The organism is Flavobacterium sp. 90, from assembly GCF_004339525.1.
GTDB lineage: Bacteria > Bacteroidota > Bacteroidia > Flavobacteriales > Flavobacteriaceae > Flavobacterium.
The window spans coordinates 6,228,129-6,458,814 of record NZ_SMGE01000001.1; the positions used below are offsets into that span (position 1 = coordinate 6,228,129).

A 230,686-nucleotide genomic window follows, 5' to 3' on the forward strand; every position below is an offset into this window, starting at 1 on the left:
ATAATCTGAACATCTTCTCCTAAAGGAATAACCAGTCTCCCTCCTATTTTTAACTGCGCCATTAATGGCTGCGGAATAAAAGGAGCGCCTGCCGTAACTATAATACTATCAAACGGTGCATAAGTTGGTAAACCTTTATAACCATCTCCAAATGATAAATGTTTAGGACGAATATTTAATTTTGGAAATAAATTTGAAGTAGTTCTAAACAACTCATTTTGTCTTTCTACACTATACACCTTAGCTCCCAACATACATAAAACTGCAGTTTGGTAACCGGAGCCGGTTCCAATTTCAAGAATCTTGTGTTCTTTTTTAACTTCTAATAACTGAGATTGAAAAGCAACAGTATAAGGTTGCGAAATAGTTTGCCCCGCTCCTATAGGAAAAGCCTTATCCTGATAAGCGTAATCTTCAAAACTAGAATTTAGAAAAAGGTGTCTTGGGATTTTTTTTATCGCATCCAAAACCGCTTTATCAGTAATTCCTTTTTGTTCTAAAGTGCTTACTAATTGATTACGAAGTCCTTGATGTTTGGCAGTGTCTTTCAAAATAGGTAGGTTTTATTTTTGCAAAAATAGGAAACAAAACAGTAAATCAAATATTGATTTTTAAATATTAAATTCCTAAATCTTTATTGCATTAACTTTCACTTTCGACAAATAAATTATATTTTTGTTTAAAATACATTCTCATGTTAAAAGTAGGAGTTTTAGGTGCAGGTCATCTTGGTAAAATACATTTACGCTTATTACAACAATCTGACAAGTACGAATTAGTTGGATTTTACGACGAAAATCAAGAAAATGCCGAAAGAATTTCAAAAGAATTCGGTTATAAAAACTTCAGTACTATTGCAAAATTAATCCACGCTGTGGATGTAATTGATATTGTGACACCAACACTTTCTCATTACAAATGTGCAAAAGTCGCTATCAAATCCGGTAAACATATCTTTATCGAAAAACCAATTGCCAACACTGTAGAAGAAGCTGAAGAAATTATTGCTTTAGCAAAAGAATACAATGTAAAAGGTCAGGTTGGTCATGTTGAACGCTTTAATCCAGCGTTTATTGCTACAAAAAACATGATCGAAAATCCCATGTTTATAGAAACGCATCGTTTGGCCGAGTTTAATCCACGTGGTACAGATGTTCCTGTAGTTCTCGATTTAATGATTCACGATATTGATGCTATTTTGAGCGTTGTACATTCAAAAGTAAAAGATATTCACGCAAGTGGAGTTTCGGTAATTAGTGATACTCCGGATATTGCCAATGCAAGAATTGAATTCGAAAATGGATGCGTTGCCAATTTAACAGCAAGCAGAATTTCGATGAAAAACATGCGTAAAACACGTTTCTTTCAAAGAGATGCCTACATTTCAGTTGATTTTCTGGAAAAAAGATGCGAAGTTGTTCGTATGAAAGATGCTCCTGAAGTTCCAGGAGATTTTGACATGATTTTGCAAAATGCCGAAGGTGTAAAAAAACAAATCTATTTTACTAATCCTGATGTTGAACAAAACAATGCAATTCTGGACGAATTAGAGTCTTTTGCAAACGCAATAAAAACTGATACTACGCCAGTTGTAACGCTTGAACAAGCTACAGATGCTTTAAGAGTAGCGTATCAGATTATTGATTGTTTCGAAAAATAATACAAAAATATAACCCATTATTTTTAAGGTTTAAAGCGTATTTCTAAGTAGCTTTAAACCTTAACTTTTAAAATTAAAATATCAAATTCAATGAAAACTATAGCTGTAATTGGTGCAGGAACAATGGGTAACGGAATTGCTCACACATTTGCACAAAGTGGTTTTACGGTAAAACTTATCGATCTATCCGAAAAATCATTAGACAAAGGAATGGCAACTATCGCTGCCAATTTAGATCGAATGCTTTCTAAAGGAACAATTACTCAGGAAGATGTTGCAAAAACGATCACCAATATTATTACCTATACAGATATTAAAGATGGCGTTGTTGGAGTGGATTTAGTTGTTGAAGCTGCTACAGAAAACGTAGAGTTAAAACTGAATATTTTCAAACAATTAAACGAAGCTTGTTCTCACAATACAATTCTGGCAACTAATACTTCTTCGATTTCAATTACACAAATCGGGTCTGTTGTCGCACATCCTGAACGTGTTATTGGTATGCACTTTATGAATCCGGTGCCAATTATGAAATTAGTCGAAATCATTCGCGGATACAATACAAGCGATGAAGTGACTAAAATTATCATGGATTTATCTGAGAGATTAGGAAAAGTTCCTGTTGAAGTAAACGATTATCCTGGTTTTGTGGCAAACAGAATTTTGATGCCAATGCTAAACGAAGCAATCGAAACGTTATATAATAAAGTTGCTGGTGTTTACGAAATTGACACTGTAATGAAATTAGGAATGGGACATCCAATGGGACCGCTTCAATTGGCTGATTTTATTGGTCTTGATGTTTGTCTTGCTATTTTGAATGTAATGTACGAAGGTTTCAAAAATCCTAAATATGCTCCTTGTCCATTATTAGTAAATATGGTAAGAGCCGGAAAACTTGGTGTAAAATCCGGTGAAGGCTTTTACGATTATAGAGAAAGTAAAAAAGCAGAGAAAATCTCTAAGCAGTTTGTTTAAGATTTTTAAAATATGATAACATTTGAAAGTGAATATAAAAATTTCAATCAGCGATTTTTTCGTATAAATAATTTGTTTTTTTTTATTGAATTTATTCTTTTTTCGCCGATAATTATAATTTTTAACCTTTCAATCTTTTTTACAATTATAATTGAAATCTTTTTGGTAGCAATTTGCATATATACAATTGTTAATCAAAACAAAAGTAATATTCATATAATAGCATTAGAAGGAAATAATATTGTTTTACACGGTGAAACATTTAATACAAGTTGGGTAAAAGCACTAAATCTAAAAGAAACTAATATCCAGATAAATTGTATCGGCTCTCGACAAGGATTAAGAGGTGCTACTTTTTATTTAAAATTGAAAAGTACAAAAGATAATTACCTCATAAATTCATTCGATACATATTCTGATGAAGGCATTATACAGATCTTTAATGAGTTTAAGAAGTTAAAGGAAGAAAAAATAATCGTAGACGAAAGAATAATATTATTGCAAATTCAAGAGAAAATAGAAAAATATCAATAACATCGAATTTAAACATGAGAAATTTTATTTTGGCATTTATATTGTTTTCAACAGCTAATTGTATTTCTCAAAATGATGCAGTAAATTTAAAAAATCGAGAATTTACAATTCATGAAATTGATAGTATTTGCGAAAAAAATGGGCATGGCTTCATTTCAGATGGTGTCATAAGAATTGAAACTGAGACTGAAGTAGACAAAATTAAAACAAAGTTTCTTAGTGCAAGAGGTGGATATTCATATAGTTTTTATCTACACCATTTTAATGAAGATAATTATAATTTACTTTCGAATATCGAAAAAAGAAAATATAATTTTGACAAGTACAGCAATTTAATAAAAGGTCAATATCATGAAAGTATTCATTATTTAAATTCTTATTCAGACAATATTACGGGAGAATTTTACTATTTTGACACAAAACTTTTCTACGTAAAAATTAAAATCATACGAACTGAAGATAATAAAAAAGATATTTCAGAAACCTATAATTATAGTATTACCGAATTAAACAATTTAAAAGAAACACAAACTCTTTCTTCATTTGAACTTAAAAGTTGGGTAGCTAAAAAAAATGATCAAATAATTAAGTATTACAATCAATAATGAGTGCAATAAAGCAAAATTTGCTTCAAATAAAAGGCAATTTACCTGAAAACGTAACTTTGGTTGCGGTTTCTAAAACTAAACCTGTTTCGGATTTGATGCAAGCATACGAAGCTGGTCAGCGTATTTTTGGAGAAAATAAAATCCAGGAAATGACTGATAAGCACGAACAAATGCCAAAAGATATTCAGTGGCACATGATAGGTCATGTACAATCGAATAAAGTCAAATTTATGGCACCGTTTGTGAGTTTGATTCATGGAGTTGACAGTTTAAAATTATTGCAGGAAATCAATAAACAAGCTTTAAAAAACAATAGAATTATCGATTGTTTGCTTCAAATATATATTGCCGAAGAAGAATCTAAATTTGGTTTAGACCAAAACGAATTAAATGAATTATTATCTTCGTCAGAGTTCAAAGAAATGAAAAACATTCGTATCTTAGGATTAATGGGAATGGCAACCTTTACAGAAAACCAAAACCAAATTAAAAAAGAATTTATACATTTAAAATCGATTTTTGATTCTTTAAAACATATTAACGAATATGGTAAAGACGCACTGCAGTGCGTCTCTACAATTTCCATGGGAATGTCCGGAGATTATCAACTTGCCATAGAATGCGGAAGCACAATGGTTAGAATTGGAAGCAGCATTTTTGGAGGAAGGTAATTTTTCAAAAATCGCTTATCAAAAGACACACTGCAGTGCGCCTTTACAGAAAACTGAATACTAAAAACTGAGACTGAATACTGAATTTGTACGCAATACTAGACATAGAAACCACTGGAGGCCAGTTTAACGAAGAAGGAATTACTGAAATCGCCATTTATAAATTTGATGGTCATGAAGTAGTTGACCAATTCATTAGCCTTGTTAATCCCGAAATTCCGATTCAGCCTTTTGTGGTGAAATTAACCGGAATCAATAATGCTATGTTGCAGTCAGCTCCAAAGTTTTTTGAAGTCGCCAAAAGAATCATCGAAATCACTTCAGATTGTATTATCGTAGCACATAATGCCTCATTTGATTATAGAATTTTACGTACCGAATTCAGACGTTTAGGTTATGATTTCGAAGCCAGAACACTTTGCACTGTTGAACTTGCCAAAAAACTAATTCCGGATCAGCCTTCTTATAGTTTAGGCAAGCTTGTTCGTGCACTTGGAATTCCAATGGCAGACAGACATCGTGCCAGCGGAGACGCAATGGCAACCACCAAGTTGTTCAAAATGCTTCTCGAAAAAGACTTGGAAAAAACAATCGTCAAAGATTTTATAAAACTTGAAGTCGAAAAAGGAATTGCTCCAAAACTACTGGATCTTTTAGCGCAAATGCCTGCAAAAACTGGCGTTTACTACATTTATAATGAAGGTGGAAGCCTTATATATATTGGCAAAAGCCAAAATATCAAAAAGAGAATCAATCAGCATTTTACCGGAATTACAACTAAAAGTAAAAAAATTCAAGCCGAAGTTTTCACCATAACTTATGACGAAACCGGAAGCGAATTAATTGCACTTTTAAAAGAAAGTGAAGAAATAAAAATAAACCGTCCCAGACATAATCGTTCTCAAAGAAAAACCATTTTTTTATATGCATTATATGCCGAAAAAGATGCAAATGGCTATATGAATCTTAGGCTTGAAAAAGCAGATGGACGAAAAAAAGAAATCACCTCGTTTGCTACTTTACAAGAAGGTAAAAATGCGCTTTTCAGATATACATCAAAATATCATTTGTGTCAAAAGCTTACCGGATTATACAAAACCCAAAAAGAGTGTTTTCAATATAAAATAAAAGAATGTGACGGTGCTTGTATTGGCGAAGTTAGTCCTGAAGAATACAACATTCGCGTTCAGCAATTTATATCCGAAAATAGCTTTGAAAACAAAAGTATGATTCTACTTGACAGAGGTAGAAACGTGAATGAAAGAAGCGCTGTATTAATCGAAAACGGAATTTATAAAGGTTACGCTTATTACGACCTGAATTATCAAATTACCAATATTGAGATTCTAAAAAACATTCTGATCCCGATGCAGCACAATCGAGATGTAAAAAATATTATTCAAAATTACATCCGAAAAAGTAAATCGCTTAAAATCCTTCATTTTTAACACAACAAAACTTTCATTATCTTTGTAGATATGAAAAAAATTAAATCAAAATACGATCTTTTCAGGCAAAAAACCCAAATTATTATTTACGGTAGTAATACATTTTTTGGGCGTTTATTTGATTTGATACTTTTGGGACTTATTTTACTAAGTGTCCTTTTAGTAATGTTGGACACAGTTGAAGGTATCAATCAAAAATACCACTCACAACTTCTTGTTTGCGAATGGATTATTACTATTTTCTTTACCATAGAATTTATTTTACGTATTATTTCGATACAAAAACCCCTAAAATATGTTTTCAGCTTTTACGGAATCATCGATTTAATGGCAATACTCCCCATGTATTTATCTATATTTTTTCCTGCGACAAATGTTTTAACCATTGTAAGAATCCTGCGTTTCTTTCGATTGTTTAAAATCTTGCACATACCGCAAATTTCACAGCAATCCAAACAACTTCGGGAAGCTATGGAAGCCAGCAAAGAAAAAATTTTGGTATTTATCTACTTTGTAATTATTAGCGCAGTAATTATTGGTTCACTAATGTACGTTGTCGAAGGCAAAGAAAGTGGTTTTACCAGCATTCCTGTCGGGATTTATTGGGCAATTGTAACCCTAACTACCGTTGGTTACGGCGACATTTCGCCGGCGTCTCCATTAGGTCAGTTTTTAGCCTCGCTAGTTATGATTATGGGTTACGGAATAATTGCCGTGCCAACAGGAATCGTAACGGCAGAATTTGCAAAAAGCAGCTTACGAAATAATGCAGTTAGCACAAAAAAAACATGTCAAAAGTGCAATTCACAATTGCATTTTGATAGCGCAAAATATTGTCATGAATGCGGAACCGAGTTATCAAATAATTAATTTAATGAGCTATTTCCAGCTGTACATTCCAACTCCTCCTTATATTTGTTGTTTTTTTAAGGCATAAAAAGAGCTTCTAAAGTCGCTTTTTTATCCCAAAAAAAACTAACAAATATAAGTCCGGGGTTTCCATTGCCATCTGGGCTAAAAAATATGAAATACTTAATAACCATCGTCGGACCAACAGCCATAGGAAAAACAGCCTTAAGCATTGCTTTGGCACAACATTTCAAATGCGAAATAATCTCTTGTGATAGTCGTCAATTCTTCAAAGAAATGACAATTGGCACAGCCGTTCCTAATCAGGAAGAATTACAAGCTGCAAAACATCATTTTATCCAAAACAAATCAATTTTCGAAAATTATACCGTTGGTGATTACGAAAAAGAAGCACTTCTTAAATTAGAAGAATTATTTCAAAATAATGATTTCGCCATTCTTATTGGCGGTTCAGGATTATATGTTGATGCAATTTTAAAAGGTTTCGATGAATTCCCCGAAATTGATCCAGCGGTACGTTCTCAGGTAAATTCTAATTACGGCAACCTCGGAATTGAATATTTGCAAGAACAATTACAACTTTTAGATCCTGATTATTATCAAAAAATAACCGTAGAAAATCCACAAACGCTTCAAAATCCGCAGCGAATGATGCGTTTTGTAGAAGTTTGTATCGGAACTCAAAAGCCATATTCCTCATTTCTAAATCAGAAGAAAAATAACAGAAACTTCACTCCTATTTTAATTGGTTTAGAAGCAGAAAGATCCACAATTTACGACAGAATCAACCAACGAGTTGACATCATGATAAACGAAGGTTTATTGCAGGAAGCAGAAACTTTATATCCTAATAAAGCGTTAAATGCGCTGCAAACCGTCGGTTATCGAGAATTATTTAGTTATTTTGACGGAGATTTCTCGTTGCCATTTGCTATCGAAGAAATCAAAAAAAACACCAGACGTTTCTCAAAAAGACAACTTACCTGGTTTAAAAGAAATGAAAACACAAAATGGTTTGATTATGCCACAAATAGAAAAAAAATTAAAGATTACATAGAAAATCTTCTAAAGTAAAATCTATTTCTTTTCTCTTTCTTCTATTATCTGATAGAAAAATCTAAAATCAACAATCTAAAATCAACAATCTAAATTCTAAAATTAAAAATGCCTATATCACCAAATTTCACATCAGTTTTAAGTAAAGACTGGGAAATCAATTTTACACAATGTACTCCAAATGGTTTTTTAAAATACACCGATTTATGCAATATTCTACAACTAACAGCTGCAGCACATTCAGAAGTTGGAGGCATTAGTTTTTTTGATATGCAGGAATTTCACCAAGCTTGGGTTTTAAGCAGAATGCGCGTTGAAATTTCGGCGCTACCAAAATGGCAAGATATTGTAACCGTAAAAACATGGATCAATAGTTTAGAAAATTCCCGTTCTGTTCGTGCCCTTGAAATGTACGTAAACGGTAAAAAAATAGTAGGCTGTGAAACTTATTGGGCCGTATTTAATACGCAAGCGCGCCGTCCTGAACCATTGGCTTTACCTTACGAACATTTTGAATTATTCCCAGACAATAGAGCAACAACCGAAGGTTTTTCTAAAATAAACATCAACCACGAAAAAGGAGCTATTTTTGAAAAAACCGTTTATTTATCAGATTTAGATATTGTAAATCATGTCAATAATGTCAAATACTTAGAATGGTGTTTAGATCATGTAGATGAAAAGCGAATTTTAAAACAAGAAGTAAAAAGTTTCGAAATGAATTTCATGAAAGAACTTTCACTAAAAGATAATGTAGTAATTCACGAAAGTGAAGACGACGATCATACTACGGCAACATTCAGTATTACTAAAAATGAGAAAACGTGTTTTGCATTAGAATTACATTGGAAGTAAACATTTTGCCCACGGATTTTACTGATTGAACTGGTTTACACAGGTTATTTTAATTTAGATTCGTGCAATTTGTGTAGTCCCTAAGGGACAAATATTCGTTTTCTCAATACTATTTCCTACCGACATATAATCTCTACGAGATATTTCTCTTTGAATAAACATGCAAAAGTTAAAAAAAGCTTTGAAATACTCCGTTACGAGTTAAATCTCGGTAAAACACAAAAACAACCTTCCTGAAAATTGTCCCGTAGGGACGACATAAAAAAACAATATAATTTGCCCTCAGATATATTACACTATTACATTTTTAATTTGCGGAAATTTGCGGCAAAAAGAAAATAAAAAAAAACGATGCAACTCAAATAGAATTGCATCGTTTTTGTCTTTAAATCAAAATTTATTTAGATTTCTTTTTTGAATCTTTTTTTGATTTCTTTGACTTCTTTTTATTTTCAACTAAATCAATTTTTCCTTTAATTCTCTTCTCTACATCAGTAATATCAGAATCAAAAGCAAATTGCAAAAAGTGAAGTTTAGCATTTTTTATTTCCTTCAATGCATTTTTAAACTCATGCTGCGCTTCATAAAGTATTGCTTTCTTGACATAAATTTCAGATTTATTAATTCCTTTTACAGTCAAAGCAAAATCAATTAGTTTTTGAGCTTCTTCATAATCTTCGTTCAAAATCAAAGTTTGCAAATAATGAGGATAAACTTCAAGAGCATGAATATTAATTGCCAAAGCTTCCTGAAAATACTGCTTCGCCTCTTCATAATTCCATAATTGCTCTGCCTGAATTCTTCCGTACAAACACAAAACCATTGTGTTTTTGGCATCATATGAAAAAGCATAATCTAAAGATTCAATAGTTTCTTCAAGCGAATACGGATAATTATCCAGAGCTTGAAAAAGGTATTTATCAATTGTTTTCATTTCGTAAATCGGTTTTTAATTTCTGACGAGTTCCTTTGTAACTTTTCTCTACTTTATTCTTTTTGAAATCAGTTCCAGTAAAAACTCTAACAGGATTTCCACGCTGAATATTCAGTTGATTTTCCCATTGTTTTCCAACATGATTTTTAAGTTGTTGCAAAGTTTCGTCTTCTAGTTTTTTTAATAATCTTTCTGTTGCCAATTTTTTGTTTTGATGTTGTGATCGACTGTCCATCGACACAACGGCAATTCCTGTTGGAATATGAGTCGCTCGAATAGCCGAACTCACTTTATTAACGTGTTGTCCACCAGCACCGGAACTTCGCATCGCTTGGTATTGAATATCATTTTCTGAAATCGACGCATTCTTTTGCGATTCAATCTCAAAAATGCCAATAAACCAATTTTTACGTTTGTGCATTTTCCTAAACTGACTCTGACCAATCCATTGAATCGTTCCTATCCATGAATTTGCAAATGTTTCAGCATTTTTTCCTTTTATAGATATTGTTGCCGTTTCAATAGTTCCGTTTTCTTCACCAACTTCTCTTTGAAGCAAAATAGTTTCTAACTGTTGTTCTTGTGCTTCGTCCAAAACTTTTTTAAGCACTTGGGCAACAACCCAAGTGCATTCTGCAGGTCCACGACCCGCTGTTATCTGAATTATTTTTTCCATTTTTTATTTTCTTATCGGTCCATTCTAACGATTTTCGGAGTAAAAGTTCCCAGAACTTCCACCAAATCAGTTTGATTTCCCATTACTTTTGTAATGTCTTTGTACGCCATTGGTGCTTCATCAATGTTTCCACCAATCAAGGTTACATCATTCGCTTTCAGCACTTTTTTAATTTCACTTTGAGTAAAATTAGCTTTGCATTTAGCTCTCGAAAATAAACGTCCCGCACCGTGAGAAGCTGAATTTAAACTCTCAACATTTCCCTTACCTTTTACAATATAACCTGGCGCTGTCATCGATCCGGGAATAATCCCCAATTGGCCTTCTGCAGCTGGAGTTGCACCTTTTCTATGCACAATACATTCTTGTCCGTTTACCATTTCTTTCCAGGCAAAATTGTGATGATTTTCAATCGTAACCACTACTCTTTTTCCTACAGCTTTAGCAATTCTTCTATGAATATCGTCGTGACAGGCCTTTGCATATTCTCCAGCTAAATTCATAGCGAGCCAATATTCCTGACCATCATGTGTGTTCAAATCCAACCAAGCCAAATGCTGAACATTTTTTGGTAGCGGACATTGCTTAGTTGCCAAATACGTATAATGTTTCGCAATGTTTGCACCTAAACCGCGAGAACCGCTATGTGATAAAATGGCAAAATATTCTCCAACTCCAAGTTTCCATTCATTCTCTGGATTGTCAATTTTTGCAATTCCAAATTCCACAAAATGATTTCCTCCGCCAGAACTCCCTAATTGCTTATAAGCTTTTGGTAAAAGATTCTTTAGTAAAGGAATATCCTGAAATTCGCTTTTGTAAAAAACTTCATGATCTGCTTTTGTAGCGTGTGTTTCATTCATTCCAAATTTGGTATTATCTTTCAAAATTGCCTCTAATTGATGTTCTTTTCCTTTGAAATAGGAAGCTGGTAAATCAAAAATTGACAAACTCATTCGGCAACCAATATCAACACCAACTCCATACGGAATAACTGCATTATCAGTTGCTAAAACTCCGCCAATTGGCAATCCATAACCTGAATGCGCGTCTGGCATTAATGCTCCCGCAACTGAAATTGGTAATTTTAAAGAATCATATAACTGAAACTTAGCTTGCTGATCAATTTCATTTTCACCAAAAATGGTAAAAGGAGCTCTGGTTGTCTTCAATTGATGCATTCTTACATGAACAGGATTTATCAAACCTTCGGCTACTTTTCCCCATGTTCCATGTCCATCAAATTTTTCGGGATGAAGTAATACTTCTTTTGCTTCTGTTAGAATGGATTCTTTTTTCTCTCTTTTTCTATATCTGTTTATTTGCCCTAAGGCTATGTTTATTGAATTATTTTTTGGAAAGCCTAACTTAATCAAGTCTTTTCCGGATAATTTATTTCCCATGATTTATATCGTTTCGTCTACATATAGTTGATACAACACGTGCAGACTTTTATTTTTAATTGGGTTAATCTCTCGTGGATTTTCATTTTGATAATAGCGCCAACGATAAGAAAACCCATCTACTAATTTGTTTATTTTGTATCGTAAATTAAGATTCGTAACATAATTATCAAGAAGCTGAATTTCACTTTCTAAATCTGCATCAACCATTTTAGTATGCGTTATCATGTACGGTTTAACGCGAAATACATAACGCCAAGGTTCATTAAATACATAATGAATTTTGTAGCGTTTACAATTAGAACACCATCGTTCCCTTTTGTAAAAATGCATTTTCTCTTTATCAGTTAATGTTAGTTTTGGACTTCTCCATTCTGATTCAGAAAATTCCTTTACTGTTTGAAGCTTCTCGACATACACATGCTTTCTTTTCCTCTTTTTCTTTTTCTTAAAAGATTTTTCAGAAGAATGTTCCCATGTATTTATCTTCTCAAGCAATGTTTTATAAAACAATGCTTCATTTGATCTTACTATATCTTCCCTGAGTACAAAACTGCGTTCCCAACCTTTTTGATAAGGCGTTGCTAAAGGAACCAATGGCAAATTTTGTCGTTTTTTCCAGAGTTCAACTTCAAGTTTTCTTGACTGAATTAATTGTTTTTCAAAATCTTCTTTTACTAATCTTTTCTTTGTTCTTTTATTTTTAAAGCGAGAGCACAAAGCATACTCTTCTGCTGTATAATTTTCCATAAAAAAATTATAGTGCATTAAATTAATAGCCAAAACAGGCCATAACATTTTATCCGTTAGGATAAATTATAAAATCGATTATTCGGGAAAATTTGAAGTGTCTAGAATAAAAAAAGCCCGAAACTAAATGTCTTCGGGCTTTTTTATATATCTAAAAATGAATTTCTAAGATTGAAATAAGCCACGAAGAAGCGCTGCACCAAATTCGTTTGGCGTGAAGCTTTGAGATGTCAATGTAAGTACAAACATTTTTCTTCGTTTTTAAAGGGTTATTAATTTTTTCGTCTGCAAATATTCAGAATACTTTTTTGATTTTCCAAATTTATTTTAAAGAAAATTCATCTAAAAAATAATTACTATATCTTTTAACTCTCGAAAAAACATATTATCTATTTGAAAACTAAAGCCCTAGCCCTGATAGAAGCGGTATCCTTTTTAGGGCTTTTTTTGCCCGAAAAAGATATAGCGGATAGCAGGAAATAGCTCCAAGTTATATGAAAAGCTAATATTTTCAAATTAAAAGTTTAATTTTTTAAATTCTAAAATCCAATTTTTTCGAGGCGTTTGTCATTTCGACAGAGGAGAAATCACACGAGCAACTCCGTTCCTAAAAGTTACCAATATTTGAGATATTACTAGTGTGATTTCTCCTCTGTCGAAATGACAAGATTTCGTATAAATGCAATTAAAAAATATAAGCACAAAAAAAGCTCTGATTTCTCAGAGCTTTAATATTTTTTGTTTGGTCTTTTTCTTGTTATTCTGTTACTTTGCTTTTAACAACTAATCTGAATCCTTCTCCGTGAATGTTAAGAATTTCAACATCTTCGTCAGCTTTTAGGTACTTTCTAAGTTTAGCAATGTAAACGTCCATACTTCTTGAAGTAAAGTAGTTGTCATCTCTCCAGATTTTTGTTAATGCTAATTCTCTTGGCATTAAATCATTTTCGTGAAGAATCAACATTTTAAGTAATTCATTCTCTTTTGGAGATAATTTTATTGGTTCTTCGTTTTCGAATGTTAAGAATCTAAGTTTAGAATTTAGGTGAAATTTACCAATATTAAACTCAAATTGAACTTGTTCTGCTTTCGTATCAGCAGATTTTCTTTGAATGATTGCTTTGATTTTCATCAATAAAACTTCTGAATCAAAAGGTTTATTCAAGTAATCATCAGCTCCTGCTTTATATCCTTTTAAGACATCTTCTTTCATAGATTTTGCCGTTAAAAAGATAATTGGCACTTCGCTATTTTTCTCTCTAATTTCTTTGGCTAAAGTATAACCATCTTTATAAGGCATCATTACGTCAAGAATACATAAATCATATACATCTTTCTTGAATTTCTCGAAACCTTCCATACCGTTTTTAGCTAAAGTAACTTCAAAGTCATTTAACATTAGATAATCTTTAAGAACTGCCCCAAAATTAAGGTCATCTTCTACTAAAAGTATTCTTTTGTTATTATTTTCCATATTTTAATTTATTAATGGTATTTTTATTATAAAGGTGCTACCTTTTCCTTTTTCGCTTTCAACATACACTTGTCCATTATGATCTTCTACTATTCTTTTTACATAAGCAAGTCCTAAACCGTGTCCTTTTACATTATGTAAATCTCCTGTATGTTCTCTATAAAACTTTTCAAAAACTCGTTTTTGAGCTATCTTACTCATACCAAGACCATTATCTTTTACTTTTATCAGAATCATGTCTTTAACATTTTCTGTAAAAATTTCAATTTCAGGAGCATCCGGTGAATATTTTATCGCGTTTTCTAAAATATTTACCAATACGTTTGTAAAATGCACTTCATTAATCAAACACGTTGTTCTTGCCGCATTAAAGTGTTTTACAACTGTACCTTGTCTGTCTTCCAAAATTAAGTTTACGTGCTCAATTGCATCATCAATAATATCATGAATTACAGTTGGTTCTTTTGTTATATCAAGTTCTCTTTTTTCTAATTTAGAGATACGAAGAACGTTTTCAACCTGAGCATGCATTCTTTTATTTTCGTCCCGAATCATTTGAAGATAGCGATAAACTTTCTCTTTATCTTCAATAATCTTAGGGTTTCTGATTGCGTCCAGTGCTAAATTTATTGTTGCAATTGGAGTTTTAAACTCGTGCGTCATATTATTAATAAAATCAGTTTTGATTTCAGAAATATGTTTTTGACGCAACAATTGATTCAATGCACTTGTATAAGCAACTATTATAATCAATGTAAATATTATCGATAATATAGTGATACTCAACAATTCAGAAAGTAAAAATTTCTTTTTATGAGGAAACGTTATATACAATTCATATCTACTGCTTCCTTCATTGTCCGTGAATATCGGTACATGATAACTTGCATCTTTATCATAATGAAATCCATCTGACTTTATTTTTGTCGACAAACCACTATTAAGAACTCCGAATTCAAATTTGGTTTTTACACCATATTCTTCTAATTCTTTCTTTAGAAGGTTCTGCAATTTAATCTTAGAAATTCTTTCGTCAATTGGTAATGCATCTGCAAAATCCTTTATCGAAATTTCCATTTGAACTTTATTCAAAAGATCTAAACTACCTGATTTTTCTACTCTTAAATCAGGAATTAAACTTTGTCCTAAAGTACTATTGTCAATATTGTTGTTATTATTATAAACTTCAGTTACTCTTTTTGAACTAAAATTTTTAAATCTTTCGCTGCTAAACTTTTTATTGAAAAGTGAACCACTTATATCATAATCTTCGGATGTAAGTGTGTTAGAATAAACGATCGTTTTATTTGTCTTGGTATTTCTTTGTACATATAATACTTCAAGTAAATCCTCTTTCTTTGGAATTTTACCAGTACTATCTTTTAAACGATTCCATTTATCATAAAAACTATACTCTTCTTGCTGCTCAAGTTTATCAGCAACATTACCTATTACTTGGGTAACGTGGTATTTAAATTGTTCGTCATTATTTTTGAACGAAGAATTGAACCAATATACTTGAACCAGAATAATCCCTATTAAGGACAAACTCATCAGTAAAACAAGTATTCTAAAAAATAATTTATTCATCGAAACAAAATTAATATTTTAACAATATACTAAATAATACATTAACCAAATATTAACATTTAAGACTGATTTTGTTTTATATTTAAAATTTTAAGAATTTTAACAACTTCTTCTCTAGCAATTTTAAGATTACTGTTATTAATTACAAAATTGCTTAAGGAAATTCGTTTTTCATCATTCCACTGCATTTTTATCCTGCTTAAAACTTGTTCACGTGTGGTATTATCTCGCTTTAGAACTCTTTCAATTCTAATTTCTTCCGGGGCAGTAACTGTTACAATAACATCGCAATCTTTATAACGACCACTTTCAAACAAAATTGCGGCTTCATACACCACATATTGATATTTTTTATGTTCTGATAACCAAATTTCAAAATCCCTCTTTACAGCCGGATGCACAATTGCATTTAATTTTGCTAACTGATCGGCATTATTAAAAACAATTTCAGCCAGTTTTGCTCTGTTTAAAACGTCATTTTCAAAAAGTGCTCCTCCAAATGTTGCCTTTATTTCGTTGACAATACTTTGAGATTGCATTACTTTTTTAGCTTCATCATCAGCAATGTAAACCGGAACTCCCATTGTTGCAAAATAGTTTGCAATAGTTGTTTTACCACTTCCTATTCCGCCTGTTAAGCCAATAACTTTTGTCATACTATATCTTAAAAAACATACGAGGAAAGGCCTCTTGCGGTTTTTTCTTTAGAAGGATAATTTTTATGAATGATTCTAAAAATCCCGTTCCATAACCATAAAATTGTTTCCAAACTGCAATTACAGAAAGATATCCAATTTTAATGCTTTTATTTTGAATACTTGCTATAAGAAAAACCATACCGAAATATACAAAATATAATTGTAATAATATATCAAAATTGAAAATTAATAGTAAAAAAGCTAATAATAATCCGAGGATAAAAAACGTCGGAAAAAAGAACGTTAATTTATTATGTTCCGGATACCAACTATTAAGAATCGGTCTTGCAATTCCGAATTTATGCACTTGTATTGAGAATTTTTCCCAGTCAATTCTTCGTTTATGATAAACGTAAGCTTCTGAAAACAATCTGGTTTCAAATCCTAAATTCCATAATCGAATTGATAAATCCGGATCTTCTCCCGGATGAATATTTCCAAACCCCTTTGAAGCCTCAAAAGCCTTTTTTGAAATTCCCATATTGAAACTTCTTGGCTGAAACTTATTAATTTTTTCAGAACCACCACGAATTCCTCCAGTTGTCAAGAAAGATGTCATTGCAAAATTAATTGCTTTCTGAATACTCGAAAAGCTATCTAACGCTCTGTCCGGGCCTCCAAAACAATCAACATATTCCTGATCCAGGGCTTTTCTAACTTCTGTTAAATAGTTAGGCGGAATAATACAATCTGAGTCAAAAATAATAAAGTAATCTCCTCTTGCCTTTTGCATCCCGAAGTTTCTGGAATCTCCAGGTCCTGAATTTTCCTTAAAGTAATATGAAATATTCAATTTTCCCTGATATGTCATCACGACGTCTTTACATGGAATTGACGATCCATCTTCGACTAGAACAATTTCAAAAGCTTCATTATAATCAGATTTTGAGAGACTTTCTAAAAGTTCATCTACTTCATCTGGACGATTATACACGGGTATAATTAAAGAAAAAATCATAATGGGATGTGCGTATTAAAGTGGGAATATTTTAAAATTAAAAATTTTAACAAAGATATGTTATATTCATAAAAAAACCATTCGCTGTGACGAATGGTTTTCATTTATAAGAGTTTTTTTTTCTATTTATTTGATACTTTCAATATTTACAACTTCATTTGCTTCTGCTGCATAATCAACTCCTGCAAATTCAAATCCAAAAAGATTCAGGAAATCGTTTCTATATCCTGCTAAATCACCAATAGCCGGTAATGTTTCAGTTGTAGCTTCTAACCAAAGTTTAGCCACTTTTTCCTGAACATCATCACGCATTTCCCAGTCGTCAATTCTGATTCTGCCTTTTTCATCAACAGGAACTTCTGATCCATTGTACAATCTATCTTGGAACAAACGCTGAATCTGCTCAATACAACCTTCGTGAATTCCTTCTTCTTTCATGATTTTATATAAAAGAGAAATATACAAAGGAATAACAGGAATCGCAGAACTTGCTTGTGTAACCAATGCTTTGTTTACAGAAACATAAGCTTTTCCTCCTATTGATTCTAAACTATCTGTGATAGAAAATGCTGTAGCTTCTAAATGATCTTTTGCCTGACCAATTGTACCTTTACGGTAAACCGCTTCTGTCAATGATGGCCCGATATAAGAATAAGCAACTGTTGTAGCTCCGTCTGCCAATAAATTTTCAGCTTTTAAAGCATCAATCCACATTGCCCAGTCTTCACCTCCCATTACAGCAACTGTATTTTCAATATCTTCTTCGTTTGCCGGAGCAATTGAAACTTCAGAAACTTTTCCGGTATGAAAATCTACTGTTTTATTTGTAAAAGTTTGTCCGATTGGTTTTAAAACTGAACGGTGCAAAACTCCTGTTACAGGATGTTGACGCACTGGAGAAGCTAAACTGTAAATTACAAGATCAACTTGTCCTAAATCTGCTTTAATTAAATCTAAAGTTTCTCTTTTTATTTCGTTTGAAAAAGCATCTCCATTAATACTTTTTGCATATAGACCTGCTTTGTGAGCTTCTGTTTCAAAAGCTGCAGAATTATACCATCCTGGTGAAGCTGTTTTTCCTTCAACTGGTGGTTTTTCAAAGAAAACTCCAATTGTTGCAGCATCAGATCCAAAAGCACTTGTGATTCTTGAAGCTAAACCAAATCCAGTAGAAGCTCCGATAACTAACACTTTCTTTGCTCCAGCAATTGGACCTTTTGATTTTATATATTCTATTTGATTTTTAACATTTTGCTCGGCTCCTTTTGGGTGAGATGTCAAGCAAATAAATCCTCTCATTCTAGGTTCTATAATCATTTTTTTCCTTTTTATTCGTAATTAAGTCATTCTCTCTTTATCAAAGAAGAACTAACCTATTAACGTTTGTTTAATTAGCTTTAAGATGACAAATATAAATTATTTCTTTAGTTCAACAAGGCTTTAGCATGATTTAAAGCCGAATCCGAAACAACTGCTCCTGATAACATTTGAGCAATTTCTACAACTCTTTCGTCCTGAGACAAAAGTCTCAACTCTGATTGTGTATCGTCGTCAACTGTAGATTTCGAAACTTTAAAATGTGAATCTCCTTTTGCTGCTATTTGAGGTAAATGCGTAATGGCGAAGATTTGCATTTTTGCGCTCATTTCCTTCATTATCTCTCCCATTCGAATAGCAATTTCTCCGGAAACTCCTGTATCAATTTCGTCAAAGATTAAGGTTGGTAACTTTGAATATTGTGCCAAAATCGCTTTGACAGCCAACATTATACGAGACATTTCTCCTCCTGAAGCTACTTTTTTCAATAAACCAAAATCAGTTCCTTTATTTGCAGAAAACAAAAATTGCAACTCTTCTTTTCCATTATTGAAATAGGTTTCAGATGGCAATAATTCCATATTAAAACGGACATTTGGCATTCCTAAAGTTTCTAATATCGAAACTAATTGATTCGATAAAACCGGAATTGCTTTTATTCTTTCCTCATGAATTGTCGCAGAAAAAGCATCTAATTCTGAAGTTTTTTGTTCTATTGATTTTGATAAAATTGCTATTTCGTCTTCAATATTATCCAATTCCAGTACTTTATTTTCCAAGCCTGCCTGAATTTGTAATAATTCTTCTACAGTTTTAACCTGATGTTTTTTCTGTAAATTATAAATCAACTGCAATTTTTGACCTACTAATTCTAATTGCGCCGGATCATTTAACAATTTTTCTGATGCATTTTGCAATTCTTTCGAAACATCGTCAACCTCAATTGCTACACTTGTAATTCTTTCGAATAAACTTTGATATTCCGGCGAAAATGTCGTGATTTTTTGCAAGGAAGCTTTAATTTCATTTAGATTATGAAAAACGCCAAATTGCTCTTCATTGGCAATTACCAATGATTTATCAATTGATTCTTTAATAATTTCAACATTATTCAGTTTCTCATAATCAGCTTCTAATTCTTCTTGCTCGCCTGATTTTAATTTTGCAACAACCAATTCATTCAATAAAAAAGTATTGTATTCCAATTCTTTTCCTGAATCGCTTTGTTTTTTTAATAAAGCATTCAGTTTAGTTTTATCTGATTTATACTCTTTCAGTAATTTTTGATACGATAATATTGTTTCTCCATTATTTGCAATTGCATCAATAATTTTAAACTGAACACTTTCGTCTGATAATTCCTGTGTTTGCTGTTGCGAATGTATATCAATCAAAAACAAACTTAAATCTTGCAATTCCTGAAGATTTACCGGACTATCATTTATAAATGCACGAGATTTTCCCGAAGGCAAAATTTCGCGTCTAATTATAGTTTCGTCTTCGTAATCAAGATCGTTGCTTTCGAAAAATTCTTTTAGATTGTATTTAGAAATTTCAAAATGTGCTTCAATTACACATTTTTCTTCTTTGTTTTTTAATGACGTAAGATCAGCTCTTTTTCCTAAAACAAGTCCAATTGCACCTAATATAATTGATTTCCCCGCACCTGTTTCACCTGTAATTATAGAAAAACCTTTTGAAAAATCAATAGCTAGTTTTTCAATTAGAGCATAATTTTTAATTGACAGCGAAGTAATCATAGAGAAAATTTGTAAAAATAAAAGTTAATGATGGGTGTGAAATTAAATAATTAAAATTTAATTTGCGACCATTTTGTAGAATTCAATGGTGAGACTTTATTCAAAACGTCTGTTAAATCTGTAACAGGAATACTTGGGCCTCCTGAAAATATGGAAACGATTTCATCTGATTTTGCATCAAAAAATACTCTCGTCAAAAAAGCATTGGGTTTTACAGTGCTAAATCGACCAATAATAAGAAGCGCATCTTTTATTTTTTCTTTTGATGCTTTCAAATCCTGACTCATCAAATCTAAACCTGTATGATAAGCATACATCACCTGACGCAAATCACTATACATTGGCGAAATCATATCGTTTATTAAATAGTAACGATTTTGAATTCCATCAGATTGACTCCATCCTTTAGATCCTCCTTGTTGGGCAACATTTGCAATATTTTGAGCAGTTTCCAGATATTGATTTCCGGCTCCCATTTGAAAAGTATCCGCATCCATTCCAAGAATCAAATAACTATAAAAAGAAACAACAGAAACTAAATTCGAATCAAATGTTGTTGGATTAAACAACAATGGCTCATACTCTGTATATCTGAAATTAAAATCTTTATCGTTATAATTTAAAACAGGAGAAGAATAGGTAGAATTGAAAATCAACCGAGATGATTGTACCTGGATAGTTCCTGAAAACTGATCTGAACTATTAGAAGACAATGTAATATACATTGAACAATTGATACGTTCGTTTTGTTTCAGAACTGATCCTGTCCAATCTGTTTTATTCACAAATTCAGCCAAAGAAGTCTGAAGTGTTTTAAAAACCTGCTGATTGGGATTTGGTAATCTTTCTGTGTTAATAGTAACAGTACAATTTAGCTGTTGTGCCTGCGTAAAGCCAAAAATAAAGAAAACTAAAAATGTAACTATTTTATTCATACGAAAGTTAATTTGGGTTCTACTACAAAAGTAATACTATTCTTGCTTTTAATTCGTATTTTAACTCTTTATGATTTCACAAAATGCGAAACAACTTTGTTTAAAATATCAACAGCTACAAATTCTTTTGATTTCAATTCCATTGGTTCAATTTTAAAATCTTTATCAATAAAGGTAACTTTATTGGTTTCTTTTTTAAAACCGGCTCCTTCATCTTGTAAGGAATTTAAAACAATCAAATCTAAGTTTTTTTTCTGAATTTTCAACTTAGCATTCTCAATTTCATTTTCGGTCTCTAAAGCAAAACCTATTAAGAATTGATTCTTTTTGATTGCACCCAATGATGCCAAGATATCTTTTGTCTTTTCTAATTCGATTGTAAAATCATCAGCTGCTTTTTTAATCTTTTGCAAAGCCACAACTTTAGGTTTGTAATCTGCAACGGCTGCTGCCGCAATTGCCACATCAACATCATTAAAATGTAAATGGCAAGCATCATACATATCTTGCGCCGAAACTACATTGATAACTTCAACCAGCTTATTTTTTGCCTTAAAATGCGTTGGTCCTGCTACTAAAATTACCTGCGCTCCTAAATTAGCTGCTTCATTTGCAATATCAAACCCCATTTTTCCCGAAGAATGATTTCCTATAAAACGTACAGGATCTATCGCTTCGTATGTTGGTCCGGCAGTAATTAGTATTTTTTTTCCTTTAAGAGGTAATTTACTTTCTAAATCGGCTTCAAGAAAAGCAACGATATTCTCTGGTTCTGCCATTCGGCCTTCTCCTGATAAACCACTTGCTAATTCTCCGTTTTCAGCAGGAATCATTACATTCCCGAATTGCTTTAAAGCAGCAAAACTGGATAAAGTAGACGGGTGTTTATACATATCCAAATCCATTGCCGGAGCAAAGTAAACGGGGCATTTTGCCGATAAATAAGTTGCTATTAAAAGATTATCACAGTTTCCGGTCGTCATTTTCGACAATGTGTTAGCTGTTGCCGGAGCAATTAACATTAAATCAGCCCAAAGTGCCAAATCAACATGATTATTCCAGACAACATCTTCATCGTCCTGATTAAAGAAACTTGAATGTACAGGATTTTTTGATAACGTAGATAACGTAAGTGGGGTTACAAAATCCTTAGAAGCAGGTGTCATTATCACTTGGACATGTGCACCTGCTTTTATAAAAAGTCGTACTAATGAAGCTGTTTTATAGGCTGCGATTCCACCGGAAACTCCTAGTAAAATCTTTTTCCCGTTTAAAACTGACATTTATACTATATTATTTTATTATTTGTTTGAACCTCTGTGGTAAGTTTTACCATCTAACCATTCTTGTACTGCTAAAGCGTGTGGTTTAGGTAATTTTTCGTAAAATTTAGAAACTTCAATTTGCTCTTTATTTTCAAAAACTTCTTCAAGACTGTCATTGTAAGTAGCAAACTCTTCTAATTTTTCAGTTAATTCTTTTTTAATTTCAGAATTAATTTGATTTGCTCTTTTAGCCATAATGGTAATTGCTTCATACACATTTCCTGTTGGCTCTTCAATAACTGTTTTATTGTAAGTTATTGTATTTACAGGAGCATTCGTCTTTTTTAAATCCATGACTTTATTTTATTTTAGTAAATTTTTGTAAATCAGTATCAACTCTAGCATTCATTTCGTCTGCTTTCACTTTGTATTTTGTAGCGCTGTTGAACTTTATTAAGTTATTGTAAGCTGCTTTTGCAACATTTAAACGTTCTTCCATTTTTGAAGGAACACTATTTATTGCCAATTTGTATGCTGAATCATATTTATAGAACAACGCATCTTCTTTGAATGGTGTTCCCGGAAAATCAGCGATAAAATTATCAAATGCAATCAATGCTGATTTATAATCAGAAATCGTATTGTATCCTTTAGCATTTTCGTATGCTTTTTTCTCTAGTTTACCGCTCAAAATTTTAACAGCTTCATTTGCCTGAGCAATATATTCAGAGTTTGGATAGTTATCAATAAACGCTTGTAATTTCTCCAGAGCTTTTACTGTATCTGTTTGATCCAAACTATAAACAGGAGCTAATTTTGAATAGCTAAAAGCACCAAGAAAAGCTGCTTCCTGAACTTTCTCACTACGCGGATATCCTGAAACAAAGCTTTCGAACTGGTAACCAGCCAAATAATATTGCTTTGACTTATAATAAGACTGAGAAAACATATAAAATAATTTCTCTGCCTGAGGTTTACCTCTATATGTAGGCGCTAATTGCTCAAAAAGACGGATCGCTTTTGAATATTTTCCTGCATCATACATCTTTGTTGCTACATCAAACTTCGCCGCAACATCTTCATTTTTCAATGCTTTTTGGTAATCACTACAAGAACAAAAAAGGACAACAACAATTAATAGAGATACTATTTTTTTCATTTTCTTACTTTTATTATGATTTCTTAGACAATTATGCCAAAGCAAAATCACACCGAAGTTCCGGTGGCAAATTTAGTTATTAATTTAGCTACTACAAAATATTTTTTTGGTATAATAAAATACCGGTAATCTTACTGTTATTTAATGCTATTTTTAACAAATTCATTCAATCTGTTTGCCAGAGATTCGTCTACAGTTACTAATGGTAAACGCACAACATTCTCAGCAATATCAAGGGCTTGAAAGATTTGTTTGATTCCGGCAGGATTTCCCTGTTCAAAAATCATATCAATACAATCTGATAAAAAGTATTGTGTTTTAAATGCTTCATTTACTTTTCTGTTCAGTCCTAAACGGATCATTTCTGAAAATTCTTTCGGAAAACCTTGTCCAATTACAGAAATTACTCCTGCTCCACCAGCCAAAACAATTGGCAATGCAATCATATCATCTCCTGAAATTACAAGAAAATCTTTTGGTGCATTTTTTATCAATTGCATAGCCTGAGCCAAATCTCCTGCAGCTTCTTTTATTGCCACAATATTAGTAAATTCTTTTGCCAAACGCACTACTGTTGCCGGTAACATATTACTTGATGTTCTTCCAGGAACATTATATAAAATCACCGGAATTGGTGATGCTTCTGCAATTGCTTTAAAATGCTGATAAATTCCTTCTTGCGTTGGCTTATTATAATAAGGAGAAACAGAAAGAATGGCATCAAAAGCTGAAAAATCTCCAGTTTTTAATTCTTCTACAATTTGCATTGTATTATTTCCTCCAACTCCAAGAACTAAAGGCAATCTTCCTTTATTGACATCGATTACTGTTTTTATAACCAATTCTTTTTCGGATTGTGTTAAGGTAGCATTTTCTGCTGTTGTCCCCATAACTACAAGATATTCAACTCCTCCATCGATCGAAAAATTAACGATACGTTGTAAAGCTTCGATATCTACTGAAAAGTCTTTTTTAAATGGGGTCACAAGCGCAACACCAGTTCCTATTAATGATTGCATATTCTACTTTATGTTTTATTTTATACTCTTTAAATACTTAAACAATTCTGTTACGAAAAGTTTATAATCCTCTATAGCAGTATTCATCATCCAGCGGTTTAAACTTTTATCAACTGATGAAAATCCTACTTTAAATTTAGCTTTTGATTTACTGGTTATCATCATCAAAATCACTTTTTCGATATTATAATAACTAATCAAAAGATCAAATTCTGTATCTGTAAACTCATTCAGAAAATCTTCTGTAATCTCTGCGTTCCATTTGATATGTTTTTTACCAAAAGTAGGCTTCGAATACGTTTCTTTCTGCTTAAATTTATCTCTGTACGCAACAACTTTTATACTCTCAGGCGATATTCCTTGTTGTATTAATTCGTTTATTAACTCTTGCGAATGACTAAAATCACTCTCATCAATCAATAAACCAATTGTTTGTATATTGCTTGTAAAGACTTCGTTTTTGACATTATTCAGGTTATTTTTTAATGATTTTTTTACAAAAAATTCCTTTATATAATTTAAAAACATAGTACTTTTACCAGATTACAAAATTAATTATTTAAGTCGCATTTAAGATGGTAAAACTAAAAAAGTATAACGGAGTTTTAAAACTTTTTGTTATATTCTTAACACTTTTTTTTATATTTTCCTGTAGTCAGAAAAATTATAATTTAACGAAGATAGAAGGAAAACAGCTTCCAATTACAGAAAAGGGTGCAGAAACTCCTGAAATTGAAAAATTTATAAAGCCATATCGCGATCATATCAACAAAGACCTGGACAGCGTACTTGCTTATTGTCCTGAAACTCTCGATAAAAGTACGGGAAAATGGCAAACAAGTATCGGAAGTTTATTAGCTGATGTTTGTGTAGAACGTGGAAATCTTGTTTTTAAAGCCCGCGAGAAAAAGACCATTGATCTATGTTTATTAAATCATGGTGGAATTCGTGCTATTTTACCTAAAGGTAATGTTACGACAAGAACTGCTTTTGAAATTATGCCTTTTGAAAACAATCTGGTTGTTGTAGCTTTAAAAGGACAACAAATTCTGGATATAGCTGCTTACATTATTAAGGAGAAAAAACCTCAACCATTATCAGGAATGACTTTTACGATTGCAAAAGATAATACTGCAAAAAACATTTTGATTCAGGGAAAACCTCTTGATCTTAATACTGTTTATTATGTTGCAACAAATGATTATCTGGCAAATGGTGGTGACAGCATGACTTTCTTTGCTAAAGGTGTTCAGAAATTTGATTTGAATTATAAATTGAGAGACGTATTGATTGATTATTTTAAAGAAGTTGATACAATTCCGATATCAAAAAATATCAGAATTACAGAAGAATAAAAAGAGTTAGCCACGAATTTCACGAATTTACACGAATTCCAATTGTAAAAATTCATTATGAATTTGAGCGAATTCAAAAAAATCTAATTCGTGTAAATTCGTGAAATTCGTGGCAAAGAAAAAGCATTAGCAAATTACAGTTTTCGTAAAAAAATATAAAATGAAAAGAAGAGAATTTATCGAAAAAACAGCCGCAAGTACAGCCTTATTAAGTTTAGGTTTGTCATTAAGCAGTTTTGAAACTAACGATATAAAACACTTAACGATTCTTCATACTAATGATGTTCACAGCCATATTGATCCTTTTCCAGCTGATGATCCTCGTAATCCTAATAAAGGTGGCGTTTCAAGAAGAGCCGCTCTTATTGAAACAATTCGTAAAGAAAATCCAAATGTGCTGTTATTAGATGCAGGAGATATTTTTCAGGGAACTCCATATTTCAATTATTACGGTGGTGAACTTGAATTTAAGTTGATGAGTATGATGAAATATGACGCATCAACTATTGGAAATCACGATTTTGACAATGGTCTTGATGGTTTGTATGCGCAAATGCCTCATGCTACTTTTGAATTTATCAATTCTAATTATGATTTTAAAAATACGGTCATGAACGGACTTGTAAAACCTTATAAAATTTTCAACAAAAACGGAATTAAGGTTGGTGTTTTTGGTGTAGGAATTGAACTAGCAGGATTGGTTGATAAACAAATGTATAAGGAAACCGTTTATAATGATCCTGTTGAAATTGCTCAGGATATGACGCAATTACTAAAAAAACAGGAAAAATGTGATTTGGTTATTTGTCTTTCGCATTTAGGTTATAAATATAAAGATGACGAATCTAAAATTTCTGATTTAAAATTTGCGGCACAAACTCAGGATATTGACTTGATTATTGGCGGACATACACACACTTTCTTAGACAAACCAACAGTTGTAAAAAATAAAGCGCAACAAGATGTTTTGGTGAATCAAGTAGGTTGTTATGGAATTAATTTAGGAAGAATAGATTTTTACTTTGACAAAGACAAAGCGCATACTAATCAGGGGAAATCAATTGTTGTATAATACTTTCTTCTGAATTCTGGCTTTTTCAAGAAAGTATTCGACCATAAAAAAGTATCCTAAAATTTGTGTTACATCACGAATTAAAACTAAAACTACGGAATAAGAAAAGTATTCATTGAAGATGTAAAAAATATCTGAGAAGATATAACTAATCGCCATTAGCGACATTAACAATGCAAGATGAGTTCCTTTTGTGATGTAACTTATAAAGGAGAAACAGCTTAAAATACTGAGAACGATTCCGTAGAAAGTATAGATTATATTGAATTTTTTCATGCTGTCGAGTTGTAAACTCAGCACTGAAACAAGCAAATAAACAATAAAAATAACGACGATAGAAATTGGCAAAATATCTTTTTTTGCCAATTTTATCCGTTCGTGTTCCCGCATAAAAAGTTTCACTATCAGAAGATAAACTACTAAGAAACTTAATACTCCACCAATTTCCGAAACTTCGATAGCCATTAAATCGAATACCTGACCTACAAAACAAAACAGAAATATTAATCCTTCTGTTTTTCCTATTTTAAATTCGCTGCTAATTAAGTAATAAATAAAAATAGACGGTAGTACAATCGCTTTTGCATAAACACCCAAAAAATCTTGTCCCGTCCAATCAAAGATGATTGTAAACAGTAATGCTAAAAAGAATAAAATCAACGATGGTTTATTCGCTTTCATTTAGTTTGTTTATAAAATCTTGCTCTGACAATATCGGAATATTTAATTTATTCGCTTTTTCTAATTTTGCCGGTCCCATATTATCTCCTGCAACTACAAAATCAGTTTTAGCAGAAATCGAACTTCCTACTTTCCCGCCATTATCTTCAATGGTTTTCTTTAAATCATCTCTTGAGAATTGGGCAAAAACTCCAGAAACTACAAATGTTTTTCCGATAAATTTCTCGGTAGCATTTGGATTTATTTTTTCTACAATTTCAAATTGAACGCCGTGATTTTTCAAACGTTCAATTATTGTTTTATTTTCTTCGTTTTCAAAAAATTCAATTACACTTTTAGCAATTCGTTCTCCAATTTCATCAACCAAAATTAAATCCATTAAAGAAGCTTTGCTTAGAGCATCAATATTTTTGTAATGTTTCGCTAATTTTTTAGCTACGGTTTCTCCAACAAAACGAATTCCAAGCGCAAATAAGACACTTTCGAAAGGAATTTCTTTTGATTTTTCAACTCCTTTTACCAAGTTTTCAGCCGATTTTTGCGCCATTCTTTCCAGATGCAAAATATCTTCGACTTTTAATTCGTATAAATCAGCATAATTGTGAACTAAATCATTTTTGAAAAGTAAAGCTACCGTTTCTCCTCCAAGTCCTTCAATATCCATTGCTTTTCTTGAAATATAATGCTGAATTCGTCCAATAATTTGCGGAGGACATCCGTAAAAATTAGGACAATAATGGTTTGCTTCGCCTTCGTTTCTAACCAATTCGGTTTGACATTCCGGACAATGTGTAATATATTGTGTTGCTTCTGAGTTTTCTGGTCTTTGTGATAAATCTACTGCAATAATCTTAGGAATAATTTCACCTCCTTTTTCAACAAAAACGGTGTCATTTATTCTTATATCCAATTTTTCAATTTGGTCTGCGTTGTGCAAAGAAGCTCTTTTTACAATAGTACCTGCCAATTGTACCGGCTCTAAATTTGCGACCGGAGTAATTGCTCCTGTACGACCAACTTGGTACGAAATTGATTTTAATTTGGTCGAAACTTGTTCTGATTTAAATTTATAAGCAATTGCCCAACGAGGAGATTTTGCTGTATATCCTAATTCTTCCTGATGTTGAATGCTGTTTACTTTTATAACAACTCCATCTGTTTCATAAGGCAAATTATGACGGTGTACATCCCAATAATCAATGAAGTCAAAAACTTCTTGCATATTGTTAACCAATTTTGCTTCGTTTGGCACTTTGAATCCCCAATTTCTGGCTGATTCTAATCCTTCATATTGTGTAGAAAATGGCAAATTATTTCCAGTTACAAAATACAACAAACATTCTAATGGACGTTTTGCAACCTCAGCGCTGTCTTGTAATTTTAAACTTCCTGAAGCTGTATTTCTTGGATTTGAATAAGGTGTTTCTCCTATTTCAATTAGTTCCTGATTCATTTTTTCGAATCCAGCAAATGGCAGAATAATTTCGCCACGAATATCAAATCTCTCCGGATAATTTCCTTTTAACTGTAAAGGAACTGATTTTATGGTTTTGATATTATTGGTTACTTCATCTCCCTGAAAACCGTCTCCGCGTGTTAAAGCCTGAACTAATTTTCCGTTTTCATAGGTTATACTTATTGATGCTCCATCATATTTCAACTCGCAAGTATATTGCAAAGTGACGTTTCCTAATACTTTCTGGATTCGGGTTTCCCAATCCAATAAATCCTCTTTAGAATAAGAATTGTCCAGCGAATACATTCGAGATTGATGCGCGATCGTCTTAAAATTCTTTGTAACGGTTCCTCCTACTCGCTGTGTTGGCGAGTTCTCGTCGAAAAATTCCGGATGTTTGTTTTCTAAATCTTGTAATTCTTTTAGTTTAATATCAAAGTCATAATCAGAAATTGTGGCGTTATCCAACACATAATAGTTGTAATTGTGCTGATTAAGTTCGTTTCGTAATGCCTGGATTGTTTCTTGAATATTCATAAGATAATAAAATGATACTGGTTGTAATTTAGAATAATTGAATATCAAAATTAGGATTTTTTTTTGTTCAAAAACACTAAAAACCTAAAGTTTTATAAAATCAAAAATCAAGCTGCAAAACGATGCAGCCTGATTTTCTTCTTGTCCATTATTCTTAAAAAAGAATTAATAAAAACCAACTTCCAAATGGTTTCTGAGTTCTATACTTTGTTACTGATAATCAGATTATTAGATTGCAAATATAAAACTATTTCTGGATAATAATAAAGTCTGAGCGTCTGTTTACTAAATGTTCGGCTTCGGTACATTTTACACCGTTTTTACATTTATTAATTATTCGGCTTTCACCATAACCTATCGCGCTTTCTATTCTTGAAGGATCTATATCCTGCGAAACGATATAATCACGAGTCGATTTGGCTCTGTTATCAGATAATTTTAAATTATAAGAATCTTTCCCACGAGAATCTGTGTGTGATTCTATCTTGATTCTGATATTTGGAAATTTTTTCATGATAAAAACTACCTTAGTCAATTCTTCAATTGCCAATGGTGTAATATCAAACTTATCGTAATCAAAATAAATTGGGTTAACATCTACTTTTTCAACTCCTTTTTTCTTAACTACCAAATCATCGTAATTGCTAAGTTCGAAGTTTACATCTTTAATTTCGCCTTCGTTTTCCATCGTAGTTTCAACGGTTTTTTCGTCACTGCTATAATTTGGCTTAGCCGCAATCATTTTAACTACTTTCCCGCAAGGCACTACGATTGCATATTTACCATCGTAATTTGTTTTTGTTTCACCAAGAATCTCACTATAAGAGTTGTACGCCATAACGGAAACATCTGTAAGTGGCAATTTTGTTTTTCTGTCAAATGCCGTACCTGAAATGTTTTGATTACAAACCGGTTTTCCTTTTGTGAAAGAATAGATGTCATCATCTCCTTTGCCTTCGGCTCTGTTTGATGAAACATAACCATAACTGTCTGTTTTATCAATTACAAAAGCAAAATCGTCTTTGTTACTATTTATAGGACCTCCTAAATTTTTTGGAGTTGTAAAAGTTCCATCGGCTAAAAAATTGCTTTCATAGACATCTAAATCTCCCCATCCGTAATGCCCGTCTGAAGAAAAATAAAGTACTCCGTTTCGGTAAAAAGGAAAAACTTCGTTACCTATTGTATTAATTTTTGGTCCCAAATTCACCGGAGAACTCATTGTTCCGTCATTGGCAATTTTTACATAATACAAATCGGTTTCACCATAACCTCCGGGCATATCTGATGCAAAGAAAAGATATTGTCCGTCGTCGCTCAAAGAAGGATGACCAACTGAATAATCATCACTATCAAAGAAAACTTTCTGCGGATTATCTAACTTATTATCTGCTATGGTGCCTTTTATGATCTGAAAATTATTGACTTTGTCCTGATCAATAACCAATTTATTTTTCTTTACAATATTGGTAGAATAATAAATTGTTTTTCCGCTGGCATCAAAACTCGCTGTTGCTTCGTGATACTTGGTCATAATATTTGGAAGAAATACTGTTTCGTTAAACAAACTTCCATCTGCAGGATTCCTCTCGGCAACATACAAACTTAGAAACGGCTGATTGTTCCAACTGTATAGTTTTTCACCGAATTTTGTTGTGTCTCTTGCAGATGTAAATACTACTTTGTCTCCAAAAAAAGAAGCTCCAAAATCAGATTTACTGGTATTAATATCTAAATTTTTTATGTTATAAAGAGATTTTGTTTTTGCCAGACTATCCATTTGTGCCTTTTGAGCAACATAACGATTGATCTCATTTTTATCTCCTTTTTTATTCAGATATTCTTTTGTGATTTTATCTGCTTCATCATAATCCATAACGGCTTTCATAGTTTGGATGTAACGCAAATAGTAAATATCAGTTAAGTTGTTGCCTTGTACTTCGTATAATTTTCTATACCATTTTAATGCATTTCTGGCATCTGAAATAAAATAATACGAGTCGGCAGCATTCTTTAACGTTTGAGCGGATGGATTTTTTATGTTTTGTAGAATTTCCTCATATGCTTTTGAAGCATCCAGATAGGAATAATCTCTAAACAAGGCATCCGCTTTCTTTAAATTCGTCTGAGCAAAACCAAATGTAAAACTCAATACGAAACTTAGGATATATATTTTTTTCATAGGTTGTACTTTTAGAAGAATCGAGGAGATTTAATTTTGCTTTCACCCTTATTGAACTGATACTTTAAGATGAATTCATGTGTTCCATCATTGTATTTATTCAATTGACTTACTGTATAATCAAAAGCATATCCAAGATAGAAGCTTTTTGATATTTGAAAACCTGCCAGGATACTTACAGAATCGTCTGTTCTGTAAGAAGCTCCTATTACAAATTTTTCTACAATCATAAAATTCGCCGAAATATCAGCAGAAAGTGGTGCTCCACTAACTGCCTTTACTAAAAATGCCGGTTTAAATTTTAAATTTGGATTCAAATCAAAAACATAACCTCCCATTAAATAATAATGTAACCTGTCGTAATTAATAGATTCCTGAACGTCACTATAATAATCACTTTGAATAAAGCTTGGAATTGAAAATCCTAAATACCATTTATTAGTATAATAGTAAACTCCTGCTCCAACGGCTATTTTTGCTTGGTTATCAATATTTTGATTTAGCAAAACATCATTATTATCATAATATCTCCCTTTTGACCAATCTATGTTCAACATTCTCATACCAGCTTTTAACCCGAAGGCTAATCTTTTTTCGTAACCAAGTGGTATCGAATAAGAGAAGTTTCCGTCAAGATATAATTCGTTTGATGGACCAATTTTGTCATTAACGACGCTTAATCCTAAACCAATTTTCTCATTTCGAAGCGGTGATTGAATGGAGAATGATTGTGTTTCCGGTGCTCCGGAAATACCAACCCATTGTGAACGGTGCAAAAGTGTAGCTTCTAATGCGCCAGTAGACCCAGCATAAGCTGGATTTACGGCCATTGTGTTATACATATACTGTGTGTATTCAGGATCCTGTTGCGCACTGGCGCAAACCGTGATAAAAGAACATATTAAAATAAAATATGTTTCTAATGATTTTATATATAGTTTCATAACGATACTTATTTAGTTTAATTAATTAGATGATTAATAGCACAGTTATCTCATTATAGATAACCATCCTTTTTTAACCGTTCCATCTCCAATGGTTATCACATAAAAATAAGTACCTGTTGGCAACATATCTCCTCTATTAACAACTCCTGATACATTGGCAGTTCCGTCCCAATCATTTTCATAATGTTGTTTACTATATACTAATGAACCGTATCTGTTAAATACTTTCAACTCGTTATTTGGATATGTGTCAATACAATCAATTCTAAAGAGGTCATTTGATCCATCATTATTTGGAGTGAACTCATTATAAACTGTCAAACAAATTGGTTCTACCGTAGCAGACGCCGAGTTATTTGATGTATCAACATCTAATGGAGTTGAAATTTCGACAGTGGCAACATTTGTATAAGTACCGCTTGGTAAAACTTCTGCAGTAATTGTAAGTACAACACTTTGTCCTGAATTCAAATTTGGAATTGTCCATAATCCTGTTTTTGGATCATATGTTCCTAATGTTGTATTAGAACTTACTAAATTGTATCCGCTAGGTAATAAATCACTAACTAGAGTATTGATAAAACTACCTTCTCCAACATTGTTTACTGTAACGGTAAAGGTTACTACATCACCAAAATTTGGTGTTGGGTTGCTAACTGTGTTGGTTATAGTTATATCTGAACATGTGGCAACTGTAACATTCAGTGATTTAGTTGTTGTATCACCGCAGTTATTTATATAAGTTACCTCAACTTTACCCGGTCCAATATCTGACCATGAAACTGTTACAGATCCATCTGTTGTTCCTCCGCCTGAAACTATTGTTCCGTTAGTAATTGACCATACATAATTTGATTTTCCGTTTGCTATAGAATAAGTAACTCCTTTGAAAACACATGGTGTATCGTCTGTAGTTGCTATTTGTACTAAAGCATCGTTCTCAAAATTAATAGTAACTCCCAATCTAGTAGCGCTCGCACAACCATTTGTTGTGTTGCTTAAAGCACTTGCATAATAAGTAGCTGCTATCAATGGTGTATTTGCTGCTAATGGTGTTCCGCCTGTTGCAGTTGCATACCAAACAACGTTAGGTTCGTTTACCAGAATGTTTGCTATAGTTGGCAATGCTGATAAACAGAATGTTTGTGTTGTATTTGGTGTTGTAATAATACCTGGTGTATTTACTTTTACTACAACTGCTAATCTTACAGGATTTTCACAACCTGTAGCGCTTGAAACCACTCCGTAGTATGTTCCGGAAGCTAAAGCTGTCGTTGCAGGAATTGCTGTTCCGCCAGTTGCTGTACTGTACCAAATTACATTTGCTTCGTTTACCTGAATATCAGAAACTTTTGGTGCATTTGTTGAACAAAAGTCTTGAGAAGCATCTGTCGTTGTTGGCGTAGGACTTGGTCCTGAAACTGTAACAGTAACTTTCAAACGAGTTGTGCTTTCACATCCTGATACCGGATCTTTTATGTTTCCGTAATAAACACCAGTTGTTAAAGCAGTTGTCGGTGCAATTGCTGTTCCGCCTGTTAAAGCTGTATACCAAATTACATTAGGTTCGTTTACCTGAATGCTTGCAAATGTTGGTGCACTTACTGTACAGAAGCTTTGAGCTGCATTAGTTGTTGTTGGATTAACTGTGTTTCCAATAGTAATTGTAACTTTTAATCTTGTGTTACTTTCACAACCCGTTACCGGATCTTTTATGGCTCCAAAATAATCTCCATTTGCTAATGCTGTTGTTGGTGCAATCGCTGTTCCGCCTTTTAATGTGGCATACCAAACTACGTTACTTTCATTTACCTTAATATTAGAAACTTTAGGAGAATCACCTGAACAGAAAACCTGAGTTGTTGCTGTTGTTGTAGGTGTTCCAGGATCTTTTATACTAATAGTTACCAGTAAACGAACTGAGCTTTCACAACCTGTAGTTGCATCTTTTAGTGTTGCATAATAATTACCATTTGCCAATGCTGTTGTTGGAGCAATTGCTGTTCCGCCAGTTGCTGCATTGTACCAAACGACATTACTTTGGTTCACCTGAATATTAGCTACTGTTGGCGCATTTACTAAACAGAAATCTTGTGTTGTATCTGTTGTAGTTGGTGTAGCAGGATTTGTTACACTTACTGCGACTCTTAATCTTAATGCACTTTGACAAGTAGTTGCAGGATCTGAAATCGATGCGAAATAATTTCCTGTTGCTAAAGCTGTTGTTGGTGCAATTGCTGTTCCGCCTGTTGCTGTGGCATACCAAACTATACTTCCTGTTGTTGGTGTATCAACTTGAATATTAGCTACAGTTGGAGCATTTACTAAACAGAAATCTTGTGTTGTATCTGTTGTAGTTGGTGTTCCCGGATCAGTTACTTTAATCGTAATCGCTAATCTAACTTTACTTTCACAAGTAGTTGTTGGATTTTTGATTGATGCGTAATAAGTTCCTGTTGTCAATGCTGTTGTTGATGGAATTGCTGTTCCGCCTGTCGCTGCATTGTACCAAACTATATTTGCTGCAACTGCTGGACTTACGTCGATTGTTGCAAAAGTCGGAGCATTTACTAAACAGAAATTCTGAGCTGTTTTTGTAATTACTGGCGTTCCAGGATCTGTTACGTTAATTGTAATCGCTAATCTAACTTTACTTTCACAAGTTGTTGTTGGATTTTTAATTGCTGCATAATAAGTTCCTGAAGTCAATGCTGTGGTTGGAGCAATTGCTGTTCCGCCTGTTGCTGCACTGTACCAAACAATATTTGTCGCTGGACTTACGTCGATTGTTGCAAATGTTGGATTGTTGATCAAACAGAAATCCTGTGTTGTTTTAGTAATTACTGGTGTTCCAGGATCGGTTACGCTAATATTAATCGCTAATCTTACTTTACTTTCACAAGTAGTTGTCGGATTTTTGATCGATGCATAATAAGTTCCTGTTGTCAATGCTGTAGTTGGAGCAATTGCTGTTCCGCCTGTTGCTGCACTGTACCAAACAATATTTGTCGCCGGACTTACGTCGATTGTGGCAAATGTTGGATTGTTGATCAAACAGAAATCCTGTGTAGTTTTTGTAATTACTGGCGTTCCAGGGTCAGTTACGTTAATTATGATCGCTAATCTAACTTTACTTTCACAAGTAGTTGTTGGATTTTTAATCGATGCATAATAGGTTCCTGAAGTCAATGCTGTGGTAGATGGAATTGCTGTTCCGCCTGTTGCTGCATTGAACCAAATAATATTTGTCGCTGGACTTACGTCGATTGTGGCAAATGTTGGATTATTTATCAAACAGAAATCCTGAGTTGTTTTTGTAATTACCGGTGTTCCAGGATCGGTTACGCTAATTGTAATCGCTAATCTAACTTTACTCTCACAAGTTGTTGTTGAATTTTTGATCGCTGCGTAATAAGTTCCTGAAGTCAATGCTGTAGTTGGAGCAATTGCTGTTCCGCCTGTTGCTGCATTGTACCAAACTATACTTCCTGTTGCTGGTGTATTAACTTGAATACTAGCTACAGTTGGAGCATTTACTAAACAGAAATCTTGTGTAGTATCTATTGTGGTTGGTGTTCCAGGATCAGTTACGCTAATTGTAATCGCTAATCTAACTTTACTTTCGCAAGTTGTTGTTGGATTTTTAATTGATGCGTAATAAGTTCCTGATGTCAATGCTGTGGTTGGAGCAATTGCTGTTCCACCAGTTGCCGCACTGTACCAAACTATACTTCCTGTTGCTGGTGTATTTACCTGAATACTAGCTACAGTTGGAGCATTTACTAAACAGAAATCTTGTGTAGTATCTGTTGTAGTTGGTGTTCCAGGATCTGTTACGCTAATTGTAATCGCCAATCTAACTTTACTCTCACAAGTTGTTGTTGGATTTTTAATCGATGCATAATAGGTTCCTGAAGTCAATGCTGTCGTTGGAGCAATTGCTGTTCCGCCTGTCGCTGCACTGTACCAAACAATATTTGCTGCAACTGCTGGACTTGCATCAATCGTTGCAATTGTTGGATTGTTTATCAAACAGAAATCCTGAGTTGTTTTTGTAATTACTGGTGTTCCAGGATCTGTTACGCTAATTGTAATCGCCAATCTAACTTTACTTTCACAAGTTGTCGTTGGATTTTTGATCGACGCATAATAAGTTCCTGTTGTCAATGCTGTTGTAGATGGAATCGCTGTTCCGCCTGTTGCTGCACTGTACCAAACTATATTTGCTGCAACTGCTAGACTTACATCAATCGTTGCAAATGTTGGATTGTTTATCAAACAGAAATCCTGTGTTGTTTTGGTAATTACTGGTGTTCCAGGATCAGTTACGTTAATAGTAATCGCCAATCTAACTTTACTCTCACAAGTTGTTGTTGGATTTTTAATTGATGCGTAATAAGTTCCTGATGTTAATGCTGTAGTTGGAGCAATTGCTGTTCCTCCTGTTGCTGCACTGTACCAAACAATATTTGTCGCTGGACTTACGTCGATTGTGGCAAATGTTGGATTGTTTATCAAACAGAAATCCTGTGTTGTTTTTGTAATTACTGGCGTTCCAGGGTCAGTTACATTAATCGTGATTGCCAATCTAACTTTACTTTCACAAGTTGTTGTTGGATTTTTAATTGATGCGTAATAAGTTCCTGATGTCAATGCTGTCGTTGGAGCAATTGCTGTTCCGCCTGTCGCTGCACTGTACCAAACAATATTTGCTGCAACTGCTGGACTTACATCAATCGTTGCAATTGTTGGATTGTTTATCAAACAGAAATCCTGTGTTGTTTTGGTAATTACTGGTGTTCCAGGATCAGTCACATTAATAGTGATCGCTAATCTAACTTTACTTTCACAAGTTGTTGTTGGATTTTTGATCGATGCGTAATAAGTTCCTGATGTCAATGCTGTTGTTGGTGCAATTGCTGTTCCACCTGTTGCTGCATTGAACCAAATAATATTTGTCGCCGGACTTACGTCGATTGTGGCAAATGTTGGATTATTTATCAAACAGAAATCCTGAGTTGTTTTTGTAATTACTGGTGTTCCAGGGTCAGTTACACTAATTGTGATTGCCAATCTAACTTTACTCTCACAAGTAGTTGTTGGATTTTTGATCGATGCATAATAGGTTCCTGAAGTCAATGCTGTAGTTGGAGCAATTGCTGTTCCACCTGTTGCTGCATTGAACCAAATAATATTTGTCGCTGGACTTACGTCGATTGTGGCAAATGTTGGATTATTTATCAAACAGAAATCCTGTGTTGTTTTTGTAATTACTGGTGTTCCAGGATCAGTTACATTAATCGTGATTGCCAATCTAACTTTACTTTCACAAGTTGTTGTTGGATTTTTGATCGATGCATAATAAGTTCCTGAAGTCAAAGCTGTAGTTGGAGCAATTGCTGTTCCGCCTGTTGCCGCATTGAACCAAATAATATTTGTCGCCGGACTTACGTCGATTGTGGCAAATGTTGGATTGTTTATCAAACAGAAATCCTGTGTTGTTTTTGTAATTACTGGCGTTCCAGGATCAGTCACATTAATTGTGATTGCTAATCTAACTTTACTCTCACAAGTAGTTGTTGGATTTTTGATCGATGCATAATAAGTTCCTGAAGTCAAAGCTGTAGTTGGAGCAATTGCTGTTCCGCCTGTTGCTGCACTGTACCAAACAATATTTGTCGCTGGACTTACGTCGATTGTCGCAAATGTCGGTGCATTTACTAAACAGAAATCCTGTGTTGTTTTTGTAATTATTGGTGTTCCAGGATCAGTTACATTAATTGTAATCGCTAATCTAACTTTACTCTCACAAGTTGTTGTTGGATTTTTGATCGATGCATAATAAGTTCCTGAAGTCAATGCTGTAGTTGGAGCAATTGCTGTTCCGCCTGTTGCTGCATTGAACCAAATAATATTTGTCGCTGGACTTACGTCGATAGTCGCAAATGTTGGATTATTTATCAAACAGAAATCCTGTGTTGTTTTTGTAATTACTGGTGTTCCAGGATCAGTCACATTAATAGTGATCGCTAATCTAACTTTACTCTCACAAGTAGTTGTTGGATTTTTGATTGACGCGTAATAGGTTCCTGATGTCAATGCTGTAGTTGGAGCAATTGCTGTTCCGCCTGTTGCTGCATTGAACCAAATAATATTTGTAGCCGGACTTACGTCGATTGTGGCAAATGTTGGTGCATTTACTAAACAGAAATCCTGTGTTGTTTTTGTAATTACCGGTGTTCCAGGATCAGTCACATTAATTGTAATCGCTAATCTCACTTTACTTTCACAAGTTGTTGTTGGATTTTTGATCGAAGCATAATAAGTTCCTGATGTCAATGCTGTAGTTGGAGCAATTGCTGTTCCGCCTGTTGCCGCATTGAACCAAATAATATTTGTCGCCGGACTTACGTCGATTGTCGCAAATGTCGGTGCATTTACTAAACAGAAATCCTGTGTTGTTTTGGTAATTATTGGCGTTCCAGGATCTGTTACAGTTACAGTTACTAATAATCGAACTGAACTTTCGCAACCAGTAGCTGGATTTTTGATCGCTCCATAATAAGGACCAGTCACTAAGGCAGTTGTTGTTGCTAATGCTGTTCCTCCTGATGATGCTGTGTACCAAACTACATCTGCTTCATTTACCTGAAGACTTGCAACCGTTGGATTATTGATCAAACAAAAATCCTGAGTTGTATCATCAGTTGTTGGTGTAGCAGGATCGTTAACAATTATAGTTGCTGTTTTAAGTTCTCCATTTTTATTAGGACAAGTAGTACTGCTTGAAACAGCTACATAATAAGTAATAGGACTCATCGCAGTTGTTAAACCTGAAGCTGTCAAAACTCCTGTACCACTTATTGTATAAGTTACTCCGCCAATTACTCCATTTGTGATAGGCTGTGTTTTATTGGCATCTAAATACCATAAGAATACAGGACTTGTCAAAGTAGTTGTTGGTGTTAATACAGCATCTGTATCGTGACAAATTGTAGCATTGTCTACTACAATATCAGTTACAAGAGAAGTTGGAAGAATTGTAAATGTTACTAATTTTCTATCTGCAACTGCAGTTTCACAAAATTCATCTGAACTAAGTCCTACATAATAAGTATAGGTTCCGGGAACTAATCCTGTCAATACTAATTTAGAAGTTGTTTCGCCTGCAACCGCAACGCTTGTTGTTCCATTAAATTTATACCAGTGATATACCGGATTAGTAACTGTTGGTGTGGCAGCTAAAACCGCATCTAATGTTACTTTTCCGTCTTCGGCACAAATTATAGTACCATTTCCTCCGTTTATTGTCACATTTGCTATTTTAGCCGCAGGAGTTGTTGCTCTCACTATTACAGTAACTTCACCTCTTTCTAAAGCTGGGCAACCGTAACGAATTGGCTGAACATAATATTTATACGTACCGGCAGCCAATGTTGCAGGAAGTGTAAAAGTTTGACCACTGGCTACTACATTTCCTCCTGTTGGAGAATCATACCATGCATAATTCGCACACGCTTTTGGTGGAACCGTGAGCGTTATATCCGCTCCGGGACAGACTGTGATTTTATTATCAGGATCACCTCCTATGACTTCGGTATTCGTTACACGATCGATCGTATGAACTCTAAGTTGATCTAAAACACTTGCAACTCCTCCAAATGTAATAACAACTTTATCATATGGCTGAGTTTGAGGCGCAACAATTGTCATCGCCATTGTATCTCCTGAAAGTAATTTTAAAGTCAATAAACTGCTTGTGTTTTGTATTGGTGCACCAACCGCAATATTCCCTGAATAAAGCTGAATTGTGAATCCTGTAAGCAAATTAAGATTTAAAATTGTTCCCGGTTTTGAGATTGTAATTCTTAAACTATCACCAACCATAGATGGTGTTCTGAATTTAGTAGTAAGCTCAGCAGCAGCAAGTACTCCAACTCCGCTAAACATTGTAGCATAAGTAGCAACATCGCCATCAGCAACGTTCCAGGCATTAGAAACACCAACAGTAGATGTTAATGCTCCAACTCCCAAATCTCTTACGCCAAAGAAAATATCTTCGATATCACCTTTTCCACAAGCAATTTGAGTTACTTGTTTACTATAATGTGCATCATAAACATTGATATTTTGTGCAAGACTAAGCACAGATCCTAATTGCACTCTAATACCATCATAAGCCTGAGGTCCTGAAGTATTAGAAGGAACAAATGTATATTCAAATGAATTTTGACCTGGCAATAAGTTCAATAATGAACCTGATGCTGATTGTAAAGTTCCAATATCAATTGGATTATTAGAACCATCACGTTTCGTACCTACTACAGATATGCTTTGTCCAACTGCAACTGCACTATTGGCTAAGCCTAATTTTACTGTTACAGGAGTACCTTTTGGAATTGTTGTTGGCCATTGCAAGTTTTGCCATGTAGTTCCAATTCCTAAAAGTCCTAAACCAGTAGTTATAGTAGAGAATGTGCTTGGATCACCATCAACCGCCAAAGGTCCGTTTGTTACACCGCCAGTAAGAACAGATCCTGATAATTCTGTAGTAGCATAAACTCTTTCAAATAAAGGATCACAATCTACCGGATCAATAACACTAACAGTTACTGTCTGACTAGTGGTACAAAGTGCAGCACTAGTAGCAATTACTGTATAAGTATAAACGCCTACAGTATTAAGAATCCCTGTATTATTTGAAGGTAAAGCATTCCCTTGAGGATCATACCAGGTAATAGTTCCGTTTGATGTTGCAGCCAATGCCAGCGAAGATCCTTTTGTAATTACAATAGAACTTGTTACTCCAGTTAATGTTGGCAATGGATTTACTGTCACTACGACCGGTAACTTAACAGATGGACAAGCTGACCCGACTGTTTGAGCCTGAATTGAATACGTTCCGCTAAGTGTGATATTCGCCGCAGCCTGATCTGTTATCGGATTATTTGACGGATCAAAGAAAGTATAAGTTGTATTTCCTGTTGTATCAAAATTTGTAATCGCATCTTTTAGATTTACTTTTGCACAACCACTAAATGGAGTTTGAACTGTTAAAGCTGAACCTGTTGGATAATTTACAACAACTTGTTTTAAAGTTCCGTTTACATTCTCACAAGTTCCTCCGTTAAGAACAGAAACATAATAAGTATAAGGAGCATTAGCAGCAATAAGTCCGCTGATAGTTAATGCATCAGTTGTACCGTCTTTTACATAAGTTACTCCCGCTACAGTTCCTGAAGTAATCTCAGTTGTTTTATTTTGATCAGTATAATATTTAAATCTAGCCCCTGCTAATGCAGATGTTGGAGCCAATACAATACCTCCAGCACAAGAAGCAGTCAAAGGACTAGTAATTGTAATATCCGTATCTGTTGGAATAGGTAAAACATTAACCGTAACAGGTTGACGAACACTATTAATACAAGTTCCGCCACGAGTAGCTTCTAAATAATAAGTTGTAGTCGCACTTAATGGAAGAGTTGGATTAACAGCCACAATATTTCCTCCTGTTGGAGCATCATACCATGTAAAAGTTTCAGTTCCTGTAGACGAAGCCGTTAATGTTGCTGTTTGTCCTGCACAAATTGGAGCCGCTGCTCCAGTTATAATTGCATTTGGAAATCTATAAGAAGCTCCATAAACGTTTAAAGTAGTTAATAAGCCAACTAATGCTCCTAATCTAATGTCAACTCGATCAAATGCAGCATTTGTTGGAAAACTAACTTTAAATCTGTTTCCTGACAATACTTGCAAATTCAATAGACTATTGTTTACTGCAAGTCTCAGAAGATTTTCAGTACCTCCATTAGAAGTTCCTATACTTACAGATCCTAACAATGACAAATCAGCAAGACCTCCAGGTAATTCTAATTCGACATCAATAATATCTCCCGCCTGACCAGGTGTTAGAAAATTTAGTTCTTGTTGTATGTATGAATTAAGTACTCCCGCAGTTATAGTCAAAGAAGCAAAATTATTTGGATTTGCATCAACAGCGTTAGGTCCGTTACTACCATTACATAAAACACATAACAATCCAGGATCAACACTTATTGCTTGTGAACTTGGTTGTAAACAAGTACTAACCCCATTTGTCACCATTACATTAATCGCAGCTCTCGTAGTACTTTTACAATCCGATAATGTATTTACCGCTTCAACATAAAATGTTGTATTAGCAGTCAAAACCGGAGTAGTATAGGTATTACTTCCTGTGCCTTGTAAAAGAGTTCCTGCTGTTGGAGCATCATACCACATATATGTAACTCCCGCACTAGGTGCAACAGACAATATCGTACTCTGACCTGACTGAATAATAACACTTGAATTCGCTGGAACAGGTACCGAAGGTCTTGCATTTACATTTACAGTAACCGGTGTACGCGTTGGACTCAAACAACTTCCAATTACAGCTTCAACATGATAAGTTGTTGTAGCTGTTAAAGCTGGTGTTGCAAAAGCAGTTCCCGTAAACACCAGATTTCCTCCCGAAGCCGCATCATACCAATTATAAGTAGTACCCACAACCGGAGATTGAATCGTTATTGTAGTAGCATCACCAGTACATATATTCAAAGGAGAAGCGACAACTGTTGCCGGAGCTACAGGATTATTTACTGTAACCAGAACAGGATTTCTTTCACTATTCACACAACCATTACGAGTAAGTTCTACATAATAAGTTGTATTTGCAGTTAAAGCCGGAGTTGTATAAGCAGCAGTACTTACCAAAAGATTTCCTCCAGTTAAAGCATCATACCATTTTATAGTTTCTCCTAAAGCTGTTGCAGCCGTTAATGTTGCAGTCTGTGTGCCGCAAATTGGTGTAGCGTTACCAGTTATAGCTGGCGCTTTATATCTGTAAGTTGCCTGATAAATATCTAAATTTGTTATGGCACTTACCAAACCGCCCAATCTTATCTCGACACGATCAAAATTGGCACCCGCAACAATACTGGCTCTAAAACGATTTCCAGATAATAATTGCAAAGTCACCAAAGCATTATTATTAGTAGACACTCTATCATTATTATAAGTTGCCCCATTATAAGTTGCTAAACTAACAGCTCCTAATAACGAAAGATCAGCAATACCACCCGGCAATGCCAATTCTACATCTACGATATCTCCTGTTTTTCCAGGATTATTAAATTGTAATGTTTGTTGAATATAACCATTTAGCAAACCTACCGGAAGTGTAAGTCTTGCCGCAGTAGCACTATTTCCATCTACAGAATTGTTTGGAGTCGTAGAAGCACAAAGCAAACAAAGTCCGTTTTGAGTTGTTTGCTGACTATTTGCTTCCAGACAACCTCCTAATGCAGCAGGTATAACCGTCACTGTCACAGGTACTCTCGTAGCGCTAACACAAGCACCAACAGTACTACGTGATTCAACATAATATATTTTAGTAGCAGTTAAAATTGGAGTTGTAAAAGTGTTTGAATCTCCTAATAGTTTTATTCCTCCAGTAGGTACATCGTACCAATCCAAAGCAACATTCGCCTCAGTTGTTGAAGCGTTAAGAGTTGCATTTTGTCCGGATAATATCGTTACACTTTGCGTTAATATCGTAGCCAATGCAGGAACAGGAGTTGAAGTAACTGTCACCGCAGTTCTCGTTGCCGTTTTACAAGTACCAATCGATGCTTCTACATAAAAATTAGTAGCCCCTGTTGGTACAGTTGGTGTATAAGTAGTTCCCGTTGCAAGTGCTACACCTCCAGTTGGTACACTAAACCAGGAATATACTGTTCCGGGCACCGGACTTATAACTGATAATGTAGTTGCCTGAGTTGCTCCCGAAGAACAAATCGTTGTCCCTGTACTACTTATTGTAGGCAATAGGGGATTGATAACATTTATAGTAACAGGTAATCGTTCACTGCTTTCGCAACCACCCACTCTCGAAGTACTTACATAATAAGTAGTTGTCGCTGTTAAGTTTGGTGTAGTAAATGTACTAAGAGTCGAAAGTGCCGTGGTTGATGTTGGAGAATCATACCACGCAACACTTGTTCCTGCAGCAGGAGTTGCTGTAAGTAATACAGATTGACCATAACATACAGATTGTGTTTCACCTCCCGTAATAGTTGGTTTTGCAAATTGCAGTCGCACATCATAAACTCTCAAATTTACCAATGCAGATAAAAGTCCACCAGACTGAATTTGAATTCGGTCTGCATCTCCCGGCAATGTATATTTTATTACTGCAGAATTAGTAGCAGATAATAATTGGAGATTTAAAAGCGGATTGTTCATAGTAACCTGACCGCCCACAAGCGCCGCACCGTTTTTTGCCTGAATAGTGGCATTTGCCAATACATCAACATCCAACAATCCGTTGCCTTCACCAAAATATATTACTATTTGGTCTCCTGCTTTTGCAGTCTGACTAAAATGTAATGTTTCCTGGGCAAAACAAGCCAATCCAAGCACGTTTGAGATCGTTGCATAAGTTGTCATGCTCGAATCCCATGCATTATCTGGATTCGTTACACTCATTCCTACACATAAAAGACCTCCAGTACTATTCGTCTGAGAGTCCGGTCTACAAAAAGTTTGTGCGAAGTTTTTATTGCAAAAAAGCAATAAAAACAACAAAGCAAATAATCTCTTCTTTACGATGAGATCATAGAAAGTAAATTTTTTTTTCATAATTTGGAAGATTAGAAAATGGACAATAAAATACCTCTTGCGATAAGCACGTATGCTTAGGCAATTCAAAAAAACGTTAAAACTCAAATTAGTTAAACCACAATTTAAACCCCTGACAAGTAGGGTAATAAATTAAAATCTGTAATAAAAAATCATGTTGTATTGAGTATACCGAAGTATACTAAGGAGCTATTTCTATTTATGATAAACAGATAATAACTCGTAACTTTTGAGGAATACTGACCTGAATCAGACTTCCAAGAGGAGTGATTTGTTGCAGGTTTAATTTTCATAAAAGAAAATTTACGTTGAGATAGAACTGAGGGATATTCTATTAAAATATATAGTATGATTCAATATTTATAGATGGGTGATTATTCCGGCCATAAATTTTGTCTATTTAGAATAAATTCTAAAAATTGAATACATTATTTTTCACATCAAGTATTTTGTGAGTTTAAAAATATAAACACAAGAATACTATTCATTAACTCGAACACCGACTGGGTTTTGGAAATGAAAAAATGTTATAATGAAAAAACTTTTGAAAATAACTTACTATAGAAGTAAAATCAAGTTTGGGAATAAACTCAATCTTATTCCAAAGAATAAAAAATAAAGCTAAAATAATATGGATACCTAATGCAAACTCGATGAAGAAAGTAATTGTCAATTCCATAAGCAGACTAATTAAAATATTAGTAAAATTTTCACCTTTAAATTTCCTGACAAAAACACTAAAACTGCAATTTGTATTAATTTCTAAAAAGTAATCAAATAACTTCGTTTCTAGTTGTTTTCAAAAAGTACACAAAAAAATTTTGTTTAACTTTCTTATACTAAAATTAGAAAAAACAAACTTACAAAACAAGCGTAAAATTCTTATATTTTTAATTTTAACAAAATCGGTATTACCATAAAAACTCAAAAATATCAGAAAAACCAATAGTTTTAAGGCAATAAGTGCTGTTAGGATAATCACAAAAAAAATCAAAATATTTCATAATATTTCAATTAAGTAAATAAAAACTTACTTTTTTGAATTCATAATCAATTGAAATTGAGGTAAAAAAGCCGAAATTAAAAGTAAAACCTACAATTATGTATAAGAATATGGATTTCTTAAACAATTCAAAAAAAACGCGTATAAATACGGGGTAAAAAAAATCAAAAAGTTTAAACAAAAGTTAAAAACATAAAAAAAGGTAAATAATTTAACATCAATTACTTACCTTTTAAAAATTCTTTAAATCACAATTAAGACTCAATAATCGTATTGATTTGAGTAAATAATTGTCCATCACTTAAAAATGCTCCTTGCTGAATCAATTCAAATATAGATGCATTTCTATCTTCCGTAAATACTTTTTTCCCAACCTTCATTTCTATGTTCTCCGTAAACATATTGTCACTTAGCCATTGCAAACCATCTTTCGTCAGGAAATCTGTTTCAGTAACTAATGATTTCAATACTATTGACTGAACATGCTCCTCAAAACATTGAAACAAAAAGATATGATTTTTAGAAAAATGCTCTAAAAATTCAGCTCTTGATAAAACACCTTCCCAAATTAAATCTGAAAAAACATCCAACTCCTGTTCTGCAACTTCTGGTTTATTTATTTTAAGAGAATCCCATTCTGCTTTATCAATTGCCTGAGTAGCTAAAAAGCTAGCAAATTCTGCGTGCAATTCATCAAATTGTTCTTTTGTTAATCTTGCGTATTTCATTGTTTATTTTTGTGTTTAAACACTCTTAAAAGAGCCTGGATAAAATTTCATTACCAAAAAAAAGCCCTCGCAAATGCGAGGGCAAATTTATAACTTTTTTTGCTTTATTAAAAAATGTATCTGATACCAAATTGAGCCTGCCATCTTGAAGTTAAACTCGCATCATAACTAAAGGTTTTGGTCTGTGTATTATTAAATGTATAAGTCGGCGTATTCCCAACAACTGTCACACCAATTGGCTGAACACTCGTTGGCACCTGAACAACTCCCCAATCTGAATTCAGTAAATTTCCAAAATTCAAAACATCGATACTAAACTGAATCGTATTCTTTTTTTCAGATGCCGATGAAACCTTGAAATTATAATCCTGCATAAGCTTAAGATCACATCTTCCTCTCCAAGGCGATATAGCACCATAACGGTCCGCATATTGCCCTCTTCTGTTTTTCATATAACTATCCTGAGAAATAAATTTATCAAATGCTTCGCCTTGTCCTGGTGCACTAAAATTCATCTGACCAATTTCAGCAGTTGTTGGAATATAAATCAAATCATTTACAGCAGAACCATCACCATTAATATCACCACCATAAGTATAATTAAAACGTCCGCCCTGAGCATATTCAAAGAAAGCAGAAACAGTTGTCGCCCATTTATCTCTTCCGTATTTCCATTTTTTAGAACCTACACCAATAAAACGATGATTATCCCCATATTTAGAATTCGAAAGAACTGCATTATTTACATTTCCTAAAGCCGGATTAAATGCAAAAGCATCACCTGTAATTTCAGCTTCAATTGAGTTTACGTCTTTTGACTTTAAATAATTATAAGCAATACTTGCATACAAACCATTTTCAAAATTCTTCTGCACTTTTATTGTTGCATTAAAAGCACTTCCTTTATTCGAATTAGTCATTACATAAGCATTATTTGCTCCATGATCTGCCGCAACATAAATCGCTCTGTTATCTACACCAGCCAATGTTCCTGTTGGAGGTTTTAATCCCCAGTTTTGAACTTGTACCGCATTAATATCTTTATTATAAGACAAATCAAGCGTCACAATATAATTGCTTTTAAATCTGTGATCATAACCTAAGCTCGTTCTCCAAACCTGTGGCCATTTATAATCCGGATCCATAATTTGCAAAAAGCTGTCATCAGCACCACTTACCTGATTTCCTAACCAAACAAAAGGAATTCTTCCCGTAAAAATCCCCGATCCTCCACGAAGCTGAGAAGTTGCATCACCTTTCACATCCCAGTTGAAACCAATTCTAGGCGACCATAAAATCCTGTCACTTGGCAAATCTGTAGAAATCAATTTAACCGCCTTACCCGTTTGCGGATCATAATAATCAACATCATTATTTCTGCCAGCACCTCCATTATCAGTATCAATATACTTTTGAATCAAATCAGCTGTATTAAAATACAAAGGTTTGTCAATTCTTAAACCAACAGATAATTTAAAATTATCATTTACACTAAAATCATCCTGCGCGTAGAATGCCAATTGTCCCACATTTAATTCTGCTAATTTCCATCCGCCATCAGTTCCAACTTCAAACTGACTTTTAGTATTAAAAACATTTTGAGCATATTGAAGATTTTGCGCAATGATACTTGTAGCAAATGGTTTTGCCGCATCATCTAAAAAGTCCTGTGTTGTAAAATACGGAGTAAAAAACGTTCCTGCATAACCATTTGGATTTCCAAAATTATCATAACCAGCTAAGTTAAATGAGTTTTTAAATCCGAATTTCTCGAAGGAAGTTCCAAAAGTAAAAGCATGTTTTCCAACTGTATAAGTAAGATTATCTGTAATTTGAATTACTTTTTGATCTAATGTATTATTAATCGAAAATGGTTCGTGACCAGCAATAATATAATTAGAACCCGCGCCATCCTGAATATTAATTACAGGCGCAGGAACCGAAAACGGAACTCTATAATCATTAAAATGAGAATATCCTGCCTGTAACTTATTCGAAACGCTTTCGCTGAATTTTGAATTTAGCTCGACTAAAAATGAACTTAAATTATTATTGATTTGATATCCCGAATTTTGAAATTGCAAAATCGAAGCATTCGGACCTCTAAAACCAAGCGCTGTTGGATGCGCAGTTTTATCTTTTGAAGCATCAAGAAAATTATAAATAACCGCCAATTTATGATTATCATTAATATTCCAATCAACTTTAATAATCCCTTTATTTGAATTAGATTCATGTATAAATCCCTGATAAGCTCCTGTATTATAACCTAATTTTGCCAAAGCATTTGAAACCGCAATCAAATCAGATTCCATAACTCTGGATTCATTAATTCCGGTAACACCATCATTATTATTCGCCACAAAATTAGATCCTAAATCACTTCTTCTGTCGATTTCAAAGTTTCCGAAAATAAATAATTTATCTTTTATGATTGGTGCACCCAAACTAAAACCTGCCTGAGTTTGCTCTAATGTTGGAACAAATATTTTTTCACCTTTAATTTTATTCCCTGTCAAATCCTGATCTCTGTAAAATACATAAGCCGTACCGTGAAACTCATTTGTTCCTGATTTTGTAACCGCATTGACAGAAGCTCCTGTAAATCCAGACAAAGTAACATCATAAGGCGCAGTTGCAACCTGAATTTGTTCAATCGCATCCAATGATATTGGCTGAGCGCCAGTTTGTCCACCCGGAGTTGCAGCGTCTAATCCAAAAGGGTTATTAAAAACCGCTCCATTCAAAGAATAATTATTGTACTGATCATTTCTACCTCCAAAAGAACCTCCACTCGCAGTTGGCTCTAAACGGGTAAAATCTTCAGCCGATCTCGAAATAGTTGGCAGCGCCGTTAATTCTCTTCTTCCAATGGTGGTTTCAGCTCCGGTTTTTCCGCTTTTAAAGATTTTGTCTTTGGCTACAATTTTAACCTCTTCCAAAGCCTGACTCTGATCTTGTAATTGAACAATAAGATTAAAAGGTTTCCCTAAATCAAGATTAATATCAGTATATTCCTGATCTTGAAAGCCTACAAAAGTTACCGTAATTTTATACGGACCTCCAATTCTCATATTCAAAATACTGAATCTTCCATCTTCATTGGAAACAGCTGAATATTTAGTTCCGGTTGGGGTATGCACAGCCAGGATAGAAGCTCCCGGCAAAAGCTCATTTGATGAACTTTTTACAATACCCTTAATACTCGAAGTCGTTGTTTGCCCAGTAACGACCGTTAATGCAAACAAACACAATAATAATGCAAGGTTTTTTCTCATTTTGTTGATTTTGAATTAGTTGGTTAATTCAAAATTAGACAAAAAAAAACCACTCCTAAGAGTGGTTTTTATATTTTATTAACAAGAAGTTAACAAAATGTTATTTTTCAGCGATAATCTCGTATGGTAAGTCAACGATAACATCTCTGTGTAAACGGATGCTAGCAGAATATTTTCCTGTACGTTTTACGATACCACTAGTGATGAATTTTCTATCAATAGCGTTACCTGATTTCTCTAAAGCTTCAGCAATATCGATGTTTGTGATAGAACCAAAAAGTTTCTCTCCACCAGCTTTTGCAGTAAGTTTAATTTCAAGAGCTTTAAGTGTTTCAGCTAATGCTTTTGCATCAGCAACAACTTTAGCTTCTTTATGTGCTCTTTGTTTTAGATTTTCAGCTAAAACTTTTTTAGCAGAAGGAGTTGCTAAAGCAGCAAAACCTTGAGGAATTAAAAAGTTACGACCGTAACCAGGTTTTACAGATACTACATCATCTTTAAATCCTAGGTTTTGTACGTCTTGTTTTAAAATAATTTCCATGTTGTTGTCCTTATATTTTAGAAGTTAGGTTCTGATTTAACAGAAACCAGCGACTAGATTTTTTTTTACTATTTTAATAAATCGGCCACGTATGGCATTAAAGCTAAGTGACGAGCTCTTTTTACAGCTACAGAAACTTTTCTTTGGTATTTTAATGAAGTTCCAGTTAAACGACGAGGAAGAATTTTTCCTTGCTCATTAACGAATTTCAATAAGAAATCAGCATCTTTATAATCGATATATTTGATTCCTGATTTTTTGAAACGACAGTACTTTTTAGTTTTGTTAGTTTCAATGTTTAAAGGCGTTAAATATCTGATATCTCCGTCTTTTTTTCCTTTTGCAGATTGCTCAATTGTAGACATAATAATTACGCTTTAGTAGATTTTAATTTAGCTCTTCTTCTTTCCGCCCATGAAATAGCATGTTTATCTAAACTTACAGTTAAGAAACGCATAACTCTTTCGTCACGTCTAAATTCAGTTTCAAAAGCAATAAGAACTTCTCCTGCTACTTTGAATTCGAATAAATGGTAAAAACCACTTTTTTTGTTTTGGATTTCGTAAGCCATTTTTTTCAGACCCCAATCCTCTTTCGATACCATTTCAGCTCCTCTACTAGTAAGAAATTCTTCAAATTTCATTACTGTTTCCTTCACCTGAACCTCAGATAAAACGGGATTTAAAATGAAAACAGTTTCATAATGATTCATAAATACAATATTTATTTGTTAAAATTGGGTGCAAAAGTAACCATTAAATTTAAATATACAACACTTTTTTACTTTTATTCGTCGTATAACAAAAAATACACGCTGATTTTAGTTTTTTTTACAAAAAAATAATACATTTACTACTGCTATCCTGAATTTATTCTAAATTTAAATGTTATGAAACTAAACTGTGTTGTTGTAGATGATAGTTCTATACAGAGGACAATTATTGCAAAATTAGTTAATAATCACCCAGGTTTGCACTTAATCGGGGACTTTTCTAATGCAATAGAAGCAAAAAGTTGTATCTCTCTAAATAATATCGACTTAATATTCCTTGATATTGAAATGCCTGTTATTAACGGTTTTGATTTCCTTGACGGACTAAAATCAAAACCTCAAATTATATTTATCACTTCTAAAGCTGAATATGCTTTAAAAGCTTTTGACTATGATGCGACCGATTATCTGCAAAAACCTATTGCTGTAGATCGATTTAATGCTTCTGTAAAAAGAGCAATAGACATGCATTTGCTTAAAAAAGAAGTAAAAGAAGAAGAAGGCGAGCATATATTTATCAAAAGTAACCTTAAAAAACTTAAAATTTTCACTGCAAAAATCAAATGGATTGAAGCTTTTGGGGATTATGTAAGAGTAGTTACAGAAGACGACAGCAATCTGGTACTTTCAACAATGAAATCTTTTGAAAACGATCTTTCAAAAGACAAATTTATTCGCGTACACAAGTCTTATATTATTAATATAGATAAGGTAGAGCGCTTTAACAGTAAATTTGCCGAAATTGGTATTACCAAAATTCCGCTTAGCCGAAACAAAAAAGAAGATTTAGTAAAAGCATTGTCAACGTCGTCATAATTTAATAAAAATCGACATTGGTAATCACCTTTATAGCTCTGTATTGCGCAACAGCCTCAAAACTATTCAACATTTTCTGAATAGTTTTTTTTGTACCTCCCAAATTCACATTTTGCGGAATCTTAATTAATATAGTTCTTATATATTCATTTCTTATTCTATTTATCGCTGGTTCTTCTGGTCCCAAAACTGGCATATTCAAGTTTTGACTCAAAACCTGATACAGCCACATTGAACCTTCTTTTAGTTTTTCAAACTCTCTGTGTTTCAAAGTCAGTTTTATAATTCTGAAATAAGGCGGATATCTATAGATTTGGCGGTCATACAATTGCTCCTTATACATACCTATATAATTATGCATTGTAACCTGCTGAATTGTATTGTGATTTGGATTATAAGTCTGAATTACAACTTTCCCTTGTTTTTCAGCTCTTCCGGCTCTTCCTGCGACCTGTGTCATCATCTGAAAACTACGTTCAAAAGCTCTAAAATCAGGATGATGCAACATATTATCCGCATTCATAATTCCAACTAAACTTACATTGTCAAAATCCAAACCTTTGGCAAGCATTTGTGTTCCGACCAAAATATCAATTTCACGGTTTTTAAAAGAATCAATAATCTTTTCAAAACCATATTTTCCACGAGTTGTATCCTGATCCATTCTTCCCGTTTTTGCTTTCGGAAAAAGAGACATTAATTCCTGCTCAATTTGTTCCGTTCCAAAACCTTTTGTGGTCAAATCAATACTCGAGCAACTATGGCAATGCGTAGGTTTTGCAATCGAATAACCACAATAATGGCAACGCAATTGATTTTTATGTTTATGAAAAGTCAAACTCACATCGCATTGTTGACAATGCGGTACGTGACCACAAGTCATACATTCGATTATTGGCGAATATCCACGTCTGTTTTGAAATAAAATCACTTGCTCGCCCAAAGACAAAGCTTCTGTAACTTCTTCAATTAAAACATCACTAAAATGCCCTGTCATTCGTTTTCTGAATTGCTTATCTTTCAAATCAACCAAAACAATATCCGGCATTCGAACATTATTATAACGTTCTGTTAGCGTCACCAAACCGTATTTATCAGCTTGTGTATTAAAATAGGTCTCGATACTTGGCGTTGCCGATCCTAAAAGGACTTTCGCATTATGAAAATTAGCCAAAACAATAGCAGCATCACGCGCATGATAACGCGGCGCAGGATCACTTTGCTTAAAAGTCTGTTCGTGCTCTTCGTCAACAATCAATAAACCTAAATCATTGAATGGCAAAAACAAAGCCGACCTCGCTCCTATTACAATCTGCGCTTTTTCTGAATTTTCAAGCGTTTGTTTCCAAACCTCAACTCTTTCGTTATTACTGTATTTAGAATGAAAAACCGCAACTTTATCTCCAAAATGAAGTCGCAAACGCGAAACCAATTGTGTCGTCAAAGCAATTTCAGGCAACAAATACAAAACCTGTTTTCCTGTTGCTAAATATTCCTCAATTAGCTTGATATAAATTTCTGTTTTTCCGCTTGACGTGACACCATGAAGCAAACAAACTTCTTTTTCTAAAAGATTATTCTTAATCGCTGTAAAAGCATTTTCCTGAGCTTCACTTAGAAGTAATTGTTTCCCTGAAGCTTCACCACTAAAAGAAACCCGATCTTGCTGCAAAAGATATTCTTCAAAAATCTCCTTATCAATCAAAGCTTTTACTGTTGTCGATGTTGAATTTGAAACCTCAACAAGTTTTTTTACGGTAATAGGTTTCTTTTCAGAAGCCATGATTTGAAAGTAAGCCAAAACAATTTCTTTTTGTTTATTAGCACTTTTCAATACCTCAAGTAATTCTCCAAGACCATTATCTGATTCGTATTTTGCATGCAATTTCACATACCGAACCAACTTTGGCTTATAACTTTCTTTTATTTCTTCTTCTAAAACAATAATGTCTTTTGCTATTAATTTTTGAAGAATCGGAAAAATATTCTTTTTATTTAAAATAGAAACAATTTCACCAACCTTAAGAGAACTTTGATGTTGCAACGCTTCATAAACCAAAAACTCTTCATCAGAAAGCTCATTTTCATCCACAACAACATCTACTTTATGCGAAATAACTGTTTCACTTTCTAACAATAATCCGCTAGGAAAAGCGCCTCGATATACATCGCCAATTCCGCACATATAATAAGTTGCAATCCAAAGCCAGTGTTTAATCTGAGTTTCGGTTGCAATAGGTTTTTCGTCAAGTATTTCATGAATTTCTTTAGCATCATACAAGCTTGGCTGATTTTGATGAATATCAATCACCAATGCCGTATATATTTTGCTTTTTCCAAAAGGCACCGCAACGCGCATTCCTTTTTTAATGAAATGAAATTCGGCCTCAGAAATACGATAAGTAAAGGTTTTCGCTAAGGAAAGTGGTAAAACGACTTCGACAAAAAACATGGAAATGTATAGTATAAGATTTAGAAAACTATTTTGACAGAATTATTTTTATAAAGAAGAAATTTAATTCCTTTCAAACCAATTTTCCATTTCAATTCCATTTAAAAGCATAAAATCCTTTGTATTATCTGTAACAAGAATTAACCGATTCTCAACTGCTGTCACACCAATTAAAAGATCAAATTCATCATTTATTGGCTTCCCGATTTTTCTAAGTCTTACTTTTTCTATCGCGTATCTTTTAATTGAACCAAAGATTGGGATTATAGTTAATCCTTTTAAAAAAATATCTACGGCTTTGTTGGATTTTACAGGATCATTGCTATTTTCAGCACCAAAACGTAGTTCAGCAACAGTTATTTCAGAAATATAACAATTCTCCAAACCAACTTTTTTTACCATTTTATCAAGATCTAGTTTTCCTCTTAAAAAGAAAACAGAAATACTTGTATCAAGTAAATATCCCATTAAAATTTAATTTCAGTATTTTTAAATTGCCTACTGGATTTAATTTCAGAAATAATTTCTTCCGCAGATTTTTCAGAAGAAAATGCTCCAAAAGATTTATAAAAATTATTCTCTTTGGGCTTTGCAGTCTTTAAAGATTTTGTAAGCCTCTCGATAAGTTCTAATTTATTAGAAAAACTTAGTCCTTCAAATAAATCCGAGTAGCTTTCAAGTATATTTTTATCAGTGACAGTCATTTTAATCCAATTAAATTAATTTCAAATATAAACAAAATTAAGTTATTTTTCGATAACAAAGACAAGAACCGAAACTATAAAAAGACAAACAAGTTGTGTTTTAATTTTAAAACAAAATTACTTTTTACCAGATGACTTACCTGAAACTGCACTATATTCCTTAACCAGTTTCAGTGTGTGTTTTAAAGAATTTAGATCTTTATAACCGTCGTGACCTGTAATAATATATTTAGGATTTTTAAATTTTGACTGTACTTTTCCTATTGATTTCTCCCATTCCTTCACATCGGAATCACCCAGATATCCTAAATCTGTTGCTTCGGTACTTTTGATAAAACAACCTCCATAAAGCACTTTTTCTTTATTAAACCAAACCACAATATTATCCGACGCATGACCTTTTCCGGGATAATAAACCTCAAAAGTATGTTGTCCAACCGTAAATGTTGTGTCTTTTGGAATCACGAATTTTGCTCTTGGTTCTTTATTTTTTTCAAGAATTTCATCTGTTAATTTTATAGTATAAGTTTTGATTCCTTTTTTACCATAAAATCCCAAACCTCCAGCTCTGTCTTCGTGAGAATGCGTCGCAAAACACATCACAACTTCTTTATGATGTTTTGCTTTAATACTATCTAATAAAGGCTGAAATTGTGTTTTATCCCAAGGCGCATCAAACAAAACAACTCCCTTATTTGTAACCAGATACAAGGCATTTGCAGAAATCAATGTTCCTTTATAATCATGAAACGTCTTATAAACATAAAAGTCACCTGTAAGATGACTTATTTGTAATGGCGAATTCTTAGACTGAGCAAAACTATTGGTTAGTATTGCCAGAAATAAAATTATCGATGCTAATTTTCGCATTTTTTATTTTCAAAAAAAATTAATTTTTCACTCTTGTCCAGTATTGCGTTCTTCCCATAATAGAAATCCCAACATAACCGCGAAGTTTAAGTTTATCTGCAGATTCTAACGCGATATAACATTTGTATTTTTTACCGTTTGTAGGATCTAAAATCGTTCCTCCGCTATATTCATCACCGTCTTTTTTAAGTCCGTTAATAATTACTAAACCTAAAATTGGCTTGTTTTTATCGGCACCATCACATTTTACGCAAGCATCTTTTTTATGATCAGCACGAAGTATTTCTACGATTTTACCATAAAGCTTTCCAGATTTCTCATAAATCTCTACAACTGATTTTGCTTCACCTGTTTCATCATCAATTGTTTTCCATTTCCCAAGAACGCCTTGGGCCTGAATTGTACCTAAGGTTAAAAAGAAAACACCAATTGTTAACATCCAATTTTTCATATTATTTATTTTTTTTTTGTTTTAATTTTCTGATAGAGGCATTCAATTCAAATCCCAAAAGCAGAATCATACAGTTTATCCAAATATAAAACATTAGAATCAATAATGTACCAATTGAACCATAAAGTTCGTTGTATTTTGAGAATTTTATAACCCAAATCCCAAAAAAGAACGAAGATATAACAATTAAGATGGTCGTAAAAACAGATCCAATGCTTATAAAAGGCACTTTATTATACTGTTTTGTACCATAACGCAATAATATTGAAGATGTTATCAAAATCATTAAAACAACAAACAAATATCTTCCTAAAATAATCAGCGGAATACGATCACTCAACACATCCTGAATGATTGTTTTTTGAATAAATACCTCAAAAACGACAATTGTTGCCACCGTTATAAACAAAATAATTGTCATAACAAGCGATATTGCAAGCGCCACTAAATATTGGCTAAACCAACCTCGTTTGTCAAAAACGTGTTTCGAAGATTCAAAACCACTTAGAATTCCGTTAATACCATTTGCCATCAAAAAAATAGAAAGCAAAAATCCAGATGAAAGCAATCCTGAATGACTATTATTTAAAATATCGCTAATAATTTTACTAATTGCATCATATGTATTTGGTGGAACTCCCTGTTGCACAAACTGCAAAAAATCCTGCTGAAAACCTTCTATTGGAATAAACGGAATTAAGTTCAAAATAAACAGCGCAAAAGGAAATAAAGCCATAAAAAAGCTGAAAGAAACCGCACTCGCATGATACGAAAATGCACCGTCAATGATACCAATAGTATACATTTCGAGTAAATCGTACAACGAAAAACCTTCCAGCCAAGGCAGTTTTATTCTTTTCAAAAACCGGGCTAAATGACGTATTACAGGAATTCTTTCAATCCGGTCTTCTATCTCTTGAGACATATTTATAATTTTAGATTTTTGAGTTAAGATTTTAGATTATTTCAAACTCATAATTTATAACTCACAACTCATAACTTTTTAAAACGCTTTCAGACTCAGATCCATGTTGTAAACTGAATGCGTCAATGCTCCAGACGAAATATAATTTACACCACATAAAGCATATTCACGAATCGTTTTTTCGTTGATATTTCCAGAAGATTCAGTTTGGCATTTTTTACCAATTAACGCAACGGCAGTTTTAGTATCTTCGTAATTAAAGTTGTCGATCAAAATTCTGTGAACACCGTCGCTTAAAAGAATCTCGCGAATTTCATCCAGATTTCTAGCCTCAACAATAATTTTCAAATCCAGATTATTTGCTGTTAAATATTCTTTAGTTTTCTTAATTGCAAGCGTAATTCCGCCCGCAAAATCAATATGATTATCCTTAAGCATTACCATATCATAAAGTGCAAAACGGTGATTTTCTCCACCTCCTATTTTAACAGCCCATTTTTCAGCAGCTCTGAAATTTGGCGTCGTTTTGCGAGTATCTAAAATTTTTGCTCCGGTTCCATCAAGAAGCTGCACATATTGTGCTGTTTTTGTTGCAATTGCAGACATACGTTGCATCGTGTTCAAAACCACTCTTTCAGACTTTAAAATAGACTGAGAACTTCCCGAAACTTCAAAAACCACATCACCATATTCTACATGCGTTCCATCTTCAATAAAAGTCTTGATTTTTAATTTTGGATCTACAAATTCAAAAATCTTTTTTGCTAGTGCAACACCAGCAATAACTCCCTGATCTTTCACCAATAATTTAGCTTGTCCGTGCGCCGTTTCCGGAATACACGCCAATGAACTATAATCTCCCGTGCCTACATCTTCGCGAATTGCATTACTAATCAATAGTTCTAATTCTGTCTGAAATTGTACTTCGCTAATCATTTTTCTTAAATTTTATAAGATGCTAAAGTAGGACATATTTTGGGCATTTGAAAGTTAAACGACTGCCAAAAATTTATAAACCTCAAAAAATATTAAAATATTAGGCAGAAAAATATTAAAATTATCTAATACACAGAAACATAGTTTTGATTGTACATATAAGGTGCTAATCTCACCATTTTATTCAGAAACATTAAATATCTTTGAAGTTCATTCAGACAAAATCATGGGATTAATTAAAGATATTTACTCGGTTACATTTTACGAAAATTTTGGTCAGGCTGTCGCCGAAGTGCATCCAACATTCAACAAACAAAAATTTATTGAAAGCATTTACGAAGGCGATTTTGCTCAAAAAGAATGGAAAGACCGCATGAAACATACCACTGTGGTTTTGAATCAGTTTATGCCTCAAAATTTTCCCGAAGCAGTTGCTTTAATTGATAAAATCATTGAAAATCTCAAGAAAAACAATTTCACAGACGGAAATCTGGCTTTCATATTTTTTGCCGATTATATCGAAATGTATGGTTTAGACGATTTTAAAACTTCGGCGAAAGCCTTTGTTTCCATCACTCAATTTATAAGCTGCGAATTTGCCGTTCGTCCTTTTGTTTTAAAATACAAACAAGAAATGATTGACGAAATGATCAAATGGTCGTTGCATGAAAACCATCACGTCCGCCGATTGTCAAGTGAAGGAAGCCGCCCAAGATTACCGTGGGCAATGGCAATTCCGTTTTTAAAAAAAGATCCATCTTCTATACTTCCCATTTTAGAAAACCTGAAAAATGATCCTTCAGAATATGTTCGCCGAAGCGTTGCCAATAATCTAAATGATATTGCAAAAGATAATCCACAAATTGTGCTAGAAATCGCCAGCAAATGGAAAGGTTTCAGCAAAGAAACCGACGGAATTATAAAACACGGTTGCCGAACTTTATTAAAACAAGGACATCCGGAAGTTCTAAGTCATTATGGTTTGGAAAGCACTAATATCGAACTTTCTTCTTTCGAAATTAAAACACCAATCGTGAAAATTGGAGATTATTTGCAGTTTCAATTTCACTTAAATAATAAAAATGAAGAAGCAAAAACAATTCGCTTAGAATATGCCGTTCATTACAAAAAATCAAAAGGCCATTTGGCTAAAAAAGTCTTCAAAATCAGCGAGAAAATTTATCAGCCAGATCAATTAACTAAAGTCGATCGAAATCAATCTTTCAAACTCATTACAACGCGAGTTTTCCATACTGGAATTCACCAATTGTCGATTATCATTAACGGAACTGAAAGTGAAGTTTTGGAATTTGAACTTGTTGACTGATTTTATAACATAAAAACTTAACACAAAAACATACTATGCTATTCCCTGACTATTTAAAAGAATTTGAAAATGATTTATTAAAATATAAATTAGACTTTATTAAAATTGATGCAAAACCATTGCAAAACGAAACAACTTTAAGTTTCACCCAAAGCAAATTTTTAGGAAAACCATATTTACCAATTGAATTCGAATATCCGAAAGACAAGACAGGAAAACCAATGATTTTGTTGGCGCAATTAAACTTTTCCGAAATTCCCTCATTAGAAAACTACCCTGATAAGGGAATATTGCAATTTTATATTCCAAGTGAAGATTGGTATGACATGGAGGATTATAAAATAATATACCACGAAGAAATAAAAGATAATCAAACAAATTTTGAGTTTCTAAAAGAAGAATTATATGAAGATTTTCCTGTTTACTGCGAACATAGTTTGAATTTTTCTAAGCACGAAGAATATGGCGGAAGTGAAGATTTTAGATTTGATTATACTTTTAATGACTTAGATTATTCAGATTTTCAAGAAAAATTGAGTGAGTCTCAAAAAGAAGAATTAGAAAAATTCTTTTATAACATTGGTCATAAAATTGGAGGATATGCCTTTTTCACTCAATCAGATCCAAGAGATTATAAAAATGCAACAAATGATATCTTGTTACTTCAAATTGATACTGATGAAGAAATCATGTTTGGAGATAGTGGAGTTGCAAACTTTTTTATAGACAAAGAAGATTTAATTAATAAAAGATTTGATAAGGCTTATTTCAATTGGGATTGTTGTTAATCAAACAAATAGACCAATAATTCCAAAATAAACTCAGCAATTTTCTTTATTTTTATAATTCAAAACAAGTTTTCTTAATCTAAATTAAGTTACAGATTTCTATCACAACTGTAATTTTGTTTTCAAATCAAATCAAAATAACCATGTCAAATATTAGTTTAATTATCGAAGAACGTGCCGCCAATATTGGCAATTTTATGGTAGGTCGTTTATTGCCTTTCCGTGAAAAAAGAGCTGTTGGACCTTTTGTTTTCATCGATCATATGGGACCTGCACATTTAAGTGATCACGAGAATATGGATGTTCCGCCACATCCACATATTGGACTTTCGACGCTGACTTTTTTGTTTGAAGGAAGCATTATGCACCGCGATAGTTTAGGTACAGAATTAGAGATAAAACCTGGCGCCGTAAACTGGATGACTGCCGGAAAAGGAATCGTACATTCTGAAAGAACTCCGGAATATTTAAGACATTCGGATAAAATGCTTCACGGATTGCAAATTTGGGTTGCGTTACCGAAAGAACTGGAACAAATGGAGCCAAATTTTACTCATGTCGAAGCAGATGATATTCCCGCTTGGGAAGAAGATGGAGTTTCCTATAAATTAATTGCCGGAGAAGCATTCGGAAAAAAATCACCGGTTCCTGTTTATAGTCCGTTATATTTTATAGAAATAAAAAGTATCGAAGCTAAAAAAATCAATATTGGTAAAGATTTATTCGGCGAAAGTGGATTATATATTTTAGAAGGGAGTATTAAAAGTGGCGAACACGTTTATGATCCAAAACAGATTTTGATTACAAACGACAGTACTTTGTGTGAGTTTGAAATTTCTGAAAATTCTACGGTTTATATCTTTGGAGGAACTCCGTTTCCGGAAGAACATTTTATCTTTTGGAATTTCGTTTCCTCAGATAAAGAACTAATCGAAAAAGCAAAAAAAGACTGGACCGAACAAACTTTTCCAAAAGTTCCGGGCGAAACTGAATTTGTGCCTTTACCTCAACCTAGAATTAAATAAATATGGACACGATATCAGCAAAAATAGATACACGTTTGTATCGAACGGAAATAAAATCAGCCAGCGACAATGTTTTAATTTCTGATGAACCACAAGAATTAGGCGGAAAAAATTTAGGTTTAAATCCAACCGAACTTTTAGCAGCATCATTGGCTTCGTGCACGGTAATTACTTTGCGAATGTACATCAATCGCAAACAATGGGATGTTTCAGAAATAAATGTCAAAATTGATTTCGAAAGAGATCCTGAAAGAAGTGTATCAGTATTCACTCGTAAAATTGAAGTAATTGGTGAAGTCGACGAAACTCAAAGACAACGATTAGAAACGATTGCTAACAGTTGCCCAATTCATAAACTATTAACACATTCAATCGAAATCAAAACTACATTAATATAATTATTCATGGAAATTCAACAAACAAACGATACAAGAAGAGGCTATTTTGAAGCCATTGAAAATGGAAAAGAAGCAGGAAAAATGACCTACACTTGGGCTGGAGATTCAAAATTTATCATCGATCACACCGAAGTAAGTCCTGATTTTAACGGAAAAGGTGTTGGTAAAAAACTGGTTATGGCAGCCGTAGAATATGCCAGAGCAAACGATGTAAAAATTATTCCGCTTTGTCCTTTTGCAAAAAGTGTTTTTGATAAGGTAGAAGAAATTCGAGATGTGCTTTTTTCTTAAAGGTTCTTTAAAGGTTCAAAGTTACAGAGCAACAAAGGTTCAGAGGTCTTAACCTATATTAACGTAGAGACGCACAGCAGTGCGTCTTTTTTTTGCGCCTAATTTGTCATTTCGATCCCGAAGCTTCGGGATCGAAATTGTAGATGTTAGATATTTCGGTAACAAAATTTAACTTTAATAAATTTTGTTACAATGAGAAATAATAGTCAGGATTCCACTTTAGAGCGGAACTATTTAGAGAAGTATCGTTTTTTAATAAAAGAATATGAACAAGTAAAAAATAAAACTCATCCTTTGTATAAAAAAGCACTGGATTTTTATGCAGCAAATAATACGTGCCGAAAGAGTTTTTTAAAGTATTATAATCGCTTTAAACAAAGTGGGAAATCCATTGATTTATTACCCCAAAAAAGAGGGCCTAAATATAAAACCAGACGTCCTTTGCCTTTTATAGAGCAAAAAGTAATTGAATTACGAGAAAAAGGAAACAACAAATATGAAATTGTTAGTATCTTAAGACCCAAATTAGGAAAGCATACACCATCATATTCTGGAGTTTATAATATTTTAAAACGCAATAAAATAAATAGATTAACTCCGAAGATTAAAAAGAATCATCAAAAAATAATCAAGGAAAGAATGGGACAACTTGGTCATATTGATTGTCATTATTTGAGCAAAAGTATAATTAAAGGGGAAAATAAAAATCGCTATTTAGTTTGTGTAATAGATGATTACAGTCGAATTGCCTGGGCTGAATTAGTTTCTGATATCACCAGTTTAACAGTTATGTTTGCGGCATTGAAATGTTTAAACATCCTAAGTGATCATTATGAAATAAAATTTGAAGAGATATTATCTGATAATGGAGCTGAATTTGGACCTAAAACAAGCAAAGTAAAAAACAATCATCCTTTTGAGAGAATGCTAATGGAACTAGGAATTGTGCACAGGTATACAAAACCATACAGACCACAAACCAATGGTAAAGTTGAACGCTTTTGGAGAACTCTGGAAGATGATTTATTGAGAGATACAGATTTTGATTCTCATGAAGAATTAAAAGAAGAATTATTGCAATATCTATATTATTATAATCATGAAAGACCACATCAAGGTATTGATGGAAAGAAACCAATCGAAATGATAAATCCGTTACCGAAATAATTAACCTTTACAGAAATGACAAAATTGTGGATCTTGATTGCGTATGATGGATTAAAATCCATCTCTACAATATAGTTTGTTCCTTCGGAACGTTTATCCAAATGCACTAACCTTTGCGAACTTCACCGCGACTTTATTCTCAGCGAAAAGACTTTCCTCTCTTTGCGAAAAATCTTAGCGAACTTTGCGGTAAAATTCGTCTTCTACAAAAAAAACTTTGCGGTAAAAATTCACCACACTGAAAATCAATTTTAAAATCTCCGCAGAAACTTGTATATTTGCATGTAATTTAAACTTAGAGTATGACGAGGATAATTACACTTTTCTGTATTTTCATAGCACAAATCGGCTTTTCTCAAACGGCTGAAAATTATTTACAAAAGAACAGAAATAACGAAGCTCTCTTAACAGCTTTCTTTCAACAAATGCCAAAAGGCGGCGATTTACACCATCATTTTTCAGGATCAGTTTATGCAGAACCTCTTCTAGAAAGAGCAATTGCAGAAGATTTTTATCTGAATCCGGAAACTATGGCGGTTTCTAAAACAAAACCGGCAAAAGGCAACTGGGAAACTTTTTCATCACTTAAAGAAAAAGGAAAACTGGACTATTACCAACAGCAAGTTATGCAAACCTGGTCAGCTAAAGATTATAATGGTTCTGTACCTTCTGATGATTTGTTTTTTGATTCTTTTATGAAATTCGAAACTACCATTCAAGGTCATTTTGCCGAAGGAATGTTAGAATTAAAAAAACGTGCCCTTGCCGAAAATGTAAGTTACATCGAAACACAATTATCAACGATTCCGTGTGACATGAATGTTTCTGATTTAACAGATTTCAATACAAAATTACGTCAGGCAGCAACTCAAAAAGATGAAAAAGCGGTTCTAAAACTTTTAGACGAATTGTATAAATCACTTCAGCAAAAAGATGCTAAAAAATATGCTGCAGATTTCAATACTAATTTTATTGCAAAATTGCACAAAGACTTAAAAATCGACGACGACCGTTTTACAATGCGTTATCAAAATTTTGTCCTTCGTTTTATGGATCCTGTTGATTTATTCAAAAATCTGACCATTGCTTTTATTTCGGCAAACGACAGCAAATTGGTTGCTGGTGTAAACATTGTTTCTCCGGAACATGGCGAAAACTCTATGAAAGATTATTGGTTACACATGGTGATGTTCAAATATTGTCACTCAAAATATCCAGACGTAAAATATACGCTTCATGCGGGAGAATTGACTTTAGGTTTGGTTCAACCCGAAGATTTAACCTGGCATATAAACGATGCTATTCATGTTGCAGGAGCAAACAGAATTGGTCATGGAGTTGATATTGCTTACGAAGCAAATTCATACGATCTATTGCGCTATATGGCAAAAAACAACATTCCGATTGAGATCAACTTGACAAGTAATGAATTCATTTTGAAAGTAAAAGAAAACAGACATCCGTTTACACTTTACAAAGAATTTAATGTGCCAATTGTAATCAGTACAGACGACGCCGGAATCTTAAGAACGAATATGACGGAGCAATATGTTTTATTGGCCAAAAGATATCCTGACGTTTCATACGCAACTATAAAACAATATGTTTACAACAGCATAAATTATAGTTTCATTCAGGATGCATCAGTTAAAAAACAATTATTAAAGGATTTAGATGCAAGATTTAAAACTTTTGAAGATAAATTTTCTACGAACTAACAAAACCTAACAGGTTTTAAAAACCTGTTAGGTTTGACAATTTTACACTATGATTCTAGAAGCCGCTTTTCTTTATGTAAAACCAAATTTGGCAACTCAATTTGAGGTTGATTTTGCAAAAGCAAGTCAATACATTTCGTCGATTGATGGTTATTTAGGTCATCGCTTAGAGAAATGTCTGGAAGTCGAAAACAAGTATCTTTTATTGGTAGATTGGAATACGCTTGAAGATCATACAATAGGTTTTAGAAATTCTGAAGCTTATCTGGAATGGAAAAAGATTTTACATCTTTATTACGAACCGTTTCCTGTTGTTGAGCATTTCGAAACTGTTTTTATAAATAGAAAATAGCCTACAGATTTTTACGGATTGAACGAGTGAACACAGATTCTTTTATTTAAATAAAATATAATAATGCTAGATTGGTATAGAAGAAAAACTTGGACAAAAACTGACGAAGAAGAGTTCTTTGCAAAACTTTCACGTGCGAGAAAGGATGGTCGAGCACAATACCTAAAAATCCAAGCTATTGAGTTAGTAGCTACTAAAGATAAAAAACTTTTAAAAATTGCTGAAACATTGCTTAACAAAATGTTGACAGAATATCCAGATGACAACTTTAATAAAGGTTCTGCACTTCATACACTTGGAAATATTTACAGAGAACTTGAAGAAGAAAAAACAGCTATTTACTACTATAAAAAAACGCTCGACTTTGAAATTGTTTATCCAAATGTACAAACTCACGCCTATCTAGATTATTCTGAATTAATCATTAAAACCAATGAGACCTCAAGTTTTAGAAAAGTTGAAAAGATTTTATTGGAGAGACAACCTAAACTATTATTTCCAATTGAAAAGTATAAAGTAAATTCTATTTTATCAATCATAAACAAATTCAACGGAAATAAGGAGCTCGCAAATTTGTATGCTGAATTAGCAGAACAAAATGCTACTGCTGAAACTTCAGGTTTAAGGTATCATAAAAATCTTGGAGTAGTGAAAGAAAGAGAAACTTGGCTTGACCAACTCTTGTAAAAACAAAAAATTATTCACAATAATTTGTATTTATTTTATATTTTAAAATTCGTGCAAATTCGTGTAATTCGCGGCAAAAAAACAAACATAATGAATATCAAACTTATCGCCATTGGCAAAACAGATAATAAATCGCTTCAAACTTTGATTGACGATTATACAAAGCGTTTATCGTTTTACATCAAATTTGATTTGGAGATTATTCCGGATATCAAAAACGTAAAGAACTTATCTGAAAGCCAGCAAAAAGAAAAAGAAGGCGAATTGATTTTATCCAAATTAACGCCAACAGATCAATTGATTTTATTGGATGAAAACGGAAAAAATTTCTCCAGCGTTGGTTTTTCTGAAGAATTACAAAAGAAAATGAATTCCGGAATCAAAACTCTTGTTTTTGTAATTGGAGGTCCTTACGGATTCTCTGATACCGTTTATAGCAAAGCGCAAGGCAAAATTTCGCTTTCGCTAATGACGTTTTCACACCAAATGGTTCGCCTTTTTTTTATCGAACAATTGTACCGCGGTTTTACGATTTTAAGGAATGAACCTTATCATCATCAATAGTATTTAATCGTTCATTTGTTGAATCGGTTAATCGTAAAATTGTTTAGAAAATGAATTCTACTGGAAGTTTATCGAGATTGTGAGATACATATTTTTGCAGTAAAATTTTATTCTGGATATATTCTTCGTAACTCATGTCCTCGTCAAATAAAAATACAACATTTGGTACTTTTTCAAATTTTAGACTATAAAAATGCTGTAATATTTCTGATTTTTTTATTTCCATATTTCCCATCAAAACTTGCTCTTTTCCTTTTCTAAAATAAAAGACAAAATTTTCTCTATTCGGTTTTTCCATTTTATAATACACTTTCGTGAAAGGTAAAAAGGCCATATTTTTTCCGATAGAATCTGCGTAAGCATAATAATTTTCAGCTTTTTCGTTTTTATGTGCTTTTTCAGCTCGCTTTTTTTCCTGAAGTTTTATTACTTCCGGAATTACTAATCTTAAAGGCAAACGTTTGTCTATATTAAAAATCCAATTGGTCGAAATAATGCTGTTTTTTCTATTTACATCGGCAATTGTATCTTTTCCTTCTGTTTTAAAAAAGATATAGATTGGCGAATGATCTTGTACGTCTTTTACAATTGTAACGTTAGATTTTGGAAGTAAAACGTCTTTTTTTTCTTCGCAGGAAAACAAAAAAAGAATAATTATTAAGCTAAAGTATTTCATATTTATATTTTATTAGATCCTACATAAAGCGTTTCGTAGAAACAAATCATATTGTAGGGATGGATTTCAATCCGTCCTTCGCAATAAAAATCGACAAAGATTTTCTTTTGTTTGCAGAGTTTCTTGCGGGGACTCCTCGTTCCTCGGAATGACAAATCTGTCGTTAAATATTTAATTTCTCAAACAAAGTAACACATTCCACTGCTTCTTTTACATCATGAACACGGAGGATTTTTGCACCTTTTATCAAAGCAATTGTATTTAGAAATGTTGTTCCGTTTAAAGCTTCTTGTGGCGTAATATCAAGCGTTTTATAAATCATTGATTTTCGAGAAATTCCAGCTAAAACTGGTAATTCCAGCAAATTAAAAAGTTCCATTTTTTGTAAAACTTCATAATTCTGATCGGTCGTTTTGGCAAATCCAAAACCTGGATCTAAAATCAAATCATTGATTCCGAGACTTCTCGCCTTTTTAACTTTCTCTGAAAAATAGAACAGCATTTCTTTCACAATATCATCATATTCGGTTAGACTTTGCATCGTTTGCGGGTTTCCACGCATGTGCATCATGATATATGGAACATTATATTTTGCAATTACCTCAAACATTTTATCATCTAATTCTCCCGCTGCAATATCGTTTATAATCGCTGCACCACTTTCTACACTTGCTTTTGCAACTTCGGCTCTAAAAGTATCGATTGACAATAATGTTTCCGGAAAATGCTTTAAAATCAATTCAATTGCAGGAACAATTCGTTCGATTTCTTCTTGTTCCGTAACAAACTCGGCGCTTGGTTTGCTTGAATAAGCTCCAATATCTATAAATGTAGCGCCTTCAGAAAGCATTTTTTCTACTTGTGAGATAATTTCTTCTTCGTTTTTATATTTTCCGCCATCAAAGAAAGAATTTGGTGTAACGTTTAAGATTCCCATTACTTTAGGAATCGATAAATCTATCAGTTGGCCTTTGCAGTTGATTAACATATGTTTTGTTATTTTTTGTTTAAAGTTTCAGGTTGACGTAAATTGCGTAAGTTTCAGAACTTGAAACCTGAAACTTGAAACTTTTTAAAGTTCCAAGTTGTTCCATTAACAATTCGTTTAGAAAAAACTTGAAACAAAGAAATCCTTAAACTTGAAACTCTTTAATATTATCCCTATTTTTGAAGAAATTTAAGCAAATATACAGCAATAAATGAAGAATACTTCCCTTGAATTTGATAATGTAATTACGGTTTGCCGAACTTTATTTATCAATAAAATGAAAGATTACGGTAGTGCATGGAGAATTTTAAGACTTCCATCGCTGACTGATCAGATATTCATAAAAGCACAAAGAATCAGAAGTTTACAAGAAAACGAAATTCGTAAAATTGACGAAGATGAAAAAGGAGAATTCATCGGAATCATCAATTATTCGATTATGGCTTTGATTCAGTTAGAATTAGGAGTTGTAGATCAGCCTGATTTAAGCGTAGAACAAGCAACTGAATTGTACGATGCTAAAGTTAAATTAACCAAAGAGTTAATGGAAGCCAAAAATCACGATTATGGCGAAGCATGGCGTGATATGCGTGTAAGTTCCTTAACTGATTTGATTCTGCAAAAATTACTTCGCGTAAAGCAAATTGAAGATAATAAAGGTAAAACTTTAGTTTCTGAAGGTATTGATGCCAATTATCAGGATATGATTAATTATTCTGTTTTTGCACTAATCCTTGAACCAATCAAATAAAAAATAAGCCGCGAATTTCACAAATTACCATAAATTAATTCGTGAAATTCCTGGCAAAAAATAAATCCCAAATAGATTTCTCATGAAAAACATCATTACTCAATTCTCAAGATTATTTGTCGGAGTATTATTTATAATTTCAGGATTAATTAAACTGAATGATCCGGTTGGTTTCTCTTATAAATTAGCCGAATATTTCAGCGAACCGGTTTTTAATATGCCTTTTCTAGAGCCATTGGCTTTAGGTTTAGCGATCTTTTTAGTAATTCTGGAAGTAGTTTTGGGTGTAATGCTTTTAGTTGGTTATAAATCAAAACTTACGATTTGGGCTTTATTATTATTGATTGTTTTCTTTACATTTCTTACCTTTTACTCTGCTTATTTTGACGTAGTTAAAGATTGTGGATGTTTTGGAGATGCTTTACATTTAACACCTTGGCAATCGTTTACAAAAGATATTGTTTTACTATTCTTTATTGTGATTTTATTCATCAATAAAAAATTAGTAAAACCTTTATTTTCGAAAATGGTAACTAATCTGCTTACGCTTCTTGCTATCATTTTATGTGTTTTCATGGCAGTTTGGGTATTAAATCATAATCCTATAAAAGATTTCCGTCCTTATAAAGTTGGAACAAACATCGAAAAAGGAATGGAAATTCCGGAAGGCGCTCCAAAATCTGTAGTTGAAATGATTTTCATCTACAAAGTAAATGGTGTTGATAAAGAATTTACCGAAAAAGATCTTGGAAATATCCCTGAAGGCGCTACATTTGTTGATCGTAAAGACAAAGTAATTACAGAAGGTTATATTCCGCCAATTCATGACTTTACGATGGTAAAAGAAGATTCTGACTATAAAGCAGAATTATTAAAAGAACCTAAATTACTAGTTTATATCACCTATGATTTGGCTTTGTCTAATCCTGACGGAATGAAAAAACTAGAAGGTTTAACAAAAGAAGCTAAAGCAAAAGGATACAAAGTAATTGCAATGACAGCTTCCGGAGCTGATGAAATTGCAAAAGCTAAAAAACAATACAACTTAGATATTGATTTCTATTTCTGTGATGCAACGGCTTTAAAAACAGTTGAGAGAGCTAATCCAAGTATTGTTGTGATTCACAAAGGAACTATTGTTCAAAAAGTACATTATAATGATATTGACGATTTGAAATTATCTGATGTTTCATATGATCTTTAAATAACAATAAAACATATTAAAAACACCAATATCTATATCTAAAATTTATTGGCGTTTTTTTATGCAAGCGTCAAATTTAAATCGAGTAAAAATGTTTAAAAACCACCTTGATATAAAAATACATCACGAAAAATTCATAAAAAAAGTTTGTGAAACAAATATCGTTTACAGCTTAAAAAATGAAATTGGATTTGCTACTTCAAATTCTAATCAAGTCGTAGAAGAAGATGGAGAACCGGTTGAGATAATATGCTTTTGGTCAGAAGAAATTAGAGCGAGAGTTTGTGCAAAAAATGGCTGGAAAAATTACGAGACGGTTGAAATAGAACTAAATGACTTTATCGAAAACTGGTGTATTGGTATGGATAATGACGGATTACTTGCAGGAATAAATTTTGACCATAATATGTTTGGTTATGAAATCGAAGGTTACCATCTGATTTTAGAATTAATAAAAGAGCTAAAAAAGATACAAAAAGAGCTAGATTTTTTAAAGTTTGAAAATTTAGACGATTTAGAAAATCAAATTAAAGATGCTTTAGAATAAACATCTTTTTTTTCGTAAGAAAAATATTAAATCAACTCGTTTTCTTTTTTATATTTGTTAAAACCATTTAAAGAAAACAAACTAATCTTATGAATCAATTATCAAAACTATTCTTTACATTCTTATTCACTTTACTTAGCACTTTTACAGGATTTAGCCAGGAAAAAACACCCAACAAAGACCAACGTTATATCTATTTTTTTCACAATAAATTTGTTGAAGAAAATGCTTTAGATGTTGCACATCCGGAATATGGAAAAGCAGAATACAACGAAATCTTAGCGTCATTTAGAAAAGATAATTTTATTGTTTTTAGCGAAATCAGAAAGAAAAACACAAACGCATACGACTACGCTGAAAAAATAACAAAGCAAATTAAAAAACAGCTTAAAAATGGAGTTCCACCAAATAAAATTACGGTAATTGGAACTTCAAAAGGTGGTTATATAGCACAATTTGTTTCAACATTTTTAGCAAATCCCGATGTGAATTTTGTTTTTATCGGATGTTTTATGGATAGCGATATCGAGCAAATTCCAGACATTAATTTCTGCGGAAACATCTTGACCATTTATGAGAAATCAGATATTTATGGTGTTGATGCTACAAAACGAAAAGAAACTTCGAAACTTAAAATAAATCATTTTAAACAAATTGAATTAAACACCAATTTAAAGCATGGTTTTTTATACAAAGCTGCAGATAATTGGATTGTTCCAAGTAAAAAATGGGCAAATGGAAATTATGATTTAAATTAGATTTTCTAAAATAAACTCAAAAAAAAGCCTTCAATATATTCTAAATTCAGAATAATTATTGAAGGCTTTTTTGATGCAAATCAGACGTTTTTTTTCCTTCAAAATATTTTTTTTCTTTAAAAAAGTGTTCCTTTTTTAAGCTTTTGAAAAGTTGCTTTTGAAAAATCATTAAAAAATGAAGTTTTCTAAACGAACTATTACGTTTTCAGAACTGTTTTTTTAACCGAATTTTCTCGTTTTGTGATAAATTAAACGAGTCATCAAATTTTGTTAATCTCCATTTGGCTTTCGATTTGTTTGTTTAACTTTGTTCGGAACCTTAATATATGAAATCGCTCTGATTTGAATTTGCAGATTCAGTTTAGAAAAGACGATTCATAACATTTAAAAACTATTATTATAATATGAAACAAATAGCTCTTATTGCAATTGCATTTATTACATTTTCATGTACTCAGGCTCAGAAAACAGAATTTTCTAAAGAGGCATTGTCTGAAAAATTATTAACCGTTGACGGAGGTCAGACTTCTTTCAAAAACATTTTAAAAAAATACAAAGGAAAAACTTTGGTAATCGAAGTTTGGGCTTCATGGTGTGGTGATTGTGTAAAAGCAATGCCAAAAGTAAAAGAATTACAAGCCAATAATCCTGATGCTTCTTACTTATTCCTTTCTGCTGATAAAACGGCTGATAAATGGAAAGCAGGAATCGAAAAACACGAATTAAAAGGCGATCATTTTATGATGAATGACGGTATGAAAGGTGTTTTTGGAAAAGCAATTGATTTAGATTGGATTCCGAGATATATTATCGTGGACAAAAAAGGAAAAATTGTATTGTACCGCGCGATTGAAACTGATTTTGATAAAATCAACGAAACTTTAAAAGGTTTAAAATAATTTTCAATAAAAATATCAGTGTCAAAAATCAATTTCATTTTTTGACATTAATTCAATAAACAAAAAAATAAAAACTACCAAAATGAGAAAAAAGATTGTTGCAGGAAACTGGAAAATGCATAAAAACGCAGCGCAAACTGAAGAATTATTAAGCGAATTAATTACTAAAATACCAGCTCAAACTACTGCTCAGGTAATTGTTGCTCCAACATTTGTAAACTTACAAGCAGCTGTTGCTAAAGTAAAAAACACAACTATTGGTGTTGCTGCTCAAAACGTTCACCAAGCTGAAGGTGGAGCTTTTACAGGAGAGATTTCTGCTGATATGTTAACTAGCATTGGTGTAAATACCGTAATTCTTGGTCACTCTGAGCGTCGTGCTATTTTTCACGAAACTGACGCTTTAATCGCAAGTAAAGTAGATACAGCTTTAAAACATGATTTAACTGTAATTTTCTGTTTTGGAGAGGAATTAAAAGATCGTCAATCAGGAAATCACTTTAATATTGTTGAAAATCAATTACGTGACGGATTATTTCAAATCGCAAAAGAATCCTGGTCTAAAATTGTTTTAGCTTACGAACCAGTTTGGGCTATTGGAACTGGAGAAACTGCTTCACCGGAACAAGCACAAGAAATGCACGAATTTATTAGAGAAGTTGTTCGTAAAGCTTACGGAGCTGAAATCGCTGACGAAGTTTCTATCTTATACGGTGGTTCTGTAAAACCAGACAACGCTAAAGAAATCTTTGGTAAACCAGACGTAGACGGTGGTTTAATTGGTGGTGCTGCTTTAAAAGCTGATGACTTTTTAGCAATTGTTACTGCAATCTAATTTTAGATTTTAGATTTACTATAAAAAAAACGTTCGCTATCGCGAACGTTTTTTTATTTACGTATTTCAACCTCTTCCATTTTACAATTTACTTTTCACAAATATTTAGTTTATAAATTCCCTCAATAATGGGCAATTGTACTTTCTGAAATTTGGTGTATTTTTATAAATCGAATAGAAATTCACCAACTCCTTCCCTGCTTTAAACGGATTTTTTGCTTCTTCTTCGGCAGAAACTATGTTTGCGTAATGATTGTAATAATTACATTCAAAAATCATTAAACTTGCTAATGCTTTTTCGTTGTTATTTTTAGACATTTTTAAGGCTTTTTCGTAATACATTTTAGCCATCGTTAAACTATAATAATTGCCTTTTTGGTATGTTTTTTCAATTTCAGAATTATCTCCATAAACATAATCAACATACGATTCTCCGGATGTCCAGTCGTAGGCAACCATCATCCAGGAATTTCCCAAATATGAAACATTAAAATAAGCGTGCGCCAATTGCAAATTACTTGTTGCTGTATTTTGTTTCTTTAACTGAATTAGTTTAGCTATAAATTCAGCTTTATTAAAATGATAATCGAATTTTCTTTCTTTATCATTTTGCAAAATTTTAGGCGTAAACGGGTTTTCATTCAAATAATTTTTATACTCATAATTCTTATCCCAAAAATCTTTTGGCATCAATGAAAAGGTTTCATAAGCCAATTCCAAATTATTATTTCTAAAAGCAATTGTTCCTTTCAGGTCTTTATAATAATTTATATTTGGCGAAATCGTTCCGGAACAAATATATTTTTCAAAAGGCGTTTTGTTCTCTTTTTGCTGTAAAGCAATCAAACAATCAACATCTTCTGTAGTTGCGATTCGGTCAAAATAACCAATATAACTGTAAAGATAAGGACTGCTTCCATAATATGAATATGCTCCTTCGTTTTTAAGATCTGATTTCATCATTAATAATCCTGCCGTAACGCGATCCTCTTTTTTAGCAAAATCTGCGCTTGCAATTCTATACAAACTATAAAGATTTTTAAATAATCCATTATCCGTTTCAACCAGATTTTCGATAGAATCAAAATATTTAAAAAGTTGATTTTGAACTTTCTCACTTTTTAAATCATCTTGCTTTAATGAAACCAAAGCTAATTGAATATTCTTTTGCATTTGTATAGATGCATTCGCCTTATCAGAAATCATATTAGTATATTTTTTCCCCAATTCAATATCATCATCCATAAAACAAAGCTGCGCAATTGCTGCAGTTATATACTCTTTTTGCTCGCCTGAAGTTTGTTCTCTTATCGAAATTAAAAAATACTCTAATGCTCTTAAATGCAAAATGTCTTTATTGAGATTTTCCTCTTTCGCTTTAGCGTAATCTCCGTACCAATCTGTACCTTCAAATGTTATGGACGGACTTCCGTTATTGGTATATTGTGGCGTAAAAATCCAATCTTCGAGTTTGTTGATTTCTCTTCCTATCAAAAAACTCAAATTAATACTATTCGGACTTAGTTTATAAACTTCTTCGATTGTTTTTAAATCCGGCGCAGGATTGCGGAAACTTTCAATTGAAAGAATCACGCTTCGTTCTTCGTCTTTTTGGGCCAAAGCCAAAGTTTGTTCGGTTAATTTCCAATTATAATGTTGCAAAACAGCAAACGATTTTTCTTCGCATGAAGCGAAAACTTTACTCAGCAAATAATTCTGCAAAGGAAAATCTTCAATACACAACGCTTTATAATACAAAGCCCAAGGTTGCAAAATGGTATTTTTATTGTCTGTAAAATAAGTGTCATACAAACGAATAACTTCTGCTTTATCCTGAGCATAAAAACTATATCTAAGAATTAAAAAAGCATAACGTTCTTTCAAAAAAGCATCTTTAGCCGAATTAATTTTCTTTTCGAAATCATCTAAATTCGCCAATTTATGATCTTTACTTCCGTAACCTAATTGTTCCCAAGATTCCCATTTGACATCCTGATTACTATTATATTCAAGCTTTTTAGCAAATAAAATATAATTTAGAAAGGCTTTGTTTTTCGTTAATAATAAAGCTTCAATAAAGGTGTTTTTTTCGAATACTTTTTTTAATGATTTAGATTCAAAAGCATTTTCAAATTGTTCAGAATCTGTTTCGTACAAAATAGTATGAACATCTTTTGGATCGACTTTATTTCCTAATTTTTTCTTCCATTCTAAACAATTCAATTCCTGATCGACACCAGAAACGGTATTTGTCGAATAGTAATAATCTGCCGAATAATAAAACGGTGTAAGTTTAAAAAAGCCTTCTCTTTGTGCTTTAAATAATGCCAATCGACTTATTTCAGGCGAAACACTCCAACCGCAGGCAAAAGAAACCTGGAAGCTGAAAACTAAAAGTAAACTACTAAAAACTCTCATAATAGTTGGATATATTTTGGGTTCCATAATCGTTAATATATTTTTTATCGAAAGAGAAAAACGTCACTTTAGTCTGATTATCAATCTTAATTTTACTTTTTATTATCGAAATCATTTTCTCAAGTTCTTCTTCAGAAATTTTCTCAATTCTAATTTCGTCTCCGTTTCTCAAATAGGTTTGTCCCACCAAAATATCATCTTGTAAAACATATTTAGTGTTTGAAACTTTCTTCAATTTTATAGAATCATTTCGCAATTGATCATAATCTGATAAAATCCCTTTAAACTGATTCCCTCTAAAAACAACCGCCCAACTATAAAGTGGTAAGGCAATATCCAATTTTAACTTATATTGATCGTGCGTAATATATTGTACTAATTCTGCGCTTGTTCCAATGGAGTTTTTAGTACTAAAATCGTCCGGTTTTGTCAAATTATAACACATTAATAAACCTTTATCTACGGGAGGAATTCCGGCTTTTGAAGCATATTTATATTGCCAAAGTCGGATTGTAGACGAAATCTGAGCATTTGGGAATCCTTTTTTGATTTGTTTCAGTAAATAAAAGTAATTGTCTTTTGATTTTTCGGACCAATCACAATCGATCAGAATTTCTTTAAAATCAACTTTTAGCTTTGCTAGTTCAATCGATTTTACGGAATCGTAATTGATGCGTTTGTAGTTTTCCTGCTTATAATAATCTTTTGGATACACAATTCCATTGGCAATTTTATCCGCTTTAGCTTCGTTTATATTTACACCAATCTGTTCAACACGTTTTGCAATTCTAGTCGCCAAACTATCCAATTGTTTTTTATTGGCTTGCAAAACAACTTCATTCGTAATAAAAATACTTGGCGTAATTTCAGGATTACTTTCATTTAGACTTGTATTTCTGATTGTTGCAACCGGCAAAGGCTCTTTGGCATACGGATTCCAATCAACATCAAAAAAGCGTACATAGAGATGTTGTACTTTCAAATCTTTAAATAGAGAATCATCTTGATTTTCAAAATTCAAATCGGTTTTCCAATAACAAAACGATCTGACTATTTCGTGTTCTTTCTCACAAGTTGCTCCATTAAGTATCACAAAGAGCAAAATAAAAATGATATTCTTCATATTTTAAAAATCCTTACAAATTCTAATCAAAATTAACACTAATATATGTAAGGATATGGATTATTTATGAACAACTTCTACTTTCTATTCTTACCTTTGCAAAAATTTTTTTTATGTCAAATATATATTTAGGATACCATTTTACGATTGAACCAAAAGAACCGGGTTCAGAAATTTTAATTGCTGAATTAGGCGAAAAAGCGTTTGAAACTTTTACAGAAACAGAAACTGGGATTTCGGCTTTTGTGAAGAAAGATTTATGGGACGAAAATATTCTTGATGACATCTATATCTTAGAATCTGAGGAGTTTAAAATTGAATATACAATTGAAGAAATCGATCAGGTAAACTGGAACGAAGAATGGGAAAAGAATTTTGAAGCTATTGACGTTGACGGAAAATGTCATGTTCGTGCTCCTTTTCATCCAAAAACAGATGCCGAATTTGATATCTTAATCGAGCCAAAAATGAGTTTTGGAACGGGTCACCACGAAACAACTCACATGATGATTCAGCATTTATTAGAAATTGATGTTAAAGGTTTAAAAACTTTAGACATGGGTTGCGGAACTGCTATTTTGGCTATTCTTGCCGAAATGAAAGGTGCTCAGCCTATCGATGCTATTGATATTGACAACTGGTGTTACTTGAATTCTATCGAAAATGCTGAACGCAATAATTGCAAACATATCACCGTTTATGAAGGCGATGCAGCGTTATTAGCTGGTAAAAAATATGATTTAATCATTGCTAACATCAACAGAAATATCTTGTTGAATGATATGCAAAGTTATGTTGATTGCTTAAATAAAGGCGGCATTATATTATTCAGTGGTTTTTATGTAGAAGACATTCCTTTTATTGATGCGTCATGCACAGAAAAAGGATTAACATATGTTAAAAAATTTGAAAGAAACAACTGGGTTTCATTAAAATACGTAAATTAGATAGTTGATTATCTGTTTATTAAATAGCTCACAGATTAAAAGACTAGAGCGTTTAGGATTGATTTTGTTATTTTTAAATCCACTAAATCTATGTAATCTGTGGCAAAAAAATTAGTAATTACATCAGTACAAAAACCTTAAAAAAATGAGTACTAAAGAAAAAGTAAGAGAGAGAGTCCGCGAAAAGGAAGCTACAGCTTTCAATAACGAAATCATTGTTTATAACGACGATGTAAACACTTTTGATCACGTAATTGACACATTAATGCGTGTTTGCAGCCATACGGCAGAACAAGCAGAACAATGTTCCTTGATTGTACATTACAACGGAAAATGCACCGTAAAGACTGGACCAATGGACAAATTAAAACCGCAATGTACACAACTTTTGGAAGCCGGATTAAGCGCTGAAATTGTTTAATTGCAAATAATTTAAAAAACATTCTATTTTATTCTATATTTGGATAAAATAGAATGTTTTTTTTATGGAAGAATACGGAAAGATATTGATTATCGCCATGCCGATTTTTTTAGTACTAATTGTAATTGAAAAGGCATACGGCATTTATAAAAAAGACGACACTGCGCCTTTAATAGACAGCGTGTCGAGCATTAGCTCTGGAATTACCAATTCTGTAAAAGATGTTTTGGGATTAAGTCTGACTTTTATCTCTTATGAATGGCTGGTTTCTAAATTAGCAATTTACCATCTCGAAGCTAATGTTCTATCCTACTGCATCGCTTTTTTCGTCATTGATTTTTATGGATATTGGAGTCACAGACTGGCACATCAAATCAATTTTCTCTGGAATAAACACGCCATTCATCATAGCAGCGAAGAGTTTAATCTTGCCTGTGCTTTGCGACAACCTATTGCAAGTTTAGTTAATCTATTTACTTTTTTACTGATTCCTGCAGCTATAATTGGTGTTCCGGCATCGGTAATTGCGATTACTTTACCATTGCATTTATTTCTTCAGTTTTGGTATCATACCAAGCATATTAAAAAAATGGGATTTGTTGAAAACATTCTCGTTACGCCATCGCATCACCGTGTTCATCATGCGATAAATCCTGAATATTTAGACAAAAATCATTCACAGATATTTATTTTCTGGGACAAACTTTTCGGTACTTTTCAAGCTGAATTAGAAGATGTTCCGCCTGTTTTTGGAATCACAAGACCGGCACAAACCTGGAACCCAATCCGTATTAATTTTCAGCATTTAAGTTTGTTAATCAAAGATGCCTGGAGAGCAGAAAAATGGAAAGACAAACTCACTATTTGGTTTAAACCAACTGGATGGCGTCCTGAAAATTTTGAAGAAAAATATCCAGTAAATAAAATTGAGAATGTTTTTAATTTTGATAAATACGGCACTCAAAACTCTCAAAAACTGATTTATTGGTCGGTTACACAAGTTTTAATCACGCTTTTATTTGTGAGCTTTTTATTTGATAATATTGCAAAAATTGGTTTACCGAATATCTTTCTCTACGGCTTTTTTATTCTATTGACAATTTATAGTTATACAGAGTTAATGGATAAAAGTAAATATGCTCCCTTTTGGGAAGCTTTGCGTTTGGCTGTGGCAATTGGAATTATATCTTATTATGGCGATTGGTTTGGCTTAAATAAAACCTTGGCAATTGGCAATTATATCATTTTAACCTATTTAAGTTTATCGTTACTAACTACGATTTACTTTGTAAAAGTCGATTTTAAAACTAACCAACTTCAACCAATAAATTCATAAACCGCTTATGAGAAACTCGACATTTTTTAAAATCTATATTGCATTTAGCGCCTTCTATTTGCTTGTTTTATTTTTAGGATATGAAAGTTTAAATCTGTTTTTAAAACCACTTTTGATTCCGTTATTAGGTTTTGGCGTTTATTTTTATCGAAAGTTCCCTTCGAAAAACACATTGCTAACAGCTTTGCTATTTTCATGGATTGGCGATGTAATTTTGCTTTTTACTGATATTGCCGAAATCTATTTCATTCTGGGATTAGTTGCTTTTCTAATTTCTCATATCACCTATTGTGTACTTTTCAACAAACAAATTAAAGGTACAATCAAAAAAAATATTGCTGTTTTTGGGATCGGAAGTATTTTAATTGCTTGTTATCTCATTGGAATGCTTTCTTTTTTATTGCCAACTTTAGGCGATTTAAAAATTCCGGTAACAGTATATGCTTCTGTAATTTCGATTATGCTTTTGTTTGCATTTAATGGCTTTTTAGTCTGGAAAAAACCTGGAAACTCTTATGTTTTTCTGGGCGCAATTGTATTTGTTCTTTCTGATAGTATTTTGGCCGTCAATAAATTTTATACTCCAATCGAGAAAAGTTCTTTTTTTATTATGCTAACATATCTTGTGGCACAGTATCTGATTGTGGTTGGTATATTAAAACTGAATCCTAAAAAAGTAGAATAAGAATAGCCCACGGATTTAACTGATAAAACGGATTTGTGCTGATTGTCTAAATCAATAATCTTTTTAATCTTTTAATCTGTGGCAAAAAGCATTTTACTTTTATATTTGTACGACCAAAACCATAAACCATGAAAAAAATAGCCCTTTTTGTCATTTTACTCGTTACTACTGTTTCTTGTGTGAGTACAAGATCTACTTTGAAAAATGTAGACGATAATGCACCGGATTTAGTTTTGAAAAAAGACAATACTTTTATCATTACTCTTTTTAGTAAAGACAAAAAATATGGTTATGATCCAGATTATCCTATCAATATTTTCTACAGAAATACTTCTGACGAAGCTTTGAACGAAACTCGTTTTTTGAATGCACTTTGTGGTCCAAATGGTGAGAAAATAACCTATAAAAGATTAGAAACCTGTTGCCCTTTTCCAACTAAAAGAAGTAATATGGGAGCTGGTTTTTTAAATGTTTATGAATTAAGATGGGAAGGTCAAAAGAAACCTGTTACGCTTTATTTGAATATTTATGAGAAAGGAATTGTAATGGTTCCGATGGGATTAGGTTTGAAAAAGGATTAGTTTTTTTATTACAATATAAAAATATTTTTAATGTTATATAGCTTGCAATCTAGTGCTAGCGCGAGCGTCCCGCTCGTGCCCGCAAGCTAAATAAAACTGATGAGTAATAAATACAAATTTAAAGAAACTAATGGTGCTTATTTTATAAGTTTTGCTACGATAAATTGGATAGATGTATTTACTAGAGATGAATATTTTTGGATTGTAATTGAATCCTTAGATTTTTGTAGAAAAAACAAATCAATGGAAATTTATGGATATTGTATTATGTCTAATCATATTCATTTAATTTTTCGTTTCGGAAATGGAGACCCATCTGGTTTAATGAGAGATTTCAAAGGGTTTACTTCAAAAAAACTTCTCAAGGCAATTATAGAAAATCCTCAAGAAAGCAGAAAAGAATGGATGCTTTGGATGATGCAGCGTGCAGGAAAAAAGAATAGCAATGTAAAAAATCTACAATTTTGGCAACAAGATAACCATCCAATTGAAATCTGGTCATTAACAGTTTTTGAGCAAAAACTTAAATATATTCATCAAAACCCGGTAAAATCCGGATTTGTAATTGATGCTGTAGATTGGAAATATAGTTCCGCTAGAAATTACTCCAATAATGATCATACTATTTTAGAAATACATCTTAATTGATTTTGATTGTAGGCACGAGCGGGACGCTCGCGCTAGCGACGGAAACGACAATAATATATCAAAAAGAAAACGTTTAAAAAAACATAAACAATAGGCAAAACCTGATAAATATCATGTATTGCTTTTTTGTAATATCTTAACATTGTTCTTTCTTAACACCTATATATGGATATAAATAAATTGCTCAATAAATCCCATAATTTCACTACGTTTTTAGCCCTGATAGTCCCGACGCTTCGGGAGGAAAGCCTTTTTTGAGAAAGCCTATTTTTTCTGGCTTTTGCAGAGCGACCGGAGGAAGCTCCTGCAAGTGTCAAGAAAAAAAGGGTTTAGAGAAAAAGATTGCAACGGGCGGTCCCGATAGCTATCGGGATTCTTAAAAAAAACTTAAATCTTAATCTGCTATTCATAAATCATAACTACCTTTGCACTGTCAAAAAATCATATTATGAACATACAACATATTCCTCAAATTAAGCATACTGATAGTGGAAACTTCTTTTTATTGGCGGGACCTTGCGCTATTGAAGGAGAAGAAATGGCTCTCAGAATTGCTGAAAAATTAGTTGGTATTACCGACAAACTTCAGATTCCTTATGTATTTAAAGGATCGTTTAAAAAAGCCAACCGTTCTAGAATTGATAGTTTTTCTGGAATTGGTGACGAAAAAGCATTAAAAATTTTAAGAAAAGTTTCGGAAACTTTTCACGTTCCAACTGTAACAGATATTCATACTAATGAAGATGCTGAAATGGCTGCACAATACGTTGATGTATTGCAAATTCCAGCATTCTTAGTTCGCCAAACTGACCTTGTTGTAGCGGCTGCAAATACTGGAAAAGTGGTAAACTTGAAAAAAGGACAATTTATGAGTCCGGAAAGCATGAAACACGCGGTTCAAAAAGTACTAGATTGCCATAACGAAAATGTAATGGTTACGGATCGTGGTACTATGTTTGGTTATCAGGACATGATTGTTGATTTTAGAGGAATTCCTACCATGCAACAATATGCTTCTACGGTTCTTGATGTAACGCACTCGTTACAACAACCTAACCAAACTGCAGGTGTTACGGGTGGAAGACCTGATATGATAGAAACTGTTGCCAAAGCGGGAATCGCTGTTGGTGTTGACGGTATTTTTATCGAAACTCATTTTGATCCTGCTAATGCAAAAAGTGATGGCGCTAACATGCTTCATTTAGACTATTTTGAAGGCCTAATGACTAAGTTAGTTGCTATTAGAAAAACAGTTAACTCATTTTAAATTTAATACATTACGTTCATTGAAAACAAAAATTTTATTCTTCCTTCTGATGTGTGTTTCTTTAAACACTTTTGCTCAGGAAGAAATCGCAGTACAAAGATATACAGCTCATAATAAAGGTAAATTCTTCATTTCATGGGGTGGTAATAGAGACAGTTATACTAAATCTGATGTAAATTTCAGAGGTAAGGATTACAACTTTACAGTTGCGGATATGAAAGCTCATGATAAACCAAAAGGATATCATATTGATTATGTAAATCCGGCAAACATGACGATTCCGCAAACTAACTTTAGAATGGGGTATTTCTTTAACGACCATTATAGTGTTTCTATTGGTTGGGATCACATGAAATATGTAATGACTCAAAATCAGACAGCAAACGTTACAGGTTATATTAACTTACCTGCTGATCAGGCTGGATCTATTTACAACGGAGTTTACAATAATACACCTGTAGATATGTCTCAGGGTGGTGCTATTGAAGGTGGTTATGATAAAGGTGTTACTAATCCAAATGGTACTGCTTTTTTAATGTACGAACATACAGATGGTTTGAACTATATTAATACTGAGGTTTCCAGACATGACGATATTTCGAAATGGTTTGGTTTGCCAAATACAGATAAAGTTCAGATTAACTTAACTGAAGGTGTAGGAGTTGGAGTTTTATACCCAAAAACAAATACAACTTTATTAGGAATGGAACGTCATGATGATTTTCATATTTCTGGTTACGGTTTATCTGCAAAAGCGGGAATTAACTTTACTTTCTTCAAATATTTTTATTTGCAAGGTGAGCTAAAAGGTGGTTATATCAACATGCAGGATATTAGAACTACAACAAGTAATGATGATAAAGCTTCACAGAATTTCTTCTTTTTACAAAGAATTATTGCTGTTGGGGGAATTTTCAGAATCTAATATTTCGTAAAAAATAGTTTAAAAAATAGCTATCATTTATTTGGTAGCTATTTTTTTTATGTTTTACTTTGTAACTCAAAGTTCTTTTGATTTGCGTTAAATTATTTAAAAAAGATAGTTGACATAAAGCGTAATAAAGTACTTTTAGAGTTCAAAAATAAAAAGATGAAAAAACAAAAATATCTGTTTCTGGGAATTACATTTCTACTAAGTTTTGGTCTTGCATTATTTATTGCAATGTCTGTTTTTCCGAATAATCCATTTTCGAAAACGAAAAAAGAAAAAACAGAAAGTAGCGTACAAACTAAACTTAAAGATGGTGATATTATTTTTCAAACCTCACAATCTCCTCAATGTGAAGCGGTAAGAATTGCGACTAATTCAAAATTTTCTCATTGTGGAATTATCTACAATATAGACGGAAAATGGTTTGTCTTTGAGGCTGTTCAGCCTGTAAAACTGACTCCGTTTGACGAATGGATTCAACACGGAAAAGACAATAAATATGTTGTAAAGCGATTAAAAAATGCAGATCAGCTTTTGACTCCAATTGTTGTGCAAAAGATGCAAAATTACAGTCAACAGTTTGATGGAAAACAATATGACTCTTATTTTGAATGGACTGATACAAGAATATATTGCTCTGAATTGGTTTGGAAAATATATAAGAATGCAACTGGTATTGAACTTTCAAAACTAAGAGAATTAAAAGACTTTAATTTAACTGACGCCCGGGTTCAAAAAATATTAAAGGAAAGATATGGCAATAATATTCCGCTAGGAGAAAAAGTGGTCGCTCCTGTTGACCTTGCCGATTCGGATTTATTAAAAACTATTACAGACAACTATTAAGTTACTAAGAATTATCAAAAAAGCTAATTCAGAACAATTGGCTTTTTTTATTTAGTATTTAACTTTGAATTTCAAAGAACTTTTAATTAAAAAACATGAAAGATATTCTTGTAGAAAAAATGTATGAATGGACTAGAAAACCGTATCAAAAATATTTCAAGAAAAATACCCCCTGGGAAATTGATCAATCAGAATTGCGTCAATATCCTAAAGAAAGTTTAGGATTTGGTTTAGGTGCTTTTCTGAATAAAAATCATTTTGATATTCAGCCAAAACTCGAAGACCATGATATTATTCATGTTCTGACCAATACGGGAGTATCTGTTGTGGAAGAAATTGGAATGCAATATTATCTTTTAGGAAACGGAAAAAAAAGTCTCTATCTATTTGTCGTTATACTTTCCGGTACTCCGTTTTATCCGAATCAATTCTCTTACTTTTTACAACAATACAAAAGAGGAAAACAAGCGCTTCCGTTTTATTATCTGGATTTTTCAAAAATGCTATTTACTTCAATTCACTCTATTCAGGAAACCTTTAAAATTTAAACTTATGAAAACTATTATCGAAGAACCTTTTGAAGAAAAAAACGCCACCACATTAGCAGTTGGAACTCTTGTTATCGGTACAATTCTATTTATACTTTATATCGCTTCGAACGAAAGTCCAAACATTTTGATTATTGCATGGCCTTTTGCATTTTCGGCAATAATGGTGAATCTAATTATGCTTATTCATTTGGCTGACAATTTTATAAAACGACCGAATGAAAGAAAATATATCCTCAACAAAATATTAATGCTATTGGTTAATATTCCTATTGTGTATTTATACTATAATATTGTAACGAAAATGTAGCATAAAAAAAGCCTTCCGAGAAATCGAAAGGCTTTAATTTTTTATAAACTAATTTGATTAATTCGCTGATGGAAGAACAATTCCGTTTTGATCCATTAAATAAATTAATGAAGTCATTGTTGCTGCTCCAAGTTCTAATTCTCTTTTGTTTATAGCATCAAACTTGTCATTTGCTGCATGGTGATAATCAAAGTAACGTTGTGAATCCGGCATTAAACCAGCTTTTACAATTGCTTTAGAAGTTAAATGTTCAATATCTGAACCACTGTGTCCTTTTATAAAAGTATTAACCAAATATGGTTCGAAAAAGTCTTTGTATCCTTGAATTTTCTTTAGGTTAGCATCGTCTGCTTCGATTGTAAATCCTCTTGGTGTAAATCCACCTGAATCACTTTCTAAAGCAAAAATATGGTTCTCCTTTTTCTCTTTAGAAACTTCTTCATATTTCGCTCCGCCTTTTCCGCCATTTTCTTCATTCATAAATAATACAACACGAATTGTATTTTTAGGTTTGTAGTTTAGGTTTTTAAGAATGCGAACTACTTCCATACTTTGCACTACTCCTGCTCCATCATCATGAGAACCATCGGCTAAATCCCAAGAATCTAAATGTCCTCCAACAACCATAATGTTCTCCGGAGTTACAGTTCCTGTTAATTCTCCAATTACGTTGTGTGATAATACATCCGGTAATGTCTCGCAAGATTGTTTGAAATAAAATTTCAGACTTGGATTATTTTTTAAAAGCTTACTCAATAATTCAGCTCCATTTGTACTTATTGCTGCTGCCGGAATATATTGCTCTTTTGGCAAATCTCCGTAGCTTTGATTTCCTGTATGCGGAAAATCATCTAATCGTAGATTTAAAGAACGAACAATTGCTCCAACTGCGCCAAGTTTTGCAGCTTCCTCAGCTCCGCTTCTTCTTTGATCTCCTGCTTCTGAATAAGATATAAAAGTTGGTATATTTTCAGGATCCATTGGTCTGTTATAAAACACAATTTTACCTTTTACTTTATCTCCAAGCTCTTTTAATTCTTTGATGCTTTTTACTTCGATTATCTCCGCTGTAATTCCAGTTTTTGGTGTTGCAACTGATGCTCCTAAAGCACAAATTGGCACAACTGTTTTTACTTTTCCGTCTAAAATATAAGCCGTTTCTTTTTCGCCACGAACCCAATGAGGTACCATAACTTCCTGCAAATATACTTTGTCAAGTCCTAGTGTTTCTAATTGTCTTTTTGTGTACTGAACTGCTTCTTCGGCACTTGCAGAACCTGACAAACGGCTACCAATATCGTTAGACAAATATTCTAACCAACTGTAGCATTTTGCTTCGGTTAAGGCTTTTTTATAAAATAATTTAATGTTCTTTTCATCATTTGATTGTGCAAATGATGTCAATCCGTTTAAGACTAAAACAGTCAAAAGAATCGTTTTTTTCATGGTTTTTATAGCATTTTGGGTTGTAAGACAAAGGAACAAAATTCTTTAGAACTGCGACAGATTTTTCCGCACCTTTTTCTTAAAATAAAAACATAATTATTTGACTTCTTTTAGTTTGTTTTTTTCTCCAATTCCATTTTCATTAAAAGCTTCTATTGTAAAATAATATTTAGTGCCTTTGTCTAAACCTCTAAAATCATAAGAGCTTTCATCATACACCATAATACTGTTGTACAATTTGTCAGGGCTTATTCCGTAATAAATATTATAACCAATTGCATCAGCTTGTCTTTTCCATGTAATCATTGCATTTCGGGAGTCTTTTGCATTTCGATCTACTTTAAAATTCGAAACTGGTTTTGGTTTTTCTGATAAACCATTTCCAAAAACTCTAAAATCTGAAATCGCAAATAATCCCGAAGCATTATGAATATTCACCATCTTGATATAACGCGCTTTTATTGCTTTGGTTAATTCAACATAATCATGAGGAACATCTTTTGCATTTTGAGATTTGTCGACAACCAATGTCCAATTTTCAGCATCATCAGACATGAATATTTTATATTGATAATAAATATCCATTGCTTTATTGTATTGCGTTGCTTTATGATCTGCATAATTAATCTGCAGGGCATTTATTTGCATTTGTCGGCCTAAATCAAGTTGAAGCCATTCACCCGGTTTATCTGTTTTTGCAGACCAATAAGTCTGAATATTTTCATCGGTTAGATTATTAGCTCCGTAACAAAATTTCTCATAGACTTTTTTACCGCCATTATCCATTCTGTGGGTTTCTACTTCCATGCATTCTTCTGATGAAGAAACGATTACTGGCTTTTTGTACGAAAGCAACATCCATCCTGAAGCAGCTCCTTTTTCCTGATTACGTCCAGAAGTTGGAAGCACAATCGGAAAATCTCCATAAGAAGTTATAGAATACATCACATCGTCTTTATCAAATCCCGCAGGAAACATATCGATACGACGTTCAAAACGGTCTTTTATAGAAATTTTACAGGTTCCAGTATTCCAGTAATTTCCGTAATTATCTGCAAAGGTGTTTCCGTGTCCGGCACCAATTACAAATCCTCCGGGTTTATAAGACATTGGATTATGTTTTTGATATGTAAATGGCCCAAGAGGATTATCTCCCACATGAACACCATTTGCATAACCTTTAAATTCAGTTGCCGGAGCTCCGTATTGCATATAATATTTTCCGTTGTGTTTGGTCATCCACGCTCCTTCAATAAAATTTCCCCAAGGCGCTGGTTCCATATCATTATTTGGTCCAAAACGCTCCCAACCGTGATTTGCAGGATCTAAAATAGCCACTTCTTTTACCTGACCGTAAACTTTTTGAATATCTTCAACTTCAGTTGCTTTATATAATTCTGCATAATCTGCTTGATTTCCTTTTGGTAACCATGTATTATAATCAACTTCTACACCAACAAGCGGCAATTTCCCACTTGATCCGTAGTACATATATACTTTTTTATCATCATCCTGAAAAATCGCAGGATCCCAAGTTGGCAACATTGCTTTGTCTACGTGGCGTGTCCATCTTCCAGATTTTGGGTCAGCAGTTTTCCAGATTGGATGATCTCTTTTCCACGTTGAACCAACATAAAATAAAGTATCATTTACAACCCACGCAGCCGGAGCACATTGATCATCGTCACCCGGTTGTCTTTGAAAACTTCCGTAAACGAAATTCCAGTCTGACATATCTTTACTCCAGAAAAAACCTGCCTGATTGGTCGCAAATAAATAATATTCGCCTTTATAAGTAATAATTACTGGATCTGCGCTCGAACGGCGCGATTCAGGAATTCCATTATGATTATGGGTTGTATAATTGTATCCAATATTAATTGGATTACAATATGTTGTTGCGGGTTTGTTTGGGTCAAACCATTCTGTTTTACCGGGAATGGTATTCTGTGCCAAAATATTAGTATTAAAACCAATAATTATCAGCAAAATGGGCACTAAATATAGTTTTTTCATGATCTTGTTTTTTTGTAAAAAGAGGTTAATTCTTTTTATTTAATCTTTCATTGAGTAATTCCGGTTCATTGGTTGTGATGAAATCAAAATTATTTCCGATAATCCAATCCATAACCTCAGCATCATTTACCGTCCAGACATTTAGCGTAATCTTATTATCTTTTGCTTCTTTTATCCATTCCGGATGCTTTTGAAAAACAGAATAATGGTAATCAATTCCAGAAATATTATCTTTTTTGACTTCGGCAGGGGATTTATTTCCTTCGAGATATTGCAATCCGGCTTTTGGATCTAATTGCTGAATTTGCTTCAGAATTTCGTAGTCAAAACTTATATAACACGTTATTTTATCTGCTTTCAGTTTTTTGATTGTTTCAACTGTTTTTATGGCAGTTACTTTTCCTCTTTCTTTGCTTATTTCCGAAGGTTTTACTTCACAGACTAAAAGCGTTTTTTTATTGTTTCTTTTACCTTCTTTTATGTACTCGTATAAAGTTGGCAACTTCTCTCCGTTTGAAAGTTTAGACTTTATTAGATCTGCATAATTTGTTTCCTCAATCAGCAATTTATTATAATGTGCATCGTGATTGATTACAAGGGAATCATCGGCTGTTCTCCAAACGTCAAATTCTGAACCTGCAAGTTTTAAATCAATAGCATGTCTGAGAGAAGCAATCGAGTTTTCCGGAGAATTGTCCTTTTTCCATGCTCCTCTATGTGCTACAACAGCATTTTTACTGACATTACAAGACGAAAAAACAACCATCATCGACATTAAAAAAAGTCTTACAGAAATTTTACTTTTATTCATTAGATCGAAATTTAATTTATACTTTTTATAAAACTAAAGACTAAAAAAAAGCCCTTCGTCAACCAATTACGAAGGGCTAATTACAATAAATAAACCAACTATTTAGCTAATTCAAAACTAACTTTCTTGTCGGCATTTGAATTTCCACCAACGAAAATATCAAACTGTCCAGGCTCTGCTACGAATTGTAAATCAGAGTTATAAAATTTTAAATCTTCAACTGTGATATCAAAAGTCACGGTTTGCTTCTCCCCTTTTTTAAGTGTAATTTTTTGGAAATTTTTCAATTCTCTAACTGGTCTTGTTACTGAACCTACTAAATCTCTAATGTATAATTGAACGGTTTCTTTTCCGTCATAATTTCCTGTGTTTGCAACATCAACAGTCACTTTCAATTTTCCGTTGAAATTCATTTTATCAGATGAAATTTTTAAGTTTGAATATTCAAAAGAAGTATAACTTAATCCGAAACCAAATGGGAATAATGGCTCGTTTCTTTCGTCAATATAATTAGATCTGAATTTTTCGAATTTACCTTCTGTATTAGAAAGTGGTCTTCCTGTATTTTTGTGTGCGTAATAAATTGGCAATTGTCCAACGCTTCTTGGGAAAGTTGATGTCAATTTTCCAGAAGGATTTACATCTCCAAATAAAACATCAGCAATAGAATATCCTGCTTCTGATCCTGCGAACCAAACATTTAAAATAGCCGGAACAGTTTCGTTTTCTTCTTTAATAACTAACGGACGACCATCAAATAATACTAAAACAACTGGTTTTCCTGTTTTTAATAATGCATTTAATAAATCTTTTTGCGCTTGTGGAATTTCTAAATTCGTACGGCTGCTTGATTCTCCACTCATTTCTGCAGATTCTCCAAGTGCAGCAACAATTACATCTGATTGATTAGCAACTTTTAAAGCTTCTGCCAATAATTCTTCTTTTGAACGTCCATCACGGTGTAAAGTTTTACCAAACATAGTTGCGTTTGTTTCAAAAGTTTCATCGTAATCTAAATTGCTCCCTTTTGCATATAATACTTTTGTAGAAGGTCCTGCTACTTCTTTGATTCCTGCTAATAATGAGATAGCATTTTCCATTTTTGTAGCAACGCTCCAAGTTCCCGGCATATTTTCTTTGGCATCAGCCAATGGTCCGATTAAAGCAATTGTTCCAGATTTTTTAAGTGGCAATACCTGACCTTGATTTTTTAATAAAACCAATGATTGTGCAGAGATTGATCTTGCTTCTTTTCTGCTGCTTGCTGTAAAAATCTCCGTTTTTGCTCTGTTAGCATCACAATATTTATATGGATCACTGAACAATCCTAAATCATATTTTGCTTCAAGGATAAGTTTTACTGCATTATCGATTGTTTCGATTGTTACTTTTTTCTCGTCTAAAGATTTTTTCAATGTTCCTAAGAAACCTTCTCCAACCATATCCATTTCTACACCTGCGTTAAGAGATAAAGCCGAAACAGCTTGTAAATCTCCCATTCCATGTTCGATCATTTCAGGAATTCCGGTAAAATCTGTTACAACAAAACCTTTAAAACCCCATTGTTTTCTTAAAACATCTGTCATTAACCATTTGTTTCCTGTTGCTGGAATTCCGTCAATTTCATTGAAAGAAGCCATTACAGAACCTACACCAGCATCAACTGCTGCTTTGTAAGGAGGGAAATAATCGTTGAACATTCTAATATGACTCATATCAACTGTGTTGTAATCACGTCCTGCTTCTGGCGCACCATAAAGAGCAAAGTGTTTTACACATGCCATGATTGAGTTATTTTTAGAAAGATCGTGTTGTTGGTAACCGTTTACCATTGCTTTTGCAATTTGGCTTCCCAAATATGGATCTTCTCCTGAACCTTCAGAAACTCTTCCCCAACGAGGATCACGAGAAACGTCAACCATTGGAGAGAATGTCCAGTTAATACCGTCAGCACTAGCTTCTTGTGCAGCGATTTGAGCACTTCTTTCGATTAAGCCCATATCCCAAGTACATGATAATCCTAACGGAATTGGGAATGTTGTTTCGTAACCGTGAATTACGTCCATACCAAAAATCAATGGAATTTTTAAACGGCTTTTTTCAACTGCAATTTTTTGTACTTCTCTAATTTTTTGAACAGATTTAATATTGAATAAACCTCCTACCTTACCTTCAGCAATTTTTTTTGCCACATCAGAACTGTTTGCTTGTCCTGTCGTAATATCTCCAGAAGTTGGTAAATTAAGCTGCCCTAATTTTTCGTCTAATGTCATTTTTGACAATAGTTCTGCTACAAACTCTGATCTTGGTTTAATTTTTACTGTAGTTTTAGTGGTCTTTTTTTGAGCATAACCCAAAACAGCACATCCTAAAAAAAGTAAGACTAATTTGTTTTTCATGTGTATTTAATATTTGCATTTATAATGGAGGATGGAATCACTTTTCTTCGTTTTATTTCTAAATTGAAATCATAGCAACTTCATTCTATATTCTATTTTCTTTTTTCTATTTTCTATTTTCTATATTCTATATTCTTTATTTCTTCGAGTTCGTTTTTATCTGTTTAAACATCCAGTCATAAATTTCGGGATTGTCATAAACTCGTGTCCAACTATCGTGACCTGCATCATCAAAAATGGTCAATTGAACATCTTTGGCATTGCACTTTTTTAATTCCTTGTAAATTGTTATGGCGTAATCTACTTTTACTACATCGTCTAATAATCCATGAAAAATCCTCGTTGGAATATTAGCAATCTTACAAGCACTTTCTAATTCAATCAAATCAACAAAGCCCGAAATTGGGACAATTGCTGCAAACTTATCCGGATATGATAATGCCAGATTCCATGCCGCCCAACCTCCGGAACTTAATCCGGTGACATATATTCTGTTAGAATCGATTTTATTCTCTTTTTGAATTTTTAAAATCAATTCATTGATAGATTCTATATCCCAATTTTCATCTGATTTACATTGCGGAGCCAAAACATAAGCATCTAATGAGTGTGTTTTTAAATACTTTAAAGGGCCGTTGATTTTTACTTTTTCAATGTCTGTCCCTTTTTCACCATCTCCCGAAATAAAAACTATTAATGGCTTATTCTCTTTTGTATTGGCAGGTTTATGTAACGCATAACCTAATTCATGCTTTACAATTACCTCAGTTTTTATTGTTCCCGTTGATTCACTTTGCGCAAATGCCAACGCAGAAAATAATACTGCAATTAATGCAAATTTATATCTCATCTTAAATTCCATATTTTCCTGAATGGAAACCTAATTTTGTTAATCCTTGTTTTACTTCTGGTGCATTCATGAATAATTTCCATAACAAACCAGTTCTGTAATTTTCGATCATAACCACTTCCGGTCCTTGGTCAATTGCCAGATAACGTTTTGCTACCCAATTATTCTGTAAGCTCAAAGCATCGTAAAATCCTGCTTCTCCCCAAGTTTCTTTTTTATGATTTTCGTATAAATTTCTAATCACTGCCATTGATTCTTTTGGCGTGTAAGCAATAGAACTTATCGCAGCTGTTGGAGACATAACTCCCTGATCGTTGCTTGGCATGTGTGCATTATATCCAATCGATCCATCAGGATTTCTGGAATACGATGCTGTTAATCCCCAATAATCAGCGCTGTAGCCATTTTTAGGATTTTGAATGCAATACTCGTAATTGATTTTTGTTTGGTTAACATTCAAATCCCAATAGTTTGCATATTTATCGCTTAACTGATTTGGATCAAGTCCAACATAAGAATAATGTGCCCAGAATAAAGGTCCGCCAAATTCTTCTGCTCCATTATGTTTTAAAATCAACGGAATATCATATTTCTTTTTGTCCGAAACGATTCCGCCGCTTCTCGCCCAACCTTCATGATATGCTTTTGAATCAATTGAATGCGTTGGCGATGATGCTGCCATTACATAAGTAATCAAACATTCGTTGTATCCTTCAAGCGGGAAATTCATTTGCCAATCGTATGTTGGTGACCAGTGCCAGTACAGTACATTTTTCTTATTTGTGTACCAATTCCATTCAACCCCTTTCCAAAGTGCGTCATATTTTTGAGCGACTGCTTTTTCATTTTCTGAGCCTTCTTTTAGATATTCGCGAACAGTAATCATTCCTGCAACCAAAAATGAAGTTTCGACTAAGTCTCCACCATTATCCTTGGTTCCAAAAGGCTTTACTTTTCCGGTATTTCCGTCTATCCAATGTGACCATGCTCCATGAAAACGATCTGCTTTGCGTAAAAAATCTGCAATTTTGCTTAGTCTTTCAACTCCTTGTGCTTTTGTAATATATCCTTGAGACATTCCGGAAACGATTGCCATTAAGCCAAAACCAGAACCTCCGGTTGTAACAATATTAGCATCATTGTCAGGATAATTCCCATCAGGATGAAAACGTTCTCTGGCCAATCCTGAATTTGGTTCAGTATAATCCCAGAAATATTTAAAAGTCTGTTTTTGAACAGTAGCTAAAAGTTGTTCATCTGTTAATTTTACAGCAACTACATTTTCTCCTTCTTTTTCTTTTGATTTATCAGAATTAGATCCGCAACCAAAAAATGTAAAAACTAATAATAAAACTGAAATTCTAACCATTATAAAAAATTTAAAAACCATTAATAAAAATCACTCCTTTCCTGAGAAAGGAGTGATTTAAAAAATTTAATTAATAACCACCCGGGTTTTGTTGAGAAAGTCCACCAGCTTCTCTTAAGAATGAAGTTGGTATAGGCCATAATTCATGTTTTCCAACAACAAAAGTTTTTCCATCTGCTGCCATAGCCGCTTCTGCTTGTCCTGTTCTAACAAGATCAAACCATCTGTCGTGCTCAAAAGCAAATTCTAATCTTCTTTCTTTCCAGATTGCTTTTCTAATATCTGATTGAGAAGTAAAAAGAGTATCTCCTAAACCTGCTCTTTTACGAATTTGATTTACTAAAGGAATAGCTCCCGCAGTATCTCCTAATTCATTCAAAGCTTCTGCTTTCATTAATATAACTTCAGCATATCTTAAATATCTAAGATTTGTGTCTGTAAATTCCTGATTGTAAAAAGCTGATGAATATGCTTTATAATTATATCTTGGATTTGCTACAGTTGATGGTACTACTTTACCATCATATAAAACTGAACCTCTGAAAATAATTGTAGCTTCTCTTCTAACATCTCCTGTCTCGTAAGCATTAGCTAAACCTTCAGTTGGTGTGTTGAATCCCCAACCCCATCCTCCAGCTCCACGAGGCGCTTGAGAAACAGTGTAATTTCCAATTCCAAATCCAGGGGTAGAAGTAGAACCTACTCCATTAATTTCGAAAATAGATTCCGGACCAAATTCTCCTTCTTTTTTGAATTGTAGAGAATAATCAGAAACTAAAGAATAACCTGTTACTTTATCACAGTTGTCAATTACTTTTTGCCAGTTTTTTTGGTAAAGATTTACTTTTGCTAATAAAGCATATGCAGATCCTTTAGAAACTCTCACAACATCTGCTCCAGTATAAGCTGATTTTAAAGGCAAAGCTTCGATAGCATCATTTAAGTCTTTTTCGATAAAAGCATAAACTTCTGCTACTGATTTACGTGTCAATTGCATTTTTCTGTCTGCATCAGAGATTGGAACAAGAGCCAAGTGATCTACAATTGGAACTCCACCATATCCCTTTACCAAAGTAAAATACATAAAAGCTCTCAAGAATTTTGTTTCTCCAACTAATCTCGCTTTTAAACTTGGGTTTGCCTTATCTAATTTTGGAAACATTTCCAATGCTTGATTACATCTGTTTATCCCAGCATAATTAGCTTCCCAAGTAGATTGAAAAGAAGGAGTTGAAGCATTATAAGTCAAAGCATCAACAATATCTTTATCTCCACCTGCATCTCCGGGATCAGAACCTTTATCAGCATCATCAGTGATAATACTTGAAACTGCATTCCATCCAAAAGATGACATTTCCCATCCTAAAAATTGATTGTAAATAGCAGTTACAAAACCTGTAGCTCCAGCATCGCTATTTACTAAAGCTGGATCAGCCGGAATAGCTTCTGATGGCTCTACATCTAAAAAGTCATTTGAACATCCGGAAAAAAGTATTCCAGATAGTACAAACATTGATATATATAATCTTTTCATAATATTAAAATTTTAAATTAGCACCAATAACAAATGATCTCAATGATGGGTAAGCATCTAACTCAACCCCTTGAGTGCCTTCAACAAGTTTACCATCACTTGTAACATCTGGTGAAAATCCAGAGAATTTTTGTGAGATAAATGGATTAATTGCATTTACATATATTCGGCAAAAGCTAATAAACTGATCGTCTCTAAGTGGTAGTTTATACCCCAAAGTAATGTTATTGATTCTGAAAAAATCTGCAGATTCTAAATAATAAGTTGAAGCAACCGGTGTAGCGTTTGAAGGTGCAGGATTAGAAGACGTTGCATTCGTAGGTGTCCAGAAATCACGAGCTACAGAAGCTTCAATGTTTTCTCCTCCAAATCTTTGTGCTTTTTTACCGTTATATACCTTTGCTCCACCTGTTCCGTAACCGTCAACAGAAAAATCAATGCTTTTGTAGTTTAATCCTAAACTAACTCCATAATTCGAAGTTGGTAAAAGAGAACCTACATATTTTTTGTCTTTAAGTTCATCCAAGCCTGTTTGAGCAACTTTAGAACCGTCTGCTTTGTAGTACAACATTTGACCATTTGTTGGGTCAACTCCTGCGTACTCATACATAAAGAAACTTCCTAAAGGTTGTCCTACTGAAGTATTATCAAGAATTTTGGTGTTTTGACCATTTCCTAAACTTCCTCCAATAATTGGATTTAGCTGTACATTTTTAAGACTTGTAAGTTCATTTTTATTATGAGAAAAATTTCCTCCTACCCAATAGCTTAATTTGTCGTTTATTTTGTCATCCCAACGCAAAGAAATTTCATAACCTTTGTTAGATACTTCTCCAATATGTGAAGGTGTAGCAACGGTAATTCCAGAAGTAGAATATGGTTTTACATTCAAAATTGTATTGGTTGTGTTTTTATCATACACATCAAAAGATCCTTTTAATCTGCTGTTCAACACTTCAAAATCAAAACCTCCTGAAAGTTCTTCAACAATCTCCCAAGATAAATTAGGATCTACCTGAGAATTTATTGTAGTCCCCGAACCTAAATTAGAATAATCTAATCCAGAAGTTAATAATTGGGTATTAAGAGGTACATTTTGATTTCCTAATCTACCCCAAGATCCTCTAATTTTTAATAAATTAATTGGTTCAACATTGCTTAAAAAGCTTTCTTTTGATACAATCCAACCTAAACCAACAGATGGAAATGTTCCCCAACGTTTGTCGTCAGCAAATTGTGATGATCCGTCACGTCTAACAGTACCTGTAAGTAAATATCTGTCCATCAATTTATATTGAAAACGTGCAAAATATGATGCTAATCTTCTTTGGTTTAAAGCCTCATCTTTTAAACCTGTAACGTTACTTGCAACATTAACATCTTTTAAAGACCAGTAATTTGAGTTTGCATTTACATTCTTTCTGTCAATCGTAAGCTTTTCTCTTGTTCCTTGTACATTTGCCTCAATACCCGCTGTAACTTCAATGTCATGAATATCTGCAAAAACTTTATTGAAAGTCAAGTAATTAGATAAATTCCAGTTAAAATACTGATCTCTGGATCTTGTCAAAGTGTTTATATTCAAATCTTTTGGGTAGTCTGCTACTATACGAGTTGGATCTGCAGCTGACCAAAGAGCTATATTATCTACATAATTATACTGTTTGTAAGTATAAAATTCTCCATTGAATTGAGATGTGAATTTTAAAGATTTGATAATATCATAATCTAATTTCAAACCTCCCTGTAAAGTAACCGTTTGTTGTTGCTCATTTGTATAATCTAGTTGAGCTACAGGATTTCCAACATTATTAAAAGAATCACCAGTTTCACCTACAATTCCATCTTTTACAAATGGCACACCATATTTACCGTCAGCATAACGCACAGGAACTAATGGAGATTGTCTGTAAGCATTTGTGAAAGCACTCAAAGGCATTGGTGTATTTTTTATACTACTTACACTAAAGTTTTGAGTTAATTTAACTTTATCAGAAAGTTTAAACTCGTTATTGTTTCTGAAAGTTGTACGTCCGTAATCAGATCCGTTTAAAATTCCTTTTTCTTCATAATTTCCAACACTAAAAAAGTATTTTACATTTTCTGAAGATCCTGAGATTGAAATATTGTTTTGAGTATAAGATCCCGTTCTTGTGATCTCATCAAACCAATTAGTGTTATAAGGCTGATTTGCAGAGAATCTTCCACTTGGATAATCTTTGCTAAAAGCTGCATTACTGTAACGAACATACTCGTCAGCATTTGCCATTTTTACACTTTTTAGAGGAGTTCTAAATCCTGCAAAACTTTCAACATCAACAGTAAGTTTTCCTTTTCCTGCTTTGGTTGTAATCATAATTACACCATTTGCACCTCTAGTTCCATAAATAGCTAATGAAGAAGCATCTTTCAAAACTTCATAAGATGTAATATCATTAGTATTAATGTTGTTGATATTATCAGTTGGCATACCATCTACAACATACAAAGGATTTCTTCCTCCTAATGCAGTACCGGCTCCTCTGATTACAACAGAAGGTGTACTTCCTGGAGCATCTGAAGTAGATACCTGAACCCCAGCCGCCTTACCTTGTATGGCTTGAGAAGCATTAATTACCTTCATTTTTGTAATTTCTTCAGACTTGATTGAGCTTACAGCTGAAGTATTATCAATTTTCTTTCTGGTACCATATCCAATAACTACTACTTCTTTTAAAGCAGTATCACCCGCTTCCTTTAGTGTAATGGTCATCGCACCAGATGTCGCTATTATAGTAACAGCATCAAAACCTAGCATAGAGACTTTAAGAGTCTCACCTTCTTTGGCGTTTATTGTAAAATTACCGTCGAAATCAGCATCAGCAGATGTTCGGGATTGCGGTGCACTAATAACTGCTCCGGGAACTCCCATTCCGCTACTGTCTACTACTTTTCCTTTAATTGCTTGTCCTGACATATAAGCAGGAAGCAGCAAGAGCGCTAAAAAGCTAAAAATAAAATTTTTCATACAGTTCGTAATCGTTTAAGTTAGTTCGACCAAATTAAACAATTACAACGTTGTAGTACATCAAAACCACTACAACACAGATACATCATTATGTTAAATTAATAATCTAATTAATTATAAATCAACATTATAAATGTTAATTTCCAGCTTTTAACATTTCGTTATGATGTAGTAATGATGTATTAGAATTATATAAAAAAAGAGATGCAAAAATATAATATCTTTAAAAATAAAATACAAATCTTACAGACTTAATAAAAATTTTGAGAGGTTTTCATCTTGTGTCAGGTTTAATTTCTTTCTTAAGCGATATCTGTGCAATTCTACACCTCGAAAAGAGATGTTCATCATAGGTGCAATTTCCTTTGATGAAAGGTTCATTTTAAGATAAACACACAGCTTTATATCTTTTGGAGTAAGATTTGGAAATTTCTTAGAAAGGTTAATGATAAACTCATTGTGAATCTGATTTAGATTTGTTTCAAAAGTTTCCCATTCGTGTTTATTGACTTCATTTATCTTAATCGCCTTTTTGATTTCGCTTTTAAGTTTATTAAAATCTTTCTCTGAATCAAGAATACTTTGAATGTTTTCGATCATTTCGCTTTGCTTTGCAATAGACAGCGATTTACCGGCAACTTCAGAAGATTTTGTCTGCAATTCAAGTTCCAGAATATGTTTTTCATATTCCTGAACATTCAGCTCATTTTCTGCTTTCAACTCCATTTCCAGAATTTCTCTTTGATGCTTTAATTCCTCTGCTTGCAATTTTAATTTTTGCATATATCGAAATTTATTCCATCTGTAGTAGAAAAATAAAACCAATCCTATTACCAACAAATACAAGAAAATCATCCAAATTGAAAAATACCAAGGTTCCGAAACTTTAAAATCAAAATTTGCTACTTTTTCGTAATTGGCTCCATTATGATTAAATATAGTTATCGAATGATATCCACTGCTTAAATTGTTCAATACAATTAACCCGTCTAAAACCGGTTGATAATCTTTACTATTAGTAAGCTTGTAAAACAAATTAGGTTTACTCGCTCCGTAAATCCCTGAAATTACATTAACTTTTAATTCCGTATTGAATTTAATGTTAGAATCTTCCTCAACTAAATTTTCTTCATTAAATGCTTCTACTTTAACATCTGAATTTTGATGATTTTCATATTTTAATGGAAGTGAAATAAAACCATCATCAAGATTCAATAAATAATGATTCTGAGTTTTAAAAATTCTAAGATTATCATTGATCAATTTTCCTTTATAATATTTCTGTTGAATAATATTCCATAGAAATTTATTTCCATCAGCATAAATATGATACAAAATACCATTTTGCAATACCATAAAATGATCTTCATCGATCGAAACTACATCACTAATATTTTTGAAATTAGAATTAAACAATTTGTTTTCTTCTAATTTATTACTAAGCGAATTATAAGTATACCATACATTATTTATAAGAAAAAGAATCTCATTTCTGAATTCAAAAATTTTGACTCCAAAATCATTTTTTATTTTACTTTGCTGTGTAACGTTCTCTACTTTTTTAGTTTTATAATTATCATCATATAAAACACGATACAAACCGCGATAATTATCTGCCGCCCAAATTTCATTTTTTCTATTCTGAGCAACATATTTTATAGGTTTCGAAAGGTCTTTAATAGCTTTACTCTGCGTAAAATCTGAAGGATTATCATACAATAAAACTCCGTCATAAGTAGACTGAAAATAAGTATTATTAATACTGCTTTTTGATAAATTCCAACCACCGCTTTTATTATTTATTTTTTCTAAAGAACCATTGTCATAAGAAAATGTTCCATCGTTATGACCAATAATATATTTATTATCAATTTTTGTAATATTCCACGCTTGTCCCTGAGTATTTGGAAGCATATTAAATTTACCGGCATAAAACTCATAAATACCATGATTAGAAGCAATCAAATATCCTTTATTTGTTGTTGCGACGGAATATACAGAACCTAAAATCCCTGAATTATCATAAAAAAATGATATTGGCGAATTCACTTCTACATGGGCAATTCCGTTGTCTAATCCCAACCATAAATCATTCTCTTTATCAAAACCAATACTTAAAACAGAATTGTTCATCAATACATTGTTTCGATCGATATTCTTAGACGTATTTGTATTAAAATCGTAAATAAAAACACCTCTGTTTCCTGTTCCTACAACCAGTTTATTGTTTTTAATAAATTTTGCAACATTTATAGTAGCAGCTTTAAAAGTTTCATTTAAAGGATTATTCCAAGGCTGTAAGATTCCGTTTTCCAGAATAAAAATCCCTTTTTTCTGAGTAAAAACATATGTTTTACCTTGATATTTTTCAATGGCGTGAACTACAGTCTTTTTTAAAACATCCCAACCTTTTGGATTTGAAATTCGGGAACCGTTCATTTTAAAAATCCCTTTTGCAACAGAAGCAACATAAAGATTGTTGTCTACTACAAAACAATAGGAAATTAAAAACGGAAATCTGATTTTTTTGATTTGTTTTCCATCATAGATAAAAACATCATTGAAAGATTGAAAATACAATGCACCATTAAATCTGAAAATTTTCCAGATTTCCTCATTATCTTTTTCATCAAACAAACGCAGATTTTTGGTAATAGAGACATAATGCATCTTACCATCTTTTCTATACCAGTATCCAAATTCTTTATATGAACCCGAATAAATTTTATCACCTTCAATCAAAATAGATCGGATAATGGTTTTATTAGGTAAAGAATATTTTTCCCAAAGAACACCATCATATCGTAATAAATAATGATTATTGGCAAAATACATGGCATTATCTTTTCCCTGAACGACATTCCAAATTTGGTTATCACCCTGGTAATCTGATTTATTATAATTTTCTACAAAAGGGAGTAATTCTTGTGCTTGTATTTGAAAAGCAATAAAAAAGAAGAATATTGTTTTTATAAGTATCGATTTCAAAATATGATATTTTATATTCAAAGATACTCACAAATATTCAATTTTTAGATCAAAAAAAGCTCCACGATTGTGGAGCTTTTTTTATAATTTAAATATCAAATTTTAGTTTTGAAGTAAATGATAAACCTGATTTGCAATTTCGTATTCCTCATCTGTTGGAATTACCAAAACTTTTGTTTTTGAACTCGGTACATTAATTTCTCTAACTTCTTTTGAACGAATCTGATTTTTATCCTGATCTAATTCTATTCCGAAATAATCCATATCTGTACAAATTAATTTACGCATATGCGAAGAATTTTCTCCAATTCCGGCAGTAAAAACAATCGCATCCAAACCATTTAAAGCTGCAGCATAAGAACCAATAAATTTCTTAATACGATAGGCATTCATAAATAAAGCCAATTGGCAATCTTTATTCCCTTTTTCAGCTTCTGATTCAATATCTCTTAAATCGCTATAACCTGTAAGACCAAGCATACCGCTTTGTTTCAACAAAATTGAATTTACTTCGTCTGGTGTATATCCTAAATTTTTAATCATATAAAATACCACAGATTGATCGATATCGCCGCAACGAGTTCCCATAATCAAACCATTAGAAGGCGAAAATCCCATTGTGGTATCAATGCATTTTCCGTCTTTAATCGCCGCCATACTGCAGCCATTACCTAAGTGAATGGTTATTATTTTTGATTTTTTTTCTAAAAAGTCAATTGCTTTTTCAGAAACATATTTGTGACTTGTTCCATGAAAACCATAAACACGCACTTTATTCTCTGTTAAAAGATAATTTGGAATTGCATATTTATAAGCTACTTCGGGCATTGTTTGATGAAAAGCAGTATCAAAAACAGCAATTTGTTCTGCTGAACTAAAGATTTCTTCAGCAACATTAATTCCTTCTAAATTTGCAGGATTATGCAATGGTGCCAATTCAAAAAGCTGCTTGATTTTTGCTTTTACTTTTTCATCGATTTTTACCGTATCACTAAAATCACTTCCTCCATGTACAACTCGATGACCAACTGCACCAATTTCTGATGTTGATTTTATAACACCTTTTTCAGCATCCAAAAGCATACTGGCTACTTTTTGTAAACCTACTTTATGGTTTGGGATTGGCAACGTTTCTTCTATTGTATTTAAAGCACTTTTGAATGTTACATTTGAAGTTTCCAATCCAATTCTATCAATCATACCAGTACAAATTACTTCGTTTGTTGGCATAACCATTAATTGATATTTTATTGATGAACTTCCTGAGTTGATAATTAATATTTTCATTCCTTTTTCTTGTTGTTGACATTAGCACGCGGATGACGCTGATTTACTTCGTAAAGACACGGATTAAAACGGATTTTTATTCTGTAAAAAATAAAATCAGTGTAAATCTGCGTTTTCGCGCTAGCGAATCTGTGTCATCCGCGTTCTATTTTTTTAATTTTTAATTCCTAATTTTTAATTGACTAAAGTCCTTGCGCCTGAATCGCTGTTATGACAACCGTATTTATAATATCGTCTACAGTACAACCACGGCTCAAATCGTTTACAGGCTTGTTTAAACCTTGCAACATTGGACCAATAGCTAATGCTCCGGTTTCCCTCTGAACGGCTTTATACGTATTGTTTCCTGTATTTAAGTCAGGAAAAATAAGTACACTCGCTTGTCCCGCTACTTCAGAATCCGGCATTTTGCTTTTTCCTACGGCACGATCGACTGCGGCATCATACTGAATCGGTCCTTCGATTTTTAAGTCGGGACGCTTTTGTTTTACAATTTCTGTTGCAGTTCTTACTTTATCAACCTCATCTCCTTTTCCTGATGATCCTGACGAATAAGAAAGCATCGCAATTTTAGGTTCAATTCCGAAAGCTGAACTTGATTCTGCCGATGAAATTGCAATTTCTGCTAATTGTTCTGCTGTTGGATTTGGATTAATCGCACAATCACCAAAAACCGAAACTCTGTCTTCTAAACACATAAAAAATACAGAAGAAACTACAGAAGAATTAGGTTTGGTTTTAATAAACTGCAAAGCGGGTAAAATCGTGTGTTGTGTCGTATGTGCAGCACCGGAAACCATTCCGTCTGCGTGACCTTTGTAAACCATCATAGTTCCAAAATACGAAACGTCTTCCATTAAATCTCTTGCCATTGTAATACTCACATTTTTGGCTTTTCTAAGCTCGTAGTATGTATTTGCATAATCTTCGTAAAGTGGAGATTCTATAGGATTGATAATATTTACTTTCGAAAAATCAAATGTAATTCCTAATTCTGCAACTTTACTTTCGATTTGTTTTTTATCTCCAATAATCGAAATATCAACTACATCCATATCTAATAATCTTGAAGCAGCGATGATAATTCTCTCGTCATTTCCTTCAGGTAAAACAATATGTTTGCGATGCTGTTTCGCTCTTTTTACCATATTGTACTGGAACATTTTTGGCGTCATTCCTTCCGGCACAAAAGTGATTAATCTTTCAGATAAAGCTTCAACCTCTACATACTTTTCGAAAGTAGTTATCGAAGTTTCAATTTTATGTGTGTTGTTTGCGTAGATTTCTGATCGTATAGAACCTATTTTATTGGTAATATGATAAGTTCCGCCATCAACAGCAATAATTGGCACAATCGCCGAAAGTCCTTCAATAAGCTTTAGAATACTTTCTTCCGGAACAATATTTCCTGTTAGAATAATTCCTGAAATAGTTGGATAATTTGCAGATTCATTGGCTTGCAAAGCACCTAAAATAATATCTGAACGATCTCCCGGAGTAATCACCAAAGCATTGTCATGCAAATGAACTAAATAATTGTGCAATTGCATCGCTCCAACGCTAAAATGTCCAATTTCATTATTCAAATAATTACCTCCAAATAATACTTTTGCATCAAGTGCATTAACAATTTCCTGCATTGTCGGATTATTCAAACTTGATATAAGCGGAATCGTATTTACTAATACACTTGCAGGTAAACTTTTTTGCAGACTTTTAGTTACTAATTCAATATTCTCTGGCTGTACTTTATTAGCAAAAACAGATAAAACCTCAACATCTTTCACTTTGAAAGAGTCATAAACTAAATACAAATTATCTACTAATTCTTCTAAAGTTTTTCCAACTCCAGATGCCATTATTATAGTTGGAATTCCGAGGTTTTTAGCAATTAAAACATTCAAATCTAATTCTATAGAAGTTCCTTCTCCTGTAAAACTTGTTCCTTCAACCAAAACAAAATCAAAACGTTCTTCGAGCTTTTTATATTTTTCAATAATTAAGTCCAGAACCTCACCTATCTTACCTTTATTTTTCTTTTTAATCAGTTTGCTTTTGGTAATCGCATAAGCATCTTCAAACTTAATATCAAGATTAAAATGCGATAAAACAGTTTCGATATGATTGTCTAATTCTCCATCAACAAAATCTTCTACAATGGGTCTAAAATAACCTACTTTGGCCGTTTTACCAATCAAAATACTCATCAAACCAAGTGTGATAATTGATTTTCCACTATTCTGATCGCTTGTAGCTATATATATTGCTTTACTCATAATTTATATTTTAAAACTTTTCAAGTTTTTTAATTGTATGATAAACGCTAAAACCAGCGTCGTTTTTTGAAATAAATAATCAAGGCTATAACCAATAAAAACATGGCTCCCATGACAATAAAATAGCCGTTTTTTGCCCGTAGTTCCGGCATGTATTCAAAATTCATTCCATATACTCCAACAATAAAAGTAAGCGGAATAAATATGGCCGAAATAATAGTCAGGGTTTTCATAATCTCATTCATTTTTCGGCTTTGTTCCGAGAAATAAAAGTTTGAAGCACTTTCTAACGAACTCATATCCGATTCGATTTGCTCTAGTAATTCAAGGCTTTTTTGATGCAATCTAATAAAGAAACTAAAAGTCTCTTTCTGGATTCCATTGTAAGTATCGTCGTCTTTAATCGTTTTTAAATAATACAAAGAATCTCTTAACGGAATAATAGAACGTTTTAAGAAATTAAAATTATCGCGATGATTTTCAATCTTTTCCAAGATAACCGGATCAGCACCTTTTTTCGTTAAATTGATTAATTCTTCAATTTTATCTTCTTCGTCTTCAATCGTAATATAAAAATTCTCCATTACAGCATCCAGCAATAAATAGAGTAAATAATCAACCTTTTTTGTTCTAACAATTCCTGCATGAGTACGAAGACGTTCGCGAATATGAGTAAAGAAATCACTTCGTTTTTCCTGAAAAGAAATTAGAATTCCATCTTTCAGAATAAAACTTATTTGCTCAACGCTAATATTATCTGAATACTCCGAAGGTAAAAGTGATTTTATATTAAAGAATAGGATATTTTTTTGTTCTTCAAGCTTCGTTCTTTTCGCAGTATTTAAAATATCTGCCAATAAAAAATCATCCAGTTTAAAATGTGTTCCTATTGTTTTGAGTAAATCGATATTATTTAATCCGTGAACATTGAGCCAATTATTTTTATTATAATCAATACAGGTATTTAATGCCAGAACCGTAAACTTATCATATTCAACAACATCGTTATCATCGTATACAAAAAGCTGCATCTCTGTCTGATGCTCTTTATGCGTCCCGGTATACTCTAAAGTGATGTGCTGAAGCTTGCGTCCCTTCTTGTATTTTATCTTTCTCATTCAATAATATTTTCAATAGTAATATTACGAAAAAGAATCTGAATGAGAAATGACATTTATCATTTTGGCAGGAATCTATTGTCGCGTAATTTAAAATAATCATTACTTTTATAAACAGTAATTTGTTTTAGAATACATTTATACAGCATAAAATAAAATGACGAACAAAATAAAAATCTCAATTCCAGAACCTTGCCACGAAAACTGGTATGAAATGTCTCCAACAGAAAAAGGGAAATTTTGCAGTAGCTGTCAAAAAAATGTAATTGATTTTACAAAATCTTCGGATAGGCAAATTATTGTGGCTTATAAAAAAGAGGAAAACCTCTGTGGTAGATTTAGAATATCGCAATTAGATCGTGAAATGATTATTCCTAAAGAAAAAAAATCAATTTGGATACTTGCAGCGGCTTCACTCATTGCATTTCTTGGTTTAGGAAATCAAACCGCAAAAGCCCAAGGTAAAATAAAAATAGAGCAAACAGATCAAAAGCAACTTAGCGATTCGGTAAACGTTAAATCTAACGGTAAAATCAAATATTCAGGGGTTGTATATGATGAAAAGAACAATCCTTTACCTGGTGCATTTGTCTCAATTAAAAACACAAAAAACGGAGTTTCAACCGACATAGATGGAAAATTTTCAATAGAAGCTAATAAACAAGATGTATTAAGAGTTTTATTTGTAGGTTATAAAGAGGTCGACATTACTTTGAAAAAAAATCCAAATATAACCATCAAAATGAAAATTGACGAAGTAGAATTACAAGGTTTCTCAATTATAAAAAGACCAGAAGACGAATAGATTGAATTCTAGTAATTATAAAACATAAAAAAAACCGGACTATTGCTAATCCGGCTTGTCTTTATTACGTTTTTTGTAATTATTATGGAGTTTTAATTACTGTATAAGATAAATTGGTAAATACTCCATTTGTAACTTCAACTACTGTTGGAGTTGGATTTGTTGTAACTTTTATTTTAGCTCCTTCATCCTGACTTTTTTCATTTCTAAAACTAAACGTTCCCGATACTGTTTTTTTCGAAGCATCCATAGAAGTAATTGTAATTTTTCCTGATACAGGAAAATGCTCTGTCAAAGAATTTCCATTTGCATATAAATAAGTATTTAGAAACAAAGCATTACTAACTTGATTATCTGTTGGATCTTCAAAAAAGTTATATTGTTTCAATGGCATTGCGTCATTGTTTGTTAATTCGCTTTCACAAGCCAATGCCAGCAAAATTGAATCATCCTGAACATTAATATCAAAACGCTGACCAGAACCTGGAACTTTTATCAAAGTAACCATATTAATTTTTGTTGGCTTCCATTCTTTACCGTTAATGGTAGCCGAAAACGAACTTTCCGGATCTTTGTTATCATTGTTATCATCACTGCTGCAAGCGGTGAAAACTACAGACAATACAAGTAATGCAATAGGCAGAATTTTTTTCATAAATTGGTTTTAGGTATTAATTGTTTTAGGTTAGTTTTTAACAAATTAAACAATAAAAAACCTAGTATATTTGAGGAAAACCACATTTACGCAAAATAAATTTTTAAATATTTTCTTAAATAAATTCATAAAAACCATTTAATAAAATACTGTATTTCTATAACTTCTTTTTTTCAACAACTTAGCTATAGTCCATAAAAAAACCGAGTCATTTCTGACTCGGTTTTTTTTTATTCAATTGTAGAGACGCAACGCAGTGCGTCTTTACAGAGTAAATTATTTTACTTCTTCAAAAATAACAAACTATATAAATCAATACCGTACAAGTCAATGGTACAAATAGGGTACAAAATAAATCTCATCTATTATTAAATAAAAATTTAAACGTATACCAATAAAGTGAAGAAGATGACGTCTAATACATAGATGCAAATCGGCAAGTCTTTAAGATATAACGGCTACCTCTAAACAATAAAATGCCTAAATTTACATTACGTCCATTAATAATGCGCTAAAGAAAATAGAAATTAATAAAAAGTACCTGTCATGATTACGAGCAGATACTGATCTGGAGTTACCTCCAAAATTGCCACAAAAATTAAGTCGTTTTTAAGATCTTAGCCGTTCTAAGTTTTGTGGGAGAATCGAGGCATATCGGTATTTGGACTTGATACCACTTCTACCACAAATAATTAAGGCGAATTTTAAAGATTTTTCACAGAGATAAGTTTTGTGGTAACATCGTGGCACAATGAATTCTAAAACAAGAAAAATTCAGTAAAATCAGTTACTAGGATGCTTAGCTTCGAGTATATTAAACATCCAAATGTCTTAAATATTACTCGTTGTTCAACCGATGCCAAAAGTTGGTTTATTTCAATTGTTGTTAAATCGATACCAGAAATTGCATTATTTCTGTATACGATTAATTTTTGTTTATTTCTTTAATAATCCTGTCACAAGTGTCAATTATCTTTCTCAAATCACACTTAAAAAATTCTCTTCTATCGCTTAATCTATAAAACTTAAGTTCCTCATGAATTTTCTTTTCCGCCTCTACACAATCTTTTGTATAATAACTATTTACGACAAAAAATTTATCAACAGAGCTGGTATTGGAAAGTTCCCTGCTTCTAGTTTCAATGTTTCGTTTAGTTAATCCAATTTTAAAAATATTCTGTTCATGAGTTGGTTGTCTCATAACGTATACATATCCTGCATTTTCATTTTCATATATTTCCACCTCTTCAATTTTTGTAATTCCTTTGGGTGCAGTGTAATATACATCATTTCTTTCTACCCAAGTTTTTCCAATAATTTTGCGTCCATTTTTATCAAATCCTTCCTCATTGATTCCAATTCTTTTCCAGAAACCAGATTTTTCGATATTGAAACTGTCATCATCTAATTCAGTTTTTTTAAGAACTAATTGATTATCGGACTCTAAATAATAAAATGGTTTTGCATAAATTTTAAAATTGCCAGGAACAGTATTATACTTTCTTTTTGAAAGGACACCACCAAGTATTGACTTTAATCCAGTTTCGTATGTAGTATCAATAATTCTTTCTTCATTCTCGAAAACATAATACGGTAAAGCCATACAATATTTGGCAAAGTCAAAAACAGCATTGTAATTGCTTAATTTTTTTTCATTATTTTCGATAAATTCTTTCTTTTCCTGTTCAGAAGTTTCGGCTCTTAAGAATATAGCATTGTAATCATCGGTATACACCACAAAACTTAAATTTTCATCTCTTGCGACGTGTCTTATGTCGATCGATTTTTTCTCTATGTCAAATAATAGTGACACTGAGTGCGCCCATAAATCTTCATTATCATCAAAAAAAACAACTTTTGGAATTTCGTCGTTTTCTTCTATAGTAAGTCCAAGTGATTTCTTATAAGGGCTTATGGAATCTTCAACAGTCTTTCTTGTTATCTCATTAAAATACTCAGACGCTTTTTCTTTGTCATAAGATTCTCCAGCTTGTAATAATATTGACACTTCATTTCCTTGTCTCACTAATGACAATCCCCCAACGTGAAATTTTGTACTTTGATTATTAGAAAAATTAATTTCATCAAAACCTGTTGCAAAGGTAAAATGAAAGATGACTTTTTCTGGTATGTTTTCATAAAAATCAATTTCTTCCAAATTGAAGTGTGCCCCAGTTACAAAGTTGAGAAAGTCGATTAAAGACACACCATAAGATTCTTCTTGATCAACTAATTGTATAATAGAATTATGATGATTGTAGATAAAAAATGGTTCAAGCGCATTAAAAGATGTTGGAAAAGAATTTGGCCCGATTTTAAGATATCTGTGAGCATATTCCATAAGATAATATCTTAATGTTTTCTCGTTTAATCTATCTAGTCCATTATGAAGTTGAACTGCCACAATTTGTCTACCAGTATCAAACTGTTGCTTTAATTTTTTCCAATATTGTGGGTTTTCCTTTTCTAATCTTTCTGCATCAAAAGATGATTCTTCGCTGATTTTGGAAAATATCTTTTTAACTCTCATTGTTATCGTTAAATATTTAATATGATTGTTTTAGTTTTTATTGCACTCAACGATTACCGGCGTCATGAAGTTCCAAAAAACATTACATTAGGACTTAAGCCAATTATACAAAAAGACCTTTTCATAATTCGACCATTACCCCAAATTCTTAAACCTGCTGTTACCTTTCGTTTTATACCAAAATTAAAATTTCGCTACGATCTTTTATCTTTCTTTTCTTTTTCAACGCTTCCACTATATAATCAGATAATAGAGTTCGTTCAATTTTGTCATTTTCCGATAAATAATCAACAAATGAGCTCTCAAAAAATTCATTATCCTCACCATAATCCAAATCATCATATTCATTTTCGAATATTACTGCTTCCCATGGTGTTTCTAAAATGATATCACGGAAATTATCGGGAACTCCCCAAATTAGGGATTCGTCTTCTAAATCTATCTCAAACTTTCGATTGTTTTTTGAGTCATATCGAACCGCAATTGCACTATTTTTTCTTAAAATCTTCTTCCACAAATTATAAGATCCCGGTAAAGTGTTGATGCAATCAGAAACTAAATTTCCTTTATGGAGATTAAAACACAAGTTATAAAGTGTTTCTCCATAGCCTTTTTGCGCAATTACTGAAAATGATTTAGAAATTTGATAATATTTAATACCATGTAATGCGATCTCTACTAATCGCATGATTGCCAGATCTGTTTCATTTGCATCAGTTAGCAAATAAAGATGCACTCCATTACCTTCAAAATGAAATAACTTAAAATCATTTTCTCCTAAAGCAATTTCCTCGAAATCATAATATAGCCTAATGTCTGGGTGATAGTATTCGGAAGCATCTATGTATGAAACTAAATTTGGCATTGATGAAAATTAAAATAACAACTAATTTGATTTTTTTTACCGATTAAATTCGACACATCATACCTGAATTGGGTAGTCATGTATTGAAAAGGAAAGCCTTACTTTATCTTCAAATATATAATATTAAGCTAATAAAGTATTCGATTTGAATTATGGTCGTAGTCTATTAAAGTTAAAACCAGAATATTTTGTTGAAAAGCGATGACTACAGCTTTTTTGTCATTCTCAACACGGCATGCAGCGTGGCCAAATAATGGTAAAACATATAGCTGTACCATATTGCCTTATCGTAATCGGTCTGCTGTTTTTCATTATGGTGCCGGATACCAAAGTTGTTCGCGATATTAAAAAGATCATTTTCGTCTTTCCTATTCAGACATTTTTTAATCTCAGGCCTTAAAAATTCTAATACGTCGGCAAGTTCCCTTACTGCTTCTTTTCTGTCATCCAAAGTTGCCTTGTGACGTCTAAATTTTAGAATTGCTGAATCAATCCTATCAGAGACATTTTCCTTATCAAGTGTCGGAATATTAGCATCAAATAGATTTGAAAGGCCGCTATCCGATAAAATCAATATCTCGCCCTGCTCAGAAATCTCGAATCCATTTTGATAGTCCTGCAAAATAGGATTCATTGACTCTCTAAATTTTTTTTGTCCCTCCAGATCATTAAATTCATTATAGTGGGTACCGCAATTGCCATAACTATGGTAATGCCCGTCTATCCCTTTTGAGCAATGGTCGTGCAAAAACTCAATCATATCAAAGAGATCATCCTCCGTATAATCCACAAGATTGGCATAAACAGGATAAAGTCCCCTCCTCCTTAGATTCATAAAGATGTATTCAGCAATATAATTACCCAATTCTCCTTCGCGATAGCCGTCTATACAGTCGATGCCAAAATACTTTTGAAAGTAGCCTCCTTCATCAAGCATCTTATAAGAAATCAGAAACAATTCCTTTAGCTCCTCGAAATTAATTTTCGAATCCTTTCCCAAAGTTCCTTTGCGGGAAGAATAGTATCTCCTTTTAATCATTGTTTTCAAATTTTGTATAAGCCAAAGATAATCATATAACTACGCATTGATTTTGCGCAGATTTTTTTTCTTATTATTTTATCATTTTTTCCTTTACGGAAAACCGTAATTGGAATTTATTTATATTATCTAAATTGCCCTCCATCTTTTAGCAATAAATCTTATTTTCTGTAAATGATATTTATCTTGAAGCTTCATTGCTTATAAATATATATAACATCGATCCACTAAAATGCCAGTATAAATACCTGTTTTTTAAAATATCTTTTGTAAGTATTTTTATTTAGTTAGTTTTATGATCAACTTCAATTTAATATCTAGTTTTTAGATAATCCATCAAATTTTAATTAATCGATATGCAGCCTCAAAACAAAAAAATAAAAACATTAGATATCATAGAGGATTTAAATACTCTCTTAAAAAAAAGAAGTGGTGGAGCGGTTAACTTTAGGGGAATTCATTACCAGGTCCTGTATTCCTGCCATTTAATTCTTGAAAAACTAAATAAACCGGCAGGTAGTGAAAATATAAGACTTGAAGGAATTGAAGATATAGACTCAATACAAACTTCCTTGACTACCAGCTCAAGTGAGTTTATACAATTAAAATCATCTGATAATAAATTAAACGCAGGTGATTTTTGGAACTGGAATATTCTTCAGAACTTCCTGCACGTTTATTTAGCAGATAATTCAAGTACTTTCAGACTAGTGTATAATTTCCAAGTATCGGACGGCGCTTTGAAGCATCTCTTTGAAAAAAAGCTGGCATCGAATTCACTGGAACATTGGAAAACAAAAATAACTAGTTACTACAAACCTACTTTTGATACTGAAGATTTTTTAAGCAGGATATCATATGAAAGAATATCATTTGATGATATTACAAACAGCATTGCACAGCTATTAATTAAATATTGGGACGTCAACATCGGTACAGAAAGACAATTTATAAATGCATTGGTCAATAATGTTTTACAATGGTCTAAGGAACGTGCAACAATAAACTATCAAAGTGTTCGTGGTGTATTTGAAGAAGTCAGAGACTCCTATTCCAAGGCTGTCAAAAATGAAGCTGTCAAAAACAACTGGATAGAGCAGGTAAATTATTCAAATGAATCTCCTTCGGGCCTTTTAAATTATTATGATGGTAAAGCTGCCAAGCCTTATCATATTTCAAACGGGCTCCCAGCGAGAAGAAAATTATGGGAAAAAGAAATAATTAATGCCGTCAAAACTAATGATGTGGTACTTATCAGGTCTTCAAGCGGGCAGGGAAAATCTACCCTTGCATGGCAGACGGGATATACGTTAAGAGAAAAACGAAATATTTACCAACTTCATCTGGCAAATAGTTGGGAACAGGCTAATTCAATAATGGAATTCCTTCATTCCCGTGTTCTTATAGGTGAATTCCCAGTTGTGATTATCGATGGCCTAGATGCATCGGTAGACCACTGGCAGAAACTAGTACAACGTACATCAATACTTCCTATTCAATATATTATCACTACTAGACACGAAGACTGGATAAGATATGGAGGTGATATATCCACTATCAGCCTCCAACCAATAGACATCAGCATTGGAAAAGAAGAAGCACAGGAAATCTTTATTCAATTTAAACAAAAAGGAAAGCTGCATAAGGAAATTAAAGAATGGCAGCCTGTCTGGGAACAAGTTTTAGAAAAAGGCCTGCTGATTGAATACACTTACCTGCTGACGCGCGGTGAGATGATAAGAGAACGACTTTCCACACAAATTAAAAAATTAAAAGATGACCGAAGTCCTGCCGCTAAAGCTGAAATTCTTAGAATCGTATCCGCAGCAGATTGTCTCCAACTAAAAATAGAAACTAAAAATCTTGTCAGCTACATTGAAAAATCTGTAACATTTGCTAATCAGGATCGCGGAGAAGTTCTGCAAGAACTTCAAAACGAGTATTTTCTTAATTTCGACAGTAAAAATATTGAAGGACTGCATCCCATTCGTTCTTCTCATATTCTAGAACTGCTGCATAATACACTGGCTCTTTCGGATACGTTAATTAATCTATATCAATTATTACAGGATTCTGATAAGCAGAATTTCTTTCAGAATGCAGCGCTGTTACTCAAAAAGGAAGAATCTTTTGAATTCTACAATAGTATTTCAGAAATCCTCAGTCAAGGTACATATATGGATATGGTATATGCTCTTAATGGTGTTTCTCATACTGAACCCCAAAAATACTGGCTCGAGAATCAGCTCCAGTTTGATAAAGCATTCAAAATTGGAGCATTGGATCTATTTGTAATGCATACTATTCCAGGCAAGCAAATCAATACTTATGATGAACTCATAAAAGTCATGCCTAGCCAGTTTACTCAAAACATGACCCGACAACGAGATCTTCTAAAAAATCTATCAAAATATGATTTTAAGGAAGGTGATATAGATTTTTTGGCAACAGCATTACTGAAGAAAATCAATAGCTCTAATTGCTTCAAACCTTCGTATCTCGGGCTGGGTCATTTAGCAAAATGGTTTTTAAAGCTTGATCTCAAACTAACCATTCCCTTTGATTCAACTTTCTTATCCGAAAACTTAAAAAATCTTTCAATCGAAGAAGCGGTAGGACTTTTTCAATATGCCTTCATATCAGATCCCCGAATATATGAAAATTATGTATTAGAGAACAAACAAGACATTGTAAACTTTCTTAGAAAAAACACAGAGTCGTTATTAATCGAAGAAAATGGCCATCATATTGATATACATTATATTTGGGATGGTGAATCTTCAAAAACAACGGTTAATCAAAGTATGAATAGGATTGAATACGTTTATAATTTTCTTCCTTATTATCTAAAATATAATACTCATCCCATAATACTCCCTTTTCCTACAGAGGAAATAATTAGTGTAACCAGAAGTGATGCCACAAAAAGCATCAGTCCAGAGTATATTCCCGATTCCTCCGAAGCTTCATATACTAACATCTGGATTGAAACTATCAGCAGAAATTATTATGAGAAATCAGCTTTTGAATGGCAGAAAAAAATTCTGCAGATACGAACTGCAGCTATGGAATGGTGCAAAAGTGTACTGCGCATTATAGATTCTTCTTTTGAAGGAAATGTGTCAAAAAGAAACAAGGAAACGCAAATCTATGTGGTAGCCAGCGAGAAACTAAGTGCGTCAATGACGCCCATCAGGCCCTATCCGAAATATGCCAATACAATGCCTGATAAAGAAGAATTAAAAAAAGCAGAAAAATCCGTTAATTCTTGGTTTGGTGCAATTAGGAGTTCAAATTCGCAATTTGTTAACTTATTTAATCCCAAAGGAGAAAATGACCAATACGTTGCTTCAAACAATTTCAAGTCTATTTTTCTGAAGCTTAAAGAAATGCAGACTGCTTTTCATGATATTGAAAACATTACTGCCGTTCACTTTGATTCTTTATCAGTAGATAAAGACGAAAACATTGTATATGAGCGAATTTACAAAAGTATAAACTACTTAATGAACCATTTTCCATTCAGTAGTCAGATTCCTGTCAAAGTAGGACGTCTGGCAATTGAAAACTGGTATACTGAATTCATTGCTAGTGAAATGTCAGAGCTTAAAATAATTTTGGAGGATGCTGCACTAGAATTAGGATATGATTTCATAGTACCGAAGAGAATTAACAGAATGGAAGGTGCCTCCACAGTTGTAATTGGAATTAAGGATTTTGATTTGGCAAAAGAAAATAACATCCTTCTACTCGCTTATTCACTTCGCGCTTTAGCCAATTATCCAGCTTATTTTTTCACAATATTATCAATCCAGAACAACATAGCAGTAAGCGGATTTAGATTCAAAAAAGAACTTTTTGATATTTTAAATAATTTTGATGATACGAAATTTGATGAGTTAAATTTAAATCTCCCTTTACCTATAATGCCGGATCATGAGCATGCTGATTTGTTAAATGTCGAAATAAGGCAACAACATACTGAGTCTACGGCAGATCTCAAATACAGAATTTTACTAGATCTATGGAAGTTATCACAGACAAGATCAAAATTAAGCAGTAATGAAATGTTTGAGAATGAATGGCTTAAAGAACTGGAATACAAATATAATCAAGCAATCGAAAAAAATATTAAATTAATTCCTGAAAGCTCGATTAACCAAATATTCATTGAGTGGTACTATAAAAACTGTGAATCAAAAAAGCAGTGGTCTGATCAGGATATCATTTCTAAAATCATTGAAACTGCACAGGAAGAAATAAAACAATCCGCAAATTAAAGCACACAAAAACGCAGAAAAACATTCTGGATATTATTAGTATAAAGTACGGCTTAATTACCTGATTTTTTAAATTCAATCTTCAAAATCATTAAAATATATTTTGCTTGCTTGAGTTTTTTTAAATGATCGGACATAAATGATGTATCCGTAGTCATTAAGATCCTGAACACATTTAATATAGGTATATGTAGAAGAAATTTTAGCAATCGATATTATATCGCGGCTAAATACATCTACTGGATTTATAAAGCCCTTTTCTATTCTAAGCTGTAACAATGCCGCATAAATGGCGATATGCGTCGTACTGATTCTAAAATCTTTTTCGATTGCAGCAAAAAAATCAGATAAGGGCTTTAAATTCTCCATTTGTATTAGATTGAATGAGATTTGCTTTTCCTGTTATTATTTTTTTTTTCAGTTCCGGAAGAATCGGCATCAAGATCAGTACTTTTTCTCTGCTCTTTCGAAGCAGACTGGTTTTCTAATATCGATTTTTTTTCCTCTTTACTTTCCCTATGATTAATTCTCTCCATGTTTTCATCATAGACTTTTACCGTTTTAAACTGCGGATTTGCCTCAATATACATCTTACTCTCGACACCTCCTACCACAAATGTGACTGACTGAAGATTTCCTTTTTTAAGGGAATTCAATAAATCATCCTTAAATTTGGGATTTTCAAGCTCCTTAATGGAGTGTTTTGCCAGGCTGGCTTCCAGGTCATAACCATAATTTTGATGATAATGATTAAGTTTGAAATTGCCCGCCTCATCTGTTTGTTTAAAGTCAATTTTTATCCACGAATTATACAGCTCACCGTCTTTGTTCTTCAGGTCTTTATTGACAGAACGTCCTTCCATTAAATTGTAGGCTTCTTTTAGTGTAATATTACCGCCCGTGCTGTTAATGTAAAAAGTCTGATCTAATGATTCTTTTGAATTTTCTTTTTGAAGACTTACATGGTAGGAATTAAAAAAATACATATCGGTCTGATCTGATTTTTTAAAATTCAATACAGCATTCATAGAATCTGCGCCGTATACACCTTCTCTACTAATCTTAAATTCTTTCTCGCCCTGCATCATCTTTTCTTTCAGGTCTATATCGAATGTCTCTCCAAAACCAGTATATTTTAACTGGTCTTTCAGGTATTCTAAATTTTTCTGATTCATAATGTTTGAATTTAAATTATTATCTAACAGTTCATTTTTTTCCCTTCTATTTGCAAATCCTGTAATTTCAATTGCCTCCTTAAATGAAGTATCAATACCACTACTTAATAGCGCCTCAAGGTCCTTTATTAGAGAATTTGTAGGCAAGTTTTCAAAATATCCAGCATCATTGGTCATAACACAACAATACTCTTGAGCGTCCAATATATTTCTAAAAAACTCAATTGTGTTGCTGTTATTTACAACTTCTATATCAAAAGCTACATAATGATATCCGAGAGAAGCCATCTCCTGAGTAAAACTCAGCATCATCTCACTGTCACTTAAATCGATTGTCATAACATTTATCTTTAAGATTCATTGCTTTATTCCTATAATGAAGATATTTTCTTTGTCAGGTTATTGTTAATATCCACCTCAAGCTGTCTGCCCCCATTCTTTTCAATTAGCTGGATTGTCAGATATTTTTTTTCGGGTATTGTAAATTTTGGAAGTGCATACACAAAAGTCACTTCAGATCTGTCGGCGATAACTTTCCCGCCATTGGTTGTGTAAAGGGGCACAAGTTCAATTTCCTGTGACGCTGTTCGTTTTGACTTTTTCTGATCGCGGATAAAAAAACGCAGCTGATCAATCTCGTAATTGATTTTTGAAGTATTCTCCACTGCAATCCTGAAATACAGAACATCCTGATTAACAAAAATGCCGTCCACTGCAACCTTCATTTCAGATTTGGCTTGCTGCAGTCCCTTTGTCTTTTTCTTTTTAGACAACACTAGAGACGCTAACTGCTCTATCTTCTTCTGATTTTCATTTTCCAGTGAAAATACTATATCCTCATTTACCACAGACAGATTATCAGCGTTTACATTTAAATCAGGACAATCTTCGTTGTAATTTAAGACAAATACAAAAAGCCTGCTGTCTGCCGTGACTATAGTGACATTCGTCTGAATGAAATCAACTTTGCCGGCTTTAAGAAGAAGTATATTTTCAACGCCTTTTGCTTTCTGAATTATAATATCTGAACTTCCTTTATCCATACTTTTAATTGCGTAGGGAAAAACAAGACTTGTTGTTTTTGAATAGCCAATATTCAGATTTACAAGATTATCGGCATTATAATTCGTCTTTCTATTATTCAGCTGCGCAAAGCAAGTTATGGAAACAAGGACCAAGCAGATCAAATAAATCAAGTTATATTTTTTCATCTTTAAATTCTTTTAGTTACTTCAAATTCTTTTGTTTCTCATCATAAAGCAGTACCTGATAACCCGACTTTAGCACAACTTTAATGAGCTTGACCTTTTTGCTCAGCAGACTTTTTGCTGCCTCAACTCCCATACCGGCAGCCTGTGCGCCCCACGAATCTGAAACGCCCGTAAGGCCCAGAGTCTGTATCGACCGATCGGCAGAGGCTTTTGCGACATCCCTGTTTATAGCGCCCGGAATATAAATCCCACTAATCCCGTCCAGATCATATACTGTCAGTTCAACTGGAAAAATTGAGTTTCTAAACTGGATATTATCCACCTTAACCTCGAGCCGCTCCCCTTTCAGCGATGCCATTCCATACAGGAATGTATTCTTAGGGATTACAGTCCCCTGCAGGTTAATATCACTGCTTAGTCTCAGTTTTACAATTGATCCGTTCACAATGATCTGCATCTCATGTATTACAGCCTGAACAGCATTCGGCGGGCTGTCAAATTCTGCGCTCTCATCTGCGGAATAGAATGAATTACTTTTTGAATTATCTAACAAGCTTGTGGTATTCTGTAATGATGTGGAAATATCAATTTCTTTTTTAGGATCAACAGTAAATACTTTCCCTTTTTTACTTTCAGCGGACTGTTTTAATTTTTCCTGTACACGCTGCGGATGCTGGATATCCAGTATATTCTCAAGCATTCCGCCAAGCTGCTGCAGTTCGGGATCAGGTTCCTCTGCAGCTCCCATGGATGCCATCATCCGCTCGAGATTTTTTATCTCCTGTGAACTTTCTTTTGATCTGCCATAGGATTCAAATTCGCTCATGTCCTGTCCATAACTATCGGCAGTAACAGGCTGGCTGATTATCTTTTGAAGTGCTTTTATCTTTTCGTATATTTTCTTTTCATTTCCCTGCTCTAGTGGAGTTGAATTGAATCCTTTAATGCCTTTTGAAAACAGGTGCTTCTCAAAATCTTCTGCCGTAAATTCATCATCGAGTCCCTTTGAAATTGTACTCGTTGAATAATTAGGATCCTTTTTAATCTGTTCCAAAAGCTTTAATGAGTCGGTGGCAGCCTGATCATAATAACTCAATTTATCAAGGGCAGAATCTTCTTTAAATTTTGGCATGGGCAGCTTAAAATTAAACCCTTTTTTATGCTCGCTGGAAGATATCGCCGCTTCCATTCTGCCGCCTCCCAAAACGTAAAATAATAATGTTATAAATGGAAGTGTTATTAAAGGCAGAACCAAAAGCATTTTTCTTTTTTTTACTTCTTTTATCGATAGTGTTTTTGTTTCCATAATTCATTTCTTTTTTTGATTAATTGGCAAAACTGTAGAGACTTCAATTCTATTTTTAGCAGAAAAACTCTCTGCAAAAACAATCCTACAGATATTATAAATGAGATAACCGGCACTTAAAACCACAAATGCAAAAAGAAGCGCAATCTGCTTTTTCTTTGATAAACCAGCGGTCAGACTACTCATTTTAATGGACCACAATTTTTGCAGTTTCAGGTAGTAAGCCGAATAGATATAATCCTCATCCCGTTTTTTAAATAATTGCTTCATGATTACCTATTTCCTGTTCTCTACTCCAATATCACTATTCTCTATGGTTTCCCAGCGTTCAATAAGAAAACCATGCGGATTGTTGTCGCTTCTTGAGACGTTGCGAAGGCATCCTCTGGTAATGAGGTTTCTTTTCGAAATACTCGTAGTCCTGATTATATTCTGTTTGGCATAACAGCTGAACGTGTATGGATATTCTTTGATATCGATGGCTACGCTGTCAATCTGAATGGTCTGGCTGATGTTGCCCGAAATTATTCCTGAGTAAAAGCCATTTTCTTTCAGGTCATCATAGATCCGCTTTGCACTGTCATCGGCCAGATAAAGTGCCTTTGTAATATTTGTTTTAATCACTTTATCATCCGGATCAAGGGTAAAGAAAAGCTTGTGAAATGTTCGTACGTGGTCTCTTGCTTCTACCGGGACATTATCCCTGCGGTCAGAAGCATACGCTTCAAGCGCCTTACCGTTCGCCAGTATGTATACCTTATCGCGTGTCAGGGACACAGATTCAAAACTTTTATAAACAGTATAGCAGCAAATCATTACACATCCGACAATAACAAGCATTGTAAAGCCTCTTACATATCTGAATGCCGAATCAATATTTTTCATTTTAGTAAACATAGTAAGGATTTTTTTAGGTATGCTTTGAGTTCCCGCTGAGTTTGTCGCCCATATAATTTCCCTTTTCCGCAAAGTATGGACCGCTGCCTGCTGAAGAAGCCATGCTTCTAGTCATTCTTGTATCTGCGTCGCCCATTGCATCGAGAACCATTCCGGCACCCTGAGTCGTTCTGGAAACTATCGAATTTGCAGAGCTGCCAAATAAACTGGTAACTTTCTGTCCCAAAGCACCACCTCCCGCGGCATGTACAATATAGTTTGCTACCGAGGGAACGGTGAAGTAGCCAATAATACCGATAATCATAAATATTAAATAAGCAATGTCTGTCCTGCTGAAAAATGTATCTCCGGTTGACTGCACCTGCGAGAGATCAAGCTTCAGCATTAATTCCTGAATTTTCCCGATAATACTTCCAAAAATATTGGCTACAGGGAGCCAGAGATAAATATTGATATACCTGGCCAGCCATACAGTCAGAGTGTGCTGAAAACCATCAAAAACGGCTATTCCAAATACAAGAGGGCCGAGAATTGACAATACAACCAATTGAAATGTTCTTAACGTATCAATACATAGCGCAGCCGACTCAAAGAGCACTATGAGCACTTCGCTCATCCATTCCTTTACCGAATTCCTAAAGTTATAGGAGGCCTTTTCCATCGCAAATTTGACATCGTTGCCAATTCCAGCCAGCATGCTTTCATCCGACGGATCTTCATCATGCGTATATTTATACCATCTGTCCCTGTCACCCGATCCTGTTACGCCAACATACATTTTCCAGGGATCGGTTTCTTTAATCGCTTTTTCCTTCTCCTTTAAAAGCACAGCAACCGCGTTATTAGATCCTGATACCATTGCTGCCGTCGCAGTTACAGTGGGTTTCATAACCCCATTGATAAGGGACAGGACAGACGGGAAAATCATAATGCAGAATCCTATTACAAAAGGCCTGAAAAGAGGATAAAAGTCAATTGGTTCGGCATTTGCAATATGGCGCCACACACGCGAGGCGATAAACCAGATCGCTGCAAAGCCTGCTATCCCCTGCCCTACAGCTATTAAGTTACTGCATAAAGGCATCATCTCGTCGTAAAGCTGTTCTAATACCGAATGAAGACTCTGTATGTCGTCTCCTAGTCCCTGAGCCTGTATAGTAGATTGAAAAAGCAGCGACCCAATTATCAAAAACAATTTTTCAAATTTTTTCAATAAAATCATACCCTTAGTTTTTTAATTCGTGAAATTGCTTGGAAGCGGAAATATCATTTGATTCTTTTGCTCTCTGCAGAAGCAGCACGTTTGATGATGCATTAAAATCTCTAAGAAAGGAGATCTTATCCTGCATCTCCAGATAGACAGCATCTATTGCCTCGAGCCTTTCGTCGTCTGACATCCTGAGTTTATCAGCCGTTACAACCATTATAAGCTGGTCAAGATTTCTTAGGCTCTGATCCAGAAGATTGCCGTACACTTTTTCAAAATAACTGAGTTCCTGCTGGCTGAAACTGCCGCTTTTTGCAAAGCTGCTGAACCCTTTTTTACTTTCCCTGACCAGAAGGATCTGCAGATTTACAATTTCACCTACTCTTTTGTAATTTTTTACCGTCGATGATACCTGCATCAGGGCATCCAAAAAAGTTTTATGGAGGCTGAAATTCCCTTCAGTCATATCTTTTACAGTCTTGTACCCTCCCGAAAGAAGTTCATAGCCTTTTTTCATATCACTTAAAATCTTCTTGAACTGGGATAACTTTTCAATATTTAAGATCAGCTGCTGGATTTCAGCAGACTGGGCTTCTGCTTTTAACGGAACTAAGAATAACAAGATCATGACTACTGTAAACACTGTTTTTTTCATCGTGCATAAATTATTGATACATAACACTTAATTGCTCCGCTTCTTTTAAATGCTTTGCTTTAGACAAAGACAAAAGTCCAGCTTCACGGCTGAAAGAAATACACAAATTATAATCCTCAAGCATACTTTTATGAAGCCCGTCAATGCGCTCAATTCGCTGGTCATCGTTTAATTCCATTTTTGAATCTGCAATAACCAATAAAAGGTGATCCAAAGTATCGTTGCAATTCTCAAGTAACCGCTTCAAAGAACGCTCTACATAATCCAGTTCAGTACCATGAAACAAATCGGCCGCATTTAGAGTCTTGATCGTCTTGCTACTTACTTTGATTATCTTCACCTGCATGGAAATTATTTCTGCTATCTTGTAGTAATTCCTGACTTTGGGATTAACTTTCAAAAGCGAAGAAAAATAATCTCCGTGCAGGCTCACTTCTCCTTTCTTCACATCACCGATAAAATTCAGTCCCTTGGAAACCGCAGAGTATCCCTTTTTTGCATAATCAATGTATACCTTAAGCGCAGCTATCTGAAGAAGAAGTTCTTTCCTCTGCTTGGCCTGCCCAGTCATTTGATGGGAAAAAACCAGTACAGCAGTTAGAATTAAAATTATTTTTTTCATGATTTTTAGCTTATTTACGGAATTCCGTAAAATTGTTTTGTTTGATTTACTTCCGACTCTGTTTTGGCTCTCTGAAGACTAAGCAAAATATTCTGCTGATTAAACAGTTTAAGGTCATCGTAGTTCGAGTCGATTTCATCAGAGGCCTTATTAATGATTTCAAGTCTTTTTAAATCACTCATCTCAGTGGTGAAAGATTCCAGTATTAAAAATATCTGATCCATATTCTTTACACTTTCTTCCAAAATACCGTTGTACACATGCTCCATGTAGCGAATTTCATCTTCCTTAAAATGAAAATCCTGGCGAAACAGGTTCCATGCTTTTTCATACTCCTGAACCAGTTTGGTCTGCTTCTTGGTAATTTCCTTTATTCTTTGATAATAGGTAATTACAGATTTGACTTTACTCAGCTCCTGGTAATAACCTTTATAAAGTTCTTTTTGTTTCTGTGTCCAATCCGAGATTTCATCCAGTTTTAATTTAGACAGCACATTTTCAAGCTGTTTCTGTGCATTTTGAAGCCAGATTGTTTTGTTCTGCAGTCTCTGGATTCGCAGATCTATCGCTTTGATTACTTTTTTAGTGACTGCTTTTACAATTTCAAGTATCGGCAGTACAGCGCTTTTTTCTGCCGGTCTTGCAGGAGTGCTAACTAGCAGCAGACAGATCAGACAGGTAATTATTCTTGTTTTCATTTTCAATTTTTATTTTCCGATTCTTATTTCATTTGCCATTGCAGCAATTCCTTTTTTAATATCTCCGCCAAACTTTGCCGCATATTGGTTCATTTTCATCTTCTCGCTCTCTTCGGTTGTATAGGCAAGATATTCCTCCAGCGAGACCTCTGTCCGGTATACTTTGGAAGACATGCCCCCCAAGGATATAAATACTTCTTTGTATTTTTTTGAGGGATCATTGGCTTTGTTGACTGACAGTACGAGCGCTTTTTCTTTTTCCGTCAGACCCAGAAGTTCCTGAATCTGGTCAAATTTGTTCTGGTATTTGCTCTGATCCAAAAGTATTTTACAGTCGCTGTTATTGATGATTGCCTGTTTGACAACCGGCGAAGAAATGATATCTTCCACTTCCTGCGTTACTACTATAGCTTCTCCAAAGAACTTACGCACAGTTTTGAATAAATACTTGATATATTCTGCCATTCCTTCTTTTGCGATTGCCTTCCAAGCCTCTTCGATCAAAATCATTTTCCGGATTCCTTTGAGTTTTCTCATCTTGCTGATAAAAACCTCCATAATGATGATTGTGACCACTGGAAAAAGTATGGGATGATCTTTGATATTATCGAGTTCAAATACAATGAAACGTTCTTTCAAAAGTTCCAGATTCTCTGTTGCATTCAGTAGATAGTCAAACTCACCGCCTTTATAATAGGGCCTGAGAACGTACAGAAAATTAGTAATGTCAAAATCTTTCTCCTTTACTTTATCATTCTCCAGAATTCTGACAAACTCATCTCTTAAAAATTCATAGAAGCTGTTAAAACACGGGAAAATCTCCTTTTTACTATCGAGTTTTTCATAGTATAACTGCAGCGCATTGGAAAGCGCCACATACTCGCTTCTGTTAAATGTTTCATCACCTTTCTTCCAAAGTGCCAAAAGGAGTGTTTTGATGCTTTCTTTTTTCTCAGTATCCAGACTGTGCCCTTCTGAAATGTAAAAAGGATTGAAGCGTATGGGATTCTTCTCATCATAAGTAAAGTAATATCCGCCAACCATATCACATAGCCCTTTATAGCTGTGACCAACATCCACAAGCACTACATGTGTTCCCTGCTCATAATAGCTTCGAACCATATGATTGGTAAAAAAGGACTTGCCGCTTCCCGATGGCCCAAGTATAAACTTATTGCGGTTGGTGCATATTCCTTTTTTGACGGGCTCATCACTTATGTCTACATGTACTGGTTTTCCAGTCAGCCGGTCTCCCAATCGGATTCCCATAGGACTTAATGAAGAACGGTAACCCGTTTCCATATTCAGAAAGCAGACTGCCTGCTCGGTGAAAGTATCAAAAGTGTCATTCATTGGAAAATCAGCAGCATTACCGGGAAGTCCCGCCCAGTATATCTGCGGAGCTCCAACGGTTTCCTGTTTGGCGGCAGCATCCATCTGAGCCAGAGCAGATGAAACCTGGTTTTTTATTTCCTTTAGGTTTTCCTCACTATGGGTCCACGCCAATACATTGAAATGTGCTTTGACAGGCAGTCTCTGCTGCGAGATCGATTCATTGAGAAAATCGTTTGTCGCATCACGGGCTATCATATTCTCACGGCTGTAGGCTGATAACGATTGAAGCCTTAGTCTTTTGCTCTCCAGTTTCTGGATAGTTTTCTGTGCATCTTCAATAAAAATATACTGGTTATAGATGTGATTACAGGATAAAAGCTGTCCCAGAGTTGAAGCAAAACCGATGCTGAACTTAGTTTTGTCCGTAGAGTAACGGTCAAAATTTATACGTGATCCACACAGTCCCGGAAGATCAGCCGCATCCCCGAGAGTAAAGAGCTGACTATACTTATCCCCTATTCTCAGACCGTCTTTAAATGAGATATCATTAAATACAAATTCACTTTCCCGCTCTGATAAGAAACAGTATCGTTCAATTAGTCCAATCTTTCTGCTCTGGCTCTTCAGATCTTCATTTTTAAGCCTGTTGAGCTTTACAAACCCACTGTCTTCCAGTACTCTTTTGAACTGTCCTGCCGAATCCAAAAAATCCTGCAGCAGCTGGGGCTTCAAAGTTTCCTCCGGCACAGGAGTATTTTTGATCAGAGTTGAAAATAATGAGGTGGAACTTTTTCTTCCCGCCGGCTTTTTAGTCAGCATAATGTAACAGCTGTGATCCAGAAACGGTCTTTCATTGAAAAAACTTTCACTGCTCCTGCTCAGGAAACTGTTATCATCATTTGAAAAATCAGCTTTGTATCCTTTTTCCAAAAACCAGTCCTGCTTGTGAAATACGCAGAATTTCGGCAATAACTTAACTGCCTTAATCCAGGACTGATGAAATGCCTCATATTCCTGATCAGACAATGTGAATATTTCAGGCAGTTCTACTTTAAATACGATGGTAACGTCTCCCTGTTTCGAAAGGATGCAGTCATGTTCGACATCCAGTATCGGTAAAATTTCTTCTATCTTCTTCTCCATTTCTCATTCTATTACCTTTATTACGTCATACGGCTATCATATTATAAAAATACCTCTGCTGTTGACTCTTATATTTTTGGGAAGCTGCTTCCGGGCGAGCGCTTTCATCATGCCGTGTTCGCCATAAGTATTACTCATCTTATAGATTTTTACTACCAGAACAGTTCCAGAGCCCGCAATAATTCCAATACACATAATTGATGGAATACCCATAATGTAAAGGATTGCAAAAACAATCATGAGCGATACGCCCCCCCCGCCCAAATACCAGATGTACTGCGCCTTTAGTCCCTTGAATTCAATACTTTTATTGATTCCTTTGTTGATTTGGTATACGCTTACTGCCATTATACTCCAAAGAATGATTTGATAACAGTTGCCACTACAACAAGAAAAACACAGCTGCCGAACCATGCTGCCGCCACTTTACCAGTATCAGGATCACCGGCATTCCATTTCTGGTATACCTTCACTGCTCCAATAAGGCCCAGTATAGCTCCAACAGCATACATAAGTTCTGTACCTGCATCAAAATAACTCCTCACTTTCTGATTCGCTTCATTTATTCCGGCTACTCCGTCCTGGGCAAATCCATTTCCGTTGATGAGTACCCCTAAAAGAAAAGAAGTAATTAGTACCTTTCTTTTCTGTAAAAAACTCCTTAATTTCCATCTCCACTTTTTCATCATTCATCAATTAAAGGTTAATATATTTGCAATAAAAAACAGAGGAATATCGCCGTCTCATCAGCTATTTCCTTGTCACATTATACCATACCGCACTAGAGCGGACGGGGAATATTCCTCTGTAAGTTTTTTATGAAATGGTCTCATCCCACAAGCCATCCATTTCCGGGTAAGTTAAAATCAGCTGTGGGTGCTTTTCGCATTCTGAGACCATAAGGGCATTGATTTTTTCCCGAAGGGTAGATTTCCTTACATACGGGTATTCTTCAAGAATAAATTTCACATAGTTTTTGAATTCAATTCCAGAGAAATTATTTTGAACTGCTTCTGAAATTGCCTTTTCCAATTTAGAAAAGAGTTCCCTTGCATCTTGCAGAGTGTCAAATGGCTCTTTAAATTCAGCGAATAAATCCTTTAATTGATCAACTGCCGGAGCCTTTGGAGTTTTAAAGAATTTTAATTTTGTATTGCCCTTTAGCAGCTCTTTAAGAGGATCCAAATAAAATTTAAGAATTACAACAATGTACCAAAACAGTACCACTACTAAAACTGTAACTGCATAGTCACCCCATGAAATATTAGAAAGCATAATCATCTTCATTTATCGTTACACACTAACTCTTGCTTTAAATCGTCAACACGTTACGATTTATTTACAGGTCAAAGGAACGATAAGAACAAAATCTCTACAAGGACAACTTTTAGCTGCTCCCCAAGTTGCTCCCCAAATTATCTGAAATAACAAAATAAAAAAACCTCCTTACGGAGGTTTAATAAGCGGATGAACCCGTTAATATTGCTGTATATGTTTAATTATTCGCTCCAGGGTCTTTATAGCAATTTCCTTGTCTCTTTCCTCTGCAGTATAGGATTTGCTTCTCATGGATTTGTAGGAGAGATCCCTTTTCTGTGAGGTAGATAGATAAGGAACAATTGATTTGAAAACCTGGTTCATTGATTTTGCCTTTAATATTCTCGATTCATCCCCTGCCCGGAGAATTAATCCGATCTGGTCTGTTGACAATATGCATTCTACTTTTTCCTTTAGCAGATCGTGCTGCAGTTCCTCTTTCGATACGGTCATCTCTTTTTGGCCAATATTCAGCTCTATACTTTTTTCAATATATTCAGTTTCATATTTTATCCAATTGGTTACTGAAACTTTTATATTGCTTTGACATGGATCGAAACAAATCTTTTCACTAGTTTCCATCTGATTTAATTCTTTGAAAACAATCAGTAAAAAACCTAATTTTCCAGATTTTTGATTTTTAGCTGTCAAATGGGTTGCAATTCTTGTGATTATATAACTGTAATAATCAGCTGAATTGAAATTTAAATTTATCAGCCTTTCATCCAGAAGCGAAAAAAAATTCCCATCCTTTTGTTCAAAATTGAATTTCTCAATGAGGTGCAGCAGGTTCTTTTGGTATCTTAACTGCCTGTATGTAGTTTTAGGAGCGTTACGGGATTGAAACTGCTGATTAAAGCTATCTATTATAATCTTCAGGGTCTTACAATCGTCACTGATATTAGATTTTAGATCTTTTATGTTTCGAAGCCTGAGCATAAGTTCACGTCTAGAAACCTGCAGGTATGTTACAGGCACTCTTTGATCCACGTTTAAGAATTCTTCAAATCGCGTTTCTATAAAAGAAAGTAAATCAGATAAGGTATCTACTATAGTTTGTGAGATCTGCAAAATGCTTTTTGTCTTATACCGGTCATTTTTTCTGTTCTCCGCAATCTTGTCTATCAGGAATATAAAATAGGAATGGTATTTCCGGATCAAAAGCCTGACCTCGCTTTTCTTTCTGGTTGAAAATACCTCGTCTTTGATTTGAATTTCAATATTGAGAGCTTCTTTCTGTATAGCAATGCAAATAGTGGTTAACTCCTGCTCCGTAATATTAATCACATTACGATTTTGAACAAGGTTGCGCAATATCAAAGCATCTAGCCACTGTAACGGATATTTTCTAATCATCATACTATTGTTTTGATTGACAATTATGCAACAAAAACTAGCGAGTCTTAATTTTTTCCATTGCACTTAAACGATACTGAGATGGGGACAAATTGGTGTGTCTTTTAAAAAAAATGGTAAAACTGTTTGAACTTGAGAATTCCAAATCTTCAGCAATTTGCGATACTGTATTTTGAGGGTCTTCTAGCAGTTTTTCCGCTTCAGAGATAATAGTCTCTACAATTAGTTTCTTAACGGTTTTACCTGTTATTTCCTTTACCATTTGATTTAAATAGCCGGCTGTAACAAAAAGGGAGCCGGCATAAAACTGGGCGTTGTGCTGTTTTCTGTAATGAATGGACAAAATAGTGAGAAATCGAATTATTAAACTTTCTTTTCTCGTAAACTGCAGAGCAAAATCATTTGAATGTTTTGCGTAGAGTAATCTCAGTTCATACATAAAGAGGTTAAAACTTATGCGATGCAGTTCATTATCATTGCTGCTAACTGCTGGATCTCTGGTGACAAAATACAGCACTTTATATATCAAGGAAAGAATTAACATCTCCTTTTCATCCAATTTTATCTTAATTGATGCTCTTGTAATTATAAATTGTAAGGCCTCAATTAGTTCCTGTCGCAAACTATTTTTTATTGCGTATTCGAAGCTGAAAGTGATCAGGTAAAACTGAAGCTTTCCTTCAAACTGCACGATGCTGCAATATGAATCGCTTGGTATCACCAGCAAATCCATATCTGACAGAACCTGATCAGCCTGCTGAAAGTGGACAGTTAGTTTTCCGGATTTAATTAATAAAATTGAATAGTTTGATACCCGAAATGATTCACCCACAGGGGACTTTAATACATAATTTTTGATAATATGAATTGCTAATCCCCTAATGGGCAGATCATCCAAGTTGGTATTGATCAAATCTCTGATCATAATTTCTACATTTAAACTGAAAATTAAAATTGAGTTAATTTGGTTAATCCTTTTCGCCGAAAGCTCTTTCCATAATTGTAAAGGCCATAAAATATAGATTTGATAAGATCGTTATATAAAGGAGATAGGTCAGCTTTCGCGGATGGGTTATTCTTTTCTCACCGTTTAAAAGGTATTCCACTATTTCATCATAACTAAATAGATCGATTATAAAATAAAGACATACAATATTCAGTATGATAAGTAAAGTGTAGAATATAGTTCGACGTTTCATTTTCAGTTATATTTTTTAATTTCTAATGAGTGCAGGCAGTAAAGCGATTACGGTAACTAGTGACGCCTGGTTATTTTTAAAGAAAGGTCTGGCCGGTTTTGTACCAACTGATTTTTCCCAGTCGCGATCCTTGCGTTCGGCCTCCGCAAATAGTGCGTAACTTGAAATAGTGGACACCGTAAGTATGGTTTCTTTTTCATCCTCATTCAAATCCACACTTGCTACAATATCTGCATCAAAATCAATTATGTAATCTCTGACTACAGCGTATTCCGCGTCTTGCTGAACTATTAGATTTTGAACAAATGTGGTCAGCATAATTTTGCTTGAGGAACTTATAAAACTATTTTGAATAATTTCAATTAGTTTGGTATCGGGATCATTTAAGATGTCTAGAATTTCCTGATCAGAATAGCCCAGATTGGACTTTTTAGCAGAACGATTTACATTTAGAGACGTTAGTATAAATGAAATTTGGTTATTAATTTCTCCTACAGAATTAGGAGCGTTATTATTCCTTAAATATTCCTGAATAATGTTATAATATTCTTTGCCCTTATTATCAAAAGGATTTTTGGAACTCAAAGGAGAAGTTTCATTGCGTTCAATATTTTCAGGGTTAGAAATTTGATTTTTGTCCATTCCCTCTTCCGAATCAGTTGAGCAGGCAGTAATTAATAGAAATACGAAACTGGTTAATAAAAAATTTTTCATGATTTGTTTGTTTGATGTGAATAAGAATTTCTTCTTAGTTCATTTCATCCGGATTAGCAGAACCTCTATCTGGCACGATGCCCGATATTTTGCTGTTGAATTCGAAGCAAATCTACTCCCACCGAAAATCCCAGACAAGCATAGTAGTGTGGGTTTTCGGTAAATCACGTATGGATTTTCGGTAAATCCATACCCTATTTTCAAAATTAATCCACTACTATTCAGTGTTTTATGTAAGTTTTATGTTACTTTTATGTTATGGAGACGTTAATGAGACTAGAATAGCGTTTGATTCTCCTTTTACGATAGATTCGCCTCAAAAACATCAAATATGACTCAGCATCGTTATCTCTTTCTCCTTATTGCTACTCAGATAATGCTATCGCAAAGAAATAATTTCCATGTACCTGATTCTTTAAGGAACAAAAACTTTGAATATCTGGATGATAAAATATACAGTTACAAAGGAGATAGCAGCAAAGCTGCAGTTTATATGTATACTTTTCTATATAAGGCAAAAAAAGAACAGAATTACAAAGAAATTGTCAATGGCTATCAAAATATCCTCCATGAGTCTCCGGAAAAACAAAGACTAGTTTATGCTGACAGTATGATATTAGCCGCTGAAAAATCCGGTATGAATTCTTTACTGGGTTCAGCCTATCTGTCTAAAGGGATTGTATATTATAGTAGAAAAGAGCTTCATGAGGCCTTAGATAATTACATAGAAGCAAACAAATACATTTCCAAAACTTCGGACCAATATTTAAAGTTTAAGGTTAAGTATAATATTGCCATCATTAAATCCTATTTAGGCTATTATGATGAAGCTATTGCGTTATTGACTGAGTGTGTGGATCATTTTAAGAATGAGGGATCAAGACCCTATTTAAATTCTCTTCATGCCCTGGGACTTTCCTACAATAAAATTGGAAATTATGGCAAATGTACTCAGACCAATCTTTTAGGAATATCCGAAAGCGAACGACTGGAAAATAACGACATGGTCCCCTACTTCATTCATTCAGAAGCAGTCAATCAATTTTTTAAGGAAGATTACAATGACGTTATAAAAAATCTTAAATCAGTTGCAGACCAGATCAAAAAAAATGAAGATTTTGCCAGTGAATCTATAAGCTGTTTTTACATCGGTAAAAGTTACTGGAAATTAAAAAAGTATGAAGATGCCGTTTCTTATTTTTTAAAAGTAGATCAAATTTATAAAAGTCATGGCTATATTAGACCTGATCTGCGAGAGGCTTATGAATTATTAATCAAATATTATAAAACACAAAATAACTTAGATTCACAACTATATTGTATTGAACAATTGCTGCTGGCAGATAACTACCTTAATGAAACCTATAAATATTTGGTAAGCAAACTGCACAAGGAATACGATACAAATGAGCTTATCTTTGAAAAAGAACAAATCCAGCAGCAGTTCATAAAAGAAAAAAAACAAGGGTATGTATTTACTGGTTTGGCAATTGCACTTCTCCTGTTGTCATCATTTTTGACCTTTAATCACTTTAGAAATAGAAGACTTTACAAAAAAAACTTTGATCAGTTAATGCTGCAATTGAATACTGGTAAGGCTCCTAAAGATAAATTCAGATCATCTGGTGATAATCTGACAGATATAAATCCTGAAACGGTTTCCTATATAATTAAACAGCTGGAAAAATTTGAAAACGAAAAAAAATTCCTGCAAAAGGATTTAACTATCTCTAAATTGGCCGTAATGTTTAATTCAAATCAAACCTATGTATCAAGAATCATCCGTCATTACAGCGGAAAAGCATTCAAAGATTATATAAATGATCTGAAAATTGAGCACATTATCGCCTTGCTTCACAATAACAAAAAAATAAGAAAATATAATAATTTAGCGTTGGCAGAAGAAGCTGGTTTCAGCAGCAAACAACTCTTTGCACAATTATTTAAAGCCAAAACAGGTATGCCGACAGCTTACTTTATCGAACAGCTTAAAACGGAAAGTCTGTGATGAATAAACTATAACGAATTTTAAAATTATATATTTGCCCGCGTAATTAAAAAAACAATTTATCATGAACGATCTTATTGCAAAAATTAACGCAGAAATCGAAACATTTAAAAATGAATCTGAATCATTATCAGAAAAAGGAGTAAAAGCCGCTGGAGCTAGAGCTCGTAAATCTTCTTTAGAAATTGAGAAACTTTTAAAGGAGTTTAGAAAAGTATCTATTGAGGAATCAAAAAAGTAATTAAAATTTAATTATAAAGCCCTTCAAATAAATTTGAAGGGCTTTTTTCATTGTTTATCTATAAAAATACTTTCTAAATATTAAATAGTTAAAGAAAATCATCTTTACATACCTTTATCGGGCCAAAAATCTTTCGGGGAACAATTTAAAACTTTTGCAATGTCATTTAAATGTTGAACATTATACTTTGCTTTTTTTGAAGATTCAATATCTCCTATAAACCCCACACCCTTATCCAATCTAAGAGATAATTGTTCTTGAGTAAAGCCCTTTTCCTTGCGGATAGTTCTAACCCTATCAATTATATAATTTTCTATTTCGGATAATTTCTCATTCATATTATACAAATAGCCAACATTATTTGTTAAATTTCAATGGACTATAGTCCATATTTGTTGTTTTTTATTATATTTGCATTCTATTACATATATTTGCGATTCTTCAGAAAAATATTTGAAGCACTCGCTTTGAATCTCGCGTTAGGAAACTGGTAATTTTTGCAACGAGATGATAAGTAAGATGCTCACGTCTTTTGGCGTGGGCTCACTTATTGTTGCAACGGTATACCAGTACCTCTAACGCAGTAAGATGAGTTCCACGCCTTTTTTGTTAAAACTCCCTTTCTATTCATAGCGGCATTACTCTTATTTCAAGTTTCGCAACTTCTGACAAGTTGAACTTTTTAATTTTTCATTGCCTGTGTCTTAAACAAAAAATTACTTTATGATCGTTAAGCCGTTTACTTAATGCATAAAAAATGGCCCTCAGCTGCAGCGACCAAACTAGAGCAGAGGACCTTAGCTAATCAAAATCTCTTTAACTAACCAATTCCAATATTATGAATTATTTTTCATTCTACAAGGGTGGAAAAACGCTTTATTGCCTAACTTTAACGGCAATTCTGTTTTCTTTTTCCTCGTCGTTTGCCGGAAATACTTACCGGAAATTTTCTTCTATTTTTCAACAGCATCAGGTACATGGTACCATAACCGATGGCACCGCTCCACTGCCCGGAGTCACTATCGTCGTAAAAGGTCGTGCATCCGTTACAGCTATAACAGATTACACGGGGCAGTACTCAATAAATGTTACGGCTTCAGATACTCTTATTGTATCATTTATTGGATTCAAAACCTTAAAAGTTCCGGTTTCCGGCCGTTCGAAAATCGACATTACACTGCAATACGATACTACAACCCTTCGAGAAGTTAAAATAAATGCTGGTTATTACTCTGTTAAAGAAAGTGAACGAACGGGAAGCATTGCCCGTATAACTTCCAAAGATATTGAGACCCAGCCCGTCACTAATGTGCTCGCCACAATGCAGGGAAGAATGGCGGGAGTTGAAATAACTCAAAATACCGGTCTTCCCGGAAGCGGATTCGAAATTCAGATCCGCGGGCAGAACAGTTTACGTTTCAATGGAAACAGCCCGCTGTATATTATTGACGGTGTCCCCTATTCTTCCCAGAGCATAGGAAGCAATATGACATCCGGCAATATGCCAGCCGAAAACAGCCCACTGAACAGCATTAATCCAGGCGACATAACAGCCATTGAAGTACTTAAAGATGCCGATGCAACAGCAATATACGGGTCTCGGGGCGCCAACGGAGTGGTCCTGATTTCAACAAAAAAAGGCAAACAGGGCAAGACGGCTTTCTCCACAACATATTCGTATGGCTTCGGCCAGGTGGCCCATTTCATGGATGTTCTCAGGACGCCCGATTATTTGGCCATGAGAAGGGAAGCATTCGGCAACGACGGCTATAACGAATATCCAGATTATGCCTATGATGTTAACGGCACATGGGATCAGAACCGAAATACAGACTGGCAGAAAGAGCTCATTGGAGGGGTTGCGACATACAGCAATCTACAATCCTCACTTACAGGCGGCACCGAGCGCACCAGTTTTCTTCTGAGCGGAAACTATAGCAGGGAAACTACCGTATTTCAGGGAAGCTTTGATTATGTGAAAGCGGGAGGGCATTTGAGTCTGAACCATGAATCTCAGGACAGCAGATTCAAAATCAGCTTTTCGTCAATTTATACCTCACAGTCAAACAGCCTGCCGGCCATAGATATCACCTCCACAGCGCTTCTGCTTGCTCCCAATGCTCCCGCACTGTATGACGGATCGGGCAACCTAAATTGGGAGAACAACACCTTTGACAATCCTGTGGCTGCGCTTGAGGGAAAAATTAAAGGCCAGACTAACGATTTGGTGGCTAATGCGCTTTTGACCTACGATCTTGGAGCGGGATTTACCGCAAAGGGAAATTTCGGATATACATTCCTTACCCAGAAGCAATTGAACTTGCGCCCATCCACCGCCTTAAATCCCGCATACGGAGCAGGCAGCGAAAGCTCCATCGTATTTACAAACAGCTTGGGAAGGAATTCATGGATTATCGAGCCTCAGCTAAACTGGAACCATAAATTCGGCAAGCTGTCTCTTGACGCATTGGCGGGAACCACTTTCCAGCAGCAGAAAGGTACCAGACAGGTAAATTATGCAATTGGATTTGCCAATAACAGCCTTATGGAAAATCCCGCATCGGCATCCCGAAATCTGGTTTTAAGCAGTGATGAAAATCTGTATAAGTATGAGGCTTTTTATGCAAGGCTGAATTTTAATTGGGAAAGCAGGTATCTTCTTAACGTGACTGGCCGCCGTGATGGCTCGAGCCGTTTTGGCCCCGGCAATCAATTTGCAAACTTCGGTGCCGTCGGTGCCGCATGGGTATTCAGCCAAGAAAATATGATAAAAGACGATATGCCTGTTCTAAGTTTCGGCAAACTTCGCGCCAGTTATGGAACTACGGGAAACGATCAGATTGGAGATTATCAGTACTTGGACACCTACAGCGTGGCCGCTGCAAAATATCAGGGCATTTCAGGGCTTCAGCCAAGTAGGCTGTTTAATCCTGATTTTGGATGGGAAACAAACAAAAAATTGGAAGTTGCGCTCGAAACAGGCTTTTTTAATGATAGGATATTTTCAACCGTTGCCTGGTTCCAGAACCGTTCCTCCAACCAGCTTGTCGGAATTCCGTTGGCGGGAACAACTGGATTCTCCACCATGCAGGCTAATCTTGATGCAGTAGTGCAGAATAGAGGTCTGGAGCTTACATTAAGAACCATAAACATTAAAAACGGCGAATTTAGCTGGATCACCAGCTTTAATATAACAAGCAACAAAAATAGACTTATTTCTTTTCCAGGACTTGATGCATCAACGTTTAAAAACCAGTATGTGATTGGTCATTCTTTAAATATCACCAAAGTATTCCACTACACAGGACTTGATTCTTCTTCTGGGACTTACCAATTTTTGGACGTGGATGGAGACGGATCTGTAAATTTTGGAGATGACCAAAAAACCATTAAGGACCTTAGCCCTAAATATTATGGAGGCCTGCAGAATCAGCTTAGATATAAAAATATAGAGCTCGATTTTCTGTTTCAGTTTGCCAAACAGGAAAATTACAACCCAAATTCGTACTCCCCTATGCCCGGCACAATGGCAAATCAGCCATCGGCCGTCCTGTCTCGCTGGCAAAATCCAGGCGATACTGGCCCTTATCAGGCATTTAGCGATAGTGATGCAAGCCGTACGATTGCCTATTACCAGTTTTCTTCAAGTGACGCTGCCATAAGCGATGCCTCATACATCCGCTTAAAGAATATTTCGCTTACCTACCAGCTGCCGCAAAGCCTCACTAAAAAATTCAATTGTAAAATCGGGCTTCAGGGACAGAATGTCTTCACCATAACTAAATACAAAGGAATTGATCCTGAATTTAAATATACGGGATATCTGCCTCCTTTAAGAGTATTCACAACCACAATACAGTTAACTTTTTAATTCCTCTTTTATCATGAGAAGCGATAATATTAAAATATACATTTATCCTATGCAGTTTGTTCTGCTATGGCTCTTTTACGGATGTTCAAATTTTACAGACGTAGATCTTCCTTCATCTCAGCTGACCTCCGGAACCGTATTTGAAGAAAAGTCAACCGCTAATGCCGCCATGCTCGACGTCTACTCTAAAATAAGGGAAAGCGGCATATTGACTGGCTATACATCAGGCATATGCAGCCAGCTTGGCCTTTATGCGGACGAGCTCCAATTCTACGGAGCGTCAGGAACAGGGCTTGCAAATTATTACAACAACAGCCTTTTGGCCACAGACCCTCAGATTGCAGCAACATGGAACAGCAGCTTTACTCAAATCTACTCGGCCAATGCAGTAATTGAAGGACTTGATAGGTCTAAAGCTTTGCCCGCCGATTTTAAACAGCAGCTAAAAGGGGAAGCGCTGTTTGTGCGGGCATTGCTTCACTTTTATCTCCTGAATCTATATGGCCCTGTTCCCTATATCACATCAACTGACTATAAAATTAACAGCAATGCGGCTAGAATGCCCGAAAAGATAGTATATGATTTAATTGAGAAGGATTTAGAGGAGTCAATTAACCTATTGCAGAAAGTATATAATGGAAGCTATAGGGTTCGTCCCAATAAAGCGACAGCCCAGACGCTGCTGGCAAGGGTTTATCTGTATTCAGAAAAATGGGAGGAAGCCTCAAATATGGCCTCCGCAGTGCTCAATCAGTCGGATTTGTATGTGTGGCCAACGTCTTTGGATTTGGAGTTTAAGAAAGAAAGCAAAGCTACAATATGGCAGCTGATGTCCAATATTGAAGGCGCTAACACATATCAGGGCAATGTTTTTATTTTTATTCAGGGCCCTCCTCCATCAATGGCTCTTACAGAGAATCTAGTTAATGCCTTCAGCAACGGTGATCTGCGAAAAACCAAATGGCTGAAAGCCGTAAGCAACGGAACAGTAACTTGGTACCATCCATACAAATACCAGGAAAAATCAAATACAGCCACTTCATTGGAGTATCCTGTAGTTTTTAGAATGGCGGAACTGTATCTAATCAGGGCTGAGGCACGCGCCCGCGCTGGTGATCTGATAGGCGCAAAGCAGGATCTAAATAAAACCAGAAATCTTGCAGGTTTGGGCGATACTGCTGCAGTCGAGCCTGCTGAAATTATTGATGATGTGCTAACAGAACGCCGTCTGGAATTTTTTACTGAATTCGGACACCGTTTTTTTGACCTTAAAAGGCTAGGAAGACTAGATAAGGAACTTTCGCCTTTGAAGCCGCAATGGAAGACTACCAATAGATTATTGCCTTTACCGCAAAGCGAATTAACGTTGAACCCAAATCTATCTCCTCAAAATGCAGGCTATTAACGTACCTACTGGCCGTTTTTTTAGAGCTGTCATTTTTGTTTTTGTTTTAGTTACCTGTCCCCTTTTATGGGGACAGGCTAAACAGAAAAAAATCATGACCGTAAAGGATTATGATTTGTGGAGCACCCTAAGTCCCGGGCAGTTATCCAGTAATGGTAACTGGTCCAGCTACGCTTTAAATTACTATAATAGGAATTCAAATGCCGATACACTTTTTGTCCAGCACAACAGTTCGCGTAAAAAATATATTTTCCCTGGTGCCACAGATGGAAAATTCAACGGGGAATCGGATTTTGCCTGCATTTTAAGAGATTCCCTTATCGTGCAGAATCTTAAATCTGGGAAGACCTATTCTGCACCATGCAATACCGATTTTAATTTTTCAGCAGATCATAAGTTTCTGGCAGTTTTTACCGTGCAGAGCGGGAAAAAGTTCAAATTGGAAATTAGAAATGGGCAAGGAATGATCGTCCGTGAAATTCCAGATATAAACAATTATATTTTCGATCCGGAAAAAAACGGCATTGCATATTGTTTTGAAAAAGATAATGCATATGGAGTAGAAATAATGCTGTTTAAAAATATAATTGCAGTCACAAAAGTTATAGAAGATCATGAAGTGCCGCTTCTTGGTCTGGTATGGAAAAACAATACGATTGCTTTTAATGAAGATAAAATTTCAGATTCAAGACTATATAGTTTCAATATATCCAAAAACAGGCTCAGTACTATGGATCCAAAGACCACAGCTGGATATCCAAATGACATGACGGTCTCCAATCCGAAATATCAAAAAATCATCCTCTCCACTGACGGCAAAAGCGTATTTTTTTGGCTAAAGGAAAAATCAGACGCCTCTAATGCTATTGATCCATCTGCTGTACAGATCTGGAATTCAAAAGACAAGCTCTTGTTTGATTTCAGAAAATACAAAGGTGACTACAGGTTAAACAGCAAAATGGCAATCTGGTCAGTAGAAGAAAATAAAGTGCAGCAGATAACTGACAGGGAATATCCGCTTGGATTTTTAAGCGCTGACTATAAGCACGCATTCATATATGACCCCGCTGCCTATGAACCTAATACCAATCAATCACAGCCATTTGATTTATACATACAGGATTTAGAAACTGGTAAAAGAAAACTTGTGATAGCTCATCGAACGGGTGATTTCCTCCCTTTGGGATCACCTGATGGGAACTTCCTATTTTATACAAAATCCAAGCAATGCTGGGTCTATAACATCTCAAAAGATTCGCACACCAATATAACGCATGGCCTATCTGAGTCGTTTTTCTTCGAGGACTATAATATGCCTATTGAAGCTCCCTCCTATGGAATTGGAGGATGGACAAAAAATAATGAAATTATACTTTACGACAAGTATGATTTGTGGCTGATCTCACTTGACGGAACCGTAAAAGAAAGGCTGACGAAAGGACGGGAAATGCAAAAATCATATCGTATTAAAGTCTTTAATTCTGACCCCTATTTTAGCTTGACAGAATCCAAGAAACATTTTCTAGATCTCAACAAAGGCTTTCTTCTCCAGACTTCAAACCGTGAAACAGGCCAGAGTGGACTTAGCTACTGGAACCAAAAAAATGGAGTGAAGGATATGGTCTGGGAAAATAAGAAAGTTGATGAGATCAGAAAAGCCTCCAATAAGGATGTTTACCTCTACACGGATCAAAGCTTTGAATTATCTCCAAGACTTATGTTTTTTAACCATAAACCAACTGAGATCATAAAGAGCAATCCTCAGCAGAAAAATTTTTATTGGGGCAGAAACGAGCCTATTGAATATCAGGTAAACGGCGTAAAAGCAAAAGGATTTTTATGCTATCCTCCAGATTTTAAAGCCGGATTAAAATATCCAATGGTGGTTCATATCTATGAGCGCCAATTTTCCTATATGAATGAGTATGTAAATCCTTCCCTGCTGACTGAAGACGGATTTAACGTCACAAATGCGATTAATAACGACTATTTTGTACTGTATCCTGACATGGTTTATGATTACGGCAACTTGGCGGAATCAGTTACCAAAAGCGTGCTTAGTGCAGTTGATGAAGTCATTAAAAAAGGTGATGTGGATTCCAACCGTGTCGGATTGATTGGACATTCCTTCGGAGGCTACGAGGCGGACCTGATTATAACGCAGACCAACCGCTTTGCGACCGCAGTAGCCGGGTCTGCTTGGACGGATCTTGTGAGCAGCTATCTGTATGTAAGCGGATCCAGACGACAGCCAGATTTTTATCGTGCTGAAGAGAATCAGATACGCATTGGAAAATCGCTATTTGAAGATATGCAGAGCTATCTAAAAAATTCTCCTGTGCTTTTGGCTTCAAAAGTAGAAACTCCTCTATTGGGATGGGTAGGCGAAAATGACAGGCATATCCATTCCCTGCAGAGCATGGAATTTTATCTGGCGATGCGCCGTCTAAACAAGGATCACACTCTTCTAGTATATCCGAATGAAGGGCATGAAATGGGCACAAAAGAAAACGCAGAAGATCTCAATGTTCGAATCCTGCAATGGTTTGACCGTTACTTGAAAAATGGCAAGCATCAAGACTGGATGAACGCTGATTTCAAAAGATAAAATCAATGTATAGAAATGCCGGCACCCAAAAGATACAGGCCGGCATTCTTTTAAAATTTAATTATTAGTGCTTCTTTTCAGAGGGGTTACACAATTTGAATCATAAAGCTGGGCGCCAGAACCGCTGGATGCTCCAATTTTACAATTAAAATTTCCTCCTTCATCACACTGCTGAACAGCGTTACAGCTGTCTGGATTTGCAATGTGCTGGTAGCCCTGTTGGGCCACGGATTTTGAGCTTAGAGACGAAGTGCTTGCCGCACTAGTCAAACCAACCGCAACAACTGCTAGCGGCAAAATGGTTTTTAAAACATTAGATTTCATAATAATATAATTTATATGGTTAATGACCTACTCTTTTTTACAGGTTTTCGATCAGTCCCCTGCTATTTGGCCAATAGATTTTTTTGCATTTTGATCAGCGTAATATGATGTGATTTTTGGCTGCAGTTTATAAAGGATAATATGCGAACCTATCAGCACATACATTTTATCATTTATGACCTTCATATAACGCATTTTTTTCCCTCTAAGATTGCTGATAGTGAAACTCAATGCATAACTTTTTTTGTTGAGATCATAGACATCAATGATGCTTGAATTTTTCCACATTCTATCGTCTTCAAATCGGCCAGGTATTGCCGAATGAACAAATAGTAAATTGTTATATGAAGCGCAATTATTATTGACAAATAATGGCGGTTTGGAAAACTGCCTCTGATGATGACTTTTGTCATTTTCAATATGCAGTTTTGCTTTTGTAATAGTATCAATCGTATTTCCTTTCCAGACTATATTCAGATGGTTGTCGGCTAGCGCAAATTGATTGCGATAGGCATACAGGTAAATGATTCTCTCCATCTCCTTGTTATAAAGTAATATGCCGTCGGTATCAAAAACTCCGTCTGCCTGTTTTTGCAATATTGCAGGGTTTAGAATTGTATTTCCATTCTTGTGGAGCTGGATAACACCAAGTACATTATCGCCGTTAATCCTGTTTGCGGCCACCACTGCAATTGCATTGGAATCTATGGCCCTAGCCGTTGTGAAATATTCTCCTTTCAGATGGATCAATTTGGCATTCCAATTATCAATCTTACCCCTAAAGACACACGGTACTGTTCCGTCAGCCACAAAAAAATAAGGTGGCTCAACCATAATTGAAACTCCTCTGAAAGGAAGTTCTTTATGATCCAGATCAATCATCGTTTTCTTATTTTGCAACAGTTCTGAATTCAAAATTGTCAGAACTAATGGAGATGTTGTATTGCCAAGGTAGACATTTTTGTTATCAACACCTGCAAAATAAAACGAGTTCAGCTTTAAATCTTTAGATATAACCTGAAGGATTGGTGTCTGCGGAAAACGTCTGGTCAATTTATTATGATAATGGATGATATTTTCAGAAAGTAAAAATAATATTACCACTATACTAATACTGCTGATGGTTATAACAGAAAACAGCGTTACTAAACCCCTACTGTTCACTGAATGAATATTTACTAATTTTTTGTCTTTATGAAGAAATATTGCCAGTATTCCAAGGCATACAAAGACAAGATTAAAAATCATGTGTGATTGCCAGTCCAGCTTCTCCAGCACTCCTCCGCAGGAACACGGCACAAATGAAGTATAATGAAGAATAATAAAAATGTAGACCGTAAACATTACCATTAACCCGTAAGCGAAGAATAGTCCCGTCAGCATAAATCTTGGAATAATGATTAGCAGGCATGTAATATATTCAGTAGCAGGCACCAGTACTGCTACCCATTCTGCAAACGCACTCAGTAGAGGGGATTGCCCAAGCTCAATTTTAAAATGCTGAAAATCCAATAATTTGCTCGTTGCAGCATAGATAAAAAGCAGTATATATAACATACAGATAATTTCAATAACTACACTCCTAAAATTAAACTGGACTTTCATATTCTCGTATCTAAATTAATATTCCGTTACACAGGACTGAAACAATGTGAAATCTTTTACAAATCTATATCCAATAACTTGAAAAGCAGGTTTCAAAAACGTGCGAAAATATGTCTAAAACGAGGCAGTTTAGTTTGCTGAAAAACTAAAAAAAGATGCGTACCGAATATTTTTTTCAGCATGCACCTTTTTATTTCTTAGGAACCTTTCCTAATCTTTTACAGCTTCGGAAAGTGACATAAGCTTTAAATTCAATTCCACAAGATTGGCTTTCACCAGACACTCCTGGGCAATGTTTTTCAGTTCGTTTAAATCTTCCGCAGAAATACTCTCTGCAAGAATCGAATTGTCTTTTTCTGTCGATAATCCGTGGTGGATCAAATGGCTTAAAAGCAGTACGTTTTTTCTTGAAATCTTCAAATCCATTCTCACTGGTTCATTCATGGAAGGGATACTTAAAACAGTATCATAAACCTTTGCCGCATCATTTTTTGTCATCATAATTTCAATGTTTTTAATTAATAATTTAAAACTGTAAAGTTAGTTTTTGACTCCTTAAACACCCTACTCAAAATTTGATAGGGATAGGATCAATCCAAACGCCCGCCGTATCTTCGCCAGGACTTTAAAAATGAGCTTTTATCATAAAAGCGCTGTAAGATTGCCCCGCTTGCTGCAATCTGCCAGATGTCCGGTTGTATCACAACCGAAATCCGGCTGCCTTTTCGCTCGGAACTCGCTGGCAGTGATTTTTAAAGGATTCAAAATGGGATAGAAATGAAAATGATGCAAAATGAAAGAGAAAAACACCACCCGTACCAAATGGATCCACCTGCGTCTGACAACAGATGAAATGAAGTTTTTACAAAGAGGATTTGAAAAATCGCTGTGCCCAAAACTGAGTGATTATGCCCGTAAGAACATGCTTGGAAAACCCGTCGTTTTAAAATACAGAAATACATCCGTTGATGAACTGGTCCTGGAGATAAGCAGACTTAGAACTGAGCTCAATGCCATTGGAAACAATTACAATCAGGCAGTAAAAAAACTGCATTCTCTTGGGCAGATTTCTGAATTTAAAAACTGGATTTTATCTTCTCAGCAGGACAGAGACAAACTGTTTGAAGCCATTGAAAACATAAAAAACTGTATGCTGAAACTCGTTGACAATGGTCGCTGTAATTAAAACAGGAACATCGATCCGTCGCATTTTTCATTACAATGAAAACAAAGTTTCACACGATGGTGCCCTGTGTATCGGAGCTGAAAACTACCCTGCCGATCATGATAAAATGACTTCTTCATTTAAAATAAACCATCTGCTTTCACAGCTTGAATTAAACGAAAACGTTAAGAGGGGAAGCGTGCACATTTCACTTAATTTTCATCCGTCTGAAACAGACCTGGATGCTGAAAAACTAATTGATATTGCCCGAAGTTATATGTCTGGAATCGGCTTTGGCCATCAGCCCTATTTAGTCTACCAGCACTTTGATGCGGCGCATCCCCACATTCATATCATTTCGGTAAAGGTGAGACCGGATGGAAAAAGGATTGACATGCAGAATATCGGACGCAACCAGTCTGAGGCAGCGCGTATCAAAATAGAAAATGATTTTAACCTGGTAAAAGCACAGGGAAGGTTTAAAGAAATCGGTTATGGAATTAAACCAATTGAAACAACTGCTGTACACTATGGAAAAATACAGTCCAAAAAGGCGGTCTCGAAGGTGCTTGATTTTGTACTAAGCAATTATCAGTATAGAAGTCTTCCCCAGCTCAACGCGGTTCTGAATCTTTATAATGTCTGTGCCGACAGGGGCTCTGAAAATTCAAGAACGTTCAAAGCTGGAGGGCTGGTCTACCGCATACTGGACAAGGAAGGAAATCATACTGGAGTTCCCATTAAGGCAAGTGATTTCTACAGCAGCCCTACACTTAAATTTCTGGAGATAAAATTTGAGCAGAACAGACTTAAAAATCAGCGTCCGGGGCTCCGGATAAAAAATGCAATAAGGAATATATTTGAGCATGATCGCCCTTCCCTGCCGCAGCTTTCAGAAGAGCTTGACAAGATTGGGATTTCCATGATAAAAAGGATCTCTTCAGACGGCAGATTGTTTGGGCTGACCTATATTGATCATGTTACAAAACAGATCTGTAACGGAAGCGAACTCGGAAAGGAATTTTCTGCCGCTGCCATCTCAATAAAATGCAGCGATTCCGATAGTGAAATAAAAAATAGGGCTTCCTCTCCACAGCTTAAGGCACTTTTTGAAATAAAGGAAATTCTGGAGATGAAAAAAATTCCGACAGCCGGCCTGAATGAGTTTATACAGTCCCTGTTCGAAAAGGAATTTTACTCCGGACATATTCCAAAAGAATTCAAAAGAAAAAGGAAAAACAGAAAAAGAAAAGGACTCTCCAATAATTAATCATTTAAATTTTACAGTTATGAACACAGGGGAAAATGAACAGGCACTGAGAAAAATTTTAGATATGACCCGCCTGATAAGCCTCGTGCTTCTGGCAGTCCATTTTTATTACTACGGCTACTTTGTTTTCAAACAGCTTGGTCTGGTCTCGCAATTCAGCGACAGGATTCTTGAGAATATCTCCAAGGCAGGATTATTCAGTTTTTTCCACAAATCAAAACTGCTGGCGCTGCTCTTTGTTTTTATTTCGCTTCTCGGTGCAAAAGGAAGGAAAAATGAAAAATTAAAATTGAAAAACGCTGTGCTTTTTCTTCTCTTTGGACTGTTTTTTTATTTTGCCAGCTGGTTTATTCTGCAGATTGGCTACAATATAGAAATCGTTTTTCTGATTTATGTTTTAACCACCACCTCTGGTCTGCTTTTAATAATTACAGCTGGTACCTTACTGACAAGGATCATCAGCAGAAGGCTGAACAACCGTGATATATTTAATAAAGAAAATGAAACCTTTCCACAGGAAGAAAGACTCCTTGAAAATGAATATTCTATTAATCTTCCGGCGCAGTATTACCTTCGTGACAAGATTCGAAAAAGCTGGATCAACATCATAAACCCTTTCAGGGGCGTTCTGGTCTGCGGTTCGCCGGGATCCGGAAAATCATACTTTGTGATCCGTCATATTATTACCCAGCATATAGCAAAAGGATTCAGCATGTTTGTCTATGATTTTAAGTTTAATGACCTGACCAGAATTGTATATAATGCTTTTCTAAAGCACAGACATTTATACAAGGTTTTACCAGAGTTCTATGTCATTAATTTTGATGACCTCTCCCGCACTCACAGATGCAATCCCCTAGACCCTTCTTCCATGACAGACATCACCGATGCTGCAGAATCAGCCCGTACCATTCTTCTTGGATTAAACCGCGAATGGATCAGAAAACAGGGAGATTTCTTTGTCGAGTCACCAATAAATTTCCTGACGGCGGTGATCTGGTATCTCAGAAAATTCAACGATGGAGAATTCTGCACCCTGCCGCATGTCATCGAACTTATGCAGCTCGATTACAAGATTCTCTTCACACTGCTGCGCTCGGAGAAAGAGATTGAGGTGCTGATCAATCCATTTGTAAGCGCATTTTTAAATAATGCCTCCGAGCAGCTGGAGGGCCAGATTGCATCAGCAAAAATTTCAATGGCAAGACTTTCTTCGCCCCAGCTCTATTATGTGCTTTCCGGAAATGATTTTACCTTGGACATCAATAATCCCGACGCTCCGAAAATTGTGTGCATGGGAAATAATCCCCAGAAAATACAGACCTACGGAGCGGTACTTTCACTCTATATCAGCAGGCTTGTAAAACTCGCCAATAGAAAAGACAAACTCAAAAGCAGTCTTATTTTTGATGAGTTCCCTACTGTCTATCTAAACAATATCGACAGCCTTATTGCCACTGCGCGAAGCAACAAAGTAAGCACGACTCTGGGCATTCAGGACCTGAGCCAGCTTAAAAAAGATTACGGCCGTGAACAGGCAGATGTGATCATGAATATCACCGGAAATATTATTTCAGGACAAGTGACCGGCGATACCGCAAAACAGCTCTCCGAGCGTTTTGGAAAAATAATGCAGGAACGTGAAAGTCTTTCCATCAATAGCTCCGATACCTCGATAAGCCGTTCCAGACAATTGGAATACGCAGTCCCGGCCTCAAAAATAGCGTCATTAAGTTCAGGTGAATTTGTGGGTATGACTGCCGATAATCCGGACTGTAAAATTGACCTTAAGACATTCCACTGCGAGGTTTTAAATGATCATAATGCACTGCAGCAGGAAACAAACAACTACAGGGAAATCGAGCCGATTCGTATCCTGGACAATGCGCAGGTAAACAGGAATTATAACCTGATCAGAGAGGATATCCATGAACTTTCTGAATCTGAAATGGACCGTATTTCCGAAAGCCGTGATCTGAGACACCTCATCATTAAAAAGAAAAATTAAACAGCTTTTACCCTTAGAATATTGGTTTCCTTTTTCAAATATTTAGGACTATCCGCTGTAGTTTTTTATAAAATTCCAAGTATTTCTAAGGTTTTCCCATCCCTTTCTCCCTTATAGTATTTATGAAGAACGCGTGAAAAACAATCAGATGAATTGGGCAGCAGGCTGAACAGGGTCATGCAGGATTTGAGTTTTCTCTCATCCGGCCTGCCGAGGACTTCCAGTGCCGTTTTGTTTTCGATTTTAAGCATTGCGCTGGTAATTTCCACCAGACGTTTTCCCAGTACCGGATGGTTAAGATACAGTGAGGCTTCCTCTAGGCTTTCTATGCCGTAAAAGATGTTATAATCCGTGAATCCCAGTCCTCTCAGCTGGGGGAAAATAAACCACATCCAGTGGGTCTGTTTGCTGCCCTGCCTGATCTCGCGCAGTGCGTTGTTATACGTTTCCCTTTGTGCCTCTAAAAAACGGTCCAGATCATATTGCTTTTCCATTGCATTGCTTTTTTGTCACCTGAAATTACAAAATTTTTCAATGCCGATCCCAAAACAAGCATCTGAAATAGGGGTTCAGCCTGCTGTAAAACTAATAGGAAATTTTCAATAAAAACGGATTAAAAGAGCCGCGAAAATAGCACCCACAGGCTCCTGCATGCGCATAACGGCCTTGCCGCCCTTCGGGACTTATAGCACTCCGGAGCCTTTATCGGGCGCTTGATTTTGTGCTTTCTTTTTTCCCGTTTTTCTTTTGAAAAATTTTATGCGGGGCTTGAGAAAAGACAGAAAAAATACTCACTTAAAATTTTGCATCATGGAAATCTCAGGACGAATTACAAAAGATGCCGTAACGGCAAAAGTTTCAAATTACAGGGAGGTGGTAAATTTCTCCATTGCCATAAACGACAGCTACAGACCAAAAGGCTCCGGCGAGCTTAAAAAGATTGTAACCTACATCGACTGCTCCTATTGGATGGGTTCCAAAATGGCGCAGTGGCTAAAAAAAGGCACTGTGGTCGAACTCTTCGGGCGCATAGGTCTGAATGTCTACAATAATGCCGAGGGCAAAGCGCTCGGTTCGCTGACCTTTCACACCAGTAACATAAAAATACTGGTTTTCCCAAAAACAGAAAACGCTTCAGCTGTTCCTGCAGTCCAAAAGAAAAATGCGCCAAAAGATGAACCCGACGACCTGCCTTTCTAATTGGAATATATACCGTTTCACATCAAAATTTATACGCCATGAAAGCCTTTGAAAAATCAGTTTACATAGAATATCCCGTATCTGCTCAGTTTAAAAAAATAGTCCTTTCCAATATGGAATCTTATGACGGGACAAAAAAAGAGCAATTGAAATCTTTCCTCGAAGACCTGCAGAAAAGCGGATGCATCTGCGGTATGATTTCAGAGTTTGTCTACAGCTCGGACTGCAAGAAATTCTATATACAGCATTTGGATGATTTGGAAAATATCCGATACGAAATTGAAGATTCCCTTGAGGAATCTGTCAAAAACCGCCACCGAATGCCCCATTACACTTTTGTATGCTGGCTCTGCTTTGAAGAATACTGTTTTGACATCTACAGAAACAGTTTTGAATAACGCTTTTTCAATCTTAAATCTTCCTTTATGAAAGCATCAGAGAAATTTAGAACCGCCATAGAAAGCTACCTGAGCGAAAAAGCGCAGAACGATGCCCTGTTTTCAGCGGACTATAAAAAAGAGAGCAAAAACCTTGAAAGCTGTTTTAACTACATTTTCGGCGAGGTCAAAAAAACAGGGGAATCCGCCTTTGACAATCAGGAAATCTTTGACATGGCTGTGAAGTACTACACAGACGACACGATTGGAACGCCTGCCCCTGTTCAATGCAGAGTAGCAGTAAGCCCCACTGCTAAACCTGATTTATTCTCGACTGCCCCCGCAGTATCTCAAAACACAGTTCAAAAAACAGTGGCAGTACAATCCGTGAAGCCTGTACAGAAAACCCTAACACTCTTTGACTTATGATACCCAAAACAGTTACAGAAAAAGAAATCAGCGCCTTAAGTACCACCCTAGCCCCAATCACAGCGCAGATGCATCATTGGGCGGAAAAAAACATTTTCCTGAAATGGGCGGTGCTCTCAAGGGGAAAATTCCATTGTCTGGAATGCACCCATTCGTGGAAGCCCGACAGCCAAAGCCAGTCTTGCCTGAATTATATCAACTGCACCGCCTGTCAAGGGAAACTCAAAATGCATCAGTACAATCAGGTGCATTTCAGGGAAATCGAATACTGCGCCCTCACCGAAACCTGCTCTGGGTATCAGGTGGTGCGTATCATCTGCTCGCACAAGAACATGAAAAAGAATGTTCTTCCCGCCTATTCCCACACGGAAGTCATGCAGCATTGGATAAATCCAAAAGGGGAAGTGCGCACCATCTCAAGAAGCACCAATGTTTTTTCCAATGCCTATGATGCATGGCAGTACTATTCCCCTTTGGAAATCCGTCCAAAGGATTTTCAGAACTCGCCAAAATACCGCATCAATCCCTATAAGGTTTATCCGCACATGAAAGTGATTCCGCTTTTGAAAAGAAACGGTTTTAAGACTTCCACATATAGCATTGCACCGCAGATACTCTTTACTGCCCTGTTAAAGGACTGTATTGCAGAAACCCTTTTAAAAAGTTCGCAGACCACTCTGCTCAAGCATTACCTGACTTCGCATGAACAGCATCTGCGTGAAAACTGGCAGGCAGTAAAAACCTGCCTTAAACAGCGTTATCAGATTCAGGACATAAAAATTTGGGAGGATTATATTGCCCTGCTCCGATGGTTCAAAAAAGACCTCAGCTCCTCTGAGCTTGTCTGCCCTGAAAATTTAGACCAGGCACATGACAGGCTTGTTGCCAAAAAAAGGGACATACAGCGCAGAAAGCATCTTGCGCAGTTGCGTGCTGAAATACAGAAAGCAGAGCCGATTTATGAAAATGATAAAAAACAGTTCTTCGGACTTTCTTTTACCGATAATGACCTTACCGTAAAAGTCCTTGACTGTGTGCAGGATTTTCTTCAGGAGGGCGACACGCTCCACCACTGCGTATTTACCAACGAGTATTATAAAAAGAAAGATTCGCTGATACTCTCGGCGCAGATTGAAAACAGACCCGTGGAAACCATTGAAATCTCCCTTTCAAAAATGGAAATCATCCAGTGCAGGGGGCTTCGCAATAGAGCCACTAAATATCACAACAGGATTCTTAGGATTATAAATAAAAATCTGCCTGAGATTGCCGGGCGGTTGAAAAAACGAAAAAAGCAGACTGCTCCCGCTTAACCCATTTAACTATTGATACCGCAGATTTTACACTGCGGTATTTTTTTGCGCGCGCAGACACTTTAAGGTTCACTGGCTGATCTTGATTTAGGGGCTATTGTGGAATGTTAAGTCAATTTCATCACAAAGTTCGGGCACGGCCTTCGGTTCTCCGCAAAAAATTCCCCCATAAATGCAGGGCTGCGCTCCTGCTTTATTGCGTTGCTTTCTGCGTTCGCTTGTCCCTGCCCGCACGGCGGTGCTGTAATTAATCTTAAAACTGCAGCAATTATGAAAAATCAACATCAAAACACAGACTGGCAGAAAGTATCAGAAATCGAACTGATCTATAAAACCAAAGTAAAAAGCACTGAAAGACCGTGTATCACTTCTTCCAGAGATGCTTACCGACTGCTGCTCGACAGCTGGGATCCCGGCAAGATAGAATTCTTTGAGCAGTTCAAAGTGCTGCTGCTCAGCCAGTCCAACAGGGTTCTTGGAATCTACGAGGTTTCCTCAGGAGGCATTGCAGGAACTGTGGTTGATATGCGCCTGCTTTTCGCGGCAGCCCTGAAAGCTGCCGCCGTCGGGATCATTATCACCCACAACCATCCCTCCGGAAAAACATCACCTTCCGAAGCCGACAGGAATATGACCCGTAAAATCCGCGAAGCAGGAAAACTGCTGGATATTCCGCTGCTCGACCACCTGATCGTGACACCCGATACCTATTACTCTTTTGCAGATGAAGGCGCCCTTTAAGGGCGTTTTAATCTTTCATACCCTTGCGCTTTTCTGGTTTTTTAAGTAATTTTGCCCTATGAATCATGAAGAAATAAAACGCCATTTTGAGAGCAATCCGCCGCCAAAGGAAGTAGTATGGACCGAATGGGCGAAGATCACCGACACTCAGGTTTTCCTCAACAGCTGTTATACCACCATCAGAAATTTTAACGGCCCGATAGACCGCTGTCCGGCATGGTGGCATTTAAGAGATTTTTACCTGCTTATGAAAAAAACAGCAGGCCAGCCGATCAGCGAAGAACCTGCTTCAGAATAATTCTGATCCTTCCGTAAATTCTTAATAAAGGAAAAAAGCACCGATTTGGGTGCTTTTTTTATGCCCCTAAAAATAAGGCTTTTTAAACTTTGTTATTATTTGGAACATTTTATTTTTAAAATTTGTTACCAACTGTACTAATTTTGGTCTGTATAAAATGATTAAGATTATGAGCCGGGCTATTGTACATATCGACATGAACACGTTTTTCGTATCCTGCGAAAGACTGACAAATTCTGAACTTAACGGCATACCGCTTATCATTGGAGGCGGTGAGAGAGGCGTTGTGGCTTCGTGCTCCTATGAAGCCAGAAAATTCGGCGTGCGCTCGGCCATGCCGATCCATATGGCCATGAAGCTCTGCCCTCAGGCAAAAATTATGAAAGGAGATATGGAACTCTATTCGAGACTTTCACACGACATTACAGAAATCATTCAAGAAAAAGCGCCCGTGGTGGAAAAAGCCAGCATTGACGAATTTTATCTGGACATCACCGGCATGGATAAATTCTACGGCAGCTATAAATGGACCGATGAACTCGCACAGCGCATCACAAAAGAAACTGGTCTTCCCCTCACCTTTGCGCTTTCTGTGAACAAAACCGTTTCGAAAATCGGAACCGGTGAGGGCAAGCAGAAACAGAACCTTGAAATTCCCGAGCATCTGGTGCAGTCCTTTTTGAATCCGCTCTCCATTAGAAAAATCCCGATGGTCGGACAGAAAACCTTCGAGCTTCTTTCCCGCATCGGCATCCGCACCATCCGCACACTCTCTGAAATGCCTGCCGAATCCCTGCAGCAGATGATCGGCAAAAACGGAACCGAACTCTGGAAAAAAGCCAATGGAATTGATAACGCCCCTGTAGAGCCTTATACGGAGAGAAAATCAATTTCAACTGAACATACCTTTTCACAGGACACTATTGATGTTCTGAAACTAAACAGGATTCTTCAGGGCATGGTGGAGAAACTGGCTTATCAGCTGCGCGCCGAGCAGTGGCTCACCTCAACGGTGACTGTCAAAATAAGGTACGCCAATTTTGATACCGAAACCAAACAGTCCAGAGTCCAGTACACCTCAGCAGATCACCTTCTGACCCAGACAGTGACAGATCTCTTTACCAAGCTCTACCAGCGCCGCATGAGGCTGCGCCTTATCGGAGTCCGTTTCAGCGGCCTTGTCAGGGGAACCTACCAGATTGACCTTTTCAATGATACCGAAGAAATGCTTTCACTCTATCAGGCAATGGACAGGATGAAGACCCGTTACGGCTTTGATGCCGTTATGAGATGCGCCGGCGCATCTTTCAAACCCAACAATAAAGACGAAATTTTAAAACGCAAAAAATAAATCATGTTTCTCAACTGCCACTCCTATCATTCCCTGCGCTACGGCACTATTCCATTGGATGATCTGATCTGGCAGGCAGCCCATTGCAGTGTCACGGCAGCAGCCTTGACCGACATCAATACCGTAACAGGGATTTATGATTTTATAAAAGGCTGCCAGGCTCAAGGCATAAAACCGCTTGTCGGGATAGAATTCCGCTGCAGGCACCACCTGCGCTATATCGGTCTTGCAAAAAATGCAGCAGGGCTTGCCCAAATGAACCGCTTTCTGACCGATCATAATTTCAGCGGTGCTCCGCTTCCTGAAAAGGCCCCGGCTTTGGAATCGGTATATTTTATTTATGGTCTGGAAAATGCGCCTGACCAGCTCGGCGAAAATGAATTTATAGGCATTGAGCCTGACCAGCTCGGCAGGCTTTTTATGCCTGAGCTTAAAAAGAAGATTTCCAAAATGGTTATCCTGCGGCCAGTGGTATTCCGTACCAAAAGGGAATACAACCTGCACCGAATCCTGCGTGCAGTCGACCTCAATGAGCTTCTCTCCAAACTCGGCCCTGATGACTGTTGCCGAAAATCGGATATCATGATTCCCGAAGCGGAACTTATCGCCCTGTATAAAGATTATCCCGAGATCATCGAGAATACCCAGTACATCATCGAGCACTGTAATTTTAAATATGATTTCGAAAGCCCGAAAAACAAAAAACACTACACCAAAAATAAAGCTGGGGACATTGCCCTTTTAACCACACTGGCCGAGGAAGGTCTGGTGTGGCGCTACGGACGCCATAATATCGAAGCGAAAGCGCGTGTGGAAAAAGAGCTAAAAGTCATCAATGACCTTGAATTCAGCGGCTATTTTCTCATTACCTGGGATATCATACGCTACAGCAACAGCCGCGGTTTCCTTCATATCGGAAGGGGATCTGGCGCCAACAGCATTATTGCCTACTGTTTGGGAATAACGGATATCTGCCCCCTGGAACTTGATCTGTATTTCGAGCGCTTCCTGAATGAAAACCGTAAAAGCCCTCCCGATTTCGATATTGACTGGTCTTGGAAAGAAAGGGATGTGATCCTGAAATACATCTTTGACCGCTACGGTTATGAGAATGTAGCTTTCTGCGGTACCAATGTGGAATTCAAATACCGCTCGATTTTCCGGGAGGTCGGCAAGGTATTCGGCCTTCCCAAAGATGAGCTGGATATGCTGGCAAAAAATCCCATGAAGCTCCACCAGACCAATTCTATTGTCAAGCTGGTGCAGGAATACGGCATGATGCTCGAGAAATACCCCAACATGCGAAGCATGCATTCCTGCGGGATTTTGATCTCGGAAGAACCGCTGACCAATTACACGCCGCTGGAAATGCCTCCGAAAGGATTTCCCATAGTGCTCTTTGATATGCATACAGCTGAAGATATCGGCTTTGATAAATTTGACATCCTCAGCCAGAGAGGCATCGGACATATTGATGATACCGTGAAGATAATTGAGCAGAACAGAGGCATTCGCATCAATATCCGCGACACGAGACTGTCAAAAAACGAACAGTCCGCAAACGTGTATCTTGCCGAGGGCCGGACAATCGGATGCTTTTACATTGAAAGTCCTGCCATGCGCGGCCTATTGCGCCGCCTGAAATGTGATAATTATAAAACACTTGTGGCCGCCTCTTCGATTATCCGTCCCGGAGTGGCGCAGTCGGGAATGATGAAGGAGTACATCTTCCGACATAACAACCCGTCAAAATTTGAATATTTTCATCCTGTTTTCGAAAAGGAGCTTGGAGAAACCTACGGGATTATGGTCTATCAGGAAGACGTGATCAAAATTGCCCTGCATTACGGCGGGCTTTCAGCCGCCGACGGAGATATCTTAAGACGTGCCATGTCAGGCAAGGGACGCTCAAAAGCGGCACTTCAGAAAGTAAAGGATGATTTCTTTATTTCAGCCGCCGCAAAAGGGCATCCCGAAGCGCTGAGCCATGAAATCTACCGCCAGATCGAGTCCTTTGCAGGTTATTCCTTCTGCAAGGCGCACTCGGCATCCTATGCCGTTGAAAGCTACCAGAGCCTTTACCTCAAGGTACACTACCCTGTTGAATTTATGGTTGCTGTGATCAATAATCAGGGAGGTTTTTACCGCACTGAAATCTATGTGCACGAAGCCAGAATGGCCGGCGCTGTTATCCATACTCCCTGCGTGAATAAAAGCGGATATGAGACTGCTCTTTACGGCAAAGATATTTATCTGGGTTTTATGCACCTGCAGGGCCTTGATTCCAAACTCTCGCACTTCATCGCTTATGAGCGCGAGAGAAACGGAGTTTATAAATCGCTCGAAGATTTTATAAACAGGGTTCCTATGGGCATCGAGAATATAAAGGTGCTTATTTTCATCGGCGCTTTCCGCTTTACGGGAAAAACCAAAAATCAGCTGCTGGTGCAGGTAAGCCTTCTGATGAATAATTTTAAGCCCGAGAACCGCGGGCTCATGCTCATTGAACAGCCCGCCAAAGAATTTAAGCTGCCTGTTCTGGAGCGTTCGGTATTCGAAGATGCCTTTGATGAAATCGAGCTTTTGAATTTCCCTGTATCCTGCACCGTTTTTGATCTGCTGCAGACCAGACACCGCGGGGATGTGATGGTGCGCGACCTTTTGAAATACCATAAAAAGCAGGTCCGCATGCTGGCTTACCTCATCTCGACCAAGCAGGTGCCGACCAAAAGGGGCAATATGTATTTCGGGACATGGATCGACCATGAAGGAGCCTATTTTGATACGGCGCATTTCCCTGACAGTCTGGCAAATAATCCTTTTCAGGGAGGCGGCTGCTACCTGCTTTTGGGAACCGTGGAAATTGACTATCATTTTCCGACCATCACCATTTCAAGGATGGCGAAAATGCCTTTCATTCCTGATCCAAGATATTCGGACTCGGAAAAAAGATATACCACGCAGCACAATATAAAACAGGATATCAGCAGCACCCACCGCCAGCCTTATCCACAGGAACATGAAATCAATCTGCCGCGCCACAGAATGAAATTCTAATTTTTTTTATGTAAAGTCCTAAGAATGAATTAAATTTGATAGAGAAGCAAGAAAAGGAAAAGAAAAATAAGCATAAGGCACATCAGTTTTCTGCTGTTTCTTTTCCAAAGCTTTTGTTTTCGCTTTTCATTTTCTTTTATAAGCCTTTCAATGCGTCTGATGTCTATTGGGTAAGATTCCATAAGATCGTTTTGCCAAACTTAAGCGCAATGAAAAAAATAAAAGCCCCCTTAATGATATATTAGTATCAGAATAAGACATTTTTAAAACAGCCTTATAACGGAAAATTATGTGTTATTATACCCAGCAGAATGCCTCGATAGAAGATCTAAAAAGACGCTTTAATGCAGAACTCGACAATGAGGAGACTTATCTGCAGTCGGATTTTATAAATGGGTTTTCACACCCCAACATCCCTGTGATACTCAATTCCTCTCCGCACCTTATCACAACGGATTACACTTGGGGGCTTCTGCCGTCCTGGGCAAAAGACATTGAGTTCAGAAAAAACACGCTCAATGCCCGCATAGAAACCATTGACGAGAAAGCGTCATTCAATAATATAACCCATAACCGCTGCCTGATAATCGCTTCGGCCTATTACGAATGGCACTGGAATGACGAAAAGGGAAAAAGCAAGGACAAGTACCAGATCAACTCGCAGGATGATGAAATCTTCACTTTTGCAGGCTTGTATTCCACGTGGACGGATCCGGTAACCGATGAGATTAAAAACACCTACACCATGGTGACCACTAAAGCAAATAAGTTAATGGACTTCGTGCACAACCACAAGCACAGGATGCCTATAATGCTTAAAAAACAGGATGAAACGGCTTGGCTGGACCAGTCGGTTAAAATAGAAGACTTTGCCTTCCCCTATGAAGGGAACCTTATCGCATTTCAAACTAAATAAAATATCGTATTATGGGCAATAAAGTATTTTCTGCAGATCATTTTGTTAAATTCTTTCTGGATGAACTCTATTCCAAAACACATTTCAAATATGAACACAACCCGGAAGTTATGGGGTTCTTTGAAGAAGATGATCCATATACAGACCATATCATGTCTGCTCAGGAACATCTCAAAGAATTTATTTTATCCTCTGTCAAGGATAACTCAGAGAATTTAACACCGGAAGATATTCAAAAACTATATGAGAAAAAAATGGAACAAGTTTTTGATATTGTGCTGCCTGAAATCGAAAAATACATAAAAGACAAAGTTACTGTTGATGTAATTTGGCCAGATTCCATCAGATTAATTGACGATGGCAATGGCGGATTTAGATATTTTCAGCCGGGAATTGATGACCCCGCTCTTCTGGGCAGTTCAGATAATAGTACTGATATTGAGCATGGCCAGGAATAGTCACAGATAAATCAAAATGTCTTTCCCATCGGATTGAAGTTTAATTCCATCGGATTTTTCTATTGCTTCGAACAAAATATGATCAACCTGTTTTTCAGAAAGCATGTCATAATCTATTGGAAATTCCGTATCAAAATAAAACTCAAAATAACAGTTCTGCTCATTGACTTGCGCCATATCTTCCTCCAAATAATCTTCACAGTGGTCTATCTCAAATCCAAAATATTCTACCATTGCAGCACCTGTGTTGATCAGGGATGTAACAAAATCTATACAAACCTCATTTGGAATGGGTGCTCTGGCAGTAGATAATGTAAGTGTGTGGCTGTACATACTGCATTTTTTTACTAAATTTACAATCATATCACAAATCGCAGTAATTCAATTAATTATCAAACTAAAGCAAAGTATTTGCAATTTAAAAGAAGTTCACATTTGACTAAACCTTAATTGTCAATGGAAAGTATTTGATAAATTTTTGTGCCGATACTTGTTCTGTAAATTAAAGTTTCTCCTCCCTTGACAACATATTTCTCGCTGGATTTCCAATCATCCTGATCTTCAACACTAACAGAGTTTGATTCTGCTGAACATAATCCGGCATTTATAAGAAAATTATCTAGTTCCTCTAGACCAATTCCATTAGTTCCGTTTTGACCATACGCATTATCAGGCAGTTTCAAAAACTCTTCAAGGTCATAGAAATCAATCCTATTGATTATCATTGATGCTTTACAAAATTCCTGATAAGAAAGTTTCTCCTCAATAAAAGCAACAAAAAGTTTTGCTATTAAGGCAGAGGAAACATGATCGTGAGCATTGTTAATTATATGCAGCAATTTACTGCCAACCGATTGTCCATATTTTTTGCTTGAATTAATTCTCAAAACAGCATCTTTCCTTACTTCCATATCAACCTCTGATAATCCCTTAAGAAACGATAGCAGTTTTTTGGTAAACAAATAATTTTGAACCGAAAGTATCGTTTTTCCGGCTCCAATTATAGCTCCAATAACTGGTAGATCTTTTAAGATTCCTTCAACTCCTGAATGCTGATCCAATACCGCTTCTAAAACCTCCGTTGACACCTTACTTAAGTCAGATTCCAACAAAGTCTTTCCTAATGAATTTTCAAACTCATTCTCCTTATCCATATTTTTACAATTGGTAAATTAATGTACTTAACAGATCCTCCTTTAAATACATAAAATATTAAACGTCAGTCTAATTGAGCTTCTGAACTTTTTCGAATAATTCTCTAAGTTCTTCTTCCGACTCACCCAATCCTCCATTACCCAAAATAATTGTAGGATTGGTAGGCATTATTTTTTGAATTTCCGACTCTATATAATCTAGTATAGGCTTAACGATTTTCATGTCTTCTTTAAAACGGGTATCCATCTCATCCACAGAATTAAAATCGCAATATAGAAATTTAGCTAAATTTATTTTCATTTCCAACAGTTCCTCCTTCTCCATAAAAGGAAGAATAATCACCATTTAAAACCATTTGACCAATTTTCAAAGCATCGTTTTTGTGGTCTTCAATTGATTCTTTTAAATCTGCTACTGCACCTTCGGTAAGCAGGTCTTTTAAAAAACCTAATTCACTTCTGCTGTAAATTGCTGCAAACTTATTGAACAGATATGGATTTAGTATGGATTTAGTAAATGGGGAAACATCAGTCTTTCCTGAAATAAAGAGTAAAATGTATTTATTTATTTCTTCACCTAAATATTCTACAAAATGTTTAGAAAATTCTGACCTGATTACGGTTAACTTATTAATTAGCTCTGCATCTCTCGTAATCCTTTTATAAAAACCTAAATCATATCCGTAGACATCAAACAAACCAAAATACATTCTTTTTTCTTTTGGGATATGCTGAAGCTTAACACGTAACTTTTCTAAATCTTGATCATTTTTAAAACCAGTAAATTCAGCAAGTACCGTTCTAAGCATATCTTCACTCGCAACTTTTTCAACTTCGAAAAACATAGCTAAGATATCTTTGCTATTTTTTAGTTTCTGATCCAGATCATGCCCGGTAATTGGCTCTATTTTTATTTTACTGAGAATTGAAATAAGATCATCAAAAATATTCTCATATTTTAGATGTTTTAATGATTCATTGTCAGCTAATACTTCTTCCGTCCAAGGCTTTAACAATACCTCATCTATTGCATCTTTATTATAATCAGTTAAAAACTTGGTCGCCGGTTCATTAAATCCTTTTAGTGCGACAAAATAATATGTGAAGTCTTCTAAGTCAGTAATTAAACTTTTATCCTTTATAGCATGAATTGCAAACTTTATAATTTCTCTACCAAGTCCCGGCTTGGTTATTAATCCTTCATATCTTTTACATTGTAATATCCCAACATTCTTTGATTTGAATTGAAGCAATAAATCCCTTCCACGATCACTGCCTCCCTTCATAAGTAAGACCGAATCAATTTTATTCTTGTAGATCCCATTTTCGATATCTTTTTTAAAAATAAAATATGATAGCAGTTCAAATTCTCTGGCTCCTAAATATTCTAGTGGGTAATTTTTACCGCTAAATGCAGGAAATTTTCCAGCAATATTATCTAATTCAACCTTTACTTCGACGTCACTTATAATATCCATTTACAGAGAAAATTTGATTTCAATCAAAAATATGAATTTACATTCAAAGATAGATCTGTTATAATGAAATAATAAAAAAACATTATTAATTCGAAAAAATATAGCCAAGATAGTGCATACAGTAAACAGTAGACATATTGTAGATTGTTCCCCTACCACAATCTGAGCAAACAATTGGCTATTACTTCTACTTTTCCTTTTTTTTCTATAGCGGAACATCTGATTTCTTATGACGAATTAAGATAAATAGTCTTGTTTGTCTGTTCTTTTAGAAACAATGTCGGGAATAGAACCAAACTCACAAGTCTTTTATCATTGACAAATGAGAATATAATTCAGAAGAAAAATGACTTCGCAAGTAAATTCCGTCTTCTATTTCAGCAAAAATCAAATAAAAATTACAGTTTGTGCAACTAATTCGTCATCAATATCTAAATAAATAATTAACTTTCTCGCAGTAAATTTCATACACTATGCCATACAACTATTCAAGAACTAACCATAATCCATTATTATACGAGATTGAGCTTACGGTAAATGATCGTAAACTACTTGCATCGCATGTTGGATTATTATTATTAGGAAAACATAGCCATGTCGCAACTATCCTTGCAGCTAAACATCGAAATGTATCCGCTTCTACCGATCAAATGATAAATCGCGCACAAAGACAACTGGTTGTTAAAACAGATGTTGAAAGATGGAAACGTGACGGATGGCTTTTCCAAATGATGACTTGGATATCATTACGTGTGGAACAACACGGTCAAAAACTGATGTTACAGGCCCCTCATACTAACCCCGCACAGCACGGAATAGATGGATTGGGCTTAATATTAACTACGGCTAATACAGTTCAAAATTTAATAATTTCAGAAGATAAATATACTGAAAACCCACGCACCACATTGAAAAATGATGTTTGGCCGGAGTTTAATTTATTTGAAACAGGTGAATTCGATAGCCATTTAGTCACCCAGATAACGGTACTTCTTAGCAATTTGAGTGAAGCCGAAATTGACAGGATTATTGAAAACGATATCTATAATATTTCGAATCGAATCTATAGAGCTGGTATAACTCCTAAATCGTCCCATTCAAATGCGAAGAAAAGAAAAAGACTTTTCAAAGGTTACGACAAATGTGTATCTGGAACAAATCACAATAGAAGACAAGCATTAACATTCAGTCAACCTGATATAAGGACATGGATGGATGATTTTTCCGCCGAGATTTATGCATATTTAGAAACACAAAGACCATAAGATGTACAATACTACAACGGAAGAAGTCATTAAAAAAGCTCCTCACATTGAGGGATTAAATACTGAAAATCTACCTCAGTATCTAACGAAAATTTACGCCCGAATTGTTTCAGTTAGAATGTCTTTGGATGGTTCTAAAAAACTTTCGCCAAAGCTAAAAAAAGATATTCACGAGTTAAGAAAACTTGCAAACAATTTAGAGTCATTTACTGTTCTTAGTAAGAAAGACAGCAATCAGGTATCAGCAGCTTTTGTAGCTGGAACTGCGCACAACTTACTTCAACTCATTAGGGATCAAAAATATTCTTTTTCCCCACAAACATTAGAATCTCACAGTGTCCCAAATTGGATTTCCTCAATTTTATTATTTCTAATTGGTGACAGTCCTGCTGATGCCGCAGAAATCGCTGTAAGAATTGCAATTGGGACTGACGATTCCATTAAATTTCAATTATCAAATGCTATTCGTCTTTTAGCTATGGGAAATCTTGGAAGCTTACGAGCACTTGAGCCCGCCACCAGAGATTACAATGATAATGAAATTGACATAGAAGCCGAAGATTATTTGTGGCTTCAGCTATTGTTAGGCCTTCAGCAAATGGCATCAGTACTATTGGGTATTACATCGACCAGGGAAAGCTACTTTAAAAATGTAGTCGACTTGGCATCAATTGATATGACTTTCACGGATATAATAATTAAAAGGTGCTATTCTGCTCCATTTCACTTAGCCACACTACTTGATATTTTAGAGGATCGGCTTTTAAGCAGAGGGGTGATAAATGTAAAAGCACCAGCAGAAACAGTTCCAAAAGAATGGCATATGTTTTTACAAAAGCTTGCTGAATCTAGACCATATCTATGGGAAAATCATTTTGAAGCAGTGCACTCTGGATTCTTGGATTCTGGATGCTCTGCTGTGTTAACTTTTCCCACTGGTGCAGGTAAAACTACAGTAGCTGAGCTAAAAATCGCTTCTACAATTATGGCAGGCAAATCAGTATTGTATTTGGTACCCACACATGCCCTAGAGGATCAAATAAATCGTGATTTAAATACCCTTTTTGATTACATAGATTCAGACAAATTAGAAATTGGTGGTGAATTTACTGATTTTGAAAATGGAGTTCTTGAAACAATTAATGTCATGACACCTGAAAGGTGTCTAACACTTCTAGCAATTAATCCTGAAAGTTTTGAAGATATCGGACTAATTGTTTTTGACGAGTTTCATTTAGTACATGGCCGTGCTGAAAAACTTGATAAAAGAAGTCTCGACGCAATGTATTGCTTACTAAAACTTTTTACTGAAGTTCCCGCAGCAGATTATTTACTAATATCTGCGATGGTTGAAAATGGAGAAGAAATTTCGTCATGGGTGGAACATGTGATTGGAAGGGAGTGTAAAACTTTTAATTCTGATTGGAAGCCAACCCGACAACTCCAAAGTTGTATAATTTATCCCAAAAATGAAATTAAAGAACTAGAAAAAATTATCTCAGATTTTCGAAAGAATTATAATGGAAAGACTGTGCCAACTAGGCTTAAAACGCAGATTAATTCAACAGCGCATCAGATTTACAGCCTTCGAAATAAATGGGAAGCAGACAAGCCAGATGATTTTTTTGTTAGAAAACTCTTTAACAAAAAATTTAACCTTGAAGTCAGTCCATATTGGAAAATTACCAGTAATAGAAATGCAGTAGCTAGCGAACTTGCAGCATTTTTTGTAAATGCTGGTATGAAAACTCTTTTATTCGTCAATAATCCTGTCGCTGCAAAAAGCACAGCCCGCAGACTTAATTCAAAACTTGATAAAAAAGATTTAGAATTAGAAACCTTTAACCAGCTAAATCAAGCTAGAATAACGAGTATTGAAATGGAGCTTGGAGATCTGCAATATTCATTCTATAATCCTCTTTTTCAAGTTGCAGTACATCATGGTCTACTTCTACCGATTGAAAGACAATTAAACGAATCACTATTTAAATCTAAGGAAGGAATACACGCAATTGTCGCGACTGCGACTTTGGCGCAAGGTATAAATCTACCAGCCGAAGTAGTTATAATTGCTGGTGACGATCGATTTGATGAAGATACAGATGGATCCGAAAAATTACTAGCTCATGAAATTTTAAATGCAGCTGGAAGAGCCGGAAGAGCTGGCACCGCAGCACAGGGAGTAGCAATATTGGTGCCAGGTCAAATCATAACTTTTGAAAACAAATTAACTGCTCCTACAGACTGGATTGAACTACAAAAAAGAGTTTTTGCTAAAAGTGACCAATGCCTTGTAATCAACGATCCCATGACACAGTTTTTAGATGAAGTAACTGCATTTGATGATAATGAGCTGCTATCACAAAATGTTAACAGCCTCTTATTACGCCTTCATAGTGACGAAACAGAAGAAGCCTCAATAAAAGCAATTTTCAGTAATTCTTTTGCATTTTTTAAAGCAAATTTGGAAGGTGATGATAAAATTTCAGCGAAAATAAATGAACTAATTATAAAGCGGGAAAATCTTTCGCATGATCTTCTATATGACAAGTCAGTTGAAGCAATTAGTCTTAAGACTGGTATCAATCCTAATATTATTGAAAAATTAAGTAAGAGCATATCAGAATTAGACTTGGAACAGATTATCGCTTATTCAGTTTCAGATTGGATTAGTTGGTTCGTTAACTGGCTACAAAGTGATGAAATTTACATTTATGAGATGTTTTCCAGCCCATCAAGTCGCGCACAGTTAGCAAGAGCACTGGGCTTAAAAGTCACAAACTATGACGTCAGCGCAATCAGTAAAAACCTTCATAAAATAGTGCCAATATTTGAGGCATATATTAGCGGCCAAAATTACGAAACTATAAACGAAATGATTCCAGGAAAATCTGACGAGTATTTAAGCAAGTCTAGACATTTCATCTTGAGATTAGTACCGCATAAGAGCTTCGCTCTCGGTATAGTATCATTAACAATCAAGGAAATATTGTTCTCATACGGCTACGAACCAGATGAAATACCCTATGTCATTAAAAACCTAGCTACAATGGTAAAAGAAGGTTTAGATACTGAAGAAAAATTACAATACAAAATTAAACGAAGAACATTAATGCGTGTACAAATACACCGTATGTTTGAAATTTAACAGCTATTTATCAGATAATAAAATACAATTTATAAATAATTAAAGATCTAATAATACTTTGGCATGAAATAGCATTAATGTGCTTTGCTAATCATTTCATTTTTAAAAGTATATTATGATTCTGATTAAGAAAACTAGAAATTATTTAAAAAAATTACAAATATGAAAAAATACTTTAAAGAAAACATTTTGTTTATAATTTCATTAATATCATTGTTACTTCTGTTATTGCCAATAATGGTCTTTTTATATCATTTTGGCGGAAAACGATTTTCTGATGACCTTGCTCTTTGGGGAACTTTTGGCGATTTTATCGGCGGAACACTCAATACGGTTATTTCTCTCAGCAGTTTAATTATACTTGGTCTTCTTACGCATATTGTTAGTAAACAATCAAATGAAGAAAGCAAAAAAATAAATTTATTAATACGTAAGCTTGATTGTTATGACAAACTAACTTCCTTTCTGCCAGAAATAACTGCTATAGGTAATGACTTAATTACGTCAACAGATGTTATTATGAATAAAGATCTAAAAGATGATGTAAGATTAGAACATTTAAAATCATTTCGAAAGTTAACTTTAGTCTTTAGGGAATTTTATCACTTTATACTTACATTCGACAGTAGATTTGGACATTTATTTGAATATAACATGACTTCCGCTGATTTTCAGAATTTATTATACAATACAAATAAATTAAATAACTTTTGCGACGCGGTTGTGGCTAGAAAACTGGATACTCACATTATTATTGAAAGTGGGGACGAATTAGCCGTCATGATTCATTATTATAATATTTTAATAGATAATTTAAAGAAAGAATTAAACTAAAAAACATCCCTTAATTAAGATAATTACAAATTTACATCTAAAACAATACGAATCCCGTTCAACTTTTTGTAGCAAAATTTGTTTGCCAAAAATGGAGTTACACTGCTTTTAGAAAAATGTATAATCTCTTCATACCAAAGCCAAATGTTTATCGATTCGCATCGATACAAGTTATTTTTCCAATTTTGACAGATAATTTTAAACCTTGTCTCTAGTATTTCGACAAAGTTACAGAAGTCAAGGGTCTATTAAATAAATTTATTTATTTGGTATTCATTCAGATTCTAGGACTTCAGCGGGGAAAATTACACTCTGCAGGTTCATGCACTTTATAAAACTCACTTCAAAACAATTACAAGAATATACTTTATTACAATACTATACTTATACTTTAATTAGCTGGCCATTTTCTTGCAAGCACGGTATTCTTTACTTTCCATTCCAATTAGAAGGTTTGCATAATGTGGGGCAAAACTGCTTAGACATATACTTGAAATTTTGCTGTAATTCACATCCCAAAATCTCAATAGATAAAGAAAAAGAGCATTAGCTTTAAACCCGACTAAATAGTACCAGTTTTTTTGCGTACAGTATCATTTGCTTTGATGCGGCCATCTGTGACGTTTTGCCACTTTTATTTTTATTAAAATAATACGAAGATCAGTCTACCAATATTCCACATACTTTACTGCTTCATTTTTCATTTCTTTATTGAAACGCAATGTATTTGCTTCTAGTTTTTTCATTCGAAACGGGTGAAAAGGGCAGCCAAGATAGTGTCGCCCGGACGCTGCATGCGCATAACGGCTTCGTGCCCCTCCCCCGCCCTCCGGGACTTATAGCCCGTTTAATATAAAAAGAGATTCCGCCGTTCGCACCGCGGCGGATCGTCTTTTTTTTTTTTCGTAACCATGAAAATGTCCGCACTACTAATATGACAAAGCGTCTGCAACGCCCGGATCTGCGGCGCAGTCCTGCCGTTTAAACAGACCTACGCCGATTTAGGCGCGAAAAAATAATTTGGAACAAAAATTGTTGTATATTTGACATGTTTAAAACTTTTAAAATGAGCAAAATAGAACCTGCTAGAGAAAAAGCCGTAATCAAAGCGCACCGCACCCCGGAAATCGGAAGCGGTCTGGTTAGGATTGCGCACAAAATCAGTTCGGTAAGCTCTGAACCTCAGGTTATCAAAATTGGCGAAAAATATTTTAGAGTTCGCGAACTGGGCTAAAATATGAATATCGCATTTACGACAATCCTGCTGTTTGTTATACTTGCCCCCGGCTTTATTGCCCGAAATGCCTATAATTCTTCAAAATTAAGCGTTAAGGATTACAACAGGAATCTGGTCAATGACCTGACGTGGTCGATCATTCCCTCACTGGCCTTCCATACCATTTTTATTGCAGTACTGCACAATGCCACAAGCTACTACGTCGACTTTGAACAGTTGGGCAATCTTATTCTGGCAGTGCCGGCTAAATCGGAGGACAGCTTCAGACAGCTCGGAAGCTTCAAGTATGCCATCTTTTGCTATAATTTTATCTTATTTGTACTGTCTTTTTTTGCGGGTCTTGGACTTAGGGAACTTGTAAGGAAGCGCCACATCGATAGAAAAGTCCGATACTTCAGATTCTCCAATAAATGGCATTACATCTTTACCGGAGAATGTCTTGATTTTCCCGACGTTCCCGACCAGTACGAAGAAATAACCGATAAGATTATAAATGTCTTATGTAAAGTGAACGGCAGAAGCGTCCTGTATACAGGAGAATATTTTAATTATTACATAGACAGCAAGGGAGACCTCGAAGCGGTCCATCTGCGCAATCCGATACGCCGATATCTCGAAAACGATAACGATCCGGAGCAGCAGTATTATGTAATCTCAAGCAGATATCTGGTAATTCCAAACTCCGATATCATCAATATCAATTTCCGCTATCTTTCCATGCAGGAAATCGACGAAACCGAAATCACCGCCTCGGAAAGACAAAACCTGATTGAACTGCCTGAAGGGGAAAACCTATAAAAGCGCAGAGCTTTATTAAACCAAAGCAGTATCAGATCTAACTTCTTTTTCCATTAATAAATATCTTTTCACAAGGCCGCATTGCAAAAATTGCACTAAAATAAATCGGCTTCATATGCAAAGACATAAAATTTAAAAGACTTCAAGAATGTTCAATAGACCAATAGACAATAGTATCAGATCCGAGGTGGTCGGCAGTCTGAAAGCCGCCACAAAAAAAGCTGAAAAGTATTATAATGAAAATATAACATCAAAAATAGAGGGACTTGATATTTTTGAAAGTTTAAAAATTATCGATCAGGAATTTAAGCTGGTCAAACGAAAGATTAAAAAATCAAAATATCCCTTCTATACTGAAAACTGTACTTCTGCCGATTGGCTGGTTTCGCAATTCGCAAGCCGTGCATACCTTTTGAATATTGATGAAACCAAGGATTTAAAAAAAGCGGTCTTCTTGGGTATATACAGAAATAAACTGCGCGCCCAAAGAAATGAACTCCTGGCAGAAAGTCCGGCCTACACGTACGAAAAATTCGTTAATGGGGAAATTAACAGCTTCTTCCATCACTACCCGCAATACCGTAATTTAAGCGAGGAAGACTTTTACAAAATTATCAAATGGCAGTCAGAAAAAGTAATTGCCATCATAAGCTATGAGAGCTCTATGCTGATAGAAAAAATCCAGCAGCACTGTCTTGAGATTGACGACCCATTTTTTTTTATAATGATGCAAAAAACCATTATAAAAAATCTTATGGATTATACAGGAAATGATCCTAATGATCTCAAAATTTTACTTTCTCAATTGTATATTTTTGAAGACTTTAACCTCGAAGAATTTGAAAATGATGCCTTATTGGAAAACTACAGGTCTTTTGCAAATAATGAGTTCCACTGGAATAAAGCCGACTACAATTCCATTAAAAATCTATCGGATGTTATGCAGGGCGGGCCGAAAAAAGTTTTCACCAATGAATTTTTAGTTTTCCATACTATAGAAAAAATTGGTTTTTGGCTGGGCACACTCGTAAATGAATCACGGATACAGCAACCCTATATTCTTCCTGATTATGAAAAAGAACTAGAAAAGGTCCAGCGCGAAGCAGCTCAAGAAATAGAGAACTTAGCCGACGCAATGTATAATTATATCAACGATGAAGAGAATAGCGAAAAAGAAGTTAAAAATTATCTCTTAAAATTATATGATGCCAATCGAATCAGGTATAATAAAATAAAAGAAAAAGATATTCTTCACATGCTTGCTGATGACAGACAGCATGTGCTGATAAACTATTTTACAACCAATGCGTTCTTCAGAAACAATATAGGAGAAACTGCTGAAAATCTTAAGGAATTGATTATTGTACGCGAACTTGCTTGGGAAATACTGGTCGCACATAATAACTTTTTTGACAACAAAAATATTTTCATCACATTGGACAATGACTTCAGTGACATTAACATGCTGATAAATAAAATGGTCCTAAATAAAAAACTTTATAAGGCCGGAAAAAAAGCACAAATGGACTTTTTTTCAAATTACGACAAATACAGCGTGCCGATCGATTATCACTTTCAAAATGTACACGAAGAACTAAAAAAAGTATTTACCATTGCATTGAATAAACTTCAAAAAATATTAGATAATGCCGAGCCTAGTAAAAAAGTATTGTATCTCCAAAGCAGGATTAAAGAAATTAAACAGAGGGAACTTTTATTCAAGCAGTACCAGGATGAAAGCGATTTTAAATATGCAGTGGATAAATATTCAGTTTTATTCAAAGAATTTTTAACAATCGAAGCTGATTTTCTGAGAGAGACCTTTAACGCCCCGCCGGAAGTACTGGAGGTGAAACAGAAACACTTGCTAGAAATCAAACCGGAATTCGGGACCATCACGAATAAAAGAAATCAAAAATTCATCATGCAGCTTCTGGAAGATTTAGGCCTGACCATAGATGGTAAAGCAAATATAAGTGAAAGGAAAAAAGGTGCAGTCAGAGGAATTGTGGAGGCACTAAAACAAAACAAAATTTTACCTGATAAAAGCCTTGAAATATTATGCAAAATTATCGGCGATAAAATTGGTCTGCCAATAAACTCGAAACTAGACGTTTCAAACATATCCGAACAATACAAAAAAGAGGCGGAAAAATACATTTCCGAAAATTATAACAGCTGATTTTTGCTTCGAAAAATTAAATATAAGGTTTTATAAGGTCAGCCTGATAACGTTTTGTCATGTTCTAAATATTTGCAGCATCTAACAAAGTAAATATTACAGATCATGAAAATTAAAAAGTTAAAAAACAAAAAAAGCAATCGTAAAAAAAATTACATAGCAGTCAAAAAGTCCAACATTTTTATAGTCGGGAAGGTTATCATTATTTTAAAAAAAATATTTCAAAAATTTAATATCGAACATTCAATATCTCTTCAACAGATAAAATTTATACTTCTTGTGCTTAAAATAATTTTGGAGTTATCTAACTGACGGCTTTTTACACAAAAAAGCTGAGGAAAAAATCTTTAGTTACGAATATGAGTAAAAAATGAATGTAGATTTCATTTTTTATTTTTGTACATTTCATTTTTCTCTCATACTTTTATGTGTGAAATCTGCAAACTCCACCACTGCCTGTTCACAAACGGGTTCTATAAGAAAAAAAACTAGCTGATGGATACCGGTCTTTTTTTGCAGTCGCAGACACTGATAATTCCAGCAGATCCTCTGAAAATAGACTCTTGCTAGACGTAAGGGCAGTATCTGGCTATTTTATAGATAGCTGAAGGAGCTTGTAAAAATCATTTAATACCGTAAGCATTCGTTATCTTTAATAATTGTCAGGGCTTAAACCCTATGGCATACTTGTCTGTCAAAATATTGCTTAAAACATTTGTTGTTTTAAGCAATTATTCATTTAACGCCCAGTGTATCTCTGAAATCTGCCTTTAACTTAGATTTCAATTCAACTACCTTTTTGTTTAAAATATCATAATATGCATTCATTGACTTGTGCATTCTTAGAATTTCATTCTGCGCATTAGGCTGGCCAGGAGAGATTGCTGTGAATTCATTAAATGCCTTTTCAAAATTTTCATTAATTGAATTAATAATACTGCACGTATTTTCGTTAAAAAAGATTTCATTGGAATCAAAATAGTCTGAAAAATCATTTCCGTCATTAGCCGCTATCCTTCTTTTTTCCTCTAGAGGGATATCTCCGGCAGCCTGAAAAGGCGCCATAAACGAGTTCATCGACTTTTCCATCGTTACTAATTTGGAGTATAAGTTCTTAACTATCTCGGCCCTGTCGGAGTGCAGTTTTGAAAAACGGATCTGGTTTTCCTGAGAAGCCTGAGACAGAAGGCTTTTGTGGCTTTCCAGGTTTTTATCAAGTTCAAGCTTATGGTTCTGTGCCTCAGAAGACAGGTTTTGCTTGAAGTTTTCCAGCTCTGTGTTTAACTCGGCTTTTTTTATCTCAATGGAGGCATTGAAAAAAAACTCAAAGAGCTTCTTTCCAAAAAATCCTATGGCAATAAAAACTAAAATCTGTCCTGCTGTGGTCACTCCCAGCTCTGTGAAAAATTCAATCCACTTAACATCCATACCCTTGTTTGCTTAAAATTTGAAATTTATCGTCAAAAAAATTCCACACCCATTCTATTTTGAAAGGTAATTAATCTTTCATTTTCTAATCCATTTCAAATATATTCTATTTTATGTTCGATAGCATTTCTTTGCTTCCTTTACCAATAAAAATGCCGCAAATTTTTAAGCTTAAAAGTTCTTCTACATCTCTTTTCTAATTATGGGGAGAAAAATCAAATTATGCACAGTTATTTTTTTAGAAGTGAAAAATATTTTAGGTCTAATCGATAAAGAGGATTTCTACCATTGATTTTTTCTTCTAGCATTTCAATAAGCTCCAAATCATTGAACGTTATAATCAGCTTTCCTTCTCCTAACAGCTCTTTTTGCTGGTCTTGAATAGACTGTTTACCCCCTAATCTTGAAAATATAAGAATGAAATTCCCTGTCTTTCCACTTAGATATTTTGTTGTTGAATGCATCGTATCGTAGTCAAATTCATCCTTATAGTTCTTAAATTCAACTATCAAAAGTTTAGCTTTGAAATCCACATTAATGCGACTCCAAAATGTTGAGGTTGATTGAAAACTGTTATGAACTATCAAATCTCTTCTTAAAGTGTCAGCTGAATTAGAAGCTTGCGTTTCTGCAATATAGGGAGCAAAGGAATCTGCAAAAAGAAATTTGAAAACTTCTGCACCAATTTTTTCATAGTTTGGCCATCCCGCCTTTCCTCTAGGACAGTTACGTAGTTCTTTAATAAGTAATTTTCCTTCATTTATTTCATTTGGTTCGCCAAATGAAATAAGATTAAGTCTTGATTTAATAAAAAGATGTATTAATTCGCTATGGTCGTTTTGAAAATATAAATCTGTTAAATCTTTTATATACTTGACTTTCACATGATTTTTTTCGAAATAATCAATAACAAGATTATCAGGTTTAGAGGTAAACATCACCTGCTTATTATACTTAGGCGAATAATTGTTTAATTTTTCCAAAGTTGATTCAAGATCTTTCTCATTAATTTCTTTCTTGTTGAAAATCTTTAAACAGTCGTAAGTGGAATCTCCGTCAATGGTCAAAAATGTATAGTCCTCAACATTGAACTTTACTTGTAAATTTCCATTTTTGATGAAAAATTTAACGAACTCAAACAATTCGTTTTCTCCAGCATGAGCCAAATAAATTGACAGTAATTCTCTATGTATGGTTTCCTTTGAGAAATTTTCATCAGAAATTTTCCAGTCGCTTTTCTTGATCCCAAACCAGGTCCATGAGCTAATTTGTTTATCAATTTTTTCGCAATTGTGTGGAGGTCTTGGAATAAAGTCTAAAATTTGTTCAGATAAATGAACTGAAGTATCGGTTGGATCTTCATACGACTGAATGCGGCAAACTACCAGATCTTTTCTCTCATCGCAAAGATAGGCTTTGATACATTTTGCACTAAAGTTAAAATAGTTCGCTGCCAAGGGATAATGTTCACTTATATAACTGCGGTAGAATGAAACTTTTTTATCTAATTGCTCTTTCAAATCTAAATAGACTGCGTGTTCTATTTTTTTGCACTTACCTTCGGTGGAATTAATGTGTATTTTATTTTTTTCAATCAATTGTTTTATCGCCTCAGAAGGATCTTCAATATTTCGCAATCTAATTCGAAGTTGCAAACCATCATCTTTTTCACCGTCCAATCGATTTATCTCTTCTTGTATTTGTTTGGGCAGATGACACGAGGAAATAGTAAGTCTATTCAAGTGATAAAGTAGTTCGCCACCATACCAAATTTTACCAGTTAAAAGAGAACAAAGCTGGTCAGCAAGGTTTAAAACAAGTGTGCTTTGCTCTTCAACTAAGTCTTTACAATCTTCACTCTGTGCAATGTCTAGACATAATTTCGGCATTTCGATCTCCAATAGCTTATAATTACTAATTTCACTTAAAAGAGCAAATAGTTGATTCTTTAACAGAACGAATCTAATAATTTCATCATTTTGAATCTTGCAAAGTGCATCAAAGTTTGAAACTAATTCTTCAAAATATTTTCGTGTTTCGGTCATATTATTATAGAGCCTTTTCCTCTGGTAGGTAATAGATTGGCTATGTAACGAAATTAAGTCGTATTTTCGGAATTGACAAGTCATTTAAGATACTAAATCAAAATACTCGGTATGCTTAAAAAAAAACTATCTAAAAATATGGCAGGCTCTTTAAAATTACAAGTAGCTTTTGAAATAAAATTTACTTATTTTCATTTTTAATGTAGCATGGCATTTCACGTTCTGAGCTTTTGCTTTGAAATCAACATTCTGGCGGATATCGTCTGCCGAAGCGGCGAAACGTGCTATATAGACTCTCGCATCAGTCACAAAAGCCTACTGGCTCTTATCATAAGAAGCAAGATCGTAATTGGCAAAAGTAAGTATCAATCACTGGCTTTCACCTTTACAAATTCGCAAGTTTTTTGTAAGAGCAAAGTAAAGTCTTCAGCCATTGCTTTTATTTTGTTAAGAGCCAATCCTCCTTTCCAATAAATAAAGAATGCGCAATAAAAAAAGTATTAACCGATAAACAGGTATATGTACTTAAGACATTATAGCAGCAATTTTATACTTTTGAAAGTCAGAGTAAAATTTTAAAAAGTACGGATTTACGTAAAATACATTCTAAATAAGAGATTTACTTTGTAAAAAGTATATTTCATTATTTACTGTTTTAAGGTAACAATACAAGATAAATTAAAAAACATGAAAGGAATAAAACTAATAGAGAATAAAAAGTTAGCTACTAAAAGCACTTTCATAGTAGAAATTAATGGCAATAAAACAAAATTTCTTGCAAAAGAAATTTTGTCAAACGGAACTATCAAATATTATCCCTTTTACGAAAAAGATGGGAAAATAGAACATAAATATAAATCAATAGTTTGCATAAGTACTGAATCAAAAACTATAATTAAATCCGGGATTTCAGTTAACGAAGCAAAAGGTTTTGGTTTCACAAGTCCTAAGGGCGTTTCTAATTTTTTCTACTTTTTTCAAGAAAAATTTCCGGCTATCAATGAAATATTAATTACTTCAAATCAGGAGACCAAAATTGAGAAAACTAAATTGATTCTTAATGTAAAAGATTTCAATGCAATAGAAAAAAGGACAGGAGGATTCGTGGAAAACAAAAAAAATGAAAGCCAGAATCTTTATCAATCTATTTTACATAAGCTACTTCCTTCAGAAATTGATTCGCCAACTAAGTCAAATTATGTAAGCGGTACGCTTCAATCATTTATTGATCGATATACTAATATAAAGTTTTCAAAAGAAGAGACTGAAGAATTAACAGATATGTTAATTAATTCAGGTTTACCGCATGAAACTTTAATTGCTGCAAAAACAGAATTTGATATTGTTTATATTGAGGACATAGTTAATGAATACAAAGAAAATTTGAAGCAGACAACAGATACACCTACACTTGAAGAAAAATGGCATCAGTTTTTTAAAAAACATACATGGATTTTTAGTCAGATTTTTTCATTTCCTGCCGTATTTCTAGGTGAAAAAGTAAATGTCGGAGGGCATAACATTACTGGAAGCAAAGATAAAATCGTAGATTTTCTGTACAGAAACAAAATAAATAATAACATCGCCTTTATCGAAATTAAAACACATTTAACCACATTAGTTGCTGCAACTGAATACCGCAATGACTTGTATCCCGTTAGCAATCAATTAACAGGTGCAATAATCCAAGTTCTAGACCAAAAAAACACGTTGCTTAAAAATTATCACACAATAGTAGGTAACGAAGCTGAATCTCTTAACTCAATTTGCGTCGTTATTGCTGGCGATACCTCAAAATATAAAAAGAAAGGACAAGGTTCTTCATTTGAATTGTTTAGATGGAGCAATAAAGATGTTCTAATTATTCCTTTTAATGAACTACTTGAAAAAATTGAAAATTTATTAGATTTATTTAAGAAGAAAAAAATTGATTAAACTTTGATTCCGCTGCAGAGAAAAAGATTCTGCATTGAATACGCTAAAAAATCATAAAAAAAATTATTCAGGATTTATAATCACGATGCGTTGCTCTAGTCCTGATTCCTTTTCTTCTTGCCGGCTATCGTCCATTTATTTATTATGGATATATTTCATTGCATCCGATTCTATTTCCTCTATTGTTTTCTTTTTCCCTCTAGAGATCCATTCCAAAAGTTCTTCTTCAAAAAAATAGAGCTTTTTACCATATTTATAGCAAGGAATTTTTCTCTGCCTCACTAGAGCATAAATTGTAGACTTTGCTTTTCCAATTAACCGGCTTGCTTCTTTAATATCAATAGGAATACTTTTTTCTTTAGATTCATATATCTGCACATTTTGAATCAAAGACTTAATTTCTGCAATTTCTTTCGCTACGAATGATACTGCTTTAGGCAGGTCTTCAAAGGTGATATTATTTATGTCCATACCTATCGTTTTTAATTGTTATGGCACAAATGAAAAAAGTGTTTTTGCTGTGTCCCATTTCACAACAAAAACACTTGAAAAACACAGTGCTTTTACAACTTTTACACTTTAAGGACTAGTAAAATTTTCAATAATCTTTATAAGTCCTTTCTGTTCATCATCTTTGAGATGCGTTTTAATGCTTTGCTCTTCAACATCTTTTAGAGCCTCAGCAAAGGTTAGTTTTAAAAATTTCGCGGCTCTGTCCTGTCTGCTTACTTTAAAATAATTCCATATATTCCAGCCAAAATGATACAAATCAAGATTGGACAGATCTACTACTTTTACTGGCTTAATATTTTCGAAATTTATGCCTTCAGCATATATGATTATATTCTTAACCAACTGCTTCAAATCATTATCCGCCGCATACAGCGCGAACTCCAGCTGCGTATAACGAATGGCAATATCAATTCTGGTCTGTTTCTGATTTTTGACTGCATTCTGCCTCTCTTCCCTTATCTGTTCAATATCCCTGGCTAAATCTTTATTTTCAGACAATTCGGTTTTAATTAAAACATCCTTCTGCTCCTCTGGGTCTTCATTTGGAGTGAGCCTTTCAGGTGATTCATTTTTTTCTCTCTGCAAGAAACGATTCAGTAATCTCTCAGCCAATTCGTTTAGAAATAAACTTAGAATTGCAAACATTAAAACTCCAAATCCAGTGCTGATCCAAAAGAAAACGCCGGCTGTATATTCATCCGCCCCTTTTTCCAGCAGCACCAGTCTTCCGATTGCGCCGATAAAGACACAGACTAAAAAAACAGACAGGTAAACTGCAATATATTCGAAATACTTTATTTTCATTGCGCTTTTTTCTTTAAAGATTCCAATTGTATTGCTTCTGATGCTATGTTTTTCTTCTCATCTATTACTTTTGCATAGATTTGGGTAGTTTTTACGTTGGTATGCCCCAGCATTTTGCTGACTGTGTAAATGTCTGTGCCGCTCGATAGCTGAAGTGTTGCAAATGTATGGCGGAAGCAGTGGAAGGTAATATTTTTTTTAATGCCTGCTGATTCAACCCACTTTTTAAGAGGGCGTGAAATCCACGACGGGTCCGGCAAATCCTCAAAAACAAGCTGCGCGGGAAGCCGTGGTTCACCGCATAGCTGAAAGGCCTGCTGGGAAATAGGCATATATTCGACACCTTTTGTCTTTTTCTGCGTAAAATGCAGCTTAGCCATACCATCTTCCAGACTTATCTCTTTCCAGCGGAGTTTCTGAATGTCGGAGTGCCTCAGACCTGTAAGGGCTGAGAAAAGTGCGGCTCTTTTAAGGACGTCTTTTTCGCAAGTCGTTGATGCCAGTACATTCAATTCTTTAATGGTCAGATATTCACGTCTTGACTCCTGATCCGGAATGCCCTTTATTTTTGAAGATAAATCAACTGTTAGATATCCGTCGATAAAGGCCTGTTTTAAAGCCGCTTTAAAAATAGAGAAATACCTTGCCGCAGTGTTGCGGGACAAGGTTCCTTTTTTGCCTCCTCCGAGCGGAGCGCCCAGCAGAAACAATTTAAAATCTTCCGCCATTCTGCTGTCAACCGCGGAAAACATCAGGGTACCTTTGGAATAGCTTTTTAAAAATTCTTTGGTCCGCTTCCAATTGATCTGAATGGATTTTGAACCTTGGGCGTGTCTCTTAGCCGCCACAGCAGCTAGATATTTAATAAAATCCTCTTTTCCTTTCTCTTTCTGTTCAGCCAATAAGTTATCAGCATCACTGTACAGATCTATATTATCGTATTCCTTCTGCCGGATTTTACGCACTCCGTCAGCATATAGCATTATTTCACGGTCGTTTTCGCTTCTGCACATTATTATCCCGTTATCGCTGCGTCTGGGTTTGTAGGATTTAGTTCCGTCTGCATCTGTCCGGGCAGCTCTTTTCTTGTCCCACTCCACAGTTGTTACGGCTCTATTTAAATATTCACGGATTCTCTGAGGAGTTTTCTTTCCGGAAACCTCAACAGGATAGCTTTCTATGTAAACATACCATTCATTTCGTTCTTCTGCCTTTCGAAGACGAACAGTCACTTTGGTTTTTGCTAATTGTTTCATATAAATTCATTTCCGTTATACAAATTATCAATTTCCATTTTGGGGGCATACACATACTTTCCGATCTGTCTGGTAGGGATTGAATATTTTCTGATATGGCTGTAGACAGAACCTTCAGATATTTGAAATCTCCGAGCTATTTCGCCGATTGAATAGCAGTCCTCTTTTTCAAGGCTGTATAATTTTTTCTTCGGTCCGCTTTTTACCTGAGGCAACCTTCGTGCAGGGCCGAACATCTCTTCCATAACTGTCCGGTCTATTCTTATAAGGCGGGCTCCAAGATTAACTGAAGGAATTTTTCCCTCACTGACAAGCCGGTAAAGAGATTTATTGTGAATGCCAAAAAGCATGCCAGCTTCAGGAACAGAAAGAAATACCCTGTTCTCGGGTATTTTATCCGTAAGCGCTTTGAGTTCCTCTTCAATTTTAAGCCGTTTCATCTTCAGCTTGTATGCTTTTTTACTGCATAGATGGGAGCAGTAAACAGAAGTGACGGTTTTAGGAAGAAATTCCTCCCCGCAGTTAAGACATTGTTTATTCGTTCTTTTCATCGTCTTTGTCTCCTCATTAAGGTATCATAAGGGTACTTAAGCCCCACTTTGTCTCCTTTTAAGAGACAGATACAAATATGGTACAAATATATGATAAAAAACGATTATAAAACAACAGAATCAAAAAAGGACCAAAAACAAAAAGCGCTGTAAACATAATATTTACAGCGCTTTAGCACTTATTGTTAACTGATGTTAATCAGTACTTATTTGACTTCTTCGAATTCAACGTCTTCAACATTGTCACCTTGCGATTGCTCTTGTTGAGGAGCTGCTTGTTGACCTTCACCACCTTGAGCGTACATTGCTTCTGTAGCTACTTTCCAAGCTGCATTTACATTGTCTAATCCTTTTTGGATTGCTTCAAGATCTTGAGATTGGTGAGCAAATCTTAATTCAGTTAAAGCAAATTCGATAGCTGTTTTTTGATCGTCTGTTAATTTACTTCCCAATTCTTTCAATTGACTTTCAGTTTGGAAAATAGTACTATCAGCTTCGTTCAATTTCTCAGCTCTTTCTTTAGCTATTTTGTCAGCGTCAGCATTAGCTTCAGCATCTTGTTTCATTTTTTCGATTTCTTCAGCTGTTAATCCAGAAGAAGCTTCGATACGGATATCGTGAGATTTTCCTGTTCCTTTATCAGTAGCAGTTACTTTGATGATACCATTAGCATCAATATCAAAAGTAACCTCGATTTGAGGAACTCCTCTTGGTGCTGGTGGAATACCATCTAAGTGGAAACGACCAATAGTTTTGTTATCAGCAGCCATTGCTCTAGCTCCTTGCAATACGTGAAGCTCAACAGATGGTTGAGAATCAGAAGCAGTAGAGAATACTTGAGATTTTTTAGTTGGAATAGTTGTGTTAGACTCAATTAATGTAGTCATTACACCACCCATAGTTTCGATACCTAAAGAAAGAGGAGTTACATCAAGTAACAATACATCTTTTACATCTCCAGATAAAACTCCACCTTGAATAGCTGCTCCAATAGCAACAACCTCATCAGGGTTAACACCTTTAGAAGCTTTTTTACCAAAGAATTTTTCAACTTCGTCAGCGATTCTTGGCATACGAGTAGAACCTCCAACAAGGATTACTTCGTCAATATCAGATGTAGATAAACCTGCATCTTTCAATGCTTTAGCAACTGGTTCCATAGAACGTTTTACCAAAGTATCAGATAATTGCTCAAATTTAGCTCTAGATAATTTTTTCACTAAGTGTTTTGGTCCAGAAGCAGTAGCAGTTACGTAAGGTAAGTTGATTTCTGTTTCAGCAGAAGATGACAATTCAATCTTAGCTTTCTCAGCAGCTTCTTTCAAACGTTGTAATGACATTGGATCTAAACGTAAATCAATACCTTCTTCAGTTTTGAATTCGTCAGCTAACCAGTCAATAATAACTTGGTCAAAATCATCTCCACCTAAGTGAGTATCACCATTTGTAGATAATACTTCAAATACACCGTCTCCTAATTCAAGAACAGAGATATCAAAAGTACCTCCTCCTAAATCGTAAACAGCAATTTTTTGATCAGTTCCTTTTTTATCTAATCCGTAAGCAAGTGCAGCAGCAGTTGGCTCGTTGATGATACGCATAACTTTAAGACCTGCAATTTCTCCAGCTTCTTTAGTAGCTTGACGTTGTGCATCGTTAAAGTAAGCAGGAACAGTAATAACCGCTTCAGTTACAGTTTGACCTAAATAGTCTTCAGCAGTTTTTTTCATTTTTTGAAGAGTCATTGCTGACAATTCTTGAGCAGTGTATAAACGACCGTCAATATCCACACGTGGAGTATTGTTGTCACCTTTTACAACACTGTAAGGAACTCTTTTTGCCTCTTCTTGAGTTTCAGCAAAAGTGTGTCCCATAAAACGTTTAATAGAAGCAATCGTTTTTGTAGGATTCGTTACCGCTTGTCTTTTTGCAGGATCTCCCACTTTAATTTCTCCACCTTCAACAAAAGCGATGATAGATGGCGTTGTTCTTTTTCCTTCTGCGTTAGGAATAACAACTGCTTCGTTACCTTCCATTACGGAAACACAAGAGTTCGTCGTACCTAAGTCAATTCCGATTATTTTACCCATTTTTTATATATTTAATTTTTGATATACATTTTATAACTCAGGTGGCATAAGTCAATCTTTGTGCCAATATAAAAAACCAAAGTAAATTGTCAGTTTTAATATTGGCACGACAATAATCATCTGACAACATGACATTTTTTAAGCCTGACAATCATGGCATATCAGGACTTTACGTGTCATTATCAGGAGCTATTTCCTGCTATTCACTCTATCTTTTATGTCGAACCCCGCCATAAAAGGATGCCGTTTCTATCAGGGCTAGGGCAATTATTTCCATAAAAAAATCATCTTAATCTAGTGTTTTAATGACTTTCAATGTTTTCAATTAAAACCCGAAATACTTATATTAGCTTCTTCAAAATTTATTTTAATGGAAAACTACAGCATCATTATTTTTATTCTATTCATTGTAATTGGTCTCTCTGCCTTTGCTGATAAAGCAAAATTGCCCTATCCGATTCTCCTTGTAATTGTTGGAATCGCAATTGGCTTTATTCCAACTATGACCGAAATAGAAATTAATCCTGAAATCATTTTCCTAATCTTTCTGCCTCCATTATTATATGATGCTTCATTTAATATTTCACCCAAACACTTTAGAAACAATCTTGGTACAATAAGCACATTAGCAATACCACTTGTATTTCTCACCACATTTTGGATAGCCGTTGTTTCACATTATATGATTCCCGGCATGACCTGGTCATTATCATTTACACTCGGAGCTATATTGTCAGCTACAGATGCCGTTGCTGCAGTAAGCGTAACAAAAGGCCTTGGAATACCCGAAAAAACCATTACCATACTCGAAGGCGAAAGCCTAATTAATGATGCTTCTGCATTGGTTGCTTATCGTTTTGCAGTTGCAACTGTAACAGGTTCAGCCTTTATAATATGGAAAGCAACATTACAATTTGTACTCTTATTAGGAGGCGGATTTTTAGTAGGTTTTATCATGGCTAAAATCCTAGCTTTCATTCTTACAAAAGTCCGTAAAAATATAAATGTAACTGTTAGCTTTATGTTATTAATGCCATTTGTAACCTATTTAATTGCAGAACATTTACATGTTTCCGGAGTGATTGCAGTCGTATTTTTAGGATTGTCAATTTCACGTTTCAGCAAAAAAATCTTTCCGGAAAGCTTAAAAAACAATTCAAAAAACCTTTGGGACGTTATTATTTTTATTCTCAACGGATTAATCTTTATCCTTATTGGTCTTAATTTTAGATATATCCTAAAAGACATTGACAATGATATGATTTTCCCTTATATAGGTTATGCTGTAATTATAACGATTGTTGCATTGTTAACCCGAATGGTTAGAATATTTTTTCAAAAAACAAACTTGCAGAAAGCATTTCAAAACAATGACAAAAAAAGACGAAAAGTTAGCGAACATTCTTTACTCGATTCTAAAAACAGTCTTATCATTAGTTGGTCTGGAATGCGCGGAATCGTTTCTCTTGCGATCGCTTTAGGTTTACCCAAATTACTTCCGGACGGAACACCTTTTCCCGAACGAAATTCTATAATATTCATTTCGGTAATGGTTGTATTATTGACAATCGTCGGACAAGGATTAACGCTTCCCTGGATCGTTAAAAAAACAGGCATAAACGAGCCAAAACCCGAATAGCATCATTCTATTCCATTCTTTTTGATTTTATTTCTAAAAAAACATCTTCAAAGAACTCAATATTTACAAGGCTTCACAAGCTTTTCAAATAAAAAATAAAAATATTTTCAAAAAAAGATAAAAATTTTGTCCAATTCTGAAACTTCGATTGTTATTCCATTATAACAACATTTATAAACATTAAATTTAAACAAAATGGAAAATCGAATTAACATTCACGTAAAAGGACAAGAAGCAATCAAAACACTTTATCCAGTTGGCGGATATCTAAAAAAATCACCTCTTGAACAATCTCTTATCGAATTAGTTCTTTTTAGAGTTTCACAAATCAACAAATGTGCTTATTGTCTGGATATGCATTATAAAGATGCGCGTCACAAAGGCGAAACTGAACAACGTTTATACGGATTAAGCGCCTGGAGAGAAACTTCATATTACACAAACCGCGAAAGAGCAGCATTTGCATGGGCAGAAGCTTTAACAGCATGTGATGTTACAGATTCTGTTTACAATGAAACCGCAAAAGAATTTTCGGAACAAGAATTAATTGATTTAACTTTAGCAATCACAAACATCAATACCTGGAACCGTATTAACCTTGCTTTTCCTAATGAACCCGGAACTTACAAAGTAGGTTTATTTGGTTAATTAAAACTTTATCGATCGCTTTTTCAGATTGATTTTAGATAAAAGATCAATCTGAAAAAGCGATTTAAAAACATCAAAAGAAAATTTTATAACATTCAAAAAATAATATCATGAACGAATTTTTATTAATATTTCGTAGAGATTATATCACAAAAGAAACACAGCCTTCGCCACAAGAATTACAAGATTCTCTTAAGTTATGGCAAGATTGGCTGGGCGGAATTGCAGCGCAAGACAAACTAGCGAGACCTTTACAGCGCTGGGATGGTGAAGGAAAAATAGTAACAACAAACAAAAGCGTAATCAACGGACCTTATGCCGAAATCAAAGAAGCAATTGGCGGATTAATTATCATCAAAGCCACAGATTATGACGAAGCCGTGACAATTGCAAACGGATGTCCGATCTTAGATCAGGGCGGAAATGTAGAAATACGCATGGCAGTTACAGTATAAAATATAGATTATTTTTTTGCCACGAATTTCACTAATTTACACTAATTAGCTTTGGCAATAAAAAACTATTAAAATTTAATTAATTCTATTTTAGGTCAGTAATAATCAAAAAAAAATCCTTTTAATCTGTGGCAAAACAACAGCAACAGAATTCGTGAAAATTCGTGAAATTCGTGGCAAAAAATAAAACAAGTCCTCATGGAAGAAAGCCAACTTTTACCCAATTTATTTAGAACAGAGTACCGAAAAATAGTTTCGGTGCTCTGTTACTTATTTGGAATCGATAATATCGAAATTGCCGAAGACATTACAAGCGATACATTCCTCGCCGCAACCGAATTATGGAGTCTAAAAGGAATTCCTGAAAATCCAACAGCCTGGCTTTATACTGTAGCCAAAAACAAAACCAAAAATTACCTCAAACGGAATACTGTTTTCGAACAAAAGCTTTCCGTAGAAATAAAACATACCGCAAATAAATCTGAAGAAATTGAAATCGACTTGTCAAACAAAAACATAAATGACAGTCAGTTAGCCATGATATTCACGGTTTGCAATCCTGAAAATTCCGGTGAAGCACAAATCGCCTTGGCATTAAATTTATTATGCGGATTTGGGATTCAGGAAATTGCCGACGCTTTTTTGACCAATAAAGAAGTCATTTATAAAAGAATCAATCGCGCCAAAGAAAAACTCAAAGAAGCCAATATTAAAATTGAACAGCCAACCGTTTCTGAAATCAATAATAGATTAGAAAATGTTCTGACAACGTTGTATTTATTGTTTTCTGAAGGTTATTATTCGACCTCACAAAATACTATTCTACGAAAAGATCTTTGTGCAGAAGCCATGCGATTGACTTTTTTATTGATCGAAAATCCAACAACCAACTTACCTTCCGTAAATGCTCTGCTTTCTCTAATGTGTTTTCATAGTTCGAGATTTGACGCCAGAACTAACGAAGATGGAGAAACAATTTTGTATCAGGATCAGGATGAAACACTTTGGAATCAGGAATTAATCGAAAAAGGACAACATTATTTAGTTAAAGCATCTACAGGAAACCATCTTTCAAAATACCATCTTGAAGCTGGAATTGCTTATCGGCACACCCAAAAAGAAGACACGCCCGAAAAATGGCAAAACATATTACAACTTTACAATCGCCTTCTTATTTTAGAATATTCGCCTATTGCAGCTTTAAACAGAACCTTTGCTCTTGCCAAAACCAATGGCAAACAAGAAGCTATTATCGAAGCCGAAAAACTAAATCTGACCAACAATCCTTTTTACTTTTCTTTATTAGGCAATCTTTACACTGATATTGACAATAAAAAAGCCATACAAAACTTTGAAAAAGCACTTCAAATCACCAATTCTCCTGCAGATAAAGCAACAATAATCAAAAACATAAATTCAATTAAATAATATTGATTTTAATCCATGATGATACCATCTTTGTCAAAGTTTGAAACTTTGACAAAGATTACCAATATAATCCGTATTCATAAGCAATTACGTGTAGTCTCTATGAGACATTTTTGTGCGTCATCTTTATTTTTTCTACCAACATCTAACCTCTATGAGGTATATTAAGCTTTCAAAAAAAATACTATGCGCGAATAATACTTTATGCATTTCTGTCCTCGATTTGCTTTTTTATTTGTAATTTCGGTTTTCTGAAAATGATTGTTTTCTGAAGAAATAATCAATACAAAACATTCAGAATAAAATTAAAATACAAGTATAAAATGGCTTCATTTATTAAAGAAATCTCATTTCGTTGGTCAGATCTTGACCCAAATTTTCACGTTCGTCACAGTGCATATTATGATTTTGGTGCGCAACATCGTATCGAAATCCTCGAAGAACTTGGCCTGACTTTAAGAGTGATGCAAACGCAAGGTTTTGGTCCTGTTTTGTTTAGAGAAGAATGTGTTTTTAGAAAAGAATTAAAACTTTCAGATAAAATATTCCTTCATACCAAAACTTCAAAAATGAAACCTGATGCTTCGCGTTGGTCAATCATTCACGAATTTAGAAGAGAAGATGATACACTTTGTGCAGTAATTACAGTTGATGGCGCGTGGATGGATACCAAATTACGCAAATTAGCTTCTCCAACACCAGAAATTGCTGTTGAAGCTTTGAGTATATTTCCAAAAAGCGATGATTTTGTTGGATTATAAAAACAAACTTCATTTTTCTTAACTTTATAAAATCCAAAAAACTATAATTCAAAATATATGTTTTTTGGATTTTTTAAATTCAAAACTCATGATCGATTACCTAAAAGACTTTAGAATAGTTATCATTATCGCTATAATTGGGCTTGTAACAATTATTTTGGGCGCTGTTACAGACAAATTACTTCGCTATTTTTTGTATCGAAAACTAACCGATAAAGAATATGATGTAACAGGATTTAGATTTCTAAAGCATTTAATTATAACCATAATTTACATTTTAGGTATTGCATTTGCATTAATCCAAATTCCCGAATTCAAAGTTATCGGTCATTCCTTTTTAGCAGGTGCGGGCGTTATTTCGTTAGTAGCAGGTTTAGCTTCTCAACAAGCTTTGAGTAATATTGTAAGCGGAATTTTTCTGGTTATTTTTAAACCATTCCGAATCAACGATAAAATTACAATCAATAATTTTGTAGGTACAGTCGAAGATATTAATTTGAGACAAGTCGTTTTGAAAGATGCCGAAAACAACCGAATCATAATTCCTAATTCTGTAATAAGCAATCAGATTATTGTAAACACCAATATGCACGATACCAAATGCTGCAAAATCATTGAAATTGGAATTGGTTATGAATCTAATGTTGAAAAAGCATTAGAAATCATGCAGGAAGAAATTGCCAAACATCCGCTTTTTATTGATACCAGAACCGCCGAAAGTAAAAAAGAAAAAACACCTTTGGTTGTAGCAAGAGTTGTCGCACTCGCAGATTCTAGCGTAAACTTAAAAGCATGGGCTTGGGCCAAAAACTCAACAGATGGTTTTGTGATGTATTGCGATTTATTACAAAGTATTAAAAAACGTTTTGACGAAGCTAAAATCGATATACCGTATCCGCAAAGGGTCGTAACGATTAAGAACACTGAAAACTAAATCTACAAATTAAACACAATAGACAATAATTTATAATCCGCCAAAATCAGCTTAATCAGTAAAATCCGTGGGCAATTACTACTGAAATTTCAAACCAAAATTCACTTTATCAAAAGTAGTGCTGCAAGAAACCGCAAATCTGCCAATATTTAGTGTTCCAAAAATACCACCAACTCCTTGTCCGGAATAAAATCCGCCAGCCGAAAATCTATCGACCTGATATTTTAGTGCAATATCATTGACTCTGCTGCTCAATTGCCCAAAAGCAATTATATGAGGGATAATTTCGTAACTCGCAAAAACTTTTGGAACCAGTTTTTTATAGTAATCAAAACTCTCATCAGTTTCATAATCAACACTTGTAGAATGCAAGTTCTCTAAGCTTGCGCCTACATAAGTATTTTCACCAAAGTGATATGAAACACTAAATCCAGTAAAAGTTCCCTGATAATCGCTCCGTGAATCAACATAACCAATACCAATTGTCGCTCTGAACTTATCACAGATTTTTCCAATATAACCTATATAAGTCCGATCGATTGCAGATTTATCAATTCCCGCTCCTAGAATAATATCTTCGTCGCACATATCAAATGCGTACTGAAAATAAGAGGAATATTCATCTTTATTGGCAGCAACAACGCTCCTGCCTTTATCAAGATCAATATTGGGAGATATTAAAGTAGAATTTATAACAGCAAAATCAAATGTATTCACTTCCTGAGCAAACATGGGCGCTGTTAGTAAGAGTAAAAGTATAGTTTTTTTCATAATACCAGTTTTAGCATACAACATTCTTACTCTAATTTACAGACTAATTTCCTGTTAATAAAAGAAGTTCTTTGAAGTACAGCATTACTCGTTAAAAAGCAACATTTTCACAATCAGTGTCTTACGGGGTATTAAATTTACAAAATATTATGCTCCATTTCGTTAAAAATCAATAATAATTAATTGTAAACAGCTCTAAAACCCCTTCTTTTCAGATTTTCTGATAACTTTAAGACCCTATTTTTTGCATTTATAGATGCTTAACGGTAATTTTATAATCCTGTAAATCCAAAATCTGCCCGAAAATGAAAATTATAAAGTTAATACTCCTATTATTTCCCGTTTTCTGTTTTTCTCAAGAAGTAAAAATCAAATCATTAGATATTAATCTTAGTAATTATGAATATCCATTTCCTGTAAAGTTTTTAGAATTGAACAATCAACGCCAATATCTAAAAATGGCTTATATGGATATTATTCCGCAGAATTACAACAATAAAAACATCGTTTTACTTCATGGCAAAAATTTCAACGGAGCTTATTGGGAAACTACTATAAAAGCTTTGAGCGCTGAAGGATTTCGTGTTATTGTTCCGGATCAGATAGGATTTGGAAAATCGTCAAAACCAGATAACTTTCAATACACATTTCAGCAGCTTGCAGAAAACACTAAGAAATTATTAGATCATTTAGGAATTGAAAAAACAACTATTCTCGGTCATTCTATGGGCGGAATGTTAGCCACCAGATTTGTATTAATGTATCCTGAAACTACCGAAAAATTAGTACTCGAAAACCCAATTGGACTTGAAGACTGGAAACTAGTTGTTCCCTACAAATCCGTTGATTGGTGGTATGAATCTGAATTAAAACAAAACTATCAGAACATAAAAACCTATCAGATGAACAATTATTATGATGGTAAATGGAATGCTGATTTCCAAAAATGGGCTGAACTTGGCGCAGGTTGGACAACTGCTCCTGATTATGATCGCGTTGCCTGGAACTCGGCGCTTTTGTATGATATGATTTTTACACAGCCGGTTTTATATGAATTTAAAAACATAAAAAGTCCAACGCTTTTAATCATCGGAACAAGAGATAAAACGGCTTTAGGAAAACCATTAGTTTCTGAAGAAGTTCGAAAAACAATGGGAAATTATTTAGAACTTGGTAAAAAGACACAAAAAGCGATTCCGAATTCAAAATTAGTAGAAGTTCCAAATACCGGACATTTGCCACATATTGAATCTTTCGATCAATTTATAAAACCATTAATTGTATTTTTGAAACAGTAATAACATGATCTTTTGCCACGAAAATAATTTATTTTTTTTCGCCACGAATTTCACGAATCAACACGAATTTTTTATTCGTATTCATTTAAAATATCAATTCGTGCTAATTCGTGAAATTCGTGGCAACATTTTTTAATTCAATAATCTTAATCTAAAACTAAAATATATGTTTACACTAGAACAAATCAAAGAAGCGCATTCGAAAGTACAAAGCGGTGCAGATTTCCCAAATTATATACAAGACCTAATCATTTTGGGCGTTAAAGGTTACGACACATTTGTAAATAATGGTAATGTCGAATATTATGGCGTAAATAATTACACCGTTTCTGCAGAGGAAAGATATCCCGAAATTGAAGTTGCTCCTCTTGCCAATAAAGAACGTTTTATCGAATTTTTAGTAATGCACCAAAGCGGACAAACGGATTATCTGACCTTTTGCAATCATGCAGCGCAATGTGGTATTGCAAAATGGAGAGTTGATATTATCGAAATGACTTGTACATATTATGACAAATCCGGAAATGAAATTTTGATCGAGAAAATTCCTGATTAATCATAAAAAAAATAACTAGCCAACCAAACCACATTCAATGTCAATTTTTAGTCAAAAAACTTATTTTATTACTATAAAAAGCATCTTGATAGTACTTTTTTTAAGTTGTTTTTTGGGATATTCTCAGCAGAAAAAAAGTAAATCTAAGTTTAAAGTAATTGCTTTTTATACCGCAAAAAATGACCAGGCACATATAAGCTTTGTTCACGAAGCGAATAAATGGTTTCCTAAAATTGCCGAAGAAAATCATTTTGAATATGATTCTACCAACAATTGGGATAATCTAAACGCTAAATTCCTGGCAAAATACCAAGTTGTTTTATTTTTGGATACAAGACCCGAAACACCTAGTCAGCAAGAAGCTTTTCAGAAATATATGGAAAATGGCGGAGGTTTTATAGGATTTCATTTTTCGGCTTTTGCCTTAAACGATTCTGATTATCCACAAAACTGGAATTGGTACCACAATACTTTTTTAGGTTCCGGTGAATACGGAAGCAATACCTGGCGACCAACATCGGCCGTTTTGCGAGTAGAAAATCAACATCCAGTTACGAAAAATATTCCTAAAACATTTTCATCAGCACCAAACGAATGGTATAGATGGACGAACGATCTTACTAAAAATCCGGACATTAAAATTCTTTTGGCAATCGACGAAAGCAGTTTTCCACTAGGAACCGGACCAAAAGAGCATGAAATCTGGCGTAGTGGCTATTATCCTGTCGTTTGGACCAATAAAAACTATAAAATGCTCTACGTAAATATGGGACATAACGATATTGATTACGAACATGGAACCAACAAAACACTTTCGTATACATTTGAAAACAAAGTACAAAGCCAATTAATTTTGAATGCGTTGCTTTGGTTAGGAAATTCTAAAAAATAAAATTAATAAAGATGTCAAAACTTTCTCCACTTATAAATCCTGAAGAATTATTAAAACTAAAAAATACTTCTGAATTTATTTTAATTGACGCCAGAGCCGGAATCAATGCCGAAGAAAATTACAAAAACGAACATTTAAAAGGTGCCCGATATATAGATTTGAATCGGGATTTGGCAACAGTAGAAAATGATCCAGCAAACGGAGGAAGGCATCCTTTGCCTTCTTTCGAAAAATTTTCCGCAGTGCTTTCAAAACTCGGAATCTCCCCTTCTAGTCATGTTATTATTTATGACGATAAAAACGGGTCGAATTCCGCAGCCAGATTTTGGTGGATGTTACGCGCGATTGGTCATGAAAAAGTTCAGGTTTTGAATGGAGGTTTGCAAGCGGCAATAAAAGCAGACTATCCAATAAGTTCAGAAAGTGAGATTTTTGATGCAAGTGAAAATTATCCAATATCAGAATGGAAATTACTTCTAGCTGATATCGATGAAGTCGAAAAAGCACGAAATAACGATCAAAATATTGTAATTGATGTCAGAGATAAAAATCGTTTTGATGGCTTAACAGAACCGCTTGATTTAATTGCCGGACATATTCCGGGTGCAATAAATGTTCCGTTTAGCGAAAATTTAAATGAAGATGGATTTTATAAATCAGCTGAAGTTTTAGCAGAAAAATATTCTGAGATTATAAACGACAAAAATCCTGAAAATGTAATTGTTCATTGCGGTTCTGGCGTTACAGCTTGTCACACATTATTAGCGATGGATTATGCAGGGATTTCGATTCCAAAACTTTATGTAGGTTCCTGGAGCGAATGGTCACGAAACGATCGCGAATTGGCAACAAAAGAAAACAAATAAACTTGGCAAAACATTACTAAAAGCAATGTTTGCCTAAAGCATTTTTTGCCACAGATTAAAAGATTTAAAAAAGATTAATCACTATAATCTGTGAAATCAGTGGCAGAAAAAAAACAACTAAATACATTTAAAATGCAGCATTGGGACATACTTTTATCGAATCAGGTAAATAAAAAAGCTTTTATTGATACTTTACTTTCAGGTCAAGCCAAAGGAGAATTGGCCGTTTTTAATAACCAGAAAGGAATTCTGTTTTCAGATATTGCCATTGAAAAATTCATCGAAAAAGAATATCAATATGACATTGTAGAAGCTTCTCCGGAATCACACAGACAATTAAGAACTTTCTCATCTGGAGAACGCAAAAAAGAATTTCTGAAATACTGCATCAATCAAAACCCTGATTTCATAATTTTTGATAATCCGTTTGATCATTTAGATCAGGCTTCACGAGTAGTTTTAGCACAATCACTAGAGAAACTTACCGACAATATTGCGATTATTCAATTGCTTAATCGTACTGTTGATGTTTTAGAATTTGTTCCGAATAAAGCCCAAATCAAAGATAATTCCTTTGAATTACATCCGCTTTTAAAAACCGAAAACCATTTTAAAACCTTAAATACTTCAGCAATTCCAAAAGCGATTGAACCGCATTCCTTTCACGAAAGTGTATTAATCAAAATGGACAATGTTTCTGTAAGTTATGACGATCGAAAAATTATAGATCAAATTTCGTGGACGATAAAACAAGGCGAATTCTGGCAATTAATCGGTCCGAATGGTTCGGGAAAAAGCACCATTCTATCTTTAATTACTGGCGATAATCCAAAAGGATTTGGTCAGGATTTATTTTTATTCGGAAGAAAAAAAGGAACCGGAGAAAGCGTTTGGGATATCAAAAAACAAATCGGAATCTTCGCCACTTCTATGACAGATTTATTCCAAAAAGGACATACTTTAGAACAAATGATTCTATCCGGATTTTTTGATTCTATTGGATTGTATAACGAACCAACTACTTTACAAAAGCAAAATGTAGCGCAATGGCTTGAAGTTGTTGAAATGACAAGTTTAAGAAAAAAACGTTTTATTGATCTTTCAATTGGTCAGCAAAGAGTTGCGTTGATTGTTCGTGCCGTCTTAAAACATCCGCCATTATTAATTCTCGACGAACCCGTAGAAGGTTTGGACGACGAAAATGTAGATTTGGTAATTCAGCTTATCAATACCATTAAACAGGAAACTAATGTGAGTATTTTGTACGTTTCACATCGTATAGAATCCGGGCTTGCTCCTACTTCGGTTTTTGAACTTTTACCAAATCCAACAGGATCTATCGGTAAAATTAAATACCATTCTGAGTTAAATTAAAACACAAAAATGAAAATTAAATATATCGCATTATTAGCATTATCGCTAATAATCACTTCGTGTTCCAGCACAATTTCTACAACGAAAAAAGAATATAAAATAAGCGAAACAAATCCATTAAAAAAAGATTGGAATTTCGAATCAAAAGAATGGTTTCTTAAAAAAGATACCTTACAAGGAAATGGAGGTCCAATGCATTGGGGAGTCATAGAATCTAAAAAACAGCTTCCTAAAAACTATGAAATCGACTTTAAAGTAAACATGACCAAAGAATCTTTGTTTGAGGTTATGCTGAATATTAGTAAAAATAAATACATCAGAACTTATCTATATCAAATAGACCAAAATATTGTAATTGGCGACGGAACTTACAATAAAAATAGCGATGAATACGGAAAACGAGGCGGACCAACTGTGTCTAAAAAGACAATGAAACTAGAAAACAACAAATGGTATTCAGTCAAAATCAGAGTTTCAAACAATCAATTATACTTTTCAGTTGATAACGAAACTTTTCTGGAATGTTCTCTTGAAAAAACCAATCTAAGCCAACAAGGTAAACTAGGTTTCTTAACCAACGGAGAAGCAAAAATTATTGATTTAACGATTAAAACTCTTCAATAAAAAAAGAAAATCTTGACAGTTTAATCAAAACAGTAATTAGAAAAATCCGTTTTTCTCAGTGTTTTCGCTTTAGCGAATCAGTAAAATCAGTGTCCAATTTTGACGCGGATAAAACAGATTTACTTCGTAAAAACGCAGATAAAAACGGATTTTGTTTTCTAAAAGCTTAACTTAATGACATTCGCTACGTTTCCCAAGGTTGAAACCTCGGGCTATGTTGAAATATGATAAAACAAAAAAGCTCCTAAAAGGAGCTTTTTTGTTTATACGAGAAAATCTTTTTTCTATTTTCTTTATTCTATAATCTAAAATCTAATCTCTAAAATCTAAAATTAATTCTCGTCATCTTCCATATTATGCGATTTTCCGTAATTGCGCCATTTCTCGATGCAATCCTGAAAATCCTGAGGTAATTCTGTATCAAAACGCATCATTTCACCCGTATTAGGATGTACAAAACCAAGCGTTTTAGCATGCAAAGCCTGACGCGGTAAAGCTTTAAAGCAATTCTCAATAAATTGTTTGTATTTTGTAAACGTCGTTCCCTTCAAAATCAAATGTCCTCCGTAACGTTCGTCATTAAACAACGGATGACCAATATGTTTCATGTGAGCACGAATTTGATGTGTTCTTCCGGTTTCTAATTTACAAGAAATCAAAGTTACATAACCAAAGCGTTCTAAAACTTTATAATGCGTAATCGCAGGTTTCCCAATTTCAGGATCCGCAAAAACCGCCATTTGCATACGATCTTTTAAGTGTCTTGCTAGATTTCCTTCGATTGTTCCTTCTTCTTCGGCAACATTTCCCCAAACAAGAGCAATATACTCACGTTCAGAAGTTTTAGCTTCAAATTGTTTTGCCAAATGTGTCATTGCAGCTTCCGTTTTGGCAACCACCAAAAGTCCGGATGTATCCTTGTCAATTCGGTGAACTAAACCTGGGCGTTCACTACTATTCATTGGCAAATTATCAAAATGATGCGCCAATGCATTTACCAAAGTCCCCGTATAATTTCCGTGTCCGGGATGTACAACCATTCCCGGCTCTTTGTTAATCAACAACAAAGCATCATCTTCATAGACAATATTCAACGGAAGATCTTCCGGAAGAATATGATTTTCAAACGGAGGATGTGACAACATAACTGTCACTACATCAAATGGTTTAACCTTATAATTTGACTTTACCGGAATATCATTTACGAAGATATTCCCTTCAGTTGCAGCGTTCTGAATTTTGTTACGCGTAGCATTCTGAATCAAATTCATTAAATATTTATCAATACGTAAAAGCGCTTGACCTTTAGGGACTTCAAATCTAAAATGTTCGAATAATTCGTCTTCCAGATCTAAATTTTCAATATTATTGTTCATCTTTTGGGGTTTCCGTAGTTGGCGCAGCTAAACTATCTGTGGCCTGACTTTCATCTACATAAGTTGCTTTTCCGTCACCTAAAACCAAGTCGATTTTAGAAGCCTTCAGCACGCGATCTCCTACTTTTAAGTTTCTACCTTTATAACGCATTTCTAAAACCATATCTTTTCCAAGATTCGGAATATAAGTAATCGTTCCCGCTTCAAGCCCTAAAGCTTTCAAAGTTGGAACTGCTTCGCGATATGTTTTTTCGATTAAATCAGGAATTTTAACAGATGAAAATCCTGATGCATTAATTTTAATATATATTTTTCTTCCTACTTTTACCATCGTTCCTGGCAACGGATCTTGCTCAACAACACTGTATTTAGGAAATTCACTTCGGTAATCAACACTATCCAAAAGCACATAATCAAGGTCCAAATCGTCCAATTTTGCCTCAACTTGTTCCTCAGTCAATTTAGACAAATTCGGAACGGCAATTTCATGACCATGATCAGTTGTAAAAGTCAACCAATGCATAAACAAATAACCTAAAACGGCAATTATAGCAGCCGCACTTAATACTTGCACAAAAAATACTCGGCTAGTTAAATACTTACGTAAACTCATAAATTTATTTTTATTAGAGGCAAAGATAAAGCTATTTCGTTTCAAAAAAAATGATAATTTTGTTTTAAACAAGAAACTGTTCCGATTGTCATCCTGAGCGAAGTCGAAGGATAATTTTCAGGAGCTATTTCCCGCTGTCCACTGTATCTTTTTATTTTTAAAGAAAAAATAAAAAGGATGCCGCTCCCATCAGGGCTAGGGCTTTAGGTTTCATAAGAAGGTTTTTCTTTTTATAAGACCTCGTTTTGTCAGACTGAGCGGAGTCGAAGTCCCGCAAAGTGATTCAGCAAACGTGACTTCGACTCCACTCAGTCTGACAAAAAAGAGAACAAGATTACAAAGAAGACCTGAAACCTGACTCGAGACTGAAAGTCAAACAGGCGAAGCAAACAAATAAACGATTAAACAAATACACAAAATAAACGATTAAACATCAAATCAATGAAAAACATAGCCATCATCATGGGCGGATATTCAAGTGAATATAAAATTTCTCTTATCAGCGGAAACGTTGTTTACCAATATCTGGACAAAACAAAATACAACGGATTCCGTATTCATATCTTTAAAGAAAAATGGGTTTATGTAGATGCAAATGATGCGGAATTTCCAATTGACAAAAATGATTTTTCCGTTACAGTAAATGGAGAAAGAATCACTTTCGATTGTGTTTTCAATGCCATACACGGAACTCCGGGAGAAGATGGTTTAATGCAGGCTTATTTTGAATTATTAGGTATTCCGCAATCATCTTGCGATTATTACCAAGCAGCATTGACATTCAATAAACGTGATTTATTATCGGTTTTAAAACCATACGGAATCAAAACGGCAATTTCTTATTACCTAAATAAAGGAGATGTAATCAATACTGAAGAAATCGTTAAAAAAGTAGGTTTGCCATGTTTCGTAAAACCAAACAAAGCCGGATCAAGTTTCGGAATCTCAAAAGTAAAAACTGAGGCTGAATTGCCTATCGCAATTGAAGTTGCCTACAAAGAAGACAATGAAATTATCATTGAAAGTTTCCTTGACGGAACAGAAGTTTCAGTTGGAGTAATCAATTACAAAGGCGAAATTAAAGTTTTACCAATTACAGAAATCGTTTCAGACAATGATTTCTTTGATTATGAAGCCAAATACGAAGGAAAGTCACAAGAAATTACACCAGCAAGAATTTCAGATGAACTGACACAAAAAGTTAGCGAAACTGCAAAAAGAGCTTACGAAGTTTTAAAAATGAAAGGTTTCTCAAGAAGCGAATTCATCATCGTAAACAACGAACCGCACATGTTGGAAATGAATACAATTCCGGGATTAACAACCGAAAGTTTGATTCCGCAACAAGCCAAAGCAGCCGGAATATCGCTGGAAGATTTATTCACCAATGCGATTGAGTTGGCTTTAGTTTAAAGCTACTAAGGTTCTGAGATTCTAAGTTACTAAGATCTCAGAACCTTTTTTTGAACCCAATATTGTCAGACTGAGCGAAGTCGGAGTCCCGCAACAAGATAATAGACTTAACTGACACTAAAAACGTTATTTCTCGTGTGATTTCTCCTCCGTCGAAATGACAAAAAAACTAAAAACTAAACTTTTTTAAGACGCAAAGAAACCTCAGAAACTTAGTGCCTTAGAACCTTAGAACCTCAAAAAAAGATGCGAAAAGCCATATTTCCGGGATCATTTGACCCAATTACTTTAGGACACGAAGACATTATCAAAAGAGGAATTCCTTTATTTGATGAAATTGTAATTGCTATTGGTGTCAATGCCGAAAAAAAATATATGTTTTCACTCGAAGAAAGAAAACGCTTCATTGAAGAAACTTTCAAAGACGAGCCAAAAATTTCGGTTATCACTTATGAAGGTCTAACAATTGATCTAGCCAAAAAACTAAAAGCAAACTTCATTTTAAGAGGTTTACGCAATCCCGCCGATTTCGAATTCGAAAAAGCCATTGCTCACACCAACAGAAAACTATCTAAAATAGAAACCGTATTTTTATTAACAGCCGCAAGCACATCATTTATTAGTTCAAGCATTGTTCGTGATGTATTACGTCATGGAGGCGAATATGAAATGTTGGTTCCTGATGCGGTTAGGGTGAAGAAGTAAACAAATTCATTTTACAATATCAATTAACTACCTTTGTCTTAAATGAATAAAAATCTTTATATAATCGCAGGTTGTAACGGAGCTGGAAAAACTACTGCTTCTTTTACAATTTTACCAGAAATTCTAAATTGTAAAGAATTTGTAAATGCTGATGAAATAGCAAAAGGTTTGTCTCCATTTCAACCCGAAAGAGTTTCATTTGAAGCAGGAAGAATAATGCTCAATAGAATAAATGAACTTTTTATTTTGAACGAAGATTTTGCTTTTGAAACTACTTTAGCAACTAAAAGTTACAAATCAAAAGTAATTACAGCACAAAAAAAAGATTACACAGTTACTCTTCTTTTCTTTTGGTTACAAAACGTTGATTTAGCAATTGAAAGAGTCAAAACAAGAGTTTCTGAAGGTGGTCATAATATCGAAAAAGATGTTATTCGAAGAAGATACAGAAATGGAATAAAAAACTTATTTGAAATTTATCTTTCAATAGTGGATGAAGCAATGATTTTTGATAATTCGGCTGGAAAACCCGAATTGATTGCCGAAAAAACTTTGGACACTGACCTGAATATTTTAAATGATATAAAATTCAATCTACTAAAAAAATATTATCATGAAAACTCATAAAAGAACAGAAAACCAAACAAAAATTCTGGAAGGAATGGACAAAGTTTATGATAAATTAATCGAATTCAAAAAGAAAATGAATAGCGAATTAGTTGTTCTTAAAGATGGTAAAATAGTCCGAATCAAGCCTTAATAAACATTACTTTTTTCTATTATCACCCAAAACATAAACTTGCAAGCGAAGCAAATTATAAGTAAATTCGCATTTTTAAAATAAAAATCAAATAATGAGCATCGAAAGAGAATTAAACAAACGTAGCGGATCTAAATGCGAACTTTGTGGAGCTGAGGAAAATCTAAAAGTACACCAAGTATTACCAACTCAAAAAGGCGGACTTGACGAAAGTATAATGGCGTGCAGTACATGCGTTGATCAAATTGAAAACCCGGACAATGTCGATTTAAATCACTGGAGATGTCTTAACGACAGCATGTGGAATGAAAACGTTGCCGTACAAGTTGTAGCCTGGAGAATGTTAAGCCGTTTGCGTGCCGCAGGATGGCCGCAGGAATTACTTGACATGATGTATTTAGACGAAGATACTCTAGCATGGGCACAAGCAACTGGCGAAGGCGAAGATGACGAAAACAAAATTATTCACCGTGACAGTAACGGAGTAATTTTAGAACACGGAGATTCTGTTGTTTTAATTAAAGATTTAAAAGTAAAAGGTTCCAGCATGGTTGCCAAACAAGGAACTGCTGTTCGTAACATCCGTTTAGACCACGAAAACGCCGAATATATTGAAGGAAAAGTAGATGGTCAGCAAATTGTGATTATCACGCAATATGTAAAGAAAATATAGTTTTCTTTAAGGTGCTAAGGTTCTGAGATACTAAGATTCTAAGTTTTTTCTAACCTTTGTCAAAGGTCAAAAACTTGAAACAAAATTCTTCAAACCTAAAACAAAACAAAAAAGGCTATTCAAATCTGAATAGCCTTTTTTAGTTTTATATTTAAAGTAAATTATTTTTGGAATAATTTATTAATCTGATCTTTTACAAATGGCTCAGAAACACTGCTTGTTGCAGAAGAAGCATCTTTAGATCCAACCATAAACTGAACTGTAGCTTTCTCAGGAATAACACTTCCTGTGTAGTGCAACCAAATATAATTATTAGGTAATTCTAATTTGATATCGTATAATGGATTTGCAGTAAAACCATTTACAATAATGCTATAAAGATTAGAATAATCATTATTAACATTTTTAAATGTAAACTTTCTCAAAGAAGAAGATTCATCATCATTTTGAATACTTGTGTAGTATACAGTATACTCATCTCCAATTTTCTGAATATAGTTGTTATTTACTTTTCCTAATTTTTCAACTGGTACAGTTTCAATAACTTTAATTTGTGCAAAAGACACAACACTAAACAACAAAATAGCAATCGTAATAATTCTTTTCATAATTAATTTGGGGTTTATTATTTACCACCACAAGAAACGTAGAATTTATGATAAATTAAAACCTTAATCATTAATTTATCAACATTCAATTAAGATTGTTGTTCAAAATTAGCCTAAGCACAACAAAACAAGCAATCAAAATATTGAAATTCAATAAATTAAATAGAATTTAACACATCAAATTGAATACGAGAAAGACTTAAATTTACCATTGAAAAAGTGCAAAAACGTATCGAAATTAACGAAATTTTACTACAAATCTTCCTTCTAAATACTATCTAAGTTTACAATTTTAACCAAAATTCACGACAAAAACGATAAGTCAAAGAAAAACGGGAACAAAAAACTATTTTTCCTCCTCTTTCTTTACCACTTTTCTGGCAACTTCAATTTTGAATTTCTTGCCTTTCATTTTTTCGTCTTTGACGTTTTTAAGCAAGTCTTTTACTTTATTGAATTTTACCGCTGCAAATGAAATAAAATCCTTTACTTCGATTAAACCTAAATCCCCTTTTTCTAATTTTCCTTTTTGAGAAAAGAAACCAACGATATCAATTTTATTCAATTTTGTTTTCTTTCCACCACTTATATATATAGTTTGATATTCTGGTGGTTTTGGTAAAGTTGTAGCATTATCAACTTTCAGAACTTCCATTCCGTAGTCAATATAATCCAGTTGTTTTTCACTTTCGTGAATGATAATATAAGCGGTTCCAGAAGCTTGCATACGCGCTGTACGACCGTTACGATGCGTAAATTCGTCTTCTTTTAAAGGTAAATGATAATGAATAACGTGTTTCATTTCCGGAATATCCAAACCACGAGCCGCCAAATCAGTTGTGATTAAGTAACTCATACTTCCGTTTCTAAACTGAATCAAAGCACGCTCACGTTCGTCCTGATCCATTCCGCCATGATAATAAGTTGCGTAAATACCTTTTTCGTTTAAGGTATCACTAATTCTTTCTGCAGCATCACGATGATTACAAAAAATAATAGCCGATTGTGATTTCAACGAACAAATCAAATTGAATAAACTTTCTAATTTATCCTTGCTCGGCGAAACAACCATTTTCATCGAAAGATTTGCTTTTTCTTCTTCTTCAGGAATAAAATCCAAAACCGTAGGATTAACAACTCTTGTATATCTTGGAATCTCGATATCTGAAGTTGCCGAAACCAAAACACGTTTGTTCAGCTTCGTTAATTTGCCAATGATATAAGACATTTGCTCATGAAAGCCCAATTGCAATGACTTATCAAATTCATCCAAAATCAAAGTCTGGATTTTGTCTGTGCGAAAAGTATCTCTGTCAATATGATCTGCAATTCTTCCCGGAGTTCCAATTAAAACAGCAGGCGGATTACTCAGATTCTTGATTTCAGTATCAATAGAGTGACCTCCGTAGCAAATATTTACTTTGTATTGCGTTCCCATTTTTTTCCAAACCTGCTCAATTTGCAAACCTAATTCGCGTGAAGGCACTAAAATTAAACATTGAACCGAAAGAATCTCAGGTTGTAATAATTCTAAAACAGGCAGTAAAAAAGCCAATGTTTTTCCAGATCCTGTCGGAGAAAGTAATAAAACATTGTTATCGTTTAAAATAGCATCCTGCGCTACTTCTTGCATTTCGTTTAGGCTCTCAATTCCTAAATTCGAAAGTATATTGTTGGAATGGTGTTTTTTATTCATTTTGCAAAAGTAGTCAAAAAAAATGTTTCACGTTTCAGGTTTCAAGTTGAAATGAGAATAGAGCAACTTTGACATTTAACCGCAAAGTTGCAAAGTTTTTTTATTTTTGATTCTGTTGAAAAACGCAAAGGACACAAAGCTATGTTTTATATACTTTGCGAACTTTGCGTAAATCTTTGCCCCTTTGCGGTAAAAATCTCAATACATTATTATCCTATCTCCTTTAAAATCAATTTAAATTCAGCTATTTCAACTTCTGTCAGCGGTTTTAACGGACTTCTTAAAAAACCTCCTTCAATTCCCTGAATTTCCAGACCGGCTTTAATTGCTCTTGGCAAACCTTTAGTTACAATAAACTTTAAAAGATTCAATTGTTTATAAAACACCTTTTGAGCTTCATCCAAATCATTATTTTGAATTGCATTATACAAATCCAGATTCAGCTTGGGAATTAAATTTGGCGCTGCCGTACACCAACCTGAAGCTCCCGCAGAAAATGCTGCCAATGCCAGCGGATTTGAACCATTATAAAATGCAACATCATCGCCTAATTCTCTTCTTAAATAATGCATTCTTTGTACATCTCCCGTACTTTCTTTGATCATCGTGACATTCGGGATTTCCAGAAGTCGTTTCAACAAAGCCGGAGACATATCTACTCCGCCGGTTGCAGGATTATTATACGCCATTATAGGAATCGAAATTTCTTTGGCAACAGCATTATAATGTGCTACAATTTCATCATCTGTGAGTTTCCAATAGCTCATCGGAATAATCATTACAGCGTTTGCGCCCGCTTTCTCTGCAAATTTTGCGTGATAAATTGTTTTCTCTGTTGTTAAATTTGACACACCAACCAAAACCGGAACTCTACCGTTAACTTGTTCGATTGTTGCTTTTACAATTGCCTCTTTTTCTTCGTCTGTCAAATATGGCATTACGCCCGTACTTCCTAACGGCGCTACGGCATGAGAACCGGAAACAATCAATCTTTCTAATAATGTTTTGTACAATTTAATATCAACTTTTTCTTCTTTATCAAATGGAGTAATTGGATAAGCAATAATGCCTTTAAATAGGTTATTTTTCATTTTGTTTTCAGTTTAAATTAAAGATCTCTCCCCTCTTCTTCTCTCAATGCAACGCCTAAATTTTGAAGTTGAGGCGCATTTTCACAAGCAATATATTTAGCCGATTCTGAACTGCTTAAATTCTGATGTCTGTGCCAAGCCCAACTCGGGATATAAACAGCGTCTCCTGCCTTCCACTCTACTTTTACATCTTCAACTTCCGTATATCCATGTCCTTCGATTACATAAATAACGGTTTCATAAGTATGGCGATGTCTATTCGTCAGTTGATCCGGAAGCAAACCACCAATAGTCATACTCACATTTTTACTTGGAAGATCGACGAAGAAAACGGGATGTTTTCGCTCTGTCGAAAATTGATTGTGTACTCCGGCTTGCTCTACATTTTTGTGAATTAATTTTTCCGGCATTACAAAAGTTGGTCTGGCAAAAGTTTCATGAAAGTCTTTTGATGAAAATTGTTTTTTAGTTTCCATAAGTTTTAAAAATTTTAATTTTTCGCAGTATTGCTCTCCAAAATTATTTTAACTTTGGACTACTCAGCTAACACAGTTTTCACATAAATAAATAGTCCAGATGTTAAGACCTTGGAAATTAGAGATTCAATTAAATACCAGTTCTGATAAAGCAATTTACCTACAAATTGCCGATGCCATTATTGACGCCATAAAAACCGGAATACTCAACAGCGGAAATGCTTTACCCGGAAGCCGTCAACTTGCCGAATTACTAAAAGTGAACCGAAATACAGTTATCGAAGCGCTCGATGTTCTAATCGCCGAAGGTTGGCTAATCACAATGGAAAGAAAAGGAACTTTCGTTGCCGACATTTTACCAATTGCTTCCAAAAGCGCAAAGCAACAACAAAAAACAAATCATGCTAAAGAAGAACCAAAACCTTTAATTGTTTTTGATGATGGAATTCCCGACAGCCGAATTGCTCCAATGAACGAGTTAGCCAGAGCTTACAGACAGATTTTTAATCGGAAATCACGCTGGCAAATTATGGGTTATAGTACTGAATTTGGAAATCTGGAATTCAGAAAAGCTATTGTTCAGATGCTAAATTTTAAAAGAGGAATGAATATTACTCCAGACGAAATTTGCATTACACGCGGAAGCCAAATGGCGATGTATTTGACCGCGAGTTGTTTATTATCGAAAGGAGATTATGTAATAGTTGAAAATCCCGGATATAAACCTGCTTGGGAAACTTTTGAAAATGCAGGTGCAAAATTACTTCCGATAAATGTCGATAAAGACGGTTTACAAATAGATGAAGTTGAGGAATATTTGAAGAAATTCAACAATATAAAAGCAATTTATGTAACGCCTCATCATCAATTTCCAACAACTGTCACGCTGAGTTTAAAAAGAAGATTGAAACTTATAGAATTGTCCAATCAATATGGTTTTAAAATTATTGAAGATGATTATGATAATGAATTTCATTTTGGACAAAGACCAATTTTACCTATTTCGAGTTACAGCAACGCCAAAAACACGGTTTATATCGGAACTTTAAGCAAAATCGTTGCACCCGCATTGCGAATTGGATATTTGGTCAGTAATCCCGAAACTATTTTAAAAGTGGGCAAACACAGGAAAATGATCGATGTACAAGGCGATAATATTATGGAAGAAGCCGTTTTGCAACTCATAAACGAAGGCGAAATAAAAAGACATCTTAAAAGAACGACGCTTATTTATAAAACCAAACGAGATTATTTTGAAACCATTTGTACTAAATATCTAAAAGACAAAACCACTTTTATAAAACCCGAAGGAGGTTTGGCTTTTTGGATTGTTCCAAATTCAGATGTCGATATTTTTGAAATTGCTGATAAACTTATCCTAAAAGGAATCAAGATAATGACTCCTGAAAAATTCAGTTTTAATGAACCAATATCGGGATTCAGACTTGGTTATGCTTCTCTAACCGAAAAACAAATAGAAGAAGGTATTATTGAGATTTCTAAATATTTATAATTTGTTTCAGGTTTCAGGTTTCAGGTTTAAATACTGGATGATTTTACCGCAAAGTCGCAAAGATTTACGCAAAGTTCGCAAAGCTATATTTATAAAGCTTTGCGAACTTTGCGTTTGTAAACACAATCAACTACAAAAAAACTTTGCGCCTTTGCGGTAAAAATCTGCACAAAGTATAATCGCATTTCAACTTGAAACTTGAAACCTGAAACAAATAAAACTTTATATTTGATTTTTCTATTAAAAACCCAAACCATGAGACTTTTCACAATTGTCATTTCACTTTTCACAATCACGCTTTTCGCTCAAAACAATAAAAAATACGATACTTTTTTTGAAAAAGGAAACGGAAACCAATCCGCTTCGTATGAAGAAACAATCAAGTATTACAAGCTTTTAGCCAATGATTTTCCGACGATTCAAATCAAAGAAATGGGTTTAACAGATTCTGGTGAACCTCTGCATATGGTGGTTTATAATCCGGAAAAGGAATTTGATTTCGATAAAATTCAGAAAAATAAAGCGGTACTTTTTATTAATAACGGAATCCATGCCGGAGAACCTGACGGAATCGACGCTACAATGCAATTCTACAGAGATCTGGCAATTGGAAAGCTAAAAGCGCCAAAAAATACGGTTTTAGTAACTATTCCGGTTTACAATATTGGAGGCGCTTTAAACCGAAATTCGACTACGAGAGCGAATCAGGATGGTCCGGAAATTTACGGTTTTAGAGGAAACGCGAGAAACTACGATTTGAATCGCGATTTGATGAAATCAGATACTCGAAATACAAAAAGTTTTGTTGAAATTTTTCAGAAAATAAATCCTGATGTTTTTATTGATAATCACGTAAGTAACGGATCTGATTATCAATACAAACTTACCTATATTATGACACAACACAATAAATTAGGAACTGTTTTGGGCGATTTTATGAATACCGAAATGATGCCAGCTTTGGTCAAAGATTTACAACAAAAGAAAATCGAAACTACGCCTTATGTCGATTCTTTTAAAGATACTCCTGACAAAGGTTTTGGGCAGTTTGTAGACAGTCCGAGATATACAACAGGTTATACTTCGTTGTTTAATACCATTGGTTTTGTGGTTGAAACACATATGCTGAAAAAATATGCCGAACGCGTAAAAATGACGTATGAATACACCAAATCGACTTTGGATTTTACAGACGCTAATTACCAGAAAATCAAAGAATTTCGAGTTAAAAATCTGGAACAATATCAGCCTAAAAAGCCTTACACTTTAAAATGGGAATTAGATAGCACAAAAGCAACTAAATTTACATTTTTGGGATATGAAGCCGGATACAAAAAAAGTGAAGCCACAACAGGAAATCGTTTGTATTATGACCGAAGCAAACCGTATAAAAAAGACGTTCCTTATATTAAAGAATTCAAATCGCAAAAAGATGTTGTTATTCCGTCTGCTTATATCATTCCGCGTGGTTATTGGAATATTATTGACCTTTTAAAGAATAATAACATTGCTTATTCTCAGCTTAAAAATGATACTATTATTGAAGTTGAAAGCTATAAAATTGCCGATTATAAAACAGTTCCAAATGCTTACGAAGGACATTATTTGCATTACAACACAAGCATAAATTCTAAAATTGTAAAAATAGCTTTCGCCAAAGGTGATTATCTGGTTTCAACAAATCAAAAAGGAGTCAAATATTTAGTTGAAGCTTTTGAACCTGAAGGTGTTGATTCTTTCTTTAACTGGAATTTCTTCGATCCAATTTTACAGCAAAAAGAACATTATTCTGAATATATTTTTGAAGATACAGCCGCAAAACTTCTAAAGGATAATCCAGCTTTAAAAGCCGAATTAGAAGCTAAAAAACAATCTGATGCTGAATTTGCTAAAAATGCTGCAGCACAATTAGATTGGATTTACAAACATTCGGTTTATTATGAAAAGGCGCATTTACAATATCCTGTTTATCGTGTTTTGTAAATAGGACAGATTTAACCGCAAAGTTCACAAGTTTTTTTGATTTTTGATTGTGTTGAAAAACGCTAAGATCGCAAAGCTGATCGTAGAAAATCTTTTGTCAAAGTTTTTCACAGTTTGTCATTTCGACGAAAGAGAAATCACACTAGAAACTCCGCAATCAAAATCGCCAATCTTTGTCGAATTACGCGTGTGATTTCTCCTTCGTCGAAATGACAATCATTGTGTTATTTTGGGTAAAACTAAAGTTCTTTACAGCCTTGGTTTTAAACTTTGACAAAGATTAAGTTTACTATTCCTTTACGTCTTCACGTAATATTGTGTTAGTTAAATCATTTACATTTGAAAAAGTAATTAATCACAAAGCTGTTTGCTAAAATCTTTGTCAAAGTTTTGAACTTTGACAAAGATCGATAACGCAACGAAATAGTTAATTACATTCAGAAAAACTATCACTAATTAAAACATACTAAAATGGGGATTTTTGACTTCTTAAAGAAAAATAAAAAAACTGAAATACCAGAAATTGAAGAAAATCCAGTTTCTACAATTAAACACAGCGGAAAATCCCTGAATGAAATATATGCTGAGAAACTAAATAATGTAAGTCCTAATAATCAAGACAACGTATTTGATTTTATCAAAATTTACAGTGAATATATCGTTCGGTTTATGGGCATGCAAATGCAGGATAATTATGCTCCAATTGCAGCTTATGAAAAAGCAAATGGCGAAATAATAGGTTATCTATATATCGCAAAAGACATGAGCTATAATCGTTCAAGTGAAGAAGTGATTTCGGATATGGAAATTGAATTTGAAAAAAGACTCAGCGAAAAAACAATAAAATCTTATACCATCTTTTACCATTCCAGGTTTAAAGATGATAATGACCACGGAATTGCTAAGAAAAATGGCGACTTTAATGCCATATCTATAAAATATAAAACATCAGATTTAAGTGGATTTGCAGGTTTGAGATATTCATTTGAAGATGATTATATTGGTTTTCAAGGTATTTCCGGTTTTTCGCCAGAACAAAATAATTTCATATTAAATACGCAATTAAAAGAAGATAAAGATTATTTTCAGGAGAGAGTAATCATCGAATCACCAATTATTGAAAATGAAATTGGATTAAAAATCAAAAAAGTCAATAATGGAAGCGTTGGCGATATGTGGGCAGGAATTTTTGGCTTTGACCGATTAAGTGGTGAAGACGGCAAAAAATTCCTCATTCATAATGCTGCCTTGGTTTTTATTCAGGAAACAGTAAAATCAAACGATGCCGTTTTAATTACTGAGATGAACTTCGATAATATTATTTTTAGAGGTGTCAAAACAACTAATGACGAAACCCGTACAACTTACCCTTTACTTAAAACTGACATTTTTATTGATGTCGAAAATAAGCAAATAAACGAATGGGAAAATATAAATAATCTTGAAGCGGTTATTACAGGAAATGGAAGAGATACTTTTGGACTGACTTATTTTGCAACAGATTATGCTATAAATAGAGAAAAATATAAGACCAATAAAAAACTAGACATTGAGTTAAGCGGGTTAATTTATCATTTAGAGATTTCTGATATTTCAGAATCAAATACTCCGGATGGTCCAAATTTTAGCGAAAATTTTACGATGTACATGCCTAGTAAGGAAATGTCTGAATTTGGCTGTTTTGATTTTATAGGTTTACTCGAAGACTTTAGAGAAATTGAGGTAATGGACAATAAAAAATCAGAAGGTTATATTTTGAAAGTAAAACTGATAACAAACGAAGATTATCCTGATTTCTTTACAATTGAAATGTTTGTAAATAAAGAAAATATGAATTTTGAAAATCTTACAATCGGAATGCAATTAACGGGATTATTTCAATTGCAAGGACAAATTAAGGAATAAAAATCAAGCTTTAATTTCTAGTTAATTATGGATACTTCTTTTTATCTTGAAAATTTTCAAAAATCAGCAGATCAACTTGATCAAAAGCTTCTGCACAAAAAATCAATTGACGTTTCAGTTGGGGTTTATTTGGATTCTGTTTTTATAAAACTGTATAAAAATTCCTGGACAAGTAATTCTCAGGAACCATTAACCGCCGAATCTAGAATTTTCTTTTCGGTTTGGGTTAACGATTCGACTTTGGAAAAGCAAAAAATCATGTACAACATTCACGCTTTGAAATTGAGAAAGTTAAAAGGTTATACAATTCAAAGCCGAAAATTTGCTGAGGTATTTAGAGCAAGTTTTAAAAATCATGAAAACAACTGGCAGAATGTTAGCGTAAATCATGGTCCTTTGACTTTGATGGAAGGCTGGATAAAATTTGATTTAAAAAATTTGCAGGAAGAGATTTTAAAACTTGCTAATAACTTTTTAGAAATAGAACATTTAATTGATGATACTCTTAATCAGTTTAAACCATTAAAGTAAAAAATGGTTTATAAATACTTATTTAACCGCAAAGTTCGCAAAGTTTTATTGCTTTTGATTGAGTTGAAAAACGCAGAGATCGCAAAGCTTTACGTAGAGAACTTTGTCAAAGTTTAAAACTTTGACAAAGTTGAAATATTAACAATTACCGTAATTACCGTCTAACGAAACATAAATAATGAAATACAAGCTTTTTCTTGATGATATTCGAGATGTACAAATGGTTTACAAAAACCTAACTGACGATGATTTTGTTATTGTTCGGAATTTTGATGATTTTAAAAAGGTTATAATCGAAAACGGACTTCCTGAATTGATTAGTTTTGACAATGATTTAGGATTAGATGAAAATGACAATATTGCCGAAGATGGTTACGCCGCTGCAAAATGGCTGGTTTATGAATCTGGACTTGATTTAGAAAATCTGAAATTCAATGTTCATTCCGCAAATCCAGTTGCAGCCCGACAAATTCAAAGTTTATTAGACAATTATATTAAGCATTTGAAAAATTTAAATGATTAAATAAATTAAAAAACTAAAAATCAACTCGAAACCTAAATCTGTCTCACAAATAATATTAAAAACTTTAAACCGAACTTAATGAAACAACTTCTAGCCATTGTAATTGCAGTGCTTTTTATTGCATGTAACTCAAAAAACAACAAAGAACCTGAAAAACTTCAGTTTCAGAAATTACCTCCAAAAGTTGCACAAACTGATACTGTGAAAATTTATCCGATGGAAAAAGCAACGGAAAAATTTGACACATTAATTACCAACAAAAACATTAAAATTTCTATTGTTCGCAGAGATTTAGACAGTTATGTTTTGCATGATTCCTGGGCTAATGACAAAAAATATACTGACAAATATAGAAATGCAGAAATTGCCTTGACGATAACGCAAAATGAAAAAGTAATATTAGATACAGTTTTTAAAAAAGAACAATTTGCCAAATCTCTTGGAAACGATTTTTTAAAAATTGCCATTTTTCATAATTATTGGTTTAAAAAAATCGATGAAAAAGGAATTGAATTTTTCGGAGTAATAACAGAACCTGAAACTGATAATACTTTAGATTTTAATCATTTTTATAATTTTAAAACTAAAAAATTAGAGTTTGCTATCGCTAAAGAAGAGGAAGAAGAATAGGTTATCTATTATCCTTTTTTGGTCTAGTAGCTACAGCGAGAATCTCGTTCTAGTCAATGTCATTTAGTAAAGGTGAAATTTAGAATATTTTAGCATAAATCTCTCGCAAAGGCGCAAAATCGCAAAGGTTTTGTCATTTCGACGGAGGAGAAATCTTCGTGAGAAGCTCGACAAAGATTGGATTCTCATTGTGGAGTTACTTGCGAAGATTTCTCCTCCGTCGAAATGACAAGATTATGTATAAGCATTTAGTCTTTTAGATATTATTTTTTATTTTCTAAAAACTATTTCGCTTACACTAGCAATAGAAAAAGGATTAAAAAACCCTGCTAGCGCGAGCGCAATGTCATTAAGTTAATGGAAAATCTACAAAATTACTTAATAGTTTAATCAAGAAAGTAATTAGAAAAATCCGTTTTTATCAGCGTTTTCGCTTTAGCGAATCAGTAAAATCAGTGTCTAATTTTGACGCGGATAAAACAGATTTACTTCGTAAAAACGCAGATAAAAACGGATTTTATTTTCTAAAAGCTTAACTTAATGACATTGCGCTCACGCTAGCCGCTTAGAAAAAAAACAAATAGCAAAAAAGCCTAATGAACATAAAAATTCATTAGGCTTTTCTTAAATTGTAACAAGAATAAAAACTATTTATCCTTTAATATTTTTTCTAAAAACTCAACTTTGTCTTTTTCTGCTTGAACTAAACGTTCGTAAAGTTTTTTATTTTCTTCTACTGATTCCATTAATTTATCTAGTGGATTGAAAGTACAATGATTGTTAAAAGTTCCTGCACTACTATCTGTAAAATTATTAAAATAGTTAATTGCGGCTTCGTCTGAAAAATTTTTAAGGGCTTCAACACTTACTCCCAAAGCTTTTGCTACATCAATAAGTTTTTCATCGCTTATCGTTTCGCTATTTTCAAGAGCAGAAATTGCTTGTTGGTTTGTACCTAAAGCTTGCGCCAAAGCTTCTTGCTTCATGTCACGAAGTTCACGAATTCGGCTAATTTTTCGCCCTATATGGTTTGATTTTGTAAGTGTGCTCATAATTCAAAGATAATGTTAAGGGTAATAACAAGCAATATATAAAAAACAAATTTTGCCGTGTACGATACAATCAAAATGATTTGTATCATAATAATCTATTACTTATTGTGTCCTAAACAAAAGTACGATTTTTGAGACGTGAAATAGTTAAAACTAAAAAATTAAATGAACACAAAATCTCAAAGTGCAGCTCCGCGTGAGGGATAGAAGCTAGCTACCGAAGTAGCGTGTATAGCCCGACAGCAGTTAAGAAAAGGCCTCATGAAGGCAAAGTTTATTAGGCCTTTTTTTTAAATGGTGGCACGCCCAAATTATTATTAAAATTGAATTTCTGAAAAGCAAAAAACCTCGTAATTTAGATAATTACGAGGTTTTATATTTATAAAGTAAAGATGGTTTTATTGCCCTCCAACTCCAACTAGTGTTGGGTATTTACCTGCAGTAAATGTCCAATTTGCAGCTGTCCAGGTATTGCTATATGGAGTTCCTGATGTCATTTGAGCGGTTGTTTTTCCAACTGCTTTTCCTCCATCGTCCGAAGTTGTTTGTCCTGTAGTTTGAATATCCCAAAAGCAATTTGGTGCTGAACTCCAGTTGAAGTTTAAGCCAACTAATCCGCCTCCGGTTTCTACTTTTCCTGTAGCGTAACAGTTGATTAGTTCTGAAGCATTTTTACCAATAAGTCCTCCACCATTTTTGTATGGTCCAGTTACAGAACCTGTAGCATAGCAATTTTCTACGTTACAAAGGTAGTTGTAGCCTACTAAACCACCTACAAATGAATCTTTTCCTGAAACATTAACGGTACTATAGCTGTTTAAAAGTTTACCAGGTTTTCCGTTAGCATCATTGTTGATTCCAACTAAACCTCCTACGTGTTTCTGAGCTGAAAACCCAGAAGAAGTAACAGTTCCGGTAGAATAACAATAAGAAATTGTTCCTCCAACGTTATTAGCAACCAAAGCACCAACGTTACCGCTACCTTGAATATTTACTGCCGTTAATCCTAGATTTTTCACAACTCCTTTAGCTCCTAATGTCGAAATAAAGGCAACATCGTCATGACTCGTTCTTTTGATAGTCAAGTTTTTAATTACGTGATTATTTCCGTCTATAGTTCCTCTGAAACTTTCGAAATCTCCAATTGGTGTCCAACCTGAAGTTGCATAATCAGGACTCAATATTTCGGTACCATTAACTGCAGGCATCGTAATATCATTCATAATCTTAAAGCTTTCTAAAAGATTATTATCTATTGACAGAAGGTGCGTTGGAGTATAAATTCCGTATGGATTTGTGTCTTTGTTGTAAGCTGGTATTTTGATAACATATGACTTTTTTGTCTTTCCGTCAGCGGCAGTTACTGTAAAACTAAATCCTGTTGTATTATAGTCACTTTCTTCATTGTTTCCAGATTGTGTCACTTCCGCTCCCGGAGGCAAAATTGGAAATCCTGTAATATAATCAAGATCTGCAGGAGCATTGTTTATTGTGTTTGTTCCCTCTTTTAGTCCTGAAAGTTCCCAATATGTTTCGTTATTAGAACCTTCAAAAGTAAATCCTAATATATCTGCTGAATTTGGAGGTGTTATTGTATAATTTTGTTTGGTACCATCCTCTGCAGTAACGGTATAAGTTATGGCTTTGCTAAAATTATTTTTGGTAGTTCCGCTTACCTGAACAACATCGCCTATAGTAACTTTGGTTCCTGTTGTGGTAAATGTAGCAGCGAGATTAGTTAAATCTGTTCCGGAAGGAAATGTAAGCGAAATAGTATGTGCACTTTCATCAATAGTACCTTTTACTACAGGATTTACAAAAGAAAAAGCAGTAATTGCTTTGGCACTGCTTAATGGCTTTACTACGCCTTCGTCAAGACCTTCATTTGAACATGAATAACCAACGACAAGTAATAATGCCAACATGCTTGTGTATTTGAATAATTGCTGTGCAGTAATTTTTAATTTTTTAATCATTCTTTTATTTTTTATTTTGATAGTTTATGAAAAATGAGAGCTGTTGCGGTTGAGTTTGCTCTAAAAATTTAATTTTTAATTCTTTAAGATGAATTCATACGGTTATTTTTAAATTTAGTGGTTAGTTAATTTTATTTTTAAAGTAAAATTCTTATCAAAATAGTACTTAATTTCTTTGAGAAAAGTTTTCACAAAGAAATTAGTTAGTCGAAAAATATAAGAAATGTTACAACTAAATATGTAAAATTATACCGTAATCTATGATTTTATGAAATACCGAATTATCCGTCACAACAAAATTTAGAATTCTACAACATAAAAAAAAGCCTAACAAACACAAGTTCATTAGGCTTTTTACAATATGGTATATCTTTGAAAGGATCTAAGTCACTAAAAAACTGAGGACTAAGCTTTTTTCTTTCTTGTTGATTCTACTTAACTCTTGATTTTAATTTATTACTCAACCTTAATTTCGTTCTCTTCTTCAAACAATAATTTGATGTTTTCGTAGGAGTTTTTTAATGCTTCTTTGATTTGTTCTGGATTTAACCAGGCTACTTTTTCGATTCCTTCATTTTCCTGACCTACCGGAGTTCCTTCAAAATCAGAGAACATTTCGAACCAATGTGTGATTTTTAACTTATATTTTCCGTTACGTTTAAAAACGTGATATGTTTTTTGAAGTTTATTTGTAATTCTAAGTTGGTTTACACCGGTTTCTTCTTCTACTTCGCGCATTGCTGTGGCTTCAATCTCCTCGCCTTTCTCGATTCCTCCTTTTGGTAAGTCCCATTTTCCGTTTCTGAAGATAAATAAAACCTCACCATTTTTATTGTACACAAAGCCTCCTCCCGCTTTCTGTACAGGAATTTTAGCTTTTAATGTCTTCATTATTTCCTTTTCATCCGGATGATATAAGTAAGCCTTTTGAATTTTATTTTGAAATATTTTCACTATAAGCTGCTCGATATCAATACTCTCTAATAGGAATAATTGAAAATTAGTCTCTCTTGAGATTTCATTTGTCAAAAAAAGTGGTTTGTCGTTCACAAAAACTTTATACATTTGTACTATGATTTTTAATAAAGATACTGCCGAAAAAACAGCCGAATTGCTTTTGCAAATAAATGCAATTAAATTGAATCCCGAAAATCCTTTTACATGGGCTTCTGGTTGGAAATCTCCTATTTATTGCGATAATAGGTTAATTCTGTCATTTCCAATCATCCGAAACTACGTTCGTGATGAGTTTGCGAAAAATATTGAAAAACAATTTGGGAAACCAGATGTCATTGCCGGTGTTGCTACAGGTGCCATTGGTATTGGAATTCTTGTTGCCGAAAGCCTTGGATTGCCATTTGTATATGTGCGTCCGGAAGCTAAAAAACACGGAAGACAGAACCAAGTTGAAGGTTTTTTACAAAAAGGTCAAAATGTTGTTGTCGTTGAAGATTTAATCAGCACAGGAAACAGTAGTTTAATGGCTGTAGAAGCTTTACGCAACGAAGGTGCCAATATAAAAGGTATGGCGGCGATTTTTACTTATGGTTTTGGCGTAGCCGAAGAAAACTTTAAAAATGCTAATATCGATTTATATACGTTAAGTAATTACGAAAACTTATTAGAATTAGCGGTTCAAAAACAATACATTACCGAAGAACAACAATCGACTTTGTTGGAATGGAATGCAATTCCATCGACTTGGGGACAAGATTAAGAAATTTTAGATTTTAGATTGTTGATTTTAGATTAACGATTTGTGATTTACTTTTTTGATAACGCTTTGCGAACTTTGCGTTTCTATAAAGTTTACAACATAAAAAAAACTTGCGCACTTTGCGGTAAAAAAATAAATAAAAAATAAAATATGAACTTAGAAAGTCCAAAAGTTACTGTTCAGAAATCAGCTCAAGATTTATTTGATTTATTGACTGATGTTAAGAATTTTGAAAAATTAATGCCGGATAATATTGCTAAATTTGAAGTAACAGGCGAAGATGCTTTTATTTTTGGATTGAAAGGTATGCCGGAAATAAAACTAAAAATGAAAGAAAAAGTTGCACCAAACAAAATTGTTCTTGGAGCAGCAAGCGATAAACTTCCATTTACTTTGGTTTCAAATATCGATAGCATTTCAGATTCTGAAAGTGCCGTACAACTTCAATTTGAAGGAGAATTTAACGCTATGATGGCTATGATGATCAAAGGACCAATTAGCAAATTCATCGAAACTTTGGCAACTAATATGACGAAGTTATAATTGTTAATTATTGATTGTTGATTATTAATTTCCGAATTATATAAAATTTAAAAGCCTGATTTTACGATCAGGCTTTTTTATTTGCCACACCAAGACAAAAAAACTTTGCGTCTTCGCGTCTTTGCGAGATCAAAAAAAAAAAGACGCACTGCTGTGCGCCTCTACAGAAAACCTCAGAACCTCAGAATCTCAGAACCTTTGAAAAAACCTTTGAACCTCAGAAAAAAAACACTTCATCCTCAAAAAACTACAGTTCAGAACTATTAATTATTCCTTGACAAATTATTCCCCGAAGTTTGATCCATAAACTAACAAAAACCAAATTATGGAAGCAACTATCAAGATTTTAATTTACATTCATGCCTTCTTTGGAGGAATTGGACTTATTACAGGAATTGGAAGTATTATGGTCAAAAAAGGCGGATTACTTCACAAAAGAATGGGCAAACTATTTTCTATCGGAATGGTTACAAGCTCTTTAATTTCCATTCCGATTTGCTGGATGCCCAAACATCAGAATATCTTTTTGTTCCTGATTGGATTGTTTACCATTTATCTGGTTATTTCAGGAAATAGAGCGCTAAGTTTCAAACGTAAATTAAAAGCTGATTTTGTAGACAAATTAATTTCAGGCAGTATGTTGTTCTTCTCTGTAATAATGATTTCTATTGGAATATATTGCCAATTGCATGCGATTCAAAACGGGATTTTATTTACTTTCTTTGGAGGTTTCGGGTTTTATATGACCGTTAAAGACTTTATTTTCTTCAAAAACCTTTCTGTATCAAATAAAGATTGGCTTTCTAAACACATCGGAAAAATGATTGGAGCCTTAATTGCATCTGTAACTGCTTTTATCGTTGCCGGAATTGGACTTGGAAATATAATCGCCTGGATGATGCCTTCAATATTGGGAACTTTCTACATTATTTATTGGAATAGAAAAATAGCGCCAAAGTCTGTAAAAGCAGTTGAGGTTTAGAGAATTGGCACACGGATTTGACGGATTAAAGGGAGTTATGCTGATTTTAGTCATTGTGAGGAACGAAGCAATCTCACTTTGTGAATCGATAAGTAATTTACTATTGTGGTTGCTTCGTTCCTCGCAATGACAGACATGTTATAGTTCGATAAAAAAGCCTCAGAACCTTAGCAACTCAGAACCTAAGAATCTTTAGTAAAGCATCTGAACTTCTTTGATATCAAATTCAGAAACAGAATCATCTTCAAGCAAAATTTGAATTTTTCCAACGGAAGAAACGCCTTGAATTATTCCCATGAAATTCTGCCCTGAGTTTTCAGAATTAAGATTTTTAAAAGGCATTGGAACACCTTTTCGGAATAAAGTATCAAAGTAAGTTGTCCAGAAATCCTCCGAATTAGTATTCCATAATTCGATTTTTTCTTTCATTTTATCAGTAATCAAAACTGGTAAAGCATCTTTATCAAAAGAATGTCCGGCAATAACTGCCAAGGAAGAAGCATTTGGCAATTGATCAAAATTAGTCTGATTGACATTAAGTCCTAATCCGACAACTGACACGATTCTGCCATCGCTTTTTAGGGTATTTTCGATTAGTATGCCACCAATTTTTTTATTGTATGACATAATGTCGTTCGGCCATTTTATACTTAAATCAGAAATATTTAACGTTTTTAAAACCTCAATTACAGCTAATGAAACTACTATACTCAAGTTAAAAAATTGTTCATTATCATATAAAAAATCCTTGACCAAGGCACTCATAATTAAGTTTTTACCTGATTCAGACTGCCACTTTGCTCCCATCTGCCCTTTCCCTTTTGTCTGATTTTCAGCCGTTACGACAGTGAAATTATCAAGCTCATCTTGGCTTGACAATGATTTTAAGAAATCATTTGTTGAATCTATGGCATCGAGTTTGATTAGTTTCATTTAAGTAATTTAAATAACTTAATTTAATATTTTGTTAAGGTTCAAAAATAATCACAAAATTTGGTAACTTTACAAATTCATATAAAATAATTCATGGCGAAAAAGACTATTAATAATGATGTTCTACTGGCGAACATAATCAAAGGGATTGAAGAAGTAAAAGGAAATGATATCGATATTCTTGACTTAAGAGAAATAGACACGGCTGTTTGTGACTATTTTGTAATTTGCAACGGAAGCTCTAATACCCAAGTTAACGCCATTGTAAACTCAATTCAAAAAACAGTATCTAAAGATTTAAAAGACAAACCTTGGCACGTAGAAGGAACCGATAATGCAGAATGGGTTCTGATGGATTATGTGCATATCGTGGTACATGTTTTCCAGAAACACATTCGTGAATACTATAATATCGAAAGCCTTTGGGGTGACGCCAAAATAACTACAATCGAAAACAAATACTAAAGAAAATTTTTTCTAATGGCTAAAGATAATAATCCAAATCCGAGTAAATTTAAAATAAGTCCTTGGTTAATATACACCGCAATACTTTTAGTTTTTTTATTTATAAGTTTTGCTACCGGAGGATCAAGCATGAGCGAACCTGCTCAGCTTAAATCTTCTAACATTGACAATATGTTGGCTAAAGGAGAAATTAAAAATGTTATCATTTTTAATAATAAAGATGCTGAAATTTACCTTTCTGATGCCGGACTTAAAGATCCTGCTAACAAAAAGGTATCTAAAGATATGTTTGACAGACCAAATAAGGGACCACATTATACGACCAAGTTTGGTGATTTAAAATCTTTTCAAGAAAAACTTGACAGGGCTAAAGCCGAAAAAAAATTAATTGATTACGATTTCAAAGAGGCAAATAATTGGACTGATATTTTGATCAGCTTACTTCCTATCATCATTATTATTGGTGTATGGATTTTCATTATGCGTAAAATGTCAGGTGGCGCAGGTGGCGGTGGCGGACAAATTTTCAACATTGGAAAATCTAAAGCTAAATTGTTTGATGAGAAAACTGACATCAAAACTACATTTAAAGATGTTGCAGGTTTAGAAGGTGCTAAAGAAGAAATACAAGAAATTGTAGAATTCCTTAAAAACCCAGAAAAATATACTAATCTTGGAGGTAAAATTCCAAAAGGAGCTTTACTTGTAGGACCTCCGGGAACTGGTAAAACTTTGCTTGCAAAAGCTGTTGCCGGTGAGGCTCAGGTTCCTTTCTTCTCTTTGTCAGGTTCTGACTTCGTAGAAATGTTTGTAGGAGTTGGTGCTTCACGTGTTCGTGATTTATTTAAACAAGCGAAAGAAAAATCTCCTGCTATTATCTTCATCGACGAGATTGATGCTGTTGGTAGAGCAAGAGGAAAAAGCAATATGTCAGGTGGAAACGACGAAAGAGAAAATACTCTGAACCAATTATTAACAGAAATGGATGGTTTTGGTACAAACTCAAACGTAATTGTTCTTGCTGCAACAAACAGAGCTGACGTACTTGATAAAGCCTTAATGCGTGCTGGACGTTTTGACAGACAAATTTTTGTTGACTTACCAGACATTCGCGAAAGAGCTGAAATCTTTGCAGTTCACTTAGCGCCTATCAAAAAAGTTGAAGGTCTTGATCTTGACTTCTTAGCAAAACAAACTCCTGGATTCTCTGGTGCTGATATTGCAAATGTTTGTAACGAAGCTGCATTAATCGCTGCTCGTAATAACAAAACTGCAGTCGACAAACAAGATTTCCTTGATGCTGTAGACAGAATCATTGGTGGTCTCGAAAAGAAAAATAAAATCATTACTCCAGAAGAAAAAAGAGCAATTGCAATTCACGAAGCTGGACACGCAACTGTGAGCTGGATGCTTGAACATGCTGCACCACTTATTAAAGTAACTATTGTTCCGCGTGGGCAAAGTTTAGGAGCAGCTTGGTACTTGCCAGAAGAAAGACAAATCGTAAGAACAGATCAAATGTTAGACGAAATGTGTGCAACAATGGGCGGAAGAGCAGCTGAAAAAGTGACTTTTGACAGAATTTCGACTGGTGCATTAAGCGATTTAGAAAAAGTTACCCGTCAGGCTCGTGCAATGGTAACAATCTACGGTTTGAATGATAAAATTGGAAATGTTACTTATTACGATTCAACAGGACAAAGCGAATACAACTTTTCTAAACCTTATTCTGATGAAACTGCAAAAATCATTGATAAAGAAATTTCAGAATTAATTGAAGGTCAATATCAAAGAGCAATTGAAATTTTAGAAGAAAACAAAGACAAATTAAATCAGCTTGCTGATATACTAATTGAAAAAGAAGTTATTTTTAAAGATGACTTAGAAACAATTTTCGGAAAACGTACTTTTGATAAAAATTTAGAAGAAGTGGTTTCGTAAATTATTCAGAAATATGCAATATTTTTTAAAATCTTAATTCAAAATAGCCTTTTGAATTAAGATTTTTTTATCTTTGAACGTTTTCAATTAACATGTAAAGTATTTCATATAAAAATGAATTTTTTCAAAAAAATATTTGGTTCAAGTGATGCCGCTTCCGACGAAGAGAATGAAAGCGAATATGCGGGCAATTCCATTCAGGATAGCCATTTGTCTATAGACGAAAGGTTCATTTTCAATTTTAAGAAAAACGGAGGAAAGTTTTTGTATTGCGAAAACAAACAAGAAGTAGCTGAACAATTTGAAAATATTTTAGAAGAAAACGATTGGTTCGAAAATGAAGTTCTTTGTTATGAACCAGGTCTTTTTCATTTATTAGATGAAAACAAATTACTTTATATTGCACCAACAAGACCAAAATTCCTTTTAGCAAGCTGCGAAAATCTAATTGCTGATGAAGGTTCTATTTTGTTTTCATCAAAACAAATCAGGCAAAACAAACCAAACGAATTACCTGCAAATATTGTAATTATCGCGACAACAAGTCAGATCCTTTCTATAAAAAGTGATGGTTTAAGCGCCATTAAACGTAAATACGAAAGAGATTATCCTACTAACATTACCACAATAAAATATTTCGAAAAAGCCAAAGAAGAGGATTTTACACAATACGGAAGTGTTGCCAAGAATCTTTATTTATTGCTCTTAGAAGATCTTTAAGATGAATGAAACACTCAAGAGAACCATTTCTGGTGCTGTTTATATCGCTTTATTACTAACTTCTATTCTGTTTTCAACAGAGAGTTTTATCATTCTTTTTGGTATTTTTCTAATTATTGCAACTTATGAGTTTTGCAATTTAGTTAATATCAATAAAGTTATTTCCATTCTATTTGTTACGTTGTTTTACTCAACGGTTTCTTTAATTAGTTTTTACAGAGCCGAAACGGAGAATTACATCAATAAATTTCTAAAAGATAATATCCAAATTACAGTTGACACAGATAAATTATTTTCTGTTTTACTTATAATCACCCTGATTGTTTTTATAAAATGTATTTTCTTTTTGTTTGATGACACTCAAACCATCGGCAAAGCTTCTAAATACATTTATTTGATCGGGTATATTATGTTGCCTTTTCTTTTTATCACAAAAATATCTTTCGGAATCAAAGATTATAATCCAAAAATTATTATTGGATTATTTGTCTTAATCTGGACCAATGATACATTTGCTTATCTGGTTGGCAAATCTATGGGTAAACATAAATTATTTGAGCGCATTTCGCCTAAAAAAACTATAGAGGGTTTTCTTGGCGGAGTTGTTTTTGCTGCATTTGCCGGTTTCTTAATTTCAAAATTATACATACAGCCTAAACCTGAATTTAGCAATAAATCGATCTTAATCTGGATGATAATTGCTTTAATTGTTAGCATCTTTGGAACTATTGGAGATTTAATCGAATCAAAATTCAAAAGAGTTGCAGGTGTAAAAGACAGTGGCTCGATAATGCCTGGCCACGGGGGTGTATTAGATCGACTAGATAGTGTTATATTTGTAGCACCAATTATATTTTTATTTTATCAAATTTTATATTATGTTTCATAAAGAAGGAGGTCCATCCATTTTATTAGGTACTGTATTTGCTGTTGCCGTAATTTTGCTTGCTGAGAAATTTATTAATATCAGTTGGTTAAGAATACTGGTACAACTAGCAGGTTTATTGGTTTTGATTATTATTTTACAGTTCTTTAGAAATCCTAAAAGAATTGCAATCAGAAACAGCGATCAAATTCTTGCTCCTGTTGACGGAAAAGTTGTAGTTATAGAAGAAGTTTATGAAGGTGAATTCTTCAAAGACAAACGTTTGCAAGTTTCTATTTTCATGTCGCCAATTAACGTACACGTTACACGTTATGCTATGGACGGTATTATAAAATTTAGTAAATATCACCCTGGTAAGTTTTTAGTTGCATGGCATCCAAAAGCAAGTGAAGAAAATGAAAGAACAACTGTTGTGATTGAAAACGAAACTTTCGGACAGATTTTATACAGACAAATTGCAGGTGCTTTGGCACGTAGAATTGTAAATTACGCACAAGAAGGAATGCAGGTTGTTCAGGGAACTGATGCCGGCTTCATTAAATTTGGTTCAAGAGTAGATTTATTTTTACCTTTAGGTACTCCAATTAATGTAGTATTAAACCAAAAAGCAATTGGAGGAAAAACCATTATTGCTACAAAAGCTTAAATGACCGAAAAAGATTTAGATACTCGTTTTTCCGAGGCTGTAGAAACTGCTTTAAAAATGACTCAGGCCTCGCTGCCACAAGATGTGCAGCTAAGGCTTTATGCTTATTACAAACAGGCAACTTTTGGATCAGCTGTTTACAATCAATCTGAGAATTTTGATTTACGTGATGCCTTCAAAACAAATGCGTGGATGCAAATAAGTCGTATATCAATCGATGAAGCTAAAGAATGCTATATAGAAATTATTAATTCACTATCATCAAAATAACTAACATTATGAAGAAAAACATTATTCGTTTTGGGATTCTAGCTTCATTTATATTATTATTTTCTTGTAATGATAATAATAAGCTAACCGAAGTTGTAGAAGTTCCTTTGCCTACAAAAGAAGAAAAAATAACCATTGGATCTCCGAATGATGTAAAAGCAGATCCGGGATCTTTTGAGTTAACAAAACTTCCTTTTTCTTATGACGCATTAGCGCCGGCAATAAGAACACTTACAATGGAAACGCATTATTCTAAGCATTATTTAACGTATACGAATAATCTAAATAAAGAGATTTTAAACACTGAATTTGAAAACTTGCCAATTGAAGATATCTTAAAAAAATTAGACCTCAACAATGCAAAACTTCGCCAAAATGCCGGTGGATATTACAATCACACTTTGTATTTTAATATTCTGACTCCAAAAGAGACAACTCCAAAAGATACTTTAGTTGGTTCTATAAATAAAGAATTTGGTTCATTTAGCAACCTTACAAATCAGTTTAAAGGTCAGGCAACAAAGCAATTTGGTTCTGGCTGGGTTTGGTTAGTCGTTGACAGATACGGAAAACTACAAGTAACAACAACTGATAATCAAGATAATCCTTTAATGAAAAACGCTTTGATTCCGGGAACTCCTATTTTAGGAATCGATTTATGGGAACATGCCTATTACTTAGATTATCAAAACAGAAAAGGAAGTTATATAGATGCTTTTTATCAACATATAAATTGGGAAAAAGTAAACGAAAACTACATAGAGGCTCTAAAGAAAGTCAAAAAAGTATAAAACATAAAAAAGCTGATACAATTAAGTATCAGCTTTTTTTTGCTTCAATTGTATCCACAATTCTTTTGGTTGATAAAAGTAAAAAACAAATATGACAAAAATCATACATTTATGCCATACATCTACCTACCTTAGTACCAACACAATAAGACTTTAAATCAGAGTGTTTTTTTCACAAGGAAAAATTCTATAAATTATTCTACCCGATATAAATAAAAAAAATTGAAAATTAAAAATCTCCTTATTTGCTTCATTTATATAATATCCTTTTCATGTCAAAATAAAGAGAATACATCTTCTAATAATAAATCTGAAACTAATCAGTTATCTGAAACTTCTCAATTAAAAATACATAACAAAAATTCTGAATCTGTTTTTGATATTCCAAAGACAGCCAATATTGAATATTCATTAGAACAATTAGACAATACAAAGGGCTTATCTAATAGTTCGATAAATGCTATATTTCAAGATTCTGAAAACTTGCTTTGGATAGGAACCTGGGATGGTTTAAATCGATATGATGGAAATAACTTTGAAATTTTCAGACCTGAATTAAACAATAAAAATAGCTTGAGTAATCAGGTTATTCTCAAAATAGATGAGGATAATGCCGGCAGGATTTGGATATTAACCATACACGGAATTAACCGTTATGATAAAAAAACAGGTGTTTTTCAGCATTATTACTTTTCAAGAGAAAACATTCCGCCTTTATCTGAAGCTGAATTTAATATGGCTCTTGACTCTTCTAAAAAAGTGTTTTGTGCTGTAAAAGATTGGGGAATTGGTTATTTTAATGGTAATGATTTTCAGCTATTAAATACCGAAAAACTGCAGAAAAAAGCCGTAAAAAAAATGGAATTTACTTTAAGCGGCGAATTACTTGTGTTGTTTGAAGATAACAAACTTTACTCGTTATCCTTTAAAAGTAAATCAACCGAAAAACCTTTTATCTCTAAAATAGAATTGATATCCGATAATATTCGAACATTCGGAATCGTTTCGAAAGAAAAAATATGCACTGTATCTGTAACCGGAATTAGTAATTTGTATTCTTTTGTTACCAAAGAAAATACATTACTTTCTAAAAAAGATATTGAAAACAGTATAGGAAATATTCCTGAAGGACTTGTTGCTTCAAGTAAAACCGGATATTACATTATTGATATTAACGGTAATATAATTAATCACAATTGGTTAAAACATCTTGACAAACAAAAAACTACGACCTTAATTAGAGGAAATGAAAATATCATTTGGGCAGGAACAGACGGCGACGGAATTATTAAAATGTATCCACTGAGGAAATCGTTCAACCTCGTTGCAAAATCTCAGGTTCCTGAATTAGACGGAGCGATTGTGAGAACGTTTCTGCAAGTTGATAAAAACTCTTTTTTGGTGGGTACAAAAGGAAAGGGTTTATTCTGTTTCTCTTCAAGTTTTTATCTTAATCCTGAAAAAGCACTGGAATACAAAAACTATAACGAGAATAATAGTGCCATTAATAATGCCGTTTTTTCTTTATGTAAAGGACAAGATGGCTTAATTTTTATTGGAACTGATGGTGAAGGAATTTCAATTTTCGATCTAAAAAAATCTAAATTAATTAATTGGACCAATATTCTAGGTAATAAAGAGTACGATTACTTTAAATCTATCTACTCGATCTATCAGGACGAAGATGGATTTATTTGGCTTGGTACTAACGGATACGGAATGATTCGCTGCAAGATCGAACGGTCTGGAGAAAACTTGAAGATTACTGACTTTAAAAAATACCTTGCGGTTAGTAATCAAAAAAATACTTTAAGCAGTAATATTGTTTTTTCTATAATTCCTAGAGACAAAAACCATCTCTGGATTGGAACTCGATTAGGTGGCTTAAATTTATTTGATAAAAAATCAGAACATTTTATAGTTTATAAAAACAATCCTGATGATGCTACAAGTTTATCTAATAATGATATTTTGTGTTTACAAACTGATCCCAAAAACAGACTTTGGATAGGAACTAGTTTTGGTTTTAATCTATTAAATCCTGTAAAAAAGGATGAAAAAGCAATTTTTAAAAGCTTTACCGTAAAAGATGGACTTCCAAATAATACAATTCACGGAATAGTTGTCGATAAAAGAAATAATCTCTGGTTAAGTACCAACTTTGGCTTGTCTAATTTTAATCCTAATCGATTGAAATTTACCAATTACACTAAAAATGAAGGCTTACAAAATAATGAATTTGCAGATGGTGCTTTTTATCAGGACTTAAACTCTGAATTTATTTTTATGGGAGGAATTAAAGGTTTTAATTATTTCCTGCCTCAAAAAATAAAAGAGTCTACTATAATTCCGGATCTTTTTATTGATAAAATTAGTGGTCAAAATCAGCCTATTCCGTATTATCAAGGATTGGTTATTACGCCTGATTCAAATACTCATCCATCAATTTTTTTAGACCATAATCAGAACTTTTTTGATATTGAACTCACTGCTTTAACTTATATCAATACTGAAAAATGTCAATATGCTTATCAATTAATGAATTTTGATAAAGGCTGGAATACGATTAACAACCGACGAATTATTTCTTTTACAAATGTGCCAAAAGGAAACTACTCTTTATGGATAAAATGGTCAAATAGTGATGGTGTATGGAGTAAACCGGTTCATGCCATTGATATTTGTGTTAAACCAATATTCTGGCAATCAAATCTTGCTTTTATAATCTATTCTTTATTGTTTTTGGCTTTTGTATTATTTGTGCTTAGTTATTACAAAAAACGTCAATCATTGACCCAAAATATTCTTTTCAGACAAAGAGAAAAAGAACTTCACGAAAACAGACTTACGTTTTTTACAGATATTGCTCATGAATTTCAAACGCCGTTAACGTTAATCGTTGGACCTATTCAAAAACTTTCGGAAGCTACAAATCTCAACGAAAAAAATCAGAAATTTATACAAATGATTCAACGAAATTCTTCGCGTTTATTATTCTTAACGCAACAATTACTTGAATTTAGAAAAGCCGAATATGACTATCTGGAAGTAACAGTGAAAAAATTTGATTTGGTAAACCTAATCGAACAAATTGCCGAGTTATTTGATGAATGGGCTTTAGAGAAAAACATTCAATACAACCTCAGCATCCCTCCTACTTTACCGGGATGGTTCGACAAAGATAAGATTGAAAAAATAGTGTTTAATGTAATGTCAAATGCTTTTAAATATACCCCTGTAAATGGACAAATAGATCTTAAATTTTATATTCAGGATAACGATTTTAAAAAGCTAAACATAACAATCACAAATACAGGAAAGGGAATTCCAAAAGAGGGATTAGATTCTTTATTTACTCAATTTTTCTTAGCCGATACAAATACTAAGGAAACTGATAACAATATGTTTAGAACCGGTATTGGTCTTGCATATGTAAAAAAATTAGTTGGTGTATTAAAAGGTGAAATACAAGTTACAAGTACTCTTAATAAAGAAACGACCTTTACAATTTTATTACCTTGCCATAAAGAAGCTTTTAGCGAAAAAGAACTAGACAAAGCAATAAGTCCTATTTTAATATCACAACATTTAAAAAATATTTTGGAAGAAAATCCCATTAAACTGGAAGACAGTCCAAATAAAATTTTATCGCTCGAAAAACTTACAGATAATCGAAAAGTAATACTAATAGTCGAAGATGAAAAAGATATTCATGTACTTCTTAACGAATTACTTAGCGAGAAATATAAACTTTTACTTGCCTACAATGGCCTTGAAGCTTTAAAAATTATTGAAGATATTCTGCCAGACATTATTATTAGCGATGTAATGATGCCTTTTATGGATGGCGTTGAGTTTTGCAAAAAAATTAAAACGAATCTTAAAACCTGTCATATTCCTTTTATTATGCTAACAGCAAAAGACTCTGTTGTGCATAGAATCGAAGGCATAGAAAGCGGCGCAAATTCTTATATTCCAAAACCATTTTATCCGGATCATCTTCTCGTAAGAATACAAAAACTACTGGAAGAAAAAGAATTAATTTCAAAGCACTTTAAACAAGATACTCTTACCGAAAATCTACCCAATCTAAATATAAATAACGAGGAAAAAGATTTTATAAAAAAAATCATTGAGCTTATTCGCAATAATATCGATAACGAAAATCTTCAAAGTTTATTTATCGAAAAAGAATTAGGTATCAGTAATTCGCAATTATACCGAAAAACCAAACAACTTTTTGGTTTTACACCAGGTGATTTAATTCGTACCATTCGATTGAAATATGCTGCTGAATTGTTAAGAAAAAACAAATTAACAGTATCTGAAGTATGTTATCAATCAGGCTTTAATAATCGCTCATATTTTTATCGTGAGTTTAAAAAACTATATGATTTAACGCCCAAAAATTATCAGCTCAAATATATATCAAAGAGCTAAAACACCACTAAAACACTGATTTACAGAAACAAAAACCACAGTGTACACTTTTGAAGAAATAGTGTACACGATTTCCTGTACCCTCAAACTAATTTTATAAACGATAATTAATTCAAACGTTATCGTAAAACCACAAAACAGAATTAACCTTAAAAAACCACAAAAAAACAAACTAACTAGTAATTCAATTAACACTTCTTTATGATGATGAAAAATTTTATATTCAAATTATTCCTATTCGGAATGATTATGCTGGGCGGCATTATACAGGCTCAAACTATTAAAGGTACAGTCTCGGATGTCGACGGATCGATGCCTCAGGTAAACGTAAACGAAAAAGGAACTTCAAACTACGCGACAACTGATTTGGACGGTAATTATACCATTAAAACTACAAGCGCAAATACTGTATTAATTTTCAGTTATATAGGATACCAAACTCAGGAAGTATCAGTAGCTGGCAAAACAGAAGTAAACGTTACTCTTACAACAGATACAAACACTTTAAACGAAGTTGTTATCGTAGGATATACAAGCGAAAAAAAATCTGCAATAACAGGTGCCGTTGCCACAGTAGATATGGCGGAATTATCTAAAACAAAAGTAGCCGATGTTGGTCAGGCGCTTCAAGGACAAGTTGCCGGTGTTTCGGTTTCGGCAAATACAGGCGCTCCTGGAGATGGACTTAAAATACGTATTAGAGGTGAAGGAACGCTGGGAAATAATGAAGTCTTATATGTTGTAGATGGTGTTGCCACACGCGATATTTCTTTCTTGAATATGTCTGATGTAAAATCAATGACCGTTTTAAAAGATGCTGCTGCAACGGCTATTTATGGTTCAAGAGCTGCAGGAGGTGTTGTTATTCTAACTACCAAAAGCGGTATAAAAGGAAGATCCAATATTGATGTCGAGTATTATTCCGGAACCAGTTTTGCCACAAATTTACCTAAAATGCTAAATGCAAATCAATATCTAACCGTAATGGATCAGGCTTGGCATAACTCTAACAATAATCCTGCAAATGCGCCAAGTCCTTATAGTATTGATAGAGCTAACGGAAAAGTTAACGGAATACCTCTATCAGACACAAATTGGTTAAAACAATTATTTGGAGCAGGAAAAACAGACAATGTACAGCTTTCGTTTAGTGGAGGTTCAGAAAAAACACAATACTTAATATCTGGTGGTTATTTTGGACAAAACGGTATTGTTGTTGGAGATAAAGACACTTATCAACGTATTAATTTTAGAGCAAATATTAATACGGAAGTTACGGATCGTTTTAAAGTTGGAACAAACTTTCAAATTACAAGCAGCAAACAAGATAAAATGTCTTCAAGCGGAGATGCTCCGGGAGTCATTAGACACGCTTTATTACGTCCTTCTGTATTGGGAGTTTATAAAGATGTAAATGATCCAACCTATAAAGCAAATAATCCTTATACCGATCTTCCATTCTACTTAAACAACAATCCTAATGGAGGTTGGAGTCGTAATTATGAACTAACCTCAAATCCAATTGCAATAGTTAATTATACAGATGATGTAAGATCTCTATTTAAAACGTTTGGAAATGTATATGGAGAATATACTTTCTTAGCTGATAAATCATTAAAATTCAGAAGTAATTTTGGAGCAGAAATCGCTTTTGACCACAATAAAGCTTTTGGACAAAATTATGGCGATGATAGTGACAATGATCCAAACGAATTATATCCGGGGCAAGGCAGACAAAACAGACCTTCAAACTTAAACGAAAACCGCGGAGAAGCAACAACTTTTACTTTTACAAATACGTTAAACTACACTAAAACTCTTGCAGAGAAACATAGCATTAATGCATTATTAGGAGAGGAAACTGTTAATTTCAATCAATCTGCTGTAGGCGGAAGCAGAACAAATTATAATAATACATCGGATCCTTTCCGTTATCTTGATTACGGAAGCGATACTGATAAAAACAGTTCGGGATCTGCTCAAATGTGGAATCTTATTTCCTTTTTTGGTTCTGCCAATTACGGATATGACAATAAATATTATGTTTCAGGAACTGTAAGAGCTGATGGTTCTTCTCGTTTTGGACCAAATAACAAATGGGGATTTTTTCCTTCGGTTTCTGGAGGCTGGTTAATGTCCAGAGAAAAATTCATGGAAAGTACAAAATGGATTTCTAACTTAAAATGGAGAGCCAGTTGGGGACAATCCGGTAATCAGGAAATCCCTAATAATGCCTATGAAACTCTTGTTACTGAAACTGGAGGGATCATTAAAGTAATTCGTTATGGTAATCCCGATTTAAAATGGGAAACTACTACGCAAACAAACTTTGGTCTTGATTTAGGTGTTTTCGAAAATAAACTGACTTTCACTGTTGATTATTTTGATAAAACTACCAATGATATTTTGTTAGCAGTAGGATTACCATCAGCAACTGTTGGTCAAATCAATAAAACGTATGTTAATGCCGGAATTGTTAGCAACAAAGGATTTGAGTTTGGAGCTAATTTTCAAAACAATGATCACGAATTTAAATACGGAATCAGCGGAAATATTGCGACTCTAAAAAATAATGTTGAAAAACTACAGCAATATGTTACCGAGATTACAGATGATAAAACACATACTAAAACAGTTGTTGGACAACCTATAAGCTCTTATTACGGACTTAAATTTGATGGTATTTATCAAAATCAGGCTGAAATAAATTCTACTCTGTACTCCAATACAAACGGAGTAAAGCCAGGAGATATCAAATTTAAAGACCTTAATGGAGACGGACAAATCGACGCCAATGACAGAGCTTTTATAGGAAGTCCAATTCCAAAAATAACTTACGGATTCTCATTTAACGCAGAATATAAAAGATTTGATATGTCCTTACTTTTTCAAGGAGTTTCGGGTGTAGATAGATACAATGATTTAAAACAAATTTTAGATTATGACAGCCGTCCTTTTAATTCAACAACTGCAGTATTAAATGCCTGGAATGGAGAAGGCACAAGTAATACAACGCCGCGAAATACAATGAATGATAATGGCGGAAGTCAAATTTCGAGCGTGTTTGTTGAAGATGCATCTTATTTAAG

At 34.2% G+C, this 230,686-nt stretch carries 199 protein-coding genes (2 of these 199 only partly in view); 101 read left to right on the forward strand and 98 right to left on the reverse strand.

Annotation, left to right across the window (positions count from 1 at the left end; all coding sequences use genetic code 11):
- Window positions 1-551, reverse strand: the 5' portion of a protein-coding gene (locus tag C8C83_RS25350) for a protein-L-isoaspartate(D-aspartate) O-methyltransferase (protein WP_121331300.1). It extends 91 nt beyond the left edge of the window; 551 of the gene's 642 nt are visible here — the first part of the coding sequence; the start codon lies at window positions 549-551; the stop codon falls past the left edge of the window.
- 143 nt (window positions 552-694) lie between these two features.
- Here C8C83_RS25350 and C8C83_RS25355 point away from each other — a divergent pair, with 143 nt between their 5' ends.
- The 9 genes from C8C83_RS25355 (at window position 695) to C8C83_RS25395 (ending at window position 8,680) form a co-directional block, all read left to right on the forward strand.
- Window positions 695-1,660, forward strand: coding sequence for a Gfo/Idh/MocA family oxidoreductase (locus tag C8C83_RS25355; RefSeq protein WP_121331301.1), 966 nt, complete (start codon window positions 695-697; stop codon window positions 1,658-1,660).
- Between the two features lie 90 nt (window positions 1,661-1,750).
- Window positions 1,751-2,638, forward strand: a complete 888-nt coding sequence (locus C8C83_RS25360) for a 3-hydroxyacyl-CoA dehydrogenase NAD-binding domain-containing protein (protein WP_121331302.1) — start codon at window positions 1,751-1,753, stop codon at window positions 2,636-2,638.
- A gap of 12 nt (window positions 2,639-2,650) precedes the next feature.
- The gene (locus C8C83_RS25365; RefSeq protein WP_121331303.1) at window positions 2,651-3,172 is read left to right on the forward strand and encodes a hypothetical protein; all 522 of its coding nucleotides are present in this window, start codon (window positions 2,651-2,653) and stop codon (window positions 3,170-3,172) included.
- A 14-nt stretch (window positions 3,173-3,186) separates the two neighbouring features.
- Window positions 3,187-3,777, forward strand: coding sequence for a hypothetical protein (locus tag C8C83_RS25370; protein ID WP_121331304.1), 591 nt, complete (start codon window positions 3,187-3,189; stop codon window positions 3,775-3,777).
- On the forward strand, window positions 3,777-4,451 hold the full coding sequence (locus tag C8C83_RS25375) for a YggS family pyridoxal phosphate-dependent enzyme (protein WP_121331305.1): 675 nt from the start codon (window positions 3,777-3,779) through the stop codon (window positions 4,449-4,451). The genes C8C83_RS25370 and C8C83_RS25375 overlap by 1 nt, the downstream gene beginning before the upstream one ends.
- A gap of 86 nt (window positions 4,452-4,537) precedes the next feature.
- Complete coding sequence (locus tag C8C83_RS25380; protein ID WP_121331306.1) at window positions 4,538-5,899, forward strand: exonuclease domain-containing protein; 1,362 nt, start codon at window positions 4,538-4,540, stop codon at window positions 5,897-5,899.
- Window positions 5,900-5,929: 30 nt separating this feature from the next.
- A complete protein-coding gene (locus C8C83_RS25385) occupies window positions 5,930-6,769 on the forward strand; it encodes an ion transporter (protein ID WP_121331307.1) in 840 nt (279 codons plus the stop codon).
- A gap of 153 nt (window positions 6,770-6,922) precedes the next feature.
- Window positions 6,923-7,843: a tRNA (adenosine(37)-N6)-dimethylallyltransferase MiaA gene (gene miaA, locus C8C83_RS25390; RefSeq protein ID WP_121331308.1), complete on the forward strand. Its 921-nt coding sequence runs from the start codon at window positions 6,923-6,925 to the stop codon at window positions 7,841-7,843.
- A gap of 90 nt (window positions 7,844-7,933) precedes the next feature.
- On the forward strand, window positions 7,934-8,680 hold the full coding sequence (locus C8C83_RS25395) for an acyl-ACP thioesterase domain-containing protein (RefSeq protein ID WP_121331309.1): 747 nt from the start codon (window positions 7,934-7,936) through the stop codon (window positions 8,678-8,680).
- Between the two features lie 397 nt (window positions 8,681-9,077).
- On the opposite strand, the gene C8C83_RS25400 is transcribed toward C8C83_RS25395, so the two are convergent.
- The 16 genes from C8C83_RS25400 to C8C83_RS25475 all read right to left on the reverse strand — a co-directional run bounded on the left by C8C83_RS25400 (window position 9,078) and on the right by C8C83_RS25475 (window position 25,146).
- The gene (locus tag C8C83_RS25400; RefSeq protein ID WP_121331310.1) at window positions 9,078-9,614 is read right to left on the reverse strand and encodes a hypothetical protein; all 537 of its coding nucleotides are present in this window, start codon (window positions 9,612-9,614) and stop codon (window positions 9,078-9,080) included.
- On the reverse strand, window positions 9,601-10,290 hold the full coding sequence (gene prfH, locus C8C83_RS25405; RefSeq protein ID WP_121331311.1) for a peptide chain release factor H: 690 nt from the start codon (window positions 10,288-10,290) through the stop codon (window positions 9,601-9,603). Before prfH ends, C8C83_RS25400 begins: the two co-directional genes overlap by 14 nt.
- Before the next feature lie 11 nt (window positions 10,291-10,301).
- Entirely contained in the window at window positions 10,302-11,693 is a 1,392-nt protein-coding gene (locus tag C8C83_RS25410) for an RtcB family protein (protein WP_121331312.1), read from the reverse strand.
- A 3-nt stretch (window positions 11,694-11,696) separates the two neighbouring features.
- Window positions 11,697-12,443, reverse strand: a complete 747-nt coding sequence (locus tag C8C83_RS25415) for a hypothetical protein (protein WP_132011955.1) — start codon at window positions 12,441-12,443, stop codon at window positions 11,697-11,699.
- A 757-nt stretch (window positions 12,444-13,200) separates the two neighbouring features.
- A complete protein-coding gene (locus C8C83_RS25420) occupies window positions 13,201-13,917 on the reverse strand; it encodes a response regulator transcription factor (RefSeq protein ID WP_099711827.1) in 717 nt (238 codons plus the stop codon).
- 3 nt (window positions 13,918-13,920) lie between these two features.
- Window positions 13,921-15,507 carry a HAMP domain-containing sensor histidine kinase gene (locus C8C83_RS25425; RefSeq protein ID WP_121331314.1) on the reverse strand — a complete coding sequence of 529 codons (1,587 nt, stop codon included), beginning with the start codon at window positions 15,505-15,507 and terminating at the stop codon, window positions 13,921-13,923.
- Window positions 15,508-15,566: 59 nt separating this feature from the next.
- Complete coding sequence (gene coaE, locus C8C83_RS25430; RefSeq protein ID WP_121331315.1) at window positions 15,567-16,163, reverse strand: dephospho-CoA kinase; 597 nt, start codon at window positions 16,161-16,163, stop codon at window positions 15,567-15,569.
- Between the two features lies 1 nt (window position 16,164).
- On the reverse strand, window positions 16,165-17,163 hold the full coding sequence (locus tag C8C83_RS25435; RefSeq protein WP_121331316.1) for a glycosyltransferase: 999 nt from the start codon (window positions 17,161-17,163) through the stop codon (window positions 16,165-16,167).
- A 126-nt stretch (window positions 17,164-17,289) separates the two neighbouring features.
- Window positions 17,290-18,480, reverse strand: coding sequence for an enoyl-ACP reductase FabV (fabV, locus tag C8C83_RS25440; RefSeq protein WP_099711823.1), 1,191 nt, complete (start codon window positions 18,478-18,480; stop codon window positions 17,290-17,292).
- A 107-nt stretch (window positions 18,481-18,587) separates the two neighbouring features.
- The gene (recN, locus tag C8C83_RS25445; protein WP_121331317.1) at window positions 18,588-20,240 is read right to left on the reverse strand and encodes a DNA repair protein RecN; all 1,653 of its coding nucleotides are present in this window, start codon (window positions 20,238-20,240) and stop codon (window positions 18,588-18,590) included.
- A 50-nt stretch (window positions 20,241-20,290) separates the two neighbouring features.
- On the reverse strand, window positions 20,291-21,175 hold the full coding sequence (locus tag C8C83_RS25450) for a DUF4835 family protein (RefSeq protein WP_121331318.1): 885 nt from the start codon (window positions 21,173-21,175) through the stop codon (window positions 20,291-20,293).
- A gap of 68 nt (window positions 21,176-21,243) precedes the next feature.
- Window positions 21,244-22,458, reverse strand: coding sequence for a bifunctional phosphopantothenoylcysteine decarboxylase/phosphopantothenate--cysteine ligase CoaBC (coaBC, locus tag C8C83_RS25455; protein ID WP_121331319.1), 1,215 nt, complete (start codon window positions 22,456-22,458; stop codon window positions 21,244-21,246).
- 18 nt (window positions 22,459-22,476) lie between these two features.
- Window positions 22,477-22,794, reverse strand: coding sequence for a DNA-directed RNA polymerase subunit omega (locus tag C8C83_RS25460; RefSeq protein WP_007807938.1), 318 nt, complete (start codon window positions 22,792-22,794; stop codon window positions 22,477-22,479).
- A gap of 4 nt (window positions 22,795-22,798) precedes the next feature.
- Window positions 22,799-23,599, reverse strand: a complete 801-nt coding sequence (gene bamD, locus C8C83_RS25465; protein ID WP_121331320.1) for an outer membrane protein assembly factor BamD — start codon at window positions 23,597-23,599, stop codon at window positions 22,799-22,801.
- A gap of 137 nt (window positions 23,600-23,736) precedes the next feature.
- The gene (gene dapA, locus C8C83_RS25470; RefSeq protein ID WP_099711818.1) at window positions 23,737-24,618 is read right to left on the reverse strand and encodes a 4-hydroxy-tetrahydrodipicolinate synthase; all 882 of its coding nucleotides are present in this window, start codon (window positions 24,616-24,618) and stop codon (window positions 23,737-23,739) included.
- 15 nt (window positions 24,619-24,633) lie between these two features.
- On the reverse strand, window positions 24,634-25,146 hold the full coding sequence (locus C8C83_RS25475; protein WP_121331321.1) for a hypothetical protein: 513 nt from the start codon (window positions 25,144-25,146) through the stop codon (window positions 24,634-24,636).
- 47 nt (window positions 25,147-25,193) lie between these two features.
- On the opposite strand from C8C83_RS25475, the gene C8C83_RS25480 reads away from it, so the two are divergent.
- Together C8C83_RS25480 and C8C83_RS25485 are read left to right on the forward strand one after the other, a co-directional pair.
- Window positions 25,194-25,973, forward strand: a complete 780-nt coding sequence (locus tag C8C83_RS25480) for a 5'-nucleotidase (RefSeq protein ID WP_121331322.1) — start codon at window positions 25,194-25,196, stop codon at window positions 25,971-25,973.
- Window positions 25,974-26,133: 160 nt separating this feature from the next.
- Window positions 26,134-27,045, forward strand: coding sequence for a metallophosphatase (locus tag C8C83_RS25485; protein ID WP_121331323.1), 912 nt, complete (start codon window positions 26,134-26,136; stop codon window positions 27,043-27,045).
- Here the strand turns inward: C8C83_RS25485 and C8C83_RS25490 are convergent.
- The 10 genes from C8C83_RS25490 to rpsF all read right to left on the reverse strand — a co-directional run bounded on the left by C8C83_RS25490 (window position 27,031) and on the right by rpsF (window position 51,770).
- Window positions 27,031-27,726: a lysoplasmalogenase family protein gene (locus C8C83_RS25490; RefSeq protein WP_121331324.1), complete on the reverse strand. Its 696-nt coding sequence runs from the start codon at window positions 27,724-27,726 to the stop codon at window positions 27,031-27,033. The genes C8C83_RS25485 and C8C83_RS25490 overlap by 15 nt on opposite strands.
- Window positions 27,713-29,719: an NAD-dependent DNA ligase LigA gene (ligA, locus tag C8C83_RS25495; protein ID WP_121331325.1), complete on the reverse strand. Its 2,007-nt coding sequence runs from the start codon at window positions 29,717-29,719 to the stop codon at window positions 27,713-27,715. Before ligA ends, C8C83_RS25490 begins: the two co-directional genes overlap by 14 nt.
- Before the next feature lie 247 nt (window positions 29,720-29,966).
- Window positions 29,967-31,901 carry an OmpA family protein gene (locus C8C83_RS25500; protein WP_121331326.1) on the reverse strand — a complete coding sequence of 645 codons (1,935 nt, stop codon included), beginning with the start codon at window positions 31,899-31,901 and terminating at the stop codon, window positions 29,967-29,969.
- Between the two features lie 11 nt (window positions 31,902-31,912).
- Window positions 31,913-32,845: a type IX secretion system membrane protein PorP/SprF gene (locus tag C8C83_RS25505; protein ID WP_121331327.1), complete on the reverse strand. Its 933-nt coding sequence runs from the start codon at window positions 32,843-32,845 to the stop codon at window positions 31,913-31,915.
- 45 nt (window positions 32,846-32,890) lie between these two features.
- A complete protein-coding gene (locus tag C8C83_RS25510) occupies window positions 32,891-45,508 on the reverse strand; it encodes a gliding motility-associated C-terminal domain-containing protein (protein WP_121331328.1) in 12,618 nt (4,205 codons plus the stop codon).
- 1,257 nt (window positions 45,509-46,765) lie between these two features.
- Window positions 46,766-47,239, reverse strand: a complete 474-nt coding sequence (locus C8C83_RS25515) for a DUF6495 family protein (RefSeq protein ID WP_121331329.1) — start codon at window positions 47,237-47,239, stop codon at window positions 46,766-46,768.
- A 107-nt stretch (window positions 47,240-47,346) separates the two neighbouring features.
- Window positions 47,347-50,517: a carboxypeptidase regulatory-like domain-containing protein gene (locus C8C83_RS25520; RefSeq protein WP_121331330.1), complete on the reverse strand. Its 3,171-nt coding sequence runs from the start codon at window positions 50,515-50,517 to the stop codon at window positions 47,347-47,349.
- Window positions 50,518-50,617: 100 nt separating this feature from the next.
- On the reverse strand, window positions 50,618-51,058 hold the full coding sequence (gene rplI, locus C8C83_RS25525) for a 50S ribosomal protein L9 (protein ID WP_132011956.1): 441 nt from the start codon (window positions 51,056-51,058) through the stop codon (window positions 50,618-50,620).
- A 68-nt stretch (window positions 51,059-51,126) separates the two neighbouring features.
- Window positions 51,127-51,423: a 30S ribosomal protein S18 gene (gene rpsR / locus C8C83_RS25530; protein WP_002987043.1), complete on the reverse strand. Its 297-nt coding sequence runs from the start codon at window positions 51,421-51,423 to the stop codon at window positions 51,127-51,129.
- Between the two features lie 5 nt (window positions 51,424-51,428).
- Window positions 51,429-51,770 carry a 30S ribosomal protein S6 gene (gene rpsF, locus C8C83_RS25535; RefSeq protein WP_121331331.1) on the reverse strand — a complete coding sequence of 114 codons (342 nt, stop codon included), beginning with the start codon at window positions 51,768-51,770 and terminating at the stop codon, window positions 51,429-51,431.
- A gap of 177 nt (window positions 51,771-51,947) precedes the next feature.
- On the opposite strand from rpsF, the gene C8C83_RS25540 reads away from it, so the two are divergent.
- A complete protein-coding gene (locus C8C83_RS25540) occupies window positions 51,948-52,646 on the forward strand; it encodes a LytTR family DNA-binding domain-containing protein (RefSeq protein WP_026729423.1) in 699 nt (232 codons plus the stop codon).
- A 1-nt stretch (window position 52,647) separates the two neighbouring features.
- On the opposite strand, the gene priA is transcribed toward C8C83_RS25540, so the two are convergent.
- The 7 genes from priA to nadC form a co-directional block, all read right to left on the reverse strand.
- Window positions 52,648-55,098, reverse strand: a complete 2,451-nt coding sequence (priA, locus tag C8C83_RS25545; RefSeq protein WP_121331332.1) for a primosomal protein N' — start codon at window positions 55,096-55,098, stop codon at window positions 52,648-52,650.
- A gap of 63 nt (window positions 55,099-55,161) precedes the next feature.
- Window positions 55,162-55,566 (reverse strand): PIN domain-containing protein, encoded by a 405-nt coding sequence (locus C8C83_RS25550; protein ID WP_121331333.1) that lies wholly within the window; start codon window positions 55,564-55,566, stop codon window positions 55,162-55,164.
- Window positions 55,566-55,802 carry a hypothetical protein gene (locus C8C83_RS25555; RefSeq protein WP_121331334.1) on the reverse strand — a complete coding sequence of 79 codons (237 nt, stop codon included), beginning with the start codon at window positions 55,800-55,802 and terminating at the stop codon, window positions 55,566-55,568. Before C8C83_RS25555 ends, C8C83_RS25550 begins: the two co-directional genes overlap by 1 nt.
- A gap of 117 nt (window positions 55,803-55,919) precedes the next feature.
- The gene (bla-B1-FLAV, locus tag C8C83_RS25560) at window positions 55,920-56,672 is read right to left on the reverse strand and encodes a subclass B1 metallo-beta-lactamase (RefSeq protein ID WP_121331335.1); all 753 of its coding nucleotides are present in this window, start codon (window positions 56,670-56,672) and stop codon (window positions 55,920-55,922) included.
- Between the two features lie 19 nt (window positions 56,673-56,691).
- Window positions 56,692-57,123: a DUF2147 domain-containing protein gene (locus C8C83_RS25565; protein ID WP_121331336.1), complete on the reverse strand. Its 432-nt coding sequence runs from the start codon at window positions 57,121-57,123 to the stop codon at window positions 56,692-56,694.
- 1 nt (window position 57,124) lies between these two features.
- Window positions 57,125-58,048: a YihY/virulence factor BrkB family protein gene (locus C8C83_RS25570; protein WP_132011957.1), complete on the reverse strand. Its 924-nt coding sequence runs from the start codon at window positions 58,046-58,048 to the stop codon at window positions 57,125-57,127.
- Window positions 58,049-58,126: 78 nt separating this feature from the next.
- Window positions 58,127-58,984 (reverse strand): carboxylating nicotinate-nucleotide diphosphorylase, encoded by an 858-nt coding sequence (gene nadC / locus C8C83_RS25575; protein WP_099711803.1) that lies wholly within the window; start codon window positions 58,982-58,984, stop codon window positions 58,127-58,129.
- A 226-nt stretch (window positions 58,985-59,210) separates the two neighbouring features.
- On the opposite strand from nadC, the gene C8C83_RS25580 reads away from it, so the two are divergent.
- The 10 genes from C8C83_RS25580 to rlmH all read left to right on the forward strand — a co-directional run bounded on the left by C8C83_RS25580 (window position 59,211) and on the right by rlmH (window position 67,301).
- Complete coding sequence (locus C8C83_RS25580; RefSeq protein WP_121331337.1) at window positions 59,211-60,311, forward strand: DNA alkylation repair protein; 1,101 nt, start codon at window positions 59,211-59,213, stop codon at window positions 60,309-60,311.
- Between the two features lie 35 nt (window positions 60,312-60,346).
- The gene (locus C8C83_RS25585) at window positions 60,347-61,099 is read left to right on the forward strand and encodes a DUF1963 domain-containing protein (RefSeq protein WP_121331338.1); all 753 of its coding nucleotides are present in this window, start codon (window positions 60,347-60,349) and stop codon (window positions 61,097-61,099) included.
- A gap of 143 nt (window positions 61,100-61,242) precedes the next feature.
- Window positions 61,243-62,124: a pirin family protein gene (locus C8C83_RS25590; RefSeq protein WP_121331339.1), complete on the forward strand. Its 882-nt coding sequence runs from the start codon at window positions 61,243-61,245 to the stop codon at window positions 62,122-62,124.
- 2 nt (window positions 62,125-62,126) lie between these two features.
- Complete coding sequence (locus C8C83_RS25595; RefSeq protein ID WP_121331340.1) at window positions 62,127-62,522, forward strand: OsmC family protein; 396 nt, start codon at window positions 62,127-62,129, stop codon at window positions 62,520-62,522.
- A 6-nt stretch (window positions 62,523-62,528) separates the two neighbouring features.
- Window positions 62,529-62,813 (forward strand): GNAT family N-acetyltransferase, encoded by a 285-nt coding sequence (locus C8C83_RS25600; RefSeq protein ID WP_121331341.1) that lies wholly within the window; start codon window positions 62,529-62,531, stop codon window positions 62,811-62,813.
- A gap of 192 nt (window positions 62,814-63,005) precedes the next feature.
- The gene (locus C8C83_RS25605) at window positions 63,006-63,980 is read left to right on the forward strand and encodes an integrase core domain-containing protein (RefSeq protein ID WP_121331222.1); all 975 of its coding nucleotides are present in this window, start codon (window positions 63,006-63,008) and stop codon (window positions 63,978-63,980) included.
- Between the two features lie 302 nt (window positions 63,981-64,282).
- Window positions 64,283-65,698, forward strand: a complete 1,416-nt coding sequence (locus tag C8C83_RS25610; protein ID WP_121331342.1) for an adenosine deaminase — start codon at window positions 64,283-64,285, stop codon at window positions 65,696-65,698.
- 49 nt (window positions 65,699-65,747) lie between these two features.
- Window positions 65,748-66,050, forward strand: a complete 303-nt coding sequence (locus tag C8C83_RS25615; protein ID WP_121331343.1) for an antibiotic biosynthesis monooxygenase — start codon at window positions 65,748-65,750, stop codon at window positions 66,048-66,050.
- Between the two features lie 63 nt (window positions 66,051-66,113).
- Entirely contained in the window at window positions 66,114-66,737 is a 624-nt protein-coding gene (locus tag C8C83_RS25620) for a hypothetical protein (RefSeq protein ID WP_121331344.1), read from the forward strand.
- A 90-nt stretch (window positions 66,738-66,827) separates the two neighbouring features.
- Window positions 66,828-67,301: a 23S rRNA (pseudouridine(1915)-N(3))-methyltransferase RlmH gene (gene rlmH, locus C8C83_RS25625; protein ID WP_029269532.1), complete on the forward strand. Its 474-nt coding sequence runs from the start codon at window positions 66,828-66,830 to the stop codon at window positions 67,299-67,301.
- 43 nt (window positions 67,302-67,344) lie between these two features.
- Here rlmH and C8C83_RS25630 read toward each other — a convergent pair whose 3' ends face one another.
- Complete coding sequence (locus C8C83_RS25630; protein WP_121331345.1) at window positions 67,345-67,977, reverse strand: hypothetical protein; 633 nt, start codon at window positions 67,975-67,977, stop codon at window positions 67,345-67,347.
- Window positions 67,978-68,140: 163 nt separating this feature from the next.
- A complete protein-coding gene (gene folP, locus C8C83_RS25635; protein WP_121331346.1) occupies window positions 68,141-68,965 on the reverse strand; it encodes a dihydropteroate synthase in 825 nt (274 codons plus the stop codon).
- Between the two features lie 211 nt (window positions 68,966-69,176).
- On the opposite strand from folP, the gene C8C83_RS25640 reads away from it, so the two are divergent.
- From C8C83_RS25640 to tpiA, 6 genes are all read left to right on the forward strand, one after another.
- The gene (locus C8C83_RS25640) at window positions 69,177-69,716 is read left to right on the forward strand and encodes a DUF1599 domain-containing protein (RefSeq protein ID WP_121331347.1); all 540 of its coding nucleotides are present in this window, start codon (window positions 69,177-69,179) and stop codon (window positions 69,714-69,716) included.
- 82 nt (window positions 69,717-69,798) lie between these two features.
- Window positions 69,799-70,920: a BT_3928 family protein gene (locus C8C83_RS25645; RefSeq protein WP_121331348.1), complete on the forward strand. Its 1,122-nt coding sequence runs from the start codon at window positions 69,799-69,801 to the stop codon at window positions 70,918-70,920.
- Window positions 70,921-71,011: 91 nt separating this feature from the next.
- Window positions 71,012-71,467, forward strand: a complete 456-nt coding sequence (locus C8C83_RS25650) for a DUF2750 domain-containing protein (RefSeq protein WP_132011958.1) — start codon at window positions 71,012-71,014, stop codon at window positions 71,465-71,467.
- Between the two features lie 89 nt (window positions 71,468-71,556).
- On the forward strand, window positions 71,557-72,225 hold the full coding sequence (locus C8C83_RS25655; protein ID WP_121331349.1) for an alpha/beta hydrolase: 669 nt from the start codon (window positions 71,557-71,559) through the stop codon (window positions 72,223-72,225).
- A 404-nt stretch (window positions 72,226-72,629) separates the two neighbouring features.
- A complete protein-coding gene (locus tag C8C83_RS25660) occupies window positions 72,630-73,124 on the forward strand; it encodes a TlpA disulfide reductase family protein (RefSeq protein ID WP_121331350.1) in 495 nt (164 codons plus the stop codon).
- 82 nt (window positions 73,125-73,206) lie between these two features.
- A complete protein-coding gene (tpiA, locus tag C8C83_RS25665; protein ID WP_121331351.1) occupies window positions 73,207-73,959 on the forward strand; it encodes a triose-phosphate isomerase in 753 nt (250 codons plus the stop codon).
- A gap of 105 nt (window positions 73,960-74,064) precedes the next feature.
- On the opposite strand, the gene C8C83_RS25670 is transcribed toward tpiA, so the two are convergent.
- Window positions 74,065-76,404 carry a hypothetical protein gene (locus tag C8C83_RS25670; protein ID WP_132011959.1) on the reverse strand — a complete coding sequence of 780 codons (2,340 nt, stop codon included), beginning with the start codon at window positions 76,402-76,404 and terminating at the stop codon, window positions 74,065-74,067.
- A complete protein-coding gene (locus tag C8C83_RS25675) occupies window positions 76,364-77,500 on the reverse strand; it encodes a hypothetical protein (RefSeq protein WP_121331352.1) in 1,137 nt (378 codons plus the stop codon). The genes C8C83_RS25670 and C8C83_RS25675 overlap by 41 nt, the downstream gene beginning before the upstream one ends.
- A 113-nt stretch (window positions 77,501-77,613) precedes the next feature.
- Between C8C83_RS25675 and prmA the strand changes: the two genes are divergently transcribed.
- The 11 genes from prmA (at window position 77,614) to C8C83_RS25730 (ending at window position 86,020) form a co-directional block, all read left to right on the forward strand.
- The gene (prmA, locus tag C8C83_RS25680) at window positions 77,614-78,447 is read left to right on the forward strand and encodes a 50S ribosomal protein L11 methyltransferase (RefSeq protein ID WP_121331353.1); all 834 of its coding nucleotides are present in this window, start codon (window positions 77,614-77,616) and stop codon (window positions 78,445-78,447) included.
- Between the two features lie 145 nt (window positions 78,448-78,592).
- Window positions 78,593-78,868 carry an ATP-dependent Clp protease adaptor ClpS gene (locus C8C83_RS25685; RefSeq protein ID WP_121331354.1) on the forward strand — a complete coding sequence of 92 codons (276 nt, stop codon included), beginning with the start codon at window positions 78,593-78,595 and terminating at the stop codon, window positions 78,866-78,868.
- Window positions 78,869-78,932: 64 nt separating this feature from the next.
- Window positions 78,933-80,204: a sterol desaturase family protein gene (locus C8C83_RS25690; protein WP_121331355.1), complete on the forward strand. Its 1,272-nt coding sequence runs from the start codon at window positions 78,933-78,935 to the stop codon at window positions 80,202-80,204.
- A gap of 7 nt (window positions 80,205-80,211) precedes the next feature.
- A complete protein-coding gene (locus C8C83_RS25695) occupies window positions 80,212-80,889 on the forward strand; it encodes a lysoplasmalogenase (RefSeq protein WP_121331356.1) in 678 nt (225 codons plus the stop codon).
- A gap of 128 nt (window positions 80,890-81,017) precedes the next feature.
- Complete coding sequence (locus tag C8C83_RS25700; RefSeq protein WP_121331357.1) at window positions 81,018-81,470, forward strand: 2-dehydro-3-deoxyphosphooctonate aldolase; 453 nt, start codon at window positions 81,018-81,020, stop codon at window positions 81,468-81,470.
- A gap of 99 nt (window positions 81,471-81,569) precedes the next feature.
- Window positions 81,570-82,118: a transposase gene (locus tag C8C83_RS25705; protein ID WP_121331358.1), complete on the forward strand. Its 549-nt coding sequence runs from the start codon at window positions 81,570-81,572 to the stop codon at window positions 82,116-82,118.
- A gap of 448 nt (window positions 82,119-82,566) precedes the next feature.
- Window positions 82,567-83,385, forward strand: a complete 819-nt coding sequence (kdsA, locus tag C8C83_RS25710; protein WP_026982277.1) for a 3-deoxy-8-phosphooctulonate synthase — start codon at window positions 82,567-82,569, stop codon at window positions 83,383-83,385.
- Between the two features lie 19 nt (window positions 83,386-83,404).
- Window positions 83,405-84,310: a hypothetical protein gene (locus C8C83_RS25715; protein ID WP_121331474.1), complete on the forward strand. Its 906-nt coding sequence runs from the start codon at window positions 83,405-83,407 to the stop codon at window positions 84,308-84,310.
- A gap of 165 nt (window positions 84,311-84,475) precedes the next feature.
- On the forward strand, window positions 84,476-85,162 hold the full coding sequence (locus C8C83_RS25720; protein ID WP_121331359.1) for a YiiX family permuted papain-like enzyme: 687 nt from the start codon (window positions 84,476-84,478) through the stop codon (window positions 85,160-85,162).
- A 95-nt stretch (window positions 85,163-85,257) separates the two neighbouring features.
- Entirely contained in the window at window positions 85,258-85,710 is a 453-nt protein-coding gene (locus tag C8C83_RS25725; RefSeq protein WP_121331360.1) for a hypothetical protein, read from the forward strand.
- A 4-nt stretch (window positions 85,711-85,714) separates the two neighbouring features.
- Window positions 85,715-86,020: a hypothetical protein gene (locus tag C8C83_RS25730; protein WP_121331361.1), complete on the forward strand. Its 306-nt coding sequence runs from the start codon at window positions 85,715-85,717 to the stop codon at window positions 86,018-86,020.
- 57 nt (window positions 86,021-86,077) lie between these two features.
- Here C8C83_RS25730 and C8C83_RS25735 read toward each other — a convergent pair whose 3' ends face one another.
- The 12 genes from C8C83_RS25735 to corA form a co-directional block, all read right to left on the reverse strand.
- Window positions 86,078-87,466: a M20/M25/M40 family metallo-hydrolase gene (locus tag C8C83_RS25735; protein ID WP_121331362.1), complete on the reverse strand. Its 1,389-nt coding sequence runs from the start codon at window positions 87,464-87,466 to the stop codon at window positions 86,078-86,080.
- A gap of 96 nt (window positions 87,467-87,562) precedes the next feature.
- Entirely contained in the window at window positions 87,563-89,482 is a 1,920-nt protein-coding gene (locus C8C83_RS25740; protein ID WP_121331363.1) for a discoidin domain-containing protein, read from the reverse strand.
- Window positions 89,483-89,507: 25 nt separating this feature from the next.
- Complete coding sequence (locus tag C8C83_RS25745) at window positions 89,508-90,293, reverse strand: glycerophosphodiester phosphodiesterase family protein (RefSeq protein ID WP_121331364.1); 786 nt, start codon at window positions 90,291-90,293, stop codon at window positions 89,508-89,510.
- Window positions 90,294-90,391: 98 nt separating this feature from the next.
- Window positions 90,392-92,692 (reverse strand): beta-glucosidase BglX, encoded by a 2,301-nt coding sequence (bglX, locus tag C8C83_RS25750; RefSeq protein ID WP_132011960.1) that lies wholly within the window; start codon window positions 92,690-92,692, stop codon window positions 90,392-90,394.
- A gap of 136 nt (window positions 92,693-92,828) precedes the next feature.
- Complete coding sequence (locus C8C83_RS25755; protein ID WP_121331476.1) at window positions 92,829-93,542, reverse strand: prolyl oligopeptidase family serine peptidase; 714 nt, start codon at window positions 93,540-93,542, stop codon at window positions 92,829-92,831.
- A gap of 1 nt (window position 93,543) precedes the next feature.
- Window positions 93,544-94,911 carry a glucoamylase family protein gene (locus C8C83_RS25760; protein WP_121331478.1) on the reverse strand — a complete coding sequence of 456 codons (1,368 nt, stop codon included), beginning with the start codon at window positions 94,909-94,911 and terminating at the stop codon, window positions 93,544-93,546.
- Window positions 94,912-94,981: 70 nt separating this feature from the next.
- Entirely contained in the window at window positions 94,982-96,445 is a 1,464-nt protein-coding gene (locus C8C83_RS25765; protein ID WP_121331365.1) for a RagB/SusD family nutrient uptake outer membrane protein, read from the reverse strand.
- A 4-nt stretch (window positions 96,446-96,449) separates the two neighbouring features.
- Window positions 96,450-99,452: a SusC/RagA family TonB-linked outer membrane protein gene (locus C8C83_RS25770; RefSeq protein ID WP_121331366.1), complete on the reverse strand. Its 3,003-nt coding sequence runs from the start codon at window positions 99,450-99,452 to the stop codon at window positions 96,450-96,452.
- 243 nt (window positions 99,453-99,695) lie between these two features.
- Complete coding sequence (locus C8C83_RS25775) at window positions 99,696-102,440, reverse strand: histidine kinase (RefSeq protein ID WP_121331367.1); 2,745 nt, start codon at window positions 102,438-102,440, stop codon at window positions 99,696-99,698.
- 102 nt (window positions 102,441-102,542) lie between these two features.
- Window positions 102,543-103,727, reverse strand: coding sequence for an acetate kinase (locus tag C8C83_RS25780; protein ID WP_132011961.1), 1,185 nt, complete (start codon window positions 103,725-103,727; stop codon window positions 102,543-102,545).
- Window positions 103,728-103,909: 182 nt separating this feature from the next.
- On the reverse strand, window positions 103,910-106,003 hold the full coding sequence (gene pta / locus C8C83_RS25785; protein WP_121331368.1) for a phosphate acetyltransferase: 2,094 nt from the start codon (window positions 106,001-106,003) through the stop codon (window positions 103,910-103,912).
- Between the two features lie 47 nt (window positions 106,004-106,050).
- The gene (gene corA, locus C8C83_RS25790) at window positions 106,051-107,121 is read right to left on the reverse strand and encodes a magnesium/cobalt transporter CorA (RefSeq protein ID WP_132011962.1); all 1,071 of its coding nucleotides are present in this window, start codon (window positions 107,119-107,121) and stop codon (window positions 106,051-106,053) included.
- A 157-nt stretch (window positions 107,122-107,278) separates the two neighbouring features.
- Between corA and C8C83_RS25795 the strand changes: the two genes are divergently transcribed.
- On the forward strand, window positions 107,279-107,926 hold the full coding sequence (locus tag C8C83_RS25795) for a carboxypeptidase-like regulatory domain-containing protein (RefSeq protein ID WP_132011963.1): 648 nt from the start codon (window positions 107,279-107,281) through the stop codon (window positions 107,924-107,926).
- A gap of 82 nt (window positions 107,927-108,008) precedes the next feature.
- Here the strand turns inward: C8C83_RS25795 and C8C83_RS25800 are convergent, their stop codons facing one another.
- From C8C83_RS25800 to C8C83_RS25815, 4 genes are all read right to left on the reverse strand, one after another.
- Window positions 108,009-108,581 (reverse strand): DUF6252 family protein, encoded by a 573-nt coding sequence (locus C8C83_RS25800; protein ID WP_132011964.1) that lies wholly within the window; start codon window positions 108,579-108,581, stop codon window positions 108,009-108,011.
- Window positions 108,582-109,506: 925 nt separating this feature from the next.
- Complete coding sequence (locus C8C83_RS25805) at window positions 109,507-111,111, reverse strand: GIY-YIG nuclease family protein (protein WP_121325570.1); 1,605 nt, start codon at window positions 111,109-111,111, stop codon at window positions 109,507-109,509.
- A gap of 172 nt (window positions 111,112-111,283) precedes the next feature.
- Window positions 111,284-111,976, reverse strand: coding sequence for a hypothetical protein (locus C8C83_RS25810; protein ID WP_121325572.1), 693 nt, complete (start codon window positions 111,974-111,976; stop codon window positions 111,284-111,286).
- 205 nt (window positions 111,977-112,181) lie between these two features.
- Window positions 112,182-112,913 carry a hypothetical protein gene (locus C8C83_RS25815; protein ID WP_199735273.1) on the reverse strand — a complete coding sequence of 244 codons (732 nt, stop codon included), beginning with the start codon at window positions 112,911-112,913 and terminating at the stop codon, window positions 112,182-112,184.
- A 458-nt stretch (window positions 112,914-113,371) separates the two neighbouring features.
- Between C8C83_RS25815 and C8C83_RS25820 the strand changes: the two genes are divergently transcribed.
- Complete coding sequence (locus C8C83_RS25820; protein WP_121325575.1) at window positions 113,372-117,295, forward strand: hypothetical protein; 3,924 nt, start codon at window positions 113,372-113,374, stop codon at window positions 117,293-117,295.
- Between the two features lie 75 nt (window positions 117,296-117,370).
- On the opposite strand, the gene C8C83_RS25825 is transcribed toward C8C83_RS25820, so the two are convergent.
- The 17 genes from C8C83_RS25825 to C8C83_RS25905 form a co-directional block, all read right to left on the reverse strand.
- Window positions 117,371-117,664, reverse strand: a complete 294-nt coding sequence (locus C8C83_RS25825) for a hypothetical protein (RefSeq protein WP_121325577.1) — start codon at window positions 117,662-117,664, stop codon at window positions 117,371-117,373.
- Between the two features lie 5 nt (window positions 117,665-117,669).
- Complete coding sequence (locus C8C83_RS25830; RefSeq protein ID WP_121325579.1) at window positions 117,670-118,809, reverse strand: hypothetical protein; 1,140 nt, start codon at window positions 118,807-118,809, stop codon at window positions 117,670-117,672.
- A gap of 32 nt (window positions 118,810-118,841) precedes the next feature.
- Window positions 118,842-119,681, reverse strand: a complete 840-nt coding sequence (gene traN, locus C8C83_RS25835) for a conjugative transposon protein TraN (RefSeq protein WP_121325581.1) — start codon at window positions 119,679-119,681, stop codon at window positions 118,842-118,844.
- A 16-nt stretch (window positions 119,682-119,697) separates the two neighbouring features.
- Window positions 119,698-120,987 (reverse strand): conjugative transposon protein TraM, encoded by a 1,290-nt coding sequence (gene traM, locus C8C83_RS25840; RefSeq protein ID WP_121325583.1) that lies wholly within the window; start codon window positions 120,985-120,987, stop codon window positions 119,698-119,700.
- Window positions 120,988-120,990: 3 nt separating this feature from the next.
- Window positions 120,991-121,257, reverse strand: coding sequence for a hypothetical protein (locus tag C8C83_RS25845; protein ID WP_121325585.1), 267 nt, complete (start codon window positions 121,255-121,257; stop codon window positions 120,991-120,993).
- Window positions 121,258-121,263: 6 nt separating this feature from the next.
- Entirely contained in the window at window positions 121,264-121,872 is a 609-nt protein-coding gene (gene traK / locus C8C83_RS25850) for a conjugative transposon protein TraK (protein WP_233565954.1), read from the reverse strand.
- Between the two features lie 25 nt (window positions 121,873-121,897).
- Window positions 121,898-123,106 (reverse strand): conjugative transposon protein TraJ, encoded by a 1,209-nt coding sequence (gene traJ / locus C8C83_RS25855; protein WP_121325588.1) that lies wholly within the window; start codon window positions 123,104-123,106, stop codon window positions 121,898-121,900.
- 4 nt (window positions 123,107-123,110) lie between these two features.
- On the reverse strand, window positions 123,111-123,746 hold the full coding sequence (locus tag C8C83_RS25860; protein WP_121325590.1) for a TerB family tellurite resistance protein: 636 nt from the start codon (window positions 123,744-123,746) through the stop codon (window positions 123,111-123,113).
- Between the two features lie 10 nt (window positions 123,747-123,756).
- Complete coding sequence (locus C8C83_RS25865) at window positions 123,757-124,368, reverse strand: hypothetical protein (protein WP_121325592.1); 612 nt, start codon at window positions 124,366-124,368, stop codon at window positions 123,757-123,759.
- Window positions 124,369-124,382: 14 nt separating this feature from the next.
- Window positions 124,383-125,066, reverse strand: coding sequence for a conjugal transfer protein TraI (locus C8C83_RS25870; RefSeq protein WP_121325594.1), 684 nt, complete (start codon window positions 125,064-125,066; stop codon window positions 124,383-124,385).
- 9 nt (window positions 125,067-125,075) lie between these two features.
- Window positions 125,076-127,544 (reverse strand): TraG family conjugative transposon ATPase, encoded by a 2,469-nt coding sequence (locus C8C83_RS25875; RefSeq protein WP_132011965.1) that lies wholly within the window; start codon window positions 127,542-127,544, stop codon window positions 125,076-125,078.
- Between the two features lie 36 nt (window positions 127,545-127,580).
- Entirely contained in the window at window positions 127,581-127,958 is a 378-nt protein-coding gene (locus C8C83_RS25880; RefSeq protein WP_347812787.1) for a DUF4133 domain-containing protein, read from the reverse strand.
- On the reverse strand, window positions 127,892-128,230 hold the full coding sequence (locus C8C83_RS25885; RefSeq protein ID WP_121329879.1) for a DUF4134 domain-containing protein: 339 nt from the start codon (window positions 128,228-128,230) through the stop codon (window positions 127,892-127,894). The genes C8C83_RS25880 and C8C83_RS25885 overlap by 67 nt, the downstream gene beginning before the upstream one ends.
- Window positions 128,231-128,360: 130 nt before the next feature.
- Window positions 128,361-128,819: a hypothetical protein gene (locus tag C8C83_RS25890; RefSeq protein ID WP_132011966.1), complete on the reverse strand. Its 459-nt coding sequence runs from the start codon at window positions 128,817-128,819 to the stop codon at window positions 128,361-128,363.
- A 201-nt stretch (window positions 128,820-129,020) separates the two neighbouring features.
- On the reverse strand, window positions 129,021-130,220 hold the full coding sequence (locus C8C83_RS25895) for a hypothetical protein (RefSeq protein WP_132011967.1): 1,200 nt from the start codon (window positions 130,218-130,220) through the stop codon (window positions 129,021-129,023).
- Window positions 130,221-130,254: 34 nt separating this feature from the next.
- Entirely contained in the window at window positions 130,255-131,142 is an 888-nt protein-coding gene (locus tag C8C83_RS25900; protein WP_121325604.1) for a helix-turn-helix domain-containing protein, read from the reverse strand.
- 289 nt (window positions 131,143-131,431) lie between these two features.
- Window positions 131,432-132,130, reverse strand: coding sequence for a hypothetical protein (locus C8C83_RS25905; protein ID WP_121325606.1), 699 nt, complete (start codon window positions 132,128-132,130; stop codon window positions 131,432-131,434).
- A 331-nt stretch (window positions 132,131-132,461) separates the two neighbouring features.
- Here C8C83_RS25905 and C8C83_RS25910 point away from each other — a divergent pair, with 331 nt between their 5' ends.
- Both C8C83_RS25910 and C8C83_RS25915 read left to right on the forward strand, forming a co-directional pair.
- Entirely contained in the window at window positions 132,462-134,138 is a 1,677-nt protein-coding gene (locus tag C8C83_RS25910; protein WP_121325608.1) for a helix-turn-helix domain-containing protein, read from the forward strand.
- A 64-nt stretch (window positions 134,139-134,202) separates the two neighbouring features.
- Complete coding sequence (locus C8C83_RS25915; protein ID WP_121325610.1) at window positions 134,203-134,379, forward strand: histone H1; 177 nt, start codon at window positions 134,203-134,205, stop codon at window positions 134,377-134,379.
- Window positions 134,380-134,483: 104 nt separating this feature from the next.
- On the opposite strand, the gene C8C83_RS25920 is transcribed toward C8C83_RS25915, so the two are convergent.
- Complete coding sequence (locus C8C83_RS25920) at window positions 134,484-134,717, reverse strand: helix-turn-helix transcriptional regulator (RefSeq protein WP_121325612.1); 234 nt, start codon at window positions 134,715-134,717, stop codon at window positions 134,484-134,486.
- 500 nt (window positions 134,718-135,217) lie between these two features.
- On the opposite strand from C8C83_RS25920, the gene C8C83_RS25925 reads away from it, so the two are divergent.
- From C8C83_RS25925 to C8C83_RS25935, 3 genes are read left to right on the forward strand one after another with little or no spacing between them, the layout of a single operon-like run.
- Window positions 135,218-138,250, forward strand: a complete 3,033-nt coding sequence (locus tag C8C83_RS25925; protein WP_121325614.1) for a SusC/RagA family TonB-linked outer membrane protein — start codon at window positions 135,218-135,220, stop codon at window positions 138,248-138,250.
- Window positions 138,251-138,263: 13 nt separating this feature from the next.
- Window positions 138,264-139,655, forward strand: a complete 1,392-nt coding sequence (locus tag C8C83_RS25930) for a RagB/SusD family nutrient uptake outer membrane protein (RefSeq protein WP_132011968.1) — start codon at window positions 138,264-138,266, stop codon at window positions 139,653-139,655.
- A complete protein-coding gene (locus C8C83_RS25935; protein WP_121325616.1) occupies window positions 139,642-142,263 on the forward strand; it encodes a prolyl oligopeptidase family serine peptidase in 2,622 nt (873 codons plus the stop codon). Before C8C83_RS25930 ends, C8C83_RS25935 begins: the two co-directional genes overlap by 14 nt.
- 57 nt (window positions 142,264-142,320) lie before the next feature.
- Here the strand turns inward: C8C83_RS25935 and C8C83_RS25940 are convergent, their stop codons facing one another.
- The 3 genes from C8C83_RS25940 to C8C83_RS25950 form a co-directional block, all read right to left on the reverse strand.
- Window positions 142,321-142,587, reverse strand: a complete 267-nt coding sequence (locus C8C83_RS25940; protein ID WP_111377030.1) for a DUF6520 family protein — start codon at window positions 142,585-142,587, stop codon at window positions 142,321-142,323.
- 51 nt (window positions 142,588-142,638) lie between these two features.
- Window positions 142,639-144,192: a MauE/DoxX family redox-associated membrane protein gene (locus C8C83_RS25945; RefSeq protein WP_121325618.1), complete on the reverse strand. Its 1,554-nt coding sequence runs from the start codon at window positions 144,190-144,192 to the stop codon at window positions 142,639-142,641.
- Window positions 144,193-144,402: 210 nt separating this feature from the next.
- Entirely contained in the window at window positions 144,403-144,693 is a 291-nt protein-coding gene (locus tag C8C83_RS25950; protein ID WP_121325620.1) for a hypothetical protein, read from the reverse strand.
- A 292-nt stretch (window positions 144,694-144,985) separates the two neighbouring features.
- On the opposite strand from C8C83_RS25950, the gene C8C83_RS25955 reads away from it, so the two are divergent.
- The 3 genes from C8C83_RS25955 to mobC are packed head-to-tail and all read left to right on the forward strand — an operon-like array spanning window position 144,986 to window position 148,635.
- On the forward strand, window positions 144,986-145,378 hold the full coding sequence (locus tag C8C83_RS25955; protein WP_121325622.1) for a plasmid mobilization relaxosome protein MobC: 393 nt from the start codon (window positions 144,986-144,988) through the stop codon (window positions 145,376-145,378).
- Window positions 145,362-146,627: a relaxase/mobilization nuclease domain-containing protein gene (locus C8C83_RS25960; protein ID WP_121325624.1), complete on the forward strand. Its 1,266-nt coding sequence runs from the start codon at window positions 145,362-145,364 to the stop codon at window positions 146,625-146,627. Before C8C83_RS25955 ends, C8C83_RS25960 begins: the two co-directional genes overlap by 17 nt.
- Window positions 146,628-146,646: 19 nt before the next feature.
- Window positions 146,647-148,635 carry a conjugal transfer protein MobC gene (gene mobC, locus C8C83_RS25965; protein ID WP_121329880.1) on the forward strand — a complete coding sequence of 663 codons (1,989 nt, stop codon included), beginning with the start codon at window positions 146,647-146,649 and terminating at the stop codon, window positions 148,633-148,635.
- 65 nt (window positions 148,636-148,700) lie between these two features.
- Here the strand turns inward: mobC and C8C83_RS25970 are convergent, their stop codons facing one another.
- Window positions 148,701-149,129 carry a DUF1810 domain-containing protein gene (locus C8C83_RS25970; RefSeq protein ID WP_121325626.1) on the reverse strand — a complete coding sequence of 143 codons (429 nt, stop codon included), beginning with the start codon at window positions 149,127-149,129 and terminating at the stop codon, window positions 148,701-148,703.
- A 316-nt stretch (window positions 149,130-149,445) separates the two neighbouring features.
- Between C8C83_RS25970 and C8C83_RS25975 the strand changes: the two genes are divergently transcribed.
- The 10 genes from C8C83_RS25975 to C8C83_RS26020 all read left to right on the forward strand — a co-directional run bounded on the left by C8C83_RS25975 (window position 149,446) and on the right by C8C83_RS26020 (window position 158,775).
- Entirely contained in the window at window positions 149,446-149,835 is a 390-nt protein-coding gene (locus tag C8C83_RS25975) for a single-stranded DNA-binding protein (protein WP_121325628.1), read from the forward strand.
- A 38-nt stretch (window positions 149,836-149,873) separates the two neighbouring features.
- A complete protein-coding gene (locus C8C83_RS25980; RefSeq protein WP_121325630.1) occupies window positions 149,874-150,233 on the forward strand; it encodes a hypothetical protein in 360 nt (119 codons plus the stop codon).
- A 27-nt stretch (window positions 150,234-150,260) separates the two neighbouring features.
- On the forward strand, window positions 150,261-150,641 hold the full coding sequence (locus tag C8C83_RS25985; RefSeq protein WP_121325632.1) for a Cas9 inhibitor AcrIIA9 family protein: 381 nt from the start codon (window positions 150,261-150,263) through the stop codon (window positions 150,639-150,641).
- Window positions 150,638-151,954 carry a PcfJ domain-containing protein gene (locus C8C83_RS25990; RefSeq protein WP_121325634.1) on the forward strand — a complete coding sequence of 439 codons (1,317 nt, stop codon included), beginning with the start codon at window positions 150,638-150,640 and terminating at the stop codon, window positions 151,952-151,954. Before C8C83_RS25985 ends, C8C83_RS25990 begins: the two co-directional genes overlap by 4 nt.
- 270 nt (window positions 151,955-152,224) lie before the next feature.
- Entirely contained in the window at window positions 152,225-152,695 is a 471-nt protein-coding gene (locus C8C83_RS25995) for a JAB domain-containing protein (protein ID WP_121329881.1), read from the forward strand.
- Between the two features lie 58 nt (window positions 152,696-152,753).
- Window positions 152,754-152,993 carry a hypothetical protein gene (locus tag C8C83_RS26000; RefSeq protein ID WP_121325636.1) on the forward strand — a complete coding sequence of 80 codons (240 nt, stop codon included), beginning with the start codon at window positions 152,754-152,756 and terminating at the stop codon, window positions 152,991-152,993.
- Window positions 152,994-153,162: 169 nt separating this feature from the next.
- Entirely contained in the window at window positions 153,163-154,344 is a 1,182-nt protein-coding gene (gene dinB / locus C8C83_RS26005) for a DNA polymerase IV (RefSeq protein WP_199735274.1), read from the forward strand.
- Between the two features lie 3 nt (window positions 154,345-154,347).
- Window positions 154,348-157,401, forward strand: coding sequence for a DNA polymerase III subunit alpha (gene dnaE / locus C8C83_RS26010; RefSeq protein ID WP_121325640.1), 3,054 nt, complete (start codon window positions 154,348-154,350; stop codon window positions 157,399-157,401).
- A 289-nt stretch (window positions 157,402-157,690) separates the two neighbouring features.
- Entirely contained in the window at window positions 157,691-158,317 is a 627-nt protein-coding gene (locus C8C83_RS26015; protein WP_121325644.1) for an SOS response-associated peptidase, read from the forward strand.
- Window positions 158,318-158,328: 11 nt separating this feature from the next.
- A complete protein-coding gene (locus C8C83_RS26020) occupies window positions 158,329-158,775 on the forward strand; it encodes a hypothetical protein (RefSeq protein ID WP_121325646.1) in 447 nt (148 codons plus the stop codon).
- Here C8C83_RS26020 and C8C83_RS26025 read toward each other — a convergent pair whose 3' ends face one another.
- From C8C83_RS26025 to C8C83_RS26040, 4 genes are all read right to left on the reverse strand, one after another.
- The gene (locus tag C8C83_RS26025) at window positions 158,776-159,108 is read right to left on the reverse strand and encodes a hypothetical protein (protein ID WP_233565956.1); all 333 of its coding nucleotides are present in this window, start codon (window positions 159,106-159,108) and stop codon (window positions 158,776-158,778) included.
- 113 nt (window positions 159,109-159,221) lie between these two features.
- Window positions 159,222-159,929 carry a hypothetical protein gene (locus C8C83_RS26030; protein ID WP_012025554.1) on the reverse strand — a complete coding sequence of 236 codons (708 nt, stop codon included), beginning with the start codon at window positions 159,927-159,929 and terminating at the stop codon, window positions 159,222-159,224.
- A 70-nt stretch (window positions 159,930-159,999) separates the two neighbouring features.
- The gene (locus tag C8C83_RS26035; protein ID WP_121325650.1) at window positions 160,000-160,230 is read right to left on the reverse strand and encodes a hypothetical protein; all 231 of its coding nucleotides are present in this window, start codon (window positions 160,228-160,230) and stop codon (window positions 160,000-160,002) included.
- Window positions 160,211-161,407, reverse strand: coding sequence for a hypothetical protein (locus C8C83_RS26040; protein WP_121325652.1), 1,197 nt, complete (start codon window positions 161,405-161,407; stop codon window positions 160,211-160,213). The genes C8C83_RS26035 and C8C83_RS26040 overlap by 20 nt, the downstream gene beginning before the upstream one ends.
- 473 nt (window positions 161,408-161,880) lie before the next feature.
- Here C8C83_RS26040 and C8C83_RS26045 point away from each other — a divergent pair, with 473 nt between their 5' ends.
- The 6 genes from C8C83_RS26045 (at window position 161,881) to C8C83_RS26065 (ending at window position 170,871) form a co-directional block, all read left to right on the forward strand.
- Window positions 161,881-162,672 (forward strand): hypothetical protein, encoded by a 792-nt coding sequence (locus C8C83_RS26045; protein WP_012025556.1) that lies wholly within the window; start codon window positions 161,881-161,883, stop codon window positions 162,670-162,672.
- Window position 162,673: 1 nt separating this feature from the next.
- Complete coding sequence (locus C8C83_RS26050) at window positions 162,674-165,820, forward strand: DEAD/DEAH box helicase (RefSeq protein ID WP_121325654.1); 3,147 nt, start codon at window positions 162,674-162,676, stop codon at window positions 165,818-165,820.
- 162 nt (window positions 165,821-165,982) lie between these two features.
- Window positions 165,983-166,654, forward strand: coding sequence for a hypothetical protein (locus C8C83_RS26055; RefSeq protein WP_121325656.1), 672 nt, complete (start codon window positions 165,983-165,985; stop codon window positions 166,652-166,654).
- A 1,066-nt stretch (window positions 166,655-167,720) separates the two neighbouring features.
- On the forward strand, window positions 167,721-167,888 hold the full coding sequence (locus tag C8C83_RS27310) for a hypothetical protein (RefSeq protein ID WP_158598121.1): 168 nt from the start codon (window positions 167,721-167,723) through the stop codon (window positions 167,886-167,888).
- A 3-nt stretch (window positions 167,889-167,891) separates the two neighbouring features.
- The gene (locus tag C8C83_RS26060) at window positions 167,892-168,689 is read left to right on the forward strand and encodes a hypothetical protein (protein ID WP_121325658.1); all 798 of its coding nucleotides are present in this window, start codon (window positions 167,892-167,894) and stop codon (window positions 168,687-168,689) included.
- A 148-nt stretch (window positions 168,690-168,837) separates the two neighbouring features.
- Entirely contained in the window at window positions 168,838-170,871 is a 2,034-nt protein-coding gene (locus C8C83_RS26065) for a hypothetical protein (protein ID WP_121325660.1), read from the forward strand.
- A 735-nt stretch (window positions 170,872-171,606) separates the two neighbouring features.
- On the opposite strand, the gene C8C83_RS26070 is transcribed toward C8C83_RS26065, so the two are convergent.
- Both C8C83_RS26070 and C8C83_RS26075 read right to left on the reverse strand, forming a co-directional pair.
- Window positions 171,607-172,299: a hypothetical protein gene (locus C8C83_RS26070; RefSeq protein WP_121325664.1), complete on the reverse strand. Its 693-nt coding sequence runs from the start codon at window positions 172,297-172,299 to the stop codon at window positions 171,607-171,609.
- 230 nt (window positions 172,300-172,529) lie between these two features.
- Window positions 172,530-174,344, reverse strand: a complete 1,815-nt coding sequence (locus tag C8C83_RS26075; RefSeq protein ID WP_121325666.1) for a hypothetical protein — start codon at window positions 174,342-174,344, stop codon at window positions 172,530-172,532.
- A 687-nt stretch (window positions 174,345-175,031) separates the two neighbouring features.
- Here C8C83_RS26075 and C8C83_RS26080 point away from each other — a divergent pair.
- Window positions 175,032-176,279 (forward strand): Shedu immune nuclease family protein, encoded by a 1,248-nt coding sequence (locus C8C83_RS26080; protein ID WP_121325668.1) that lies wholly within the window; start codon window positions 175,032-175,034, stop codon window positions 176,277-176,279.
- 135 nt (window positions 176,280-176,414) lie between these two features.
- Here the strand turns inward: C8C83_RS26080 and C8C83_RS26085 are convergent, their stop codons facing one another.
- From C8C83_RS26085 to dnaK, 5 genes are all read right to left on the reverse strand, one after another.
- Entirely contained in the window at window positions 176,415-176,750 is a 336-nt protein-coding gene (locus C8C83_RS26085) for a helix-turn-helix domain-containing protein (protein WP_121325669.1), read from the reverse strand.
- A 108-nt stretch (window positions 176,751-176,858) separates the two neighbouring features.
- Complete coding sequence (locus tag C8C83_RS26090; RefSeq protein WP_121325672.1) at window positions 176,859-177,596, reverse strand: hypothetical protein; 738 nt, start codon at window positions 177,594-177,596, stop codon at window positions 176,859-176,861.
- Window positions 177,593-178,852 carry a site-specific integrase gene (locus tag C8C83_RS26095; RefSeq protein WP_121325673.1) on the reverse strand — a complete coding sequence of 420 codons (1,260 nt, stop codon included), beginning with the start codon at window positions 178,850-178,852 and terminating at the stop codon, window positions 177,593-177,595. Before C8C83_RS26095 ends, C8C83_RS26090 begins: the two co-directional genes overlap by 4 nt.
- The gene (locus tag C8C83_RS26100) at window positions 178,849-179,403 is read right to left on the reverse strand and encodes a helix-turn-helix domain-containing protein (RefSeq protein ID WP_121325675.1); all 555 of its coding nucleotides are present in this window, start codon (window positions 179,401-179,403) and stop codon (window positions 178,849-178,851) included. The genes C8C83_RS26095 and C8C83_RS26100 overlap by 4 nt, the downstream gene beginning before the upstream one ends.
- Window positions 179,404-179,609: 206 nt before the next feature.
- Complete coding sequence (gene dnaK / locus C8C83_RS26105; protein WP_121325677.1) at window positions 179,610-181,493, reverse strand: molecular chaperone DnaK; 1,884 nt, start codon at window positions 181,491-181,493, stop codon at window positions 179,610-179,612.
- Window positions 181,494-181,863: 370 nt separating this feature from the next.
- On the opposite strand from dnaK, the gene C8C83_RS26110 reads away from it, so the two are divergent.
- From C8C83_RS26110 to C8C83_RS26135, 6 genes are all read left to right on the forward strand, one after another.
- Window positions 181,864-183,132 carry a Na+/H+ antiporter gene (locus C8C83_RS26110; RefSeq protein ID WP_121325679.1) on the forward strand — a complete coding sequence of 423 codons (1,269 nt, stop codon included), beginning with the start codon at window positions 181,864-181,866 and terminating at the stop codon, window positions 183,130-183,132.
- Between the two features lie 195 nt (window positions 183,133-183,327).
- Window positions 183,328-183,780, forward strand: coding sequence for a carboxymuconolactone decarboxylase family protein (locus C8C83_RS26115; RefSeq protein ID WP_121325681.1), 453 nt, complete (start codon window positions 183,328-183,330; stop codon window positions 183,778-183,780).
- Between the two features lie 110 nt (window positions 183,781-183,890).
- On the forward strand, window positions 183,891-184,235 hold the full coding sequence (locus C8C83_RS26120; RefSeq protein WP_121325683.1) for a YciI family protein: 345 nt from the start codon (window positions 183,891-183,893) through the stop codon (window positions 184,233-184,235).
- A 198-nt stretch (window positions 184,236-184,433) separates the two neighbouring features.
- Window positions 184,434-185,663, forward strand: coding sequence for a DUF6596 domain-containing protein (locus tag C8C83_RS26125; protein WP_121325685.1), 1,230 nt, complete (start codon window positions 184,434-184,436; stop codon window positions 185,661-185,663).
- Window positions 185,664-185,986: 323 nt separating this feature from the next.
- Complete coding sequence (locus C8C83_RS26130; protein ID WP_121325686.1) at window positions 185,987-186,424, forward strand: acyl-CoA thioesterase; 438 nt, start codon at window positions 185,987-185,989, stop codon at window positions 186,422-186,424.
- Between the two features lie 88 nt (window positions 186,425-186,512).
- Window positions 186,513-187,358 (forward strand): mechanosensitive ion channel family protein, encoded by an 846-nt coding sequence (locus C8C83_RS26135; RefSeq protein ID WP_121325687.1) that lies wholly within the window; start codon window positions 186,513-186,515, stop codon window positions 187,356-187,358.
- Window positions 187,359-187,436: 78 nt separating this feature from the next.
- Here the strand turns inward: C8C83_RS26135 and C8C83_RS26140 are convergent, their stop codons facing one another.
- Window positions 187,437-188,129, reverse strand: a complete 693-nt coding sequence (locus C8C83_RS26140) for a hypothetical protein (protein ID WP_121329882.1) — start codon at window positions 188,127-188,129, stop codon at window positions 187,437-187,439.
- Between the two features lie 305 nt (window positions 188,130-188,434).
- Between C8C83_RS26140 and C8C83_RS26145 the strand changes: the two genes are divergently transcribed.
- The 6 genes from C8C83_RS26145 (at window position 188,435) to C8C83_RS26170 (ending at window position 193,739) form a co-directional block, all read left to right on the forward strand.
- Window positions 188,435-189,427 carry an alpha/beta hydrolase gene (locus tag C8C83_RS26145; RefSeq protein ID WP_121325688.1) on the forward strand — a complete coding sequence of 331 codons (993 nt, stop codon included), beginning with the start codon at window positions 188,435-188,437 and terminating at the stop codon, window positions 189,425-189,427.
- A gap of 166 nt (window positions 189,428-189,593) precedes the next feature.
- Window positions 189,594-189,983, forward strand: coding sequence for a DUF1398 family protein (locus C8C83_RS26150; protein ID WP_121325689.1), 390 nt, complete (start codon window positions 189,594-189,596; stop codon window positions 189,981-189,983).
- A gap of 37 nt (window positions 189,984-190,020) precedes the next feature.
- Window positions 190,021-190,875, forward strand: coding sequence for a ThuA domain-containing protein (locus C8C83_RS26155; protein WP_121325690.1), 855 nt, complete (start codon window positions 190,021-190,023; stop codon window positions 190,873-190,875).
- An 11-nt stretch (window positions 190,876-190,886) separates the two neighbouring features.
- On the forward strand, window positions 190,887-191,741 hold the full coding sequence (locus C8C83_RS26160; RefSeq protein ID WP_121325691.1) for a sulfurtransferase: 855 nt from the start codon (window positions 190,887-190,889) through the stop codon (window positions 191,739-191,741).
- Between the two features lie 132 nt (window positions 191,742-191,873).
- Window positions 191,874-193,115 (forward strand): ATP-binding cassette domain-containing protein, encoded by a 1,242-nt coding sequence (locus C8C83_RS26165; protein ID WP_121329883.1) that lies wholly within the window; start codon window positions 191,874-191,876, stop codon window positions 193,113-193,115.
- Window positions 193,116-193,124: 9 nt separating this feature from the next.
- Window positions 193,125-193,739 (forward strand): hypothetical protein, encoded by a 615-nt coding sequence (locus C8C83_RS26170; protein WP_121325692.1) that lies wholly within the window; start codon window positions 193,125-193,127, stop codon window positions 193,737-193,739.
- A gap of 332 nt (window positions 193,740-194,071) precedes the next feature.
- Here the strand turns inward: C8C83_RS26170 and C8C83_RS26175 are convergent, their stop codons facing one another.
- Together C8C83_RS26175 and C8C83_RS26180 are read right to left on the reverse strand one after the other, a co-directional pair.
- A complete protein-coding gene (locus C8C83_RS26175) occupies window positions 194,072-195,115 on the reverse strand; it encodes an RluA family pseudouridine synthase (protein WP_121325693.1) in 1,044 nt (347 codons plus the stop codon).
- Window positions 195,105-195,728 carry a PASTA domain-containing protein gene (locus C8C83_RS26180; RefSeq protein WP_121325694.1) on the reverse strand — a complete coding sequence of 208 codons (624 nt, stop codon included), beginning with the start codon at window positions 195,726-195,728 and terminating at the stop codon, window positions 195,105-195,107. The genes C8C83_RS26175 and C8C83_RS26180 overlap by 11 nt, the downstream gene beginning before the upstream one ends.
- Before the next feature lie 441 nt (window positions 195,729-196,169).
- Here C8C83_RS26180 and C8C83_RS26185 point away from each other — a divergent pair, with 441 nt between their 5' ends.
- The 5 genes from C8C83_RS26185 to C8C83_RS26200 all read left to right on the forward strand — a co-directional run bounded on the left by C8C83_RS26185 (window position 196,170) and on the right by C8C83_RS26200 (window position 199,279).
- Window positions 196,170-197,141, forward strand: a complete 972-nt coding sequence (locus tag C8C83_RS26185; RefSeq protein WP_121325695.1) for a D-alanine--D-alanine ligase — start codon at window positions 196,170-196,172, stop codon at window positions 197,139-197,141.
- Window positions 197,142-197,387: 246 nt separating this feature from the next.
- The gene (gene coaD, locus C8C83_RS26190; RefSeq protein ID WP_055098044.1) at window positions 197,388-197,846 is read left to right on the forward strand and encodes a pantetheine-phosphate adenylyltransferase; all 459 of its coding nucleotides are present in this window, start codon (window positions 197,388-197,390) and stop codon (window positions 197,844-197,846) included.
- Window positions 197,847-197,888: 42 nt separating this feature from the next.
- A complete protein-coding gene (locus C8C83_RS26195) occupies window positions 197,889-198,473 on the forward strand; it encodes a zeta toxin family protein (RefSeq protein ID WP_121325696.1) in 585 nt (194 codons plus the stop codon).
- Complete coding sequence (locus C8C83_RS27315) at window positions 198,460-198,606, forward strand: hypothetical protein (RefSeq protein ID WP_165877256.1); 147 nt, start codon at window positions 198,460-198,462, stop codon at window positions 198,604-198,606. Before C8C83_RS26195 ends, C8C83_RS27315 begins: the two co-directional genes overlap by 14 nt.
- Before the next feature lie 94 nt (window positions 198,607-198,700).
- Window positions 198,701-199,279 (forward strand): alkylphosphonate utilization protein, encoded by a 579-nt coding sequence (locus C8C83_RS26200; protein ID WP_121325697.1) that lies wholly within the window; start codon window positions 198,701-198,703, stop codon window positions 199,277-199,279.
- A gap of 161 nt (window positions 199,280-199,440) precedes the next feature.
- Here C8C83_RS26200 and C8C83_RS26205 read toward each other — a convergent pair whose 3' ends face one another.
- The 4 genes from C8C83_RS26205 to C8C83_RS26220 all read right to left on the reverse strand — a co-directional run bounded on the left by C8C83_RS26205 (window position 199,441) and on the right by C8C83_RS26220 (window position 203,150).
- Entirely contained in the window at window positions 199,441-199,887 is a 447-nt protein-coding gene (locus C8C83_RS26205) for a hypothetical protein (RefSeq protein ID WP_121325698.1), read from the reverse strand.
- Between the two features lie 346 nt (window positions 199,888-200,233).
- On the reverse strand, window positions 200,234-201,583 hold the full coding sequence (locus C8C83_RS26210) for a DEAD/DEAH box helicase (protein ID WP_121325699.1): 1,350 nt from the start codon (window positions 201,581-201,583) through the stop codon (window positions 200,234-200,236).
- A 209-nt stretch (window positions 201,584-201,792) separates the two neighbouring features.
- Window positions 201,793-202,674, reverse strand: a complete 882-nt coding sequence (locus C8C83_RS26215; protein WP_132011971.1) for a dihydrodipicolinate synthase family protein — start codon at window positions 202,672-202,674, stop codon at window positions 201,793-201,795.
- 17 nt (window positions 202,675-202,691) lie between these two features.
- A complete protein-coding gene (locus tag C8C83_RS26220; protein WP_121325700.1) occupies window positions 202,692-203,150 on the reverse strand; it encodes a cupin domain-containing protein in 459 nt (152 codons plus the stop codon).
- Window positions 203,151-203,250: 100 nt separating this feature from the next.
- Here C8C83_RS26220 and C8C83_RS26225 point away from each other — a divergent pair, with 100 nt between their 5' ends.
- The 6 genes from C8C83_RS26225 (at window position 203,251) to C8C83_RS26250 (ending at window position 210,235) form a co-directional block, all read left to right on the forward strand.
- On the forward strand, window positions 203,251-204,663 hold the full coding sequence (locus tag C8C83_RS26225) for a PLP-dependent aminotransferase family protein (protein WP_121325701.1): 1,413 nt from the start codon (window positions 203,251-203,253) through the stop codon (window positions 204,661-204,663).
- Between the two features lie 255 nt (window positions 204,664-204,918).
- Window positions 204,919-206,646: a M14 family metallopeptidase gene (locus tag C8C83_RS26230; RefSeq protein ID WP_121325702.1), complete on the forward strand. Its 1,728-nt coding sequence runs from the start codon at window positions 204,919-204,921 to the stop codon at window positions 206,644-206,646.
- Between the two features lie 471 nt (window positions 206,647-207,117).
- Window positions 207,118-208,551 (forward strand): hypothetical protein, encoded by a 1,434-nt coding sequence (locus C8C83_RS26235; protein ID WP_121325703.1) that lies wholly within the window; start codon window positions 207,118-207,120, stop codon window positions 208,549-208,551.
- A gap of 27 nt (window positions 208,552-208,578) precedes the next feature.
- Complete coding sequence (locus C8C83_RS26240; RefSeq protein WP_121325704.1) at window positions 208,579-209,082, forward strand: hypothetical protein; 504 nt, start codon at window positions 208,579-208,581, stop codon at window positions 209,080-209,082.
- A gap of 178 nt (window positions 209,083-209,260) precedes the next feature.
- Window positions 209,261-209,605, forward strand: a complete 345-nt coding sequence (locus C8C83_RS26245) for a cyclic-phosphate processing receiver domain-containing protein (RefSeq protein ID WP_121325705.1) — start codon at window positions 209,261-209,263, stop codon at window positions 209,603-209,605.
- A 78-nt stretch (window positions 209,606-209,683) separates the two neighbouring features.
- Window positions 209,684-210,235: a DUF4738 domain-containing protein gene (locus C8C83_RS26250; RefSeq protein ID WP_121325706.1), complete on the forward strand. Its 552-nt coding sequence runs from the start codon at window positions 209,684-209,686 to the stop codon at window positions 210,233-210,235.
- A gap of 647 nt (window positions 210,236-210,882) precedes the next feature.
- On the opposite strand, the gene C8C83_RS26255 is transcribed toward C8C83_RS26250, so the two are convergent.
- From C8C83_RS26255 to C8C83_RS26265, 3 genes are all read right to left on the reverse strand, one after another.
- Window positions 210,883-211,287 carry a helix-turn-helix transcriptional regulator gene (locus C8C83_RS26255; RefSeq protein ID WP_121325707.1) on the reverse strand — a complete coding sequence of 135 codons (405 nt, stop codon included), beginning with the start codon at window positions 211,285-211,287 and terminating at the stop codon, window positions 210,883-210,885.
- Between the two features lie 398 nt (window positions 211,288-211,685).
- Complete coding sequence (locus tag C8C83_RS26260; RefSeq protein WP_121325708.1) at window positions 211,686-213,263, reverse strand: GLUG motif-containing protein; 1,578 nt, start codon at window positions 213,261-213,263, stop codon at window positions 211,686-211,688.
- A gap of 456 nt (window positions 213,264-213,719) precedes the next feature.
- Window positions 213,720-214,328 carry an NUDIX domain-containing protein gene (locus C8C83_RS26265; protein WP_121325709.1) on the reverse strand — a complete coding sequence of 203 codons (609 nt, stop codon included), beginning with the start codon at window positions 214,326-214,328 and terminating at the stop codon, window positions 213,720-213,722.
- 7 nt (window positions 214,329-214,335) lie between these two features.
- Here C8C83_RS26265 and pyrE point away from each other — a divergent pair, with 7 nt between their 5' ends.
- From pyrE to C8C83_RS26280, 3 genes are all read left to right on the forward strand, one after another.
- Window positions 214,336-214,980, forward strand: coding sequence for an orotate phosphoribosyltransferase (gene pyrE, locus C8C83_RS26270; RefSeq protein WP_121325710.1), 645 nt, complete (start codon window positions 214,336-214,338; stop codon window positions 214,978-214,980).
- Window positions 214,981-215,130: 150 nt separating this feature from the next.
- Window positions 215,131-215,523: an SRPBCC family protein gene (locus tag C8C83_RS26275; protein WP_121325711.1), complete on the forward strand. Its 393-nt coding sequence runs from the start codon at window positions 215,131-215,133 to the stop codon at window positions 215,521-215,523.
- A gap of 325 nt (window positions 215,524-215,848) precedes the next feature.
- Window positions 215,849-216,505 (forward strand): hypothetical protein, encoded by a 657-nt coding sequence (locus C8C83_RS26280; protein WP_121325712.1) that lies wholly within the window; start codon window positions 215,849-215,851, stop codon window positions 216,503-216,505.
- Window positions 216,506-216,697: 192 nt separating this feature from the next.
- Here the strand turns inward: C8C83_RS26280 and C8C83_RS26285 are convergent, their stop codons facing one another.
- Window positions 216,698-217,438 (reverse strand): biotin--[acetyl-CoA-carboxylase] ligase, encoded by a 741-nt coding sequence (locus C8C83_RS26285; protein WP_121325713.1) that lies wholly within the window; start codon window positions 217,436-217,438, stop codon window positions 216,698-216,700.
- A gap of 93 nt (window positions 217,439-217,531) precedes the next feature.
- Here C8C83_RS26285 and rsfS point away from each other — a divergent pair, with 93 nt between their 5' ends.
- The 9 genes from rsfS to C8C83_RS26330 all read left to right on the forward strand — a co-directional run.
- Window positions 217,532-217,903 carry a ribosome silencing factor gene (rsfS, locus tag C8C83_RS26290; protein WP_007809313.1) on the forward strand — a complete coding sequence of 124 codons (372 nt, stop codon included), beginning with the start codon at window positions 217,532-217,534 and terminating at the stop codon, window positions 217,901-217,903.
- A 15-nt stretch (window positions 217,904-217,918) separates the two neighbouring features.
- Window positions 217,919-219,844 (forward strand): ATP-dependent zinc metalloprotease FtsH, encoded by a 1,926-nt coding sequence (gene ftsH, locus C8C83_RS26295; protein ID WP_121325714.1) that lies wholly within the window; start codon window positions 217,919-217,921, stop codon window positions 219,842-219,844.
- 114 nt (window positions 219,845-219,958) lie between these two features.
- Window positions 219,959-220,564, forward strand: a complete 606-nt coding sequence (locus C8C83_RS26300; protein WP_121325715.1) for a lactate utilization protein B/C — start codon at window positions 219,959-219,961, stop codon at window positions 220,562-220,564.
- Window position 220,565: 1 nt separating this feature from the next.
- Window positions 220,566-221,453, forward strand: coding sequence for a phosphatidate cytidylyltransferase (locus C8C83_RS26305; RefSeq protein WP_121325716.1), 888 nt, complete (start codon window positions 220,566-220,568; stop codon window positions 221,451-221,453).
- Window positions 221,443-222,096, forward strand: a complete 654-nt coding sequence (locus C8C83_RS26310) for a phosphatidylserine decarboxylase family protein (protein ID WP_121325717.1) — start codon at window positions 221,443-221,445, stop codon at window positions 222,094-222,096. The genes C8C83_RS26305 and C8C83_RS26310 overlap by 11 nt, the downstream gene beginning before the upstream one ends.
- A complete protein-coding gene (locus C8C83_RS26315; RefSeq protein ID WP_121325718.1) occupies window positions 222,097-222,366 on the forward strand; it encodes an acyl-CoA-binding protein in 270 nt (89 codons plus the stop codon). It abuts the gene before it with no gap.
- Window positions 222,367-222,374: 8 nt separating this feature from the next.
- On the forward strand, window positions 222,375-223,157 hold the full coding sequence (locus tag C8C83_RS26320; protein ID WP_121325719.1) for a superoxide dismutase: 783 nt from the start codon (window positions 222,375-222,377) through the stop codon (window positions 223,155-223,157).
- Window positions 223,158-223,379: 222 nt separating this feature from the next.
- Window positions 223,380-227,597 carry a hybrid sensor histidine kinase/response regulator transcription factor gene (locus C8C83_RS26325; protein ID WP_121325720.1) on the forward strand — a complete coding sequence of 1,406 codons (4,218 nt, stop codon included), beginning with the start codon at window positions 223,380-223,382 and terminating at the stop codon, window positions 227,595-227,597.
- 201 nt (window positions 227,598-227,798) lie between these two features.
- A protein-coding gene (locus tag C8C83_RS26330) for a TonB-dependent receptor (protein WP_132011972.1) crosses the window boundary here: on the forward strand, window positions 227,799-230,686 show its 5' portion. Its footprint extends 199 nt past the window's final position; only the first 2,888 of its 3,087 coding nucleotides appear in the window; the start codon lies at window positions 227,799-227,801; its stop codon lies off the right edge, out of view.

What these genes read in the sequence shown, in the direction of transcription:
- C8C83_RS25415 (WP_132011955.1), bottom strand. Translation starts at nt 12,443, where the DNA reads ATGGAAAATTATACAGCAGAAGAGTATGCTTTGTGCTCTCGCTTTAAA.
- priA (WP_121331332.1), bottom strand. Translation starts at nt 55,098, where the DNA reads ATGTTTTTTGTCGAAGTCGTTTTACCACTTTCCTTAGCGAAAACCTTT.
- C8C83_RS25930 (WP_132011968.1), top strand. Translation starts at nt 138,264, where the DNA reads ATGAGAAGCGATAATATTAAAATATACATTTATCCTATGCAGTTTGTT.
- C8C83_RS26285 (WP_121325713.1), bottom strand. Translation starts at nt 217,438, where the DNA reads ATGAAACTAATCAAACTCGATGCCATAGATTCAACAAATGATTTCTTA.
- C8C83_RS25655 (WP_121331349.1), top strand. Translation starts at nt 71,557, where the DNA reads ATGAATCAATTATCAAAACTATTCTTTACATTCTTATTCACTTTACTT.
- C8C83_RS25725 (WP_121331360.1), top strand. Translation starts at nt 85,258, where the DNA reads ATGAAAGATATTCTTGTAGAAAAAATGTATGAATGGACTAGAAAACCG.
- C8C83_RS25730 (WP_121331361.1), top strand. Translation starts at nt 85,715, where the DNA reads ATGAAAACTATTATCGAAGAACCTTTTGAAGAAAAAAACGCCACCACA.
- C8C83_RS25880 (WP_347812787.1), bottom strand. Translation starts at nt 127,958, where the DNA reads ATGGTTCGGCAGCTGTGTTTTTCTTGTTGTAGTGGCAACTGTTATCAA.
- C8C83_RS25630 (WP_121331345.1), bottom strand. Translation starts at nt 67,977, where the DNA reads ATGAAATACTTTAGCTTAATAATTATTCTTTTTTTGTTTTCCTGCGAA.
- C8C83_RS25360 (WP_121331302.1), top strand. Translation starts at nt 1,751, where the DNA reads ATGAAAACTATAGCTGTAATTGGTGCAGGAACAATGGGTAACGGAATT.
- C8C83_RS26090 (WP_121325672.1), bottom strand. Translation starts at nt 177,596, where the DNA reads ATGAAAATAAAGTATTTCGAATATATTGCAGTTTACCTGTCTGTTTTT.
- C8C83_RS25740 (WP_121331363.1), bottom strand. Translation starts at nt 89,482, where the DNA reads ATGAAAAAACTATATTTAGTGCCCATTTTGCTGATAATTATTGGTTTT.
- C8C83_RS25480 (WP_121331322.1), top strand. Translation starts at nt 25,194, where the DNA reads ATGGTAAAACTAAAAAAGTATAACGGAGTTTTAAAACTTTTTGTTATA.
- C8C83_RS25510 (WP_121331328.1), bottom strand. Translation starts at nt 45,508, where the DNA reads ATGAAAAAAAAATTTACTTTCTATGATCTCATCGTAAAGAAGAGATTA.
- C8C83_RS25555 (WP_121331334.1), bottom strand. Translation starts at nt 55,802, where the DNA reads ATGACTGTCACTGATAAAAATATACTTGAAAGCTACTCGGATTTATTT.
- C8C83_RS26265 (WP_121325709.1), bottom strand. Translation starts at nt 214,328, where the DNA reads ATGTATAAAGTTTTTGTGAACGACAAACCACTTTTTTTGACAAATGAA.
- C8C83_RS25695 (WP_121331356.1), top strand. Translation starts at nt 80,212, where the DNA reads ATGAGAAACTCGACATTTTTTAAAATCTATATTGCATTTAGCGCCTTC.
- C8C83_RS26115 (WP_121325681.1), top strand. Translation starts at nt 183,328, where the DNA reads ATGGAAAATCGAATTAACATTCACGTAAAAGGACAAGAAGCAATCAAA.
- C8C83_RS25755 (WP_121331476.1), bottom strand. Translation starts at nt 93,542, where the DNA reads ATGAGATATAAATTTGCATTAATTGCAGTATTATTTTCTGCGTTGGCA.
- C8C83_RS25720 (WP_121331359.1), top strand. Translation starts at nt 84,476, where the DNA reads ATGAAAAAACAAAAATATCTGTTTCTGGGAATTACATTTCTACTAAGT.
- bla-B1-FLAV (WP_121331335.1), bottom strand. Translation starts at nt 56,672, where the DNA reads ATGCGAAAATTAGCATCGATAATTTTATTTCTGGCAATACTAACCAAT.
- C8C83_RS25865 (WP_121325592.1), bottom strand. Translation starts at nt 124,368, where the DNA reads ATGAAAAAAATAATTTTAATTCTAACTGCTGTACTGGTTTTTTCCCAT.
- C8C83_RS26255 (WP_121325707.1), bottom strand. Translation starts at nt 211,287, where the DNA reads ATGAGCACACTTACAAAATCAAACCATATAGGGCGAAAAATTAGCCGA.
- C8C83_RS25990 (WP_121325634.1), top strand. Translation starts at nt 150,638, where the DNA reads ATGATACCCAAAACAGTTACAGAAAAAGAAATCAGCGCCTTAAGTACC.
- traJ (WP_121325588.1), bottom strand. Translation starts at nt 123,106, where the DNA reads ATGATTTTATTGAAAAAATTTGAAAAATTGTTTTTGATAATTGGGTCG.
- C8C83_RS26235 (WP_121325703.1), top strand. Translation starts at nt 207,118, where the DNA reads ATGGGGATTTTTGACTTCTTAAAGAAAAATAAAAAAACTGAAATACCA.
- C8C83_RS25920 (WP_121325612.1), bottom strand. Translation starts at nt 134,717, where the DNA reads ATGAATGAGAAATTATCCGAAATAGAAAATTATATAATTGATAGGGTT.
- C8C83_RS25860 (WP_121325590.1), bottom strand. Translation starts at nt 123,746, where the DNA reads ATGAAAAAAACAGTGTTTACAGTAGTCATGATCTTGTTATTCTTAGTT.
- C8C83_RS25800 (WP_132011964.1), bottom strand. Translation starts at nt 108,581, where the DNA reads ATGAAAAAAATTCTGCCTATTGCATTACTTGTATTGTCTGTAGTTTTC.
- C8C83_RS26185 (WP_121325695.1), top strand. Translation starts at nt 196,170, where the DNA reads ATGAAAAACATAGCCATCATCATGGGCGGATATTCAAGTGAATATAAA.
- C8C83_RS25765 (WP_121331365.1), bottom strand. Translation starts at nt 96,445, where the DNA reads ATGAAAAGATTATATATATCAATGTTTGTACTATCTGGAATACTTTTT.
- C8C83_RS26055 (WP_121325656.1), top strand. Translation starts at nt 165,983, where the DNA reads ATGAAAAAATACTTTAAAGAAAACATTTTGTTTATAATTTCATTAATA.
- C8C83_RS25960 (WP_121325624.1), top strand. Translation starts at nt 145,362, where the DNA reads ATGGTCGCTGTAATTAAAACAGGAACATCGATCCGTCGCATTTTTCAT.
- C8C83_RS25650 (WP_132011958.1), top strand. Translation starts at nt 71,012, where the DNA reads ATGTTTAAAAACCACCTTGATATAAAAATACATCACGAAAAATTCATA.
- pyrE (WP_121325710.1), top strand. Translation starts at nt 214,336, where the DNA reads ATGATTTTTAATAAAGATACTGCCGAAAAAACAGCCGAATTGCTTTTG.
- C8C83_RS26125 (WP_121325685.1), top strand. Translation starts at nt 184,434, where the DNA reads ATGGAAGAAAGCCAACTTTTACCCAATTTATTTAGAACAGAGTACCGA.
- C8C83_RS25970 (WP_121325626.1), bottom strand. Translation starts at nt 149,129, where the DNA reads ATGGAAAAGCAATATGATCTGGACCGTTTTTTAGAGGCACAAAGGGAA.
- C8C83_RS25540 (WP_026729423.1), top strand. Translation starts at nt 51,948, where the DNA reads ATGAAACTAAACTGTGTTGTTGTAGATGATAGTTCTATACAGAGGACA.
- coaBC (WP_121331319.1), bottom strand. Translation starts at nt 22,458, where the DNA reads ATGTCAGTTTTAAACGGGAAAAAGATTTTACTAGGAGTTTCCGGTGGA.
- C8C83_RS26210 (WP_121325699.1), bottom strand. Translation starts at nt 201,583, where the DNA reads ATGAATAAAAAACACCATTCCAACAATATACTTTCGAATTTAGGAATT.
- C8C83_RS25770 (WP_121331366.1), bottom strand. Translation starts at nt 99,452, where the DNA reads ATGAAAAATTTTATTTTTAGCTTTTTAGCGCTCTTGCTGCTTCCTGCT.
- C8C83_RS26175 (WP_121325693.1), bottom strand. Translation starts at nt 195,115, where the DNA reads ATGAACAATAATATTGAAAATTTAGATCTGGAAGACGAATTATTCGAA.
- C8C83_RS25735 (WP_121331362.1), bottom strand. Translation starts at nt 87,466, where the DNA reads ATGAAAAAAACGATTCTTTTGACTGTTTTAGTCTTAAACGGATTGACA.
- C8C83_RS25660 (WP_121331350.1), top strand. Translation starts at nt 72,630, where the DNA reads ATGAAACAAATAGCTCTTATTGCAATTGCATTTATTACATTTTCATGT.
- rpsF (WP_121331331.1), bottom strand. Translation starts at nt 51,770, where the DNA reads ATGAATCATTATGAAACTGTTTTCATTTTAAATCCCGTTTTATCTGAG.
- C8C83_RS25890 (WP_132011966.1), bottom strand. Translation starts at nt 128,819, where the DNA reads ATGCTTTCTAATATTTCATGGGGTGACTATGCAGTTACAGTTTTAGTA.
- C8C83_RS25825 (WP_121325577.1), bottom strand. Translation starts at nt 117,664, where the DNA reads ATGGAGAATTTAAAGCCCTTATCTGATTTTTTTGCTGCAATCGAAAAA.
- recN (WP_121331317.1), bottom strand. Translation starts at nt 20,240, where the DNA reads ATGATTACTTCGCTGTCAATTAAAAATTATGCTCTAATTGAAAAACTA.
- C8C83_RS25485 (WP_121331323.1), top strand. Translation starts at nt 26,134, where the DNA reads ATGAAAAGAAGAGAATTTATCGAAAAAACAGCCGCAAGTACAGCCTTA.
- C8C83_RS25950 (WP_121325620.1), bottom strand. Translation starts at nt 144,693, where the DNA reads ATGATGACAAAAAATGATGCGGCAAAGGTTTATGATACTGTTTTAAGT.
- C8C83_RS26085 (WP_121325669.1), bottom strand. Translation starts at nt 176,750, where the DNA reads ATGGACATAAATAATATCACCTTTGAAGACCTGCCTAAAGCAGTATCA.
- C8C83_RS25955 (WP_121325622.1), top strand. Translation starts at nt 144,986, where the DNA reads ATGAAAGAGAAAAACACCACCCGTACCAAATGGATCCACCTGCGTCTG.
- C8C83_RS25420 (WP_099711827.1), bottom strand. Translation starts at nt 13,917, where the DNA reads ATGGAAAATAATAACAAAAGAATACTTTTAGTAGAAGATGACCTTAAT.
- rplI (WP_132011956.1), bottom strand. Translation starts at nt 51,058, where the DNA reads ATGGAAATTATTTTAAAACAAGACGTACAAAACCTAGGATTTAAAGAT.
- traM (WP_121325583.1), bottom strand. Translation starts at nt 120,987, where the DNA reads ATGGAAACAAAAACACTATCGATAAAAGAAGTAAAAAAAAGAAAAATG.
- C8C83_RS25515 (WP_121331329.1), bottom strand. Translation starts at nt 47,239, where the DNA reads ATGAAATACGCAAGATTAACAAAAGAACAATTTGATGAATTGCACGCA.
- C8C83_RS26160 (WP_121325691.1), top strand. Translation starts at nt 190,887, where the DNA reads ATGTCAAAACTTTCTCCACTTATAAATCCTGAAGAATTATTAAAACTA.
- C8C83_RS25820 (WP_121325575.1), top strand. Translation starts at nt 113,372, where the DNA reads ATGCAGCCTCAAAACAAAAAAATAAAAACATTAGATATCATAGAGGAT.
- C8C83_RS26305 (WP_121325716.1), top strand. Translation starts at nt 220,566, where the DNA reads ATGAATGAAACACTCAAGAGAACCATTTCTGGTGCTGTTTATATCGCT.
- C8C83_RS26205 (WP_121325698.1), bottom strand. Translation starts at nt 199,887, where the DNA reads ATGAAAAGAATTATTACGATTGCTATTTTGTTGTTTAGTGTTGTGTCT.
- bglX (WP_132011960.1), bottom strand. Translation starts at nt 92,692, where the DNA reads ATGAAAAACAAATTAGTCTTACTTTTTTTAGGATGTGCTGTTTTGGGT.
- C8C83_RS25675 (WP_121331352.1), bottom strand. Translation starts at nt 77,500, where the DNA reads ATGAAGAATATCATTTTTATTTTGCTCTTTGTGATACTTAATGGAGCA.
- C8C83_RS25870 (WP_121325594.1), bottom strand. Translation starts at nt 125,066, where the DNA reads ATGAAAACAAGAATAATTACCTGTCTGATCTGTCTGCTGCTAGTTAGC.
- C8C83_RS26100 (WP_121325675.1), bottom strand. Translation starts at nt 179,403, where the DNA reads ATGAAAAGAACGAATAAACAATGTCTTAACTGCGGGGAGGAATTTCTT.
- C8C83_RS25905 (WP_121325606.1), bottom strand. Translation starts at nt 132,130, where the DNA reads ATGAAAAATTTTTTATTAACCAGTTTCGTATTTCTATTAATTACTGCC.
- corA (WP_132011962.1), bottom strand. Translation starts at nt 107,121, where the DNA reads ATGAGAAAGATAAAATACAAGAAGGGACGCAAGCTTCAGCACATCACT.
- C8C83_RS26240 (WP_121325704.1), top strand. Translation starts at nt 208,579, where the DNA reads ATGGATACTTCTTTTTATCTTGAAAATTTTCAAAAATCAGCAGATCAA.
- C8C83_RS25355 (WP_121331301.1), top strand. Translation starts at nt 695, where the DNA reads ATGTTAAAAGTAGGAGTTTTAGGTGCAGGTCATCTTGGTAAAATACAT.
- C8C83_RS25815 (WP_199735273.1), bottom strand. Translation starts at nt 112,913, where the DNA reads ATGCTTGATGAAGGAGGCTACTTTCAAAAGTATTTTGGCATCGACTGT.
- C8C83_RS25570 (WP_132011957.1), bottom strand. Translation starts at nt 58,048, where the DNA reads ATGTCTCAAGAGATAGAAGACCGGATTGAAAGAATTCCTGTAATACGT.
- C8C83_RS25805 (WP_121325570.1), bottom strand. Translation starts at nt 111,111, where the DNA reads ATGAGAGTTAAAAAGATATTTTCCAAAATCAGCGAAGAATCATCTTTT.
- C8C83_RS26130 (WP_121325686.1), top strand. Translation starts at nt 185,987, where the DNA reads ATGGCTTCATTTATTAAAGAAATCTCATTTCGTTGGTCAGATCTTGAC.
- C8C83_RS26050 (WP_121325654.1), top strand. Translation starts at nt 162,674, where the DNA reads ATGTACAATACTACAACGGAAGAAGTCATTAAAAAAGCTCCTCACATT.
- tpiA (WP_121331351.1), top strand. Translation starts at nt 73,207, where the DNA reads ATGAGAAAAAAGATTGTTGCAGGAAACTGGAAAATGCATAAAAACGCA.
- C8C83_RS25375 (WP_121331305.1), top strand. Translation starts at nt 3,777, where the DNA reads ATGAGTGCAATAAAGCAAAATTTGCTTCAAATAAAAGGCAATTTACCT.
- C8C83_RS25580 (WP_121331337.1), top strand. Translation starts at nt 59,211, where the DNA reads ATGGGATTAATTAAAGATATTTACTCGGTTACATTTTACGAAAATTTT.
- C8C83_RS25565 (WP_121331336.1), bottom strand. Translation starts at nt 57,123, where the DNA reads ATGAAAAATTGGATGTTAACAATTGGTGTTTTCTTTTTAACCTTAGGT.
- C8C83_RS25885 (WP_121329879.1), bottom strand. Translation starts at nt 128,230, where the DNA reads ATGAAAAAGTGGAGATGGAAATTAAGGAGTTTTTTACAGAAAAGAAAG.
- C8C83_RS25810 (WP_121325572.1), bottom strand. Translation starts at nt 111,976, where the DNA reads ATGCCAAATTTAGTTTCATACATAGATGCTTCCGAATACTATCACCCA.
- C8C83_RS26145 (WP_121325688.1), top strand. Translation starts at nt 188,435, where the DNA reads ATGAAAATTATAAAGTTAATACTCCTATTATTTCCCGTTTTCTGTTTT.
- C8C83_RS26080 (WP_121325668.1), top strand. Translation starts at nt 175,032, where the DNA reads ATGAAAGGAATAAAACTAATAGAGAATAAAAAGTTAGCTACTAAAAGC.
- C8C83_RS25875 (WP_132011965.1), bottom strand. Translation starts at nt 127,544, where the DNA reads ATGGAGAAGAAGATAGAAGAAATTTTACCGATACTGGATGTCGAACAT.
- rsfS (WP_007809313.1), top strand. Translation starts at nt 217,532, where the DNA reads ATGGCGAAAAAGACTATTAATAATGATGTTCTACTGGCGAACATAATC.
- C8C83_RS26060 (WP_121325658.1), top strand. Translation starts at nt 167,892, where the DNA reads ATGAATATCGCATTTACGACAATCCTGCTGTTTGTTATACTTGCCCCC.
- C8C83_RS25620 (WP_121331344.1), top strand. Translation starts at nt 66,114, where the DNA reads ATGCTAGATTGGTATAGAAGAAAAACTTGGACAAAAACTGACGAAGAA.
- C8C83_RS26020 (WP_121325646.1), top strand. Translation starts at nt 158,329, where the DNA reads ATGGGCAATAAAGTATTTTCTGCAGATCATTTTGTTAAATTCTTTCTG.
- dnaE (WP_121325640.1), top strand. Translation starts at nt 154,348, where the DNA reads ATGTTTCTCAACTGCCACTCCTATCATTCCCTGCGCTACGGCACTATT.
- C8C83_RS25760 (WP_121331478.1), bottom strand. Translation starts at nt 94,911, where the DNA reads ATGGTTAGAATTTCAGTTTTATTATTAGTTTTTACATTTTTTGGTTGC.
- C8C83_RS25795 (WP_132011963.1), top strand. Translation starts at nt 107,279, where the DNA reads ATGACGAACAAAATAAAAATCTCAATTCCAGAACCTTGCCACGAAAAC.
- C8C83_RS26225 (WP_121325701.1), top strand. Translation starts at nt 203,251, where the DNA reads ATGTTAAGACCTTGGAAATTAGAGATTCAATTAAATACCAGTTCTGAT.
- prmA (WP_121331353.1), top strand. Translation starts at nt 77,614, where the DNA reads ATGTCAAATATATATTTAGGATACCATTTTACGATTGAACCAAAAGAA.
- pta (WP_121331368.1), bottom strand. Translation starts at nt 106,003, where the DNA reads ATGAGTAAAGCAATATATATAGCTACAAGCGATCAGAATAGTGGAAAA.
- C8C83_RS26170 (WP_121325692.1), top strand. Translation starts at nt 193,125, where the DNA reads ATGAAAATTAAATATATCGCATTATTAGCATTATCGCTAATAATCACT.
- C8C83_RS26315 (WP_121325718.1), top strand. Translation starts at nt 222,097, where the DNA reads ATGACCGAAAAAGATTTAGATACTCGTTTTTCCGAGGCTGTAGAAACT.
- C8C83_RS25690 (WP_121331355.1), top strand. Translation starts at nt 78,933, where the DNA reads ATGGAAGAATACGGAAAGATATTGATTATCGCCATGCCGATTTTTTTA.
- C8C83_RS26095 (WP_121325673.1), bottom strand. Translation starts at nt 178,852, where the DNA reads ATGAAACAATTAGCAAAAACCAAAGTGACTGTTCGTCTTCGAAAGGCA.
- C8C83_RS25400 (WP_121331310.1), bottom strand. Translation starts at nt 9,614, where the DNA reads ATGAAAACAATTGATAAATACCTTTTTCAAGCTCTGGATAATTATCCG.
- C8C83_RS26135 (WP_121325687.1), top strand. Translation starts at nt 186,513, where the DNA reads ATGATCGATTACCTAAAAGACTTTAGAATAGTTATCATTATCGCTATA.
- C8C83_RS26230 (WP_121325702.1), top strand. Translation starts at nt 204,919, where the DNA reads ATGAGACTTTTCACAATTGTCATTTCACTTTTCACAATCACGCTTTTC.
- C8C83_RS25995 (WP_121329881.1), top strand. Translation starts at nt 152,225, where the DNA reads ATGAAAAATCAACATCAAAACACAGACTGGCAGAAAGTATCAGAAATC.
- C8C83_RS26045 (WP_012025556.1), top strand. Translation starts at nt 161,881, where the DNA reads ATGCCATACAACTATTCAAGAACTAACCATAATCCATTATTATACGAG.
- C8C83_RS25745 (WP_121331364.1), bottom strand. Translation starts at nt 90,293, where the DNA reads ATGAATAAAAGTAAAATTTCTGTAAGACTTTTTTTAATGTCGATGATG.
- dnaK (WP_121325677.1), bottom strand. Translation starts at nt 181,493, where the DNA reads ATGGGTAAAATAATCGGAATTGACTTAGGTACGACGAACTCTTGTGTT.
- dapA (WP_099711818.1), bottom strand. Translation starts at nt 24,618, where the DNA reads ATGCAATCATTAATAGGAACTGGTGTTGCGCTTGTGACCCCATTTAAA.
- C8C83_RS25705 (WP_121331358.1), top strand. Translation starts at nt 81,570, where the DNA reads ATGAGTAATAAATACAAATTTAAAGAAACTAATGGTGCTTATTTTATA.
- C8C83_RS25490 (WP_121331324.1), bottom strand. Translation starts at nt 27,726, where the DNA reads ATGAAAGCGAATAAACCATCGTTGATTTTATTCTTTTTAGCATTACTG.
- bamD (WP_121331320.1), bottom strand. Translation starts at nt 23,599, where the DNA reads ATGAAAAAAATAGTATCTCTATTAATTGTTGTTGTCCTTTTTTGTTCT.
- C8C83_RS26015 (WP_121325644.1), top strand. Translation starts at nt 157,691, where the DNA reads ATGTGTTATTATACCCAGCAGAATGCCTCGATAGAAGATCTAAAAAGA.
- C8C83_RS25450 (WP_121331318.1), bottom strand. Translation starts at nt 21,175, where the DNA reads ATGAATAAAATAGTTACATTTTTAGTTTTCTTTATTTTTGGCTTTACG.
- C8C83_RS25940 (WP_111377030.1), bottom strand. Translation starts at nt 142,587, where the DNA reads ATGAAATCTAATGTTTTAAAAACCATTTTGCCGCTAGCAGTTGTTGCG.
- traK (WP_233565954.1), bottom strand. Translation starts at nt 121,872, where the DNA reads ATGAAAAATATTGATTCGGCATTCAGATATGTAAGAGGCTTTACAATG.
- C8C83_RS25595 (WP_121331340.1), top strand. Translation starts at nt 62,127, where the DNA reads ATGGACACGATATCAGCAAAAATAGATACACGTTTGTATCGAACGGAA.
- C8C83_RS26320 (WP_121325719.1), top strand. Translation starts at nt 222,375, where the DNA reads ATGAAGAAAAACATTATTCGTTTTGGGATTCTAGCTTCATTTATATTA.
- C8C83_RS25640 (WP_121331347.1), top strand. Translation starts at nt 69,177, where the DNA reads ATGAAGAATACTTCCCTTGAATTTGATAATGTAATTACGGTTTGCCGA.
- C8C83_RS26110 (WP_121325679.1), top strand. Translation starts at nt 181,864, where the DNA reads ATGGAAAACTACAGCATCATTATTTTTATTCTATTCATTGTAATTGGT.
- traN (WP_121325581.1), bottom strand. Translation starts at nt 119,681, where the DNA reads ATGAAAAAATATAACTTGATTTATTTGATCTGCTTGGTCCTTGTTTCC.
- C8C83_RS26075 (WP_121325666.1), bottom strand. Translation starts at nt 174,344, where the DNA reads ATGACCGAAACACGAAAATATTTTGAAGAATTAGTTTCAAACTTTGAT.
- kdsA (WP_026982277.1), top strand. Translation starts at nt 82,567, where the DNA reads ATGAACATACAACATATTCCTCAAATTAAGCATACTGATAGTGGAAAC.
- ligA (WP_121331325.1), bottom strand. Translation starts at nt 29,719, where the DNA reads ATGAATATTCAAGAAACAATCCAGGCATTACGAAACGAACTTAATCAG.
- C8C83_RS26250 (WP_121325706.1), top strand. Translation starts at nt 209,684, where the DNA reads ATGAAACAACTTCTAGCCATTGTAATTGCAGTGCTTTTTATTGCATGT.
- ftsH (WP_121325714.1), top strand. Translation starts at nt 217,919, where the DNA reads ATGGCTAAAGATAATAATCCAAATCCGAGTAAATTTAAAATAAGTCCT.
- C8C83_RS26165 (WP_121329883.1), top strand. Translation starts at nt 191,874, where the DNA reads ATGCAGCATTGGGACATACTTTTATCGAATCAGGTAAATAAAAAAGCT.
- C8C83_RS25975 (WP_121325628.1), top strand. Translation starts at nt 149,446, where the DNA reads ATGGAAATCTCAGGACGAATTACAAAAGATGCCGTAACGGCAAAAGTT.
- C8C83_RS25475 (WP_121331321.1), bottom strand. Translation starts at nt 25,146, where the DNA reads ATGTTTTTAAATTATATAAAGGAATTTTTTGTAAAAAAATCATTAAAA.
- C8C83_RS25900 (WP_121325604.1), bottom strand. Translation starts at nt 131,142, where the DNA reads ATGATCAGAGATTTGATCAATACCAACTTGGATGATCTGCCCATTAGG.
- fabV (WP_099711823.1), bottom strand. Translation starts at nt 18,480, where the DNA reads ATGATTATAGAACCTAGAATGAGAGGATTTATTTGCTTGACATCTCAC.
- C8C83_RS27310 (WP_158598121.1), top strand. Translation starts at nt 167,721, where the DNA reads ATGAGCAAAATAGAACCTGCTAGAGAAAAAGCCGTAATCAAAGCGCAC.
- C8C83_RS26260 (WP_121325708.1), bottom strand. Translation starts at nt 213,263, where the DNA reads ATGATTAAAAAATTAAAAATTACTGCACAGCAATTATTCAAATACACA.
- C8C83_RS25550 (WP_121331333.1), bottom strand. Translation starts at nt 55,566, where the DNA reads ATGGGATATTTACTTGATACAAGTATTTCTGTTTTCTTTTTAAGAGGA.
- C8C83_RS25460 (WP_007807938.1), bottom strand. Translation starts at nt 22,794, where the DNA reads ATGGATTTAAAAAAGACGAATGCTCCTGTAAATACAATAACTTACAAT.
- C8C83_RS26035 (WP_121325650.1), bottom strand. Translation starts at nt 160,230, where the DNA reads ATGAAAATAAATTTAGCTAAATTTCTATATTGCGATTTTAATTCTGTG.
- C8C83_RS25410 (WP_121331312.1), bottom strand. Translation starts at nt 11,693, where the DNA reads ATGGGAAATAAATTATCCGGAAAAGACTTGATTAAGTTAGGCTTTCCA.
- C8C83_RS25915 (WP_121325610.1), top strand. Translation starts at nt 134,203, where the DNA reads ATGAACGATCTTATTGCAAAAATTAACGCAGAAATCGAAACATTTAAA.
- C8C83_RS25615 (WP_121331343.1), top strand. Translation starts at nt 65,748, where the DNA reads ATGATTCTAGAAGCCGCTTTTCTTTATGTAAAACCAAATTTGGCAACT.
- C8C83_RS26030 (WP_012025554.1), bottom strand. Translation starts at nt 159,929, where the DNA reads ATGGATAAGGAGAATGAGTTTGAAAATTCATTAGGAAAGACTTTGTTG.
- C8C83_RS25945 (WP_121325618.1), bottom strand. Translation starts at nt 144,192, where the DNA reads ATGAAAGTCCAGTTTAATTTTAGGAGTGTAGTTATTGAAATTATCTGT.
- C8C83_RS26245 (WP_121325705.1), top strand. Translation starts at nt 209,261, where the DNA reads ATGAAATACAAGCTTTTTCTTGATGATATTCGAGATGTACAAATGGTT.
- C8C83_RS27315 (WP_165877256.1), top strand. Translation starts at nt 198,460, where the DNA reads ATGAAAACTCATAAAAGAACAGAAAACCAAACAAAAATTCTGGAAGGA.
- C8C83_RS26280 (WP_121325712.1), top strand. Translation starts at nt 215,849, where the DNA reads ATGGAAGCAACTATCAAGATTTTAATTTACATTCATGCCTTCTTTGGA.
- C8C83_RS25385 (WP_121331307.1), top strand. Translation starts at nt 5,930, where the DNA reads ATGAAAAAAATTAAATCAAAATACGATCTTTTCAGGCAAAAAACCCAA.
- C8C83_RS25435 (WP_121331316.1), bottom strand. Translation starts at nt 17,163, where the DNA reads ATGATTTTTTCTTTAATTATACCCGTGTATAATCGTCCAGATGAAGTA.
- C8C83_RS25980 (WP_121325630.1), top strand. Translation starts at nt 149,874, where the DNA reads ATGAAAGCCTTTGAAAAATCAGTTTACATAGAATATCCCGTATCTGCT.
- C8C83_RS25365 (WP_121331303.1), top strand. Translation starts at nt 2,651, where the DNA reads ATGATAACATTTGAAAGTGAATATAAAAATTTCAATCAGCGATTTTTT.
- C8C83_RS26155 (WP_121325690.1), top strand. Translation starts at nt 190,021, where the DNA reads ATGTCAATTTTTAGTCAAAAAACTTATTTTATTACTATAAAAAGCATC.
- folP (WP_121331346.1), bottom strand. Translation starts at nt 68,965, where the DNA reads ATGTTAATCAACTGCAAAGGCCAACTGATAGATTTATCGATTCCTAAA.
- C8C83_RS25845 (WP_121325585.1), bottom strand. Translation starts at nt 121,257, where the DNA reads ATGAAGCAATTATTTAAAAAACGGGATGAGGATTATATCTATTCGGCT.
- C8C83_RS26140 (WP_121329882.1), bottom strand. Translation starts at nt 188,129, where the DNA reads ATGAAAAAAACTATACTTTTACTCTTACTAACAGCGCCCATGTTTGCT.
- C8C83_RS25935 (WP_121325616.1), top strand. Translation starts at nt 139,642, where the DNA reads ATGCAGGCTATTAACGTACCTACTGGCCGTTTTTTTAGAGCTGTCATT.
- C8C83_RS25605 (WP_121331222.1), top strand. Translation starts at nt 63,006, where the DNA reads ATGAGAAATAATAGTCAGGATTCCACTTTAGAGCGGAACTATTTAGAG.
- C8C83_RS26180 (WP_121325694.1), bottom strand. Translation starts at nt 195,728, where the DNA reads ATGAGTTTACGTAAGTATTTAACTAGCCGAGTATTTTTTGTGCAAGTA.
- C8C83_RS26065 (WP_121325660.1), top strand. Translation starts at nt 168,838, where the DNA reads ATGTTCAATAGACCAATAGACAATAGTATCAGATCCGAGGTGGTCGGC.
- C8C83_RS25985 (WP_121325632.1), top strand. Translation starts at nt 150,261, where the DNA reads ATGAAAGCATCAGAGAAATTTAGAACCGCCATAGAAAGCTACCTGAGC.
- coaD (WP_055098044.1), top strand. Translation starts at nt 197,388, where the DNA reads ATGCGAAAAGCCATATTTCCGGGATCATTTGACCCAATTACTTTAGGA.
- coaE (WP_121331315.1), bottom strand. Translation starts at nt 16,163, where the DNA reads ATGACAAAAGTTATTGGCTTAACAGGCGGAATAGGAAGTGGTAAAACA.
- C8C83_RS26070 (WP_121325664.1), bottom strand. Translation starts at nt 172,299, where the DNA reads ATGGATGTTAAGTGGATTGAATTTTTCACAGAGCTGGGAGTGACCACA.
- prfH (WP_121331311.1), bottom strand. Translation starts at nt 10,290, where the DNA reads ATGGAAAAAATAATTCAGATAACAGCGGGTCGTGGACCTGCAGAATGC.
- C8C83_RS26310 (WP_121325717.1), top strand. Translation starts at nt 221,443, where the DNA reads ATGTTTCATAAAGAAGGAGGTCCATCCATTTTATTAGGTACTGTATTT.
- C8C83_RS25370 (WP_121331304.1), top strand. Translation starts at nt 3,187, where the DNA reads ATGAGAAATTTTATTTTGGCATTTATATTGTTTTCAACAGCTAATTGT.
- C8C83_RS25585 (WP_121331338.1), top strand. Translation starts at nt 60,347, where the DNA reads ATGCTATTCCCTGACTATTTAAAAGAATTTGAAAATGATTTATTAAAA.
- C8C83_RS25670 (WP_132011959.1), bottom strand. Translation starts at nt 76,404, where the DNA reads ATGGAACCCAAAATATATCCAACTATTATGAGAGTTTTTAGTAGTTTA.
- C8C83_RS25600 (WP_121331341.1), top strand. Translation starts at nt 62,529, where the DNA reads ATGGAAATTCAACAAACAAACGATACAAGAAGAGGCTATTTTGAAGCC.
- C8C83_RS25925 (WP_121325614.1), top strand. Translation starts at nt 135,218, where the DNA reads ATGAATTATTTTTCATTCTACAAGGGTGGAAAAACGCTTTATTGCCTA.
- C8C83_RS25685 (WP_121331354.1), top strand. Translation starts at nt 78,593, where the DNA reads ATGAGTACTAAAGAAAAAGTAAGAGAGAGAGTCCGCGAAAAGGAAGCT.
- nadC (WP_099711803.1), bottom strand. Translation starts at nt 58,984, where the DNA reads ATGATTAGCGAAGTACAATTTCAGACAGAATTAGAACTATTGATTAGT.
- C8C83_RS26220 (WP_121325700.1), bottom strand. Translation starts at nt 203,150, where the DNA reads ATGGAAACTAAAAAACAATTTTCATCAAAAGACTTTCATGAAACTTTT.
- C8C83_RS25610 (WP_121331342.1), top strand. Translation starts at nt 64,283, where the DNA reads ATGACGAGGATAATTACACTTTTCTGTATTTTCATAGCACAAATCGGC.
- C8C83_RS26150 (WP_121325689.1), top strand. Translation starts at nt 189,594, where the DNA reads ATGTTTACACTAGAACAAATCAAAGAAGCGCATTCGAAAGTACAAAGC.
- C8C83_RS26215 (WP_132011971.1), bottom strand. Translation starts at nt 202,674, where the DNA reads ATGAAAAATAACCTATTTAAAGGCATTATTGCTTATCCAATTACTCCA.
- C8C83_RS26195 (WP_121325696.1), top strand. Translation starts at nt 197,889, where the DNA reads ATGAATAAAAATCTTTATATAATCGCAGGTTGTAACGGAGCTGGAAAA.
- rlmH (WP_029269532.1), top strand. Translation starts at nt 66,828, where the DNA reads ATGAATATCAAACTTATCGCCATTGGCAAAACAGATAATAAATCGCTT.
- C8C83_RS26120 (WP_121325683.1), top strand. Translation starts at nt 183,891, where the DNA reads ATGAACGAATTTTTATTAATATTTCGTAGAGATTATATCACAAAAGAA.
- C8C83_RS25425 (WP_121331314.1), bottom strand. Translation starts at nt 15,507, where the DNA reads ATGAATAAATTATTTTTTAGAATACTTGTTTTACTGATGAGTTTGTCC.
- C8C83_RS26200 (WP_121325697.1), top strand. Translation starts at nt 198,701, where the DNA reads ATGAGCATCGAAAGAGAATTAAACAAACGTAGCGGATCTAAATGCGAA.
- rpsR (WP_002987043.1), bottom strand. Translation starts at nt 51,423, where the DNA reads ATGTCTACAATTGAGCAATCTGCAAAAGGAAAAAAAGACGGAGATATC.
- C8C83_RS25645 (WP_121331348.1), top strand. Translation starts at nt 69,799, where the DNA reads ATGAAAAACATCATTACTCAATTCTCAAGATTATTTGTCGGAGTATTA.
- C8C83_RS25590 (WP_121331339.1), top strand. Translation starts at nt 61,243, where the DNA reads ATGTCAAATATTAGTTTAATTATCGAAGAACGTGCCGCCAATATTGGC.
- C8C83_RS25830 (WP_121325579.1), bottom strand. Translation starts at nt 118,809, where the DNA reads ATGACAATCGATTTAAGTGACAGTGAGATGATGCTGAGTTTTACTCAG.
- C8C83_RS26040 (WP_121325652.1), bottom strand. Translation starts at nt 161,407, where the DNA reads ATGGATATTATAAGTGACGTCGAAGTAAAGGTTGAATTAGATAATATT.
- C8C83_RS25910 (WP_121325608.1), top strand. Translation starts at nt 132,462, where the DNA reads ATGACTCAGCATCGTTATCTCTTTCTCCTTATTGCTACTCAGATAATG.
- C8C83_RS25395 (WP_121331309.1), top strand. Translation starts at nt 7,934, where the DNA reads ATGCCTATATCACCAAATTTCACATCAGTTTTAAGTAAAGACTGGGAA.
- C8C83_RS25780 (WP_132011961.1), bottom strand. Translation starts at nt 103,727, where the DNA reads ATGAAAATATTAATTATCAACTCAGGAAGTTCATCAATAAAATATCAA.
- C8C83_RS25520 (WP_121331330.1), bottom strand. Translation starts at nt 50,517, where the DNA reads ATGAGAAAAAACCTTGCATTATTATTGTGTTTGTTTGCATTAACGGTC.
- C8C83_RS26025 (WP_233565956.1), bottom strand. Translation starts at nt 159,108, where the DNA reads ATGTACAGCCACACACTTACATTATCTACTGCCAGAGCACCCATTCCA.
- dinB (WP_199735274.1), top strand. Translation starts at nt 153,163, where the DNA reads ATGAGCCGGGCTATTGTACATATCGACATGAACACGTTTTTCGTATCC.
- mobC (WP_121329880.1), top strand. Translation starts at nt 146,647, where the DNA reads ATGAACACAGGGGAAAATGAACAGGCACTGAGAAAAATTTTAGATATG.
- C8C83_RS26275 (WP_121325711.1), top strand. Translation starts at nt 215,131, where the DNA reads ATGAACTTAGAAAGTCCAAAAGTTACTGTTCAGAAATCAGCTCAAGAT.
- C8C83_RS25895 (WP_132011967.1), bottom strand. Translation starts at nt 130,220, where the DNA reads ATGATGATTAGAAAATATCCGTTACAGTGGCTAGATGCTTTGATATTG.
- C8C83_RS25505 (WP_121331327.1), bottom strand. Translation starts at nt 32,845, where the DNA reads ATGAAACTATATATAAAATCATTAGAAACATATTTTATTTTAATATGT.
- C8C83_RS26300 (WP_121325715.1), top strand. Translation starts at nt 219,959, where the DNA reads ATGAATTTTTTCAAAAAAATATTTGGTTCAAGTGATGCCGCTTCCGAC.
- miaA (WP_121331308.1), top strand. Translation starts at nt 6,923, where the DNA reads ATGAAATACTTAATAACCATCGTCGGACCAACAGCCATAGGAAAAACA.
- C8C83_RS25700 (WP_121331357.1), top strand. Translation starts at nt 81,018, where the DNA reads ATGAAAAAAATAGCCCTTTTTGTCATTTTACTCGTTACTACTGTTTCT.
- C8C83_RS26000 (WP_121325636.1), top strand. Translation starts at nt 152,754, where the DNA reads ATGAATCATGAAGAAATAAAACGCCATTTTGAGAGCAATCCGCCGCCA.
- C8C83_RS25500 (WP_121331326.1), bottom strand. Translation starts at nt 31,901, where the DNA reads ATGAAAAAAATATATATCCTAAGTTTCGTATTGAGTTTTACATTTGGT.